The sequence below is a fragment of the Cytobacillus gottheilii genome, assembly GCF_001636345.1.
Lineage (GTDB): Bacteria > Bacillota > Bacilli > Bacillales > Cytobacillaceae > Cytobacillus > Cytobacillus gottheilii.
In genome coordinates this window covers 700381-894975 of record NZ_KV440945.1, presented here as the reverse complement: position 1 = coordinate 894975, position 194595 = coordinate 700381, and the positions used below count along the sequence as shown (strand labels likewise).

Below are 194595 nucleotides of genomic sequence, written 5' to 3'. Positions count from 1 at the left end.
TTAACTCCATTTTAGCCATCATGGCACCCTGACGGATGCCAATCGAGCGATTGGCTGCTTCTTTTAAAGCACGAATCTTCTTAATCCCTATACTTCGTTTCACTGCTTGCCTAAGATATTCAAGCAATTCTTCTTCTGTATATCTCACCAGTTCTTCCGGTAATGCTTCAAGCTTTAATAAATGAAGAGCTGCCTTCCCTTCCCAACTTTTAAAGACGGTAAAGAACTCTGGAAAATATCGATCAATCCAGTTGTGTACCTGTCCTTGCACTATTTGTAAGTCTACATTTAATAGATCACGTAATTTCTTAGCCACACGCAGTTCTGCAAAAACTCCTTGTGGTATCGTTGGTTCGGAGTATCTACCATCTTTGACTAGTTGTGCAATGACTTTTGCGTCTTTCACATCATTCTTAGTTGGAGAATTATCGTCTAGCTCCTTACTGTGCTTGACGTGTAAGGGGTTGACCGTGACGAACTTAATCTGTTCTTCCTTTAAAATATGAGCTAAATTGAGCCAATAATGGCCTGTTGGCTCCATTCCAGTAATGACAGACTCCATTTCGTATGAATCTTTTATTTGATTAATCCAATTAATAAATGTCCTGACTCCCTCTTGAGTATTATCAAAAAAGCAAGTAGAACCTAATTCTATTCCACGATAATCCTGTGCTCTAGCTACATGATGATGTTTGGCAATATCAATACCAATGATTAAGGTTTTTGGTGTAATTTGAGCTATTTTATGATTTTGGTTATAATTCATTTTGAGACCTCCGAGTAGATATTTTGTCCCTTTTAGCTAGCCGGCTTAGGACACATTTATCTTATCAAGAGGTCTTTTTTCTATCAAATCTCATTTTCACTTATTACAGGAATGCTGCCCCGTTTGCTGAATACCACACTATTCTTTAATGGCACTTTCTGAGACATTGATTCTTTTTGATAAAAAGAAATTTACAAATACATAAACAAATAAACTTCCAAGTACAAGAGGAGATATTTTGGCAGTAGAAGTATGGATGAACATAGCGAAATATAGTATAAAAAATTGTGCACACAAGATAGCCAAGATAAACTTTAAGAAAGAATTTTTTATCTGTGATTTAGGAATAGGATAAAGTAATACACTTCGTTTAATTTCATGTTGTAAAGGAATTACTTGAAATCCAGTCATAAATAAAATTAGAAGATTAAAAACCCAAGCACTTGTTGGCATAGCATAATTAAGAAATAAACCGATTAAAGTAAGTCTTAAATAAAGGTAAAAGAAGTCATTATACCTTACAAACAAATGTGAGTATAAATATAGGAATGTATTATTTTGGCTATAGGGAATACACCTTTTCAGTATCATAATAAGCAAACGTCTATTCCGAAAAGAACGTTTAAGATTAAGGACATCCATGAAAATATTAATAAATTTATAGTTACTTAATAAGGCACTTTCTTCTTCATCTATTAACCACTGCCAATTCAGACTTCTTTTTTTTCTATAAAAAATTAAATAGATGAAATTTGCACACATTAAAACAAGCATAAAAATCCAGTCACTTTTTAACAAAAAATAACACATTAAATATATTGAAAAAAACCTACTTAACCTATGTAACACAAATTGTACATGGTTCTCTAGCCATTGTTCACCCCACTTCATTAAAATATTATAAGCAACAATCCCCACCATAAAAAAAAGGATGGAAAAACTTATATTAGTTGTTTTTAAAAATATTGATAAGAAAACAGTAATGAAACTAAGCAATTTTAAAACATCAATAACAAAACTATATAGAAGCGATTTAATAAAATACTGCTTTAATCCCCATTCTAATGGCAACAAAAAAACTATATCCGCTCTTTTAACAAATGAACGGACTTTTGTCTGTTTTAAAATAAAAGTCACAAATAATGACAAGATTACTTCAACAGATATTTGAGGGGGTATCCATTGAAGAAATAAATTAAAATAATAAATAAAGATACTACTAATTATCAGAAAAAAATAAACAACATTCGCACCAATTATTGAATAGTACCTGAACATTTTTCCATAATATTCCTGAAATCTTAAACCCCATAATGTTTTTATATCCATTAATGCACCCATACTTCCATTTAGTAATCCTAATGACACTATATGTGTAATTCATACAACTATCTTTCCTTGTTGTACAATTAGGTAATTAGTATCTAGTCCACGTTTGTAGTCTAAAATACATTTCACCTATACTCCTAATAGAAGACGTTTATTATAACTCCTCCATAAATAAATCAAAATTTTTATCATGTATCAAAAGATTCTAGATATAATTCGTTTTCCCTTCATTTCAATAATCCTGCCCCTTTTCTACCATAAGAAAGGTTTCACTTATTACAGGAATGCTGCCCCTTTAGTGAAATTAAAGAAGCTACCATAATGGCAGCTCTAGAACTTCAATATAAACACACTTTAGTTATATAAGACTTCTAGAACATAAAAGCACCACTTCAGAATTATAAATCCTGTTTATATACAATTCCATACTCTAAGTATATCTTTAATAGTGTTAATGCTTCACCCCAGCCTACTGCACATCCAATGCAGGCTTTTAAGTCTTTTTCCGAATTTGTATAGCCCGTTTCATTAAGAATTACTAATGTACCCTCCTCATGAGGCTCAAATATAAAATTTACTGTTGAATTTTGTTCTCCTGGTGACCATTGAAAAACAAATTTTTTATTTGGAATTGCCTCAAGTATTTTCCCCCCATCTTCAATATTTACATTTTCACTACCGTAATTTGTCCATATCAATCGTATTTCACCAGTTCCATCTGAGTTTATTTCTAAAGATGTGTCATCTGTAAACCAAGCATTCCAACCTTGAGATGTTGAAACAGTTTTATATACTTCTTCTACTGGTACTTTAATGTAGGTTTTATGATTTATATCCGGCATTTTCACTTTTCTCCACATCCTTTATTTTTTTCTTTATTCTATAACTTCTATTACTTTTTCTACTTATTCGGAATAAACTTTCATAAACATAATACCATAAAAAGTAAATTCGTATTTTTTTTAAAAAAGGAACAATCCATACGAAAAGAGCCTAGGTTAAAGAACAAAAATTTCTTTTAGTAAGCTTCTCTTCTCTTTATTCCAGGAATCATTTAAAATATCCGTATTGATTACAGCCAAGGGATTTTACCACCCTTGCCATCTTTTTTACCACTCTTCGCCAAGGAATTTACCAGGCTACGCCAACGTATTTACCAGTACGCAATAAGCCCTACAGATTAACATTCTAGTAATCTGATAGGGCTTTTATTATTAATTAACTATTTAGATTGGTTACTGAAGTAATCGAAGATTATCATTCTAGTCCCTTCAAATATATCTTCCTCAGTCCAGCTATAAGGAATAGGTTCCTCGACGTATACCTCTAAAAGCATTTCATTTAGTTCCTTTGGGAAAGGAATCCAGGTTTTGTAACCCACCCAATAATAGTATTCTTCAATCTTCTGAATCTCCCTAGTGGTTTATGTGGCCATATTAAGGTTACCTGCCTAACCCATGACGCTCACGCATAGAAACTTCTCCATCTAGTAGAATTTGATAGGAGTCATGAATAATACGATCTAAGATTGCTTCCGCAATCGTTTCATTTCCTAGCTTTAAATGCCATCCACTAGGATCAATCTGTGAACAGAATATAGTGGAGCCAACCTTATGACGAGCTTCTGTAATTTCCAAGAGGATTGCTGCTTCATCCGTTGTTAAATCTGTTAATAGCCACTCATCTAGGATAAGGAGGTCGACTTTTGTATATTTTTTTATGCTCTTCCGATAACTTCCGTCGGCTGCTAATTTAGCGAGTGACAGCTCATCCAGTAATTCTGGTAATCGAATATATTTAACGTTGAAAAACTGGCGACAGGCAGATACTCCGAAGGCAGTAGCTAAGAATGACTTTCCTGAACCAGTAGGTCCTTTTAATATAATGTTGTGACTATCAAGTATATAATTACAACTAGCCAACTTCAAAATCAGTTCTTTGTTTAGCCTTCGATCTTCATGATATTCAAGGTCTTCAATACATGCATTGGAATTAAAAAAAGTCGCCATTTTGATTAACCGTTGAAGTTTATTACTCTTTCGGCGGGCATGTTCTAAATCGACAAGTAAACTAAATCGATCTTCAAAAGTCATTTTTTGAAATTCTTTATTCGCTGCTTGTTCCTTATAGGCTTCTGCCATTCCACTTAATTTCATCTCGATTAATTTGGTTAATGTTTGTTCATTCATCATTTATCCGTTCCCCCATAGTAAGAAGCTCCACGTGTAAAGCCAAAATTATTTGTGTTGATTTCTGTTTTCCGTTTTAATTCTTGCTCTGCGTCATTCTTCTTGTTAGTCTTCAGTAGCGTTTGAATACTTTTGACCGTTGGTCTTTTAGTCATTGAGATTACCATCTTACAAGCACGTTCAATCTCATATTTCGTGTATCGACGCTCAAACTTCTTCAAAGAAAATATAGATTGTAGGGCTAGCTTCTCTGTTTGTGAAGTATCTAGAAGATATTGAATTACACTTAACGTTGATTCTCCAATATTTTCTGCCCATTCAATCGCAGCTTCTGGGGTTTGATCAACGAATAACTTGTGATTATCTGGCATATGATCGTGAACAGTGGTAGTTTGACCAAATTTACCATATAATCGTTTATGAGAGGCTATTCTCATATGGTTAAAAAACACCTCTAAGAGTTTATCAGACACTCTCACTTCGACTTCTCGATTGATATATTCGTATGGTACGGAATAAAACATGCTATCGAAGGAAACATGATAGTCAGGTGCTACAGTTGTCTTTTTCCATTCAGACATTTTATAAGGTTCTATCGGAAGGGGAGAAAGGGCAAATTTCTCTTCTTCTTCAAATGCAGACAAACGCGACCCTTTTTTTCGAGTAAAGGGTCTTTTATTAAATTCGTCTAATCTCTTCCTAACCTCTTCGTTCAATTCATCAATAGTAAAGCAATGCATGTTTCTTAATGCTGCGATTATCCAAGTAGAAATCACTCCAACCGACCCTTCTACACTGGCTTTATCTTTAGGGGTACGAACCCTCGCTGGCATGACAACAGTATTGTAGTAGTCCGCCATCTCTTTATAAGCAGGATTTAAGATCAATTCGCGGGTTGTATGCTTAGTAACGCTTGTTTTTAGGTTGTCTGGAACGACAATTTGAGTCGTACCACCGAAATACCTATAGGCATTATTGTGAAGTGTGATCCATGAATGAGAGTCCATAGACAGGCTTGCTTCTGCGTATGATAACTGGCTGCACGGCAAGGTCGCAACGAACACATAGGCTTTTACCTTTTCTCCAGTATCTCTATCAATGATGAATGCTGTGGAGCCCGCCCAATCGACTTCCATGATTTCACCTGGTTTTCTGCGAATGCGCAAAGTAGCTTTGTATTTATCTGCATAATTACTGTAATGACGTAAGAAACTTCGATAAGAGTATGGGATCTTTTGATTCGCTCTACATTCAGCTTCATATTCATGGTGGAGAAGTGAAAGTGTTACATTGGGCTTTGCCAACTCCTCATGAATATAGTCAAAATTCAAGGGATGCCGACCTGAAGCCTCCAATGTTTTCTGAGGAAAAAGAAATTCTTCAATCCATTTATCCGTCATTTCCTCCTCTAACGGACAGACTAGGCCCTTCTTTTCGGCAAGGGTGATGATCTCTGTTACTTTTTGACGAGAATGGCCAGTACTTGAGGCAATACCTCTAAGGCTAATACCCTCATCCTGTAATTCCAATATCTTTCGATAATGAATCATACAAAAAACCTCCTGAATAATAATGACACACCAATAGGTGTGCTCAATAATTATACAGAAGGCAATGTAGTGGTAAACAGCTTGTCATTTGCTGGTACATTTCTTGTCACTAGGTGGTAAATAGAATGTCATTGGTGGTACATTTCAATGGCCGTAATCACGTATATATTAATTCTGCAATGCCTTTTAAATCCACCTTTTTAATTGTGCTCTATTTAAGGTATCAAACATAAGGTAGGATTTTTCCTTTATTAACTATCTAGAGTACTGCTATTCTATATCTCTTATTAAACAATACTGCCCCTTTAGCGACATAAGAAAAAGGCTTCCCTTTTACTTAAGGAAAGCACCCGTCGTATTATAAGGTCAGCCAGAGAAACCTGGTTGACTATTTTTTATTCAATTTATAGATTGATAGTAGCCGGGGTAGAACGGAAGCACCCGTGGGACTTGATCCCGACAACTAAACTGTTCGCCCTCTACTTGTTAACACATGATTAGGCTGGTTGGGACATGATGATCCCGTATAACAAGCGAAGATATGAATGACAAGCTAGATAGAGGTTACCGGTCAATCCACTACACTAGGAGGAGATAATTTATGAATCCAGTTGTTGGTCTGGATGTAGCTAAAGGTGAAAGTCAGGTTCAAATGTTCTTGGATAAAAAAATACCCTATAAAAACAGTGTGAAAGTTGAACATACGGTGGATGGTTTAAAAGAGTTATACTCTTATTTACTAGATTTAGAGCATCAAACAGGGATGAAACCACCAGTTGTCTTGGAATCAACGGGTCACTATCATGCCCCAGTTGTACAGTTTTTAGAAGCAAGAGAGTACATTGTCATTATCGTAAATCCATTGGTATCTTACCGAGCAAAAAGTTCTAGTTTAAGAAAAACCAAAACAGATGCCATTGATGCTTATCACTTAGGCGAACTGTATTACAAAGAGGATTTAGAGCCGCAGAAAAAGCGTGGTGTTCAGTTATTAAACCTTCGGTATCTGACAAGACAACATGAAAATATGACGGGAATTATGGTTCAAACAAAGCTTCAATTTCAATCTGTGTTAGATCAAGTATTTCCAGAGTATAAAGGCGTTTTTGGCGATCTGTATGCCGAGGTTTCATTAAGAACTTTACAAACTTTCCCTACCTCGGAGACTGTCTTAAAAGCTTGTGTGGAGGAAATTGCACAATTTATTGATAGGCATTGTAAAGCACGATCGTTTAATTGGGCGCTTGAAAAAGCAGAGGGATTAATCGCAGCCGCAGAACGCAACCCATATCAGTCAACGCTTTATCAAAGCCTTCTTGTCAGTCTGAATATGTATATTGATTTACTTCAAGTGTACCACCAACAGCTTTCTACGTTGGAGCGTGAGATTGATCAGTTAGCAGTACAACTCGAAGAATATGAACTACTCCAAACAATTCCCGGTGTAGGTGAAAAAATCGCTGCAACGATTATTTCTGAAATTGGGGAAATTGATCGGTTTAGTCATCCCAAAAAGTTAGTTGCCTTTGCAGGACTTGATCCTAGTGTATTTGAATCAGGTCGCTTTAAAGGCACGAAGAATCATATTACTAAACGAGGCTCTGCAAGGCTTCGCCACATGCTTTTCACAGCAGTTCGGTGTTCCATTCGAGATAGTCGTAAAAAGAAAACAACTGAAGAAACCATTGCACGAAATAAGCGATTACGTGCCTTCTACGATTTAAAACGTGAAGAAGGTAAGCCTTATAAGGTAGCCATTATTGCATGTGCTAATAAGCTTTTACACTGGATTTATGCGATGTTAAAAACGAAAACTCCATTCCAAGAAACTATTTAGTAACAGCATTTTCCTATACAACTAAAACCTTCCAAAATGAATCAGGAGGGTTATTTGAGTTGTGCATTTTTAGTATAGCATTTAGTGATTATAAATTTAAAATATATTTATTGACAAACTATTAGCTGGTTTTGTTGAATAAATACAAAGTGAAATTCTCTTTTAGTCTTTTCACTCAAAAGCTATGGAATGCTTCATTAACATTGCCAACCTTTATTTTTCTCTATTCTTCATAATTTCGGCTAATGCCTTTGCGTTTATATCTTTCTCATTATGCAGTTCCTCAATTATGTTTTGGTAGTCCTTTTCATTACGATTCTGACTCAGTTTATAGGCAGCCTGAATTTCTTGCACCTTAATTTTGAAACCAACAATACCTTTTAGTTCTTTTTCCAGCAATACAGGAGAAAGCTTTTCCCATAGTATGGGGTTTTCACGATGATTTTCGTATTTATGCAGTAACCTTTGCAGGTCCTGTTCCAACTCTTTATCGGACAAAATACTGGCCTTTCCGTATATATGGACTGCTTGATAATTCCATGTCGGGACATTTTCGTGTTCATACCACGAGGAAGAAACGTAGGCGTGAGGCCCCTGAAACATTACCAATACTTCTTCAGCGGTTTCAAATGTGCGCCACTGGGGATTCCCATAAGCCATATGCCCCGTTATATATAATGCTTCCTTTTGTACCAGTTGCATCGGCAAATGAGTCGCAATTGGTCTCCCTTTTTTTGTTGTAACAAGCGTCCCAAACGAATTTAGCTGAATGAATTCCCGGATTTCGTCTTCATTGGTGACCTTAAAATATTTTGGAATATACATGATGATCCACCTTTCACTAAAAACTAATAGAGTATTTTGGTCATAATCAAGTCTACTTGCTCATCATCACCCATATAAAAAGAGTGAGCACCCGTTTGGAAAAATCCTTTTTTCTTATAGAATTCTATGGCATTCTCATTTTCTTCCCATACCCCAAGCCAAATTTTCTCTTTCTTCTGTTCTTTCGCTACTTCCACTGCTTTATTCATCAGGTCCTTTCCAAAACCATGCTTTTGGAATTTCTTCTTCACATAAATGCGCTCGACTTCAAGTGAGTCATCGCCCATCACTTCAGATTGGGCATCACCAGTATTGATTTTCAGATATCCAGCTACTTCCTGATTAATATAAACAAAAAAGAATTGCGAAGATGGATTGGCTAACTCTTGTTCTAGTTGGTTCAAGTTGTATGCCTTTTCCAAATAGGCATTTAGGTGTTCTGCGGAATTATGATCTTTAAAAGTCTCAATAAATGTTTCCACACTGATTGACTGAAGTTCACGTAAATCTTCAATGGTACATTCCTTTATTGTCATCGTTATTAAAGCAGCTCCTTTAGGTGGGGTTAGTAGTTTCTCCTGTTTCCCTTTTTAACAAAATCCCAGTCTTTTTCAATATTTTTTCTAATTCGCTGCAGATAATCAAACGTATTTTCTGCTTCATTTTCAGTAAATCCTGCTAATGCAACTAAATTGGAATATTCATTTTCTCTTTTAATGAAAGGGTAGACCGAAATTCCTTTCTCAGTTGGATAAATTTTTTTTATTTTTTTGTTGTGTTGATCATCTTTCTTCTCTATAAACCCATTCAATACTAGTTTTTGGATAGCCCGAGTTGCAGTGGATCTGTCCACTTTAATCAAATCGACTAACTGTTCCTGGATAATTCCCGGGTTTTCACATATTCGCACCAGATACAAATACTGGCCTTTTGTTAGTTCAAGCTCCTTGAATTCTATATTACTTATCGAATCCAATGCCCTTGCGATCATGCCGATTTCACGCAAAATTTCTTTCACAATTAACACCTCAGTAGTTTTTTGTTGCCGTAATAATAAAGGTCTAAATTTAATTTAAATTATTTTTATTGCATTTGCAATAAAAATAATTAAGAGGTTGATTAGGATTAAATATTTTTTTATGTAATAGGAATTGTTCTGTTAACCTTTGGCTTTTCATTAACGATACAATCCGATATAAGAACATCTCCCTTTGATGCCTTCTAGTGAGATTTTCCTTAGATGCATGGCTTACGATTGAATGTTGGGAGGTAGTAACAGCTTTAATATGATAAGTCAGTTAGCACCCTTAATATCAAAAGTTAGTCGCGTCACTTTCTTCAACAAACCTGCCCCGTTTGTTACATAACAAAAGCCGCCTTTTTTGGCACCTAATTTTGAACATAAGCATTCAGTACAAGCCTTCACAAACACATAAATCTTTGAATAAAGGAAATTAATCTAATAGTTTGCAGTTATGCAAAACAATGTCTTCAAGACCTTCTACTTGCTTATCAGGAGCTGTTATTCCACCTTTTATTCCATATGCCATATTCCTTAAAAACTCACCGAAGACAAGTGATTTGCTTTTTTTCATTTACCATCCAGTTATCTCTCGTTATGATTGTTTGACCATCAAAACTTGTATCAAATGGATAAGGAATAAATTCAATATTAGTTGGAAGTTGTTTTGTTAAGGTACGATACTGCCTTCCTGCGGCAATACTTTTACAAACGAATAACAAGCTGCTTATTTTGGTAAAATCAAATATTTTCTTTGCCTCAATTACATTTGCTATTGAGTACATCGATGAAGTTTCATAACTTATTTCTTCTTTTGGAACACCATTTTCAACTAAGTTTTTAACAATTACCTCGGCTTCAGTCATACTTCCATAATTCCATTCAGGGTGACGCATATTTGATAAACTACCACCACCTGTTACAATAACAAAATCTCCCAAACCTTTTTTATAAGCATCTAAAGGTGTCAGCCAATTACCAGGGTGCGAACCACCAAAGACAAATATTGCATCACACTTTTTCGATTCAACCTCTTTGTAAAAAACTATTTCCGTTATATCAATAATTTGTTTCTGTGTTAGACTTGGAACTTCAGGATATTTAGGAATTCCCACAATACATCTCCCATTTCTTTGAATTTCTTCTTTCACTAAATTGCCCTGTTAGTCGAATAAAGAACCTGCTTTTTTTTGCAGACTAATCTTAAAGGAACACACCCGTTTGTTTAACAAACAAAAAAGTGCTGTCGGCACCTCGAAAATTCACTTATAAAACCCCTATTGGCAAACGCCTAAAGGATTATTATCTGGATCATAGAAAGTAAAGAATTTAGTTGTTCCATCTCCACTTATAGGATTTACTTTTACTTCTTTTTTCAATAGAAGTTTGTGGGTTTCTTCTATGTTGTTAGGAATAAAATTATAGTATTTCCCGACCCCAAAATTATTTTCTGGAAACTTCATTGGTTGATGATTTTGGGTTTTAACCAAACAAACTACTGTTTGGGATTGATCTCCAATCCGCATCACGGCTGCCTCTTCTTCAATATAAATAAGTTTAAATCCAAGTATTTCACCATACCATTTTGCAGATAATTCGGGATCTGTAACAGGAATAAATACTCCTTCCATACCTTTAAAAAGTGCAGTTGTCATAATTACAGCTCCTTGTAAATATTTGTATATTTTTAAATTCGACAATTTGTTTTGGAACCCTCCTTTTAACTAACCTGCCCCGTTAATACAATAAGCATAGCTAGACAATTATGTATAAATATAAACATCTATACAGTTCTGCCTTGAGTAATGATTCAAAATGATCAATGAACATACTGCCAAAAAATGCATTATTTAAATGCCAGAAACACCAGACGTTACGTAATCGCTCCAAATTGAGAAATATTGTTTTCTATTGAACAGTATATTTGTTCTATGCAGCAAATATACTGTTGTTTTTTTGTCTTACTTATTATAAATAAACGAACTAAATTATAAATTTACTAAAAGGCCACATTAATAAATTATTTTTTCTTCAGTAACTTTTTCTCTAAAGACATCAAAGACTTTTCCGGATTTTCAAATGAAATCTCGTATATTTTCTTATAACTGTTATACAATTGTTCATTAATCCATTTACTTCTTTTTATAGGAATATTAGAATGTTCAAGAAACCATGTGAATGATTGAACATCTGATGATTCGAACTTATTTTTCAAGTATCTAAAAATTGGTGGTTTCTTTCCTTTACGGGATATTAAATAACACATTGTTTCAATATCTGTGATGCTAAAGTTGAAATAACCTTTTACATTATCACTAAGAGATTCTTTTAATGCTTCATCTACTTCCTCGTAAAAGGATGGAACAGAAGGGAAGTTATTTATGTTAACAGATATTATATAAATATTTTGTACACCATTAAACTTATAGGAGAAACTCGAATTTAGTATATTCTGATATGCTGTATCCGCTTGTATAATTGGATCAATAAATAACTTTTTAAGGTCTTTTCTGATAGATTCTTTGTCAGCATTAATGCTTGAATTCACTGTAGGTCTCGCACCTTTTGCTTCAATAATAATTAAATCCTCATTCAACCTCAAATAAAAATCAGAAGAAAGGGACGGACTTTTTGTTCCATAATCAAACTCCTCAATATACTCATAATCAAACCTAGAATTTTGAATAGCTTCTTTCAATATAAGTTCGATATATTTTTCGAAGGGACGTCCAAAAAAGGTAAGAAATCTTCTATCTTTTTCAGGGTAACACCCTCTTATTCTGTGATATAAACCATCAAAGATCCCATTTGAAATAATATCATAGTTAAAAGGAATAAATTCAACCGAATTTAATTTTAGTAAAGGAAGCTCTTGGAGTTTTAGATAATTCCAGCTGTTATCTATAGTAGAGCTAGCCCATTTTTGTGCCTCAGTAATATTTATGGATAAATCATCAATAATTTTTGGTGCGATATGCTTTAACTCTGTATTTTTAAAAAACTCATTTTTATTTTTCACCCAATTTGTTGAAAAAGGAACCCTCTGTGGCAGCACCAAAGTCAACAAGGCAAAATTAACAGCTAAATACTGTTCAATTGAATAACCATAGAAATTAACGAAATCACTATTTATATCCAAAAACTCTTTTTCTTTGTATAACTCCTGCTGTTTTGATAATTCAGAGTAGATAAAGAAAGCTCTCGCTATTTCATTTCCTAAATTGGTATGTTTTGAAAAAGAAAGTACTTGTAATAAAAAATCATCTGGTTCTATGTGTTTTGGTAAAAAATCTGATACTTTCAAGAACAAATTTATTGTATTAAAAAAATCTTCCTCTTTGATTTCTTCTTTCAGTGTTGATTCTTGCCCATATGCTAATAACCATTTATAGAAATTTAATATTGCCTGCGAAGCAAATAATACTTCGTCTTTATTTTTTTCTGTATTTATTCCTAATATGTTACTAATTGAGCCAAGATAAGAATTTTTCACATACTCTGCAGCGTTTTTTTCCATTGCAGCAAATTGTGATACTAAAATTAACGTCTTCTCTAAGTTAAGGGACTTTATTGAGTCAATTACTTGTTCTTTAATTGGTTCTCTACCGAAGATTTGCTCAAAAGTCATAAATGGTTTGGCTGCTTTTGCAATAGCACCGTAATTATATTTTTTCTTTTTAGTCTCCAATAAACTTCTTCTCCCTACCAACAACCGTTGCTTTTATCTACTATTGTCCATCTACTCTAAGTTAAATTTTAACAATAAATCGCTACCAAACTGATTAACAAGATAATGAACTAATACCTTCCAAGGAAACCAATTTGCGAATCATCCGTTCGTTTTACCAGTATAATACATTTGAGGATATAAACCTTAATTTACAATCCTCCATTTATACATATCGACCATTTACTTTAGAACATTCTGCCTCAAAATTACTTAAAATTGCGTAGTAATAGTCTACTACATAATATCAAAGTTGCTATACAATCTGGCCATTAAATGAAACTGGACGCATCCTTTTTCTAGGAAAGCGCCCGATTGTTGAATAACACTATGCACATAAAATAACTAAGATGAATTAAAAAAGAAGTGGAACCCATTCCGCTGCTCTATTTGTTATCGTATTGTTAAAACATATGTGCTTTGTACTGCGAATTCACTTGTGAATTAGCGTTTTAAACCTCTCAACCGAACCCATTAAGAAAATATATCTTACACTTTTAGCCATTATTAAATTTTCTTTATTATAAATTCATACTCATTTGGTTCTGCATAGCTTTCTCCAGCCAGTTCAAGTTCGTCTGCTCCGGTCATAAAATTATTTATTGCTTCGTCTTTTGCGTATTCAGCATCTTCTTTACTGTGATATATTTCATCGTCAGCTTCTTCAAGGTTTCCATCAAATTTATTTTTCATATATATCTTATAAGCCATTTTATACCACCTCCTTATTTGAGGATATTATAAATCTTTTCTTTTGTTTAGTATCTATTTTTTGTAAATTTAGAAATAAATACCCATTGTTATCTTTGAAATATGACGTAAGGAATAATAGCTTTAAAACTTTCTTTTGATTTAACAGTTTCAGTTCCATATTTTCCCTAAAGTCTTTATAATTATTAAGTACTTATATTAATAAGGGGGTTTTTTATGATAGGTATTAAAATTAGATGCAGCGAACAACACTGTGGTAGACCTTTATCTAATATCGATGATTTTACAAATAGAAATCATCGAGAACAATTAAATACGGATTTAGGAAAAGTCACAGACGATTTTTTCGGTCTTGGTAATGGACAAGTTCAGATTGAAACTTTCGAAGACTTGGATAAATTATCTAGTTTGCATTTAATCTGCAATAATTGTCAAAATGAAGACAAACTTAATGAACTGAAAAAGAAAATGAGAGAAAAATTTACTAATTTAAGAAACAATTTAGCAGATAGAATTCCAACAGAAAATTAAGTTTTTTCCTAACCCTGAAAGGATACTTTCAGGGTTTAAATTGATTATCTTATTATAATAAATCTTATTATAATAAATAAAACAAGATATTTATTGAACTTAACTACCAAGCTACTTTTAGTATAATTCTTCACAAATCCAATTTCCTAATTAAATGTTACTCCATAATCTGGCCCGTTTGTTGAATACCTAGTTCCTATAAATAAAACCTCTAAGAAAAAGTACATTCTTTCATAAATGAAAACATTTGCTGCGTAGTATGAGTCTAATACGACAAAACGATCACCCTAAAAGAGTGACCGCCTCATATGAAAGTTTTCTGCAAAGTTTATTAGTACTGCGTAGCAAATGACTTTGTTTTGTTCTTATTCGCAATATGTGTCCAACTGCGGGAGATTGATGTTGAAAAAGTTAGCTCAATTTATTAAATGCTCTATCTTTAATTATAATTCCTTTACAACCCTCTGAAATTTTCTTGAATATCACCTCTCGGGTATCAGTTTCCTTGATCGTTATTCCTACAATTACTTGAGTCTTAGCTGCCAATATTTTTAAACTATCTAAGAAAGCTTCCATATCCTCAACTACTATACTATGCTGACCCGGTTCATCAAATATTAGAATTCCCGGATGATTCCCGTTCATCTCATTAGAAGTCTGTACTAGTGCTATAGTAAATGCCCAAATCCTTCTAATATGGTCACTAGCCGATGAATCAAATTTTAAATCGAAGTTCTCTATTGTAGGCATAAATGTATCCTTCGATATCATTACTTTATTAATATCAGAAGAACTCCTATACCCAAATACTTTAAGGTTTGAAACAAAGTTATCTCTTAGCGATTTAATTTTTCTTTCGTCTAAATTAGTAAACTTATTTTCAGGCAATTTATTTAAATCTGCAAGATATTGTTTCCAAACATCTGACAATTGCTTAAATTCCTCTTTGGTCTCCTCTATATCTGTTTTTACTTTTTCTAATTCCTCTATTGTTTTATTTAACTCTACCTTTTTATAAATAGTACTTTCTGAAACCGAACCATCAATGGCAAAGATATCATTTCTAGTAACTCTTGAAAGTCGATACAGTTTTGATACTGTATTTTCTAAAATACTAATGTTACTTTCAATATTTTTTATATTTGTTTTCTTCTGCTCTATAGCAAACTCAAATAGTTTTTCCTGAGATTTTAAATGTTTAATGTTATCATCAATACTCATTACATCTGCTACATTCTGACTTACTAGCAATGTATCCGATATTGGTTGATTACAAGTTGGACAAATGTCTTTAAAAGAATTAAAGCCTTCTTTTGATCCTAGGTTCCGCAGTTTTTTAGCATCGTGGTTGTTAGTAATGTCTGTTTGAATTAAATTCAGGCTATTTAATAATCTATCTAAACTTGTTCTTTCATTATTTACGTTAATTTTCAATTGTTTAATTTTTTCTTCATGCTCTATAACATCTTCTTCTATTTGTCTAAGTTCCTTTTTTAATTCATGGAAATTATCAATTTCTTTAGGCTTTACTTTAATCAGGCTTTGAAGCTCATTTCTTTTCATTTCAATGTATTCATCTAGTGTCAGAGTCCGTTCATCATCTTGATAAATAACCTTAATAAGCTGATCAGGATCTTCTAAAATCTCAACGTTCTCATTTACTCCCTTAAGCATTAGGCCCATATTCCTTATGTTTTTATCTGTTTCATGAAAAACTTGCTTCCACTTTTCAACAATTCTACTTTCTTTTATTTTTAACCTATGCCTTATCTTTTCATTTTTTAGAGTATCCATATTTAATAGATATTCAATTACTCGTTTCTTGGGTTCCCGAATTCCAAAGTGCGGCATCCCAGAAAAAAGATCAGACCAACCTCTCTTTTGTTCTATTAACATACTAGAAAAAATTAGTTGTAAATACAACTTTCTTTCTTTATCATCTGTACTTGCAACACTAGGTAAATCTAACCCTAAAAAGGCTTCCAAAAATGTAAAGAAACCTTTATTACTTGTAGCTGAATTTTGTGAATGGACATACATATCTTCACTAATAGTTACTTTATCATGAATTCGATCCATCTTTGAATAAAAGATAGTCATTAAATTAGAATTCCTGTTTTTCATTTTTGCTGATCTTAAAATAGTAACATCCTCGCTACCATTTGATATCTCAAGAAATACTTTTGACTCTAAAACATCCAGCTCTCCTTCATATTCAACTTTGGTTTTAAAAGCTGAACTTAATACATTATGGCCTTTTCCGCCAATGATTTCCTCTAAACCTAAGCCATAATATACACTTGAAATAATTGAGCTTTTTCCAGAAGTGTTCTTTTCACTACAAATAATATTCATTTGTTGATCAAATGTATCATCAAAGCCTATAACATTATTTTTCGTAATTATTTCAACTCTTACTCTCCCAATACGTATCAACTATTTCACCCCAATAATGTGCTTTTTAACTTATCTATTAAATCTTCCGTAAGCTTATTTGATAATTTATTTAAAAATTCCTTTTCATTCACTAATAGGCTTTCATCGTCCAATATTTTTTCGAGAAGACTTTTTCCTGAAACTGTTAACCGAAACAATCCATTCCCTTGTTGAAACATTATTTTGTCAGCTAACATGAAAACAACTGTTTTATTAATTGTAGGATCATATCTTAGTACTAAATATCGATTACTTTCCCCATTTACATACTTTAACAAGTTGTCCTTTTCCTTTTCAGAATACATTGACACTATAATTAGGTGTAGTTTTGACAGTGAACAGCCACTTCTACCACATGACAATCCTAAAATTAAACAAGCAAGTGCTATTTTATAGCTCAACCTATAGTGATAGGGGACTGCATCAGGCTTCGATTCGAAAACGATATAATCCGTTAAGATGTAATCTTCATTACCCATTTTTTATTTCTCCTTTAAATTCCATTGAACAATCTGCAAGCCATCCTGCAATTAAATCCATTTTTAAATTCATAATGGAAGCACTACTTATATGTTTAAACTCTGTTGTGAGCTTCTTTTCAAAATCATCGGATATTTCATTAAATAATTCAGCATTTATTGACCTGTCTCTATTCAACAGTGTTCTTGAAGCAACATGTCTTTTATATTGGCTTGCTAAGTCTAGGATATCCTTTCTGATATCAGGAAATCCTTCTCCTAATCGTTCCATGAGCTCGATCCCTGATATATACGCTGACATATACATATCCAATAATAAATTCAAATTATCATTATCGGTTTTAAACTCTGGGTTTATCGCAATTAGTTTTCTTTTAACATTTTCAACCTTTTCACTTGGACAGCCAGACCAATCAGCCGATGCATCTTGCAAAATAGCAAAACTTAGTTTTGTATCTGTTAAATTACTCCTTAAAATTCTTGTAAGTTCAATTTTAAAATCCTCTGCTGTTTTTATGATTATTACAAAATCATCAGAAATATAATCATAGAATTCTGGATTACTTTCCCTGGTTTGTCTTACAAGTTCAGTTTTTGTGGTGATATGTTGAACAATTCTTTTATCTTTATATTCTGGAATAACAAAATGCCATTCTTTAATGGGAGGTAGTCCTAAACTCTTTAACACTTTAGCGTTTTTTTTATCTATAAATTTCGCTATATCATTGGTAACCTTAGTTCGTTGGTGTGAATATAAATCATCATTCGAATAATTCATATCTTCTGGGCAATAACATTGAATGGCAACTCCAGAACGTGTAAATCCTTCAATACCGCCATCACCCTTGTGTTGTGCTGGTACCTCTATAAAATGCTCCCTTTGATATCTCATTTTATAACAAGATATACATAGAACTTCCCAACTATCCCCATCTAATGAAGAATCTAAAAAATCAAGAATCATTTGTTTCTCTCCCTGGCTATATCATTAATAGAAATAAACTTTTCTTTACTTGGCTTTGTTTCAATAAAATTAATATCTACGACAAATTCTTTATCTGAATCTATGTATCTAACGATTGCTAGATTTAAAAGATTTTTATGATTTACAATCACTATTTCTTTATCTACAAAGTAATAAGATTGATCATCTGATATCATATCAATCATAATGATCCCCTCTTCAAAGATTAAATTTAAACTACCCATTCTCTAAGAATACTAATTACAAGAGGGTTTCCGATACTTCTCTTGAATAAAAAACACCACCAAGTAGCTTTCTCAAAAACAATTCGCTAACTCAGTGGGTTATTTTATTACCGCTATTCACTTATTCCTTTTTCGAGGCTTGCCTTTCTTCCGCAACCTCCACGCCTTCCTTCATATACAGTAGTGGTCTGATACATGTCAAACTTCAAATGTAGAAAATCCTTCTGTCCGGATGAATTACTCACTTTTCAACATTTCGGCTGAAAATATCAAGCCGGAACTCCATCATTGCATATCTAGTTTAAATTCCTATAGCCTTCTAGTTATACCATTATCTTCAATAACAATCACATCACTAGGTGTTCTAATACTACTAGCGTTTATTGCGCAGTAAGAGTCTACTGTTCAGCAAATAATCTGTTGTTCTTTCGTTTTTCGTCTTCAACATTATCCACCTTTAACTTAATATTAGGATGAAATGTAATAATAATTTAGTAATATGAACGTTTTTTTTATTTATAGATTCGTAAGAAAGAAGTGAAAAATTCCAAATCATTTTTCTCATATTCGAATATTAAATATAATGCTTTATAATTAGTGTACTAAGGTTATTACTCTAAAGAAAGATATAAAATAAGCAATAATAAAAGTGCACACAATAACTTGTGTGCATTAATCCATTTCAATAATTAAGTTCTAAGTTACTTTAAATACTAAATCCAAGTAAATTTCAAGCATAAAATTTCGTTAAGTATTTTCAAGCATAAGCTTTCGTTTTAGGAAAATATATGGTTGAAGTCACAAAAAAATAAAAAACCACCAAATATGTATTTGGTGGAGACGGAGGGAGTCGAACCCTCGTCCAAAGATATCGGCACTTAAGCTTCTACGAGTGTAGTCGATATATTCGTATTTCGCTGAGCCATCTGCCTATCGACTGGCGCCCGGTCAACTAGTCTGGTTGTTCTCTTCCTTCATCCTCAGACGGTGGAATCCGGCGTAGCCCACTAAGTTTGAGTCCCTTACCCTACCACATGGGCAATGGAGGGAGGAACCACTAAAGCGCTATTAAGCAGCTAAAGCGAAGTTGTTTTGTTGTTTGCCAGTTATAGGCGTTGACGTTTTAACGAGGTCGATCCCCTCGACTCGCAACCTAAGCTCGAACTATCCCTGTCGAATCCGTAGCGTCCCCATTATAAGAAAAGCGTCGGCATTTAACCTATTCCCGCTTTATAAATGAGTCAAACATGATATCATGCTGACGTTTCGGAAGCTCGAAATAGATGAGCTAAAGTTTATCACCACTTGGTGACATAAATTATTATAACATAGTGACAGAGAATTTCAATTGTAAGGTTTTGGAACTACATCTTCTGCCGTTCACGGAAAGCACGTTCAACCTCGCGTTTCGCTTCTTTTTTCTTCAGATCTTCACGCTTGTCATATTTCTTTTTCCCTCTTGCCAATCCAATTGCCACTTTAGCATACCCATTTTTCAAATAAAGTTTTAGAGGTACAAGTGCATAACCGGACTGCTTTGTTTCACCGATCAGCTTGTTGATCTCCTTGCGGTGAAGCAGCAGTTTTCTTGTTCTTAACGGATCATGGTTATATCGATTTCCTTGCTCATATGGACTTACATGCATGCCAATCAAGAACATTTCACCGTTAATGATGCGTGCATAAGAATCTTTTAAATTAACGCGGCCATTTCGAATGGACTTAATCTCTGTACCCTGTAAAACAAGACCTGCTTCATATGTTTCTTCTATTGCATAATCATGAAAGGCTTTTTTATTTTGCGCAATAACCTTTCCACTACCCTTTGGCATACTGACTTCCCCCTTGTGTTGCAGCTCGCGTACAAAGCGTTTCCTTCTATTGTAGCAAAAAGGGGCTCAAAACGGAATATTGACTGCTCCAAGTGAATTCACACTTGGAGCAATAGCTTATCGTTTTTTCTTACGCTTTGCTTTTGGAGCATTCTCAAAATGCTTTTTATTCTTTTTATGTTTGCGTTTTGAACCTTCAGCAGCACTGCCTTTTCTCTCACCTTCACCACTTTTGCCACGGCGCGGTTTACGGTCTGAGCTGCCTGTTTTAAATACTTTTGGTGCATCATTTGTTTCACGGCGGCGGGTGCCCTTCATGCCGACAATTTCAAAGTCAATTGAACGTTCATCTTTATTGACATTGACAACTCGAACGGTAATCTCATCACCAATGCGGAAAACCTTGCCTGTACGTTCTCCGATCATTGCCAAATGGCGTTCTTCATAACGATAATAATCATCGGTCATATAGCTGACATGAACAAGACCTTCAATCGTATTTGGCAGCTCGACGAACATTCCGAAATTCGTAACAGAACTAATAATCCCATCGTACTCTTCGCCAATTTTATCTGCCATATATTCTGCTTTTTTCAGCTCGTCCGTTTCACGTTCTGCTTCTACTGCCCGGCGCTCCATATTAGAAGAATGCTCAGCAATATCAGGCAGAAGCATATTCCACTTCTCTCTCGTTGCTTGGTCTATCTTGCCTTCAATTAAATATGTGTGGATGAGACGATGCACGATTAAATCCGGATAACGGCGAATCGGAGAGGTAAAATGCGTATAGAACTCTGTTGATAACCCAAAGTGTCCTAAGCTTTCCGGATCGTATTTTGCCTGCTGCATCGAACGGAGCATAACAGTTGAAACGACCATTTCCTCCGGTTTTCCTTGTACTTCTTCAATGATTTCCTGAAGTGCACGCGGATGTACAGCATTGGCTGTTCCTTTTACGATATAGCCGAAGTTCGTGATAAATTCAAAGAATCGGCGCAGCTTGTCTTCTTTTGGATCTTCGTGAATACGATAAATGAACGGCACTTCCATCCAGTGAAAATGTTCAGCGACGGTTTCATTGGCTGCAAGCATGAACTCTTCAATTAACCGTTCAGCTACTGAGCGTTCACGAATGACAACTTCCTTTGGAGCACCTTCATCATCAACAAGCACCTTTGCTTCTTTAAAATCAAAGTCGATTGCTCCACGCTGCATCCGCTTTTTGCGTAAGATTGCAGCAAGCTCTTCCATCATTTTAAACATCGGCACTAATGGTTCATAGCGCTTGATCAGTTCTTCATCTTCATCCTCGAGAATTTTATTCACATCATGATAGGTCATCCGCTCTGCCGTTTTAATCACACTTTGATAGATCTCATGATTGACCACTTCACCGTCTTCTGTAATCTCCATATTACAAGATAACGTTAAACGATCAACCTGCGGGTTAAGTGAACAAATTCCATTTGAAAGACGATGCGGAATCATCGGAATCACGCGATCAACGAGATATACACTTGTCGCACGGTCTGCAGCTTCGCGGTCAATTGAAGAATCCTCCGTAACATAATAGGTAACATCGGCAATATGTACACCAAGTCTGTAGTTTCCGTTCTCAAGCTTAGTAACCGTAACAGCGTCATCCAAGTCCTTCGCATCTGCGCCATCAATCGTCACGATCGTTTCGTTTCTGAGGTCACGGCGGTTTTTCAGTTCACTTTCATCAATGGTTTCAGGTGTATCAGATGCCTGCTTGAGCACATCATCTGGAAACTCCATTGGCAGACCATGCTTATGGATAACGGAAAGAATATCAACACCCGGATCATTTTTATGACCAAGGATCTCAATAACTTCGCCTTCTGCACTTTTTCGCCCTTCTGGGTAGGTTGTCAGTTTTACAACCACTTTATGGCCTTCAATTGCCCCTTTTGAGCTTGCTTTTGGGATAAAAATATCACTGGCAAACTTTTTATCATCAGGGATCACAAATCCAAAATGCTTGCTTTCCGTATACGTACCGACAATTTGCTGAATGCCGCGCTCTAGAATACGGACGATCGTTCCTTCTCTGCGCTGACCTGACGATTCAGCTGTTACACGAGCAAGCACGATATCCCCATGCATCGCATTATTGGTTTCATTCGGCGGGATAAAAATATCATCCATGCCCTGCTCATCCGGAACAACAAACGCAAAGCCTTTTGCATGGCCTATCATTTTTCCGCGGATTAAATTCATTTTTTCCGGCAGTCCATAACGATTGCTGCGGGTTCTAACGACTAACCCTTTTTCCTCCATTACAACGAGCGCCTTCACAAAATCCTTAAAATCAGCGGAATCTTCAATTCCAAATGCTTCTTCCAGCTCCTGAACGGTTAAAGGCTTATACGCTTCATCTTTCATATGGCTCAAAAGCTGTTCAATGATCTCTGCTGACTTATTCTCCAAAGAATTCCCTCCTTTATATCTATTTGTTTTAGTCTTCCCAATTTAACTGTTCTAAAAACTGATAAACATCCTCGTGAAGCTCATCACGCTGTTTATCAAGTGTAATGACATGTCCAGATTCTTCATACCATTTTAGTTTCTTTAAATCGTTTTCTACTTCATTAAAGATAATATTTGCACTGTCTGTATTAATCATGTGATCATGTCTTGCTTGTGCCACAAATGTTGGCGAATAGATCATATCCACATGGTTTCTTACATCCGCAATCAGCTCTTGAAGGGCTTTTAGGGTATTCATTGGCGTTTTTTCAAATTCCGCCATTTCAGAATCAATTTGTTCCGCAGATTTCCCTTCAAGTTTTTTATATTCTCTGGCATACGCCAATATGCCCTTGTACATCGTCTCTTCGCTCTTAATATACATCGGCGCGCACATTGGAACTATTCCCTTTACAGGAACAGTGTAACCCAATTTAAGTGAAAATACGCCCCCAAGTGACAGTCCAGCAACAGCGATCTCCTGATGCCCCATCTCTTTTAAAAGCTCATATCCTTCCATTACATCCTTCCACCAATCCTCTGGCCCTGTATGGACTAGCTCTTCTGGCGGAACTCCATGACCTTTAAATAACGGTGCATGACACGTATAGCCTTTTCCTTCAAGATGGCGAGCCAGCATTCTGACATCTGCAGTATTCCCCGTAAATCCGTGTAGAAGCAATACAGCTCTCTTTCCATTTCCGAACGTAAACGGCTTTGGTGCAACAACTTTCATTCTTCTTACCCCTTTCCAATCAAACGTTTGATTAATGTGTATGTTCTATTTTTAACAGACCACAACAAAACAATCCATTTAGAAGTCTTACAGCAGGAATATCATTCCATTATTTTGAAGCATAATAAAAGCCTGACCTTTTTCGGCCAGGCAGGAAAGGCTTATAGAGCAAAATAAGATACAGCAATCGTTAATAGGAAAAATAGTACAGAAAGCACAATCGTTACACGGTGAAGAATTAAGTCAATTCCACGTGCCTTTTGTTTTCCGAAAAGCTGCTCTGCTCCTCCGGAAATTGCACCCGAAAGTCCTGCACTCTTACCAGATTGAAGAAGTACAACAACAATAAGTCCAATCGAAACAATGACCAGTAATGTAATGAATAATGTATGCATTAAGCCCACCTCCTGAAACTGAAACGTACACTTACAGTATTTTAAATTTTATCATATTTATTGGAATTGGACAATATCTTGGGAAAGATGTGTTGATTTTTTGTTGATTAGCCCTTCTGCCTCACACCGTATTTGAAAAAACAACTGAATGAAAGGGTGTGACTGCTTGTTTTCTTCTTTCATATTTTCCAGACGCCTTTTACCTAATCTGCGGTCGAGCATAGCAAACGCCTTGATGACAGGGTCCTGCGATTGGAGCGCTTCATCAATAGACAGATGTATATATTCAAGCAAAGAATGATACATACTGTATTCTGCTATCACATTCTTCTTTATTACAATCTGTTCTGCCTCCTCATAAGCATCAAGCAGGGCTGCTCTTTCCTTTGACTGAAACATAGTTGTCCAATCAGAATCATATGAAATCGGCTCTAGCAGCTGTTCTTCTTTTAACAACTGATATTGCTCCTCTACGTTCATTTCAAAGACTTGATCAGCTGCACAATAAATCTTCTTTTTATCCAATGTAATCCACATTCTGCTTGGCTGGTCATGCGCTTTTCGGTAAGCAGTTGTGCGGATTTCCAACCGCCCTTTAAGAGACTCGCATAAGCGATTTTCGAGTTGTTTTTTCAATTTGGTCCATTTCATGAGGGGATTGCCTCCTTATTAACTTATATTTTAGGACTCTATTCACATTTACGAAAGGAATTTTATAAAAAGAAGGGAATTATTTTAGAAAAGGAGCATTCCTGTTAGAAGGATTTTCGGGGACTTGAACAAAAAAGAGCCCTCTTGGTATGATTCGGGGTGTCAAATCGTGTGGCGAAATGACCCCTAACTTAGGTAACCAAGGAGGACTCCAAAATGGATTTTAAACAAAATCAGAAAATAAATCAAGTCACCGAAAAAACACTCGTAGTCGGAATCGACATTGCCAAGCGAAAACATTTTGCTTGCTTTGTAGATGATCGTGGACGGGTACTACAAAAATCTTTCTCGGTATTACAATCTAGTGATGGTTTCTTGAGTTTTTATCAACGTATTTTGGCTGCAATGAAAGAATACGAAAAAACGGAAGTCATTGTCGGGATTGAACCTACAGGCCATTACTGGCTTAATTTAGCCTATTTCCTCGAGGATCGGGGGATTCCCCTGGCTATGACCAACCCTATGCACGTCAAACGGTCAAAGGAGTTGGATGACAATTTACCAACCAAACATGACCGCAAAGATGCTTTAGTGATCGCTCGTCTTGTTAAAGATGGACGCTTTAGTTATCCGCGAATCTTGAAAGACGTGGAGGCAGAACTTCGTGTTGGGTCAACGTTTAAAAGTAAGTTGACAGAGGAACTTGGAGCTGTTAAAAACATGATGATTCGCTGGTTAGATCGCTATTTTCCTGAGTTCACCCAGGTCTTTCCGTCATTCGGAAAGATGGCAATGGCAGTACTAGAGTGTACCCCATTTCCTAGTGATCTTCACCAGAAACATCCCGATGAAGTATTAGCACTTTACCGCCAGGTTGATGGGCTCAAATCTCCCCAACGACCGAAAGCAATTCGCCTTATTGAAGTCGCTGCTAATTCCATCGGAGTAACAGAGGGACGTGAAATGGCCCGTATTGAAATCGCCACACTCGTTCGTCGTTACAACCAATTGGAACAAGAAATTGAAAGTATTACACAGCACTTAGTTGAGCTCGTTCAAACATCTGTAGAGTACGAATGGCTCTCAACGGTTCAAGGACTTGGTGATACCACAATTGTCGATTTGTTAGCTGAAATCGGTAGCTTTTCACACTATGAAGATCCACGCCAAATCATTAAACTCGCGGGATTAACATTACGTGAAAATTCCTCCGGTCAGCACAAAGGACAAAAACGCATCTCCAAACGGGGCAGAAGAAAGCTACGCGCCCTCCTTTTCCGAGTGATGATGCCAATGATTCGCCATAATGAAGCCTTTCGAAAGCTACATGAGTATTACACAAACCGTAAGGTTAATCCGTTACGTAAGAAGCAATCCATCGTGGTTCTATGCGGAAAACTATTAAAAGTGTTACATGGGATCAGTACCAAGCACAAAGCATTTGACGCACAGCGAATGATGAAGGATATTCCTAGTCTCGCAGAGGCTATGTAAAGTTCTACATCCCCTTAACAGACCTAGACAACAGGATGACACGGAGAAGCTGGCATTATTTTTTCCATTCGACCTCGAGTCCCTAAAGGAGCTTCGCTAGCCTCTGCCTTATGACTAGACCGAACGAAGGAATGTAGGCACTTAGATGCCCAGAGACATGGGAGGGTACGTCATCATAAGCTACGCAGAGATCCATTGTGCATCACATATTTTCCTAGCACTACTTACCATCATTATCCAGTAGTGACCGCGTAGCGTACCCATACGTTGGAATAGTTTCACATATTATTAAAATTTTGTTAGAAGACGTGTCGAAAAATATTTTTTTGACACCCCACCAACGGGTCAAACCGTTGATAAATCAACATTTATAGAGGGAGGCGATACTTTGATTGTTAAAGAACAATCCATTCCTGCAAGGATCTTTAGTTTAGAAGTTTTATCTGAAAGGCTGCTTATCAGCCATCCGAAAGTGCCGCTTATTCAACAGGATTTAATCAAGGTTTCGGCTGGGTACAAGGGCGAAAAAGCCGTTTCCTATTACTTGGATTTCCTGCCCCCAAATGATGCCTTCATCTTTCACTCTCCCCGCTTACCCAGCGGAAAACACTACTTTCAAATTGATTATCTAATTCTCACACAGCGATATGCCTTAATCCTCGAATGCAAAAACTTCTTTGGTACATTATTTTTCGATCAATCCTTCAACCAGCTAATCCGCACAGCCAATGATAAAGAAGAAGGCTTTCAAGATCCAATCTCCCAAGCAAAGTGGCATCAGCAGCAGCTTCGGCAATGGCTGTACAAACATGATATTCAGATGCCAATTGAATTTTTCGTTGTAATCAGCAATCCTTCTACCATTCTAAAAACAAATCCCCAAAACCAGCATGCTTTGAAAAAAGTAATTCATGGCCACAGTTTGCTTGAAAAAATAGAGGAGGTGAATCAGCGCTATAATAAAGAGCACTTGGATATGAAGGGAGTACGCAAACTAAATAAGCAGCTGCTGAAAAGTCATACTCCAGAGTCATTTAATGCTTTGGATCGGTATGGCATCAGGCCAGAGGAGATTGTAACTGGAGTGAGATGTCCAAATTGCGGTCCCCTTCCTATGATGCGAACGAAAAGAACATGGTTGTGTCCTAAGTGTGGTGCAAAGGACAGGCAAGCACATGTTAAAGCGTTACAGGACTATTTTTATTTGATGGGTCCGTCTATAACAAATAAACAATTTAGGGATTTTGTGCATTTGGAGTCCGTTCATGCAGCTCAAAAGTTGTTAAAAGCAATGGATTTGCCTTTCTCAGGTGATAAAAAGGGAAGAATCTACTTTAAACGAGAGTGAGAGAGATCACTTAGCTTGGATATTCGCCGTCCTGAGAATTTATTCGCTGAAAAAATGAATATATTCGCCGTTATTCCGATATATTCGCCGTTAAAATTTTTTATTCGCCATAAACATCATTTTATTCGCTAAATTCTAAATTAACATTTTCATTCCCTAAGATCTGCAATGTGAGAGCCAATTCATATACACCTTTAATGACGGCTGCAAAATAGCTCCCTAATATGACCAATTTTCAGTTAAATACTTGTCAAAAGACTCAGTTTGTCTCTTTCGGTTAGTTCCATACCAAAAAAACATTATAAACTCCAGTGAGTTTGAATATGTAATTTGATATATTCGCCGTCCTAAGAATATATTCGCTGTAAAATGAATATATTCGCCGTTATTCCGATACATTCGCCGTTAAAATTTTTTATTCGCCATAAACACCATATTATTCGCCAAAACGCCACTCAAAAAACCAAACACACAAAAAAAAGAGCGGCCCCCACAGGCCGCTCCTCACTCAAAACTTACTTGCTCAAGTTATAAAAAGATTTCAAACCATCATAAACAGCTAAATCGCCAAGTTCGTCTTCGATGCGAAGAAGTTGGTTGTATTTCGCGATACGGTCTGTACGGGACATAGAACCAGTTTTGATTTGGCCAGCGTTTGTTGCAACAGCGATGTCAGCGATTGTTGCGTCTTCTGTTTCACCAGAACGGTGAGAAACTACTGCTGTGTAGCCAGCGCGCTTCGCCATTTCGATTGCTTCGAATGTTTCTGTAAGTGTACCGATTTGGTTTACTTTGATTAGGATTGAGTTACCAACGCCTTGCTCAATACCTTGTGCAAGTTTCTTCGTGTTAGTAACGAATAGGTCGTCACCAACAAGTTGAACTTTGCCGCCAATACGCTCAGTTAATAGTTTGTGGCCATCCCAGTCGTTTTCGTCAAGACCATCTTCAATTGAGATGATTGGGAATTCGTTAACAAGCTCTTCGTAGAAGTTAACCATATCTTCAGAAGTTAAGCCTGTGCGTCCTTCGCCTGCAAGATCGTATTTGCTTGTTTCTTTGTTATAGAACTCAGAAGAAGCAACGTCCATTGCAAGGTAGATGTCTTTACCAGCTTCGTAGCCAGCGTTTGTGATTGCTTCGATGATTACTTCAAGAGCTTCACGGTTAGAACCAAGGTTTGGAGCAAATCCGCCTTCGTCACCAACAGCAGTGTTTAAGCCTTTGCCAGAAAGAACTTTTTTCAGGCTGTGGAATACTTCAGCACCCATACGGATTGCTTCTTTGAATGTTGGAGCTCCAACAGGCATGATCATGAATTCTTGGAAGTCAACGTTGTTATCAGCATGAGAACCGCCGTTGATGATGTTCATCATTGGAGTTGGAAGCTGCTTCGCGTTGAAACCGCCAAGGTAACGGTATAAAGGAAGTCCTACAGACTCAGCAGCAGCATGTGCAGCAGCCATAGAAACACCTAGGATAGCGTTAGCGCCTAGTTTGCCTTTGTTTTCAGTACCGTCTAATTCGATCATTGTGCGATCGATGCCCACTTGATCTGTTACATCTAAGCCGATTACTGCTTCAGCGATAAGGTTGTTTACGTTATCTACTGCTTTTTGAACACCTTTTCCAAGGTAGCGAGACTTGTCGCCATCGCGAAGTTCTACAGCTTCGTGCTCACCAGTTGATGCACCAGATGGCACCATTGCACGGCCGAAAAAGCCTGATTCTGTTAACACTTCTACTTCGATTGTTGGGTTACCGCGAGAGTCTAATACTTCACGAGCATATACATGTTGGATAAATGGCATAATAATTCTCTCCTTTTTATATAAAAAATAGTTTAAAAAACAAGTTATTACTTCAGAATGGATGTGCCTGTCATTTCTGTTGGCTTCTCAAGACCTAATAGATCCAAAACTGTTGGAGCAAGATCACCAAGAATTCCATCCTCACGCAAAGTCACGCCTTCTTTTGTCACAATGACCGGAACCGGATTTGTCGTATGAGCGGTCATTGGATTGCCGTCCAATGTCACAACTTCATCAGCATTTCCGTGGTCAGCAGTAATGATTGCATGTCCGCCCTTAGCTACAAGAGCATCAATAATCTTGCCAAGACATTCATCAACTGTTTCTACCGCTTTGATTGTCGGCTCCAGCATGCCAGAGTGTCCAACCATATCCGGATTGGCAAAGTTTAAAATGATTGCATCGAAATTGTCGGCTTCAATCTCTTTTAAAAGAGCATCCGTTAATTCGTATGCACTCATTTCCGGCTGTAAATCGTACGTTGCAACTTTTGGAGAATTGATCAGAATTCTTTCTTCACCAGGGAACTTCTCCTCACGTCCACCACTCATAAAGAAGGTAACATGTGGATATTTCTCTGTTTCAGCAATTCGAAGCTGTCTTAATTTGTTTTGCGATAATACCTCTCCTAAAGTATTATCCAAGTTTGTTGGTTTAAACGCAACAAATCCGTCAACTGTTTCACTAAAATGTGTCAAACAAACGAAATATAGGCTATTCGGATGCTTTGGACCTCTGTCGAAAGATCTGAAATCCTTGTTCGTAAATGTATTGGAAATTTGGATCGCACGGTCAGGACGGAAGTTATAGAAAATAACTGCATCCTCGTCTTCGATTGCTCCTACAGGTGTACCGTCTTCTTTTGTAATAACAGACGGAATCACGAACTCATCAAAGATCCCGTTGCGATAATTATCCTCTACTAAATCAAGGGCAGAAGAATAAGAAGGACCTTCACCGTATACCATCGAGCGATAAGACTTTTCCACACGCTCCCAGCGTTTGTCGCGGTCCATAGAGTAATAGCGTCCAGAAATGGTCGCGAATTGGCCGACACCATATTCCTTCATCTTTTCCTCAGCAGCTTTGATGTACTTCTCAGCTGTTTTTGGTCCTACATCACGTCCATCAAGGAAGGCGTGCACATATACATTTTTTACGCCTTCTTCAGCAGCTAAACGAAGAAGTGCATATAAATGTTCGATATGGCTATGAACACCGCCGTCAGAAAGCAAGCCCATTAAGTGAAGGTTCTTGCCCGTCTTCTTAACATGTTCAATTGCGGAAAGGAATGTTTCGTTTTTCTCAAAATTCCCTTCACGAATCGCAACGTTCACTCTTGTTAAGCTTTGGTAAACAACACGTCCGGCACCAATATTTAAATGCCCAACTTCAGAGTTACCCATTTGTCCTTCTGGCAATCCTACCGCTTCACCGCTTGCAACAAGCTGTGCATGCGGATATTGATTCCAAAACCGGTCAAAGTTTGGCTTTTTAGCTTGAGCAACCGCATTACCCATTGTTTCGCCTCTTAACGCGAATCCATCCAGGATAATCAGTGCTACTGGTGATTTAGTCATTCTTGCCTGCCTCCAATAATTGCAGGAATGATTGTGCTTCTAAGCTAGCACCGCCAACAAGAGCACCATCAATATCAGATTCGCTCATGTATTCTTTAATGTTAGCAGGCTTTACACTGCCTCCATATTGAATGCGGACTGCATCAGCAGCTGTTTGAGAGAATTGTTTTGCTACTACTTGGCGAATGTGTGCACATACTTCATTAGCATCTGCTGCTGTAGAAGATTTACCAGTGCCGATTGCCCAGATTGGTTCGTAAGCAATAACTGTTTCTTTTACTTGATCTTCAGTTAATCCAGCAAGAGCTTTTTCAACTTGATCAGCAACAAGCTGGTTTGTTTCGCCGTTTTCACGCTGTTCAAGCGATTCACCAACACAAACAATTGGAGTTAGACCGTGAGCAAATGCTGCCAATGTCTTTTTGTTAACAGACTCGTCTGTTTCGTTAAACATTTCACGGCGCTCAGAGTGGCCTAAAATGACATATTTCACACCAAGATCTGCAAGTGCAACTGGGCTTGTTTCACCAGTAAAAGCACCTGAGTTTTCAAAGTGCATGTTTTGTGCACCGATTTGTACAGCTGTACCTTCAGTGCTTGCAACTAAACGCTCTAAAAATAGTGCAGGTGCACAAACAACTGTTTCAACCTTTTCTTGATCAGGAACTAGTCCGTTTACTTCTTCAATAAATGATTTTGCCTCGGAAAGTGTTTTATGCATTTTCCAGTTTCCTGCGATAATAGGTTTACGCATGGTGGGCACATCCTTTCATTCGTTCTTTCATTTAGGCTGTTTCACAGATCTTATTGCCATCTTATTTCAAACAAGAGTAGCGTGATTTCCACTGCATGGCACTCGCTTTCCGCGGGTGAGAGCTGAGCCTCCTCGGCGCTTTCGCACCTGCGGGGTCTCAGCTTTCTCACTTCTCCCGCAGGAGTCTCGCGCCATTCCGCTCCAATCAACTAGAATACTCAAAATAATTCTGTTCAAAAGTTAATAAACAACAATCAGTTTCCAACCTTATTTATCGTTTAACGCTACTACTCCAGGAAGTTCTTTTCCTTCGATAAATTCAAGGGAAGCACCGCCGCCTGTAGAGATGTGGCTCATTCTGTCTGCTAAGTGGAACTTTTCAACTGCAGCTGCAGAGTCTCCGCCGCCGATGACTGAATATGTATCGTTTGCTTCAGCAAGTGCTTCTGCAACAGCTTTTGTTCCGCCAGCGAATTTGTTTAGTTCAAATACACCCATTGGTCCGTTCCAGATCACAAGCTTAGAATTTTGAATAACTTCGCTGTAAATTTCAGCTGTTTTCGGTCCAATATCTAATGCTTCCCAATCTGCAGGGATTTCTTCAATGGATACTACTTTTGTATTTGCATCTTCTGAGAAATCATCAGAAACAATTACATCAACTGGCATATAGAATTTAACGCCTTTTTCTTTCGCTTTTTCAATGAAAGAAAGAGCTAAATCCATTTTGTCTTCTTCTAGAAGAGATTTTCCGATCTCATGGCCTTGAGCTTTTACAAATGTGTAAGCAAGTCCGCCGCCGATGATTAGGTTATCTACTTTATCAAGAAGGTTTTCAATAACACCGATTTTATCTTTTACTTTTGCTCCGCCAATGATTGCAGTGAAAGGACGCTCAGGATTGGACATTGCTTTTCCAAGTACAGCTAATTCTTTCTCCATTAGCAATCCGGAAACAGCTGGAAGATGGTGTGCAATTCCTTCTGTTGAAGCATGCGCACGGTGTGCTGCTCCAAATGCATCATTCACATAAACATCTGCAAGTTCAGCAAAAGCTTTCGCTAATTCAGGATCATTCTTTTCTTCACCAGCATAAAAACGAACGTTTTCTAATAATAAAACATCGCCTTCATTCATTGTTCCTACTAATTCTTTAACAGAATCACCATATGCCTCATCTGCCTTTTTCACTTCTTTGCCAAGAAGCTCTGAAAGACGTTTTGCAACAGGAGTTAAACGAAGTTCTTCAACAACAGCTCCTTTTGGACGGCCAAGGTGGCTTGCAAGAATAACTTTTGCTCCTTGCTCTGTTAAATAATTAATCGTAGACAATGCTGCACGTATACGTGTTTCGTCTGTAACTTGACCGTCCTTCATTGGAACGTTAAAGTCTACACGGCAAAATACACGTTTGCCTTTTAAATCAACATCTTTGACGCTTTTCTTGTTCATAGCAAAAGAACCTCCTATTAGAAGATTTGCTGATCTTCTAAATATAATATTTGCTTTGCCAATAAGAAACTCGTACACTGGCAAGCCTAAAAAAGCATGCCTGGGACGCAGTTTGCGCTAACTGCTTTTCATAAGCCATATGCCCATGAAAAGACAACGGGGGAGAGGGATATGTTCCCTGCTCCCCCGTTCCCATTTATCATTATAGACATTCACATATGTTATATCCATTATGATGAGGTTAAATTAGCGTTAATATCGGTAAAATTAAAGACCTTTTTGAGCGATATAATCAACTAGGTCAACTACACGGTTAGAGTAGCCAGATTCGTTGTCATACCAAGAGATAACTTTTACCATGCTGTCTTCTAGAACCATTGTAGATAATGCATCGATTGTAGAAGAAGCTGGGTTACCGTTGTAGTCGCTAGATACTAATGGCTCTTCGCTGAATGCAAGAATGCCTTTAAGATCACCTTCAGCAGCTTCTTTAAGTGCAGCATTTACTTCTTCAGCTGTAACGTTTTGATCAAGCTCAGCAACTAAGTCAACTAGTGAAACGTTAGGAGTTGGAACACGCATTGCTCCACCGTTTAATTTACCTTTAAGTTCAGGTAATACTAGAGAAACTGCTTTTGCAGCACCAGTTGTTGTAGGAATGATGTTTTCAGCTGCTGCACGTGCACGGCGATAGTCTTTGTGCGGCAAGTCAAGGATTTGCTGATCATTTGTGTATGAGTGAACTGTTGTCATCATACCGCGTTTGATTCCGAACTTGTCGTTTAATACTTTAGCAAAAGGAGCTAAGCAGTTTGTCGTACAAGAAGCGTTAGAGATAACATCATGTTGTGCTGGATCATATTTATCATGGTTAACACCCATAACAACTGTGATATCTTCGTCAGTTGCAGGAGCAGAGATGATTACTTTTTTAGCGCCAGCTTCTAAGTGTTTAGCAGCGTCAGAACGCTTAGTGAAACGTCCAGTAGATTCTACTACTACTTCTACGCCAAGATCTCCCCATCCAAGTTGAGCAGGATCGCGCTCTGCGATAACTTTTACACGTTGTCCGCCAACTACTAGGTATTCACCATCAACTGTAACTTCTTCGTTTAATGTTCCGTGAACAGTATCATATTTTAAAAGGTGTGCAAGCATGTTTGCATCTGTAAGGTCATTTACTGCAACAACCTCTACATTAGGATTTTTTAAAGCTGCACGGAAAACCACACGCCCGATTCTACCAAAACCATTAATACCAACTTTTACTGCCATGAATAACTTCCTCCTTTGAAAGGATCATTTTTTTATTTAAAGGTTTTACCCTTTTAACAACTGATTTGCTGCACCTTCATCCGTGATCAAAATAGTGGATTTCGGAGCTCTTTTCATATAAGCAGCAATGGCTTTTGCCTTTGAGCCTCCACCGGCAACAGCTAGGACATGCTGAATAGCAGTCAAGTCTGCGAGCTGCAGGCCGACCGTTTGAATTTTATGAACGATCTCACCGGCTTCATTAAAATAATAACCAAACGCTTCGCCCACTGCATTTGCTGCAATAAGCTTTTCCACATTCTCACTGCTGGTTTTACGGCGTTCCGCCATTGTAATAGCATCTCCAATTCCGTGGAGAACCATGCATGCAGACTTAATCAAATGAAGAACTTCAGTAAAGTTTGGATCCTTAATCATAGACTCATACATTTCCTTGCTCACTTCGTCTGGCGCGTACAAGACTCGATGTTTTGAATCTGTATTTTCTGCCATTTGTGAACAAATCGTATTCGCCTGATTTTTGACATCCTCCCCAATACCGCCTCTGGCAGGTACAAACAGCCAATCCTGATCAGGTTTCGTTGGCGTCAGCATTTTTGCCACAGTTGACATGGTTGTTCCACCAGTCACACCGATGATATTCTCTCCATGCAAGGAGGATTTCATCCATTGTGCCGTTGCTCTGCCGAGTTCATTTTTAACCCAAGGAGCCTCGTCCGCGTTTCCGGAAACGATAATGGCTCTTTGAATGCCCAATTTATCGGCCAGCTGCTGTTCCATTTTCACTATACCCGAAATTTCTCTCATTATGCTGCGAAGTTCGACAAGTAATTTTCGACCATCTTCCGTAACGCTCATTCCTAAGCTGGCAACGGTAATCAAGTCCTGTGTTTTCAGAAAATCTACTTCACTGCGAAGTACTCGTTCAGTAAGCCCAAGACTCACTGCCAAGCTCCTTCTGCCCACAGGCTGCATTTGGTTTATGTACTCAAGAATGTGGTAGCGTTTCTGCATAACAGCAAGCAAATCTGGCAATAATTTTTTCTGGATATCAATTAGTGAGTACATCTCGCAGCTCCTTACAATCACCTGTTGGTCAATTTTAGTCCCGCATAGACATATTATGTCCCACCGACTGAAAAAAAAAATCACGCTTGCTATAATTTGAATTTTAGCAAGAATGATTCTTGAATGCAACTAATATTGTCTTATTTTCAAGCCTATTTTTTTAGAAATAAATTCAGTGGCTATTTTTGTTGTAGCAGCTGCAGCTTCTGCCTATTTAACTAGAGCTTCCTCTACTGTAAAACGATCCACTTGGCCATACTGAATCTCTTCTCCATCGACATGGACAACTGGAATCATTAGGCCGTATCGTTCGGTCAGCTCATCACGATCATCAATATCATATTCAATATATTGAAAGTTGAATTCTTCTTTTAATTCCATAATGATTTGTTTCGCTTTATCGCATAGTGGACATTTATTTCGAGTATATAAGGTTAACGTCTTATTCATGGATAGCCTCCTTTCAATCATATCTTTTTCGTTTAGAAGAGGAAGGAATCCCAAGCTGTTCTCGATATTTAGCTGCTGTCCTTCGTGAAATGACAAAGCCAGACTCTGTTTTCAGCAAATTGGCAATCTCCTGATCTGAAAGTGGTTTTTGTTTATTTTCTGAGGAGATAAGCTTGTGAATCGCCGCTTTTGCCTCTTCAGATGACGCATCAGCATTGCCTGCCGTCTTAATCATACTGACAAAAAAGGTACGCAGTTCATATGTTCCAAACGGAGTCTGCATATATTTCCCTCTAACCGCCCTGCTCACGGTTGATTCATGGATTTCAAGTTCATCCGCAATTTCCTTCATCGTCATTGGCTTTATAAATGCTGGTCCCTTTTGAAAAAATTGCGGCTGGCGCTCTGCGATCTTTTTTGTAACTTTTAAAATTGTTTCTTTCCTTTGTTCAATTGAGCGTTTAATCCATTGGTAATCCTGCTGCCGGTTCTGCAGGTAACGTTCCACCTGCTGATCACCTGCACTGTGAAGTTTCTTTGCATATCCTTCATTATAGGAAATACTAGGTACGCTTTCATCATAAAGCTGGATATGAAGGCCGTTTTGTTCTGTATACACGATGACATCAGGTATGATATATGCTGGCTTTTCGGAGGCAAAGCTTGCTCCCGGTTTCGGATTTAACGTTTGCACCAGATCATAGACTGCTTGAATTTCTTTTACATCTGCTCTGATTTCCCTCGCTAACGGTTTCCACTTTTTATCCGCAAACAACTGAAAGTGCTGGCGGATAATTTCTTCAGCCCTTTCGTTGGCTGGCACAAGACGCTCCAGCTGCAATAATAAACATTCCTGCAAACTGCGCGCACCAATCCCTGCTGGTTCTAAATGCTGCAGGACGTCGAGCTGCTCTTCCACAGTTTCTTCATCAGCTCCATAAAGCTGTGCGACCTGCCGCAAATCGATATTATATAAGTAACCGTTTTCATCAAGGCTATATATAAAATGAAGAATGATTTTTTTCTCCGGTTCTGTCAGATCGGCCGGAAGCTGCTGAATCAGATAATCATCCAATTGCTGAACACTTACAGCAAGCTGTTCAATCCAATTCTCTTTATCTTGATTTTGTTTAAGCTTTGATTTTTTAATTCGCTGTGCACGGGGATCCATTGTTTTCACAAAGTTTGAGTTTAGCTCCATCAGGGGATTTTCCAGAGCCTTTTCTTCCAGAAAGGCAGTGAGCTCCTGGGAGTTAAACTGCAATAGCTCAATAGACTGCTTTAGCTCCTGAGTCATTGCTAACTTCAAGGTTTGCTGCTGCCATAAACCTGCTTTTAAATCCATTCTGCTTCCCCCTTCATTCCTATTTTACCGTAATATGAATGATTATTGTATGGAGAAATTCTGTCAGCGGAAAAGCACATGAAAACGGTTTAATTCTAAATCTGAAATAGATGCCTTTATTTCTATTTTGTTACAAATCAAAATTTTACAATGATATATCTTTCATTTTATGGTATTATTCCATTGGGCAAATTTTACGAAAGTAAAAGACGCAAAGCCACGGGCCTAAAGTATGTGCTTGTACACATGCCATGGCAGCCGGGTTGCATATAAGTCGATCATTCCTTTTTAATTTGCCTAATACAACTTTAAGAAGGGTGAACAATGATTTTTCCAACAGTACTCAGCAAAGACAAAGAAACTAGACACGTCGTCAAGGACCAGCACACATGCTTATGCGGACACAAGTACAATGTCTTTACGACTTTCACCAAGAACGATTTCAAGAAGATTCAGTTCAGAAAGAATGAAGTTATCACCTGTCGAGCATGCCGATCCATCATTGAATGATGGGCCGGCATTTTTGCTTCCTGCCATTTTCTTTCGGCTCAATTCCAGCAAACTCGTAGACAAGTTAAAAGATTGTTGCATTGTTGTTCATATTATCCTATAATTAGTATTCGTAACGCTTAAGGAATTGGAGCGTTTACAGCACTTGATATTCTGCCCTCGTGGTGCAACGGATAGCACGTAAGATTCCGGTTCTTGAGATGGGGGTTCGATTCCCTCCGAGGGTGTATGAAAAGGCCATTGCTGATTGAAGCAATGGCCTTTTCTTGTTTAGAAGGTTCGTTCCATTTTCTGCTTTACTCCTCTGAAAGCAGGCAAGCAATTTTTTATTTTCCCACAAGGTGTTAAAAATATGCAGGTTGGGTAAAATATAAAGTGGAATGTTCACAAAAAGTATTTAGAAATAGGTCAATCAAAATCTGTCGAACGATTTCGCTTTCCTAAAGGTGCGATTCTTTTGACCTTTATTGACCATTAGTGTATGATAAAACTACATAAAAATGGTGTATGTCTTACAGAATGAAGTCTGCACTATCCCTTAATTTTAAAGGAGGAATTAGAATGAATTTAATCCCTACAGTTATCGAACAAACAAACCGCGGGGAACGTGCTTATGATATTTACTCCCGCCTTTTAAAAGACCGTATTATTATGCTTGGCAGTGCAATTGATGATAATGTTGCCAACTCAATTGTAGCTCAATTGCTATTTTTAGAGGCTGAAAATCCTGAGAAAGATATTACATTATACATCAACTCTCCAGGCGGAAGCATCACGGCTGGTATGGCGATTTACGATACAATGCAATACATCAAGCCTAGCGTTTCTACAATCTGCACAGGTATGGCTGCTTCTATGGGGGCATTCCTTCTAGCTGCCGGTGAAAAAGGAAAACGCTTCGCACTTCCAAACAGTGAAGTGATGATTCACCAGCCACTTGGCGGTGCTCAAGGGCAGGCAACTGAAATTGAAATTGCTGCAAAACGTATTCTTTTCCTTCGCGAAAAATTAAATACGATTCTTGCTGAGCGCACTGGTCAGCCGCTTGAAGTGATTGCAAAGGATACAGATCGCGATAACTTTATGACAGCTGAAAGAGCATTAGAGTACGGCTTAATCGACAAAATCATTTCCCGCAATCCAAACGAAGCAAAATAATGGTTCAGAGTGAGGCACTAACATGTGCCTCGCTTTTTTTGTTCCTGAAATTAAATTCATAACTTGGCAGTTGTACTGAGACTACTCCTCAGCTTCTAGTTCGCATAGCTCCCCAAGAAAAAAGGACACATTCCTAAAAATGTGCCCTTTCTTTCTATTGTTCTTGTTGAATGTATTTAGCCAATTGTTCTAGCGCTTCTTGTTCATCACTGCCGCTTGCCATTAATGTGATTGTGGCACCCGTGCTGACAGCCAGGCTCATTAAGCCCATTATACTTTTCGCGTTTACCTTTTTTCCATCTCGTTCTAAGAAAATATCAGATGAAAAACGATTTGCTTCTTGAACGAATAATGCCGCTGGCCGTGCCTGTAAGCCTGTTTTTAATTTTACCTCAACCTGTTTCTCCACCATAAAAATCAATCCTCCTATTGCTCGCTACTGGGGGATTGTAATATCACCCGCTTTTAGCTTTTCTGCAATTTCATCAATTTTACGAAGTCGGTGATTAATGCCTGATTTGCTGATATTTCCACCAGACACCATTTCCCCAAGCTCTTTTAAAGTTACATCCTGATAAGCTACACGCAGTTCTGCAATTTCCCGTAATTTATCTGGAAGAATTTGCAGCCCTACCGTTTGTTCAATATATTTTATGTTTTCGACTTGGCGCAGTGCTGCACCAATCGTTTTGTTCAAGTTCGCAGTTTCACAATTTACAAGACGGTTAACCGAGTTTCGCATATCACGGACAATCCTGATATCCTCAAACCGCAGCAAAGCAGCATGAGCGCCAATAATATTTAAGAATTCGGTTATTTTTTCTGCTTCTTTTAAATACGTTATAAACCCTTTTTTTCGTTCCAGTGTTTTGCTGTTTAAGCCAAATGTGTTCATAAGCTCGCATAATGCATCATTGTGTTCCTTATATAAAGAAGCAATTTCAAGGTGATACGACGATGTTTCCGGATTATTGACAGAACCGCCGGCAAGAAAAGCTCCGCGAAGATAAGAACGCTTACAGCATTTCTTTTTTACAAGCTCCTGGGCGATATCATGTGTAAAAACAAAGCCTTCACTTAGGATTTTTAAATCATCAAGAATTGTACTTGCCCCTTCAGCAAGACGGACAATATAGACATTGTTTTTCTTTAATCTCATTTTTTTACGAACAAGCAGCTCTACCTGAACACTATAATTCTTTTTAATTAGCGTATAGATTCTTCTGGCAATCGCTGCATTTTCCGTCTGTATGTCAACAACCAATTTACGATTGGAAAAGGATAAGGAACCATTCATCCGGATTAAGGCAGAGAGTTCAGATATACTGCAGCAGCCCTTTGTTTCAATATTGGTAAGTTCTTTTTTTGTTTCTGAAGCGAAAGACATTCCTTCACCCCCTACCTGGCACAATGTTCTAGATATAAACATTGGCACTGTATATACTACGCTTCAAAACGCTTTTTGGTTTCAGCTAAAAGCAAATGATAAAGAATATCTGCCACTTCCTGTGTATCATGGCGGATGATTCCGCCTTCATAGCTGACGATCTCACCTGGTATTACCTCAAGTCCCAACTCATGAAGCCGATCTACATCGTAAAAAACAGGCTTCGCCATTTCTTCAATATATTTTTCCTGCACGTGTGCCGGTATATTCTCCTTGTTAACGAGAATGGTATTCATAAATGCTGCATTCATATGATCATATATGGCTTTAACATGATCACTTGCCGTGTAATTATGAGTTTCACCAGCCTGAGTCATTAAGTTGCATATATAAACTTTTTTTGCTCGTGAACGGCGCACCTCATTGCCAAGCTTCGGCACAAGCAGATTAGGCAGGATGCTTGTATATAAACTGCCTGGACCAATAATAATCATATCTGCCTGTCTTATAGCATGAACCGATTCAGGCAAAGGCTGGATTTGCTTAGGTTCAAGAAAAACCCGCTTAATCTTTTTTCCAGAGTACGGAATTTTGGACTCACCTGTCACAATCGTGCCGTCCTCCATCTCCGCTTTCAAAACTACACTCTGATTGGCCGCCGGAAGCACTTTGCCTCGTACATTTAAAACTTTACTCATCTCTTGTATGGCATGAACAAAATTTCCTGTAATCGATGTCATGGCAGCCAATATTAAATTCCCTAATGAATGACCTGCAAGTTCATTGCTCGTTGAAAATCGGTGCTGAAACATTTCTTCAATCAGCGGTTCAACATCAGAAAGCGCCGCTAACACATTGCGAATATCACCAGGAGGCGGAATATTTAAATCATCTCTAAGCCTGCCTGAACTGCCGCCATCATCAGCTACGGTTACAATGGCTGTAATATCAACAGGATACTTTTTCAATCCTCTTAAGAGGACTGGCAGTCCTGTGCCGCCGCCAATGATGACAATCCTCGGCTGTCTGTTCATTTTGTCTTTTCCTTTCTCCTCTCAATGTCACGATGCGTAATTTTCGTATGATAATCCTCTTGAAAGAAGTGCCCCAAATATTCAGCAAGCGCAACAGAACGGTGCTGGCCGCCTGTACAGCCAATGGCAATGACAAGCTGTGATTTTCCTTCTCTTTTATAATGAGGAAGCATAAAACTCAGCAATTCAGTCACTTTTTCAAGAAATTTCGTTGTTTCAGTCCATTTAAGCACATAGCTTGAAACCTCTTCATCTAACCCTGTTTTAGGACGCATATGGTCGATATAGTGCGGGTTAGGCAAAAAGCGAACATCAAACACAAGATCCGCATCGATTGGAAGGCCATATTTAAAGCCAAAAGACATGACATTGACAGTAAAAATGGTTTTTTTATTCACTGAAAATTCCATTAGTATTTTTTCACGAAGTTCCCTTGGCTTCATAGAAGAGGTTTTATAAATAAGCTGTGCTCTTCCCTTCAGTTCTTCAAGCAGCTCGCGCTCAAGCTTAATGCCTTCAAGAGGCAGCCCTGATGGCGCCAATGGGTGAGACCTTCTCGTTTCCTTATACCTGCTTACGAGCGTCGAATCATCAGCGTCTAAAAAAAGAATCTTGGGTGTGACCCATGATTTTTCAGCCAGCTCGTCTAACGCTTTAAAAAGGTGATCAAAAAACTCACGGCCGCGAAGGTCCATTACCAGCGCAACCTTATTCATCTTATTCCCGGATTCCTTCATCAGTTCAAGAAATTTTGGCAGAAGAGTTGGGGGCAAGTTATCAACACAGAAAAACCCGAGATCTTCGAAGCTTTGAATTGCTACTGTTTTTCCTGCTCCAGACATACCTGTAATAATAACCATTTGTGTTTCATTTATTGAACCCGTACTCATCATTATTTCCCCCCGAAACTGCTTCGATTTTTATAGAACATTAACTAGGATCGAGCCTATAACTGATCAGTTCAAAATCTGGTGTATACGTAAATGTGCCGTAAATCATACCATTTCCATGAATCATGTAGTCCAAAATGTGATAATCACCAGCTGCCATCGGCAAATCTTTTATCTCCTCAAGCTTATGCCATGAAAGCTTTCCTTCCTCAGACTCATCCACATTAAGTCCATCAGATTCCTGCGCCATAAAGGTGAACATCATCCATTCAGACAGCACCTTATCGCCATCCTTCATAATAAAAGTGAAAATGCCTTTTATATTCGGATTGCGCAAGTAAATACCTGTTTCCTCCCGAAATTCTCTAATGCAAGAATCTCTAACCGATTCTCCCGGCTCCATTTTTCCGCCAGGCGCAACCCACCAGCCGCGTCTCGGTTTTTGAAGAAGCAACACTTTATTCTCTTTTAACAATACACAATTGGTGACTCTTTGCACTACTTTCACCTGACCTTTATGACCGGGCCGCATTACCCGAAGCCCACGTTATGCCGTTTTTATATTCCTTATATTATACTATGTTTGCAGGACAGCGACAACGATTGACTGCCGCTGCCACAGCTTTTATCCAATTTCAGCTAATCGGTCTTGTCCTAAAACAGACAGCTCTAGACAAAGGTTTCTTTTTATTTGTATTTTATACCAAATCATTTGAACGCAAAAAAAAGGAGCCCAGCTCTCACTGTGCTCAACAAGATTTATATCTTAAAAAGGGGGTCAATTTCTATTCTTATATTACCCGAAATTTGTTTCACTAACGTTACAGCACAGTTAAAACATAATGACTTTTTGTAAAGTCTAATCTAACATTTGAATTTATGCTTATTAACGTGCTGAGCAAAATTACACAGATTATTTTGCTTCTGCTTTAAAACTCTCCTGCAGTTCTTCAACATAATGCTGAACACTTTGAGCAGCGATGCTTCCATCACCTGTCGCAGTTACGATTTGACGCAATGTTTTCTCACGAATATCTCCTGCTGCAAAAATGCCAGGCACTTTTGTTTCCATGCGCTCGTTTGTTTCGATATAGCCATTTTCATTTGTAATGCCGAGGCTTTCAAATGGCTTTGATAAAGGCACCATACCGATATAAACGAAAACACCGTCTGCTTTAAATTCTTGTTCTTCGCCATTCACAGTGGAAACAAGTGTTGCGCTGCCTACTTTACCGTCTTTTTCATTGATTTCTTTTACCGTATGATTCCAGATGAAATCAATCTTCTCATTGTCAAACGCACGCTGCTGCAAGATCGCTTGTGCACGAAGCTCATCACGGCGGTGAACAATTGTCACTTTGCTTGCGAAACGAGTTAAATAAACTCCTTCTTCAACAGCAGAGTCTCCTCCTCCGACAACAACTAGCTCTTTGTTTTTAAAGAATGCCCCGTCACATACTGCGCAATAAGAAACGCCGCGTCCGCCAAGCTCTTTTTCTCCAGGAATGCCAAGTTTTTTATACTCCGCTCCAGTTGTAATAATTACAGCACGAGCTTTGTATTGCTTTGAACCTGCAATGACTGTTTTATATTCGCGTCCGTCAATAATTTCTTTAATATCGCCATATGCGTATTCCGCGCCAAATTTCTTCGCATGATCAAACATCTTCGTAGAAAGCTCAGGTCCAAGAATATGCTCAAATCCAGGATAGTTTTCAACTTCTTCTGTGTTTGCCATTTGCCCGCCAGGAACGCCGCGCTCTAACATTAAAGTCGTCAAGTTTGCACGAGATGTATAAACAGCTGCCGTCATTCCCGCAGGGCCAGCTCCAGCTATAATGACATCATAAATTTTTTCTTCCGCCACAATACTTCCTCCTTATATAAAATGTGCAGGAGATTACCCAGCCGCAGTTTATGCTGCGCTTCTTATTTCCATACCCATTTATTATCTTCTCCATCTAACATGATCCTATAAAAAATCAGTTTGCACATTTCTTAATCAGTCCAAATGGCTGATATCAAGCATTTCGGCAGTAAATTTCACTGCTGATTATTTTTCTTAATCATATAAAAAAGAGCAGATTTCGTCCAAAAATCTGCTCATTAAAGGAAATTATTTACCAATTTAATGTATTTTCCTAAAGTAGAAACGGAAATGCCGTACTGTCCAGCCAATTGTGCTTGTGGAACCTTTTCACTGCGCATCTTTTTCCAAACATACTCAAGCGCAGCTGCCCAGGCTAACTTATTTTTAATAAGCACACTGTTCTTTTCCATTTCAATAAATACAGTAAACCACAGCAGATAAAGACCAGCTTCCGTTGTGCCAATCGGATGATGATTTTCATATAAAAGCTGGGCAATTTCATGCGCGCCTACTGCTGTGCTCTTCGCTGAACCTGTTGTAATGTAGGACACATACTCTTGTTCAAGCGCAGATAATTTATGGTTTTTCTTAATGCCTTCCGATAAAAGCAGTTCATCCTGCTTACTCGAAACCGAAATCAGGAATAGAGCAAACATTCTTTCCTCTTTATAATCACTCTTCAGCTTTTTTAGAATAGAAGAAGGATGATCTTCAAAACCATTTTGCTCCTGTTTCTCTTCGTTCCACGGCTCGAAGCCCTCTTTATCAGGATTCATTTCGACTGCTTTTTTCCAAGTAGAGCGGGCAATATCCTCTCTCCCGGTAAAATAAGCCGCATACGACAGCCAATAATAGAATGGCCCATCACCGTCAAATCCTGATTTCTGCAGCTTCCGAAGCCATTGAAACGCCGCTTCATACTCCCCAGTCAACGCAAACGTTGCACCAAGCTTAAACTGATGCTCAGCAGACATCGGCTTAATTTTCTTTAATGTTTCTTTTAACAGCTTGATCTCTGCAAAACTGCGCTGATAAAAGGCAAAAACAAGCCTGTTGCATAACGCATGCAAATTCCCTGGATTCTCTTCCAGCACTTTATTTAAAATTTCGGAAGCCTTCTGCACTTCCCCTAAATAAAAATACGCAAGCGCCAAATTATTGTAAGCCGACCAATATTCCGGATAATCTTCAATAACAGACGTTAAGATTTCTACCGCCTTTGGAAAATGGCCCGATTCGAGCAATTCCCTAGCCTGCTCCTGCTTAATAATCAGGTCATCCTGCTCATAGAGATCCTCATCATTCTCCTCAGCCTCCAGTGTTAATAAATCAAGCAAATCCTCTGTATCATCAGAAAACTCCCCATCATCATTTAACTCCAGATAAAGATTCGCATGCTGATACGCATCCTTAAAAAAGCCCATATGAGCATAATTGTTAGCTAAAAAATAATGACACTCACTCATGTCCTCATCCAGCTCTTCCAGAATCATATGAAGCAGACGATTCGACTGCTGATGCTCACCCATCTCTGAATAAACAATCGCAAGCTGACACACAATCATCGGCTCACCCGGCTCCAGCTGCATGGCACGCTGTAAATACTTTGTTGCTTTATAAAAATCCCTGCGATGATAAGCCTTTACTCCTTTTGAAAAGTAATACTCACCCGAAGGATTAAACGACAATAACTTTCCCATCTGATGTCTCGCTTTAGAGTCTTTACTCATGAAATCCTCCATCATACATATTAACTGTAGTAGTATATCATATGTACAAGCATTAGGAGAAGGGCTTGTGGGGATGTAATTTGGTTTGGGGGATCAGAAAAGAATAATAACTGATTCAATTCAGTGTAAACTATAGTACACACGACTTCTCCCATTACCAGAATGAGGAAGATTCATCTTTTTCAGAAGTCTACTTGCTGTCTGCTCAGAATCCATGTAAGTAAAGTCACGAAATTTTTGATTTGTCAGTGGTGAATCGAATAAAAGGAAATAACTCTCCACTGCTTTGACATGCGCGTTTAGATCTATCTTGCAGCAATTCGTGCATTTCCATGTTCCATGCTTGCGCTGCATTGGCGTGTGACCACAATCAGAACAGCGTACGCCCTTCTGTACATCCTCATGGGTGAACTGATTGGCCTTTAAAACATCATATGTTTCCCGACAATGAAATTTTGACAGCATTTTTGCCATTTTCTTCACTGCTTTCTGTTCATGAATGACCATGTGATACTTCTTATTTAGGCGTTCAATCTCTTCAATTAGATATTGTGCATGAATTATTTTGGAGATCGCATATTTGGAATTGGTTTTCAGAATGGTAGAGGGCTTGCTGATTATTACGAGGTACTCAATGGGAAGGTGGATTGCTTTAGTTTGAAATACTTTATCTAAATCTTGCTTTTGATACTTCGCCTGCTGTACTGGATTTTGATAGCCTTTCACTTCTCCTTCCGGTGTTGTTTGAATCAGCTGATTACAATTAACATCGATAAAAAGTTCACCTGCCAGATTTTTCACTTCAATAATTAAGGCATACTTATCTGTTAATAACAGCGTGTCAATCTGAAAGTAATCGGAGTTCATTTTCAATCTTAAACTGTGGAGAATGCAGTAATCATTTTCGGGTAATTTCCTCAAATAATAATCAATCGCCTTTTCTCCATAATAACCAGCTAGCCTCGATTTTAACTCCCCATCTAATATTGCTCTTTTTTCAGGAGGCAGGGTTACTCTGTCTAATAAGGCTTGAATTTTAAGAATCCGAATGGGTATTTCCCGTTCTTTTATAATCAAATCATCACTTCCTTTAAGGTTATATTTGCTTATTGGCTTGAAGTATCCTTCCTTTGGGATAAATCCTCACAGAAAGTTCAAAAATGAGTTAGTCTTGGGTGGGAGACTGTTTTTTTAACTCATATTTTGATTTCCTGATTCGTTTATTTGTAAAACTGATCAAAATACGTGTGATTTCATCTTTTAACCCTTTTTCGAGCTCTGGAATGGTTTTTCATGAACTAGATTTATGCTTCTTTGCTTGAAATCTGCACTTTTTCGAGCTTTTGGCTCCTTTATTTAGTCTATTTCTTTCTTGGGATGGGGGATTTCTATCAAATTTTCTGCGGTTCCTATCAAAATATTTCTTTTTCCTATCAAAATTGCTTGGTTTCCTATCAAATTTCTGAAGTTTCCTATCAAAATTTCGGGTTTTCCTATCAAATCGAATTTACAGACGCAAAATTACCTTTTTTAGTTCAGATATCTGCCTTCCCACCTGGTATCTGCATAATTTCGGACTTTTTGCTCCTTTATTTAGTCCGTTTTTCTCTTCAGGTGGGGGATATCTATCAAATTTTCTGCGGTTTCTATCAAAATATCTCTCTTTCCTATCAAAAGTGCATGGTTTCCTATCAAACTTTTGAAGTTTCCTATCAAAATTTCCGCTTTTCCTATCAAATCGAATTTACAAATACAAAATTACCTTTTTTAGTTCTGATTTCTGCCTTTTCACCTGGTATCTGCATAATTTCGGACTTTTTGCCCCTTTATTTAGTCCGTTTTTCTCTTCAGATGGGGGATATCTATCAAATTTTCTGCGGTTCCTATCAAAATATCTCTTTTTCCTATCAAAATTGCATGGTTTCCTATCAAATTTTTTAAGTTTCCTATCAAAATTTCCGCTTTTCCTATCAAATCGAATTTACAGACGCAAAACTACCTATTCTAGTTTAAAATCCCGCTCTTTCCGATCAAACAGCAGCTCCCCTCAACAATAAAAAAACCGCCCACTCTACTCAGCGGCCGGTTTCTCGTGTCTTTTCTCCAATACCTTCAATACGTCTCCAAATGGAAGGTCTTGTTCACGCAATAGGACAAGCAGGTGGTACAGCAGATCTGCTGATTCCCATTTTAATTCTTCCTTGTCACGGTTTTTAGCAGCGATAATGACTTCGGAGGCTTCTTCGCCCACTTTTTTCAAGATCTTATCGACGCCTTTTTCAAATAAATACGTGGTATAAGCGCCTTCTGGGCGTTCAGCTTCGCGATCACGAATCACTTTTTCAAGTTTTCCTAAAATGCTGTAATCTGCGGGGGCATCTCCCAAAGCTTCTCCCTTATAAACACTCTCCTCAAAGCAGCTTTCTGTCCCTTTATGACAAGCAGGTCCAGCAGGCTGAACGAGTACGACTATTGCATCCCTGTCGCAATCGAGTTTTATTTCTACGATTTTTTGAGTATTTCCGCTTGTTGCGCCTTTGTGCCAAAGCTCTTGTCTGGAGCGGCTATAGAACCAGGTTTCACCTGTTTCAAGCGATTTCCCGTAGGATTCTTCATTCATATATGCGAGGGTCAGCACTTCTTTTGTCTCGGCATGCTGAACGATTGCCGGGATGAGTCCATTGCCATCAAATTCAATATTCATCGGATACACACTCCTCTTTGTTTCACACTTTCCTTCACTTCTGCTACAGAGGTTTCTTTATAGTGAAAAATAGAAGCTGCCAGAGCGGCATCTGCCTTGCCGTCCAGGAATGCTTCCGCAAAATGGTCAGCGTTTCCTGCACCGCCTGAAGCGATAACCGGCACGGAAACGGCCTCACTGACTGCTTTAGTTAAAGCAATGTTAAAGCCCTTCTTTTCACCGTCTGCATCCATGCTTGTCAGCAGCAGTTCGCCGGCACCTCTTTCGACCGCTTCTTTTGCCCATGAGATGACATCCCGCTCTGTCGCTTTGCGGCCGCCGTGTGTGTACACCCGCCAAGTGCCAATCTCTTCATCATACTTGGCATCAATGGCAACGACGATGCATTGTGAACCGTAAAAGTTGGCTCCTTCTGTAATCAGCTCTGGACGCAGAACAGCTGCTGTATTTAATGAAACCTTGTCAGCTCCTGCTCGTAAAATGCGCTTCATATCTTCAAGCGAGTTGATGCCGCCCCCGACGGTAAACGGAATGGCAAGCTCAGAAGCAACAGCTTTTACTACCTCCACCATTGTTTTACGCCCTTCATGTGAAGCTGAAATATCTAAAAAGACAAGCTCATCGGCTCCCTGTTCATCGTAAAAACGAGCGAGTTCAACTGAATCGCCAGCATCGCGGAGCTCCACAAATTGAATTCCCTTTACGACTCTTCCTTCCTTTACATCAAGACAGGGAATGATTCTTTTTGTCAGCATAACGCCACCGCCTCTTTCACTGAGAACCGCCCTTCATATATCGCTTTCCCAACGATAGCACCCGCGACTCCCTGATCTGCATGCTTCTTTAAAGCAGCAAGATCTGCAAGACTGCTGACTCCGCCTGAAGCAATTACATTTTTGCCGGTTTCCGCTGCCAGTTCAACAACAGCTTCCACATTTGGTCCAGACAGCATGCCGTCAGTAGCAATATCAGTAAATATAAATGTTTCCGCTCCGGCTTCAGCGAAGGTTTTTCCAAGCTCAACTGCTCTTACTTCTGAAGTTTGCAGCCAGCCATGTGTAGCTACATAGCCATTTTTCGCATCAAGTCCGACAGCAATCTTTTCTCCATATTTACGGATCATTTCAACCGCAAACTCAGGGTTGCTGACAGCAATGCTCCCGATAATGACGCGGGAAATTCCGCGATCCAGGTAATGAACGATGTCTTCCTCTGTACGGATTCCACCGCCAATTTGCACTTTTGCGTGCAGATTCTGTGCCGCTTCTACAACAAAACGATCATTGATTCTTTTGCCGTCTTTTGCTCCATCAAGATCAACCATGTGAATCCACTCTGCCCCAGCATCAGCAAATGCTTTCGCCATGTCAAAGGGTGAATCACCGTATACCGTTTCCTGATCGTAGTCTCCTTGCAGCAGGCGCACACATTTGCCGGCACGCATATCAATTGCGGGATAAATTGTAAAACTCATCTGCGGTACTTCCCTTCTCTGTCAGCTTTGTAAAATTACGCAATAACTGCATGCCCATCACACTGCTTTTCTCCGGATGGAACTGCATGCCGAATACATTTTCCTTGCCCACTACTGCGGCAACATTCACATCGTAGTTTGCTTCAGCAAGCACAACATCCGACTGATCAGCATCCACATAAAAGGAATGCACAAAATAAACATAGTCTTCATCTACACCTTGCAAAAGCGGAGAATCTTGATCAAAACGAAGCTTATTCCAGCCCATGTGAGGCACTTTATAAGATTCTCCTTTGCGATCTACACCTGAGAAACGGATGACTTTTCCCGGCAGCAGTGAAAGACCATTCGTTAATCCGTTCTCCTCGCTGCTCTCAAACAGCAGCTGCATGCCAAGGCATATGCCCAGAAACGGCTTACCTGTTTGTACATACTCGTGAATCATTTTCGTTAATCCGTTTTCGTTCAGGAGATCCATCGCATCTTTAAATGCACCGACACCAGGTAAAATGAGGCCATCAGCCTGCCTTAATCTCTCATGATCGTCTGAAATAAAAGCTTCAACACCTAACCGTTCCAGCGCTTTTTCAACGCTGAACAAATTGCCCATGCCATAATCAATGATGCCGATCATTTACAACATTCCTTTCGTGGATGGAACTCCTTTTATACGAGGATCAATGGTCGTTGCCTCATCAAGAGCACGTGCCAGTGCTTTAAAAATAGCTTCTATAATATGATGCGTGTTTTGTCCGTAATGTACGATCACATGCAAATTCATTCTTGCCTCTAATGCAAGCTTCCAGAGAAATTCATGAACCAGTTCGGTATCAAATGTGCCAACCTTCTGGCTCGGAAATTCTGCTCGCATTTCTAAGTGTGGGCGGTTGCTCAAGTCAACCACTACCTGCGCTAACGCTTCGTCCATTGGCACAAAAGCATTTCCATAGCGCTTAATTCCTTTTTTATCACCTAAAGCTTCCTTCAGTACATGACCAAGGCAGATTCCAATGTCCTCTGTCGTATGGTGATCGTCTACTTCGGTATCGCCATCAGCATTAACAGTCAAGTCAAATTGGCCGTGTTTGGCAAAAAGGTCCAGCATGTGGGTTAAAAAAGGCACGCCTGTTTGTAAATCACTTTTGCCTTCTCCATCTATATTTAATGACAATTGAATTTTGGTTTCGTTTGTATTTCTAGTGATTTCTGCTGTACGAGTCATGTTATTTTCCTCCTATTTAAACCGCGATTCAACGGCACGAGCATGTGCTTCAAGGCCTTCCATTCTGGCAAAAGCAGCAATATCTTCCGCATTCTTCCGCAATGCTTTTTCACTGTAGTAGATAATACTCGATTTTTTCACAAAGTCATCGACACTTAATGGACTAGAGAATCGCGCTGTTCCATTTGTCGGCAGTACATGATTGGGTCCGGCAAAATAATCACCCACAGGCTCTGAGCTGTATCGTCCCATAAAAATGGCACCAGCATGGCGAATGCTCCCCAATAGTGTCATCGGCTCTGCCGTCAGCAGTTCCAGATGCTCAGGAGCAAGCTGATTCACCAAATCTACTGCTTCATCCATTGAATCTGTAACATAAATGGCACCGTAGTTTTCAATCGATGATGCGGCGATTTCTTTGCGCGGCAGGGTTTTGAGCTGCTTTTCTACTTCCAGCTTTACGTTTTCCGCTAACATCATGCTGTCTGTAACGAGAATGGCACAGGCGCGTTCATCGTGCTCAGCCTGTGATAAAAGATCTGCAGCCACCTCATTGGGAAGGGCTGTTTCATCTGCAAGAACAACAATTTCACTCGGTCCGGCAATCATATCAATATCCACATCTCCGTACACTTCCCGCTTGGCAAGAGCGACATATATATTGCCTGGTCCTGTGATTTTATCAACACTAGGAATGGTCTCTGTTCCGTACGCAAGTGCTGCAATGGCCTGTGCTCCGCCAACTTTGTATATTTCCGTGACACCTGCTTCATTGGCTGCGACTAAAACAGCAGGAGGCAGCTTGCCTGTCGTGCGATCAGGAGGAGAAGTGATCACGATTTTACTGACACCGGCAACCTGGGCAGGAATCACATTCATCAGCACTGATGACGGGTAGGCTGCTGTTCCGCCTGGCACGTATAAGCCAGCTGAATCGAGCGGTGTTACCTTTTGTCCAAGTGTCGTTCCATCGGCATCTGTTGTGATCCAAGATTGAGTTTGCTGCTTCTCGTGGAAAGCACGAATATTAGCTGCAGCCCGCTGGATGATCTCCTTTTGCTCTTCCTCCAGAAGAGTGTAGGCCTCTTCAATCTCTTCAGCTGTTGCCATAATAGAGGACAGCGTTATGCCATCAAATTTTTCTGTATACTTTAGGACAGCTGCATCGCCATTTTTCCGTACATCAGCTATGATGCTCTGAACGGCAGCACGCTGCTCGTCCGTTCCGCCATCAACAGAACGCTGAATAGAAAGGTTTGCCGTTGCTTTTAATAGTTTCATCATGCGAGCTCTCCTTTTTGCTTAATAACCTCGCTTAGCTTTTCAACGATTTCTGTAATGCGCTCGTCCTTCACCCGATAGCTTACGCGGTTGACAATTAATCTCGATGTAATATGTTCTATCACTTCATACTCAACTAGACCATTCTCAACTAACGTTCTGCCTGTGGAAACGATATCCACAATTCTGTCTGCAAGACCAATCAATGGTGCAAGTTCAATCGAGCCGTTCAGCTTAATGATTTCAACCTGCTCTCCCTGCTGACGGAAATAGGCTGCCGCTACATGCGGATATTTTGTTGCCACCTTTGGCGCCACTTCGTTCATTTTGGTATTCGGAAGACCGGCTACAGCCAGGTAGCAGGCGCTTATTTTCAAATCCAGCAGCTCATATACATCACGCTCTTCTTCGAGCATAACATCTTTACCTGCAATCCCAAGGTCAGCTACTCCATGCTCCACATATGTCGCCACATCCATTGGCTTTGCTAAAATAAAGCGGAATTGAGCCTCAGGAACATCAATAATGAGTTTCCTGGAATCATCAAACTCTGGCGGCAAAGGGAAGCCTGCTTTTCTGAGGAGCTCTGCCGCTTCTGTGAAGATTCTCCCTTTTGGCATCGCAATCGTCAGCAGATTATTCATTGCATTGACTCCTTTCCGCTCTTTCCTAATAAATACACTATATCTTCATATTGCTTTGTGTTGGCATCCAGATCGTGAACACCGCTTATATCCTGCAGCACGACCTTTTTCCCGGATGCTCTTTGTTCACCTGCAAGCTGAAAGGCTTCTTTTCTTCTTTCTGCACTAAAAAAGATGGCGTAAAGAGGTTCAGCCGCTTTTGTCTCTTCTAACGCTTCGAGCAGCCGATCGAAACGAATCGCAAACCCTGTTGCACCCGTATTTTTGCCGAACTTACCCAGCAGTCCATCGTATCTGCCGCCATTGCCAATCGGGAAGCCCACCTTTTCGGCGTACGCTTCATAGACAATCCCTGTATAATAGCTCATATGACTGACTTGCGTTAAATCGAACTTCACGATATCCTCATAGCCATAATCGGCTATGATATCCCAAAGCTGTCGCAATTCCTCAACTTCTTCTGCTCCCTGCCCGTTTTCGAGGATGTCAAAAGCTGCAGGAATGGTTTCATCCTGCCCTTTTAGATGAAGAAAACGAAGAAGGCGCTGCTTATCGATGGATGATAGAGATAGATTTTCAACATGCATCTTAAAGCCCACATAGTTTTTCTCATATAGGAACCTGGTCAGTGCCTCAACTCTTTCATCTGTACCTACTATTTGCTGAAACAGCTTACGGACAAATCCGATGTGCCCAACAGATAATTGGAATTCCTGCAATCCCGCTGCTTTAAGAGCAGAAATCATAAGGGCGATTCCTTCTCCATCCGCACTAATGGTAGAGTCTCCTATACACTCAACCCCGATTTGTTCAAATTCAGCCGGTCTGCCGCCCTCTCTTTGCTGTGCGCGGTAAACATTTTCCGAGTATGCCAGCCGAATCGGGATATTTCTTTTTAACAGTTTCGAAGCTGCTACTCTCGCAATTGGAGCGGTCATATCCGGACGCAGCACCAAGGTGCGCCCCTGCTGATCAAGAAGTTTAAACAGCTGCTGCTCCATAATCGCCGATGCAGCTCCTACGGTTTCATCATATTCCAGTGCTGGTGTAGCAATAAATTGATAGCCCCAGCTTCTCATTTCATTTTCAACTGATGCACGGACATTTCGTTTTATTTCATAAAGCTCAGGCAAGGTATCTCTCATGCCTAATGGCTTTTCAAACATATATAATGGACTCATTCTGTTCGTCACCTCTGTCAAATCCTTTAGTTCGCTACCATGCTAATAAAGTGAAGTTATTAGTTAGTTTACATCTGAAAGTGTGAAGCGTCAATGAAAAACTCTTTGTTTTCGGAAAAATAAGACTAGGAGTGTGAGTAATCTATTAGAATACGCAAAAGAACCCTCTCCCAAAAGGAAGAGGGTTTCAATCAAGATCCATTTCCATAAATCTCATCGTTTGCCCAGCGTTCTGCCAGCTGTTCTTTTGTGTAAATAATCCGCATCGGATTGCCGCCGACAAAAACGCCATCTGGCACATCCTTATGAACAAGCGTACCGGCTGAGACGATAGCGCCATCCCCAATTTTCACTCCAGGAAGAATAGTTGTGTTGGCGCCAATCATCACTTCATCACCAATGACGACTTCTCCCAATCTGTACTCTTTGATTAAATACTCATGTGCAAGAATGGTTGTATTATAGCCAATCACGGTGTTTCGGCCGACGCTTATTTTTTCCGGAAACATCACATCAAGCATGACCATTAACGCAAATGAGGTCTGGTCGCCAACCTTCATTCTTAAAAATGTACGGTAAAGCCAGTTTTTCAAACCTAATATCGGTGTATATCGAGCAAGCTGAATGACGACAAAGTTTTTCACAACCTTGAGAAATGGCACGGTTTTGTATACATGCCAAAGTGAATTGCCTCCTGTTACAGGATACCTTGTCGTTCTTCTCATTTGTTTTCTGCCTCTAAAACATCCAGTAAGTCCGCCATATTTTCTAACATATAGTCAGGTTGATAAGTCATGAGATGATCTTTGCCTTTCACAGACCAGGCAACGGCAGCTGTTTTTGTGCCTGCATTTTTGCCGCCTAAAATATCATGATGATTATCTCCCACCATGATTGCCTCTTCCGGCTTTGAATTCAGCTGATCTAATGCTTTCAGCAGCGGCTCTGGATTTGGTTTGGCATTTTCAACATGATCCAAAGCTACCACAACATCAAAAAATTGATCCAGATTGGTTAAAACAAGTCCTTTTTTTACAACATCTAAGATCTTCGTTGTTACGATCGCCAGCTTATAGCCTGACTCCTTCAAGGTCCTAACTGTTTCAAAAACACCTTCAAACTCTGTTACGAGCAGATCATGATTGGCGATGTTAAAGCTTCTATAGACAGCAATCATTTCGTCCGTCTTCTCAGGATTCAATTTATGAAACGTTTCATGCAAAGTCGGCCCTAAGAATGGCAGAACATCTTCACGGCTATATTTTCCCGGATAATATTGTTCCAATGTATGCAAAAAGGTAGAAATAATCAGTTCATTTGTATTAATGAGTGTTCCATCTAAATCAAATAGAATGGTATTTATCTTAGTGTTCATAAGTTGCTTCCTTTCTTTTTGACAAGTCCGCCCTTCTCCAAAAATACGCTACAGCGAGTGTAAGCACAATGGCGACCCCAAGCCGGATAAGCAAGAGCGGCAGCACAGGGATTCCAAGCGGAATAAAAATCAATGTATCCTCAACAACTGCGTGGCACGCAACTAGGAATATAAACGCAAGGGTGACATCCTTTTTGCTGACGCCATCCTCTTTTACAGCTTGAATCATTACACCTGCACCGAATGCCAGACCAAACAGCAGACCTGCTGCAAGAGTTGTCGATGTATTCTCTTTCATCCCTAACATTCTTGTCACAGGTGCCATCCATTTTGAAAAGACAGCAAGCCACTTTAAATCTTTTAAAATCTGAATGGCAATCATTAACGGAATAACGATTAACGCCAGCTGAAAAATCCCTAAAGCAGCCTTTTGCAGACCGTCCAGTAACATGGCGCCCCAGCCGGTTAATTCGGTCTCATTTTGGGGAATAAACCCATAACGGGCCATTTCCGAGCCGCCCTTCCAAACAAGATTGATAATCAGTGCTGAGAAAAACGCGAGACCAATCCGGACAGCAAGAATGACCCACAGCTTAACACCAACCTTTAATGCTACTCCTGATTCAATCAGAAGATTATGTGAAAAGGACAGCATCACGGCAATAATAAATACTTCTTTTACCGTGAGATCCAATGTTAAGATCGCACCGATTCCAGCATATAAATTCAGCAAATTTCCTAATACGATCGGAATGGCTGCATCACCTGATAATCCGATGATATTCATCAGCGGGGTGATCAAGGAAATCACCCATGGAAGCACCGGGGTGTATTGCAGCAGTGAAACAATTAATGTGACTGGAAAGATGACCTTTCCTAATGTCCATGTTGTCTTTAAACCAACAAGAAAACCTTTTTGTACAGATTGCAGCATACGATTTTACACACCTTTGTCGAGATAGCGCGCGTTTGCATAGCCTTTAACTCTTCTAAAAATGATCAGCGCAATTGCACCAACAATGAGAGCAACCGAAAGCAATTGGGCAGCACGCAAGAAATCGGTAACCATTAGGCTGTCTGTACGCATTCCTTCAATAAAGAATCTTCCGATGGAATACCAAATGACATAGGTTAAGAACAGTTCACCGCGGCGAAGATTTACCCTTCTGAGCAAAATTAAAAGGATAAAGCCCGCAAAATTCCAGAGCGATTCATATAAAAATGTTGGATGATAATAAGTTCCATTGATATACATTTGATTTACAATAAAATCAGGCAAATAAAGATTTTCCAAGAATTGACGTGTAACCTCTTCGCCATGTGCTTCCTGGTTCATAAAGTTCCCCCAGCGGCCAATGGCTTGCCCAAGGATGATGCTTGGAGCAGCAATATCAGCAATTTTCCAGAAAGAAACTTTCTTTATTCTTGTAAAGATGTACGCTGTAATGACGGCTCCAATGAGGGCTCCGTGAATGGCAATACCGCCATTCCAGATCTTAATAATGTCACCTGGATTTTGTGAATAATAGTCCCATTGAAAAATAACATAATAAATTCTTGCTGAAATAATCGCAATTGGAATCGCCCATAACATTAAGTCAGCGAAGATCTCTTTATCCAATCCGCGGCGGTCGGATTCGCGCATTGCGATCACTAACGCAAGGGCAATTCCAATACCAATAATTAAGCCATACCAATTGACCGTGAGCGGCCCTATTTCAAAGGCCACTCGATTAAGCGGTTCTATATTTCGCTCCACTCTGTATTCTCCTCCTCTTATCTGTTCCTGCTTTTTATGTAAAGAGACCCTTAACGATCTTCATGGTCTCCGTCTTCTATAACATCTGACAGTTTATCCGTAAATTGCTGTGCAGCATTTACCCCCATTTTTTTCAGACGGAAATTCATGGCTGCCACTTCGATAATAACAGCTAAATTTCGCCCTGGTCGAACTGGGACTGTTAATCTTGTCACTTCGGTATCGATGATTTTCATTTTTTCTTCATCGAGCCCTAAACGGTCGTATTGTTTTTTCGGATCCCATATTTCTAAGTCCATCACAAGGGCAATTTTTTTATAGCTGCGAACCGCACCTGCTCCAAATAAGGTCATGACATTGATAATGCCAAGTCCGCGAATCTCGAGTAAATGTTCAATAAGCTCCGGGGAACTGCCGACAAGTGTATCTTCATCCTCCTGGCGAATTTCCACGCAGTCATCCGCCACAAGGCGATGCCCTCTCTTCACAAGCTCCAGGGCGGTTTCACTTTTTCCAACACCACTTTTCCCCGTAATTAGAACACCCACACCATATATATCCACTAGTACTCCGTGAATGGCCGTGGTTGGAGCAAGTTTACTTTCTAAGAAGTTTGTCAGCATACTGGAGAAACGTGTGGTTTTTTGCTTTGTCCGCAATAAAGGAACTGCTTCTCTTTCAGATGCCTCTATTAATTCTTCCGGAATTTCCATTTCTCTTGTTACAATGATCGCCGGAGTTATATCTGAACATAGTCTTTCCAGTCTGCCTGCACGTTCTGACTTATTTAGTTTTTTAGCAAACGTCAATTCCGTTTTTCCGATCAGCTGGATTCTCTCAGCTGGATAATAGTCGAAAAATCCGGCAAGTTCAATTCCTGGTCTTGAAATATCAGTCGTCGTGATGGGTCTGTTAATGCCTTCCTCACCACTAATTAATTCTAAATTGAATTTTTCAATAACTTCTTTCGTGCGAACCTTTGGCATAAAAACGCCTCCTTTTATCTCGCTAGCCTTTAACACGTTCTTAACGGTTATTATGCATCAATCTATTTTAGCATTTTTTTCACAAGAACCAAATCGCTGAGATTGTTTTTTGGGTGTTTTTGCATACTTTGTTGCCTTATTAAAGAAGAGAGTGTGTTTCCACTCCATGGCAGTCGCTTTCCGCGGCAAGAGATTTTAAAAACACAAAAACCCGAACCATCAGGCAGATTCATGTAACTCTGCTAACAGTCCGGGTTTTTTTTGGTTGAAATGCTTCGTTTGTTAGTCTTTTGCAAATGTGCTTTGGATGATAATATTTGCGATGGACATGATGATGCTGACGATAAAGGCGGTTCCGAAGCCTGCCAGTTCAAATGAGCTGCCCATAATGCCATCCGTTATAAGCAGTGTAACCGCATTGATGACAAATAGGAATAATCCAAGTGTGAGAAACGTAATCGGCAGTGTCAGGATAATTAAAATCGGTCTGACCAGAATGTTTAGAATCGATAGCACCACACTTGCAATGACCGCTGCTCCAAATCCCGATAAATAAAAGGAGTCTCCAAAAAAGCCACCCAACGCGATAAATAGAACAGCATTTATGAGAATTCCTACTAACCATTTCATTCGCTACACCTCTTTTAACAGCATTGCTGCAGACAGCACTCTTCGCAGCTGTCTATTTTATATAATCGCGGATTTTTTTACAGATATAGAACCTGTTTTTGAATCAGCAAGTAGCCTTAATCCGCTGACAGGATCCTTCAATGAGCGAAAGCGCAGATTCTTTTGAATGACTTCGCTCTTCTCTTCAATGACTTCAATGCCATCCAGCTCTACATTAAAGCTGCCCAGATTTGTCTTTAATTCTCCATTTACAGCAGTAAATTCTGGAACAAATAACTCAATATTTCCTGTCGTAACTTTTGCTTCAAGCTGCTCACAGCCTGTTCCTTTTATTGTGCAATGAATATCTCCATGGAAGGTTTGAATATCTGCTTTTTTGCAGCTTCCTTCAACATGAACCACTCCATTAATCGTTTCAATTTCAAATTCGTCTACTGTACTATTCGAAATATTGATTTGGCCATTTGCTGTTTCAACCTCTGCATATTTCCCCTGCAGACCTGCTACATTAATTTTACCATTCGCTGATTTTGCTTTAAAGCTTTCCGCATATAAGTTTTCACCATCTATCGGTCCATTAAACATGCGCACTTTAATGTTTTCATATTGTGATTGAGGAACATAAATGGAAGCTTCAAGCTTCATCCATTTTTGCTGCGCTGAAAAGCGAAGCTTCTCTCCTTCAACAGCAAATAGTACGTCTTTTAAGAATTTCTGGCGGGCCTCTTCCTGTGTTTCAACTCGATAAACCTTTGCGTTACACTCGATCCTAACATCCTGCTGCTCCCAAGGAATTAACTTAATACCCCCGTTCGCTACATCGATGTCTATGTTCTTTAAATATACATTCGAATATTGGAAAATATGCGTAATATCAACGGACTGGCCAAAATTCAAATCAAAATCTGCATCCTTAATTTTCTTTAGAGCTGAATCGACAAAATCAATGATTTTCACTTTCGCGCTATTAAACTTTTCATTTAATGGGTCTTCTTTTTTTGCTTCTTCAAAATGGACTTTATTGCTTAATTCCGGGAACATGTTCTGTTCTTTTTCTTGTGCTGTTTTGCTTGATTTTTCAAGCTCTTCAAGAAGAATAAGTGCTTCATCAACCTTTAATTTTCCATCCTCAACCATTTTTAATATACGTTTTCTTTCTTCTTGCATAGGAATCCCTCCATATTTTATAAACTTTTATTCTTTAAATAAGGTTAGTGTGGTTTCAACTTCATGGTACTCTCTCTCAGTGTGAAGTCATGTATTTCAATCACATTTCTCTGATATGAGCTTTTATAAATACGCTAATTTAGACAACAATCTTCTATATTATTAAACAGTAAAGACTTTAATTCCTTTAATGATATTCCAAATAACTACAATAAAAGATAATAGAAGACTTAGCAGCAGTGCTCCTAGAAAAAAGAACGGAATTTCATTAGTACCTGATATAAACGTCGGCTCCATGAATACTGCAAAGATTAAAAGCGGCAATGAGAGAAGCGGAATGATATGTGATATAAACGCTTTTTTGGCATGCTCTTTTACACTTTCGCTGTCTGTTGCAAAAAATAAAATGAGCGGAAAAATAAATCCAGCAAAGAAAATACTAAAATAGCCTAAGGCTGAAAGAATTTTATCGGTATCCATTACGTTCAACTCCCTTTATCTCTTTGTACGGCATAGGTTCAAAAAAGTTTCAGGCTTTTTCATTTCCATGACATTTTTCCTGTTTTTTACGAGTGAATTTCTTAAAAACAGGGTAGGGTAAAAAGGTGTAATGGCCTATTGGGACAGGGATCTGAAAGCGATTTATTTCTCGTTGACAAATCTGTATATACAAGTTAGAATGAAACCGTAATCATAATTTGTATATACAAGTTTAGTTTTTTAAGAGGAAAACATTTTTATAAAAAGTTAGGGGGAGAAAAAATGAGCAAGTACAGCGAACCTGCTAAACGGCTGTTAGACGAAATCGGCGGAAGCGAAAACATTTCAGCTGTTACCCACTGCGCAACTCGGATGAGATTTGTGCTCGTTGATCCAAAGAAAGCGGATGTTGAAAAAATTGAAGCAATCCCAATTGTAAAAGGTACTTTTACACAAGCTGGTCAGTTCCAAGTTATCGTAGGTAATGAAGTTTCGACGTTTTACAATGAGTTTGTGAAAATGGCCGGTGTAAGTGACACTTCAAAAGATGATGCGAAGGATGCTGCGAAAAAGAATATGAATTTCCTGCAGCGCATGATTGCTCATCTAGCTGATATTTTCACTCCTTTAATTCCCGCACTTGTTGTAGGGGGATTAATCTTAGGTTTCCGTAATCTTATGGAAATTGATTTACTCGAAGATGGAACAATGACTCTCGTTGAGTCTTCCCAATTTTGGGCAGGCGTGCACTCATTCCTTTGGTTAATTGGTGAAGCAATCTTTCATTTCCTTCCTGTCGGTATCACATGGGCTGTTGCCCGTAAAATGGGGGCATCCCAAATTCTCGGGATTGTGCTGGGGATTACGCTCGTTTCTCCGCAGCTTCTTAATGCCTACGGTGTGGCAGGTGCAGAGTCCGGGGATATTCCTGTATGGGATTTCGGCTTCATCCAAATTGAAATGATCGGTTATCAGGCTCAGGTAATTCCTGCGATCTTAGCCGGACTTCTATTTTCCGTATTGGAAATTAATTTAAGAAAAGTTATACCAAATGCCATTTCAATGATTTTTGTACCATTTTTATCTTTAGTGCCGACTGTATTATTGGCACATACCGTTTTAGGTCCTATCGGCTGGCAGATCGGTACCTTTATTTCTGATGTTGTGTACGGTGGATTAACATCGGCATTTGGCTGGCTGTTTGCAGCACTATTTGGATTTGTTTATGCACCATTAGTTATCACAGGCTTGCATCATATGACAAATGCGATCGACCTTCAGCTTATGAATGCGTTAGACGGTACACCATTATGGCCTATGATTGCTCTATCTAATATTGCGCAAGGTTCAGCTGTATTGGCGATCATTTATATTAACCGTAAAAACAAAGAAGAAAGACAGGTTTCCGTACCAGCAGCCATTTCCTGTTATTTAGGAGTAACAGAACCGGCCATGTTCGGTATTAACTTGAAATATGGCTTCCCGTTCCTAGCAGCGATGATTGGTTCCATGGTAGCAGCAGTTATTTCCGTTGGTAGCGGCGTAATGGCAAACTCGATCGGTGTCGGCGGATTGCCTGGAATTCTTTCCATCCAGCCTCTCCACATGGTGATGTTTGCTGTCGCAATGGTTGTCGCAATCGTGATTCCATTCATTTTAACGGTTGTATTCTCAAAAATGAACTTTGGAAAGGTTCCTTTCCAAAAGAGAGCATAAGAAAGAAAAGCTTTGGCGGTAAACCCAAATCAGCTAGGCGATAATCGCCTAGCTGATTTTTTTATGCATTTGCTGCACTTGCTTCTTTTTCTTGAATTTCTTTTTTCATTCGTTCCCGATCACGTTCGAGAATTGGCTTTAAATATTTGCCTGTATAGGAACCAGGAGCTTCTGCTACTTTTTCCGGCGTTCCGGCAGCAACAATTGTACCGCCTTTGTCTCCGCCTTCTGGTCCTAGGTCAATGATATAATCAGTTGCTTTAATAACATCAAGATTGTGTTCAATGACTAAAACGGTATCGCCATTTTCCACAAGACGCTGAAGGACTACTAGCAATCTGGAAATATCATCAACATGTAAACCTGTTGTTGGTTCATCTAAAATATAGAGCGACCTTCCAGTTGAGCGGCGATGCAGTTCTGATGCAAGCTTGACACGCTGTGCTTCCCCTCCTGAAAGGGTTGTTGCCGGCTGGCCAAGTTTGACGTACCCTAAGCCGACATCAAAAATGGTTTGCAGCTTACGGCTGATTTTCGGGATATTTTCAAAGAATTCTAGTGCGTTTTCCACTGTCATATCTAGAATGTCTGCAATGTTTTTGCCTTTATATGTGACATCAAGCGTTTCACGATTATATCGTTTGCCGTGGCACACTTCACATGGTACATACACATCAGGCAGGAAGTGCATTTCAATTTTAATAATTCCATCTCCGCGGCATGCTTCACAGCGGCCGCCTTTGACATTGAAACTGAAGCGGCCTTTTTTATATCCGCGCACTTTCGCTTCATTTGTTGTGGCAAAGACATCACGAATATCATCAAACACACCCGTATAGGTAGCTGGATTGGATCTTGGTGTCCGGCCGATTGGCGACTGATCAATATCAATGACCTTATCCAAATATTCAACACCATTAATCTCTTTATGCTCACCTGGTTTGCTTTTCGCATTATGAAGCTTCTGAGCAAGACTCTTATGAAGAATTTCATTGATCAGTGTACTCTTACCTGACCCTGAAACCCCAGTAACCGCCACAAATGAGCCGAGTGGAAACTTAAAGTTTACGTTATTAAGATTATTCGCCTTCGCACCCTTTACCTCAATGTATCTTCCATCACTTTTTCGTCTTTCGGCAGGCAGCGGAATGAACTTTTTCCCTGCTAAATATTGACCTGTCAGTGAATTTGGATCATCCATGACTTCTTGCGGTGTGCCGGCTGAGACAATTTGACCGCCGTGAACGCCAGCACCAGGGCCAACATCGATTAAATAGTCGGCTGCCATCATTGTATCCTCATCATGCTCCACAACAATAAGGGTGTTCCCAATGTCACGCATATTTTTTAAGGTTTCAATTAGACGATCATTATCACGCTGATGCAGCCCAATTGATGGCTCGTCCAATATATATAGTACTCCTGTCAATCTCGAACCGATTTGAGTAGCGAGACGAATCCGCTGAGCTTCACCGCCCGATAGTGTTCCGGCCGCTCTGCTGAGAGTCAGGTAGTCTAGTCCAACATTGATTAAAAAGCCAATACGCTCTTTAATTTCTCTCAAAATTAGATTGGCAATGGCCATCTCTTTTTCTGTTAATGATAGTTGTTCAAAGAAATAAAAAGCTTCTTGAATGGAAAGAGCTGTTACCTTTCCGACATGTTCTCCATTAATTAAGACAGCCAGACTTTCCGGCTTTAAGCGATAGCCTTGACATGAAGGACATGAATGCTGAGCCATATACTTTTCCATCTGCTCCCGGATGAAATCAGAGCTTGTTTCTTTGTAGCGGCGCTCAATATTGGGAATGACTCCTTCAAAATTGATATAGCCTTCGCGGATTTGTCCAAAGTCATTTTCATAGCGAAAATAGATTTTATCTTTCCCAGAACCATATAAAACCCGTTCAAGCTGATCTTTAGGCAAATCTTTAACAGGAATACCCATATCAATTCCATAATGATTGCACACTGCTTCTAACAGCTGCGGATAGTATTGTGAGCTTGTCGGCTCCCAAGGGGCAATTGCTCCTTTATTTAAAGGAAGGTCCCAATTCGGGATGACTAGTTCTGGATCGACCTCAAGCTTAGATCCTAATCCATCACATTTCGGACAAGCGCCAAAGGGACTGTTAAAAGAAAACATCCGCGGCTCAAGTTCGTCGATGGAAAAGCCGCAATGCGGACAAGCATGGTTTTCACTGAAAAGCAATTCCTCTTCTCCAATAACATCCACAAGTACTTTTCCAGAACCAAGCTTTAATGCAGTCTCCATTGAATCGGTTAAACGGGCTGTTACGCCATCCTTCACCACGATACGGTCGATTACAACCTCAATGGAGTGCTTCTTGTTCTTTTCAAGCTCGATCTCTTCCCCAAGGTCGCGCATTTCACCATCAACACGAACACGGACAAATCCTTGCTTTTTCACTTCTTCTAAAATTTTTACATGTGTGCCTTTTCTGCCAGATACAAGTGGTGCCAGAACTTGGAGCTTCGTTCTCTCCGGATACTCCATAATGCGGTCAACCATCTGTTCAATGGTTTGTGAAGAAATTTCGATTCCGTGGATTGGACACGTCGGACGGCCAACACGAGCGAACAGAAGCCGCAAGTAATCGTAAATTTCTGTAACCGTACCAACCGTTGAACGCGGGTTGCGGCTGGTGGTTTTCTGATCAATTGAGATGGCCGGTGATAAACCATCAATGGCATCAACATCCGGTTTATCCATTTGCCCTAAAAACTGACGGGCGTAAGCAGACAGCGACTCTACATAGCGGCGCTGTCCTTCCGCATAAATCGTATCAAAGGCGAGCGACGACTTTCCGGAACCTGAAAGCCCTGTTAAGACAACAAGCTTATCTCGCGGGATGGTGACATCAATATTTTTTAAGTTATGTGCTCGGGCACCTTTTACAATCAGTTTATCCATTGCCATAGGGTCATCATCCTTCCGCCTTTAGTTCAAGTATTAGATCGCGAAGTTCAGCTGCACGCTCGAAATTGAGGTTCTTTGCTGCATCCTTCATCTCTTTCTCCATTTCGCTTAACAGCTTGTCGCGTTCTTTCTTGTTCATTTTGCCAAGCTTTGCCGGTGCATTGTATTCTTCTGTTTCTTCTGCCGCATGTGTAGCTCGAATGACATCGCGGATATCCTTCTGGATCGTCTGCGGAGTAATGCCATGCTTTTCGTTGTATTCTTCCTGTATAGAACGGCGGCGCTTCGTTTCATTTATAGCTATATCCATTGATTTCGTGATTTTATCAGCATACATAATAACATGGCCTGCTGAATTTCTCGCTGCACGGCCAATCGTTTGAATAAGGGATCTTTCTGAACGAAGGAATCCTTCTTTGTCTGCATCTAAAATCGTCACTAATGAAACTTCCGGAATATCCAGTCCTTCTCTTAAAAGGTTGATTCCCACAAGAACATCGTATTTACCAAGGCGAAGTTCACGGATAATTTCAATTCGTTCAAGTGTTTTAATTTCAGAATGCAGATATTGCACTTTAATGCCTATTTCCTTTAAATAATCGGTTAAATCCTCGGACATTTTTTTCGTCAGTGTTGTGATTAAGACGCGTTCATTGCGCTCGACTCGTTCATGAATCTCACCAATCAGATCATCAATCTGCCCTTCAATCGGACGGATATCAATCGTAGGATCAAGCAAACCGGTTGGACGGATAATCTGTTCAATCATCTCTGGTGTATGTTCCATTTCATACTGCCCAGGTGTTGCCGATACATAGACGATCTGATTTATATGCTCTTCAAATTCAGGAAACGTAAGCGGCCTGTTATCCATCGCAGAAGGCAGACGGAAGCCATGCTCAACCAACACGTTTTTACGGGCCTGGTCACCATTAAACATCCCGCGCACTTGAGGAATGGTAACATGAGATTCATCGACAACCAGAAGAAAATCCTTCGGGAAGTAATCTATTAATGTATATGGTGTTGAGCCAGGGGGTCTTAAAGTCAGATGACGGGAATAGTTTTCAATTCCTGAGCAAAAGCCCATTTCTCTCATCATTTCTAAGTCATAACGAGTTCTCTGTTCGAGACGCTGCGCTTCAAGCAAACGGTCATCTTCTCTTAAGACTTTTAGGCGCTCCTCAAGTTCTTTCTCAATATTTTCTATCGCTACGCGCATTTTTTCTTCACGCGTTACGAAGTGAGATGCCGGGAAGATGGCAACATGCTCGCGTTCACCGATAATTTCTCCGGTTAGCGCATCCACTTCACGAATCCGGTCAATCTCATCGCCAAAGAATTCAACGCGAATACAATGTTCATCCTTTGATGCTGGGAAAATTTCAACTACGTCACCGCGCACACGGAATGTACCGCGCTTAAAGTCGATATCATTACGTTCGTATTGAATATCCACTAATCGATGAAGAAGCTGATTTCTTTCGATTTCCATTCCTGTTCGCAAAGACAAAACAAGCTCCCTATACTCTTCCGGGGAACCTAAGCCATATATACATGATACACTCGCAATAATAATGACATCCTGCCTTTCAAATAGGGATGAGGTTGCAGAGTGCCGGAGTTTATCTATTTCATCATTAATGCTTGCATCTTTTTCAATAAATGTATCGGTTTGCGGAACATATGCTTCCGGCTGATAATAGTCATAATAGCTGACAAAATATTCTACCGCGTTATTCGGGAAAAAGTCTTTAAATTCGCTGTAAAGCTGTCCTGCTAATGTTTTATTATGAGCGATGACAAGCGTCGGTTTATTTACTTCTTTAATGACGTTTGAAATCGTAAATGTCTTTCCTGTACCTGTTGCTCCAAGCAGTGTTTGATGTTTCTTGCCAGCACGGATTCCTTCAACGATCTTTTGAATGGCTGCTGGCTGGTCTCCTTGTGGAGAATACTTGGATACTAATTCAAATTGGTCCTTCACTCAAAATCCTCCCGTTCAAATCCGTAATTGAAATCATCTACTTTACAAATGCACATGCTTTCTGTTTGCACAAGGACCACGCTGCTGCATTTGTCAGTATTTAACTTCCATACCCATAACATCATTCTACCACAAACTCTCATATACAAACCAATAATATGCGAACGGATATTCGTTTTTTTATAATTCTTATGTTCTTTTGACTCTTGAGCCAATAAAAATACGAACAGAGCTCTTAATCAAATGATTGATTAGGCACTCTGTTCGCATGAAGTGTTCAGGTCGTTGACTTTTTTAACTTATTTTTCATCACTTGAGCATACCAAAATCCAACGGTCAGTGAAAATGCATCAATGACAATCAGCCAATAAGAGTCTGTATACCCTTTGTACACAGAAGCTGCAATTAACGCCACAGTCAAGACTAGTCCGATGACGCGATTATATGTCACTCTTGTAAAAAATATGACCAATAAGCCCGGCAGGATAAATGCTGATAAGTATTTTAATGCCATATATCTACACCTTCTTTGTTCACAAAATGTACACTCTCTTACAATAGCTCTTGTTCTCTTTGAAAACAAGTATTTTATGGTGGTGTTGGAGATGCTACTAATGAAGAACTTTCAGATGGAGGGTTATCTATGGCACGAAGACGACGACGCCCGCTCGTACCTGAAGCGAGGTCTGGACTTGATGGACTGAAGAGCAAATTGATGGGTACACAAACCGAAGAAGAAGCAAAATTTGAAGCCGCGAAGGAAGTAGGTGTTCCTCTTCAAAAGGGCTATAACGGAAGGCTTACATCTGTTGAAGCCGGACAGGTCGGCGGCAGACTGGGCGGCAGCATGGTAAAAGAACTCGTCCGGTTGGCGCAGGAGGAACTGAAGAAAAAGCAATGAGAAACTTTTAATAATAAAGCTGCTGAATCTCCTCAGCAGCTTTCCTATGTTAAATTGGCAATTACACTGACCTAACCGCAGGCTCAGCTTTTACAAATTTTACAAAGATTAGACGAACCAGCGGCCCCATTATTAGAATCTGAAGCGGCAATGCCATCAGCAGATTTTTACCGAACACAGCCAGATATGACATAAAGATATGATCTGTAATGCCGTTATGCAGACTGGACATGATGATACCATAAATGGACATGAAAAACGCCATTCCTAAAACCATACAAACCGATATGGCCAGAACTTTAAAAATGACTTTGTTTGTATTGGCTGTCAGCTTCATCGCAATTCTTTTCGCCATTGGACCTACTAAATATAAATCAAGGATTAGTGCAATGATAAATCCGATGGCAAAGTTAACAGCAGTATCCATAAACGTCATTTTTCCTAATGTGCCATTCAGATAAAAGTTATAAAACGTCATAACCAATACCATTCCAAAACACATCATTAAACCAAATTGTACACTTTCTTTTTTCGTTGTTGGCAATTCCATCATCCCTTCTTTTTAACACTTTCTGATTATACTTATAAGGAAATCCTCTTCGTAAGTGAACATTTTGTGAACAATTGGTTATGACACTGTTTTTTTACATATCTTTTTATTGACATCGTTTAAAACTCTGAAAAAAAAAGAGCCCTGCAATCATGCAGAGGCTCCTTCGATCAAATAGGCGGTATTTCCGATTGGGCCAATTTTCTGGTCCGGAAAAATTTCACTGTATTAACGAAAATGGTTTTAGCGACAGCATACGTTGGCACCGCAAGAATCATACCGAGGATTCCCGCTAAATTACCTGCAACAAGCAACAAGATAATAATTGTAGCTGGATGTGTATTTAAGCTCTTTCCTAGAATTAAAGGAGAAAGTACATTTCCCTCAATTTGCTGCGCAACCACAATCACGACCACCACCAGAAATGCTTTTCCAGGCGAGTCAAACAGGGCGACAATAACAGCTGGAGCTCCGCCTAAAAACGGCCCAACGTAAGGAATAATATTTGTTACTGCCACAATTAAGGCCATGACTAGCATATAAGGCAAATCAATAATCCAATAACCGATTAGAGAAAGTGTACCGACAAACAGTGCGACCGTAATCTGACCTTGGATATAAGAAGACAGTGTGTTAGCTGTTTCTTTTAACGTTTTAATTCCTTCTTCACGGTAGCCGGCAGGAAAGAATTTTGCAATTGCCGCAGGAAACTTATCTCCGTCCTTCATCATATAAAATAGAAGGAATGGAACAGTCACAATGGTAATCGCTATATTCGTAACTACACTGAAGATGCCGGATATCCCTGAAGTGATTCGGTCAGGAAGCGTATTAGCATACTCTGTAATTCTTCTAATGATTTCTTCCTGTGTGACATATTGCTGTGTTGTAATCCATTGGAATTCTTGTGTTTCGGATAATGAATCAAAGAATCCCTCCGTTTTTTCCACATAGGTTGGCATATCATTAACAAGTGCAGCGATCTGATTGGAGATCATTGGAACGAGGTTGCCAACTGCGAGCACGACAACACCGATCACCGCTGCATAGATAAGGAGAATTGCAACAACCTTTGGAACTTTCCACTTATGTAGTCTTTGCACGAGCGGGTTGAGCATAAAAAATAGAAAACCAGAGATGATGATTGGGAAAAACAAGGTAGATACAAAGATTCCTACTGGCTGAAATAAAAAAGAAATCTTAGTTGAAACATAGATAATGGTTAAAACAATTAAAAACTGTAAAGCCCAAAACTGAAACTTCTTCTTTGGCACATTCTCACCTTTTTCTGCAGCATTTTGAACTATTATACCAAAATGCCAGTGAGAAGGCACATTAAAGCTGTATGAAGAAAAGCTGTAAATATAGATTTGGTGTAAAGAACTGGTTTAACAATAAAAATAAGGCCCTTTTTAAAAGGCCTTATCCCCTGAACACTTAGTAGTTCTTCTCCTCATACCACTTCGCAGCCGCCAGCACTTCATCTAATGTAAGCTGATGGCCTCTATTTTCCCAATGCAGTTCAACAGAGGCATTAGCTCCTTCAAGCAATGATTTAAGATCTTCTGATTCGCTTGATGGGCAGATCGGGTCATTTGTTCCTGCTGCAATGAAAACAGAAGTTCCTGTTAAATCAGGAAGCTGAATGCCTCTTCTTGGCACCATTGGGTGATGCAGAATGGCTCCCTTCAAGCTGTCAGCATAATGGAACATTAAACTAGCGGCAATATTGGCTCCGTTTGAATAGCCTACTGCAATAATATTTTTGCGGTCGAATCCGTATTTTTGTGAGGCTTCATCCAGAAATTCATATAATTCTTTTGTTCGGAATTGCAGATCCTCTTCATCAAATACCCCTTCAGCCAGGCGTCTAAAAAAGCGCGGCATGCCATTCTCCAGGACATTCCCCCGTACACTTAACACTGAAGCTTCTCCATCAATTTTTTCAGCAAGCGGTAATAAATCTAATTCATTCCCACCAGTGCCATGCAATAGCAGTAAAACTGGTTTATTAGGATTGGTGCCTTTTTCAAAAATATGCTTCATAAAATTCTCCCCCATTCTATTGATTAAGATCTCTTACTTCAATCGGAATAAGTGATTGCTCTAGTTTGCTTCTATATTGTTCATATTGCTCAGGTAGCTTCAGTTCTGTTCCCATTGTTTCTAAAGATTCATCGTGTGCAAAACCAGGCGGATCTGTAGCAATTTCAAAAAGAATCTCTCCATACTCACGGAAATAGATGGCATTAAAATAGTTGCGATCCTGAACAGGTGTCACTCCTAAGCCTTTATTCTCAATATATTGTTTCCAGTCTAATTGATCTTCGTCATCCTGCGCACGCCAGGCAATATGGTGGACCATCCCTACACCTATTCGCCCTTTACCAGTGGATACCTTCTTAACATCGACAATATTTCCGATCTCCGCACTTGATTGAAAACGGATATATTCATCATTTTCAGCGACCTTTTCCAGTCCCATGACTTCTTCAAGCACCTCAGCTGTTTTTAAAGGATATGCTGAAAAAAGTATTGCACCTGCAAAGCCTTTAATAGCTTTATCTGCCGGAACGCCAGACTCTCCCCATTGATTCAGTTCACCGCTTGCACGTTCAACCAGCTCGAGCTTCAGCCCATGCGGGTCCGTAAACGCTAATATCTCTTCGCCAAAACGCTCTGTCTTTTCAAAGGAAATTCCCAAACGGGCAAATCTTTCTTCCCAAAATGGCAGTGCTCCAGCTGGAACAGCATAGCTGGTTACGCCAACTTGTCCGTCGCCAATTTTCCCCGGATATGCATTTGCCCATGGAAAAAAAGTAATGATGGTGCCCGGATTGCCGTTTTGATCACCAAAATATAAATGATATGTGCCCGGATCATCAAAATTAATCGTCTTTTTAACAAGTCTAAGCCCTAATACACCATGATAGAAATCTACATTTTCCTGTGGATGCCCCACAATGGCAGTAATATGGTGAATACCTGCTGTTGCTTTTTTCAAAACTGCTCCCTCCTTTTTCTGTACAACTCTTTTTTTTATTTTGTTTTTAATTGTATTTTAGCTAAAGCAGAAGCGGTGCTGTTCATTTCACTTTTTGTCACTTCTTCAAATAACGCCTCTATTGCATTTTTATAGGAAGGATATAAATCATTCATGAGACGCTGCCCTTCTGCTGCCATCTCAACATGAACGACTCTGCGATCCTCTTTGCAATCACTTCGCATGACATATCCTTTTTCAACAAGCTTATCGATCACGTAGGTCATTGAGCCTGTAGCAAGATACACTTTGCCTGCAATTTGGTGTACGGTCTGTTTTCCATGCTCGTATAATACCTCAAGAACGGCAAATTCAGTCGTGGTAAGCGCGAATTCCCGCAAAAATTGCTTTAGAAAATCCTGAATCGCTTTAGATGTTTTTAAAATCGAGACAAAAACTTCATTCATTAAGCTTGCCTCCTTTATTACACTTAATTAAAATATCTTGAATATGAGATAATTATATTGCAGATAGTTGAAGCTGTCAATATCGTCGGTTTGTATAATGTTGCTTGGTGATTTTTCATGGGTAAAGCTAATTTTTTTGGAATTCGTTCTAAAAAAGTGTGTTTTGAAGAATTGTCTTCAAAAGTGGAAATTTGCTGCGATTCCTGTTGGAAACCTCACTGATTTTATCCTGTAAGGTGATGATATCCGCCGTCCAGAAAATATATCCGCCGTTACAAATTTTTATCCGCCGTTATTTTCATAAATCCGCCAAAAACAGCATTTTATCCCCCAAACGCCAGCCACGATTGCAAAAAAAAGGACGGCCTCTCAGCCGTCCTTCACCAAACCCACTTTATTTCACTTTAAATGCCAAAATCAGATTATTTAACTTAGCCGTGTTTCCTTCTAAAGTAGCGATGCTTCCAGCTACTTGTTCAATCGTACTGCTGGATTGCTGTGCTGTAGCGGCAACCTGTTCAATGCCGGCAGCCGATTCTTCTGAAATCGACGCGACCGTTTCAATCGCTTCGTTTATGCCTCTGGAATGGTCAAGGATATCATATAAAACAGCGGACATTTCCGCAATTTGGACACCCGTGTTTTTAATGGATTCTTGAACAGCTGTAAAGGATTTGCCTGTTTCAACAATGCCGCTTGTGCCGTCTGTTACAAGGTCATAGCCTTCCTGCAGAGATGAAACAACAAGCTCTGATTCAGTCTGTATGCCTGCAACGATTTCGGTAATATCGGCAATGGAATGCGAAACCTGTTCCGCCAGCTTGCGCACTTCATCAGCAACCACCGCAAAGCCGCGGCCACTTTCCCCAGCCCGTGCCGCTTCAATGGCAGCATTTAATGCCAACAGATTCGTCTGCTCTGCAATTCCCTGAATCACATGAACAATTTGCGATATTTCCCTTGTGCGCTGATCCAAGCCTTGTACCATCGCCAAAGAATTTAGCATTTTTTCATTAATTGCATTCATTTTGTTAATAGAATCATCCATATATTCACTGCTTTTATCTGTGCTTTTAATGGTTTCGTCCGTCATGATCCTTGCGTCCTCGCCTTTTAAAGCAGCATCCATCAGCTGTGTTGCAAAATGATTCATGCTCTCACTAAGAGTGCTTGAAGAGTTCGCCTGTTCCTCAGCTCCTTTTGAAAGCTCCTCCATCGTCATCGCTATCTGCTGGCCACCAGCTTTAACTTCCTCCGAATAACGGCGCAGATCTTCACTTTGACTTGTCACCTGATCAGAAACAGATGCTATATTTCCAACAATCGAGCTAAGATTGTTATTCATTTCATTAATCGACGCCACAAGCTGACCGATCTCGCCTTTGTCTCTTGTCAACATAGGCTCCGTTGAAAGCTCTCCGCTTGCAATCGCCTTCATTCGAGCTGCCACACGTTTGATTGGGTTGGAAATATTCTGAGCAGTTACGATCGCAATAACAAGACCTAATATGATAATAAGTGCAGATACACCTAAGCCAATCAGATTAATGGTTTCTCCATATGAGAGGAGAGTATCTCCACTTTCTACAATTTCCGCTTCTCTGAGTGCAGCCAATTCAGTCAGCTGCTCAGTTAGTTCACGGGCTGCAGGCTGAACTTCCCCCACTAATAATTGTGTTGCACCATCTCTGTCACCAGAATCGTATGTAGCAAACACTTCATTTTCAACGAGTGTTGACCAATTTTGATAATCTGTCCTTAACTCATCAACCTTTGGATTATTTGAGATTTTAAGAATTTTATCAAACTCCTCCATACTATTGTAGTGATAAGAAGAAAACTCCTCCTTATGCACACTATCTCCATATAGCACATACCCTCTTACGGCTGAAACACCTTGCGCAATATTTGTTAAAAGATTCTCATCAGCAATTAATAACGGAAGCTCTTCTGAAACGACCTCTTCAGTTCGATCATTCATAGAAGATACGGTCCAAAAATTATAAACAGACTGTGCGATACTCAGCACAATAACAACTAAAAATCCTAGTATTAACTTCCCGCGTATCGTTTTCATAGTTTCTCCTTTAATGAAAAATGAATAAATTTCTCCATCTTTATTATCGGCAGAAAGCGGAAACAATTGAGTAATATTTTGAAGTGGCAGGAATTTTTTCAAGGAACAGAATAGCTTCCATTCTAAAACAAAAAAGCTAGTATTCTTGAATGAATACTAGCCCGGCAAGCAAACGGCAATCTATGATCTATGCAGCTGCATCAGACGACTAATATTATCCTTCACCGGCTGCTCTGAGTTCAAAACTTCAATAACTTTTCCTTCTTTCATAAAATGAATTTCACTGCCGATCTCTGCAGCTACATCCATCATATGTGTCGAAAAGATAATAATCGTACCGTTACTTTTAAGCTCAGTGAGGACAGCTAAAAATTGATCAACCCAATATGGGTCAAGCCCATTTGTTGGTTCATCCATGATGAGTAATTTAGGATTGGAAAGCAATGACTGGCCAAATAGAAGTCTTTGCTTCATTCCTTTTGAGAGGCTCTTAACAAGCATGGAACTTTTATCGGATAATCCAATCTGATCAAGCACCTCACCAACCCGATCCTTATGAATGCGCCGGATGGAGGCATAAAACAGGAGAAATTCTTTTACAGAAAGTGTATCTTGTGCCCGATAATCATCCGGCATAAAACCGATTTGCTGTAAATATTCTTTTCTCTTCGAATTGGGATTCACATCCCCCAGATACACATTTCCTTCGTCAGGGACTGAAATCCCTGCCAGGACATTAATCATCGTGCTTTTTCCAGCCCCATTGCCTCCGCATAAGACGATACAGCTTCCTGGTTCAGCCTTGAAAGAGGTTGTATGAAGTGCCACTTTTTCTTTATACACTTTGCTGATGCCATCCACAATGAACTGACTCATACCTGTCTCCTCCGCTTCAAAACAAATGCAGATGTAAAAATACACGCTGCAGATAAAACAATTAAGTAGTTGAATAACATAAAAAGCGAAAACGGAGATTCCCAAAATTTCACGAGACCGTCATATGGCTGCCCAAATACAGCGCCGCCATCTAAAGTAATCACATAGATGACGCGGAGCAATTCGGCCGGATTAAGAAACAGTGAAATCTTCATCAGCGGCGAAATCCATGGATAGGGAAATAAGCTTAATACGTTGATCCAAGCGATGGGCCACACCATGATCAGGAAAAACCAAATCCCAACAGATATCGATAATGATTGCCACCTTGTTGAAACAAAGGAACCGACCGTAAATCCAATGACTAGAAAGATATACATTAATAGAGCGGAAAATACATAGAGCAGCATAACCCACTTTAGCGTAATTCCCCCGCCCGTCAGCAGCGAGATGACAATACTGACGCCAAAACTGAACGTAAAAACAGTGATCTGAGAGATAAACTGTCCGGCAATTTTCCCGAGTACATATTCCAGCGTATTAATAGGATAGGTGCTAAGCAAGCGCCACTGCCCGTTTTCCATCTCAGCTGAAATGGAAAATGAGCCGGCTAATAGCATAAACAGCGGAATAATATATAGTGCTATATTCATGACCGTGCCCGTCATATTCGTATATAACGTGAGGGCAGGCACACTTTTCTGCAGCATAAATAATAACGTCAAAACAGCAATCCACAAGATACTAAAAGAATAATAGGAACGCTGCCTGATTGTCGTATAGATTTCGGATAAACAGAAATTCTGCATCAAGACCATCCTTTGTTTAGGGTAACCGGGAAAGATTAATGAGTGGATTCTCCCTCTTCCGTATGGCTTTCTGAATCCATTTCACCATGTCCGTGATCACCTTCGTGACCATGGCCTTCCATCATTTCATGATTCATCTCCCAATCATGATCAGCAAGTGCATCTGCTGCAATTAATTCTCCTTCATTTTCAGCGATAAATTCATCTGCAGAAGCTTGATCTTCAAAGGAGATCATATTATAAGCCATTGGCGTCTTCACATCCATGTTGTACACATAGAAAGCATCTTCAGAGCGAATCCATTCCTCATTGTTATAATCTCTTACAAATGTTGCTGCAATTTCTTCATCTGGGTTTTCATCCAGCCACACATACATACAGCCTAAGTCATCAAATACATGGGATAAACCATCTTCCAAAACAACTTGTGTCGCAAATTGGTTATCCATGACTGACATATTGCAGACTGGACATTTATCTGTTTCCTCATTAATGGCTCTAGGCTGAACCTCATCACTGCCGCAGCCCATCAGCAGCACGCCAATAACAACACTTAACAGTGAAAAATAGATTACTTTCTTCATAAACTTCTCCTCCATTTTTGAATGAATATGAAACTAACTAGGATAAAGACAACATCGACAAACCACAAAATGATTTGTTTATCATTTTTTTGACCATTTTCAGAGCTTGCATAAACCATAGAAGGCTCTAAATCTCTTAATAATTCATCTTCTGGTCCATTGAAAACTTGTTTTAACAAAGTAATGCCTGGATGCTGGAAAAACAATTGGTACTCAGGAATTCTTTGAACAAGCGCCATGAAGTATGGGTCTGCCGCATGGGGAAGTTCACTCACCCCATCTCCGTCTATATCGAGTTTGAGGGCAGCATCCCAGTAATTATTTTTGATGATATTATTAGCGCTTTCATTCGCTTGGGTATCATTCACATTTCCATTAAAAGTATTACCCACTAATGAATTGTCGCTGGAATTCTTCCATTGCGCGCCTATCGTATTAGATTGAAAGATGTTATTCGCTATAGCTGCATCTGAGGAATCCTCTATGAAAACTCCTACCCGATTCGAAGCAAATAGGTTATTCTCTGCCACTACATCCGAAGTTAAGTACAGCAATAATCCCTGCGAATTGACATTTTGGTTATTAAAGGAGAAATCATTGTTCTTGATCAGCACATTCTGAGCCTCCATCACCATGGCACCTGTAAAGTTATGCTGCGATTGATTCTGTTCAATGACTGTATCATTCGTGAACATTAAATGAATGCCGTAACGCGCATTCTCAATGACATTTTGTACAATGGTATTTCGATGACTTTGCTCCATATAAATACCATCTAAAATAGTATCGATTTTCACTTCTTTGATGGTAGTATCATTCGTTTTCCAAAGGTCAACGCCGTTTTCCTTTCTGGTGCCCATGATTGTACTTTCTTCAACAACAATCTGATTTGCTTCAAACAGCTGCAAGCCCATTTGGGATGACTGAATCTCCAAATTGCTCAAATGATGCTGATCTCCCGTTACATATACAGCAGCCAGATCTCCATTATCTTCATTGCATTGTTCAACCAAGACGTTGCTTAATTGGACTCCCTCACTTTTTATTTTTACAACCGGAGCATTTTCGCACGAGTTAATCGTGACATCCCGCTCACCGATTAAACTCAAAGGTTTATCAATGGTAATGTTTTCTTCATAATACCCTGGTGGAATCATCACTGTGCCGCCAGCTTCCGCTTCATTAATCATTGCTTGTAAAGAGGGCCTTTCTGCTGAGATTGAATTTGGGAAAAGTAATAAACATAGTGATAAGAAAAGTATGTAGGTGATCTTCATTCATAACCCCCTTTTCAATTCTATTGCATTATTGACAAGAGAATCCTTATCAAAACATGATTTTTTCCCATTATAATCTGGAAAAGTGAAGAAATAATGAAGTTATCTTGAAGACTTTTAAAAAGATGAGGAGATATGTTAGATTTCCACTCCAGGGTACTCGCTTTCCGGCAGGGCGGGAGTCTCGCACCACCCTTCCGTTTCAATCAGCAGGCATAGTGCTTAAATGTCCACTTTTTAATCAATCTTTTAGGACAAGGAATAAAAAGAAAAAAGCTAGTACTCTACTCAAGAATACCAGCTTTCTCTTTCCGTTTTTCAGCCATCGTCTGTTCATGTTTCAATAGCCATTCTTTTCTCCACAAGCCGCCTGCATAGCCTGTGAGTTTTCCGCTGCTGCCGATGATTCGATGGCAAGGAACTGCGATGCTGATTGGGTTTTTGCTGTTAGCCATCCCTACCGCTCGCACAGCTTTTTCGTTGCCGATTGCAACCGCAATTTGTTTATAGGAACCTGTCTTACCATAAGGTATTGTTGTCAGTGCATGCCACACCTTCTTTTGAAATTCAGTACCGGCAAAATCAAATGGAAATGAGAATTCCATTCTTTCTCCTTTAAAATATTCATCCAGCTGCTGCAGACATTGTTTCATTGCTGCTGGAACAATGTCTGAATCCAAAGGGACACGATCTCCTGCTTGCTCTTCAGAGAATAAAATGGAGACAATCCCCTGCTCTGTTCCAGTAATTTCAATCAATCCAAGTGGTGATTGGTACGTGATCATTTTCGTTTCCATCCTTATCTCCTCCAAAATATTTGACTTCCTATTTATTAATAACAATCGATACTTTATATCCCGCATATTTGCTCAAGGTTACTAAAAACGCATCAAGAGCAGTGTTAGATGAAAATTTGCATTCTAGAATATAGCAGCTTTCTCCACTTGTTTTGTAGTTGTTTATGACCGAGCGTTTCTGTTCTTTCAAGAAGTCAAGATATGCCTGATGGTGAGGACTGCTCATAAAAATATTTATCATTGCATGTACTGAATTTCCCAGCTTCTCTTCATTTATTTTAATCGTATAACCTTCAATCACGCCAAGATCCTCCAGCTTTGCAACCCTGGCAGAGGCAGCCTGACCCGTTAAGTGGACTTTCTCCCCTAACTCTTTCATTTTAATTCGGCTATTCTTAGCTAGTTCCTCAATGATTTTAAAATCCGTGTGATCTAACATCTATTCAAATCCTTTCAATAATCAAGTGAAATGGCAAAAAGACTTGATTTTATCTCTGTATGTCAGAAGTGTCCACATTATAAACTATAAGTACATTATATAAAAAGGAGCATGATCATGAATATAAAACAAATTCGAAATGCAACCATTGTTGTTGAATATGCTGGCAAGAAATTTTTAATCGATCCATTTTTAGGCGAAAAAGGGGCATACCCGCCGTTCCCAAATTCGGCGAGACAGGATCAGAATAATCCGTTAGTGGACTTACCTGTTTCTATTGAAGAATTGCTGGATCAGACAGATGCTGTTATTGTAACTCATTTACACCTGGATCACTATGACCCTGCTGCAAAAGAAGCTTTGCCAAAGGACATTAAAATGTTTGTACAAAATGAAGAAGATGCAGAAGTAATGAAAAGTGACGGCTTTCAAAATGTAGAAGTATTAACAGAAAGCACAACATTTGAAGGCATTTCATTAATTAAAACAAAAGGGGAACATGGCCGAGACGAGATTTTAAAAATGGCCGGCCTTGTATGCGGAGTTGTATTTAGCCACGAAAGTGAAAAAACATTATATGTAGCTGGAGACACTGTTTGGTATGAAGGAGTCCAGGAGACCATTGATACACACAAACCTGAAATTATTGTAGTAAACGCTGGGGACAATCAATTCCTTCAGGGCGGATCACTCGTCATGAGTAAAGAAGACGTGTATGAAGTGCAAAAGGCAGCACCAACTGCAAAAATTATTGCAAGCCATATGGAAGCCGTTAACCACTGGACACTATCAAGAGAAGAGTTAAAAAGCTTTGTAAAAGAGAAAGGTTTCTCTGATCGAGTATTTGTTCCTAATGACGGTGAGGCATATACATTTTAATATTTATAGGCTGGGGAAATAAACCCGAACAATTAGCAGATATGTAGATGATCTGTCTAATTGTTCGGGTCTTTTTGCTGCTTTTAGAAAGATTGTGTTTTGTCCAAAGAAGACAGGGTATCAATACTACTAAAACGTAAAGTTAGGAGTATTCGCTATGACCCAGCAGCAATATGAGGAATGCATCAAAGCCTGTTTAGAATGTATGGAAGCATGTAATGTGTGCTTTGACGCTTGTTTAGAGGAAGATAACGTTAAAATGATGGCCGATTGCATCCGGTTAGACCGTGATTGTGCAGATCTATGCGGTTTAGCTGTGAAAGCAATGCAAACCAACAGCCCAGCCGCAAAACAGATTCTTGCTCTTTGCGCAGAAATCTGCGAGAGATGCGGAAACGAATGTAAAAAACATGATCATGACCACTGCCAAAAATGTGCGGAGGCATGCTTTAAGTGTGCGGAAGTCTGCCGTAATATGGCAGCTTAAAATACAAGAAGCACAACATTCTAAAGTATTAGCTGCTTTAGGATGTTGTGCTTTTTTGATAATGGTTGTTCTGAAAGCGCCTTAAGGATAATCCCGTTCTCCTTTATCGCTCCATTTTAAACGCTTCACTATACATTTCACGGAGCTCAGCTGCATTCTCTTCCCATTTAATCTGCTCTCCGTTAACGATCTGCCCAAAAGCATCAAGACAGCGATGCCATCCTGCTGCGGTCGGAACCGCCCATGAAGGATCCTCAAATGTATGAACAAAAGTCATTCGGCATCCGTTATTTTCTTCCTGCAATGAGATTCGTATTAAATCAGCACCGCCCTCATGAAAAGCAAAAAGGAAGGGCTCTTCAAACTCGGTAATACTTCCCTTATATGCTGTTCCTTCTCCATCATCAAAAGCTATTTCACCGCCAAGCCTAACATCCATCTCACCAGTTGCAAAAGGGTACCACTGTGTGAATGAATCAGGATCAGTTAGAACGGCAAAAACCTCTTCTGCTTTTTGAGAAAAAGAACGTTCAAACCTTAAAGAATAACGTCCGTTTGACTCATGAAATGTTCCATTTTCACTCATATTGACTCCTCCTTCTATTTACAAAAATAGCAGCTGTATTGATGCCTATATTGTATCAAATAACAAGAACAAGCCCAAAAAGATCCATAAAAAAAGCCCTTTAAGCTTATCATTTGAGGGGACTTGGATACTATTTTAGTAAATTTGAAGTATTAGCAGGCTTCCATCTAATGTTGTTGTACAGATGACTAATTTTTTTGATAAAATACTAGCACTCTATAGTTTAAGTGTATTATTCGCAAACTTGTAAATTAAATAGTTATAACTACTTTTTTTCAATCGCCATTCGCAAGTGTGAGATAACTCCAAGAAGCAATACTAACGAAATAACCATTCTTTCAAAAGGTGTTCCAAACAATTGCTGTATAAATCCAAAAGACCAAAGTGCAACAAAAAACCAACATATAATGGTTATTCCTCTTTTATATTTATATTGTTTAAATTCACCAACAGACAACGTAAAAACCATTCCAATAATCGAAACAACGGTATTTATAACAGATATAGGAAGCTGTTCAGCAAATGATTCAGACCTTCCACCATTAACCCATGTGAAGGGTATGCTTTTGCTAATAATAAGAAAATGGATTAAGATCGTCAAAAAGTAAAAAATAATCCCCATAATTACAGCATTTTTCATATTCATCTTCCTGAGTTTTTCTAAAATAAAATCACCTCATTTCTTCCTTTTTAAGTTTTGTTCATTCCTAATATTTCCATCATACAGTTCCCTTGAATTTTTGTTATTAGACTTGAGGTACATTTTAAGCTAAGGCCTGAGATGTAAAAACTCTACAGTTTTCATCATTGCCGTATACACAAATCCTTAATATGGACCAACTTATTAAAAGATATAATAAAAGGGGCTTGTTAGGACAAGTTCCTGTACAATAATTAATGTGATAGTAGAGTTTTATTCAATAAAAATCCCCTGTTATTAGCTTTGTAAAGGGCATTCACATTGCAAAATCACACAAGTTAATTGGAGAAAATGTTATAAAGTATAAATGCAATAATTGAACCAATTACAATGAGACCACCTATTGTAGGGCTGCCATAAACAGTCCTATTCCAACCGTCATTTGTCTCTATTTTGCTTTTTTCATCATTCTTATTTTCCTTATTCAATGAGAAACCTCCCTAATGTGCTAGCCTTTTATTTATTATAAATATTCTGTTTCATTGTAAGAATTCCTTTTTCAACAAGGTTGCCCCTTTTGTTACATAACAAAAGCTGCCTGAATGGGCAGCTGGTCTTAAATATATGCACCTATAGCTTAAGAATCTATCTTTTAACTCTCATCAGTTAGTTGTATATTTTCTTATGCCACTGTTCTAGAATACATGTTATTTTCCCCCGTAATTTTAAACAATTATTTTTGTACAATAATCTGAAATAATACCCTCGCAAAAAATTTATTACATTGGATTTTTTTCTAAAAAACTCTAAACTATATCCGTCTTCTTCAAATAAATTATTTAGTTCATCAGAAATTTTCATTACCCAAGTTTCCATTTTACTCTCAGTAACGCCTTTCTCTTGAAGTGCTTCTACTGCAAAAATGAGCCTTTCCTCTTCCTCATCAACAAATGGAAATTCTATTGTGCAATCTTTAAACAAACATAGTTTGACTGTTTCCAAGCACAAGTCAGATAGATTAATATTAAATTTAGGGTGACTTATGGCTTCTGTTAGTAAATCCGCACCATGTGCTATACTATGTGCCCATCCTTTTCCGGTCACATAGCCACGAATATCCTCTTCAAGTTTCAAATATTTAATACTATCCACAATAGTTTGTTTTAAAATCTCATCTGACAAAAAATGTTTTTCCCTATCTTTCTTTAACACCAATACAATTACTAAAGAGGAGAAGGAGCGTGTAAATACTGAGTCATTTCCTTTTTGACCAATATTTAATAAAAGGTTGTGAAGACAAACCTCAAGAATATGATTCATTTGTTTTATTGTTAAATAGTCTTCAAGAATAAGTTTTCCAAATGAAGTATAAATTAGATTATCTCTAAGTTCTCCATCGATTGAACCTATATTATTCAACATTCTCTCGATAAGATCATCTATATTGCTGGATTGTAAAGTTTTTTCTAGATTTGATAGTTCAGACTTTAATGTCATACGCACACCACACTACTTATTTTATATATTGATATTTAACCCTTCTAACACTGTATATATTTTACAAATATTTCGTTTCTCCTTCTTTAGTGTGGCAGCACTGTGTGCAATTTCATTTCCAATACAATCTCGATAAATTTAATCTCTTTTTAAACCAACTCAGAAAAATCTAAATAGCCTCACCCATAGGCTGCTTATAAGAAATTGACTCATTGTATATCCTAGATTTATTCTTAACACGTTCGAAGATCAACTCTTTACTATCAATTAATAAGACTTCATGTAAGAAAAATTTTTAGTTCCTTTAAAACCTTGGAAATATAGGTACTATCATGAGGTACGAAATCATCTTTACTCACGTATCGATCTACTTCAACTTTTTCCATTTTTTCATTTAATACTATACCTTTAGCTTGAACACTATCTATTTTTTCTAACCATAATTGCTCAAATAAATCTAATTCAATCATCATTATTCCGGATACTTCTTCCATTTGGAATTTATACTTAATTTCTGACTCATCTGGGATTATATATAAGAACACATGTCCAAATTCCCTATCAATTATATGATCCTGAATGATTTCACCAGGTATGTTTCCGATAGAAATTAAATCCTCTATTGTTACATTTACACCTAACTCTTCATGCACTTCTCTAATACCATCAGAAACACTTTCATCTGCTTTTAAATGTCCAGCTGTAGATATATCTAACATATTAGGATAATCTTTCTTTTGATTACTTCTTAACTGAAAATGAATAAAATATTTATGATCTAATTTACTCACTAACCAACAATGGAATGTCTCATGCCACAAGCCTTTACTATGAACCTCCTCTCTAGTAGATGTTCCTATGTATTTTCCTGTCACATCAAAAATCTTTAATAGTTCTCTATCCATTATGTCACCTTTTATTCAATTGATTTTTTTCAATCTACAACTTCGCTTAATAATGCTTTAACACATGCAGACCATTAGATGATTACCATCAGGATCTTTGAAATTAAACCAATGATTATTCTCAATTTTTGTTGTTAATTCGACACCCTTACCTTTCATAAACTCATATGCTTGTTCTATATTATTAGTATTTAGATGAAACGGTGGAGTATTAAAAATATTATCCTCTGAAAAAATCTTGCTATCTAATACAATGCCTGTTCCTTTCGTTGGTACAATATATAAATGGCCGAATAATATTTCTCCATCTGCTGAGAGTCCTAATATGTCACAATACCAATTACGAGCCTCTTCAATGTTACTTACAGGAATAAAAACTGTACCAACTTGATTTAATATGGGATTCATAGATTACCTCCAAATCTCGTTATAATTTTAATTCGTCATGTATTTACATATCCCCTTCTTATTAAACTCACTGCCCCTATTTCTACATATGAAAAAAAGAGCATCCCTTTTTAAGGAAAGCCCTATTCGTGAGAAGTATTATATTTTCACCATACGAATTCAGATGATTTGATACTGCAGTCATTTCTGTACAGACTGCCAATGGTAAATTGTTATGAATTGATCATCAAGGAGAATGTCAAGTTCTATTGGCTTACTCGCCTACCATACCGTCACCATCACGATCATCCATATATTTGTACAACCAATGATCACTCATTATTGGCATGCTGAAACCTGCTGCTTTTGCTTCTGCGATTGTCACCTGCCCATTCCCGTTTGTATCAATCTTAGAAAGATCTCCTTCATTTGCGGAAGAACTTGCTGAGTCGGACTCGGTGTCTTTATTTCCAGATAGTCCAAGTGATTCGTTTACTTTATCAGGGTTCACATTGTCAAATGAATCCGTAATGACATTTCCGTTTATTGTATAGGTATACTGATAGCTCGAAGGAATCTGTGTTTCTGTATCCTGGTAGGTAATAATCGCTTCGAAATCAGTGGCACCGCCTGCCTTGCGGATCGTATCTTCTAAATAAGCTTGGTCACCATGTCGGTTGAGCGTACTGTCTTGTGGTGTAATATTATAAGCATTCGATACCCCTCCGAGAGAATCAGCAATGACATGTCCTTCATCTAAAATGTCACTTTCGACGCCAGGAACCTTTGCTTCATCCGAATAGTAGCGGCCAGACGATAATACAGGCTCCTTACTGTCATCTTGTAGAATGATTTCGTCAGCAATTACACGCACTAATTGTCCATATTCATTCGTAAATGCCCAATATTCACGGTCCCCGTAACCAATGTCAACGACGACGTTCGATTTGCGATTTCCAGACAAATCCCCCCCATCTACTTCCATGAGTTCGTAACCTGCGAATTGTTCATGATTTACTTGGGTTACTGTTTCTTCTGCTGCTGTTTTATCCTCAACCGTAGTGACCATTTCTTCTTTTTCACTATGTTTATTTGTCTCAACTGTTGTTACTTCTTGTGGATCTGTTTCTATATCTGTGGTGGCTGCATGATCATGGTTCGTACAGCCAACCATGATGATGGCCGTTAAAAGTAAGATAAAATAATTCGTTTTCATTTTTAGTATTCTCCTATGAGTTTCATGTTGTTCATTCTAAAAATATTGAAATGATAAGATAAATTAATGTTTTTAACATTAACCCGTTAATAATAGTATATTCCAAGATTGACTTTATTTCAGTAGTTATTTTGTTGGAAGTGATGCAGCAACTACCCATATTCTAAAATAAAGAACCCCCTCAATAATTGAAGGGGCTCAAAAATTTCTATTATGTTTGTAATTCCGAGAGGTTAAAAACTTTTCCGATTATTAATTAAAAAATCACACCATCAAACTGCTTCATTTCCCCACTTCTTCTCATTCTGCACAAACAGAATGCCTAGTTCATGGTGATCACCTTCATAGAGGGCGCGCTGGACGAAGCGCACTTCGCCGTTGACGTCTAGAACTTCGAGTTTGCAGTGGGCACGGTTTTTTTGCAGTGCTTCGTAAAAGCCATTTTCATTTGAGACCTTTACGCCATTCACCTTTGTGATCATCTCGCCAACCTGCAGAGCCATTTTGCTTGCTGGAGTGTTGGGAATGATCCCTAAAATCATGAGCGCATGATTTTGCTTGGAGAAATAGAATGTGGCATTGTCTTCGTGAACTCGGTTGCGGAGCGCCAGGATTTCTCGGCCAAGGATCGCCCCTGTAATAGCCGCTACCGCCACAATTGGATACCAATAGGCCGCAATCGAAGTTAACAGCACAAGTGCACCAAGAACCGTAATTCTTCTGCCAACATTTTTTACTGCCAATTTTGGCAGTGAGCTTTGGATATGCTGGTAAAAACCAACGGCAAATGGCACTAGAATCAGAGAATAGACATTATCTCCGATTGAAAAGACTGGCCACCATTCAAACGAAGTCTGCAGGGCATCTCCTGGAATCAGAAGGAATAACGGCACCATCCATACTCTCTTTACTTCATGAGCACCAACAATCTGACCGCGCTTACTCTTCATCAACCGTGGTGATGTGCCTTTGCTGCCGTTTCTCGCAATTAAGATTCCTTCTCCGATCAACAGCAAACCAGCCAAAACAGCCACCGCTGGAAAAATAATAGCATCTCCTTCAATAACGGATTGAAGCCAAGAAGGAAGCGGCCATTCCTGCTGGACGGCAATCGTTGTCAGAAAGAACGCAAAGCCCAGTGTATAAACCGGCGATAACCATCTTACCTTCCCTGTTAATGAAAGCAGTACGGTTAAAGCAGCTGCGAACACAATCGTTTCAAAAGGTACAGCCAATCCAGCTCCTACCATAACGATCGAAAAGATCAGGCCCAGCAGTAAACCAAGCGGCAATAACTGCCTCAGTTCAAAATAGGCATTTTCGGCACGGACTGAAAAATCTCTTCTTTCTTTTTTGACACGAGAAACCCCAAGCCATGCCGCATAAAAGAAGAGCAAATAAAATACCGGATTCAATAGCAGCTTGGCCGCTCCTTTTGCTATTTCAATCAGCCATAATTCAGCCATTGTTCCACCAACCTCTATATTCTTAATAAACTGCTTATTCATTACATTTTTCAACGTTTCATCTTTTTCTATATGTATTATATTCTACCAAATTGCTGCGACAAAACCTATTGATAATTCTATGGATCTGCAATTAAAGAATACTTCCCGACTGACAAGCTCCTGAAAGGACGCAGTAAGAGGCATATACTACATTCCTAGAATGAGCCACTACTTCGAATTTTCTTCCGCATTGCTCATTTATTCTTGTTGATAGTATAAAATACGACAGGCCTCGCCATTCCCATATCGGAAAGCAGCGAGGCCTGTCGCGTTGTTATTGCGCTAAATATTTCAGTCCAGCCTGAAGCTGGAGATCATTATTTTCGTTTTTAATCTCTTCTAAAACAGCCTGCTGTAAGGCTTGTGCTGTTTTTCCATCGACCTCTCCACTCGTTTCAAGATCATGCAGACGCTGAAAGGCCCGGACAGCAACCTCTGTTTCAGTGCTGAAATAGCCGTCCGCTCTGCCTGGTTCGAACCCTAATGCTGTTAAAATTTCCTGAGCGAACTGAACCTCTTCGGCATTCATATCCTTTTTTAAGGTTTCTTCCAGCTGAAGCGGATGGGTCCGGTATAAATCAGGCTGAGTTACCTCGAGTGTTGGTTCAATCCCTTTTTTATGAATCCAATTGCCATCTGGTGTCAGCCACTTGAAAAGAGTAAGCTTAATGTTGCTGCCGTCACCCATTGCCATCGGCTGCTGAACGGTTCCCTTTCCAAATGTTTTTTCTCCGATGAGCGTGTATCCTCCTGCTTCCTTTAATGCGCCAGCCAGGATCTCAGAAGCAGAAGCACTGCCTTTATCAATTAACACAGCGATCGGGTAATCTTTTTCCTCTTCTCTTTCTGAAAAGTAAGTGGAGCGCTCACCATTGCGCTGTTCAATTTGAACGAATGGTTTTTCCTTCGTAACAAGCTCACCCAATATTTCTTCCACTGACGTTAAAAAGCCACCTGGATTTCCTCGCACATCAATTAATAGGCCTTCTACGCCCTCTTTTTCCAGCTTTTTCAGCTGATCGGAAAACTCACTGGCTGTATCCTCTGAAAAAGAGGTAATCTCCATATAACCAATCTTTTTTCCATTCTCTTTTTTCACTTCTGAGTAAACGGTGATCTGCGGAATCTCGTCTCTTTTCACTTCAATCTGCAACGGCTTGTTCAAACCTGTTCGGGCAATTTCGAGCTTCACTTTTGTGCCTTTTTCACCACGAATTTTTAATGTTGCTTCATTCAGATCTAAGCCTTCAACACTATCGCCATCTACTTTTAAAATCTCATCATCTGGCTTTAACCCTGCTTTTTCTGCAGGCGAGTCTTTAAAAGGAGAAACAATGACGATCTTTCCGTCTACCTTGCTGACTTCTGCTCCAATTCCTTCAAAAGAGGATTCTAAGGCTTCATTGAATTGCCGTGCACTTTCCTCGTCCATATAGACAGAATACGGATCATCTAAGGTAGCGAGCATTCCTTGAATCGCTCCCTCTGCGAGCTCTTCACTTTCAACCTCTTCTACATAGCTATTTAAGATTAACTGATAAGCAGATTCCATTTTTTCAATATCAAACGTTACCGCACTATTTTCATTTTCTCCGGAATGAGTCTTAGACTTTTCAGTATCGATTTCTTCTCCAGCGTAATAAGAAATCCCTATATATGTTCCTCCTGCACCAGCAAGCATAGAACTGGCTACAATAGCTGCAACCCATCTTTTTCTCATGTAATCGTCCTCTCTCTTGTCCAATAGCTGCCACTCAGCCAGTAGTAATTCTGCAGCATTTTCTACAACCAAATATATGAACAAGAAGGACGAGTTATGATTATTAAAGATGAGAGGGGGTAAATGAATAGTAGAAATACAAAGCGGTTTTAAGACTTTAGCAGTTCTCTAAAAAATAAAAACGGAAGAAGCATCGCCTCTTCCGTTAAAACGTATTTTTTACAATGGAACAATTCCAACTGGATTAATAGCGTTTGATTTTGACGCATTCCACTCACCGCGGTGAAGTTCAAAATGCAAATGCTGGCCATAAGATTGGCCTGTATTACCCATATATCCAAGCTGCTGTCCTTTGGAAACAACAGCACCTGAGCCAACTGATCTGCTGCTTAAATGAGCGTAAACTGTTGTATAAACAACACCATCAATCGAATGGGCAACGAAAATTGCATTTCCGTAGCTGGAAGAATAATAAGAACGAATAACCACACCATCAGCTGCTGCTACAACTGGAACACTTCCTTTTGCAGCAAGGTCAATTCCGTAGTGGAATGTACCCCAGCGCGGACCAAATCCAGAAGACAAACGGCCAGCAGATGGACGTGTGAACGCACCGCCTGCTACCGGTGGTGCAGATACTTGCTGCCCGCCACCTGAAGATGATGAAGAAGATCCGCTATTATTCTTTTTAGCAGCAGCAGCTGCAGCAGCGGCCTGAGCTGCTTTTCTTGCCGCTTCCGCCTGACGCTGCTTTTCAAGCTTAATTGCTTTTTGAACAGCTGCCGTTTGAGCAGCTAAAATTTCTTTCTGCTCTTCAAGATCAGTGATTTCAGCATGCTTTTGCTCCTCTTTCTTTTCTAAAGAAGCCATTAGCTTGTCCTTTTCACCTTTTTGGCTGTTCAATTCCTTTTGGAGCTGCTTAAGATCTGCAAGCATTTTTTCAAGTGAAGCAAGTTCCTCTTCTACAGCATTTTGCTTTTCTTCTAAAAGCTCTTTATCTGCCTGATGCTCTTCTAAAATACTTTGATCAGCTTCCATGATAGTTGCTACTGCACCAACACGATCAATGAAGTCACTAAAGCTTTGCGCCCCCATGAGAACATCGATATAGCTGACAGCACCGCCCGTTTCCTGGAATGAACGAGCACGATCCTTCAGAAGTTCATTTCGTTTTTCAATCCGTTCTTTCAAAACTTTAATTTCTTCCTGAAGCTTTACAATCTCTTCTTTTGTCTTCGTAATCTGTTCATTTTTTTCAGTGATTTTTGTTTGAGCATCACTGATGGCAAGATCTAATCGTTTAATCTCTGCCTGAACATCCTTTTGTTCCTTTTGTAACTGTTCAATTTCAGAGCCTGCTTTATTTATGTCAGTTTCTACACCCGAACGTTCCTGCTGTAGCTTTTCCTGCTCTTTTTGCAAATTATTAATTTTGCTTTCTGCAAATGCTTGATTGGCTGGAGTGCCTATCGCCAAGCCGCCTGCACCTAACATTGCAGCCATTGATAGAACTAGTAGACGTTTTTTCTTCACTTTTCTTTTCTCCCCTCGTACAAATACTGATGATATCGGTCCCGCGCCAGTTAGATACAATTTGTCTTTGTCTAGATTCAAATACTCTTAGAAAAGCCCAGAAAAATGTTCATAGAATTTTAGTGTTCTATGTAAAGGCAGCCTGTCAGTGACTTAGCTGCACTTACTATCAGAAAGTAAAAAACGGAAGAGTGCGATTCTAAACAAACCGCATCCCTTCTTCACTATTAAACTTTTAAGAATTTACGGACAGACATTAAGCTTCCCCAAATACCAATTAAAGCACCCATTAAGATTAGAAGGGCTGAAACTTGGAATACAAATGGGTTAAATTCTAAGAGCTGGATAAAGTGACCGTCCAGCCTTGGTGCAATATAGTCATACGCATAGGAATAGGATGTTGCGATCAACGCGATCGGAAGGATCGATCCCAGTATTCCAAGCCATAAGCCTTCAAGGAAGAACGGCCAGCGAATAAATGCGTTTGTTGCACCGACAAGCTTCATAATTTCGATTTCCCGTCGTCTTGACACGATCGTAATTTTAATTGTGTTTGAGATTAAAAACATTGCTGTGAATAAGAGCCCAATAATCAGCACTAAGCCGACATTTCGGCTCACATTAATGAACGAGAATAGTTTTTCCACTTCGCCTTGTCCATATTTTACTTTTGATGCATATGGCAGTTCTTGAAGTTCTTCAGCAACTGTCATCGTATCTGTCGGATTTTTCGTCTTTACGACAAAAATATCATTCAATGGATTGTCTTGTTCAAACAGTTTAAAAGCTTCCCCGTCTTCTCCAAGACTATTGATCATGTTATCTAGCTCTTCTTCTTTTGGAATAAAAGCAATAGAGCCCACTTCTGATATTTGTTCAATTTGTTCCCTTAAAATCTGCTGATCTTCTTCTGTAGCTGCAACATCAATATGAACACGAATTTCTACATCTTCTTCAATTGAAGTTGCTACATTATTAAGGTTCATCATAATGACGAAAAATACGCCTACTAAAATTAAAGTGACTGTTACCGCACTAGCTGAAGCAAAGGTCATCCACCCATTGCGGGCAAGACTTTTAAAACTTTCACGGAAGTGACGGCGCAATGTTCTAGACTTCATAGCCGTAATCACCTCTTTGCTCATCGCGGACAATTTTTCCGCCCTCAATTGCGATGACACGATGTTTAATCGTATTTACAATATCTTTGTTATGAGTTGCCATGACCACTGTCGTTCCCCTCGTGTTGATCTCCTCAAAAATGTTCATGATTTCCCAAGATGTATCAGGGTCAAGGTTTCCAGTCGGCTCATCTGCGATTACTAGCTTTGGTGCGTTCACAATTGATCGGGCAATTGACACACGCTGCTGTTCTCCCCCTGAAAGCTCAGTTGGCAGCATTCTAACTTTATGTTTTAAATTCACAAGATCCAGCGTGTCCATTACACGTTTCTTAATGTTTTTCGGCTGTTCTTCAATTACTTCCAATGCAAACGCAACATTTTCATAAACGGTTAATGTAGGAAGCAGTTTGAAATCCTGGAAAACAACTCCTATATCTCTGCGCAAATTCGGAACCTTACTATTTTTCAGCTCACCAAGGTTCACGCCATTCATAAAAATTTTCCCGCTTGTTGGCTTTTCTTCTCTATACATCATTTTTATAAAAGTTGATTTCCCAGCTCCGCTCGGTCCAACTACATAAACAAATTCGCCTTGCTTTATATGAACATCTATTCCATTGGCTGCTGTTACACCATTAGGATACCTCTTATATACGTCTTGCATTTCAATCATCTATATCACCTAAAATATGTCTTAGTTTTATTATTCTTGCAGATAATTCACCAAAATACGACATCTATCGACATAATGAGAGAAAAAAGAACACATTCCTTGTTCTATTTCTCACAGACTTCATTATAACATCATACTTTGTCAAAATAACGGAAAAAATTATTACATTTTCTTTTCATTTATATCCTGGATTCCTACTATTTTCCTAAATTAATAATAAAAGATTCAATAAATCGACGGTATTCTCCTTCTTTCTTCCTCTTTTTTCTTTAATTTTTTGATGAAAGGTGTAAATAATTGAGATATCTATAAGGGAGAAGGGAATAGAGATATGGGAGTTTTGTAGAGTGGAAAAGCATATTATGGGGAAATTGATATTTAATGCATCGGAAAATTTAATTTTGTCTGTTAAAATTGCCTGAAAAACGCGATGAAATGATTGAATAGGTCATTAAAATGATCGATATTAGTACTATCGATCATCTTTGGGAATGATTGATAGTTAGCTGCTACTACATAAAATTAAGAAGAAACCAATAAAAAAAACGCCCTGCTGGACGTTTTTCTTCTATTATTACTTTTTAGCAGCAAGCCATTCTGCAACTGTGGTAGCATCTTCACCAGTCAGCTGGCCTTTAGGCATCGCGCCTTGACCGTTAATAATAATGTTTTCAATTTCTTCTTGCGATAGTTTAGACCCGACTGTCTGCAAACCAGGTCCAGCTCCGCCTGAAAGATCCTGCGCGTGGCATTGAGAACATTTTTGATTGTATAGCTTTTCTGCATTGCCGGCATCTGCTGTTGTTGTTTCTCCACCAGATGTGTCGGTACCGCCTGTGTTCTCAGAAGCGTCGTCACCGCCGCCGCATGCAGCAAGTACAAGAGCCGATCCTAATAATAATGCCAATAGCTTCTTTTTCACCTTAAACTCCCCCTCAGGAAATGAATCCATAATACAGTTATATTATACCAATACTAGTCCCTTTTGAAACCCTCGCCAAGTACCTCTGCAGCATCCGTTACAATGATAAACGCAGACGGATCAATCGTTTTCACCAGTTGTTTCAATTTTGTGAACTCCGTCTGATCAACTACACATAAGAGAACAGGACGCTCATGATCGGTATAACCACCGTATGCAGATAGTTTTGTCACACCACGGTCTATTTTATTCAGAATCCCTTCACGAACTTCGTCTTGTTTTTCTGTAATAATAAGAGCCATTTTCGATCTGCCGAAGCCTACCTGAACCAGATCGATCGTTTTACTTGTAACATACAGACCGATGAGTGCATATAACCCCTGCTCAATATTAAAGACAATGGCAGCTGATAAAACAATCAGTCCGTCAATTAAGGCAACACAGGTTCCTAAAGATAGACCCGTATACTTATTAATAATTTGTGCGGCAAGATCCGTTCCGCCAGTAGATGCTTTTCCTCTAAAAACAATGCCTAAACCAAGCCCCACGCCAATTCCGCCAAATAAAGAAGCGAGCAATGGATCACTTGTCCAAGCACCCCAATCATTCGTTAAAAAAACAACAAACGGCAAGAAGATCGTCCCCGCAAGTGTTTTCGCCCCAAACTGCCTGCCGAGCAAAATAACTCCTGCAATAAACAGCGGAATATTAAAAGCCCACTGCACATAAGCAGGTTCCCAGCCGACAACAGTATCGAGAATCGTACTGATCCCGCTAACTCCGCCAGATGCAACCCGGTTTGGCAGTAAAAAAACATTAAATGAAATCGCCACAATAGCAGATCCCAATAATACAAATGCATATTCCATCACCCAGGCTAAGGGTGATTTTTTTCCGTTCAAAGCTGCTCTATTTTTTCTTCCCATATTCGTCTCCCTCTAACCTCTTTTAAGTGCTCCTTTTGATATGACTTCCAATACAGGAAACCTGCACCAGGCCTCATTTTAGCATGCACCTTCCTACTTTGTGAATGCCAGCGGACTACTGTGGTAAAGAGGTGAATGAACTCAGTATGATCGGAACTTGTGTCTTTTTATAGCTTTTGTTTTCTTTGGGAAAATATGAGCGGGGGTTGCGTTGAAAGATTCTTTTTGGGGGATTTATAAGTAGAGGGTTTCTGCTGATTAGTAGGTATAATCCAGGGAGAATGTATCGACTTTGAGAAAAATAAAGGGAGAAATTCCGCTTATTCCGAGAAATCGCCTCATTTCCTGTTAAATAAGGGGAGGATTTCCGACTATTTGAACAAAATCATTAAATTTCAGTACTAATATAGCTGTTAACCGGAATTTCTCCGCTTATTTTGGCTGTTTTAGCCCTTTTTTACATATTAACCGGAATTTCTCCGCTTATGGATAGGTATTGGCCGGGAGAACGTATCGACTTCAGAAAATAAAGGGAGAAATTCCGCTTATTCCGAGAAATCGCCTTATTTCGTGTAAAATAAGGGGAGGATTTCCGACTATTTGAACAAAATCATTAAATTTTGATCCAAATATAGCCTTTAACCGGAATTTTTCCACTAGCATTGCAAAAATATCCACAATGGCGCACCGGGATTGTTTTATATTACTTTTATGTATGATTTTCCCATTCTGATTTCTTGGTTCTGAGCCAAAAAGTCAAGGGGGGTTGTAATTGAACCCAGTTACCCAAAATTTGGATATTATTTTCTTTTTTTCTTATATTTTGCCATCGAGCTAGTACTTACCCCCACTGGTTTTACAATGGCCACACCTGCATCATCAAGTTCAATTTCATTTGGTGGGTGCTGGCTCTTTTGTCTTCCTTTCGATGTTCTTTTTGGTATACGGTGTAACTCTTGGAGAAAACTTTTCCATGTCCTATCGGAATGGATGCGGAGTAAGGTAAGTACTTTCCAGGTAGTCTTTTTCGTTTTCTCAACTAACCGAATATATAAAGTGACACAGTACGCCGTCATCGCAAAGAAAATCTGATTCCAAATTCCTTGTGGTTGGGTACTTTGTAGTTTAACTAGACGCAAATGCTGTTTCATCCACTTGAAAAACAGTTCAATGATCCAACGATGCCGGTACAATTCGGTTACTTCTTCTGATGTCAAATCCCATCGATTGGTTACAACACGGTATTCTTTCCCCTCTTCATCCGTAAATTCAACGAGACGAAGGGGTTGTTCCATGGATCTGAAGTTACTCCCCATGACGACTAAGGCGTCTAGCTTAACCCTGCCCCCATCGGGGGCTTCATAGGATTTTATCACGTTAGCCTTATGCTTAGCTTGGATACGCATCGCGAACGGAATCTGGTTTTCCACCCAATAGTCCATTTTTTTGTAATCCACATACCCGCGGTCCATCACATGGGTCGCATGAGCATCTGTCACGAGCTCAAGCATAACTTCACGATCATCCACATTACCTGTAGAAGGAATGACCATGTCAGGATAAGCTGTACCAGGATCCGTTATGACAATCCGAGTATGGAGCTTCACACAATTACTGTGCTTTGTAAAATACGTCCATTTTCCGAGTGTAGGTCCAAGAAGTAGAGAAGAAGAATCTACAAGATGAAGACGTCCCAAAGAAGGGATCCCTTTGCCGTTACTTGTTAGCTTACTCAATTGGCTAACAGCGGCAAGAAATAACTGCCGTGGAAGTATGGAAGGTAAAGCATTGACTCGTCGACATAGTTGAGAAGCACTAATACTAGTGAGACCAAACAGTTCCTCTGTCCCTTCCATGGCACGAATACGTTCTTCTGTTTCCTCATAGGATTTCCAATTTCCCAATTGCATGGTGACACAAATCTTCATTAAATTTGCGGTGGTCAGTTTTTTTACACCATTGTCTAAAAATGAACACTTAAATGTTTCAAACGGTAAGAAAGATAGGAATTTACTAAATACGTTCTGATCTGATATAATGTTATCCATGAAAGTCTCCTTTAGTAGCAGTCACGGATAACGTGGGTTCAGCTTCTACTTTAGGAGACTTTTTTGTTTGCGTCCATAAAATAGCCTCCTATTTTTTCAATTAATAGGAGGTAATTTTTGGCCTGTGGATACATATGCAATGCTAGTGGAATTTTTCCGCTTATTTTGGCTGTTTTAGCCCTTTTTTACACTTTAACCGGAATTTCTCCGCCTATTCCGAGTACTCAACTCATCCCCTGAAAGCTCTCACTCCCTCACCAAGTCTACTCTCCAACAAAAACCACATTTACCGCCTTCAATTTTCATAACTCATCAAAAAAGACCTCTGCTGTTCCATAAGCAAAGGTCTTTTTTCATATTTCTTAGCTCAAGCGCGAACGCAGGTAAGCATTGATAAAGCTGTCGAGGTCTCCGTCCATGACGCCTTGGACATTTCCTGATTCTGTGCTCGTACGGTGGTCCTTTACCATGGAATATGGGTGGAAGACGTATGAGCGGATTTGGCTGCCCCAGCCGATTTCTTTTTGCTCGCCGCGGATTTCGGCAAGCTCTTGCTCCTGCTCCTCAATTTTACGCTGATATAGCTTAGCTTGGAGCATTTTCATTGCACGTTCACGGTTTTTGATTTGCGAGCGTTCCGTTTGGCATGTAACAACCACGCCTGTTGGCGTATGCGTAATCCGAACGGCTGAGTCAGTTGTATTGATATGCTGCCCGCCGGCACCGCTCGCACGATACGTATCAACTTTTAAATCCTCTGTGCGGATATCGATTTCAATTTCATCATTGAATTCCGGCATAACTTCGCATGATACGAAAGATGTATGGCGGCGTCCAGATGAATCGAATGGTGAAATACGGACAAGACGGTGTACACCTTTTTCTGCTTTCAAGTAGCCGTAAGCGTTGTGGCCTTTAATCGCAAGAGTTACGCTCTTGATGCCCGCTTCATCTCCAGGCAGGTAATCGAGCGTTTCCACCTTGAAGCCTTTTTTCTCTGCCCAGCGTGTATACATACGAAGAAGCATGGAGCCCCAGTCTTGTGATTCGGTTCCGCCTGCCCCTGGGTGAAGTTCAAGGATGGCATTGTTTTTATCATATTCTTCGCTTAAAAGCAGCTGCAATTCAAAGTCGCTTAAACGCTTCATTAAATCCTTCATTTCGCTTTCAAGTTCTGCCTGCAGCTCTTCATCGCTTTCTTCACGAACAAGCTCATATGTTAATTCAAGATTTTCATATGTCTCATTTAAATCGTGGAATTCATTGACTGCATCTTTTAATGCATTGGATTCACTGATGACTGTTTGCGCCTGCTGCTGGTCATCCCAGAAATTAGGCTGAAGCATAACATCATCCAGTTCTGCAATACGTGCCTCTTTGTTTTCTAAGTCAAAGAGACCCCCTAAAGTCCGCTAAAATCTTAGCTGTTTTTTCAAGTTCATTCCGAATATCTGCTAATTCCATTTACGTCACCTCATTATTTTTTTCCATCATACATTATATCCTACCAGAAACAAAATGGTACACGGTGATTTCAAAACGATAAGCCGGCAAAGGTTATGCCGGCTTCTGAATTCTTTATTTTCCTGCACCGCAGCAGTTTTTATATTTTTTGCCGCTTCCGCAGATACATGGGTCATTACGGCCCACATCCATCTGCTTCACAACTGGTTTTTTCTTCAGCTTTTCGCCACCATCCTCTTTCGGATTGACTGCTTGGCCTTTCGCTACTTCCTGACGCTCCAGGTTATTGCGGATTTCAGCTTTCATGACTAATCTTGAAACTTCATCCTCAATCGATGTAATCATATGCTCAAACATCGCAAAGCCTTCTTGCTGATACTCACGAAGCGGATCGATTTGTCCATAAGCACGAAGGTGAATTCCCTGGCGAAGCTGGTCCATCGCATCGATATGGTCCATCCATTTTGTATCAACGGTTCTCAGCACGATAACCTTTTCGAATTCGCGCATTTGATCGGCAAGATGAACTTCTTTTTCGTCATATTTCACTTTTACTTTATCTAGAAGAAGTTTTACAATTTCTTCGCTGTCCTTGCCCTGCAGCTCAGCAATTGTTAAATCTCCTTCATTTAAAAGATTTCCATTCACATAGTCGATTAAACCTTGCAGGTTCCACTTTTCCTCTTCTTCATGAGCAGGAGTAAAAGCTTCAACATTGCGCTGAATGGACGTCGACATCATTCTCTCAATGATTTCTCTTAAGCTCTCAGCCTCAAGCACTTCGTTTCTTTGTGTATAGAGGATTTCACGCTGCTGGCGAAGCACATCATCATAAGAAAGAAGCTGTTTACGAGCATCAAAGTTATTACCTTCTACTCGTTTTTGCGCTGATTCTACTGCTCTTGACACCATTTTACTCTGAATCGGCTGTGTATCATCCATGCCAAGACGAGCCATCATTGACTTCATATTGTCAGAACCAAAGCGGCGCATTAACTCATCTTCCATTGATAAATAGAATTGTGTGACCCCCGGATCTCCCTGACGTCCTGAACGTCCGCGGAGCTGGTTGTCAATCCGTCTGCTTTCGTGGCGCTCTGTTCCAAGTACCGCAAGTCCGCCAAGTTCTTTTACGCCTTCACCAAGCTTGATGTCGGTACCACGGCCCGCCATGTTCGTCGCAATTGTGACCGCGCCTTGCTTTCCGGCATCAGCAATGATTTCTGCTTCTCTTCCATGGTTTTTCGCATTCAGGACATTATGCGGAATGCCTTTTTTCGATAAGTATCTAGAAATGATTTCAGATGTTTCTATCGCAACCGTACCAACAAGCACAGGCTGTCCATTTTTATGGCGTTCGGCAATATCTTCACCCACCGCACGATACTTGCCTTCCATTGATGCATAAATTAAATCGGCACGGTCATCACGAGCGATCGGACGGTTTGTTGGAATGACGACTACGTTCATATTATAAATATTGCGGAATTCTTCTTCCTCTGTTTTCGCCGTACCAGTCATACCGGCAAGCTTTTCGTACATACGGAAGTAGTTTTGGAAAGTGATGGTCGCAAGTGTCATGCTCTCATTCTGAATTTCCAATCCTTCCTTCGCTTCAATTGCCTGGTGAAGCCCGTCACTGTAGCGGCGCCCTTTCATTAGACGGCCAGTGAATTGGTCAACAATGACAATTTCGCCTTCCTGCACAACATAATCCACATCAATATGCATGCTGGAATGAGCTTTTAACGCCTGTGTAATATGATGGTTCAGTGAAACATGAGAGATATCGAATAAGTTATCGATTCCAAACGCTTTTTCCGCCTTTGTCATCCCTTCTTCTGTCAGCTGAACACCTTTTGTTTTTTCGTCATACGTGTAGTCTTCCTCTGCCTTCAATCTGCTGACAAACGCATTTGCCTGGATATACAGCTGAGTAGATTTTTGCGCAGAACCAGAAATAATAAGCGGTGTACGCGCTTCGTCAATTAAAATGGAGTCGACTTCGTCAATAACAGCATAAAAAAGCGGACGCTGTACCTTCTGCTCTTTATAAAGCACCATGTTATCACGCAAGTAATCGAAGCCAAGCTCATTGTTCGTGCTGTACGTAATATCTGCTAAATAAGCAGCCTGTTTTTCTTCCTTTGTAATGCCATTTAAGTTTAATCCAACCGAGAGCCCCAGGAATTCATAAAGCTGTCCCATCTCAGTCGCATCACGGCTTGCCAAATATTCATTGACTGTCACCACGTGGACACCTTTGCCGGCAAGCGCATTTAAATAAACAGGCAATGTAGAAGTAAGTGTTTTACCTTCCCCTGTTTTCATCTCAGAAATATTGCCATCATGAAGGGACGCGCCCCCCATAAGCTGTACCTTATATGGATATAGGCCCAGCACGCGTTTTGCTGCCTCACGGACAACAGCAAAAGCTTCTATTAATAAATCATCTAGGGTTTCCCCTTTTTGATAGCGGCCTTTAAATTCTTCAGTTTTTGCCTTTAATTCCTCATCAGAAAGCTTTTCCATACTTGCTGCCAGTGCTTCTACCTGATCAGCCGTTTTTTCAAGACGTTTTATTTCACGTTTGTTTTGGTCAAACACTTTATTTAAAATTCCAAGCATTAAAAACGCTCCTTTAATAGAAAAGTAAGATCGAAATAAACCTCCGCAGCTTGTCTGCTGTGAAGTGAGCGAATACAATTATCCTTCTCTTATGTCAATCATTTTAAGAATGCGAGGATGAAGCGTATAAGCTGAGTAAATCTGCCTGTAATAGGCAATAAGACCACGGCAGATAAAAAAATAGCTCCGCCAATGAACATTTTACTATAAATACGATTTCTTTCCCTATTAATATTACCACTTACACTAGGCAGTGACAACTTATGCAAGAAGGCTGAAGAAATGTTCACGGTTACACCTTTGGACATTGTATGAATAAATAGTCTCTTTTGCAGCTGAATGCGTTTTAAACCATGTGGAGGTGATATAGATAGGATAAATGAGGATTCAAAATCGCAAAAAACAATATAAAGGAATTCAGGTGAATACATGCTTAAAAATGTTAAACGAAAAGAGTATGAAGGCGGAATTGATATAGAAATCGACCAGGGAAGATTTAAAATTCAGTTTGCTCAATACACCTATATCATTCAATGGATTGCGGATACCGTAATCGGCTGTTTTTTTATCACCGGAAGTATCTTAAACTTGCTAAATGTACCTTCTGTTTACCCTAACTCAGCATACCTCATCGGCAGTTTGGCCATGATCGTCCGCCCTATCATTCGGGTGTTTCGTCATATTAATATAAGGAGACTTACTCAAGAAGATGAGGAGAAAAATGATACTAGTCTTGAAGAACCCGATCAAAGCAGCGATGGACAAGTATATAAGGGTTAAAGAAACTCTCCACCTGCCTTAAGCTGCTAAAAAGAACAAGCCATAAATAAGACCAATGCCAATAACATAAGCTGGATGTACCTTCAGTACTTCTAATAAAAGAAAGGCTGCACCGCCAATCAGAAGAGTTTGCCATAGACCCGCCCCCTCCCACGAGGAATAGAAAAACTCAAGTGTCATCACACCTAAAAGAACGGCAATAACTGGCCGAATATAGATGGTCAGGCGCCGCACTTTCGGAGACTCCTTATGTTTCATCAATAAACTCAGCAGAGTCAGCATGAGGATCAGCGATGGTGCAACTGTGGCAAAGACCGTGATCAAGGCGCCTAATATCCCAGCCTGCTCATATCCGATATAACCGGCCATCTTCGTTGCGATTGGACCAGGAAGTGTATTGCCAAGAGCCAGCATCTCACTGAACTCACTAACTGTCAGCCACTGATAGCGGTCGACCACTTCCTTTTCAATCAATGGAATGGAGGCTGGTCCCCCGCCATAGCCTAAAATCCCAGGAATGAAAAAAGCGAGAAACAGCTGTATATAAATACTCATCTTCCTTCACCTTCCTTTTTTAAAAATGCGGCCGCGATGAGCACTCCAATCAGAATGGCCGGATGTATATGCAACAGCTGCATGCAAACGATCCCTAATGCAAGCAGCAGAATGGTTCCCCTCCATCCTAATGCCGATTTTCCCGCACTCTTTATAAAATCCCATGTCAAACTTCCGAGCATGACAGCAACGATCGGAACCACGGCCTGCGACATTCCAGCGACCATTGGGTTGTTTTTGTAAGCGTTTAACACGGTAAGAACAACAATCATGAGAATAATCGTTGGTACAGTTGTAGCTGCAACAGCATTTAGCATTCCGAGCCAGCCGCCCATGCGATAACCGATATACCCAGCCATTTTCGTAGCAATCGGTCCGGGCAGAGCATTCCCAAGCGCTAACACATCTGCAAACTCATCACGGTCCATCCACTTATAGCGTTCAACTGCCTCCACGTGCACAAGAGGAATCGAGGACGGCCCGCCGCCATACCCTAATAGCCCCACTTTTAAAAAAGCCAAAAACAATTGCAGCTGTATTTTCATATGTCACCACTTCCACCGTCTTTTACCTTTAAATTGTTCTGGAAACCCTTTTTCATACCGCTAAATATTTGACAATTTCGCGTAAATCTAATAAAATAAAAGTATAAATTTAATAGTTGTTCTCCTAAAGGGGAGTAGCTTTTACAGCAGAGTCGTCATTTCAGAGCATACGCTCTCGGTTCTGTTGGCAATTTCAAAAATTGTTAGCCAGACCTTTACCAGATGGTAGAGGTCTTTATTTATGACCTTTGCCGTCTATGGCAAAGGTCTTTTACTTGTTGCAAGCTGCATGTTCTTTACACAAAATTGACAACAAAATTTGCTAATGGATAGTGGACAACAACAAACTAGAACTTTACAATGAGGTGGAGAAACGATGAAAAAGAAAATTAGATTTTCACTTGAGGAACTAACAAAGAAAAACAAAGAAGAACTGTTAAAAAATCAAGTAGAGCTTGATAAAATTGAAAAGAAAATTGATGAACGCTACAGCAATTCAAAATAATATTTCAGGAGAGAGAGTACACTTTGATGCTACAAAAATACATGTGCATGCTTGGTATCGGATCGGCCAAAATTGACTTAGTTTTACCCAAATATGAATTCACAGTTGGAGAAAACATCGAAGGACAATTTAACATCGCCGGCGGCTTTATCTCGCAGCCGCTCAAACGAATTGAATGCGACCTGATTATGCATTGTGAAAAACGAGAAATAGATGAAGTCATTGGCAGCTCAACCATTCTGACTTCAAAAATTATTAAACCTAAACAAACCCAATCGATCACCTTCAGCTACCAGCTGCCGGAAGAATTGCCCGAAACCTCTGTTAACCCGCAATTCAAATTTCGGACAAGACTCATCTTCCATGAAGGCCTAAAAAGTGCTGATACCGATAATATCGTCATTAAAAACGACTGATCAGAGGTTTACAATTCGCCAGTCCGGATAAATTAAAAAGAACTATTTCTTAAATACATCTAAAGGGGGATACTTATGAGGTGGATGAAACGAGTAAAATTCATCTTTAAATTTTGGAAGTTTATCCCTTTCTTAAAAGAGTACTTTCTATCACGGGAAGTTTCCATGGCAAAGAAAGTACTGCCCGTCGCTGGAGTAGTTGCCTATATCCTTCTGCCCTTCGACATCATTCCCGATTTCCTGACGATCTTCGGCGTAACCGACGACATCGTCTTAACCACCTTTCTCCTGCAGCAAATGATTAAAATGGCACCGGAAAGGCTGAAAGAAAAGTATAAAGTGTTGAATGATTAATAGTTTGGGAGAGCCTGCGGAATGCAGGCTCTCTTTTATTTGGGGTGGGGTGGATTTTTGAGTGAGGGGGGTGGGGTGAGATTTAGATTTTTGGGAGTGGTTAGAGTGGTAATACACTTTTATAATCCAGCGTGGTAAGGTGAAAAACATACCTCTATACTCTAGTATATGGGAAACAATGAGGTGGTAAAGCGAGAAACACACCTCTTTAATCCAGATTTTGGTAATTGAAGTCCCGATAAAGTGCGAAACACACCTCTATAATCCAGATTTCGGTAAACAGAGTCCCGATAATGCGAGAAATACACCTCTATAATCCAGCTTTTGGTAATCGGAGTCCCGATAAAGCGCGAAACATACCTCTATAATCCAGCTTTTGATTAAGTCCATATAATTGTGTAAAAAGAAAGAGTCATTTTATTCCTATTTGTCCACAATGTTAACGACCAAGAAAACATTGGAAAGAGGGATAAAAATGACTCAGTTACAGTTTAACCTAGATATGGACGTTTTAAAAGAATCGATTATGAATTCTAATCTTGAGCTTATTGTGAAATCTACCTTAGTATTAGTCTTGAACGAATACATGGAAAAAGAACGAGATGACTATTTAAATGCAGCTGCCTATGAACGTTCTTTAGATCGTCGTGATTATCGAAATGGATATTATGAACGTGAACTCATCATGAGTATCGGAAAGTTAAGAATAAAAGTTCCCCGAACAAGAGGAGGTGAATTTTCGCCTTCTATCTTTGAGAAATTTTCGCGTGTTGATCAGACACTTATATTATCTATGTTAGAAATGGTCATCAATGGAGTTTCCACTAGAAAAGTAAAGAATATCGTAAAACAATTATGTGGCCAGAGTGTATCAAAATCTTTTGTTTCCTCCCTAACAGAGAAACTGGATCCTGTAGTAAAAGCCTGGGCTAATCGCCCACTTAATGTCGAATATTATCCGTATCTCTACGCTGATGCCACCTATATAAAAGTTCGAGAGAATAACAAGGTCATTTCAAAAGCAGCTTATTTAATTACTGGTATGGGTGAGGACAAAAAGCGTAAAGTACTTGGCTTTAAAATAGATCACGTCGAGAGCTTTCAAGCATGGCAAGAGTTCTTTCAAGATTTAAAATCTCGAGGGTTACAATCACCAAAATTAGTGATTTCAGATGCACATGCTGGATTAAAGAAAGCAATAGAAAGAGTATTTATAGGTACGGCATGGCAAAGGTGCACTGTTCATTTCAAACGAAATATTGTTAACACACTTCCAAAAACAGGATCACGACAAATCATTTCTGATCTAAGAAAAATATACCAAGTAGTATCAGTTGAAGAGTCAAGAAAATATAGGGACAAATTTATTGAACTATATGCAGAAAATAAGAAAGTAAGAAAGGCAATCGAAATTCTCGAAGAAGGTTACGAAGACACGATCCAATTTCTAAATGAACCAGAAAAGTATCAAATACACATTTTAAGCAATAACTCATTGGAAAGGCTCAACCAAGAAATTAGAAAACGAGTGAGTGTGATCCGTATCTTTCCTAATAATCAGTCTGCATTTCGATTAATTGGTGCATTGTTAATGGAGAATGAAAATTTAGAATTAAATAAGAAAGTATACCTTACCGCGGAGCGAAATTTTGCTTAGGAGAAGGGGGTACCCCCTTCTCCTAAGCAAAATCAACTAACAGCTATTAATAGGTGGTAACATTGTGAAAAGGAATTTACACAATAATAAGGACTTGACTCAGCTTTTGGTAATCGGAGTCCCGATAATGCGAGAAACATACCTCTGTAATCCAGCTTTTGGTAAATAGATTCCCGATAAAGTGCGAAACACACCTCTATAATCCAGCTTTTGGTAATAAGAGTCGCGATAAAGTGCGAAACACACCTCTATAATCCAGATTTGGTAATAAGAGTCGCGATAAAGTGTGAAATACACAACTATACACTAGTATCAAAAAACAATAGTTATCTGTAGCCATTTACCGACCTTACCATTGACTATTCAATCATTCCACAAAATGATTTGCTCAATTTCCCGGTCAATCCCTTGGTTTATTCAATCACTTCAAAAAATTTTACGACTCTCGCTATCCTATGCCAGAATCCACACCCTAACGAAGTCAATTTCCCATCCCGAATTTTCCAACCATTCTGCATACTAAATCCCCTCCCCCTAACTTCCAAAATCTATCTCCACCCCCAGCAAAAAATGTTACTCGAAGTCAGGAAATCTATTAAACAACCCAGTCATTCTGCCGATATCATCTAAGTAAAACGTCTACGTCTCATTACACATCAGGAGGATGAACTTGAAAAAAATTACTATTGCAATCATGATAATAGCAATATTCCTTGCAGGCTGTTCAGGACAGTCAACAGAGCAAGCTGAAAAAGAATATAAGATTGGAATCATGCTATCCGATGCTGGTCTGGGAGATGAATCTTTTAATGACTCCGCTTTTCAAGGGCTGGAACAAGCGCGTGATGAACTTGGTGTTCTTTTTGACTATAAAGAAGCTGCCGATGGAAATTACGAAGAAAAGATTACAGAACTTGTAAAAGAAAAATACGATTTAATCATCGGACTTGGATTTTCCGTAAAGGATGCATTGGAGAGTGTTGCAAAACAATATCCAGAGCAGCAGTTTTTACTAATTGACGAACAGTCTGAGCTTGAAAATATCATTTCCTTAACATTTAAAGAGCAAGAAGGCAGCTTTTTAGTAGGAATGGTAGCAGCAATGGCCAGCAAAACAGGGAAAATCGGGTTTGTCGGCGGAGTCGATACCCCGCTCATTCACCATTTTGAAATGGGCTATATTGACGGTGCAAAGCATTATAATCCAGAAATTGAGATTGTTACCGAATATGTCGGTTCATTTGATGATGCCGAGGCAGGCTCTGCCATCGCTGCCGATTTTATTAAAAATGATGTTGATTTTCTTTACCATGCGGCTGGCTTCTCAGGCTTTGGCATGATAAAAAAAGCGGAGGAAGCAGGAGTTTTTGCAGCTGGTGTGGACTCTGATCAATTTTTCATCGCTGAGAAAGCAGTTGTGACTTCCATGCTGAAAAATGTGAATACAGCAGTTTTCCAGATTGCTCAGACATTGCAGGAAGAAGGCAGCATCTCTGAGAAAAGCTACTTATTTGGCTTATCAGAAGAGGGCGTGGGATTGGCACCAATCCGCAACATCACTTTAACGGCGGAACAACAGGTTGCCATTGAGAAGGCGCAGGAAGAGATCGTCTCAGGTAAAATCACCGTCACTTCCGAAAAGGAGAACAGCCAATGACATTACTAAACCGCCTATTAATCAATATATTAATTCCGATTATCCTTTCGATCGCTATGATCGGTTTTATCATTTACCAAACAGTCGATATCCAGACGGCAGCTGAAGACGATACTGCCCTGCTTCTCTCTGTAAAAGAGCTGGAGCAAAGCTTAGTGGTCACAAGCCAGTCATTAAACAACTACACATTTTTAAGCAGCGAGGGGAATAAAAATGAATCCCTCTCTATGCTGGAGGAAACCGGTGCAAACTTAGCCGAACTATCATCCATGGCAAATGTAAAGAGCCATCAGGAGATTATCGCAAAAATCGAAACAAAATTTATTGCATTAGATGAAGCGGCAGATGCCGGCTTTGCTGCCAATAATGGCGCCGAAATTAAAAAGCAGTCGATCCGAATTTCAGGTATTTTGAACGATATGTACCTTCTAAAAAAGGAAACAAATGAGTGGTACAAACAAATGACTGCTGAAACAACACAGAAGGTTTCCATGATTGCAACAACTGCATTGATTGGTGCAGTACTTTTAATTATCCTTACATCGATTTACTCGTGGGTAGCAGCGCGTAATATCACCAGACCAATTCATCGCCTTGTAAAATCAGCGAAAATGGTTGCTGCGGGAGACTTAACGATCGATGCTTCAAGCCTTACTTATAAAGAGAACAGCCACAATGAATTGCACCAGCTGACAGAAGCTTTTTCAAGTATGGTCAGCAGCTTAAAAGGAACCGTGCAATCCATTGATTCGGTTGGGAAAAATGTCGGCAGCTTTACCGAAGATGTAACAAGCTATATGCAAAGTTTAAACGAAGGCAGCAAACAAGTTGCGGTCTCTACTGATGAACTCGCGAAAGGAAGTGCAACCATTTCCGAGGATATTCAAGCAACCGCATCACTTATGAGCTCCATGACCGACCAATTCGAAATGGTCAAACAGACGAGTGAACAGTCTGCTGAAAGCAGCAAAGAAGCATTAACAGCGGTTCAATCCGGACGCAGCTCACTTCAGAAACAAGTTGAGATCGCAGATAAAATCTCTGCCTCTTCCAGAGAAATCAAAGAATCAGTTAGTGAGTTTTCAAGATTTACAACTGAGATAGATGGTGCAGCCAAAACGGTTAATGCCATTGCTGAACAAACGAACCTGCTCGCATTGAACGCAGCCATTGAAGCAGCTCGTGCCGGTGAGGCAGGAAAAGGCTTTGCTGTTGTAGCAGATGAAGTTCGAAAACTAGCAGATGAAACGGCGAAAGCCACAAGCCTGATCACTTCCATGGTCAGCAATATTCAAAACGGAATTACCGTGATCTACGATGCAACCGAACATGGACACGGACTTTCAACACAACAATCCCAATCCATGTCCGAAACAGAACAATCTTTTGAAGCAATTTCTGCTCACGTGTCCGGCATCAACACCCAGCTGCAGCGCTTAAACGAAGATATGGAACAAACCAATGCCATGAGCCAGCAAGTAAACTCAGCCATTGAAAACATATCCGCCGTCACAGAAGAAACTGCTGCAGGAACCGAAGAAATCTCCGCCTCCACGGAAGAACAGCTTCACGCCTTCCAGCAAGTAAGCGAAAAAGTCGCTGAACTGCAGGAAATGACAAACGTATTGACGTCAGAATTAGAGAAATTTACGATTTAATGAGGAAAGAGTCCGGCGGGTGCCGGGCTCTTTTTTGCTATTAGATTGGGGATTTATATGGCAAACTAATATGGTTTCCTGATCGATTTTTGGTTTTCCCATCAGTATAGTAGATTTTTTATCAAACTGGTTGGACGCTTATCAGGATGAGGGATTTTTTTATCAAACTAGGCAGTTTTACTATCAGATTATGGATTTTTCTTATTAGACTTGGTTGGTTTTTAACCTGAAATAGGAATTTACTCATTAATTCTGTTTAGTTTCCTATCCAATCTATGATTTCCCCGGTCCAACTTCTCCTTTCCTATCAAATTTTTGCTTTTTCCTATCAAAATTCTGCTTTTTCCTATCAAACCGCCTATTTCACTCAGGTTCCGTCTTATTATTTATTCCTTCCTCCATGGGAATCGATCATTCCCCGAAACTTATCAATATTTCCCAATTTTTTCGATCATTCTAAAAAGCTTTTCAGTCTATTCATCAATGTTCTAAATCAATCTTCCCCAGTTTTCGATCATTTGTCCTTTTCAGCTGATACGTTTAAGATTCTTTTTTGTAACAGGAACAAAAAAAGAGGCCAACTCCACGTCGGCCCTCTTTTCCCCATATTTTATTGAGCTTCGATTAAACCGTAACGGCCATCTTTTCGTTTGTATACTACGTTTGTTAGATTAGTTTCTGCGTTCGTGAAGACGTAGAAGCTATGGCCAAGCATGTTCATTTGCAGGATGGCTTCTTCGCTGTCCATTGGCTTCAAGTCGAAGCTCTTTTGGCGGACAACTTCTAATTCTTCTGTATCGTCCTCTTCAATGGCTGGTGCACCGCCGTCATCCGTTGCAGCAAATAGTGCGTTGATGTTGCCTTTTTCACGGAATTTACGGTTTACTTTTGTTTTATGTTTACGGATTTGGCGTTCAAGCTTATCTGTGATTAAATCAATGGCTGCATACATGTCCACATGTACTTCCTCGGCACGGAGCACAAGATTTTGCATTGGAATGGTTACTTCTACCTTTGATGATTTATCATTATACGTTTTTAAATTGACATTTACATTTGCGTTAGGAGTTTCAGTAAAATACCTTTCCAATTTAGCAATTTTCTTCTCAACATACTCTCGAATTGCTGGAGTTACCTCAATGTTTTCACCACGAATGTTGTAATTCATATGTGAACTCCTCCTTTTCAATGGGCAATAATGACTGCTGGGTTCTGGGGGATCCCCGTAAAAAACACCATAATAGCTTTCCCAAACAGCCTCGTCTTATGAGAAAACTTCTTCTTTTTGAAGAACATTTTCCCTTTAAAAAAGACTATGTATTACATTTCTATTTTACCCCAACATATTCCTGCTAAAACGGAAAAAGAATTAGAAGAATTTTGTCGAATTCGTGAAGATTATGGGAGAAGAAGGGAAAGCTATCCATTAAATGCGTTCTAATTTTCTTGAAGTCATTTAAGTTTGCGTAAGGGAGAAGTCCTTATAATAAGAATTAATATCATCTTTTAATTGTTCAGGATCTGTAAAACCCCAATCCTCTTCCACTTCTGGAAGGTTTCCCAAAGTTGCTTTTACACAGTAGGGATAATGTAAATCGCTATTATACGGCACTATTTTCTCCAAGATAATATCATGCTGAAAATAATTGCCATAGTCATAAACATACGTCAATTTATCATTTTCACAAACAAGCCACTTTGAGAGGAGTTCTTCATTGTCATTATATTCATTGTTTTTCCGCTTGAAAACCTCACCGTCATATTCTTGCGGTCGTATTAAAATGGGTAAACTGCTTAGATCTTTTCCATTGACCTTTTTAGGCTCAAATCCATGCAAAAATAAACCTTCCCAATTAAAAGCAATTTGAATAACTTCATGAAGGTCCGCAAATGTCATATCTTTCTTTACAAGCACTCTTCTCCAACGCGGCGGTTTGGTTTGTTTTAATAGGATTTTTAATTGGTAGATCATATGTACAGCTCCTCTACAGCCTTTTCTATTAGTATAGCTATATGAGAGGGATTCTAAACAATCAATCTATAATAATGAGGTTTTTTACTTGAAGTATTTTTGTCGTAGAATGACAGTAACTTCTGATCTGATGGTAAAATTACTGACGATTGAATTCACGGAGCTTTTTTTCATGTTGAACTGTCTTTGCGGAGATAAAGTCAACGGTTTCCTGCATTTCAGACATTTCTGCGCGAAAGCCGCCCATTTTTTTCTCCACTCGGTCTAGTCGTTCTTCAATGCGATCGAAGCGGGTATCTACTTGGTTAAACCGTACTTCCATTTGTTCGAATCTGGCATCAACTTGCTTAAATCGAGTATCTACTTGCTCGAACCGAGCATCTACTTGCTCAAATCGGGCATCCACTCTTTCAAATTTCTCATCCATTTTACGAGAATGTAAATTTAAGGCATTTAAAATTTCCTTTAACATTGTTTCCTGATCCATGTTCACACCACCTTTAAAAATAGTATACCTTTCACAGCATTTTCTATCAATCCACTGCGTGCGTGTTCACAATATTTCCATAAAGGAATGGGTCAAGGAACCTGTCCCCCTGACCCACTCAGTCAATGAACCCCAAATTGATAAATGCCCATTCCAGCTCCAACGACAAGAGATAACAGGATAACTAAGGCAGGGTGAACTTTTAATTTCTCTAAAAGGAAGTAGCTTCCAGCAATAAGAATGACGGTATAAAGTGCGCCTAAACCGATCACCGAATCTTTCACAAAATCAAAGGTCATCACGCCTAAAAGAACGGCGATAACCGGTCGTACTATAACAGAGATGCTTTTCACTTGTGGTGTGTCTTTGTATTTCAATAGAATGGCCATTAAAACCAGCATCAGGATGATGGAAGGGGCAATGGTTGCAAATAAGCCGATTAAACTGCCTAGAATGCCGCCTTCTGTATACCCAATATAGGCAGCCATTTTTGTCGCAATCGGACCTGGCAAGGAGTTTCCGACGGCTAATACCTCACTAAATTCCTGTGTAGTCATCCAGCCGTATTTCTCAACCACTTCATTTTCGATCAATGGAATAGATGCCGGACCTCCGCCGTAGCCTAATATTCCGGGAATGAAAAAAGCAAGGAAAATTTCCCAATAGTTCATTCTATGACCTCCTTTTTGGAAGGAAGACATAAACAATAAGCATTAAAATAAGAATGGCCGGATGCAAATTTAGCACTTCCATCAGCAGAAGAGCAAGAAAAATAAGGATTAACCCTTTAACCCATCCCAATGATTCCCCAGACTTTTTCGCGAAATCCCAGGTCATAACAGCCAGCATAACTCCTACCACTGGAACAACAGATAGTGACATAAACTGAACCCACGGAATATCTTTAAATTCCTGCAGCAGCTGCAGCAAAAAAATAATAGCAATGGCTGTTGGTCCGACGGTTGCAAGCAGGGCTGCCAGACAGCCCACGATGCCAGTTACACGGTAGCCAATGTAACCGGCCATCTTTGTCGCAATGGGACCTGGCATCGTATTGGCAATCGCAAGCGCATCCGCAAATTCCTCTTCATTCATCCACTGATATTTTTTAACCGTTTCTTGATGGACTAAGGGGATCGACGATGGGCCACCGCCAAATCCCAATATTCCAACACGGAAAAAGGCAGCCATGATATCCCAGTTTCTTCTCCAATATGGGCGTGGAGCGGGAGATGGTGATTCTAGCGGCTGCTCTTTTGCTAGTGCATTTACCAAGCCGCTATTGCTCCATCAGTACGTGATTCTGTTCCACCCTGAAGCACTCCTGTTTTCGGATCTCTCCAGATGATTTGGCCTCGCCCAAAGCTGCCTCCGTCTGGTGTTACATGCACTTCATGTCCTTTTCGGGAAAGGGCCTGCACTAAGTAGTTCGGGAATTCCGGTTCCACATGGACAGATTTTCCCTTCATCCACTGCCACCTTGGCATATCCAAAGCTGCCTGCGGATTTAGCAAGTAGTCGACTGTGTTCGTGACAACCTGAAAATGTCCTTGGGGCTGCATGTATCCGCCCATTACACCAAACGGACCAACTGCCTGCCCATCTTTTGTTAAGAACCCAGGAATGATGGTATGATAGGTTCTCTTGCCAGGCTTTAGCACATTCGGATGGGTCTCGTCTAAGCTAAAATCATGACCGCGATTTTGCAGGGCAATTCCCGTACCTGGAATGACAATGCCTGAACCAAAGCCCATATAGTTACTTTGGATATATGAAATCATATTCCCTTCTTCATCTGCTGCCGCTAAATAAACCGTGCCGCCCTTTGGAAGCTCATATGGTTTTGGATCTGCCGCAGTATCTGAGATCACTTTACTTCTCTTCTCTGCATATGTATCGGATAATAATTCTTCAGCGGAGATTGGCATTTCATCCGGTTCCGTGATAAACGCCTGGCCATCCGTAAATGCCAGTTTCATTGCTTCGATCTGCTGATGCAGTGTTTCTGCATTTTGCCAAGCTGGAGGCGATAACTTTTTAAATACATTTAAAGCCATTAGAGCTACCATTCCCTGACCATTCGGCGGGATTTCCCACACATCATAGCCTTTATAATTCGTTGAAATAGGTGTAACCCATTCTGGCTGAAACTTGCTCAGATCATTTTTCGATAAAAATCCGCCATGTTTTTTCATGAAGGCTTCTATTTTATCTGCCAGTTCCCCTTCATAAAAAGAACGGGCATCCGTTTCACCGATTGATCTCAAAGTAGAAGCGTGGCCTGGAGATTTCCAGACTTCCCCGATCTCTGGGGCTTTTCCATCAGGTGCAAATGTGTTAAACCATTCTTCAAATTCCTGTGTTGTAAATTTTTCTTTAAATCGATTATATGCTAGCTTCCAATACTTCCCTAAAATTGGTGTAAGAGGATATCCTTCTTCCGCATAGCGAATAGCTGGTTCCAGACTTTCGCCTAATGGCAGACGGCCAAATTTCTTTGACAGTTCTGCCCATGCCGCCGGAACTCCCGGTACCGTAACTGGGACAACCCCGTGTACAGGCATTTTATCATGCCCCAGTTCTTTTACTGCCTCAACAGAGATCGAATCGGGAGCCGGACCGGATGCATTTAAGCCATGCAGCTTGTCTTTTACCCATACAAGAGCAAAGGCATCTCCGCCGATTCCATTAGATGTTGGTTCTACTACTGTTAACGCAGCTGCTGCTGCAATCGCTGCATCAATCGCATTTCCTCCCTTTTGCAGAATTTCTAAACCTGCTTGTGCAGCAAGAGGCTGTGATGTCGCAACCATACCTTTTTTAGCAAACACCGTATGGCGCTTTGAAGCAAAGGGGTGATGTAAATAATCCATGTTGGTTCCTCCTCGATTGATTTTTTAAAATACAAACTTGCAAATGATGTACTATGTACTACTAGACGAGCTAGAGTAAAGACACCCCCTGCTAGACAGCAGAGGGGTGTAATTGTTATTGACGGACCCAGGCAAAAAACATCTGGAATGTGGCGGGTTAAAGACCTTGACCCTTCGTCCGAATGTTTTGGGTTAAAGAACCTGTCCCCTCTATCCCACTGTTTTGGGTTAAAGAACCTGTCCCCCTAACCCACTGCCTCCGTCCCAAGTTCTGGGTCAAGGAACCTGTCCCCCTAACCCACTTTGCTTACTGTATAGGCTGCCCCGCAAAATGACACGCAGCGAAGTGGTTCGGTTCGTATTCAACCCATGCTGGTTTTTCGGATGAGCATTTTTCTGCTGCAATGGGACATCTTGTATGAAATGGGCAGCCGCTTGGCGGATTTGCAGGGTTTGGCAAGTCGCCCTGCAAACGGACCCGCTTGCGCTTGGCATTAACGGATGGCCTTGGAATAGCCGATAGCAATGCTTGTGTATAAGGATGCAAAGGCTTATTGAATAGATCAGCTACAGTGCCTAATTCAACTGTATTTCCTAAATACATCACCAGTACCCGATCGCAAAAATAGCGAACGACCCCTAAGTCATGGGAGATGAATAAATACGAAAGCTGATATTTTTCCTGTAAGGTTTTAAGCAGCTTTAATACTTGGGCCTGCACAGATACATCCAGTGCTGAAACAGCTTCATCGCAAATGACAAAGGATGGGTTCAGAGCAATTGCTCGTGCGATTCCAATACGCTGGCGCTGTCCGCCGCTGAATTCATGCGGATATTTGTAGAAGTGCTCTTCCTTTAAGCCCACCTCTACAAGCAAATCAATAACCGCTTTGCGTTTTTCCTTTGCAGACATGTCAGTGTGCATCGTAAATACTTCTTCAAGTGCGTGCCCAATCCGCTGCCGAGGATTTAATGAAGCAAAAGGATCCTGAAAGATCATCTGCATTTCTTTTACAAACTTTAACTTTTCTTTTCTTTTTAAATCCTGGATTTCAGTGTCCTGGAAAACAATTTTACCTTCTGTCAGCTCTTCTAAGCCTAATACGGCTTTTCCTAATGTTGATTTGCCGCAGCCGGATTCACCTACTACACCTAAACTTTCACCTTCAAACAGCTTTAGAGAGACATTTTCTACAGCTTTCACATCACCCTGTTTCCGCTGTAGAATTCCGCCCTTAATCGGATAATATTTTTTGATTCCTTCGAGCTCCAGGAGCACCTTTGGCTCATGTTTAGCATTTGTTGTCTTTTTCTGTTCAGCGACCGCCATTAGTGCACCTCCGTCTCTAACCAGCAGCTAACCTTATGCGTATCAGATACACTCACTACCTGCGGCTCTTTGTTTCTGCAGATATCAGATGCAAATTTGCATCTGGCATGGAATCTGCATCCTGTTATCTGTTCATTTAAACTCGGGAGTGAGCCGGGAATCGGCTCTAATTCGAAATCAGGGTCATCCACGTTTGGTACTGAATTCAGCAATCCGATCGTATATGGATGTTTAGGATTATTGAAAATTTCTTCAACCAATCCCTCTTCGACTTTCTTTCCTGCATACATAACCATCACACGGTCTGCTACTTCCGCCACAACACCCATATCATGGGTAATCATCATGACCCCCATGTTCAGTTTGTCTTTTAAGTCATTAATGAGATCTAATATTTGTGCCTGAATCGTCACATCCAAAGCAGTCGTGGGTTCATCCGCAATAAGGAGACCCGGATTACATGATAAGGCAATGGCAATCATCACACGCTGCCTCATCCCTCCGCTCAATTCATGCGGATATTGGTCTATTCTCTTTTCTGGATATGGAATCCCTACTTGTTTTAAAAGTTCAATTCCTTGTTTTGTTGCTTCGCTTTTTGATAGTTTGTGATGAAGCATGAGCGGTTCGCGTATTTGGAAGCCGATCGTCAGCACTGGATTTAAAGCGGTCATTGGCTCCTGGAAAATCATTGAGATTTTATTCCCGCGAATCTGGCGCATTTTTTCGGCAGGCAAATTATGAATCGGTGCTCCTTCATAAAGAATTTCCCCGCTTGTAATTTTTCCATTGCTCGGCAATAGACCTATTACCGAGAGGGAGGTAATACTTTTGCCGCAGCCTGATTCTCCAACAATACAAAGTGTTTCTCCCTTTTTCAGTGAAAAGGAGACATCACGCACAGCAGGCAGCTGCCCGTCTGCTGTGCGAAATTCAGTCACGATGTTTTTGACTTCAAGTAATGTCTCTCCCATACTAGCAACCTACTTTCCTGTAACTTTCGAAACGTCCCATTGTCCAGTTGGATCAAGAATTAATCCTTCCAGGTTATCGCTAAGTGCCGCTGTAACCACATCATGGTACATAATCACAACTGCATCGTCTTGAAGCATTAATTCATTCGCCTGATTTAAAATATCTAAACGTTCATCTTGATCTGTAGTTGTTCTTGAAGCTTCTACTAACTGATCAAATTCCGGGTTATTATATTGCGCACGGTTAGATGAGCCAATATTATCGCTATGGAAGTTAGGGTATAACAATTCTGAACCATCAGCTGTCACATTAGACCAGCTTAAGAATGTCAGATCATAGTCACCTGCACGTGCAGTATCTAAGAATGCTGCCCATTCCATTGTCTCAATTTGAACATCAAATCCAGCTTCAGCTAATTGTGCCTGTACAACTTCAGCCATTAAGACAAAATTCCCTCTATTGGCAGCCAGTAATTTAATTGGACGATCACCATAACCATTTTTCTCTACTAGTTCCTTAGCTGCTTCAAGGTCAAATGCAGTTCCTGCAGAATCAGCAGACTCATTATAGCCAAATACCTCTGGTCCGATGACACTGTCACTTCTTACACCTAGGCCATTCAGCTTTTGAATAATCGCATCACGGTCAATCGCACTTGCAACGGCTTTTCTAAATTCCGGATCTTGATTTTCTTCATTGGAGAAATTAAAAGTTAAATAGTATTGTCCTGTGCCATTTACTTTTTCAATATTTACATTGTTCATGCTCTCAATTCGGCTTAACTGCTCTGTTGGAAGCTTGTCGATAAATTGAACTTCTCCAGCCTGCAGCATGGAAATAGCGGTTGAAACTTCAGGTACAACTTTTAAAATGAATTGCTTTACTTTTGGTGCTCCGTCACGGTAATCAGGGTTAGCTTCTAATACAACTTGGTCACCAGGAGTCCAGCTGACAAACTTGAATGGTCCTGTACCAACGGGTTCTTTCATTAGATCTTGGTTTTGATCAGCTGTTGGACTTACAATCGCTGCATTTGAGTGAGATAGAGCTGCTAAAAATGGTCCATATGGATATTTCGTTTTGATTTCGACTGTGTAATCATCTACAACCGTGATCGTATCAACCGGCTCTAATAAACTTGCACGAGGAGCAGCTGTTGCCGGATCGCGTAATTTATCAAATGTATATTTCACAGCTTCAGCATTAAAATCTGTTCCGTCGTGGAATTTAATTCCTTCTTTTAAATTGATCACCCAAGTCAGTTCATCTGGATTTTCATATGACTCTGCTAATACTGGTGTAAAATCTTTTGTTTCTGAATCTCTTTTAAATAGTGTTTCATATACATGTTCATTTACATTGGAAGACGCTGAATCATTTGTCATAATTGGGCTTAAACCAACTGCATCTGTTAAAGAAGCATATGTTAAAGATTCAACTTCCTCTGATCCGCCGCCAGATTCATCTCCTGATGATGAAGATGACTCGCCACCGGAACATGCTGCTAATAAAAGTGCTGCCATGATTGTAAATACAAGCAACCAATTCTTTTTCTTCATTGTAAATCCCCCTTATTTTTTAAATATCCATATTTGGATCAATTGCATCTCGTAAACCGTCCCCTACCACGTTAAAAGCGAATACGGTTAACATAATCGCAATACCCGGGATGATGGTTAAGTGCGGCGAACTCCACATGAACGCTTGTCCCTGCGAAATCATCGCTCCCCATTCAGGTGTGGGCGGCTGGGCTCCTAGCCCAAGATAACTTAATGATGCTGTTGATAAAATCGCTGTAGCCATCCTCATGGTGGCAAAGACAATAATCGGTGCAAAAGCGTTCGGCAGGATATGCTTAAACATAATCCGAAGGTCAGATGCTCCAAGAGATTTCATGGCCATGACATATTCCTTCTCTTTAATAGAAAGAACAGAACCTCTGACAATTCTTGCACAAGTCGGAATCGACCAAATACTAATCGCAATGGCCACATTGACCAAGCTCGTTCCCAATATTGCGATAATTAACATTGCAAGCAGAATACCTGGGAATGAGAATAGCAAATCGACAATTCGCATAATAATCCCATCCAGCTTTTTGTAATAGCCGCCAAGCATTCCTAGGATCGTTCCCCCAATAAGTCCCAATGTTACAGCGATTAATCCTACGACTAAGGAAATGCGTGCGCCGTATACAATTCGGCTCCATACATCACGACCATAGTTATCGGTACCTAACCAATGATTTTCACTAAAGACAGGAAGCTCACTGGCATTGATATCCTGTTTCACTGGGTCATGAAAGGTAATCAGCGGAGCAAAAATGGCCATTCCAATCTGAAGGATAATAATGATTAAGCCTGCGACCGCTAATTTGTTTTTTAATAGCCGCTTCATCGTTACCACAAAGGTTCGCTCTCTTTTGATTTCCTTATTGACACCCGCACCCGGCGCTGTTGCTAATTCAGCCATCGTCATCCCCCTTTCTTATTGAAATTTAATTCTTGGATCGACGTATGTATAAACAATGTCAACAATCAGGTTTACTAAAACAAATAATGTAGCTACAAGAAGAACGGAGCCTTGCACCATCGGGAAATCACGGGCTGCAATCGCATCAATCATTAAACGCCCTACCCCGTTAATGGCGAACACTTTTTCAGTAATAATGGTTCCGCCCAAAAGAGCTCCAAAGTTCAAACCAATGACAGTAATAACAGGAATCATTGCATTCTTTAACGTATGTATCCAAATAACCTGACCCTCTTTTACCCCTTTCGCCCGAGCTGTACGAACATAATCTGCTCGAACCACTTCAAGCATTGAGGACCTAACCATTCTGGCAATCATCGCTGCTGATCCAGTTCCTAACGTGATAGCCGGCAAAATTAACTGCTTCATCCCTTCAACCGTATACCATGGATCTGCTAGCCCTGCGACTGGCAGCCACTGAAGATTAACGGAAAACACAAGGATTAATAATGAACCAAGCCAGAAGTTCGGAATGGAGATTCCGCCTAAAGCAAATGTTGTGGATGTAACATCCAGCCAGCTGTTATGCTTCAGTGCCGAGATTAACCCTGCAAAAATACCGATTATGACCGCTACGATCATACTGGCTACTGCCAATTTAAAGGTATTTGGGAATCGAATCGAAATGGCTTCCGCAACAGACTGCTTTGTTTGGTATGAATAACCTAAGTCCCCTTGAAAAATACCAGCCAGGTAGTTGCCATATTGAGTGAGAAACGAATCATTCAAACCAAGATTATCCCGAATGGCTTCTAAATCTGATTCTGTGGCTGTTGGCCCGCCAATCATGGAAGCTGGATCTCCAGGAGCTAGATACATAGATGAAAAGACCAAAAACGAAATCCCGAATAATAGAAATACCAGTTGAAAAAACCTTCTGACGATCATTGAAATCAATTTCAGCCCCCCCCTTTTTACCATTTGTTAATTGATTTCTAATTTTCAATTACTTAATGTTTAGAATTGTATAAAAGTGATTATATGACATACAAAACGAAAAATCTACATAAAATACGAATTTTTTAAACAATTTTGTCATATTTATTTTCTTTAAGGTATAATAATTCATTTTTTGATTTCTAAAAGGTTGTAAATAGTCAAATTTACTTATGTTTCGATAGGCAAAATATAAAGCGGTTACATTCCTTTTTATGGTTACAGAAAGGTGGAAAACATATTACTTTGGTTTCTTTTTGTAGAATAGGAGAGGGTTTGGTGTGGTAAAGGCCAAGTTAGTTAGTGATCTTCACTGCATGGTACTCGCTTTCCGCGGGTGAGAGCTGAGCTTCCTCGGCGCTGCGCACCTGCGGGATCTCAGCCTTCTCCCTTCTCCCGCAGGAGTCTCGCACCATTCCGTTTCGATCAACTTTGCATAGTGCTGAAAACAATAAAACAACAGTACTTCTTGACCAAAAAAATAAACCCATTTAGTGTAATGGGTTTATCCGTTAGAGTTTTAATCCTCTTCTGCTTTTAAATCTGCGCAGCAGTATTTGACTGTCTACTCTTGTAATACCTTTTAATGCATAGAGTTCTTCGTTAATAAATCTTTCTAATGCATCAAAATCATCTACCAGGACGTGTGTGTGCAAGGTAGAGGGTCCCGTCATTTGATAGCAACTCGCAACACTTGGGTTTTCTGCTAACGCTTCTGCTACCTTCACTAAAGAATTAGGTTCACAGTCGATATTAAAAAAAGCTGATACACCTTTTCCGAATTTCCCGCTATTAATCACAACTGTAAACTGCTCAATCACTTCATCGTCTATTAATTTATTCACCCGTTCTCTAACCGCTACCCGAGAAAGACCTAATTCCTTCCCAATATCCACATAAGAAAGCCGCCCGTTGTGAACCAGCAACTCTAGTATTCTCTTATCAACTGCATCCATAATGTACCACCTTTGTTTACCTGTAATTAACAGTATTATATGAAAATTACTTATAAAAAGAAATAGTGCGGGGAAATATGTTGATTACATAATTAAAGAAAAAGGAAGTAAATATTATAACAATAAAATAATCATTAATAATATTCAAGTTATAATAACATTAAATCTTTCTCCTTCATATTTGAATATATATTCTTAAAAAGAATGATTAGTGTAAAAATCTGTTTAATCAGATTCTTAAAGTATGGTTATATTCGTTACTGTTAGCAATAATTTCTGATTTTTTAAAGTATATAATGTCTAACTCTATGATATAAGCTTCTAAACTTTAACAGCTAAAGCCCAATTAGATGAGGTTCAGCAAAGATAGGCTTGGTCATATATTTCATAATATGCCTATGTAAGCATTTCTTTTATTATCTATACAAACCGGAATAAAAACAAGCAATTAATAATTATATCAAAATAACTTTTTTTTGCTAAAACTATTAATCCGAAAAGAAAAAAAACAGACCAAATAGGTCTATTTTTTTTTATCAAGAAACATTCCGTCTATAGATACATCACCGTAAGGATTAGAATATTGATTTTTCTTCTTTTTCTTTACTTGCAATATCTTTATATTGTTTTGAATCTTATTTTTCTTAGTATCAATTAGAGTTTTGATGTCTCTCTCTAATTTAATTATGTCTTCTTTCACAGAAGGTTCTAATGAAGATAAATCCGGGAAACCATTCAGATAGGACTGACGTTTTTCTATCAGAAACTCAACCTTTTCTAAATAACGATCTTGTTCTGTAAATCTGATTTCTTCTTCAAGAATACTTTTTAATTCCATAGAAGTTTGCAGATATTGTTTGAGTATTTCCATTATACCTGACTGCTCTCAAGCTGTTGTTTTTTTACTTGTTGAATGGCTGACTTCCATGTATCTCTAAACTCTACTATATAGCCTTCAACTTCGTTAATAATTTCAACGTCATTTTTCGTATTTGCCTCTATTAGCCTATTGTAGAGGTAATCATACATTCTCATTAAATTTTGTGACAGTTCAATATCCATATTTAATGTGATCATTAGTTCTTGTATAATCTTTTGGGCTTTGATTAGGTTAACGTTACGTTCGCTAATATTATTATCGTCCATTGCTCTTTTAGCCAGTTTTATAAATTTTAAACAGCCGTTATACAAAAGTAATGTTAACTCTTCTGGCAAAGCCGTGTTAATGGAGTTTTGCTTGTATGCTTGATGTGGCTGTGGTATTGCCATTTTTTTCACCTACTTATTTTATTGGTTACCCATTCCTAAATACGATAATAGCTGATTAGATTGGTTGTTTAAATTTTGCATAGCTTTTTCCATTGCATTAAATTGTTTCCAATAACGATCTTCTATTGTCACAAGTTTTGTTTCAAATCTGTCTATCTGTTCTTCATAGTCTAACAGTTGTTTCCCCATTGTATAAGACTGAGGTGTTTTAAAACTATTTCCCGCTCGCTGTTCTACTGTTTGAATTGTAGATGAGATACTGTCGCGCAGCCTTCTTGCTAGTCCTTTCTCACTAGATGAGTTCCCATCTGCCATAAATAATTGATATACAGCTTCTGGGTCATCCTCTATAGCAGCTCTCAACTTATCTTCATCAATCTCAAGCTTTCCACGATCTAAGTAGTTTCTAGTAGTTGTAATACCTATTTCAGCCAATTGATTATAATTAGAATTCACTCCATTAGAACCGTTAGCGGATACTTCAGAATACATATTGTTGCGCATTTGATCTAAAGCTCCAGATAGTATCGAATCACGTCGAAGCATTCCGCTTCTCGCTTGTTCCTCCCATCTTTCCACTTCTTTTTCACTCAAAGCTTCTTTTTCTTCATCTGTTAATGGAGAGTAATCTCTATAACGTTCTTCAGTCAATTCACCATTAACCTTACCGATTATTTCATTATATTTATTAACAAAATCTTTAATAGTTGTCATTATGCTATCAGTATCCGATTGGATATTGATTGCTGCAGATTCTCCTGTGCTTACCCCATTAACAACAGAATCTTTTTTTAATGTGAATGTAACTCCATCCAATGTAAATGTATTAGACTTTCTAGTCGTTTTAAGTCCATTAATTGAAAATTCAGCATCTGTTCCAGTTCCTGCTATGTCATTTCCCAGACCTAAGACATTATTGAAGAAGCTGCTATTGGTCCTTATTGGATCGCCATTAGCATCCTTTGTTACACTAAGGAATTCAATTTCGTTTCCGTTTTTGTTAAATTCACCAGTCGCAGTCCTCATAGCAGAAACTTGATCAGAACTGCTATCATAAAACAGGTTAACTCCAGCAGAAGATTTATTTATCGTATTGAACATATTATTTAATGAAGTACTGCCATCAAACTTAAAGTTCTTATACTGTGCTTCTCCTTGCTCATTATATGTTTTAATATCAAACTCCAGATAATGATTCGTATAGCTAACATCAAAAGTTGTCCCCGCAGCCAATTCAGCTCCGAATTTCACCTTACCTGTAGTTTGATTAACGTACACTTCATTTTCCTTTAGTGGATTTCCGTCAGTAATTGCATCCGTTCTTACTGTAAAATCTTGTCCACCAACCGAAATATTTGCGCCAGCAGTAATAGATATCTCTTTTTTCGAAAGCTGGAACTCACCATTACCCCCTTCAGGTACTGTAAGAGTTTCTGTTTTCGTCTCCTCTTGCCAATCAATACCTGATGCAGAAGAAAATATATTTTGCTGTGACCTTAAACTTTTATCTGGGTCTAATTTAGATGAACTTATATTTTGCCCCTGTTGTCTTGCTGCTGTGGCTAACTTAACATCCTTAATTGTATAATTGACATTAGCAGCATTCGGACTTGCCGTTGCAGTTACAAATTCAGTATTAGATGACGAAACAGATTTCTTAAGTAAATTTGCTTGTCTGTAGATACCATTAAAAGTAAAGTCATCAAGTTCTTTTAACATTAGATTAACATTTCTATAATCATCACGTTTCCATTCTAGCAACTGCTTTTTTTGGTGAATTTTATCTAATGGTATTCTCTGAGCTTTCATCATAGAATCAACAATTGATTGAGTATCCATCCCACTTGCAATACCTGAAAAACGTATTGAATTTACCATCTTTTCTACCTCCTCTAATATTTAGAGTTTTTCATCTATAAATAGTCCTAAGTATTCTTTCATCTTAGCATACATGTCTAAAATTTCTTTATTAGGGATTTCACGAATGACTTCTTTTGTTTCTTTGTCTATCAATTCAACATAATATTTTTCTAATCCCTCATGCAATTTAAAGCTCACAGAGCTATAATGAGGTTTTAAAAATTCATTCATTCCTTTAACAATATGTTCAACTTCTTCTTTATTAATGTTATCTTCACTGCTCTTCCCGATTAATTGACTACTGAATTCTTGAACAGGTTTCAGTTCATTAGATTCCATAAAATCTGCAGGTGAAGAATTCATTTCAGATTTAACTGCATATTTGTTAGTATTATTGCTCTGAACGCTATTTGATACCCCATTAATACTCATAATGAGCAACTCCTTATATTAACCTACATATTATATCGGACAAAACATAAGGATTCTTAAATGATCTTTGAAATTTTAAGCCGAAAAGTGATTTTGAAAGTCGTTTATTTAAGATAATATTTAACAACTTTGCTTATTGCCTCGATAACAGAGGCAACATCTGTTTCACTCATTTTTGGAAATAAGGGAATTGTTAGTGCTGACTCATACCAATCTTCGGCAATTGGGCATAACCCTTTTTCATATCCCAACTCTCGATAATATGGATGCAGATAAACAGGCAGATAATGTACATGAACCCCTATATTCTCCGCTCTTAATGCCTCAAATATTTCCCTTCTGCCTACCTTAAACTTATCTAAATCCAGTTGTAACATATATAAATGATAGCTAGAATTTGTATCCTTTGACTGATAGGGAGTTTTCACCCCACTTATTTTAGAAAATTCATTATCATAGCGGGCTGCGATACTTCTTCTCTTTTCAATAAAATAATCTAGCTTATTTAATTGTGAAATTCCTAGGGACGCATTAATATCTGTCATACGATAGTTGTATCCTAGAGCTACCATTTCATAATACCAGGGTCCCTCTTCTTTCAATAAATCTGTGTTTTTAATACCATGCGAACGAAATAATCGAAGCTTTTCCGCATATTCATCAGAGTTAGTTACAATGATTCCGCCCTCAGCCGTTGTAATATGCTTTACTGGATGAAAGCTAAACATTGTCATATCCGCTTGGGATCCGATCTTTACTCCTTTATAACTTGCTCCTATAGAATGTGCAGCATCTTCAATCACAACTAGATTATGTTCCTTCGCTATTGAACTTATAGAATCCAAATCAACCGGCTGACCAGTAAAATCAACTGGAATGATTGCCTTTGTTCTCTCAGTGATAGCTTCTTTGACTTTTAGTGGATCAATATTGTATGTTTTTTGATCAATATCGGTAAAAACTGGTTTGCCGCCACAATACAAAACACAATTGCTACTTGCCGCAAATGTAATAGGAGAAGTAATCACTTCATCACCGTCACTTATGCCTGCGGCAAAACAAGCACCATGCAAAGCAGCAGTGCCATTTGAAAATGCTACTGCATGCTTGGCTCCCACATACTTGGCTATTGATTGTTCAAATTCTCTTATCATAGGTCCTTGAGTTAAAAATGAACTTTTCAAGGTATTTACTACGATCTGTATATCATCTTCATCTATCCACTGTTGACCATAAGATAAAAATGTATCTCTTACAGGTTTTCCTCCCATAATTGCCAAAGTCATAAATATCCCTCCAAAAAAAGTCACCTTTTAAATAAGGTGACTTGATTTTATCCATTGTTCCGTTCTTCTAATTCCTTCTTCAAGGGAAATCTTAGGTTCCCAGCCAAGAAGGTTCTTCGCCTTATCATAATTACATAATAGTTTCTTAATTTCACTTTGTGGATGAATATGCTCTACATGTTCAATTCTTGCAGGATCTTCCACAATTAACATAGCTAAATCATTTACAGATATGTCTTTTCCAAGTCCTGCATTTACAATCTCGCCATTAACCTGATCTGAATATCCAGCTTGAACAACAAAATCAGCGCAATCATCCACATATAGCAGATCTCGTGTCTGGGTTCCTTCTCCGTAAATACTTACAGCTTCCTCAGATAGCTTTTTCTTTATAAAGATGGCTACAACGCCGCCTTCTCCACCGGTTTTCTGATAAGGCCCGTAAGTATTGAAAGGTCGTATGACCACTGTAGGAAGACCATATGCATGATAGTAGGACAGAACCATATTCTCTGCTGCAATTTTTGATCCAGCATAGGGTGAGGCTGGTTTAATCGGATGCTGTTCAGTAATTCCACTTGCATCTAAACAGCGGTCATACACCATACATGTACTCATAAACACAACCTTTACGTTATGCTTTCGGCATTGTTCAAGAATATAAAAAGTACCAACTGTATCATTATTAAAGGTGGTTCTTGGATCATCAATAGAATCCTGTACATTTATAGATGCACCAAGATGGTAGCACATATCAAATGGTATTTCTTTGAAGATAGTATTTAATAACTCTTCATTTTTTATATCACCGATAATAAAATCTTCAAGTTCATTCCTAAATTCCTCGATGTTTTCTTCTCTTCCATTTGATAGATCATCTAGTATCCAAACTTTATGGCCGTCAGAGAGAAGTTTCTTGGCAACAGCGCGACCAATGAAACCAGCTCCTCCAGTAAGCAAAACATTCATTTATTTACCCCCTATAACAACTCCCATGATAATGGAGTTCCTTTTTTCACACTGGTTTTTGCCACTTTTCCTAGTACACTTTTTAAATGTTTTGGTGGAAGTCCAAAACCTGGACGAATGGCTCGAATATTTTCTTTTGTTAATATTTCTCCGGCTTGTATATCCTTTACCACATATAATGAACGACGATCCTTAAGAGATGGCTCTTCTGCTTTTGTCGGGCCATATGTAATACTGCCAAGACTTAACCAAGCTCTTTCAGTCTCTTCTACAAGAGACTTCATTTCTGCAGGTTCCATGGAAAATGCAGCATCCGTTCCGCCTTCAGCTCTTGAAGTGGTAAAATGCTTTTCAATTACACTCGCTCCTAATGCAACACTTGCTACCCCCACTCCAATTCCCATTGTATGATCGGATAAACCGACTTCACATTGAAATAATTCTCTCATATGTGCAAGTGTTTGAAGATTAGTATTTTCTGGAGAAGAAGGATATGTACTTGTACATTTTAGAAGAATGATTTCTTTGCATCCTGCTTTGCGAGCGGCTCTTATAGAATCATCTAATTCAGCAGCAGTCGCCATACCTGAGGATATGATCAGCGGCTTACCTGTAGATGCCACTTTTTCAATGAGCGGAATATCAGTATTTTCAAAGGAAGCAATTTTGTAACATGGTACATTTAACGTTTCAAGAAAATCGACTGCAGTCTCATCGAATGGTGAGCTGAATGCAATTAATCCAAGTTCACGGCATCTTTTAAAGATTGGTTCATGCCACTCCCAAGGTGTATAGGCTTCTTTATACAAATCATAATAAGAAGTTCCCTTCCATAAACTATCTGGATTATCTATATAAAACTCGCCCTCATTTATATCTAAAGTCATGGTATCAGCTGTATATGTCTGAAGTTTTAATGCATCTACTCCAGCCTTTGCAGCTTCTTCTACAATTTGCAAGGCCTTCTCTAATGACTGATTATGATTACCAGACATCTCAGCTATAATAAAAGGCTTTTGTTGAGAGCCTATTAATCGCCCTTCAATATTAATTGTCATTTTTTACCCTCCATAATTGCTTTTACAACAGGATGTATATGCTCTCTTTGTCTTTTTTGCATTAATATACTTGATCTTAAAGATAGTTCTTTCAGTTTACTTGGGCATTTTATTGCTCTTTTAATTATATCGACAAGATCTGTTTGTTTTACACCCTCATACCAGCCAAGATTCCAAATGGCCCCATATTCTGCCGTAGCAATAGTTGATTCCCTTTGATTCTCGGCTACAATGGTCACAATAGAAGGAAGCCCAAGATAACAGCGTTCCCACATCGTTACCCCACCCGCTCCGAAAGCTAAATCACATTCCGCCATCAAATCTGCAAGGTAGTCAATTTGTTCATGATATTTGTAACCTTTTTCGATACATGTCTCCTTAATAATATCTTTTTGGGGATTTGATAACCCAACGACAACATGTATTATTATTTCAGAAGGTTCCAGCTGATTCAACGCGTTTACCAACTTTAAAGTTTCCCCTGTAGGATCTGAACCACCATAAAAAATTAATATACTACTTATTAAATTACTTTGCCGTGCTGCTTCTTCTTTATAAAATTCCGGTCTAAGCAGAAGATACCCTGGTCCAAGCAGTTTTTTACACGCTTTTGGAACTAATTGATCATACCGGAATTGAAAGTTATCTTGATAATTCTGATCAAGAAGTATATCACAATCATGCTCACGATTAGCTAAGTCATCAATTACCATGATTTTTATGGAAGGAAAAGCTTTTCTTACGGTTCTTTCCCAAATGATATCAATCTGATAATGATCTATAATTATCAGATCAACTTTTATATTTTTTAAAATAGAGATAGTACATTGAGCATCGACTTCTAGATCGTCCGCAACTGTAAAAACTTTAAAGCCTTTGGATTTTAAATGTTCAATCATATTTCCTTTTAAGTCAGCACAAATAAAAGTAACCTTGGCTCCGTTCTCTTTCAAGAAGTTTGCCAAGGTAAGACAGCGCATAATATGTCCTGTTCCTATTGTCGTTGAAGCATCAACACGAAAGAAAATATTCATTAGCTACACAACCGGTTTCTGCTCAATATGGGCATTTATTTGGGCAATTTCAGGATGTTCCAGAAGAAAACGCACTACCTCTTCAGAAGGAATTAATACATCTCCCTCAAAGTGATTGGCAATACTTTTACAGAGTTCATAGTCTTCTTCAGTGTCTAAGGTTATTCTTAGATGAGAATGCTGCATATTATCGGGAATAGTATAGAGTGTCCGTTTAAATTCATTGATATGTTTCTCTTCTTTTGCATAGTATGTCACATGTTCACGATGTCTATCCTCTTTGCCATGTTGGAACATATATCTTAATGCATTATAAGAGACCATTTCAACCACAAGGCCTCTAGGTAATTCCCCCCTAAAATCCATTATATCAGTTGGCTGAGACTCCATTTTATTCATAATATCTTCGGCCAAATGATAGTCGACAAATGGACAGTCCGCTGTAACTCTAATCACATAGTCTGGCTGATATTGTTTTGAACATTCATAATACCGAGATAGAACATCATCCTCAGAACCTCTAAAGCAAATTACATCATTTTGCTGACACCATTCTTCTATCGGGTCATCTTGGTTCAAAGTGGAAGTAGCTATGATAACTTCCTTAGCTTTAGGAATCTGCTGACATCTCGCAATGACATAATCCAATACAACTGAATTACCAAGCGGCATTAGCACCTTCCCTGGGAGACGTGAGGAGCCCATTCTGGCTTGGATTATGATAATTACATTCATACGATCACCTTACTAATAAATATAGTCTTGCGAATGGCGAACCATTGTTGATACTTTTTCATTTTGAGTAAAAGAATATTGATCTAGATTTTCACCAATGGATTCTAGAAAGAACCAATAAAAACTATCAAGGCCAGCAGCAACACTCAGAGTAGATGCACCTCCGAAACGAGGGTTACATTCAATAATATGAAATTCATTATTCTGATCAATTATAACTTGAAAGATGACATGTCCATACAGGCCTAATTTTTCTGCAGCATTAGAACATAGTTTTTCTAGTTCCGGCATGTCTCTTATAGTCGTTATTTGAGATTCTCCATCTACAATTTTATCCCTTGTCCTAGAAATTACACCTTTCGATCTGCCATTTATATCAACATATATGTCAATACTATACTCTGTACCTTCTATCATTGGCTGAAAAATAGGTTCTTTAAGATTTTTTGCATGGTTTAGAGCTTGTGTAGAGGTAAGACTCTTTCCTAGTGTTTGGGAACCTGCTCCAAATCTCTCTTTAACAACGTATTTCATGTTCTCTCTGCTATCTTCTATGCACAGGAAAGTCGGAATTACCGGTATACCATGCTCTCTTGAATATGAAAAAAATTTTAATTTGTCCAGACAAATTTCAACATTAGATAACGGAGAAATCATTACATGAATTCCCAAACGTTTAAGTTTGTCTCTATTTGATGAGAAGTACTTTAACTCACCATCTCTGGTAGGAATAATAAACCGAATTTCATTTTTTTTACAGTATGAGATTAATTCTTCAATATCCAAATTAGATATGCGAGGCATCTCCCAGAAGGTATCCACAAAATGCTTTGCTATAACAGATCTATCGATATCTCCCCCATATAGCTTCATGTTTAAACCGATTTTAGCCATAGCTGCTTTAATCGATTGTAACAATGGAACTTTACGAGAGATGCTTGTTATTAACACATTAGACGGACTTTCAAAACTAGCCATACTCACTTTATTGTAACCAGATTTAAATCACTCTTTATTTTCGTTGTAGAGATTTCTGGAGTTCTGCTCAGATATTTCACATCACAATAGTCTTTCAGATAATCAAAATTCCCTCTCCAGTCGTCACCCATAACAAATAAATCTGCTTTGTACTCTTTAATATCATTAATTTTTTGATCCCAATGATATTCAGGAATTACTAAATCAACGTAGCGAATGGATTCGAGTAATTGCTTACGTTCAGTATATGAGAAGTAACTTTCTTTCCCCTTCGATACATTAAATTCATTCGTTGATAAACCGACAATCAAATAATCCCCTAACTCCTTAGCACGCTGTAAAATGTTGATATGGCCGTAATGCAACAGATCAAACGTCCCATAAGTGATTACTCTTTTCATAGTTGTCTCCTTACTTATCTATAAGCTCCAATAAAGAATAAATATTCCTATCAGCTTCATACTCTTTAGATAATGTTAATTTCATATGATCTCCAACATCTCGAATTATACGTACTGTTCCCATACCTAATTTACTTGCTGTAATAAAATCTTTATTAGGATTGTCGCCGATGTAAACACATTGGTCGTAGCTCATATTCAGACTTTCCACAACTTTCTTGTATGGCAACTCGTGCGGTTTCCAAAAATCTCTTCCTAAATCTCCTGTCACTACAATACAATCAAAACGCTCCTCTAAATTGAGGGCTTTGATTTTTGACCATTGCATTTGAGAGTTACCGTCCGTAATTAAGCCTAATTTATAATTTCTTGATAATTGAGTTATAACAGTTTCTGCATCTTCATAAAGTTTTATTTGCGGCTTATGATTTCTATATAAATACACAAGTTTTTGAATATCTAAGTCAATTTTCAACTTAGCGCATACTATGTTAAAAACTCTACCTCTTCCTAGCTTCAACCAAGTTTCCACCAAGAGGTCATATATCTTTTCCTCAGATACTGGATGTTGTTTAGAAATCTCACTAGCAACCGCAAAGAATCCAGATCGTACATAGCTATGTTCTTCAAACAAGGTATCATCTAGGTCAAATATATATACTTTTTCTATCATTTCCAACCCTCTTATAAAACCGTTTTGCTATACTTTTTAGTTTTTACTACTTCCCAAACCCGATATATCCAATCAATATTTTTTCCTATGATGATTATATAAACGACTGATTCTAAATTATGAAAAATAGCAAAAATTGAAATCAGAAAATATATAGTAAAAATATCAAAAGCAGGGATGATCCCTCTATTAAGAAACCACATCTTCCATCTTGCCCTATATAATTTATTTCTTTTCATATAAGGGACTACTACATATTGAATAACAAATAAATCTATATAAATAGTTGCAATCAGCGCTATCTTCGCCCAAACCGAAACATCAGTCACAAAAGATAGAGAAAAAAATAAAAACAGCCTAACAATCTGGTCAAAATATTTATCCAATTTTGCACCAAATGGAGTACATTTGTTTAACATTCTAGCCAAATTTCCATCAGCGCCATCTATGAAATGGTGTAACTGCAAAAGTATTGCACCTATTACCAAATAATCAAATAAAAATGCAATAGATGCTCCAATTCCCATTAGACCTGCTATAACAGTAACCATATTAGGTGACATCTTTAAATCATATGCTACCTTAGTGAAAAAAGGGTCTATGATATGTGCATAGTAACGATTGATAAAATATTCTTGTGGCCTTCTTTTATCAGTGACATATTTCTTTTGAAAGTTCGTGTAGTTTATTTTTATTTTATTGAATAGTAGAGACATGAATTCTCTCCTTAAAAATAATACCTGTCTTAATCTTCTATAGTAAAAACCTTAGGAGCTCTGCCTAGGTCTTCATATTTTACCCGTATCTCATCTTTTATCTGTTTAACAAATGAAAATGACCCGATAGCAAAAACAGGATCTTCTAATAAAAAAGTTTCCTTTAAAGATATAATTTTAGTTCCCTGCACTGTGTTTCCCCATAACTGACTATTTCTGTCTACAAAACATAAAACATTTATATTATATAGCTGTGCTGCTTCGAATAAAACCTTTCCTGCTTCTCCAGCTCCATAAATAATTATTTCATCTATATTTTTTGATTTTATTTGTTTTGCAATATCAATCATTTGAATTAAATAAAGAGGGGAACTATGCTTCAACTTATGCTCAAAAATATAATAAGGATCACTTAATGTTATGACACCTTCAGGCCAATTAACAAAGTATCTTCTATATCCTACTGTACAGTCATTTAAAAACCTCTCTATACCTTTATTATTTAGAAGATCAATATCTTTAGATTTACAAATAGTCGAAACAAATTCACTGCCAAAGTTTTCATCATATTTTAAATTCCCTAAATTCACAGCCTCTTTATAAAATGGCATTTTAATAACACGGTTTAATATTTCGCTATAATCTTCTTTTTGTGAATATAATACATCTTTGATATTAGGTTTTATTCTTTTCAAGTAATACCATAGTTGCTGGAAATACTGTATTCCTCCCTGACATGAGGCTTTCTCAATACTATTAATAGAAACAGTGCCAAGTACAGGTATAATCTTTTCATCAGGCGTTTTAGTATATTCTTTTACACTCCCTAAATCACCCATTAATAACTGTTCTATCATTTCAGAGCTACGAATGATAGGTTTGATTAATTCAATATTTTCCCCAGCATTTCCAGCAAAACCTCGAATATCTATATTATTTAGAATATGATATTTATTTTTTTCTCCGCCGTATACTAAAACATGGGCAATATTCGAGTTAATGCCTTCATAATTCAATACACTTTCAATTGAGTTCTGAATTGTACCCTCAAACCCCAGATCTACAGTCACTATATTTTCAAGGGAAGTACATGTCTGTCGAAGATACTTTATGAACATTTCTCTTTGTTCCACAGCGTTTCTTTCAATTAAATGTCTTATTTCTTTCGACAGTAGAAAGGTAATAAGTACCTCTTTCAAGCTTTCTGAGTTAATATACTTTGTATCATAAGCCTCTGATAAAGGAACTTTTAAAAACTTTAAAAATTGTTCTTTGAATTGCTTTAAACCAAATATATTCAGTAAATTACCAACAGTGAAATGCCTTCTGTCAAATAACCCCTCTATAAGTTCTCTATTCAAACTTTTAATAGAAGGCAGGAAGGTTGCTTGCCTGGATACAAAAAGAGGCTTAATTACAATATTTATACCTCTCTGTCTTGCTGCTTCTTTTAATAGTAAACTTAACAGACTCCCCTCTCTCATTAATGGATATATTTCATTTCTTCCTTCTTTTTGACACAAATCAAGAAGCCAGTCACAAAAAACAACTAATATTGGACCTAGTACTCTTCCTCCAAAATCGAACCAAAAATCATTTTGTGCTTGGTTTGTATTTGAGAATAGCATTCTAAGTGATTGAAGTTGCGGAACAAGGGTTCTACCACTATTGATCTTTTCCCAGCCATATATACTGTTAATGCTAGATAGAGCAGTAGAATAATCAATAACATTTTCATTTTTTTCCAAAGGATTAGAAGAAGCTATATACCTTATAAAAATTAACTGGTTTTTGTCTAAGGTTGAATACTTCTGCAAAATTAGATTCTCCAATTTATCAACTTCGTAAGAATCTATTTTATAAATTGTGTCTAACAGACTTACATCCATTCCGGAATTTTTTAACAGTATTTCATTATAATTTATTGAGTAATCCGAATTCGATACTAAAATTATCCTGATTCCCTTCATATGCGCAAATTCAATAAGGGAATATATATAAGGATTAACAAAATATTTTTCTGCTTTTAATTCCTTTTCCAGTACCTGTATACCACTTAGATCACCAATTTTAGTCGGAATCATTTTATATAAATTATCTAATTGACTAGAATCTTTAGTTTTGCCACTAGCATTCTTTGCAGCTGACGCTTGAGCTGTGATCCTTATATTTTTGAATTCATTTGGACTTAGATCATCTCTTAGCAAACCTCTACGCTTAGCATTCTCAGCTACTGCAAGGTAAAATTCTTCATTATCTGCATACATTTTTAAAAGGAGAGCCTCTTGATCAATGATTAAAATTTTCTTATCGTGGAGAGTCTTACTTACTTTGCTTAAGTAAGTATCTTGCATCCACCAATATTTAAAGAGTGTATTATCTAATTTCTCCATTTTGCTCTCCTTATAAAATATTTTATGCTTGAAGAAAGTTTTTAAATGCACAAGGATTATTCTTATGCAAACTTATAAATATTAACAATAATATTTTTCTGGTTTGCATTTTCTATAATAGTCTCTTCTATTTCATTTATAAAAGCAAATGAACCTATTACAATGTTAGTTGAACCTTTCTCCAATGCGCTATCAAGCGGAACAACTTTTATCTTGTTAATATAGTGACCCTGAATTGATGTATTACTATCTATAAAAAAGTCTATCTTTATATTAAACATTTCAAGAAATCTCATTACTAATCTTCCAGATTCACCAGCGCCATAAATAGAAACCGTTTGGATATTCTCATCTAATAAATTTTCCAATATTCTCAATGTCTTAGAATAATTACTCGTTAAATATTGTTCTTGAGATAAATGTTGTTTTAATAACAACTTAGAATCTTTTAATGTAACTGCTCCATGAATCCAGTATAAGTCATCTTTTAGGTTATTTTTCTTTAAAATATATTCTGCATTGTTAAACTGTTTTAAGCTGTCTTCTGGAATAAACTTGTGTTTATTTAATTCAAAATAACCATTTTTAAATACTAATTTCCCTAATTCTTTGGCTTCCTTTGTAGTCGGTAAATAAAAGAGTCTATTTATTACCTCGATTAATTCATGTGGCTTATTGTAAATTTTCTTCTTAAAATCCTTATTGTTTCCGAAGAATTCTAAAAATATTGTTTGAAAAAATAAAATTCCTTGTTGTATAATTTCTTTGTTATTTATATTTTCATCACTATCGTATTTTTCTTCAAAAATGGGTTCTATTTTGTTCCCAACAACTTTATAATCAATTGTACTTAAGACATTATTATTTATTATTGATTCAATAATCTGACAGTGTTCAAAGAATTTCTTGATATATTGATCTTCTTCATTCTCATCTGAAATAAAACTCAAGTATCTTGTCCCACTAAACAAGTTGAATTTAATATTTTTAGTCACCATAGCTAATATGTGAGTGTATTTACTATTTGAATCCGTCTCTTTCATTATCTTCTCGATATTTGAGGCAGTAGTGCCTCTATAACCAAAATCTAAAGTTGCAATTTTATCACCAGACAAAGTATCCATCAATAACTTTTGAAGTAATTTTTTCTTCCTATTAATATTTTTGATTACTAAAGAATTCGTATTATCGTTTAATAGGAACATTTTCAAATTATTGACTTCGCTTTTCTCTAAATCCCCTATCTTAAGTTCATAAATTTTTTCCATCGTATCATTTAAGTCTATTTTCAACTCTAACAGCTCAATAACACTTTTCACAGTGAATTTTTTTCTTGAATCAATTAAATTATCAACTGTACTTTCATCCAAGTTGGTAAGGGTAGCTAAAAAAGTAGACTGTCTTGATAGGTAAAGTAGATCAATATTAATAGCATAATTTCTAAATCTCATAGAGTTCTTTAAAAGCTTTTGGAAAAACTTACCCTCACTCATTATTGGATAAATACTTTCAATGTCTTCTTCCTCTAGGACATCCATTACCCATTCTATAAAAATAGTTAGAAAAGGGCCGATAATAGTTGAACCTAAATTAAAATAAAATTTATCCTTTTTACTAAGGTTGCATGTTAAATTTCCAACAAGCTTTCTGAATGATTCTAATTCAGGTAGGTTATTTTGCAGATAAATATTTTCAAATGCTAGACCATTATTATGTTCTATTGCATTAATATCATAATATATAGAATTAATGCCCTTAATAAGCGCATTTTTATAATCAGAAATAAAGTTATCTCCAATATGAAGAACTTTTGATGGGCGTACTTCATACTTTGTTAATAAATATTCATATAGAGTTCCCGTGGCTTTTGAAAAATTCATATCACAAGATACAATAATTTCATCTATTAAAGTGAAGTCAAAATTATGAAATTCTAATATACTCTGGATTTGATTTTTATTCAGATACATATCAGATAGTAATACTATCTTTTTCCGTTGCTGCTTAAGATACCTTAAAAATGAATATATACTGTGATTAATATAGGTACATTCTTTTTCCTTTTCAATTTCAATTGCCTTCACTTCATTAAGATCACATATATTCGAATGAAATGTTCTATAAACATCATCAATAGTATATTCATGGTTCGTTTTGAGCTTCTCGCTTTTCACTTTTCTTTGTGCCATTTCCCTTAGATGTTTAAATTGTAAAGGCGTTATTCCTTTTCTTAAAAGACCCTTTTCTAAGGCTTCAAGTCCAACTAAATGAAAAACATCATTTGGCTTTTTAACTGTCCGGAAAAGTAATGTATCAAAGATATCTATACTAATGACTTCGTATTCATCAATATGTTCCTTTCTTATTTTTAGATTTTCATCTAATTGCCATATATCTTTTATCATTTTTCAACTCTTTCCCTTTAATAGAGTATCTAATAATGTCCAAACTCGTTCACTTGACTTATTATCTTTAAATTGATGAACAATATTTGTTAATACTCCTCTAATTTGTTTATATGAGTCATGATTCAATGCTTTCTCAATTTCAGTTAATAGACCTTCCTGATTGAAAACCTTCGGCCCCGGAGTCCAAAAGTCATAAGGCTCTAAATTAAAACCTCTATTATTTTGATAAAAATCTATATCGACAGGTGTAAAAATTAAAGGAATATTTGTAAGCAATAAATCAAAATAAACTGATGAGTAATCTGTAATCAATAAATCTATATTAGCAATTATTTCGTATAGATCTATATTCCTATTTACTAACTCATCATCTTCAATAAACTTAATTACATCTGAGCAATCTTTATATAAGTTGATATCTAATTGATTGTACTCCATATGATGAAGTTTACAAATAAAATATAGTTTATTTTTTCTTAAATAACTCACAAAATTATCTTTAGAAAATTTCTTAAATCCAAAGAAATTATTCCAGTTTCTGTCGCCATTTTCTCTCAAATCAACCTTCCATTTTCTATAAGTGGGAAGGTACATGATGATTTTTTTTGCAAATATGTTTTCCCCAAAAATCTCTTTCATTAGTGCTGGATTTTTATCAAATAAGAAATCATTACGCGGCATACCACAAATTTCATATTTATTTGGACTATTTGGGAAACTAGCATTAAATAAGGTACTGTATGTCTCAGAATAGGAAATTATTTTATCAGTATTAACTTTGACATCTTCACTATAAGAGTTGAAAAACAAATCGGTTCTAGTTCCGATTTTTTTCAAAGGAAAACCATGCCATAGTTGAACATTTATTATTGATGGTTTGTAAACACTATAAATACTAGTGGAACAAATTAAATCAAAATCTGAATCATCCCTCAATTCCTCTTTATTAATGAGTTGTACATCATATTTTTCTTCTATAGATTTAGGCATATTCTTATAGAGTGCAAATGTATTACTTCCCGAATTATTCAGGTTTAATAATGCTACTTTTTTCTTTAATCTTGGATTAATATAATCAACTTTTTGTACGTCTTTTAATTTTTCTTTATATTTTTCATCTAATTGCTTTGTGAATTGGGGATGTAAGACAGGAATAACTTTTCTAATATCAACCTTCAAATCTAGCAATTGATTAATAATTTCTGCACTATACTCACTTGCAATTAGTATAAGATCATAATTTAGACTAGTTATACTTTCAGGATTATATACATATTTTCCATTAAAGGTCCGATGCTGTTTTTGTTTGTCATTATCCATAAAACCGATAATCTCTACTTTGTTATGGTCAATTTTAGTTAATGTTTCTATACAGCAGCTTCCAGTACCAAAGATTATTATCTTCAAAGAAGTCACCTCATTTTGTTATTATTGCACTTCCAAAATAATCACTTATTGGTACAATGTTAATATTCTTTTCCTCGCAAAATTCTCTGACAGCTTTTTTAACTCCTTTGTAGTAATCTAAGTTGTAGTCGTGAATCATAATATAGCCCCCTTTTTCTAGACGGGGATAAAAGAAAGACAGTCCCTCATATGTGGGTTTATATAGATCTACATCTAAACTTACAAATGAAAACTTTTCATCCTCTAACCCTTTAGTGGTATCTGGGAAATAACCTTTTTTCACTTCTACATTTGTTCGAGAAATTTTCTCTAAAACCAAGTTAATACTCGTGTTTCCATATCTTCCTTCAGTAGCATTAGAAAGTAAAAAATCTTCTTCTATTTTAATATCTTCTTCATTAAAGCCTTCAAATGTATCAAATAGATATAATTTGTTTTCAGGAAATAACTTACTGATCAATTTACTGAAATCCCCTCTATATACTCCTAATTCAGCAACTGCCCCTGATAATTTTTTTTCATTTATTTCTTTAGCTAAAAATTCCATTGTAGATATACGGACAAAATCAATCCCCTTTATTGGATAATCCGGGTAATCATATATTGATATGTCACTCCTGGAAACACTCTTATCTATCGTGCTTATTGCATAATCATTATATAGAGCTTGTATTTTTGCTGTACTACAGTATTTATTAAATTCCTTGTATATGTTAAAAGTTTTTCGGATCATTTCAATCCCTGACTTTGGCAAATGAACTAATGGTGAAAATATTTTATTTTTGGGAATTCCTAGTCCAATTAATTGTCTTCTCATCTCTTGAGCATAACTTTCACTAGCTATTAATATTTTGTCATAATCTGTTAATTCTAATTCATTAAACCCCATAATTTTGCTATCATTAAAAGTTTCTCCATGTTTTCTTAAATCATTGTCTAAAAAACCTAAAATTACTACCTTATTTAAGTCTAAATAACTTAATAAATCTTCCGCTCCGCTACCTGTTCCAAATATATATATCCTTAATTTATTGTTCATATTTTCACTCATTTCTTTTAATTATATTCTATTTCTCCAATAGCTAAAAACTCAGGATCTCCATTATTTTTTATAACCTTAATACGAAACTTTTTATACAAACTTTTATTGTTAATCACAAAAAATCTCTTTGGTCCATACATTACCCAATCAGTTACATTTTCTCTCTCATCTAACAATATCCAACTATCTCCACCCCATGCTTGAAACACCCAATTTTGAGGCATTCGCAGTGCTGTATCATAATTTAAATGTGGTTTTTGAAGAGATATAGTGTAAACACTTATTAATGTCGGTTCTGGAAATGAAAATTCTATCCAACCACTTGTTTCTCCCTTTTCAGTTGCCCACGTCTGGTATTGATCTGTTAAATCCTTATTAAATGCTTGAAAAGGATGGCAAGGATATCTCCCTTCCTTAAAATAAGAACTACTTTTTACGATTTCAATTGATTCTTTCTCATTACATATAATAGGTATTTTATTTATAACTATTTCTTCGTATATATCATTTAATTTATACTTTAATCTAACTGCTGGAAGGCTAATGTCACTAACAAATATGTCATTTCCATAGATGTCTTGGTTAGATTTAATAAGATAAAAGTCACCTATGAGTGTTTGTTTTTCATAAGATATTAGAGGTTTAGTTTCTTGGCCAATATTAGATATTGAAGCAACCCCATCTATAATCTGATCTTTTATATTACATCTAATCCTTTGCCCGATCATCATTTCTTTTATGTTCAGAGCCTCATCCTTATGCATTAAACGTCCATCCGAATCTATTTCAATAGCTTGAAAAACAAAAAAATTATCATCTAGGTTTGTAATTTCAATCTCATGTATATCGTTAGACAGCTTTCGCTTTTCAAAAAGAACATTTTCATAATCCATTACAAAACATTCATCATATAGTTTGTCACTTGATGAGAAGATATATGGAATCCCATCAATTTTTATAGATATTTTCGAAGAATTATTAATATGTTTCCCACCGATAATTCTTATAAATGAACCTCTGAATTTGAATTTTATTTCTTCATTTTTATTTGTTGTCTTCATACAACGATAGACGGTATGATCTTTGAATTTATTATTTTTAAGATTAGTTTCTTGCTTCAACCAATTCCCAGTATAGTGAAATTCTACTGAATCACTCTCGTATCTTCTATATTCCTTGTATTTATCTTTGTTTTCAATATACTTATGAACATAGTTCTTTATTGTCGGTGCAAGATCATTATATGTTTGCTTACATATATCCAAATATGCTCCAAATAAATTCTTAATCTGTATAGCTTTAACTTTCGGATTTTCTTCGTTTTTAACCTTTTGTATACTTTTCTCTAGTAATTCAAATTGTACCCTAGTAATTGGTCTTATATAGACATTATAAAATTCATTTTCTAGAAGCTTACTAATCTTTTTATCAAAATTCACATAAACTGATTGAATCTTAGTCAATCTATTATTTAATACTACTTCTTCTAACGTATTTATCTGGTCATCGATTTCGATAATTAGCTTAACAAAATCCCTCATTGAATTGTGCATTTTTCTTACTTTATCAGTGACGTATTTAAGACCTGAATCAATTACGTTGTTAGAAAATGCTTCTTTTAAGACAACCTTAGTTTGTAGTCTACTATTTATTACATCTTCTAGTTGCTGGAAGGGAGCTCCTTCAATTTTTGCTCCACCATTTGTGGTATTAATAAACTCTACATGCTTGTTTTTTCCTATATACTGCTGCATTAGAAAACGCATTTGGTTAAATGCAGAATTTGAGTTTATTTTGTTCCCAAAGACATCCTCAACTTCAACTAAGTCAATAATATCTTTTTTTTGAATTTCAGCATTTTTGTTTCTCCCACGGTTAATATCTTTGGAATAGAATAAATTGTCCTTAAAGGCGAGGTTTTGCCCAACTAAAATGATCATTCCTACTTCTAACCTTGATAGGATATCAATAGTGACAATTGCAATTGAAAAGGCATCATTTATTATATAACTATTGTTTTTATTCTCAAGATAAAAAGGAGACACTGTGTCCTGTGATGTTATAAAATGAAATTTAGGGCCAGGGTATCTTTGAATTGTCTCATAACCAACACTAGTACCGTATATCATTGGTACAGAAGTAATTCCTTCTTTCTCAAAAACACTAAAAACAGAAAAGTTATGCTCTTGTGGATCATATGTTAATACTGCATCTGGCAGGATATCATTTGCAATTAGTGCTTTGTTCGCCGAACCTACTGCAAAAATATAAGCTAAGCCCTTCTCTTTGATATATCTTAAGTTATCATATTCATCTTGTAATGAAGGACCAGCTGAAACAATTAATACAGGTTTGTCCTTAAAATAATCTTTTTTCTCTTCAATAAAATTTGGAGTACTTAATGTTGTTGGTAAATTCATTAAAGAATTTAGAGTCCATCTCCTAGCAAAATGATAATCTACACCAAGGTTATAAACTCTTGCTTCTATAGCAATTTTTATCCTCTTTGCAAAACTGCTAAATTGATTGGGAAATATTTTTTCATAACTAGGCAAGGGAATCAAAACAACATCCCCGAATATTGATGAAGAGAAATCGTTTAAATATCCTTCTAAGGAGTTGGCATTTTTTTCTAAATAGATTTTTTCCAAATTACGTGTATTAAAATTGGGAAAAATACGATTATTTAATAACTCTTTAAACAAAGTAATACTCGGTTCATAGATAGAAAATTTAGTATCAGGAAAAACTTTTGTAAAGTATTCAATCTGATAACCAAGCCCAATCCCATAAAACATGACATGAGTATCATTGCTAATGTTACTAGAATAATTTTGAATTATCCTTTCCGCTTCCTTTAACGGGTTATACTTACTATGAATGTATATGGATTGATTTTGAGTAACAGCTTTTATCGTTAATTCATGACTTCTTGTTTCTTCTATTATTGGCTCTAATAGGTCATTACCTAAAAATTCATTCTTTACTATATTTAAAACACTTGGATAATGTAATTTAAGGTAGTTTAAACTTTCTTTATACATACACATTCACCCCGTTCCGTTATTTCTTGCAATTTCATTTAAAATAGCTCCTCTTTCAGCAGCCACTGTCTTAAAGTATCCTTTTTAATTGTAGCTTCATTAAAAGGAGATGGAGGTTCACCATTATATTTTTTTAATGTTCTATAGTTAGGTCCTTTACCTCCAAATGAAGGTAGCAATATAAATAGTTCTTCTGTCTCTAACGCTATCTTCGCCTCATCTTCAGTCATTAACTGTTCATACATTTTTTCCCCAGGACGAAGACCAATTTCTTTAATTTGCACTTTGTCATTCAGATTATGTTTCTTGCTAACTCCCTCAATTAAAACCTCTACTAAATCCTTCAATTTTATGACAGGCATTTTTAAAACAAATACTTCTCCTCCAAAAGCCATCTCATTTGCTTTTAAAATAAGAGAAATCGCTTGCGACGGGGTCATCATGTACCTTAACATTTCCAAATCTGTGACATTAACTTTTTTGTCAATTAGGATTTGCTTCATAAAAAGCGGAATAACAGATCCACGTGAACCCATTACGTTCCCAAATCTTACAGAACAAAAAACTGTATCCTTTGGTCCCTTTTGATATTCAGTAGCAGAAATTAATTTTTCAGCCGTTAATTTAGTTGCTCCATAGGTATTTGTTGGAGCTATAGCTTTGTCCGTACTAGTAAATAATACTTTCTTCACACCTGCTTCTAATGCAGCCTGTATAACATTTTGCGTGCCTAACACATTAGTTTGGACTGCTTCAAATGGGTTATATTCACAAGCTGGAACATGTTTCATAGCAGCAAGATGGAAAACATAATCAATATCCTCCATTGCACGAGAGAGCCTTTTCTCATCTCTTATATCACCTATTAAATACCGGATATTTTGATGTTCCTGTAATTCTTGCTGCATCTCAAATTGTTTATATTCATCTCTGCTAAAAATTCGGATAACATTTGGACCTTGCAAAAGCAATTCTTTTGTTAAATACTGACCTATAGTCCCGGTACCGCCAATAATAAGGATTTTTTTATTCGTATACATTGTTTTTTGCATCAAAATACCCACTTCGTTAGTTTCATTTTACTTCAAAGTTCCTCTCTGTTTCTCCGTTAATTATTTCAAATTGTGGTAAAATCTCGTATAAAATAATATCTGCAATAAGAGTTGAGTCTTTATTTTCCATCGCTTCCATTAAATTAGGCAACTCTGTATCGAAAGTCGCGATACTCTTTAAAACTTCTTCCCAGCCTACTATATTATGTTCTATACCATCAATACTTTTGACTGTCTGATAAATCCATCCAATACCTTCTAATAGAAGGGTTAACGTTTCCCATGTTTGATCTGTTGGGTCTTGATATAACTCTTCAACCATTTTTTTTATTTCTGGAATTCCTCCATTAGTATAATCGTATAAAGATACCAGCAGGTTTGAGACAAATTCTTCAACCGTGCTTAATTTTAGAGTGATTTCTTTAATTTCAGATATGTTGTCCAAGATATAATCAATATGTTCCGAATAAATTTCATTACCATCTATATTTAAGTGACTAAAAAATTGATCGCTATCAGCTATGAGTTCGTTGATTTTCTCTATAAGTTTTGTTGTGCCTATTTCACTATTCTCAAAAGTAAATTCCATATTCATGGCGAATAATTTCATAATTAACTCCTCCGATTCTTCAATATGTTTTATATCGACATTCTTCTACAAATGTTAACAATCTCTATAAAGGAATAGCTATAAGGACCTAGAGAGTTATTTTATAGGAAATTTAGAGAATCTTTCATTTATTATGTGGGGATCCATAAAATAAAATACACAAAAAAGAAGACCTTGAATATCCAAGGTCTTCTCGTCTTTTCATTGAAAATTATCCTAATAATTGTAGTACTGATTGAGGTTTTTGGTTTGCTTGAGCAAGCATAGCTTGTGAAGCTTGTCCTAAGATGTTTGCACGAGTCATTTCCATTACCTCTTTAGCCATGTCTACGTCACGAATACGAGATTCAGCTGCAGATAGGTTTTCAGAAGAGTTGTTTAGGTTAGAAATAGTGTGCTCTAAACGGTTTTGGAATGAACCAAGATCAGAACGCTGTGCAGAAACTGTTTCAATTGCGTTGTTGATTACTTTGATTGCTGCAGTTGCATCATCATGGCTTTGAACGCTTAATGCAGAAGCTGTTTTAGCACTGCTAGTGCCGTTAGTAACACCATTACCACTGAACTTTGCACCCGCTACAGTATCATTCTCTGTTAAAGCCTCAACAGAAGTACCAACTGTTGCATCAGCACCTTTATCTCCTTCTAATCCTAAAGCAGCTGCACTCATGTTCATAATTTCAATTTCCATGCTTTGGCCTTGGTTAGCACCAATTTGGAAAGTTGCAGTAAATGATGTACCAGTTCCACCATTAGCAGTTCCAGCGCCACCACTTAGCAATTTCTGAGTGTTAAACTCAGTTGTATTTGAAATACGGTTGATTTCAGAAGTAAGCTGGTTGATTTCTTTTTGGATCTCGTTACGGTCTACAGTTACGTTTGTGTCGTTTGCTGCTTGTGTAGCAAGTTCACGCATACGTTGTAGAATGTTGTGAGTTTCTCCAAGAGCACCCTCAGCAGTTTGAATCATAGAGATACCGTCTTGAGCGTTACGGCTAGCTTGGTCTAATCCACGTACTTGAGCACGCATTTTTTCAGAAATCGCTAGACCTGCAGCATCGTCTCCTGCACGGTTGATACGAAGACCTGAAGATAGTTTTTCCATTGCTTTTGCACCAGCATTGTTATTTACGCCCATTTGACGGTAAGTGTTTAATGCTGAAATATTGTTGTTGATAATCATTGTTTGTTTCCTCCCTGATTTTGAGTGTCCCACATCCATGTGGTAGTTTTAGTTTAGCTTGGCTGAAGAGCGGCCGTCCCTTCAGCTTCTATAAATTATATCGGCATATTGTTTAATAGTTTTAGAGTTATTTTTACTTTTTTATTTTTTATTTTTCAAAAGCTCAAGCAAATTTGCAGGAAGATTGGAAGCTTCACTGTTTGCTTTTTGAATTTGCAGATAGACTTCTTTTCTGTGTATGTCGACTTCTCTTGGCGCATTTATACCGAGTTTGATTTGGTCGCCATCAATCGCTAGGATTGTAAGTTCGATTGTGTCATTGATGATAATTGATTCATTCTTTTTTCTAGTCAGCACTAACATCAGAAATCCCCCTTAGGATCAGCTTGGAAAAGAGGATGTTTGGTCTCATAAGTTGATTCATTTAGGATAAGCTGTTTACCCTCTTTCTCTTTCACATTAATAACCACTGGGCCTTTTAAATTGGCAGTAGAAGCTGAAAATGGTTCTTTTAATGTTAGTATGACAAAAGTTGCAACATTTTCGTGACTTTCTATTTTTAAGGATTCAATCATTGCTGCTGGAAGCTCATATTGATATTCCGGAAAAAAAGGATATGGATCCACAACCACAAAGGCTAGTTCTGGAGTTTGTGTTGATTGCAGTATAAAATAAGGTAATTCATTTAAAAATGGCAGCAAGGCAAATTCTGTTTCATCCTGAAACCCAGGGATCCCATTCTTAAAATTAATAACGTGTTTTTCATCAATTTCTTGTTCTCCTTGATATTTCGTGGCTAATTTCATCTTTTTCACCTCTTAAACATACTGGTCCATGCGGAAGTTAACGACTTCAATTTCAAATGAATCTTTTTGTCTTAGATAAGGATCTGCTTTCCAATTTTCATGCTGCATGATTGGTTTATTTGCTGTAACATCGATTCTTGGCTTAGATGAAGTAAAGTTTACATCGACGTTTCCTGGATCATAATCGATCTTTACTCGAAATGGTGTTTTCGGCAAAAAACCGAGCCCTATTTCTTTCAGAGGAGGGCTAGTATTTTGCTTAGAGATCCGAGCAATAGCATCGCTGCCATTCTCAATCATCATCATTTGATCTCCTTCACGCGCTCTTCTTGCCACACCTTGTGCGAGCATTTGTTTCCCTTGCTCTGCCCACTCTCGTGTTCTTCTTGCAGCGCTTTTCTGATCAATATCCGCAAATGCTTCTGTTTGATCAATATTCAGCTTAGACTTTTTATAGTTGATTTCTAATGTAGCAGCAGGCTGTTCAATGCGCATATCTGCTTGAGGCTGCTGCATTTTCATTGTCGGCTGATAAATATTAATACCTAATTGTGCACTTATTTGATGCACCTGCAAAGAAGGCATGTTCATAGTTTCACCACTTTTATCTAAAAATAGAAAGAAAAGCTATCAAGATTTGATAGCTTAACGTAAAAAGTCAATTAAAGAAGGCTGTATAATTCGCGAGCCAACCGCTAAAGAGGCACGATGTAACGTTTCTTGTGATGTCAGTTCAATGATGGTCTTTTCTGCGTCAATATCTTCATTTTCTGACATAGTGGACTTTGCAATGATCTCCTGGGATGATAGTCTGCTTTCTACCATTTCAACTCTGTTATACCGGGCTCCAAGCTCAGCTCGTTCTGAAATGATATTATCTACATGGCCATCAAGAACTCCAAGAAAATTACTAAGATCCTCACCCTTTGTTTCAGGAGATTCTAATGCAGTAACAAGTTTACCTATGTCCGAAAAGAAATCTAAAGAAAATACATTTTGAGGTGTAATGTTAACATTCAGATTAACACCTTTTGTTACTTCAATATCAACATCTCTTTGGTTCACCGAAACAGCTCCAACTTCCTTTGCCACGTACTCGCCTGTAACTGGAACTTCTACCTTTGATCCCTTAGAGTCAATGAATGCTCCGCTAGTATCATTCCAAAGAAGCTGTGTACCATCTTCCGCAAAAAGCGTGTAATCTTTTGCGTTACCTTCATTGATTGTTGCTATATCGATTTCTTGATCAACCTTACTTAAATCAACCGGTTTACCGGATGTATCAGAACCATTAAAGATATACTTATTATTAACTTTTGTATTAGCAATAGATTCAAGGTGATCACGAAGCTGCTTCACTTCACTTGCAATCGCCTGACGCTGAGATGTTTCATAAGAATCATTAGACGCTTGACTAGTCAGCTCCCGAATCCTCTGCATCACAGAATTTACTTCATCCAAAGCCGCATCCCCATTATCCATCCAGTTATACACTTCTGAAAGATTACGGTTAAACTGCTCGACTTCAACTACTTGAGAGCGGTAGCGCATGCCTTTCATAGCGACAACAGGGTCGTCTGAAGGGCGGCTTACTTTTTTACCAGTTGTAAGCTGCTCTTCAAGCTTACCTAGGTTTTTATAGCTGTTTTGTATATGCCGCAGCGAGTTGGCTGAGAGCATGGATTGTGTTACGCGCATTTAGTTTCCTCCTTATCTGCCGACTCTGCCCATGCCGTTGATTACTGTATCAAGCATTTCGTCGATGGCAGTCATTTGCCGTGCGGCAGCGTTGTAGGCGTGCTGGTATTGAATCATATTGGTCATTTCTTCATCAAGTGAAACCGAGCTGACAGATGAACGATTATATTGGACTGTGTCTACTAGGTTTCCTGTATTACGGACCATGCGGTTGGCTTCTTCTGTATCAACACCCATTTGGCCGATGATTCCTTGATAGAAGCTCATAATGCTCGATGTTGAGCCATTGAATTCCATGTTGCTGTCTTTCACGTTCGCAAGAGCTAATGCATTTGATCCGTCTCCGACAAAGGATTGATTGGAAGGATTCACTCCTGTTCCTTCAAGGTCAAATGACCAGCTGTCGCCTGCGCTGAGATTTTTAATCGTTGAGGTATCTAATTTAAGACCGAATAATTCCATGTTCTCTGGTACATTTTGATTTTCATGCCCAGTAATTGGGTTGCCGGTATTCATATCAGTAGCTGTATATGTCCACTGTCCACCATTATAGGAAACTTCTATTTTTACCTGGTCATGGATTACCGGTGGTGTATCCGTAGAAGTAACACCAGCAAAAGCGCCTAGTACTGTTGGATTGCCACTCGCAGTGTTTGCTCCGCCAGCACTAATGCCGCCGCTAAACATTTTTCCGCTTGATGATGCGGCAATATTATTCAGTTCGTTTTTAATATCATCAGAGAGTTTTAGCTTGGAAGCCGCACCTTCAGGTGAACGCAGCTCGCCGCCTTCAAAAGAGAAGAAGTCAAAGCCTTGTTTTTCACCATTTTGAATTTCAGTGATGCTCCAGCCGCTGTTGTGAACAGCATTAAACGAATTGGCAAAACGGAAAGCCATTAGGTCAAGGTTTGCAAGCATTTGCGGATATTCGCCAACTTGAGCGCCAGTTGCATCCATATATCCATATGATTGCATCTGTGATAGCAGCTGTCCGTTTGAAGTGAAATCTGCAGCAGCTATTTCTTTGTTGCCGACTGTGAAGCCAGTCACTGCTCCAGATTCTTGATCCTTTTTAACGGTCATTTCGTTAATGAGATTATTTTTCCCATCTACAAGTGTGCCAACTGATTTGCCATTACTGTTTAAAATTTCAATCGTATACTTGCCTTCAGCCATACTGCTGGCCATGCCGCCGCTCGGTGATGGAGTAACTTTAATATTCACTAACCCGGACAGCTGATCAACAAGGGCATCTCTTGCATCGTACAGGTCGTTTGGCAGGTAGCCGTGCGGTTCAACATCGCCGATTTGATTATTGATGTTTTGGATTTGTCTAATAAGCGAGTTAATTTCTTTCACTGAGTGATCAATTTGATTACCCAAGTCTGTTTTTTGCGCTTGAATTTGACCTGATAGATAGTTAAACGTTTCAGCCACTGCAATTCCGCGCTGTCTTACAACCGATCGTGCTCCAGAGTCTTCCGGCTGAACGGAAAGGTCCTGCAGAGAGTTCCAGAAGCGATCAAGCGTTTGAGCCAGTCCATCCTCGGAAGGCTCGTTCATCACGTCTTCCATTCGTGTTAAAGCCTCACTGCGGGAGCTCCAGTAACCGAATTTATTGTTTTCATTACGAAACTGCGAATCTAGGAATCCTTCGCGAATGCGCTGAACAGACCCTGCTTCAACACCTGTTCCCATTTGGCCAGGCAGAAGCGGACTGTTCATGCCGATGGATGGGTAGGCTTCCGTCTGATTGAAGTTAACACGCTGACGGGAGTAGCCTGGTGTATTTGCATTTGAAATATTATGTGCAGTTGTATATAAAGCACCCTGCTGCGTGAAAAGCGCGCGGCGTGCTGTTTCTAACCCCATAAATGATGATCTCATCGTTATCCTCCGATCGCTGTATGGCTACGCACGTGAATTGAACATGCCCTTTTGCGGTTTAGACTGGTTACTCTTTGGATTTGTATAATTAAAGTTCTGCACCGATTGCGGCTGCAGAAGACTCATAGACATATTGACGAATTGCAGTGATTGGTAAATGAGCTGCTGATTAAGCTGATTGCGCTCCTGCAGTGCTTCCACTTCTTTTACCAGACTGTCCTTCAAGGTTAAGGCTTTATTTTTGATATCTTCCTCTAAGAAAGGAAGACAATCTTCAAGCGTTGGTTTTTCCTGCTGAACAACCTTACTGCAGGTAGCTTGCCGCAGCTGTTCCATCTTTTCAATCGCGGCAACATGGGACTGCTCGTCCTTCAGCATTTGATCAAGGGCAGGCATGTCGCCAGCCTTAATAATGTCAGTCTTTTTAATTGCAAGCTCATTAAGACTTTTGTGCAGCTTCAGAAGATTTTCCATTGCTGTTATAAGAGCAGTGGCAGACATGCGCTTCCCTCCTTAATGTTTTGTGTAATAGCTGACGATGCTTTTCGCAATATCTTTTGGATTTGGCTTGTAGTTGCCGTTTTCGATTTGAACTTTCAAATCGTCAATCTTCGCTTGGCGGGCCTGTGTTGTTGAAGACGCCTGCTGCATTTCTTTTGCTGCAGAAGAGATTTCAATTTTATCAGACGCAGATGCCGCACTTTTGCTCGTTTGATCAATTTTGTTCATCTGGCGTTTATAAGGATTCATTCCTGAAGTTCCAATATTATTGATTTTCATTGCTTATCACTCACTTTCGTTTCCGTGCAAAATGATTCTTACTTCTATTATCGGTGAAAAACGCAGATTTTTAAATATTTCTTAGCATTTAGTAAAATTTACTTATCTATGCATGCTGATTTTATTAAGTTTCTGCGTGTTGTTTTCCGCTGCAGGGTACTCGCTTTCCGCGGGTGAGAGCTGAGCTTCCTCGGCGCCTTGCGCCTGCGTAATCTCATCCTTCTCACTTCTCCCGCAGGAGTCTCGTACCCTTCCGCTCCAAACAACAAAGCAAAAGAACAAATTATTTTTCAATAGAAAAGCAAGTAAGAAATATATGACTTTTTCCCTACTTGCTTTTAACTTGTTGTTATTTCTATTTGTCATCAAAGACAAAATAGGCGCCTTGTTTGTCGCGTTTTTCGATGTCTTTTTTGCGTTCTTCTTCGGTTGCGTGATTTTGCAGTTCTTTGCGCAGGGAGACTGCACAGGTTGCGCAAATTTTCCCTTCGCGGATGGATGTCCCGCATTTTTCACAAGGGTAGCCAAGGTTCGGGAACTGTGCCAGTTTCAGACGCCCAGTTTTAATAAATTTGAGGATCAGTGTTTCCTCAACACCAGTTGCTTCGACAACTTGGTTCATCATGGCTGTGCGATTTTCACGTTTGCGAATGTATTGGTAAACCGTTTCATATGCTTTTTCTTCTTCGTTATAGCATTTTTGACAAATATTTCGGAATTGATTCATAACAAAAAGTGCATCACATTTAGGGCAATTTGATAGTTCAGCCATTGTTTCCACCTCTAATTTTCTTATCTCCACTAGATCAGTTATGGACTCTACCCGCGCGCGACGGTCAGTGAAATTACCGTCTTCGCACCAGCTTCCTTTAAAAGAATAGCTGCATGCCGCAATGTAGATCCTGTTGTATATATATCGTCAATTAAGACAATTTGTTTACCGGATAAATTTGTCTGTTGAGTTATCTGAAAAACCTGCGGTAAATGAATGCGGTCATGTCGGGATTTTTTTGACTGTTTTTCAGAGTGTTTTCTGGCGAGGAGGTGGGCGGGTTCTTTTCCTAATGAAAGAATGAGCGCTTCGGATTGATTAAATCCCCGCTCATAAAGGCGCTCCGGACTAAGCGGGACAGGTACAATAAGGTCGTATGTTAGGGTTCCAAGCTGGTGTTTCAGCAAGCTTGCAAACGCTGCTGCCACAGCATAATCACCTCTATATTTAAAAAGTGCGATCAGTTCCTTACAATAATCATTATACATCAGCACCGAAATATTACGATCCAAAACACCGGACCAAGCTTCGTTTTCCTCCCATCGCAGACAATCCAGACACATTCCATCCTGCTGGTATGGGTTTTGCCCGAGCGGTCTCGAGCAGAGTCGGCAAACCTCGCCACTGATAAGTTCTAATTTTTCTAAACACTCCTGGCATAACAAAGGACCTTCCTCCTTTGCAAACAAACTGTGCCAGCTCACCACTTTCTTTAATTCAGTTCCGCATCCCAGGCAAAACATAATCAATCAGCCCTTTCTCAAACGCTTCTTTATTCATATTGGTGATTTGCCTGGTTGCCTTGTTCATCGCGTTTGTTTTTCCATAATGAAAAAAAGTAATATTTCCGTTCGGCTGGCTCGCACTTCTGCCTGCCCTGCCAGCAATCTGCACTAGAGCACTTTCAGTAAAAATGCGATCCTCTGCGCCAAGCACTGCAACATCAACACCAGGAAAAGTGACTCCTCTTTCTAAAATCGTTGTTGTCACAAGCAGCGGTGTTACCTTGCTCCGCATCCGCTGTACTTTTTCTTTTCTTTGCGGATCTTCCGCATGGACACCTTCAATACGTTCATCAAAGGTTTTCATGTAAGGAAGCAGTGTTTCCATTAATTCAATTTTAGGCAGAAAAAGGAGAGCAGGTGTTTGATCTGTAAGTCTTTTTGTAATCCATGCTTCTACATTTCGGGGAAGCTTTCCGCGTTTTAAGGTTTTCTCCCAATTGCCGCACCACTTCAGTTCAGGCACGGGCAGTGGATGACGATGGTAGCGGCCCGGGATTGTTACGAAAGGGCGGGTTCCTCGCTTGCATTCATTTTGCCATTTTTCGTTTGGGGTTGCTGATAGGTAGATGAGGGACGAAACGTTTTTGCGCGCCTTTTGAGCAGCACGCTGTAAGGATGCGTCAGCAGAAAATGGAAAGGCATCGACTTCATCGATGATGATCGTGTCAAACGCGTCATGGAAGCGGAATAATTGGTGTGTGGTTGAGATCGTTAATACACTGTTTTCATTGCGGTCTTCGCTCCCTCCATAAAGAGCCGCCACTTTGATATCAGGGAAAACAGCTTGGAGACGCGGGCTGAGCTCGAGGACAACATCTGTACGCGGCGTTGCGATACAAACACGTTTTCCTTGTGCTAGTGCCGCCTCGATGCCAGCAAAAAGCACTTCCGTTTTCCCAGCTCCGCATACCGCCCAAACGAGCAGCTCCCCGTTCGCTTTGATTGCCTCGGTGACTTTTTTTGAAGCATGCGCCTGTCCTTGCGAAAGGGTTCCTTCCCATTTCAGTGGCACTGATTCTTTTGTTTGAACTTCAGGACCTGTCCATGTTAAAAGGGGTGTGCAGCTGCTGACTCTGCCCATAATGATGCATTGCCGGCAATATAAACATTCTTTTTCGCCGCAGCGAGCACAAGGAAACGCTGCAAATTGATGCCTGCTGCTGTTTCCGCAGCGTGTGCATATGGGTTTGCTTTTCTCGATGCTGATTCCTTTATGATAGTGGATATAGCCATTTTCATAGTGCTCTTGGAGTTGTTCTTTTGGAAAAGGGAGTTCGTCGTGAAGGAGCATACGGCCTTGGAGAAAGTGTTGAAGGTCTTGGCTGAAAGAGTAATTGGGGTTTGTTTCTGGGTGCGGGATTTGGGTGAGGGCTGTGATAGGTTTGTTGTCTGGGTCTGTGGGGGCTGCAAGCTTTAGTTTGTTTTCCTGCAGGATAAAGCGCAAATGGGACCACCTCTCTTTTTATGGTTATTTTAACATGAATTTGGGTGGGGGTCAGTTTTTAAGAGGTGGAATATGGGTCGTATTCGCCGTCCAGGGGATTTATTCGCTGTTCATTTGGTTTATTCGCCGTGAAAAAATTTTATTCGCCTTTAAATTCATATATTCGCTTTAAACATACTTTTATTCGCCAAACCTCTGATTCGTCACTGCCAACCACAAGAATTTACCGCCAGCCCAAAAACAACAAAAAAACACCACCCCCGCCCAGCGGAAATGGTGCTTTCTCAACTTCTATTTCTTCACCCAGCCAAGTCCCATTGATCCTTCGCCAAGATGAGTGCCAATAACCGGTCCAAAGTAACTGATTACGAATTCAACATGCGGGTATTGTTCTTCAAGCTCTGCTTTCCACTCAATCGCTTCCTGCTCACGATTTGCATGGATAATAACTGCGCGGTGCGGTTCTCCGCCTTTGACTGCTTCGCCGAGCAATTCAACAATGCGTTTCATTGCTTTTTTTCTTGTGCGGATTTTTTCAAATGGCACAATTAGTTTGTTTTCAAAATGCAATAGTGGCTTTACTTGAAGTAGGCTGCCGATGAGTGCCTGGGCACTTGATAGGCGACCGCCGCGCTGCAGGTGGGAAAGGTCATCTACCATGAAATAGGCCTTTAGGGTTTTGCGCATTTCTTCGAGGCGTTCCATGATTTCTGCCGCATTTTTGCCTGCAGCTGCCATTTCTGCCGCTTCTAAGACATAAAAGCCTTGAACCATGCAGCTGATTTCTGAATCAAACGGAAATACTTTAATATCTTCTACCAGACTTCCAGCGGACACGGCTCCTTGGAATGTGCCGCTTATGCCGCTTGAAAGGTGAATTGAAATAACTTCATCGTATTCTTTTGATAGCTTTTCGAACAGCTCCATAAACTGACCAACTGGGGGCTGTGATGTGGTTGGCAATTCTTTCGTTTTAACTTCTTCGTAGAAGCTATCTGCAGTAATTTCTACTTCCTCCTGATACGTTTCGTTGCCGAAAATCACACTTAGAGGAATCATATGTATGTTCAATTTTTCCCGTATTTCTAGAGGTATGTATGCCGTACTATCTGTAACAACAGCTGTTTTCATAAATAGAGCTACCATCCTTATCCTTTTTTCTCTACTATATGTTCTTCTATTATTTTATATGAATGAATGGAAAATTGCATTACTTACAAGCAGATTCTTACAGATCCCTTTGAAAATATTTAATAAAGATCAGGTCTTAAATAGAATAGCCAATATATATAGAAAAATTTTAAAATTACGTGAATCTGTGAACATCTTCTAATTTCTAACAAATGTGTTAAACTCTATATTTGTTAATTGACATATTTTATAAGAAAGGTGGTCTAAAGGCAGGTGGCAGACTTTTTTCACTCTCAATTTCTGCACAAGCATTATGAAGCAGATTTTGAAAGTAGAGTCGTTTTTAATCACAAAATTCTACGGTATGAATTACAAAAACACGATAAAATCATAATTCCTGCTCTACAGGAACAGATCAGCGGTTCCGAGTTAGCAGATTGGCTTATAGAAAATTCCTCTCCTCAAGATATAGATACGCTCGTGTTGATGATTCAAAAAGCACGCAAACACAATTCTGACACGAAAGCTACGATCGAAATGATTGTGTCAGCTCTCACCATGGATACTCTCACATATAAAAAAGAAGCTTTATAACTCTACACATCCCAATATTTCATTTACACAAAAAAACACGTAAAGGGCGTCCCCCTTTACGTGCAGATTTTTTTATCGAACCTCAACCCAGCCGTTTTTAATCGCAACAACAACAGCTTGTGTACGGTCATTTACATTCATTTTTTGCAGAATATTACTCACATGGTTTTTAACAGTTTTTTCGCTAATGTATAAAGCTTCGCCAATTCCGCGGTTGCTTTTTCCGTCAGCCAACAGCTGAAGGACTTCGCATTCACGGCGCGTCAGCAAATGAAGTGGTCTGCGAATTTCCACTTGAACATACGTACTGCGATTGTTTGTCCCTTCAGAAGCCAAACGGCGGTATTCATTAACAAGGTTATGCGTTACTTTTGGATGCAGATAGGATCCGCCATCAGCCACAACCTTAACAGCTTCTACTAAAGCGTCCGCGTCCATTTCTTTTAGCAAATAGCCGCTTGCACCTGTTTTTAATGCGTGTGTTACATAGTTTTCATCATCGTGAATCGATAAGATGATCACTTTTGATTCTGGATATTTTTCAGTCAGCAAACGAGTTGCTTCTACCCCATTTGTATTTGGCATATTAATATCCATAATGACTACATCCGGGCGATACTTCTCAACAAGATCCATTGCCTCGCTGCCGTCATCTCCTTCTGCTACTACATCAAAAGAATTTTCGAAGTCTAAAATTCTTTTTACCCCTTCTCTAAATAACTGATGATCATCGATGATTACGATTTTTGTTGTCAAATTCTCCGCCTCCCAAGGTCTCTCTCTTTTATATCGCTTGCTTTATAAACTTAAAGGGATCTGTATAATAACGACTGTGCCTTTTCCTTGTTTTGAATCAATGGAAAGCTGACCCTCAACAAGTTCAACACGTTCCCGCATTCCCATAATACCAAAGGAATCCCCTTTTTTCTCTTTTATATTAAATCCTTTACCATTGTCGCGGATCACCGCTGCCACTCTGTCGCTGCGGATTTCCAGCTTGACCGAAATATCCGAGCACTGTGCATGCTTCAATGCGTTTTGCACTGACTCTTGAATAAGCCGGAATAACGCAACCTCATATTGAGGAGGCAAACGCAGCTCTGCTCCAATATTTTGGAAATTTATTTGAACGTTTTGATGATATTCTTCTATCGTTTGCAGGTATTTTTTCAAAGTTGGAACAAGCCCTAAATCATCAAGCGCCATTGGCCGCAGATCATATATAATCCTCCGCACTTCATATAAGGCACTTCTGACCATTTTCTTCAGACTCTTGATTTCCAGAATGGCCTCTTCCCCGCCGCGCTCTTTGTATACTCGTTCAATTAAATCAGAGCGCATCATGACATTCGCCATCATTTGGGCTGGTCCATCATGAATTTCACGCGACAGGCGTTTTCTTTCTTCCTCCTGTGCTTCGATGATTTTCAAGCCAAATTCCTGCTTTAGCCTTGCATCCTCCAACACCTCGCCCATTTGCTTGAGATCACTCGTCAAATAGTTCATCACGACCGTAATCTGCGAAATCAGGTGCTCAGCTCGTTCAATCGTATCATGAACGGTTACAAGCCTTCTTTCAATATCATCACGCTTGTCTCTCAGCTGTTTTTCCGTTTGCCGGTTCATGGAAAGATCCATTTGAAGCTGATGAGCCTTTTCGTATGCCTCGCGCACTTCCACTTCTGTGTAATCCTTGAAATGCATACTGACCTCAGACAGCCGTTTACGGGCAAACCTTGTCTTTACTTCAAGGTCGTCACCAGTAGAGATGATCTTAGCTACATTCAGCTTGACCTCTTTGAGCTCGTCCGTTAGTGTTTCATAATCCTTACGGCACTGCTCGCCAATCCGAAAGATTTCATCTTTGCTTGTTCCGACTGTATCAATCATTTTCTGCAATATTAAATCAAGTGCTTTAGTATCAAATTTCTTTAAACTCATTTACAGTCCTCCAAGGGAAAGAAAAGCTCAGTCATAAGGTACTTGACGCTACCATCTATTGTGTCTCTCTTTTTGTCAGAATAGCCTGTCAGACCTATTCCCATCATAATCTCCTTGTTGCTATTCCCTATTTTAACTCGAAAAAATGCTCGTTACTATATAAGAAGACCGCAAAATGTGCGAAATTCCGCCAAATTCGTTAAATAGACTCATGGTTGAATTCAGATATCATGTCATTTATCCTATATTCTGTACGATGAATCACAGAAAACGTTGTCACTGGAAGAATATTTTTTATTATAACATGGTCCTAAGACAACCATATTAAAGTTTTATTACAATCCCTTTAAAGTAAACTTACTAATCAACAAGCAAGCCAGCCGGAGACAAGGCTTATATTACATTTATATAATCGTACTCTCAGCTGCCTTCTTTCATATATAAATTATGATAGTATAAAAGAAGACATGTTGGATTATGTCGATTTATAATAGGAATACACATCGAATGTAAGGCATTCCAATGTCATATGTTTAACTAGACAGGTTCACTGCTGTGAGCCGTCCAATTGACGAACATTGAAAACAACCGTTAGGAGCGACACTTTATGCTGCCGAGCTATTTGACCGTAAAAGGATCTGGAGAACACGAAATCGTGATCCAGAAATCCCGTTTCATTGCCTTTATCTCAAGAGCTGAAACAGAGGAAGAAGCACAGGAATTCATTCAAAAAATTAAAAAAGAACACTGGAACGCAACCCATAATTGTTCTGCCTATTTAATTGGTGAGAACGACCAAATTCAAAAGGCAAATGACGACGGAGAACCAAGCGGAACGGCTGGTGTACCCATCTTAGAAGTTTTGAAAAAAAGACAGCTGAAAGATACCGTAGCTGTTATTACCCGGTACTTTGGGGGTATAAAACTAGGAGCAGGCGGTTTAATCCGCGCATATGGAAAAGCGACATCTGAAGGATTAACAGCGACTGGAATCGTTGAAAGAAAGCTGATGGCTGTTATGCATACAACTGTAGATTATACATGGCTTGGCAAGCTTGAAAATGAGCTGCGCTCTTCCGTATATAGTATTAAAGACATTCATTACTTAGACAATGTCGAAATAGAAGTTTATGTAGAAGAAAATCAAACTTCCGCTTTCACGGAATGGATGACCGAACTGACAAACGGACAAGGTAAGATCCGCAAAGGCGAAAGTCTTTATATGGAGGAACTTGTTCAATAAGAACACCTTCGAATATCGAAAAAGTATTGTACGAATTATAGCGAAAATTGTAAAATAGATAAATGAATCTAATTTAAAGGAGAAAAGCTCTATGTCTCTTGATAGACAATCAATCAAGCGCCAAAAGAAACGAAGCAAACGAAAGAAAGTATTAATGCTGATCCTTCTTCCGCTGCTCGTCCTAACCTTAAGCGCAACTGCATATGGTGCATTTTTATTTAACAAAGCCGAATCTGTAATGGATAAGTCTTATGAGCCAGTAGAACGAGATACAAAGAGAACCGATTCAATGCCTGAAAGCGAGGATACTTCGATTCTGTTTATTGGTGTCGACGATAGTGAGCTTCGCAGCTATAACACGGGGTCCCGTTCAGATGCCCTGATTCTTGCTACATTCAACGCCGAGGAAAAATCAGTCAAATTGCTGAGTATTCCCCGCGACTCCTACGTTTATATACCTGATGTAGGATATGAAGATAAAATTACACATGCACATGCCTTTGGCGGTGTGTCTGCTACACTCGAAACCGTTGAAGAAATGCTTGATATCCCGATCGAGTATTATGTAAAAATGAACTTTAATGCCTTTATCGATGTTGTTGATACATTAGGCGGCATTGAAGCAGAAGTCCCTTATGCTATTTCTGAAATGAATTCGCTGGACCAAAAAGGCTCCATCAATCTTGAGCCTGGCATTCAGGAATTAAACGGTGAAGAAGCATTGGCACTTGCCCGGACAAGAAAACAGGACAATGACATTGAACGCGGCAAGCGCCAGCAGGAAATTATTAAAGCCATTGTTAAAAAGACGATATCTGTTTCAGGCATGACCAAGTATGGTGATTTAATGGAAGCAGTTGGCGATAATATGACAACAGATCTTCCTTTTGGCGAAATGAAATCGTTCTTTGACTTTGCCACAGCAGGAAGCAGTTTAAACATCGATACACTTAACTTAGCTGGAAGTGACTCCTATATCAATTCCGTCTATTATTATCAATTAGACGAAACTGAATTAGAAAACGCAAAAAATATCTTAAAAGCTCATATGAACCTGGACAACGGTGAAACGGATTTGAACTCACCTGAATCAGAGACTGAGCAGCTTGAAGGCAATGAAACAACTGGATATGAGTAATACGCTAAACAGAGGCTGAAAATACTTATTCTCGGTCAAAAATTAGACCCGATGAAATTAGCAGATTGTATCTGTCTAATGTCTCGGGTCTTTTTCTTTTAAATACCAACCCTTTCAAGACGGGTGGAATGGAGCGGAGGACCTCCACTCCGAAGGGAAATAGAGGAAAAGCTGAGACCCCACAGGCTCGCCGAAGAGGCTCAAGCTTCCTCCCCTCGAAAAGTGAGGTCCGCAGCGCAATGGAACATACTACGTATTAAGATATATAGAATTGAGATAGGGGGAGGCGATTAACCTCCATTTATCCCTCTCACACCACCGTACGTACGGTTCCGTATACGGCGGTTCCGATTAAGTCGAACGCTGTAAGTCATATCTAGCAGAAATACTTTTTAACCCAAGGGAAAGCCAGTAGGCTTTCCCTAATGTTTTATGAAGAATTGGACTTTTGGATATCCTCCAATAAGCCTTTCTTGTATTTCCCCATTCATATGCTTTCCCTTTCGAAACACCTAGTTTAATAAGTTTCTTGACCTTCGTTTGGGGAAGTTTCCATTCCTTCCATCGAATCATTCTTAACCTTCGATTAAGCCATCCTTCGAGTTTTGCGATTACTGAACGGGTATCTGCTAAATGATAATAATTAACCCATCCCACTAGATATTGGTTAAGGTTATGAATCCTATCTTCCATGGCAATTGACCTTCGTCTGCTTGTAAGCTTTCTTATTTTATCTTTAAACCGTTTAACTGATTGGGGAGATATTCTCACCTTCGGTTTTAGATTACTTGTAAAACTGAACCCAAGAAATTTCCTTTTCCAAGGGCGGTCTACAGCACTTTTATCCTTGTTAACCTTCAGTTTAAGATTCCTCTCGATAAAATGGGTCATTGCCTTCATAACTCTTTCTCCAGCTCTTTTAGATTTCACATAGATATTACAATCATCGGCGTAGCGGACAAAGCGATGTCCTCTGCGCTCCAGTTCTTTATCCAGTTCATCCAACACAATATTCGAAAGTAAAGGGCTTAAAGGTCCACCTTGCGGTGTCCCCTCAAGGTTAGGACTGACAAGTCCGCCTTCCATAACACCAGAGGTTAAGAACCGTCTTATTAGTTTGAGGAGAGTACTATCCTTTATCCTCATGGCTAATTTACTCATTAATCTATCGTGGTTAACCTTGTCAAAGAACTTTTCAAGGTCAATGTCGACTACCCATCGATAACCCTCTTCTATATAGCTTTGGGCTAATTTAACAGCCTGGTGCGCTCGCCTGTTAGGGCGAAAGCCGAAGCTACATTCAGAGAAACTAGGGTCATACATTCTGGTAAGCACTTGGGTGATTGCTTGTTGAATGAAACGGTCTGTCACGGTTGGGATTCCCAGTTTCCTCTTCCCTTTGCCGTCTGGTTTCGGGATTTCGACTCGACGGACGGGGGATGGGATATAGGTTCCCTCGAAGAGGGATTTTCGCAGTTCGCTCCAGTTGAGCATAATATGTCCACGAAGAGCAGTGACGGGCATTTCGTCCACTCCATGTTTTCCCTTATTCTTTTCTACTCTTTTAATCGCATTAAGTAGGTTTTCCCGTGACATGATTCGTTCCATTAACATTGATATAACCTCCCGCGTAAATAGGTGTTCTGTTTGTGTCCTTTTCATTCTCCACCCTGTTTAATGACCCCCGCGGATTCACCGTTTCTTTCATTAAACAGGTACTATGTTTTCTGTTTCATCGAATGGAAAGATACGCCTAGTTCCTATTTTCCATAACCGGTTCAGCCCTTCCTTATCCTCTTAAGCGAATAAGTACTATGGCTTCTGCTGACGCCTGTCGTTCAACTTATCCTCACGGATAGGCTTACCGCATGAGTACGGCATATCGACAGGTTCTCCCCGGGTAAGAGTACAGACTTTCCTTCCATGTCTCCGCCTCATTTACTATGTGACACCTTTGGCAGTATGGACTTTGTCTTGTATTGCAGACTCACCCAATGTCATCTAGCCTCATATGAGATTCGTGTTCCTCAGAGCGGAAGTTTGCCGCCGACTTCCTTCAGATAGGAGGGTCACCCCGCATATCCTTGTCTTAAGCTACGGCTACTACTGCCTTCGCCGTTCGGGACTCGCACCCTAGAGCCTGCACCCATGCCGGGCACACAACAAAAAAAAACGGCCCTAATCAAAGGGCCGTTTTTCATATCTTACATCTTCTTCGGAGCCTTCACCATTTTCAGCAAAGGTTTGTAGTCATTATTCACTAAACCAATTTTTTCAACAACAAGTTCAATTCCGACGATCAGCAGGCCGATCAGCAGGATTGCGCCCCAGACAGTTGCCTGTGAAAGGATGATTGCTGCTAATCCAAACATTGCCGCCATTGCATAAATCAATAACACTGTCTGGCTATGGGAGAAACCAAGTCGCAATAAACAGTGATGCAAATGTGATTTATCCGGTGCTGATAACGGCTGCTTATTGACGATTCGTCTGATAATCGCAAAGAATGTATCAGAGATCGGCACACCGAGAATAATAACTGGGATAATCAATGAAATCATTGTAATGTTTTTAAATCCTAATAAGGAAAGCACTGCGATCATATAGCCTAAGAACAATGCTCCAGTATCACCCATGAAAATCTTCGCTGGATGAAAGTTGTAAAGCAGAAAACCTAATGTGCTTCCGAGCACAATAAATCCGATGCTTACAACGAATGGATCACCTTTAATGATTGCCATTCCAGAAATCGTGATTAACGCGATTGAAGATACCCCTGCAGCTAATCCGTCCAGGCCGTCAATCAGGTTAATCGCATTGGTGATTCCGACAATCCAAATCAGTGTCAATGGAATGCTGAATATGCCAAAGTTAAGCTCGCCTATCAACGGAACAGTAATATATTCAAGCTGAACGCCGCCTAAAACAACGACAACAGCAGCAGCGATTTGGCCCAGCAGCTTATACTTGGCAGAAAGCTCAACGAGATCATCCAGAACTCCTGTAATAATAATGATTAAACTCCCGATCACAATGGGCCAGGTTAATGCATCATCCGGTCTTAATACCAAAAGGCCAATAATGAAGCTTATATATATTGCCAATCCGCCTAAACGCGGCATAATTTTCTGATGGACCTTTCGCTGGTTGGGCTTGTCAACTGCCCCAATTCTGATGGCCAGCTTTTTAACGAAAGGAGTAATAATAATTGAAGCGATAAAGCATATTAACAAGGTAAGGTAAACCATGAAGTACCTCCTCAATGATTAGCATATCCAATTGATATCAATTTTAATTTAACAACTTAGTCTTTTGTTACATTTTAATGGAAGTGCTTTTCCCCGGCAGCGGAAAAAGGCTTCTAGCAATCTCGTAAGTAAAATATTCCAAATGGGCATATCTCAACTTTTTTCATTATATCTAGTTCCGATCAATATATCTACAGAAATTTTTATAATTAATTTCCCATATTACATGCCCAATTTTTAAATAAGTTAAACACATGCCTACTGTCCCAATACATAGACGAGCTTAGTCGTCATTTAGTTACACATTTTGCAATAAAATTGCAATTAAATTTTAATAGAAACATTTATTTCCATATCATGAATATTAATAGTAAATCCATTCTTCTTTTGGTAATATTAATTAATGTCAAGACTTATGTAGTTTACTAGAGATTAAGGGGCGTCATTAATGTTTACGTTTCTAAAGAATAAAATAACTAATACAAACGAAAAGCGTTTGAAAAAATATTATAAATTGGTCGAAGAAATTAATATGCTGGAAAGCAAATATGAAGCTTATGATAATGAACAGCTTCAGAATATGACAAATCAGTTTAAAGAAGAACTCCAAAACGGCAAAAGTATTCGTGATATTACAGCGGATGCCTTTGCTGTCGTGCGTGAAGTTTCGAAGCGTGTATTAGGCTTGCGTCACTATGATGTGCAGTTGATCGGCGGGTTAGTATTAACAGAAGGAAACATTGCGGAAATGCCAACTGGTGAAGGAAAAACATTAGTGGCTTCCCTTCCGAGCTATTTGCGTGCACTCGAAGGCAAAGGCGTTCACGTTATTACGGTTAACGATTACTTAGCAACACGCGACAAAGAAAAGATCGGCAAGATTCACGAATTCCTTGGATTAACGGTTGGGCTGAATATCGCCCAATTAGATCCGGAAGAAAAGAAAGCTGCTTACTCTGCGGACATCACGTACGGAGTCGGAACAGAATTCGGCTTCGACTATCTGCGTGACAATATGGCAAGAGAGGCTGCAGAAAAAACGCAAAGACCTTATCATTTTGCCATCATTGACGAAGTGGACAGCGTGTTGATTGATGAAGCCAAAACACCATTGATTATTGCCGGTAAAATGGCTTCCAGCTCAAACCTTCATCATATTGCTGCTAAATTGGCCAAACGGTTTAAAAAGGACGAAGAATATTCCTTTGATGAAGAAACCAAAGCGACTAGCTTAACCGAAAAAGGAATTGAGCAGGTGGAGAAGGCTTTTGGTGTCGATAATTTGTATGAGCTCGAGCATCAGACGTTATACCATTATGTGATTCAGGCTGTACGGGCACACGTTATGTTTGAGCGTGATGTGGACTATATTGTGCATGACGGTAAAATCATGCTTGTTGACATGTTCACAGGACGGATTATGGAAGGCCGGACATTAAGTGATGGTCTTCACCAGGCAATTGAAGCTAAAGAAGGCCTGGAAATTACAGACGAAAATAAAACGCAAGCTTCAATCACGATTCAGAACTATTTTAGAATGTATAAATATTTATCAGGCATGACCGGTACAGCGAAAACAGAGGAAAAAGAATTTCAGCAAGTTTACAATATGCAAGTGATTCAAATTCCAACCAACAAGCCGCGCCAGCGCGAAGACTTGCCTGATATTGTCTTCCAGACAACAGAAGATAAATATAAGGCTGTTACTGCAAAGGTAAAAGAGATTCATTCAAAAGGACAGCCTGTTCTCGTTGGAACCACATCTATTCTTCAATCAGAAAAAGTTGCGAAATTTTTTGTTGAAGCTGGTCTATCCTACGAAATTTTAAATGCCAAAAGCGTGGAGCAAGAGGTAGAACTGATCGCCGCGGCAGGGCAAAAAAATACGATTACCATTGCGACCAATATGGCCGGAAGAGGTACGGATATCTTATTAGGTGAAGGTGTTCACGAATTAGGCGGTCTATTCGTCCTTGGGACCGAAAAACACGAAAGCCGCCGAGTCGATAATCAGCTTAAGGGCCGTTCAGGCAGACAAGGCGATCCAGGATGCAGCCAATTCTTCATCTCGCTTGAAGATGATATGTTTAGAAGATTCGCCAAAGATGACCTTGAAAAGTTAAATAAGAACCTAAAAGTGGAAAATGGAATCGTGCAAAATAAAAATATTCACGAATTTGTTGACCGCGTTCAAAGAATCGTTGAAGGTGCCAACTACTCGATGCGTGAATACAACTTAAAACTCGATGACGTCATCAACGAGCAGCGTGAAATTATTTATACACTGCGAAACCGCATTATAAACGAAGACAATCATATAGGCACTGTTTCAAACCTTGTAGAAGATGCCGTTCAAAATGAAATTGAATCGACTCAATTAGAAGATATGGTGCCGGAAGATGTGGACGTAAAACAAATTGAGGCAAGGTTAAAAGGTATGCTCCCAGCTCAATTTGACGTCACACTGCCTAATGTGATTAATGATATTTCAGATATAGAAGAAACCGTTCATCCGAAGGTAAAAGAATACCTGGCCAGTCTCGAGGCTTATTCTGACCATGTACAATTTCAGACAACATTGAAATACTTAATGTTAAGTATTATTGATAAGTTTTGGATTGAACATATTGAAGGAATGACAAGGCTAAAAGAAGGAATTGGATTAAGGCATTACCAGCAGGAAGATCCAATGCGCCTTTATCAGAAGGAAGGCCTTGAGCTCTTCACTCATTCTTTTAATAAAATCAGAAGACACACAGCCATTGAGCTTGCCAATGTATTAAAAGCCATAGAAGAACAAAACGTATAAACATGGAGGTATGGAGAAATGGGGATCTTATCAATCTTTCGCCGCAAAAATAAAGAAGACATCAAAATGACTGGTCTGGACAGCAGCGTATCATCAACTGAGCTTTTAAATGAAACTGATGAAAAAAGCCAAGAGGATCAAATCCATACGGAACTGTCACTTCATCCTAGCTGGAATGTTGAAAACGAACAGCTTTATGTACTAAGGTTCTTAAACAATGACTTAGCACCTTTGAAGCCGAATCAAATTTCTCTAGCTGGAATTGAGTTAAATGATGAGGACCATGGAATTGAAGTAACAGCATTCGTTCGAAACAGTCTTGCAAAAGGCATTAAGTTTCATGAGCTAACTTTGGTTCTTTTAGATGCGGATAAAAAGCTGGCCGCCAGACATACATTTGATTTAGGCGCTCTTGGCGAAGTTCCAGGCAGAAGCAGCCGTCCATGGACATTCATATTCCCAGTTGATTCAATTGTAAATCGGGAATTCAGCCATAAAGATTGGACTCTTGCAATTGAATTAAAAGAAAAGCATAAGCTTGATTTACATGAAACCTGGGTAAAAGCTATTTCAACTGAACAGCGCGAAAATCTTGAAAAACTCGTTTCCTCTCTTGAGGCTCCTAAGCCAGGAGAAGTAAACTTCTATGGATTAAATGCTCAAATTGCCGAAAATAAAGATCTTCAAGTGACGATGCTGCTTCGCAATGGCCATGAGAAAAACGTTGCATTCCACCAGCTGCCACTAATCGTTGAAGATGCTGCAGGTGAAAAAGTAGCAGAAGGAAGCTTTAAACTTGAAGATTTCGAATTAAAGGCCAACACATCCAGACCTTGGACTTTTATCTTCCCAGCCTCATTAGTTAAAAAAGAGAATCCGGATTTATCTAAATGGAGAGCATATCCGATTCAATAAAAAACAGCGGTATCCTGCTATATTAAGAAATTACACGTCAAAAAAGATCAGCCATCAAAGCTGATCTTTTTTGTTATCCTTTATTGAGCTTTAAAGGTCATATAAAAATCTTTTCTCAATCCCATGCCCTTTGTTGATGTTACATACTTCGTAACTGTCAGGCGATAGTTTTCACCAGATTGATAGCCTGCAGAAGGTGCATTTACGAGCACTGTTTTAAGGTCATTAGACAGCTTGACCGAAATCGGCATCCGCTCACCTTTGCTATTTTCCACATAGATGTTTTCTTTCGTGATGGATAATGGACTTAATGGAATATTAAATTCAACTTTCCATTGCTTGTTAGCCGGTGCAGTCCTTGTATCAGATCCCGTTTTAAAATAAGTCTCGGCATGTGGCAGATCATATACAGCCTGGAGCTGATCAAATACAATGCTGCCTTTATTTTGTTTAGAAATGGTCGGCTCTGCTAAGTAAATTCGGTCAAAGGATAATGGATAACGAACAGTAGATGGAAGCTGTGCCTGTACGTATTTCCAGCCCTTCCAATTCAGACCGGCTTCTTTCGTGAAGTCAATTGTAACTTCCTTGCCTTGCGCATCATAAACGCGTCCTCTCAGCCAATGCGATTTTCCGTCGCCATATACCCACGCGCCAATTGCTTTAGGTTTGCCTGGAATCGCAATTCTTTTGGAAGCGACCGCGTATGATGCTGTTGTACCGCTTTTGTTGCCAGTAAAATCATAATTTAAGCGCAGGGCCCCATTTCCTTCATATTGAGTGCCATCCGCTATGGAGCTAAGTGTCGTACTGGCGCGAATGCTCTCAGCCTTCCACTCTGCTTTTGAATTAAACCCATTCAGAAGTCTTGGCTTGTTGCTTACAGTTACAGGAATCGAAACTTTTTTGCTGCCCATTTGTGCAACGATCGTTCCCTTCGCTTCCGCTTTTCCAGCCGTAAACTTTCCATTATCATCGATCGTTCCAGCATTTCCAATTACAGACCATGAAACAGAATCCTTATTCATAATAATTGGCTTGCCGTCTGCATCTGTTGCCGTAACAGATAGTGTCTGTTCTCCGCCTTTTTGCAGATAAACCTCACCAGGTGTCACTTTGAATTGAGATGGAGTTGCTACAACAGTAACAGGCACTTTCACTTGAGCTTTTCCATATTTAACAGTGACATTTGTTGTGCCTTCTTTTAAGCCTACAAAACGGCCGTTTTCAATTTTGCCAATGTTATTATCAGCAATATATTCTACTTGACTCTCATTATACGGAATTAAGTTGTTATACCCATCAAGGGCATCTGATATTTTAAAAGAAACAGAAGCGCCAACCGCTACTTTTCCAACTTCAGCCTGTGCTGCTTTAAACGAAACAGCTTCACTATATGGAGCGGTGCTGACAGCCTGCAAGATCGCAGAAACCCGTCTTTGCGTTCCATCCGATGGCCTATTGATTAAGCCTGCATAGCGGTTTCCTGGCATTCTCGCTGCCAATGTTGTTGACCCGCCACCATCGAGATTCAGAGCTTGATAGGCTCCAAGTCCAACTAAGTAAGAAGAAAATTCCTTCAGCGTCATTCCCTGGCTATAGCCAGCCGTTCCTTTATCTACTGTTACAAGGAATACTTTAGTACCCGTTTTATCAACCGCAACAGCTGTTCTTGATGTTCTGGAAGTCGCACGAGGACTTGTAGGATCAATTGACATATTCACCTTGCCTGCTTGTACAAGAAGCGGACCGCTTGCAAGCATAAAGGAAGCGTCTTTCCATTTATCATCAATATCTACTTTAAGAGATACAGGATCTCCAATTTTTAGATCTCTTACTTGATCTACTTGTGTTCCGTGCGCTGAAATAACATACCCATCTTTAGGGATTGTCGCACTTGTAAGCTGTCCATATGGCCGGATGGAAGTTACCTCACCTGTAATGGTATCTCCAAAGCTCGCGCCCGGATCTAGGTTCTTATTCAATTTTTGAACAACAATTTCTAACCCTGTTTGGTTTGTCCGAGTTTTATCATAACGATTACTGCTCGTAAAGAGGATGCTTTCATTCGGATCTCTTTGTCTATTAAAAGAATCAATCTTAAAGCTTTTGTTATGATGTGATAACGTAATATCTAAATTAAATTTACTTACTAATCCTTTCCCGGCTTTATCAATACCAAAAGCTGCCGGTGTATGCATAAATCCATTACTTAAAGCAGATACCGCTCCGAGAAAATCAATTTTATTATTACGAGCAAGCAAGTATGTAGGGTACCCGCTGTCCATATGAAATAAAGAAGCATTTACTGCACCAACAACATGATGTTTCTCGCGTGTATTTGCTTTCGCAAGTGCGGTTACAGTCGAACGCTGATTGATTGGACTGGAGATTCCATAATTTATTGTTGTATATGGATCTAGTAAATTAACATTTAAAATATTTACTGCCTGCTTTTTACTGGAAATGGTTGTATTTCGTTTTTCCAGTTTAACGCCTGGCGTTACATTCGTCACAGTGTCTGCAAAAGCTGTAATGCCGCTAAAATGCCAAGTAACCAGGAACAGTGACAACACCAACAAAAACGCTTTTTTCATTCTTCTTTTACATCCCCTAACTTTCACTCTTTTTATAAAATCTACCATTCTAGTATATATGATTTCCTATAAAATCCAACACAATATGTAAAATTATCCTTGTGGAAATGCAGGTAATTTTGTCCAATTAGTTAGTTAAAATGAAATAGCGGTACATAACTTAATTAATCTTAATAGGCTGTTTGTTCCATTGCGCTGCGGACCCTCGCTTTCCGCGGGGAGGAAGCTGAGCCTCCTCGGCAAGCCTGCGGTGTCTCACCCTTTCCTCTATAGCCCGCAGGAGTCGAGGGTCCTCCGCTCCATTGCACCTGTTTTTAAACTTATTAGTTTCTAAGATTTATAAAAGTTCTACACCAAACCAAAACTAATGGACAATTTACCGGAGTCAAGTTATATTTCAAATGAGCAATCAACTTGTTTGTATAATTTAGTAGTTCACCATTCTTCTATAAAAAAGCATAAAAAAAAGATATCCGTTTATTAAAAACGGATATCTTTCCAGCCTTAGGCCAACCATCGCCCACAATTTATCAGTATACCAAAACGGAGTTGTATTACATTTTTATTTTAACATATACAGGCTTATATACAAGAAGGAATATGAAGATTTTTCTTATTTTGGTTAAATTATAGCTAATAAGTATTTAGTGGTTTGTACCCCAGAATCTCCTATAGACTATTTCCTAACCAAGGCTAATACGATTACAGTGTTTCATCCTAAAATGGACATAGGTCTTTTAAAGGACATATGGTTCTTTAAATTCGCTAATGCCAATAATGCGAAGAAAATCCTGAATTCGGCCCATGGAATCCTGTTTGTATTCATCCATCACTTGGAACTCCTTGAGGTAGGCAATCTTTTTTTCACAATGGATATTTTCACTCATAAATGCAACCGACATTTCCATTTCTGTCTGGTTTCCATCTGTAAAAAAGGCTTCTGAACATGTACAAATGACGGCCTCTCCAATCTTCTTCTCTTCTTCTTGAAAATAAAACGAAAACAGGATCGAGCAGCTTCCCTCTTGAAAGGATGGCATCACTTTCATTTCTAATGCGTTCATACGATCACCTCATTATTCTTCAGGATAACTCTATCATAGCAAATTTAGTAAATATTCAGAAAACCATTGAGGTTGCTTGAATGTATGCTTCAACTCTAATATATCTAGAAAGATCATGTTTTTGAGTATAAATATAACTATAAGCATATTTTATACCATTTTTATTCCATACAAGCTAATTACGCATGCTGTTAAAACAAACTTCTTCTATTAATATCGCTTCTTATTATGTATTAATTAGTTACTGGTTCTCGCATCCTCTCCATACATAAAGAAAAAGGCAAAAAAAATCACTTCAAAACGAAGTGATCAAAGGAGATTATGATGTATAAACGTTGAGGCCTAGTTACACTAGCTTAAGACTTAATGTACGGATGGTAATTCTAAAGTTGTTGCTCCTCCATCTGGACCACTGGCGCTGATCGCTCCTCCAGACAAGCTAAGTGCGATTAATACAGCTGTGAATAATACAAAAAATTTCTTTTTCATATAACTGCCTCCTTCAATTAGTAATTAACTGACCTTTGACAAAAGCTTGATTAATCTTTACAGTTTCATTTAACCATAATTTGAAAAAATGCAAATTCTCTATTATAAGGATTTAGTAGGAGGTTTTCAGTCTATATCTCTTAATTTTTCAGTGGTACAATCAGAAATATAATTATAGGAATATTTAGGATGTGGTCAACATGAATTTTATTGTGATCGGGGAAAAAATCAAGGAGCTGCGAAAACAACTGAAGCTTTCTCAAAAAGAGCTGGCTGATGGCATTTGTACGCAGGCGCAAATAAGTAAAATCGAAAAGGGCGATGTCTACCCGTATGCTTCGACACTCTATCTTATTTCACAAAAATTAGGAGTTGATGTCAACTACTTTTTTGATATCGGAACAACTCCCAGAATTGATTATGTGCGGGAAGTAAGCCGGCAGCTTATTACAGCCCGGCGTGAATTAAAATATGAAGAAATGCAGTTGATCGTTAAAGCCGAGGAAAAAAACCCGCTTTTTCATCAAAATCGGAAAAATGCCCAACTCCTTCTTTGGCATAAAGGCATTTATACCTACCACCTAGATAATAAAGTGAATACAGCACTGAAATATTTGGACGAAGCAATTGAAATGACTCATGACAAAGTGTGGTCTGAGCGAGAAGTTGAAATTCTTCAAAGCAAAGGCATCATCCTTTTTGAGCAAGGCGACCTTCCAAAAGCGCTCGAAATCTATGAGTATGCAAAAGAACATCTTAAACAGCTTCCATATATACAGGATGATACGATCCAAACACGTTTATATTATAATCTCGCTCGGACACTCACTCGCCTCGGGCAATATCGGCAATCAACATTATACTGTAAACAGGCGATCGCCTACTGTATTGAACGAGACCATTTGTATCTGCTTGGCGAGCTTCATTACCATGTTGGCTACAACTTCGAACTGATCGGCAATCTGAAAGAAGCCAAATCGTTTATGGAGAGAGCTCTCATTATCTTTGAATTGCAGCTTGATACTAAATACATTCAATTTATTACGGAGAAGATTAAGAACTGGTAGATTATCACCAGGATCATAGCAGCATTATGTATAGTGATTGAAACGGATTGGAGCGCGCGACAAGGAGGGAACAACACCCTCCCCGCCGGAAAGCGAGTGCATATTGCAGTAAAAATAACCCTTTCCTCCGTTGCGTCTAAAATCCCCGCTCAATCTAGTTAATTTTATTCATTTTGTAAAATATTACATGCGTTTTTAGAGGTAATTACTGCCTTTTTGTCACATTTTAAGTTAAAATAGGATTTAGTGTAATAAAAATGAATGATACCTAATCACTGGAGGATTTATATGATTTATGAAGTTCGGCTCATAAAAGGGCTACTCCACCCTTATGATTTTTTCTATCAGCTTCAAAAAGCGGAGGAAGTACGAAATCTAACAAATCGAATAGTGTTCCTTTTTATTGCCAGCATCCTTATTTTTACAATCGGTGCGTACTTTGGAATGGGCAATGACATTATTTCAAACGAATTAACGAGTGTGTCTGCAGGTGAATTTGAAGCAAAGAAACTATTTTTCGCGTTAGGTCAGATTTTATGGGGTGTTTGCTATCCTGCCCTTCTTCTGTTTATTCCAGCGCTTTATTTCTGGTCACTGACAGATATTCCGTATAAAAAAGTTCTTACATTGCAATTTTTTGCGGTAAGTATTCTGATTGCTGAGAAAGCGATCTTTATGTTCCTCGCGTTCCAGCTTGGACTTGATAAAGATTCATCTCCATTATCATTAGGAATTATAGCGCAAAGTTTAACTGACAATCTATTTGTTACATCATTCTTTGGACAAATCAGCCTGATTGCGATCTTCGTGATCTGGCTGCAGTATAAAGGGTTAGTATATCTCTCAGAACGGAAGCCTAGGGTACTATTTCTGATGGTTCTTTCCATTCATCTCCTTTACTGGCTGATTTCCGCTTTACTTTCATATATAAAATTTGAAAAGCTTCTATAAAAGGTGTTGAAAATGATGAAGAAATGGCAGATCATTGCTGGAACAGCTGCATCCGTTCTCCTGATCAGTGTAAACAGTTACTTGCTCCTTAAGAAAGATAGTGAGATTGATAGAATCTCTTATGTGAGTCAGTATGAAGAAACCAAACGGGGCGATCTGCAGGAAGCCTTCCATACAGAAGGTGTCGTCGTTCCTTTGGAAGAGCACAAGGTTTATTTTAACGAACAAATCGGGGCTTTCAGCCAGTTCACCGTTGCAGAAGGCGATACTGTGAATCCTGGTGATCCTTTATTTGAATATGAATCCTTCAATATTGAGGAAGATCAGCGAATGCTGGAATTTGAAGCAGATAAATTAGAAGAACAAATCGAAAGCATTGAAGATCATATTGATGAGCTGCGCAGCTTTATTATTGTCATTGAGGCAAAAGAAAGCACGGAAACTGCAGACGAAGATTCCACTAACTTCATCTATAATTCCGTTGTTGATGTTGAAAAAGAAATTTATCAAAAAGAGCTTGAGCGAGAGTTATTAATGGCTGAAGCAAGTGTCATCCAAAAGCAAATTTCCAATATAGATCAGCAAAACAATATGCTGACCACCCTCAGCACCTATGCTGGAACGGTTACAGATATTAACACCAGTCTGGGTAACCCGGTCATCACCATCCATTCTGATACTCCTTCGATCAAAGGCAGTTTAACAGAAGAAGAAGTGGACAAAATTGAGGTGGGCATGCCTGCTCATGTTTTTGCAGCTGATGAAGGAAAAATAAATGGAATCGTCAGCAAGATCAACACATATCCTGAATCCGAACCATCCCTTAACAAGGAGAGTACTTATCCCTTCTCCGTTGAACTTCAGCTTGAAGAAGAACAAGAGTCATTATTAACAGGCAAGCATGTAAATGTAAATGTGGTCACAAATGAAATACTTGATGCCGTAACCATTCCAGTTAAAGCATTAAGCACAACTGGCATCGCAAAGAACGCATTTGTTATTGGCCAGGACGGGACATTGCAGAAAACGCCATTAACAGTGGGATTGAAAATGGGACAAACACAAGAAGTAGTAGAAGGACTTTCATCTGAGCAGCTTGTCGCTATCCAGCCGGATATTCACAGTGAAAATGAGATTACATCATTCAACACCCCGATCTGGACGAAATACACTTCAAAAACAGCGATTGAAAACCTTGGAACAAAACAAATCGCTAAATATATTTTTACAGGTTTTATTCAAAGATAAACGGGTGCCGGACAGCTTATGCAAGCTGTCTTTTTCTTTGGTTATAAAGAGAGCCGATGGCAGAGAGGGGCGCAGCTAAGTGCCCGTTAGGTTGGAGAAAGTGTGGCGGCGGGCACTTAAGTAGCTGCTATGTGCCCTTCACGCCCTAAAAAGTGGGCTGGCGGGCACTTAAGTTACCGCTATGTGCCCTTCACGCCGTAAAAAGTGTGCCGACGAGCATCAAAGAAGTACTAAGTGCCCCGCCCTTCGACAGCATTCTCTACTTCCCTCTTAAATTTATTGTAAAAATAATTAAAATTTTGTCATTCTTTTTTAAATATTCTCCTACAAAGGTTGTAATCTTTGCTATAATATTTTCGGGTCTATTATTCTATTTTTCTTCATTTTAGGAAAATACGAACCATTTACATAACAATCAAGGGGGAAGAGAAACATGACAAAGGGTAACCGCAAGTTTATTGCAACAGCTGCAACGGCAGCATTAGTTGCTTCTGCTATCGCGCCTGCCGCTTCTGCTGCAGCAAAGGATTTTACAGATGTACCGGATCGTTATAAGGATGCCGTTGACTTCTTAGTAGAAAAAGGAGCAAAGGGAGTTTCTGCTACATCTTTTGGCACAAACCAATCCATTAAACGTGTTGATGCAGCTGTATTTGTAGCAAATGTATTAGGTTTAGATACAGATAATGCACCAGCTTCAGGTTTCACTGATGTACCAGATCGCGCTGCAGGTGCTGTAAATGCTCTTAAAGCTGCTGGCATTACATCTGGTAAAACTGCTACATCTTTTGGTTCTTCCAGTGAGATTACTAGAGGAGAGCTTGCGATTTGGCTTCAAAGAGGCTTTAAACTTAAAGGTTCTGCTGACAGCGCATTTACGGATATTAGCGATCGTTATGCCAAAGCGGTAGAAGCACTTGTTGCAAATGAAATCACAAATGGTGTTTCTGCAACAAAATATGGTGTCGGCCAGCAAGCAAAACGCGGTGACTTTGCTATTTTCCTTCATAAAGCAGATGCAGTAAAACCTGCTTTTGAATTATCTCTTATGCATACAAACGACCAGCACGGAAATGCACAAAACGCACCTAAGCTTGCGACAGCTGTAAAGGAATTCCGTGCAGCTAACCCTGAAGCACTTCTTCTTGATGCTGGGGATGTTTTCTCAGGCACACTTTATTTCAATGAATTTGAAGGACAAGCAGATCTTCAATTCATGAACTACCTTGAGTACGATGCCATGACGTTCGGAAACCACGAATTTGACCTAGGTTCAAGCGAAGATGGCCATAAAGCACTTGCGGAATTTGTGAAAGCTGCTAAATTCCCATTTGTTACTGCAAACGTAGATTTCTCAAAAGATTCCTTGTTTGATGGATTAGTAGAAGGCACTGTGGCAGCAGATGCTGAAGACGGTAAAATCTATAATGCGATCATCCAGGAAGTAGATGGAGAAAAAGTAGGTATTTTCGGATTAACAACTTCTGAAACAGCTGAAATCTCAAGCCCTGATCAAGTTGAATTTAAAAACTACATTGAAGAAGCAAAAGCTTCCGTTAAAGAGTTGCAAGAGCAAGGTGTAAACAAAATCATTGCTCTTACACATATTGGCTATGATGATAACATCGAATTCGACAACGATTTAGAGCTTGCTAAGCAAGTAGACGGCATCGATATCATCGTTGGCGGACATACACATACAAAACTGGAAGAAGCAGTTGTGATTAGCGAGAATAAAACAGAACCTACTGTCATTGTTCAAGCAAATGAGTACAATAAATATCTTGGAACATTAAGTGTAAACTTTGACAGTGAAGGTGTTGTAACAACTCTTGATGGCGAACTAGTTGATCTTGGTGAAGTGGCGGAAGATGCTGAAGCAGTGAAGATCCTTAAGCCTTATAAAGAGACAATCGACGCAATGCAGCAAGAATCAATTGGTGTTGAAACTGCAGTAGCACTTGATGGTGAGCGTGCAAATGTACGTACAGTAGAAACGAATCTTGGTAACTTAATTACGGATGGGATGCTGAAAAAAGCTCAATCCATTAACCCAAATACAGTGATCGCGCTGACAAATGGCGGCGGAATCCGTGCTTCCATTGACCAAGGCGATATCACACTGGGCGAAATCCTAACAGTTATGCCCTTCGGTAATGCTCTTGGAATCATGCAATTAACTGGAGAAGAAATCGTTGAAGCTCTTGAGCACAGCGTAAGCCAAGCTCCAGAACAAAACGGCGGATTCCTGCAAGTATCTGGTCTTAAATTCTCTTATGACAGCTCGAAGCCAGCAGGTGATCGCGTTGTTTCTGTAGAAGTAAAAGGCACTGACGGCAATTTCGCAGAGCTTGCGGCAGATCAAACTTATGCTGTTGCAACAAACACTTTCACCGCTAAGGGCGGCGACGGCTATGACGTATTTGCAAAAGCCTATGCTGATGGACGTGTGAGTGAGCCAGGATTTGTAGACTTCCAAGTTTTCACAGACTATCTAACAGGCTTTGAAACAATTGAACCTGTAACAGAAGGTCGTATTACAGACCTTTCTGCTGAGTAATGTAAGAAAGAGAAGCCGGCGCTTGCCGGCTTTTTTTATACTAAAACAAAAAGAGAGTGTCCTCAAATAAGGACACTCTCTAACTACTTTAATCTTATTTTACTTCAATCTTAAGGCTAACCGTTGTTGCATGATTAGCTGTATCTTTAAACTCTGCTTCCAGTGTGTAATGGCCAACTGGAATGATAACATAATTTGTTGGATCCACTAACTGCCATTGACCATCCTTGTACTCTAGAGTTCCCCAGTTTAGGCCAATTCCTGGTGCATATGAAGGTACGTCTGTATCTTTAAGAATTAAATTGACATTTGTTTCATCCGTATTTTGATCAAGCACTTCCATGCTCATGCTGTTTAAGTTAACAAAGTCTGCTTCTCCGCTCTCAAGTGTAACGGACGCTGTTGTTCCTCCAGCAAAATCGAATGTCACAGCTGAATCTTGACCTTCTACGATGATATCGCCTTTTCCAGCAACAGGAGCTGAATAGTCATACGGGATTTCGAATTCATCCAGATAGAAAATACCTTCTTGTCCTTGAAGATCAAGATGTGTCATCGTTAATTCCTTACGATCTGCAGAGAACTTAGCTGTGTAAGGCATTAGCATAACAAATTCTTCATTTTTGTAGTCAACGCCCATGATCATATACTCAGCCACTTCTTCAGCTGTAATGTCCTCTGGCATTGCTTCAGCAAAAGTTACGGTAACTGTTTTGGAGTCAACTAGTTTTACATCTGTCACAGGAGATTCAAATAGATCTCCGGTAAACATCAATGAACTATATAAAAGATTAGCAAAATCGCCGCGTTTGATGTTGTCATGAATTCCATACTGTGTTGCACTTTTTCCATTTGTAATTTCAGCTCCATATAAAGCTTCTACGTAAGGAGCAAATGTTCCGCCAACATCTGTAAATGGTGTTTCAATTGCGTACTCTTCCAGCTCAAATGCATTTACTAATAGCTTAGCCATCGCACCGCGTGAAAGCTTATCGTCTGGTGCAAACTTTGTAGCTGAAACCCCAGATATAATACCTTCTGCATATAAAGCATTAACAGCACCTTTTACACGATTGTTTAAATCTGTAAAACCTGCATCTGGTGCGTTTTCCGTATCCAAACCAAGCGTATTTGCTAAAATCACAGCAGCATCTCCGCGCTTTAACTGAAGATCCGTTCCAAACGATGTTTCAGAAACACCTGAAATCACTTCAATAAAATATAAAAAGCTAACTGCTTCTTCATAGCTTGCTTTTACATCTGTAAATGGATGCTCAAATCCAAAGTCAAATTCAAAGTCCTCTTCTGTTACTTCTTCTGCAGATACTGCAGGTGCTACAACAGATACTGCTACTGCCGCTGTCGTTCCAGCTGCTAAAAACTTGGATAATTGCTTGTTCATTCGTTTCTTTTCCTCCTAAGATGGCTATCTATTAAAATGGTACAGATCAGAGTCTGCCCTGCATTTAAGGCGCAAATATCCTTGAATGTAATCTTATAGTAGCAAATTTAATTAATTTGAAATACAGGTAAATTACGCCAGATTTGTTGATTTTTAAAGCGCTGTATTGTATTGGTTTTCAGCAGGTCGGATGCACGGTTCGCAATTGCTGTTTTTTTAAACAGTAGAACCCTATTTTTCTATTAAAAATCGTTAAAATATCACCGTTTATACTAAATTCTACTAAGAAATCAATCTTTAACGTCGTGTAATTGACTCTTTATCCTGGATATCCGCCAAACCCAACTTACAAAGACGCAAACAAAAAAGAGATAACACCCAACAAGGGCATTATCTCTTTCATATGGTTTATTTTAAAATAAGCTTGTATGGTTGGCTGCTGGCTCCGCCTTGAACGTCTTCAACTTTGATGTAGTATGTTCCTTTTTTCAGGTTTAACGGTAGGGATTCTGCATCGCCTTTGCCATAGTAGTCGGCTGTGGCAACAGATTGGCCTTTTGCGTTATAAACCGTCACTTTTCCATCAAGGTCTGAAGGAAGTTCAAGAGATAGTGTTAGTTTGCTGTTTTTGCTTAAAGATAGTTTGTAATAATCTGTGTCAGGCTTGTTGGCTGTCATATTCATATATCCATATGCATAGTAGCGGTCTTTCGCTGGGCGATTTAGCGCTATCGGCTTGGATGGAATATTATTTTTGACTACAGATGTACTGTCTTCATCTTTTTGTTTGACTTCATCAATATTAAATACGTAAGGAACCACTGGTGAATTTGTTCCTGTATAATCAGCTGTCAGGAAGAAGTAGCCTGCATTCTTTTTGGAACGGAAGCTGATGCGTTCTTCTTCGTTGTACATTGCGCTGTCAACGAGAGTCATATTCGCCTGTTCCTCTAAATCCATCTTTCCATTTCCGTTCGTGTCTTCAATGACCGCAAGAATTGGATCAATATCAGACTTATGAATTGTAGGAACATTTTTATATTTCGCTGGGATCGTACCTGGTTTCACACTCACGTTATATACGCTTTCTTTTCCAGGTTTGAAATAATACATATCGATGTCACCAACCGAAGCATAGTTCCCAGTAATTGCTTTAGTTGTTACCTTTACTGCATCTTCAAATGTATCATTTGTCTCAAACTGATCAGCCACGTTTTTCACTAGTGGTTTGACAGTAAAGCGGTAAGGATCAAATTTTGCTCTGTAATTTTGATCAATTGCAACAAAGTAATACGTTTCTCCTGCTTGTAACCCTACAGAGAACTGATCATTAATACTCATAGATGTCAAAGAGAATGATGCATTAGAATATACATACGTGAACCCTTGTGACTCTTTATCATATTTCACAATGTCCATTCCAGTTGGCGCATAACCATTCGTTGTGTCCATTTTCACGTCAAAAAGACCGCTTTGTTCAGGTGTAAAGGCATACCAATCTTCATCACCCATTGTCTGCAAGTAACCTGTATTCGCTTCGTTCTCTACAAACGGAATGGCTGCATCCATAATCATTTGCGAATACTCATCAACCTCAGCCTCTTCTTCACTAGCAATTTTATAGGAAGATGATAACGCTTTTGAACGAAGCTCTTTCTTAGCTTCCTCAAAGCCTGCAAAGTCTCCTTCAAACAGCATATCTTCTGGGGACATGCCAATTAAGTCTGGAATGCCATCTTCATCAGCTGTTACATCCTGAATATCAAGCGAAAGCTCGTATGGAGTTTGGGAAGAGAAGCTGCGATTCAAATCCATTTCCATTCCGCCGCCTAATAAAATCATGATCGGATCAAAATAATAAGATTTATTCGTTACTTCAGCAACAAACTCCTGGCCAGGATAAGCACTGAACGACAATGTTTCACCTTTGCCAAAGCCGTTGTCCATAGCTGAATCCATCTCATACTGATACTCTTCTCCGTCCATATTTTCAATGGTGTGAAGAATAATCGTTGGATCAATACCCGGAACATCAGACAGGTCAATTTTCACCATCTTCATGCCGTCTTCTTCATTTCCTGGAATTGTGAAGCGGAAATAATCAGAATCTCCAGGCATTGCTTCTTCTGCATACTCCATCTCTTCATCTGCTGATTCACTATCTTCTCCAGCTAGTAAACTTTCATCTGTATAATAGTTTACCAGTCCGCTTTCAAATGGAAGACTTTCAATTACTTCTGGTGTTTCGTACGTATTGGTATCTTCAGGCAGTGCTAAACTCTTACCTAATGAAAGCTTGTATGCAGATTGCCCTGCTTCATTGTAATTTCCATAACTATCTTTTACTTTTACAACAAGCGTACCGTTCTCCGGTGCTTTAAATAATGTGCCTTCTGTGCTTCCTTGAGCTGCATCATTCACTTCTAAGACAGAATCCGGAGTCTTTGCCCCGTCTTTGAAGAATTGCAGTTCAAATTTAAGATCATATTTGCTGCTGCCCTCAAGAGTGACATCGAGGTACTCGTCCTTATTCAGCTTGACCTTGTATAAGTCTTCCTGATTTAGTTTGACAAATTTTCCAGAAGCCTCTGTTGCTGTTTCAAATGATCCAAGATCTTTGGCTTTCGAAAGAATATCTGCTCCTTTTACAGCTGGATCGGCAGGAATTTTCTTCGGATCGAAAGCAAGCATTTTTTCTAGATCGATTTGGCCATGACCGTATTTCGTGTCATATCCTTTATTGCCTAAATCTTTAGCCGTTTTTGTTAAAATGTAGTTGACTTGATAAGGTGTCAGATCAGGATGCTTAGATAATAGTAATGCAGCAGCTCCCGCCACAACAGGTGATGCCATTGACGTTCCGCTCATGTTCACAAAAGAAGAACCTTTCCCGGCATCAAAAACAGAAGAATAAACCTGATCTCCTGGAGCCACTACATCAACAGACGGTCCGTATGTAGAAAAATAAGCAAGCTGGTTGGATGCATTTGTTGCACCTACACTAATAACGCCCTCATAGGAAGCCGGGTAATTTAGAATATCCGCTCCATCATTACCAGCTGCTGCAACCACAACAATCCCGCTATCCACTGCCTTTTTCACTGCTTCTTTTAAAAGAGGAGAGGAAGCATACGAGCCTAAACTCATGTTAATAACGTCAGCCTTTTGACGAATCGCTTCCAAAATTCCTTCTGCAATCGTATAATCTGTAACCGTCATAGCACGATTAAAGACATCAATGGAAATAATATCTGCGTTAGGAGCAATTCCATAACCGCCAATTCCATTGTTCTTTTCAGCAGCAATAATACCCGCTACATGTGTTCCATGCGCATCTGCCAGTCCTTTTTTCACTGGGTCCATTGCATTTTTATTAGCAATGATCTGGTTCTTTAATTCAGGGTGGCTCGCATCAACACCCGTGTCAATAACAGCAACCTTTACTTTATTCTTGCCTGCTAAAGACTGTGCTTTAGCAACATTCAGATTTTTCAGGTGATACATATCTGATGTTTTAGGATCGATCGCACCAAGACGCTTAACATAAGCACTGCGTGAAATGGAAGTTACATTTGGCAAGGCTGCATAAGCTTGTGCTACTTCCTGCAGCTCGCGCTTTCCTTGAACTTCAATGACATCATAGCCTAATGTTGAAAATCTCTTAAGCAGTTTTCCTCCTGCTTTTCGGTGTTCACTCGATGTAATCGGCGATGTGTACTTGACCACTAACTGATTTTCTGCGAATGCTTTCTCCTCGCCTTTTGTCAGCTGGCTTGTTTTCACATCTCCTAGCTTTAAGTTAAAACGCTCAAGCTGTTCGTAAGTCTTTTCGCCTATACCTTTTTCAGCAGCGAAAGAAAGACCCGGCATCATTGTGCTGACCGCTAAAGTTGCAGCCAAACCAACGGCTAATCCTTTCTTTTTCATAGACTTCTTCATCTTATTGCCTCCTACATGCAGTTTGTGCGATAAGTGATCATTCTGCTAGACCGAGACTTTTCGCATAATATATTAGACGAATGAGATGAAAAATAGTTTCATAATTTTACCTATTTTTTAAATAAATTTCTACATTATAGATAAATTAAGCTAAAATCATTGAGTTTATAGGGTAAATAAGTTTTTTAAAAAAGTTATTGTTGATTTCCACTCCATGGTACTCGCTTTCCGGCGGGGCTGGTGGTGAGCCTCCTCGTCACACGCTCCTGCGGGGTCTCACCTTCCCACTCCTCCCGCTGGAGTCTCGCACCATTCCGTTTCAATCAATGAGTTTATAGATAAAAAACATTAAAAAAATATCATCCAGAAAATAGCCTTTAATTGATAGCTATTATCAATTTTGTTTCTGCAAAAAAAAGAATTAAGATGACAAATTATGTAGAAAATAGGTACAATAGATGAGAAAGATTGTGAATGGGGTAAAATCGGAGGTAGCTGAATGACGAGAAAAGGAACATCAAAGCGCAGAAAATGGCTAAAGATTATTGGGATCATTAGCGTCCTTTTAATTGTTGCTTTAGGCGGATATGCTTATCTTGTATATAAATCACTAAATGAAGCAGTAGATACGATGCACCAGCCAATAGAAAATCGGGAAAAGTCAGATAAACGGATTGAACAAATTACGCTTGAGGAAAGAGAACCTTTTTCCGTTTTAATGCTTGGTGTGGATGAGCGTGAAGGAGATAAAGGCCGTTCAGATACGATGATTGTTTTAACGGTCAATCCAAACACGCAATCGATTAAAATGCTGAGTATTCCGCGTGATACTCGGACAGAGATTGTCGGCCACGGAACAGAAGATAAAATCAATCATGCCTATGCGTTTGGAAATGAAGAAATGTCGATGGCTACAGTTGAAAACTTCCTTGATATTCCGCTTGATTATTATATTAAGGTCAATATGGAAGGTTTTAAGGATATTGTTGATGCAGTTGGCGGCATTAACGTTAACAATCAGATGGCTTTTTCTCAAAGCGGCAAGCAATTTGAAGAAGGAAATATTGACCTTAACGGTGATGAGGCATTAGCGTATATTCGCATGAGAAAGCAAGACCCAAACGGTGACTTTGGACGCCAGGAACGCCAGCGCCAAATCATCCAAGGTGTAATTAGAAAAGGAATCAGCTTTAATTCTCTTACTAATTTTGATGATATCTTCGATGCTTTAGGAAGAAATGTACGTACAAACATGACTTTTGCTGAAATGAGAGATATTCAAAAGAACTACCGTGATGCTGCTGGAACGATTGATCAGCTCCAGATAAGCGGATCTGGCGAATATATTGGCTCTATTTGGTATTTAATTGTACCTGAAGAAGAAAAAACTCGTGTGCAAAACGAATTGAAGGAACATCTTGAATTAGAAGAATCAGAGGCGCCAGCTTAAGCTGAGCGTCTTTTTTTATGCAGTATGAAACGCATAAAACTGCGCAGAAAAATTATTAGAAAATCATAGAATTGCCCATTAAACTGCTGTTTTTCAGCTGATAGAATGCTATTAAAATTACTTTTTAATGAATTTTTCAGAAAACGAAACAGAAACTCATTTTGCCCCTCTTTCCGTCAAATACTTATTCTATAAAAGTTCGTTTCCCCCCTCTCTTTTCATTGACTCTATATTGAAAAGCCCGATTTGCCTATTCGCAGTATTTACTCTGATCTTTTATGTTTAACATACCCGGGAATCATTGAAAGCGCGCTTTCCGAAGGACGTTATGATGGAAAGCTTTGAAGACATTCTTAATCAATATGAACCAATGATCCATAAAATTATCCATACCTTAAAGATCTATCAAAACAAAGATGACTATTTTCAGATTGGTGTCATTAGCTTATGGGAAGCATGGAAGCAATTCAATCCGGAAAAAGGCAAGTTTCTCAATTTTGCTTATACCAGTGTAAAAGGAAGAATTCTGAATGAATTAACAAAAAATAATTCCAGAGAGGAGCGTACGCAGTTTGCTAAAGATGAATACTGGGCATTAATTGAAGATCAAAATACATTGGATCCTTTAGAGTTCGATACGATTTTAGGTCTTTGTCAGCCATTAACAGACAAACAAAAAAGCTGGGTATTCTATACGGTTTTTAATGGCATGAGCATTACCGATATCGCCAAGCAGGAAGGTGTTTCGCCTTCCGCGGTAAAACTATGGAGAAAGGGTGCAACAGAGAAATTGAGGCAAATTCTAAGCAATTAGTTATTGAGATAGGGGGAGGCGATTAACCTCCATTTATCCCTCTCACACCACCGTACGTACGGTTCCGTATACGGCGGTTCCGATTAAGTCGAACGCTGTAAGTCATATCTAGCAGAAATACTTTTTAACCCAAGGGAAAGCCAGTAGGCTTTCCCTAATGTTTTATGAAGAATTGGACTTTTGGATATCCTCCAATAAGCCTTTCTTGTATTTCCCCATTCATATGCTTTCCCTTTCGAAACACCTAGTTTAATAAGTTTCTTGACCTTCGTTTGGGGAAGTTTCCATTCCTTCCATCGAATCATTCTTAACCTTCGATTAAGCCATCCTTCGAGTTTTGCGATTACTGAACGGGTATCTGCTAAATGATAATAATTAACCCATCCCACTAGATATTGGTTAAGGTTATGAATCCTATCTTCCATGGCAATTGACCTTCGTCTGCTTGTAAGCTTTCTTATTTTATCTTTAAACCGTTTAACTGATTGGGGAGATATTCTCACCTTCGGTTTTAGATTACTTGTAAAACTGAACCCAAGAAATTTCCTTTTCCAAGGGCGGTCTACAGCACTTTTATCCTTGTTAACCTTCAGTTTAAGATTCCTCTCGATAAAATGGGTCATTGCCTTCATAACTCTTTCTCCAGCTCTTTTAGATTTCACATAGATATTACAATCATCGGCGTAGCGGACAAAGCGATGTCCTCTGCGCTCCAGTTCTTTATCCAGTTCATCCAACACAATATTCGAAAGTAAAGGGCTTAAAGGTCCACCTTGCGGTGTCCCCTCAAGGTTAGGACTGACAAGTCCGCCTTCCATAACACCAGAGGTTAAGAACCGTCTTATTAGTTTGAGGAGAGTACTATCCTTTATCCTCATGGCTAATTTACTCATTAATCTATCGTGGTTAACCTTGTCAAAGAACTTTTCAAGGTCAATGTCGACTACCCATCGATAACCCTCTTCTATATAGCTTTGGGCTAATTTAACAGCCTGGTGCGCTCGCCTGTTAGGGCGAAAGCCGAAGCTACATTCAGAGAAACTAGGGTCATACATTCTGGTAAGCACTTGGGTGATTGCTTGTTGAATGAAACGGTCTGTCACGGTTGGGATTCCCAGTTTCCTCTTCCCTTTGCCGTCTGGTTTCGGGATTTCGACTCGACGGACGGGGGATGGGATATAGGTTCCCTCGAAGAGGGATTTTCGCAGTTCGCTCCAGTTGAGCATAATATGTCCACGAAGAGCAGTGACGGGCATTTCGTCCACTCCATGTTTTCCCTTATTCTTTTCTACTCTTTTAATCGCATTAAGTAGGTTTTCCCGTGACATGATTCGTTCCATTAACATTGATATAACCTCCCGCGTAAATAGGTGTTCTGTTTGTGTCCTTTTCATTCTCCACCCTGTTTAATGACCCCCGCGGATTCACCGTTTCTTTCATTAAACAGGTACTATGTTTTCTGTTTCATCGAATGGAAAGATACGCCTAGTTCCTATTTTCCATAACCGGTTCAGCCCTTCCTTATCCTCTTAAGCGAATAAGTACTATGGCTTCTGCTGACGCCTGTCGTTCAACTTATCCTCACGGATAGGCTTACCGCATGAGTACGGCATATCGACAGGTTCTCCCCGGGTAAGAGTACAGACTTTCCTTCCATGTCTCCGCCTCATTTACTATGTGACACCTTTGGCAGTATGGACTTTGTCTTGTATTGCAGACTCACCCAATGTCATCTAGCCTCATATGAGATTCGTGTTCCTCAGAGCGGAAGTTTGCCGCCGACTTCCTTCAGATAGGAGGGTCACCCCGCATATCCTTGTCTTAAGCTACGGCTACTACTGCCTTCGCCGTTCGGGACTCGCACCCTAGAGCCTGCACCCATGCCGGGCACACAATGAAAAATAGCTCCGCAAATTGCGGAGCTATTTTTATGATAAGTGGCTGTCTGCTAAAGTCCAGTGCGGTTTTATTCATTTTTTTATATTCTCATGAACCGCATTATTTAAGGGCGATGGTTGTGGACTTAACAGCATGATTATCTATATTATCTATTTTATCTATATTGTACAGATATCCAGCCATCTTCCATTAATGATATTTCATAATAAACACCATTATCTGCTTCTACGGTTACCGTAGCACCAGTTTCTAGTACAACATCAAGGTTATGATAAAGTCCTGTTTGATTGTAGAATTCTAGAACTTCTTTTGTATAGTCTAAATATGCAGGATGAGTCTGAATATTGCCGACCGTCATTGCGCCAATTTCTTTTCCATCCTTTACCAAGGCGTAGACATCTGAATATGGGATGGCAAACACCTCAGCACCGATTGCTTCAGCAGCTTCAATCTTGTAAGCATGTTTTGGGTATTTCTCTTTATCCATTAGTCTGAAATAGGTATAACCACGGATTACCATTTCTTCTTCCTGTACATTCTGTTCAGGCTGCTGTTTCTCTGTTACTTCAGCAGGTTCATTTGTTGTTGAATCTGTTTCCGGCGATTTGTCTGCTTCAGGCTGGTTCTTTATTTCTTCTTCATTTGAGCTTTCAATCACAGGCTGTTTCTGTTGTTCCTCGCTTGCCTCTGCAGTTTCAGGTTTTCCTTCATAATAAAAGGCACCAGCGGCAGATAGCATCAAGGCTGCTAAGATTGCAACATGCCATTTCTTCTTTACCTTCACTATGCTCACCCCCTTTTTCTCTATTCATTAGACGATGCCGACTGAAAGAAAGTTACTTTTATTACAATAAAATTTCAATTTTGTTACAAAATACCTAAAATAAGGATTTTTAAATTTTGACTTCACTTTTTTAGACGAGGAGCGTGAGAAAAAAGTTTACGTTTTCACTCTTTTTTTTAAAAAAATCCTCTTATAGTCAGATAGGTTGAAAGAATGAATGTTAGAACGTGTTGGGGAGGTAATTTTCATCTATAGAATCCTACCTTTTAAGGTCCGAATGGGGTTACATTAGGTATGATTTTTTTGTGCCATTATAAGGAGAGTCGCTTGTTTTCAATCTAGTAAACTGGCAGTCTTATAAAATCAAAAGGGGCATCCGTAATGGATGCCCCTTCTTTATGCTTATTTCAACTCATCTAGAGCATCAAGCATTCTGTAAAGTACTACAGCCGCTTGAGCACGAGTTGTGTTTTTCTTAGGACCGAATGTGCCATTTGAATTACCGTTTAGTAATTTCAGAGCAACAGCTTGGTCAATTGCTTCCTTCGCATACGAATTGATTCTGTCAGCATCTTTGAATGGAGCTGATGGCTTCAATCCTTCTAAAAGTGAAGCATCTTTGTACTCAACTGCACGGATGAGCATAGCAGCCATTTGTTCACGAGTGATGTTTTCACTTGGAGCAAATGAACCGTCAAGCTTACCGCTGATGATGCCTGCAGCATACGCAGCTTCAATATCAGAAGCAGCCCAGTGATTAGCACTTACATCCTTAAATGATCCTTGCTCTTCAGATACAGGAAGATTTAAGGAACGAACAAGCAATGCTGCGAATTGAGCACGAGTGATATCTTCTTCAGGAGCAAACGATCCAGAAGTTTTACCATTAATGATGGAGCGTGAAGCTAATACTTCTACTTCATCCTTTGCCCAGTGCTTAGCTACATCCTTGAATGTAACGTTGTTTTCAATAACAGCGTAAGTTGAGAAGTGGTTAACCGTAAATGTGAAGCTGTCGCCTGACACTTTACCGCCAACATATTCCCAAGCTGCATCGTCTTCATTTAAGTAGTAAGCAGCAGTTTTTCTTGCATCATCGATTTCGTCAGCATCAACAGAAACAGTTACTTCAACTGGCTCAGCAAATGCGCTGTAGTCAGTGCTCTTGCCGTCTTTGTTTAATGTGATAGAGAAATCATAAAGCTCAGATACAAGGTTTTTGCCTTTTGAAGCTGGTACATTTTTCGCTTCAAGTGTTTCAATTGTTACTTGAACATTGTCACTGCCTTGCTCAGCAATATCAGCAACAACAGCAGCTGGTAATGCAACAGTTTCAGTTCCCGCCTTCACGACAAGTCCTTTTTTGCTGTCAGCCACTTTCTTGAACGTATCTTTGCCTACTTTTGCAGTCAGCTTAGATACATCGCCAGTTACTAAGGATGATAGATCAACTGTAACCTCAGATTTAGAAGAATCGTTGATTTGATCAATCACTTTTCCTTCTGTTACATCAAGTACAGCTTCCCCGTCATCAGTTGTTGGCGGTGGTGTTACCGGTGGTGTTGGAGGAATAATCGGACCTGTGCCGCCGCCATTACCAGGAGGTGTTTCTTCTAATTTTTCGATTGTAACAGTTTTAGATGCCTTATGACCAGCAAGGTCTGTTACTTCAAAGACAAAAGTATTCTTTCCGTCTTTCAAAGCAAGCTCTACATCTTCAATCGTCTTTTCGTAGCCGCGCATTTCATATGGCTCTAGGAATTCATTTGTAAAGATTTCGCTTCCGTTGTTGTATACTCTGATTTCATCAAAGTTATCAGCAACTTCTAGGGAAACTTCTACACTATCTTTTCCAGTTGATGCTGGAGCGCCTTTTACATCAATTGTTGGAGCTGTGCTATCAACAAATACCGTGCGCTGGAAGGCAATTTCATTATCACGGTTGTCAACAGTCTTCACATCAAACTTCTTAACGCCATCTGTTTCATAAGAAATAGTTGTTGAGAATTCATGCTCTCCTGTAGTTGGATTCACTACTACTTCAACTAATTCCCCATTGATTTCAAGCTCTTTAATACCAGACTTATCGTTAACATAACCAGAAACGACAACATCCTTCGAACCAACTGTTCCAAATGCTTCTGGAGTTAAGACATGCACATCCGGAATAACTGTATCTTCTGCAACTTGTAATTTTTCTGTTGTGCTGTTTCCAGCAAAGTCATAAACTACAACTTCCAGATTGTTATCTGCTGTTAGACCATTTACTGCATATGTTTCCGTATCAGGACTTAATGGACCTGAAAGGACAGTAGAACCATCTACTAATACATCAATGTAATAAACACCGCTGCCGCCTTCATTATCAGCAACATTAGCAAATCTAATTTCTTTTGATTCTGCATCATAGCTTGCTTCAATTTCTGGAGCCGTCACGTCGACTTTGATTGGCATTTTAAATGACTGCCATTCTGCATCAGGGTAATCAACAACTGCACGGATTTCATACTGATAATCGCCTTCTGCAGCAGGTTTTAAATCAATTTGACCATCCCAGCCGCGAACTGTGCTTAGGGAGTACTCTTGCGCTCTTCCGCCATCATAGTAATTCTTGCGGGCATGATTCTCAGTACGGATTGTTCTGAGCTTATTGCCTTCGCTATCTAAAATATTGTATTCCACTTTCTTCGCATTTCTTAAGAAAGAAACAACTGGAATTGCCTGATCCTGTACGCCATCTCCATTTGGAGAGAATGCGATATTATCTGGATTAATTCCCGCTTCAAATGCACTGTAGCCTAAGAAACTTAAGCTTTCATCAACTAAGCTTGTCATTCCGTAGAATGTAGTATCTGTCCAGCGTGCATCGTCAACGATTTGTGCTTGGTCCCATTCGCCTTTAAAGCCAACATAAGGAACAGAAAGCTCAGGGTTAACATCGGCAGTGTCCGTTAACGTTACGAAACCTTCAACGAAGTAGCCGTTAGTGAAGATGTCAGCTGCTGGTACTAGAGCAGATGCATTTTCGTTATAGACTGAAGCGTTTGTAAGATCTAGTTCAACTTTAATCGTTTTCTCTTCGCCTGCAGCTAATTCAACAACAGCTGTTTCAGAGCCATTTACTGACACACCAACATTTTGTAATGCTTGTGCTTCTAGTACGTTTGCTGCATAACCAAGTTCACCGAATAAAGCAAGATCAGTCTGAACATTTACACCAACATCATAGCTAACAGCATCGTCAGAGTAGTTTTTAGCGACTAACGTAAATTCAACATGATCGCCTACTTCTTTCAGAGAAACTTTCGCTTCATTTGTTGCTTGTTCAGCTACTACAACAGGTGTAGCCAATGCTGCATGAAGCTGCATTAATCCAGCACCTTGTCGGCGAGGAGAGTAAGGATTTACTTGTCCTAAAATATCATTAGCTTGTCCTTTGTCCTCTAATGTTTTAGCTGTGTTCATTAAAATATTTTTCGCCATATTGACGCGTTCAGCGTTTTCTAAGCCAAATTCATTATCAACACGCTCAAGAACAAGAGCAGATCCGCCAGCTACATGTGGTGCAGCCATTGATGTACCGCTCATCATTCCATATTCATTATTTTGAAGTGTAGATAAAATTTGTCCGCCTGGAGCTGTGATTTCAGGCTTAAAGTCAAGGTTTGGTGTAACTCCCCATGAAGTGAAATCACTCATTGCACCAGCAGTTGGGTTTGGCGCTTGTGTTGTTTCACCGTTAAATGCAATCGTAACACTTTCACCAGCTTGTAAAGCAGCTGCTAACGTGTCTCCATCAGATTTAAGCATGAATAACTGAGGGATTGTAATTGCTGCATCGGATGCCATATTGACATAGCCATCTGCATTATTATAAACAATTACACCTAGCGCACCTGCTGCCTGTGCGTTAAGAGCTTTTGTAACGAAATCAAGCTCACCACGTCGGATCAACGCGAATTTCCCTTCAACATCTCCAAGCTCTTCAGGCTTCCCTAATCCGCCATAAGCAAGTTCATATTCTTTTGTTTCTAAAGAGTTCGGATGCACACTTCCAGCTGAAAGGAATGGAGCTGCATCAGCTGTTCCTTCGCCAATTACGTATTCAACCGCATCTAAATTCATATAGCTATTTTCATATGATGCTACTTGTAAAGAATCATATGAAATACCCGGTGAACCAGAAACTCCGATATCCGGATTTTGTGGCCATGGATTAGCAAATCCATTACCAAAGTGAGCAGAGTTACCAGCAGAAATAGCCATTAATACGCCACTTTCAACTGCGCGCTCAACTGCTTTTTGCTCAGGATCTTCCGGCAATACAAATGCAGCCGTGGAACCTAAGCTCATGTTAATAACATCAACGCCAAGTTTGATAGCATCATCGATTGCCTTTACATAAATATCACTGTATGTAGAAGGCATTTCAGGATCATTGCCAAAAACTTTCAATCCTAAAATTTGTGCTTCAGGAGCGACGCCTTTTAAACCGCCATTTTCTTCATCCCCGTTGGCACCAACAGTACCTGATACGTGCATTCCATGCTCAGATGCTTCTGCACCAAGGTCAAGAATCGTATCGTTTTGATCCATATAGTTATAAGCATATGGAACTTTCTCAGTATAGTACTTACCAGGAAGACCTTTTTCAGCGACGATTCCGTCTACAACGTCTTTTGTAAGTGTTTCTTCTGTTTCTTCAGAAAGAACCATGTCTCTATGTTCAGTATCAATGCCGGTATCAATAACACCAACAACCATGCCTTCACCTTTAAAGCCATACTCGTCCCACGCACGCTGCGCTTCGACTAATTCCTTACTGTATAGCATTTCGGGCTTCACTTCTGGCCGTGTGTATTCGTGCGCAATATGTACAGTCGCCACACGGTCCGCTTGCTCAATAAATTTAATTTTTCCGTATTGTACTTCAGTACTAAAGCCATTAACAACTGTTGTAAAGTTATTAATTACTTCAATTCCAAGCTTGTCTGCATTTAATTCATTAACTACTTGATTTTGCTGTTCAATCAGATCTTTTTCTACACTTTCTTTCTCTGTTTCAGTTAATTCGCTATAAATTTTACCTTGCTGCTGTGCTTTTTGGACTGCAGCTTCTCCGTCCAATTCTACGATAATACGAACTTCATCTTCATCATTATATTCATGTTCTGGTGATTCTAATTTTTCTCCTGATGTAACCGGCTTTTCTCTTTCAGCTTTAGGCGGTACTGCACCATAAGCTGCGCTTGAAAATACCATCAGAAAAATAAGCAGTGCTAAAGACACCTTTCTGATCAAGGCAATTCCCCCTATAGTTGTTTTTAATATTCCTGACATCTGCCCTCCTCTATTTTTAATAATATTCTGGATGTTGAAATATTTGTGATAATCTGATTATAATCATAGGTATTTCGATAAGTAAATGAAATTTGTAATATTTTTTTATAATCAAAATATTTGTTTAATTGTGTCATTTTGTGGGTAAAAAGAGTGCTGGATGTTGTAGAGAGGTGTCATTTTAGCTGTAAGCGTTAACACTATTTAGTAAGAAATGAGCAGTTCGATTTCCGCTGTATAGCACTCGCTTGCCCACAGGTCTCCAGCACTATTCCGCCAAAATTGCGAGATTTCCCTCAAACAAACTAGTTAAAAAAGGACCAAAAAAAGAGAGTGTAAAAGATTTCTCTTCCTCACCCTCTTAACCTATTATTCATTTCCTTCTATATACCCACGCTCTATTGCTACATATAGTAAACCGATCGCGTCTGAGATGGTTAGTTGTCCGTTTAAAAATTGTTCTCTCCATTGTCTGGCGAGGGCTGGGTCTTTTTGCTCAAATCTTGCCAGAACTGTTGCAACTGAATTTCGAATAGTTGGCGTTGTTGGATTGAATGGCTGTGCCATAAGATCATCCTCCTCCGGTGTAAAAGTATTGGGTTTTCCTTGCAAATTATAAAATGAAACAATCCCTTGAACATGACCGACTGCAATCGCGGTTATGACCTCCGATTGTTTCAACAAATTAGCATCCGTGGCATTATCAATAAACAAATTTTCGGTTAACACTGCTGGGCTATCTGACTCACGGAGCATATGAAAATTGGCTGTTTTCACGCCTCGGTCCGCTACGCGGAAAGATGATAACGACGTCATAACCGCTGCATGGATCTCCCACTGAATTCTCCCAGAGACAGAGGATGCGGCTTGATTGCTGTGCCTGAAATCCTCATACCCTGTACCGCCTCCAGCATTTATATGAACTGATAAAACAAAATCCGCTCCCCATGCATTAGCCATATTGGTCCGCTGATTTAACGTTAACGTCTGATCACCTTCACGGCTCATCTGAACCGAAACATTCTCATATTGCAAAAGCAAATCACGAATGACTCGTGAAATCTGTAAAGTTAGATTCTTCTCCAGCAGTCCATTTCCTACTGCTCCTGAATCACCGCCTCCGTGGCCTGGGTCAATAAAGATTTTCACCATAAATACTCACCCCCTTTTTAGGATATGCAGGAGAGTGGTGGGACGAAACTCAGATTATGAATCTGATATTTGGAAAAAAGTACATTGAACATTTTTATATCATGTGATTTTTTCAAAATAATAAGCCTAAACTTTAATTTAATATTCCTTTTATATCTTTAAACTAAAGTTATAATATTAATTTTGTGTAAAAAATCTGATTTTTCTACAAAATATGTTCTTTCGAACGAATTTCCCTAGTATAATGACATTAGATAGGAAAAAGGGGTAAATAGTAGCGATTTTTTTCCGTAAAGGAGATTGACAAATGAGTTTGAAAGGGATAATTTGTTTTTTTCAGAGGAAACATAAATATAATTACTATACAGATACCTGTGTTCGTTGTGGAAAGAAAAGAAGATTATAGTCTTGAAGAACACACTGCTTCTAAGAACATACATAAAAACATTTTTTATTTTTACTGCAATATCTATGGATAATAAATAAAAGACAAGAATGCTACAAAAGTTGCATACTTGTCTTTTTTTATGTGTACTCACCTGTACAAAAAAACTAGGATTTGCAGGTAAAACATTTGTTTCAAATTAATACGTTTTACTAAGAACCAGTTAACAAAGAAGTGTTTTCTTATAGAAAAAAACGGCACAGAACGCTGCACCGTTTTTCTTTTCACAGAATTATTGATTTCTTCTTTCTTCCATTTCATCGATAAACGCTTGCTCATCTTCAAATAGCTCTGTGCCTTGCAGGTAAGAAATAATGCGCGGCAGGTCCGTGTTATTGATTAGCCCAACAAATTGGTCAGAACCTTTTCCGTATGCATATAGAGGGATTTCAACACCAGAGTGGTTGCGTGTTCCCCAGCTAATATAAGCATGGTTGGAAATGATTGTTCCAAGTGTGTTAACCAAAGTGCTTCCGTTCCATGGCTGAGATGTTAATAATTCTAAATCCTCATCATTGATATCAAGCTTCGTGTGCTTTTCTAAAACACTTTCAGCATCAACTACATATGCTTTGTTGTCAGCTTTGTTGTCACCGATTTGATAACCAGCTTGTAAATCAAATAACTCTGTGAAGTCTTGGAAATCTACATGGTTTACACCAGGTGTTTTCACGATGCCAATACGGCCATTTTCACCTTTTACTGCAGTTGTTCTCTTCAATAAATCGATTGTCGCTTTTGTGCCATCTAAAGTAACCGTTGCTTTTCCTGATTTAGAGTTAAAAGAGAATTTAGCTCCTAGTTCTTTTGCAGCCTCACGAATTGGCAAGTAGTAATTACCTTCAGATTCTTTCGCATTTGCAATCGAGATTACGTCAGCTTCTTCTGCTAGTTTCGCAGCTAAAACGTTGTTGCTCATTTTGATATTTTTCAAAACATCGATATTATCCGCATAACCGCCCTCAGTTGTTCCAATGTTCATTCCGCCTGTTTCATGATCTCCAACCACGACAACAAGTGTGTTTTTATCTTTCTTAGCGAAATCTAGCGCCTCTTCAACGGCACGATCGAATTCAAGCATATCAGTCACTGTTGCTACTGGGTCGTTCGCATGTCCAGCCCAGTCAATTTGGCTTCCTTCTACC

The 194595-nt window shown here is 38.9% G+C and carries 172 protein-coding genes, 1 tRNA gene, 1 other RNA gene, 1 pseudogene and 1 riboswitch (1 of these 176 only partly in view); of the genes and pseudogenes, 28 read left to right on the top strand and 147 right to left on the bottom strand.

Translation table 11 applies throughout. The annotated features are described in order from the left end of the window. From A6754_RS04210 to istA, 5 genes are all read right to left on the bottom strand, one after another. A partial coding sequence (locus tag A6754_RS04210) for an IS110 family transposase (RefSeq protein WP_156495843.1) occupies window positions 1–766 on the bottom strand: 766 nt, incomplete at its 3' end. Window positions 767–904: 138 nt separating this feature from the next. Then, window positions 905–2107: an ABC transporter permease gene (locus A6754_RS04205; RefSeq protein ID WP_082851602.1), complete on the bottom strand. Its 1203-nt coding sequence runs from the start codon at window positions 2105–2107 to the stop codon at window positions 905–907. Between the two features lie 386 nt (window positions 2108–2493). After that, window positions 2494–2937: an SRPBCC family protein gene (locus tag A6754_RS04200; protein WP_066442659.1), complete on the bottom strand. Its 444-nt coding sequence runs from the start codon at window positions 2935–2937 to the stop codon at window positions 2494–2496. Window positions 2938–3537: 600 nt separating this feature from the next. Then, on the bottom strand, window positions 3538–4287 hold the full coding sequence (gene istB, locus A6754_RS04190; RefSeq protein WP_180320189.1) for an IS21-like element helper ATPase IstB: 750 nt from the start codon (window positions 4285–4287) through the stop codon (window positions 3538–3540). Continuing rightward, on the bottom strand, window positions 4284–5834 hold the full coding sequence (gene istA, locus A6754_RS04185) for an IS21 family transposase (protein WP_066442658.1): 1551 nt from the start codon (window positions 5832–5834) through the stop codon (window positions 4284–4286). The genes istB and istA overlap by 4 nt, the downstream gene beginning before the upstream one ends. 601 nt (window positions 5835–6435) lie before the next feature. On the opposite strand from istA, the gene A6754_RS04180 reads away from it, so the two are divergent. Beyond that, a complete protein-coding gene (locus A6754_RS04180) occupies window positions 6436–7671 on the top strand; it encodes an IS110 family RNA-guided transposase (RefSeq protein WP_066442657.1) in 1236 nt (411 codons plus the stop codon). Window positions 7672–7884: 213 nt separating this feature from the next. Here A6754_RS04180 and A6754_RS04175 read toward each other — a convergent pair whose 3' ends face one another. From A6754_RS04175 to A6754_RS04145, 7 genes and pseudogenes are all read right to left on the bottom strand, one after another. Then, a complete protein-coding gene (locus A6754_RS04175) occupies window positions 7885–8496 on the bottom strand; it encodes an FMN-binding negative transcriptional regulator (protein WP_066442656.1) in 612 nt (203 codons plus the stop codon). A gap of 23 nt (window positions 8497–8519) precedes the next feature. Then, a complete protein-coding gene (paiA, locus tag A6754_RS04170; protein WP_066442655.1) occupies window positions 8520–9038 on the bottom strand; it encodes a spermidine/spermine N(1)-acetyltransferase in 519 nt (172 codons plus the stop codon). Between the two features lie 23 nt (window positions 9039–9061). Further along, a complete protein-coding gene (locus A6754_RS04165) occupies window positions 9062–9514 on the bottom strand; it encodes a MarR family winged helix-turn-helix transcriptional regulator (protein WP_066442654.1) in 453 nt (150 codons plus the stop codon). 436 nt (window positions 9515–9950) lie between these two features. After that, window positions 9951–10632 (bottom strand): annotated as a pseudogene (locus A6754_RS04160) (YdcF family protein). A 162-nt stretch (window positions 10633–10794) separates the two neighbouring features. Then, the gene (locus A6754_RS04155) at window positions 10795–11172 is read right to left on the bottom strand and encodes a VOC family protein (protein WP_066442653.1); all 378 of its coding nucleotides are present in this window, start codon (window positions 11170–11172) and stop codon (window positions 10795–10797) included. A 365-nt stretch (window positions 11173–11537) separates the two neighbouring features. Next, complete coding sequence (locus A6754_RS04150; RefSeq protein WP_066442652.1) at window positions 11538–13205, bottom strand: hypothetical protein; 1668 nt, start codon at window positions 13203–13205, stop codon at window positions 11538–11540. A 546-nt stretch (window positions 13206–13751) separates the two neighbouring features. After that, complete coding sequence (locus tag A6754_RS04145; RefSeq protein ID WP_066442651.1) at window positions 13752–13955, bottom strand: hypothetical protein; 204 nt, start codon at window positions 13953–13955, stop codon at window positions 13752–13754. A 216-nt stretch (window positions 13956–14171) separates the two neighbouring features. Here A6754_RS04145 and A6754_RS04140 point away from each other — a divergent pair, with 216 nt between their 5' ends. Next, window positions 14172–14486: a hypothetical protein gene (locus tag A6754_RS04140; protein ID WP_066442650.1), complete on the top strand. Its 315-nt coding sequence runs from the start codon at window positions 14172–14174 to the stop codon at window positions 14484–14486. Window positions 14487–14897: 411 nt separating this feature from the next. Here the strand turns inward: A6754_RS04140 and A6754_RS04135 are convergent, their stop codons facing one another. The 10 genes from A6754_RS04135 to A6754_RS04090 form a co-directional block, all read right to left on the bottom strand. Beyond that, the gene (locus A6754_RS04135; protein WP_066442649.1) at window positions 14898–16922 is read right to left on the bottom strand and encodes a coiled-coil domain-containing protein; all 2025 of its coding nucleotides are present in this window, start codon (window positions 16920–16922) and stop codon (window positions 14898–14900) included. Between the two features lie 5 nt (window positions 16923–16927). Then, window positions 16928–17401, bottom strand: coding sequence for a hypothetical protein (locus A6754_RS04130; protein WP_066442648.1), 474 nt, complete (start codon window positions 17399–17401; stop codon window positions 16928–16930). Beyond that, on the bottom strand, window positions 17394–18365 hold the full coding sequence (locus A6754_RS04125; protein ID WP_066442647.1) for a hypothetical protein: 972 nt from the start codon (window positions 18363–18365) through the stop codon (window positions 17394–17396). The genes A6754_RS04130 and A6754_RS04125 overlap by 8 nt, the downstream gene beginning before the upstream one ends. Beyond that, on the bottom strand, window positions 18362–18571 hold the full coding sequence (locus A6754_RS04120; RefSeq protein WP_066442646.1) for a hypothetical protein: 210 nt from the start codon (window positions 18569–18571) through the stop codon (window positions 18362–18364). Before A6754_RS04120 ends, A6754_RS04125 begins: the two co-directional genes overlap by 4 nt. A gap of 871 nt (window positions 18572–19442) precedes the next feature. Further along, window positions 19443–19802: a transfer-messenger RNA gene (gene ssrA, locus A6754_RS04115) on the bottom strand. Window positions 19803–19974: 172 nt separating this feature from the next. After that, window positions 19975–20442, bottom strand: coding sequence for an SsrA-binding protein SmpB (gene smpB / locus A6754_RS04110; protein ID WP_066442645.1), 468 nt, complete (start codon window positions 20440–20442; stop codon window positions 19975–19977). 117 nt (window positions 20443–20559) lie between these two features. Continuing rightward, window positions 20560–22848: a ribonuclease R gene (rnr, locus tag A6754_RS04105; protein WP_371806973.1), complete on the bottom strand. Its 2289-nt coding sequence runs from the start codon at window positions 22846–22848 to the stop codon at window positions 20560–20562. Between the two features lie 73 nt (window positions 22849–22921). Beyond that, a complete protein-coding gene (locus A6754_RS04100; RefSeq protein WP_066442643.1) occupies window positions 22922–23668 on the bottom strand; it encodes an alpha/beta hydrolase in 747 nt (248 codons plus the stop codon). A gap of 161 nt (window positions 23669–23829) precedes the next feature. After that, the gene (secG, locus tag A6754_RS04095; protein ID WP_066442642.1) at window positions 23830–24063 is read right to left on the bottom strand and encodes a preprotein translocase subunit SecG; all 234 of its coding nucleotides are present in this window, start codon (window positions 24061–24063) and stop codon (window positions 23830–23832) included. 57 nt (window positions 24064–24120) lie between these two features. Next, window positions 24121–24714, bottom strand: coding sequence for an SF0329 family protein (locus A6754_RS04090; RefSeq protein ID WP_066442641.1), 594 nt, complete (start codon window positions 24712–24714; stop codon window positions 24121–24123). 216 nt (window positions 24715–24930) lie between these two features. Here A6754_RS04090 and A6754_RS04085 point away from each other — a divergent pair, with 216 nt between their 5' ends. Both A6754_RS04085 and A6754_RS04080 read left to right on the top strand, forming a co-directional pair. Beyond that, on the top strand, window positions 24931–26208 hold the full coding sequence (locus A6754_RS04085; protein WP_066442640.1) for an IS110 family RNA-guided transposase: 1278 nt from the start codon (window positions 24931–24933) through the stop codon (window positions 26206–26208). Window positions 26209–26596: 388 nt separating this feature from the next. After that, on the top strand, window positions 26597–27556 hold the full coding sequence (locus A6754_RS04080; RefSeq protein ID WP_066442639.1) for an NERD domain-containing protein: 960 nt from the start codon (window positions 26597–26599) through the stop codon (window positions 27554–27556). Between the two features lie 515 nt (window positions 27557–28071). On the opposite strand, the gene eno is transcribed toward A6754_RS04080, so the two are convergent. From eno to A6754_RS04035, 9 genes are all read right to left on the bottom strand, one after another. Beyond that, window positions 28072–29367 (bottom strand): phosphopyruvate hydratase, encoded by a 1296-nt coding sequence (eno, locus tag A6754_RS04075; RefSeq protein WP_066442638.1) that lies wholly within the window; start codon window positions 29365–29367, stop codon window positions 28072–28074. Between the two features lie 47 nt (window positions 29368–29414). After that, a complete protein-coding gene (gpmI, locus tag A6754_RS04070) occupies window positions 29415–30947 on the bottom strand; it encodes a 2,3-bisphosphoglycerate-independent phosphoglycerate mutase (protein ID WP_066442637.1) in 1533 nt (510 codons plus the stop codon). Next, window positions 30940–31701: a triose-phosphate isomerase gene (gene tpiA / locus A6754_RS04065; RefSeq protein WP_066442636.1), complete on the bottom strand. Its 762-nt coding sequence runs from the start codon at window positions 31699–31701 to the stop codon at window positions 30940–30942. The genes gpmI and tpiA overlap by 8 nt, the downstream gene beginning before the upstream one ends. Window positions 31702–31968: 267 nt before the next feature. After that, a complete protein-coding gene (locus A6754_RS04060) occupies window positions 31969–33153 on the bottom strand; it encodes a phosphoglycerate kinase (RefSeq protein WP_066442635.1) in 1185 nt (394 codons plus the stop codon). Between the two features lie 267 nt (window positions 33154–33420). After that, window positions 33421–34428 (bottom strand): type I glyceraldehyde-3-phosphate dehydrogenase, encoded by a 1008-nt coding sequence (gap, locus tag A6754_RS04055; protein ID WP_066442634.1) that lies wholly within the window; start codon window positions 34426–34428, stop codon window positions 33421–33423. A 45-nt stretch (window positions 34429–34473) separates the two neighbouring features. After that, a complete protein-coding gene (locus A6754_RS04050; protein WP_066442633.1) occupies window positions 34474–35496 on the bottom strand; it encodes a sugar-binding transcriptional regulator in 1023 nt (340 codons plus the stop codon). A gap of 210 nt (window positions 35497–35706) precedes the next feature. Further along, window positions 35707–35946, bottom strand: coding sequence for a glutaredoxin family protein (locus tag A6754_RS04045; RefSeq protein ID WP_066442632.1), 240 nt, complete (start codon window positions 35944–35946; stop codon window positions 35707–35709). Between the two features lie 13 nt (window positions 35947–35959). After that, entirely contained in the window at window positions 35960–37291 is a 1332-nt protein-coding gene (gene rpoN / locus A6754_RS04040; RefSeq protein WP_066442631.1) for an RNA polymerase factor sigma-54, read from the bottom strand. 176 nt (window positions 37292–37467) lie between these two features. Beyond that, a riboswitch (cyclic di-GMP riboswitch) is annotated at window positions 37468–37562 on the top strand. Between the two features lie 122 nt (window positions 37563–37684). Beyond that, window positions 37685–37882, bottom strand: a complete 198-nt coding sequence (locus A6754_RS04035; protein WP_066442630.1) for a hypothetical protein — start codon at window positions 37880–37882, stop codon at window positions 37685–37687. Between the two features lie 74 nt (window positions 37883–37956). Here A6754_RS04035 and A6754_RS04030 point away from each other — a divergent pair. After that, window positions 37957–38028, top strand: a tRNA-Arg gene (locus A6754_RS04030). A 334-nt stretch (window positions 38029–38362) separates the two neighbouring features. After that, complete coding sequence (gene clpP, locus A6754_RS04025; RefSeq protein WP_066442629.1) at window positions 38363–38959, top strand: ATP-dependent Clp endopeptidase proteolytic subunit ClpP; 597 nt, start codon at window positions 38363–38365, stop codon at window positions 38957–38959. 154 nt (window positions 38960–39113) lie between these two features. On the opposite strand, the gene A6754_RS04020 is transcribed toward clpP, so the two are convergent. The 24 genes from A6754_RS04020 to A6754_RS03895 all read right to left on the bottom strand — a co-directional run bounded on the left by A6754_RS04020 (window position 39114) and on the right by A6754_RS03895 (window position 60773). Beyond that, a complete protein-coding gene (locus tag A6754_RS04020) occupies window positions 39114–39371 on the bottom strand; it encodes an HPr family phosphocarrier protein (protein WP_066442628.1) in 258 nt (85 codons plus the stop codon). Between the two features lie 24 nt (window positions 39372–39395). Continuing rightward, complete coding sequence (whiA, locus tag A6754_RS04015) at window positions 39396–40346, bottom strand: DNA-binding protein WhiA (RefSeq protein ID WP_066442627.1); 951 nt, start codon at window positions 40344–40346, stop codon at window positions 39396–39398. Window positions 40347–40402: 56 nt separating this feature from the next. Then, window positions 40403–41380 carry a gluconeogenesis morphogenetic factor MgfK gene (gene mgfK, locus A6754_RS04010; protein ID WP_066442626.1) on the bottom strand — a complete coding sequence of 326 codons (978 nt, stop codon included), beginning with the start codon at window positions 41378–41380 and terminating at the stop codon, window positions 40403–40405. Next, window positions 41377–42270 carry an RNase adapter RapZ gene (gene rapZ / locus A6754_RS04005; RefSeq protein WP_066442625.1) on the bottom strand — a complete coding sequence of 298 codons (894 nt, stop codon included), beginning with the start codon at window positions 42268–42270 and terminating at the stop codon, window positions 41377–41379. Before rapZ ends, mgfK begins: the two co-directional genes overlap by 4 nt. A 40-nt stretch (window positions 42271–42310) precedes the next feature. Next, complete coding sequence (locus tag A6754_RS04000) at window positions 42311–42769, bottom strand: NUDIX hydrolase (RefSeq protein WP_066442624.1); 459 nt, start codon at window positions 42767–42769, stop codon at window positions 42311–42313. 414 nt (window positions 42770–43183) lie between these two features. Beyond that, the gene (gene trxB, locus A6754_RS03990; RefSeq protein ID WP_257299084.1) at window positions 43184–44140 is read right to left on the bottom strand and encodes a thioredoxin-disulfide reductase; all 957 of its coding nucleotides are present in this window, start codon (window positions 44138–44140) and stop codon (window positions 43184–43186) included. A gap of 236 nt (window positions 44141–44376) precedes the next feature. Continuing rightward, on the bottom strand, window positions 44377–45870 hold the full coding sequence (locus tag A6754_RS03985; RefSeq protein ID WP_066442621.1) for a tetratricopeptide repeat protein: 1494 nt from the start codon (window positions 45868–45870) through the stop codon (window positions 44377–44379). Window positions 45871–45990: 120 nt separating this feature from the next. Continuing rightward, window positions 45991–46947 carry a nuclease-related domain-containing protein gene (locus A6754_RS03980; protein WP_066442620.1) on the bottom strand — a complete coding sequence of 319 codons (957 nt, stop codon included), beginning with the start codon at window positions 46945–46947 and terminating at the stop codon, window positions 45991–45993. 994 nt (window positions 46948–47941) lie between these two features. Continuing rightward, a complete protein-coding gene (gene hisIE / locus A6754_RS03970; protein WP_066442618.1) occupies window positions 47942–48574 on the bottom strand; it encodes a bifunctional phosphoribosyl-AMP cyclohydrolase/phosphoribosyl-ATP diphosphatase HisIE in 633 nt (210 codons plus the stop codon). Next, on the bottom strand, window positions 48571–49329 hold the full coding sequence (gene hisF / locus A6754_RS03965; protein ID WP_066442617.1) for an imidazole glycerol phosphate synthase subunit HisF: 759 nt from the start codon (window positions 49327–49329) through the stop codon (window positions 48571–48573). Before hisF ends, hisIE begins: the two co-directional genes overlap by 4 nt. After that, window positions 49323–50048 (bottom strand): 1-(5-phosphoribosyl)-5-[(5-phosphoribosylamino)methylideneamino]imidazole-4-carboxamide isomerase, encoded by a 726-nt coding sequence (gene hisA / locus A6754_RS03960; RefSeq protein WP_066442616.1) that lies wholly within the window; start codon window positions 50046–50048, stop codon window positions 49323–49325. Before hisA ends, hisF begins: the two co-directional genes overlap by 7 nt. After that, window positions 50020–50682 (bottom strand): imidazole glycerol phosphate synthase subunit HisH, encoded by a 663-nt coding sequence (gene hisH / locus A6754_RS03955; protein WP_066442615.1) that lies wholly within the window; start codon window positions 50680–50682, stop codon window positions 50020–50022. The genes hisA and hisH overlap by 29 nt, the downstream gene beginning before the upstream one ends. Then, the gene (hisB, locus tag A6754_RS03950; RefSeq protein ID WP_066442614.1) at window positions 50683–51270 is read right to left on the bottom strand and encodes an imidazoleglycerol-phosphate dehydratase HisB; all 588 of its coding nucleotides are present in this window, start codon (window positions 51268–51270) and stop codon (window positions 50683–50685) included. 12 nt (window positions 51271–51282) lie between these two features. Next, the gene (gene hisD / locus A6754_RS03945) at window positions 51283–52551 is read right to left on the bottom strand and encodes a histidinol dehydrogenase (protein WP_066451350.1); all 1269 of its coding nucleotides are present in this window, start codon (window positions 52549–52551) and stop codon (window positions 51283–51285) included. Then, window positions 52551–53195: an ATP phosphoribosyltransferase gene (gene hisG / locus A6754_RS03940; RefSeq protein ID WP_066442613.1), complete on the bottom strand. Its 645-nt coding sequence runs from the start codon at window positions 53193–53195 to the stop codon at window positions 52551–52553. Before hisG ends, hisD begins: the two co-directional genes overlap by 1 nt. Then, complete coding sequence (locus A6754_RS03935) at window positions 53192–54376, bottom strand: ATP phosphoribosyltransferase regulatory subunit (RefSeq protein WP_066442612.1); 1185 nt, start codon at window positions 54374–54376, stop codon at window positions 53192–53194. Before A6754_RS03935 ends, hisG begins: the two co-directional genes overlap by 4 nt. Before the next feature lie 191 nt (window positions 54377–54567). Further along, window positions 54568–55101, bottom strand: coding sequence for an acyltransferase (locus A6754_RS03930; RefSeq protein WP_066442611.1), 534 nt, complete (start codon window positions 55099–55101; stop codon window positions 54568–54570). After that, a complete protein-coding gene (gene ppaX / locus A6754_RS03925) occupies window positions 55098–55751 on the bottom strand; it encodes a pyrophosphatase PpaX (protein ID WP_066442610.1) in 654 nt (217 codons plus the stop codon). Before ppaX ends, A6754_RS03930 begins: the two co-directional genes overlap by 4 nt. Continuing rightward, entirely contained in the window at window positions 55741–56685 is a 945-nt protein-coding gene (locus tag A6754_RS03920; RefSeq protein ID WP_066442609.1) for a nucleoside recognition domain-containing protein, read from the bottom strand. The genes ppaX and A6754_RS03920 overlap by 11 nt, the downstream gene beginning before the upstream one ends. A 6-nt stretch (window positions 56686–56691) precedes the next feature. Continuing rightward, the gene (gene lgt / locus A6754_RS03915; protein WP_066442608.1) at window positions 56692–57510 is read right to left on the bottom strand and encodes a prolipoprotein diacylglyceryl transferase; all 819 of its coding nucleotides are present in this window, start codon (window positions 57508–57510) and stop codon (window positions 56692–56694) included. 50 nt (window positions 57511–57560) lie between these two features. Continuing rightward, window positions 57561–58496, bottom strand: coding sequence for an HPr(Ser) kinase/phosphatase (hprK, locus tag A6754_RS03910; RefSeq protein ID WP_066442607.1), 936 nt, complete (start codon window positions 58494–58496; stop codon window positions 57561–57563). Window positions 58497–58778: 282 nt separating this feature from the next. Continuing rightward, window positions 58779–59126, bottom strand: a complete 348-nt coding sequence (locus tag A6754_RS03905; protein ID WP_066442606.1) for a phage holin family protein — start codon at window positions 59124–59126, stop codon at window positions 58779–58781. A gap of 57 nt (window positions 59127–59183) precedes the next feature. Next, the gene (locus A6754_RS03900; protein WP_066442605.1) at window positions 59184–60293 is read right to left on the bottom strand and encodes a DUF4097 family beta strand repeat-containing protein; all 1110 of its coding nucleotides are present in this window, start codon (window positions 60291–60293) and stop codon (window positions 59184–59186) included. Between the two features lie 162 nt (window positions 60294–60455). After that, window positions 60456–60773, bottom strand: coding sequence for a magnetosome magnetite crystal formation protein family (locus A6754_RS03895; RefSeq protein WP_066442604.1), 318 nt, complete (start codon window positions 60771–60773; stop codon window positions 60456–60458). Between the two features lie 282 nt (window positions 60774–61055). On the opposite strand from A6754_RS03895, the gene treP reads away from it, so the two are divergent. Next, complete coding sequence (treP, locus tag A6754_RS03890) at window positions 61056–62489, top strand: PTS system trehalose-specific EIIBC component (RefSeq protein WP_066442603.1); 1434 nt, start codon at window positions 61056–61058, stop codon at window positions 62487–62489. 61 nt (window positions 62490–62550) lie between these two features. Here treP and uvrA read toward each other — a convergent pair whose 3' ends face one another. The 3 genes from uvrA to A6754_RS03875 all read right to left on the bottom strand — a co-directional run bounded on the left by uvrA (window position 62551) and on the right by A6754_RS03875 (window position 67931). Continuing rightward, the gene (uvrA, locus tag A6754_RS03885; protein WP_066442602.1) at window positions 62551–65430 is read right to left on the bottom strand and encodes an excinuclease ABC subunit UvrA; all 2880 of its coding nucleotides are present in this window, start codon (window positions 65428–65430) and stop codon (window positions 62551–62553) included. 7 nt (window positions 65431–65437) lie between these two features. Further along, window positions 65438–67417, bottom strand: coding sequence for an excinuclease ABC subunit UvrB (gene uvrB, locus A6754_RS03880; protein WP_066442601.1), 1980 nt, complete (start codon window positions 67415–67417; stop codon window positions 65438–65440). Window positions 67418–67694: 277 nt separating this feature from the next. Continuing rightward, window positions 67695–67931, bottom strand: coding sequence for a CsbA family protein (locus A6754_RS03875; RefSeq protein ID WP_066442600.1), 237 nt, complete (start codon window positions 67929–67931; stop codon window positions 67695–67697). A 129-nt stretch (window positions 67932–68060) separates the two neighbouring features. Between A6754_RS03875 and A6754_RS03870 the strand changes: the two genes are divergently transcribed. Beyond that, window positions 68061–68318, top strand: coding sequence for an alpha/beta-type small acid-soluble spore protein (locus A6754_RS03870; RefSeq protein ID WP_066442599.1), 258 nt, complete (start codon window positions 68061–68063; stop codon window positions 68316–68318). Window positions 68319–68379: 61 nt separating this feature from the next. Here A6754_RS03870 and A6754_RS03865 read toward each other — a convergent pair whose 3' ends face one another. From A6754_RS03865 to A6754_RS03810, 12 genes are all read right to left on the bottom strand, one after another. After that, the gene (locus A6754_RS03865; RefSeq protein WP_066451348.1) at window positions 68380–68862 is read right to left on the bottom strand and encodes a DUF2798 domain-containing protein; all 483 of its coding nucleotides are present in this window, start codon (window positions 68860–68862) and stop codon (window positions 68380–68382) included. Between the two features lie 176 nt (window positions 68863–69038). After that, window positions 69039–70142: an AI-2E family transporter gene (locus A6754_RS03860; protein WP_066442598.1), complete on the bottom strand. Its 1104-nt coding sequence runs from the start codon at window positions 70140–70142 to the stop codon at window positions 69039–69041. A 163-nt stretch (window positions 70143–70305) separates the two neighbouring features. After that, a complete protein-coding gene (locus A6754_RS03855; protein WP_066442597.1) occupies window positions 70306–70914 on the bottom strand; it encodes an alpha/beta hydrolase in 609 nt (202 codons plus the stop codon). Between the two features lie 16 nt (window positions 70915–70930). Continuing rightward, window positions 70931–71872, bottom strand: a complete 942-nt coding sequence (locus A6754_RS03850; RefSeq protein ID WP_066442596.1) for a ring-cleaving dioxygenase — start codon at window positions 71870–71872, stop codon at window positions 70931–70933. Window positions 71873–71907: 35 nt separating this feature from the next. Further along, window positions 71908–72318 (bottom strand): MarR family winged helix-turn-helix transcriptional regulator, encoded by a 411-nt coding sequence (locus A6754_RS03845; RefSeq protein ID WP_082851599.1) that lies wholly within the window; start codon window positions 72316–72318, stop codon window positions 71908–71910. A gap of 394 nt (window positions 72319–72712) precedes the next feature. Next, a complete protein-coding gene (locus A6754_RS03840) occupies window positions 72713–74395 on the bottom strand; it encodes a methyl-accepting chemotaxis protein (RefSeq protein WP_066451341.1) in 1683 nt (560 codons plus the stop codon). A gap of 180 nt (window positions 74396–74575) precedes the next feature. After that, window positions 74576–75271 carry an ABC transporter ATP-binding protein gene (locus tag A6754_RS03835; protein ID WP_066442594.1) on the bottom strand — a complete coding sequence of 232 codons (696 nt, stop codon included), beginning with the start codon at window positions 75269–75271 and terminating at the stop codon, window positions 74576–74578. After that, window positions 75268–76080: an ABC transporter permease gene (locus A6754_RS03830; RefSeq protein WP_066442593.1), complete on the bottom strand. Its 813-nt coding sequence runs from the start codon at window positions 76078–76080 to the stop codon at window positions 75268–75270. Before A6754_RS03830 ends, A6754_RS03835 begins: the two co-directional genes overlap by 4 nt. Window positions 76081–76115: 35 nt before the next feature. Then, entirely contained in the window at window positions 76116–76664 is a 549-nt protein-coding gene (locus A6754_RS03825) for a nitrous oxide reductase accessory protein NosL (RefSeq protein WP_066442592.1), read from the bottom strand. After that, entirely contained in the window at window positions 76661–77941 is a 1281-nt protein-coding gene (locus A6754_RS03820; protein ID WP_066442591.1) for a right-handed parallel beta-helix repeat-containing protein, read from the bottom strand. The genes A6754_RS03825 and A6754_RS03820 overlap by 4 nt, the downstream gene beginning before the upstream one ends. A 284-nt stretch (window positions 77942–78225) precedes the next feature. Then, complete coding sequence (locus A6754_RS03815) at window positions 78226–78738, bottom strand: methylated-DNA--[protein]-cysteine S-methyltransferase (RefSeq protein ID WP_066442590.1); 513 nt, start codon at window positions 78736–78738, stop codon at window positions 78226–78228. 28 nt (window positions 78739–78766) lie between these two features. Continuing rightward, on the bottom strand, window positions 78767–79177 hold the full coding sequence (locus tag A6754_RS03810) for an Lrp/AsnC family transcriptional regulator (RefSeq protein WP_066442589.1): 411 nt from the start codon (window positions 79175–79177) through the stop codon (window positions 78767–78769). A 117-nt stretch (window positions 79178–79294) separates the two neighbouring features. On the opposite strand from A6754_RS03810, the gene A6754_RS03805 reads away from it, so the two are divergent. Next, window positions 79295–80056 (top strand): MBL fold metallo-hydrolase, encoded by a 762-nt coding sequence (locus A6754_RS03805; RefSeq protein WP_066442588.1) that lies wholly within the window; start codon window positions 79295–79297, stop codon window positions 80054–80056. A 157-nt stretch (window positions 80057–80213) separates the two neighbouring features. Then, window positions 80214–80543: a four-helix bundle copper-binding protein gene (locus tag A6754_RS03800; protein ID WP_066442587.1), complete on the top strand. Its 330-nt coding sequence runs from the start codon at window positions 80214–80216 to the stop codon at window positions 80541–80543. Between the two features lie 103 nt (window positions 80544–80646). Here A6754_RS03800 and A6754_RS03795 read toward each other — a convergent pair whose 3' ends face one another. The 17 genes from A6754_RS03795 to secA form a co-directional block, all read right to left on the bottom strand. Beyond that, window positions 80647–81129 (bottom strand): SRPBCC family protein, encoded by a 483-nt coding sequence (locus A6754_RS03795; RefSeq protein ID WP_066442586.1) that lies wholly within the window; start codon window positions 81127–81129, stop codon window positions 80647–80649. 265 nt (window positions 81130–81394) lie between these two features. Beyond that, window positions 81395–81769 carry a hypothetical protein gene (locus tag A6754_RS03790; protein ID WP_066442585.1) on the bottom strand — a complete coding sequence of 125 codons (375 nt, stop codon included), beginning with the start codon at window positions 81767–81769 and terminating at the stop codon, window positions 81395–81397. Between the two features lie 338 nt (window positions 81770–82107). Then, on the bottom strand, window positions 82108–82257 hold the full coding sequence (locus tag A6754_RS22665; protein WP_156495688.1) for a hypothetical protein: 150 nt from the start codon (window positions 82255–82257) through the stop codon (window positions 82108–82110). Window positions 82258–82435: 178 nt separating this feature from the next. Continuing rightward, window positions 82436–83266: a DUF2785 domain-containing protein gene (locus tag A6754_RS03785; RefSeq protein ID WP_066442584.1), complete on the bottom strand. Its 831-nt coding sequence runs from the start codon at window positions 83264–83266 to the stop codon at window positions 82436–82438. A 278-nt stretch (window positions 83267–83544) separates the two neighbouring features. After that, entirely contained in the window at window positions 83545–84171 is a 627-nt protein-coding gene (locus A6754_RS03780) for an NUDIX hydrolase (protein ID WP_066442583.1), read from the bottom strand. Window positions 84172–84228: 57 nt separating this feature from the next. Next, window positions 84229–84579 carry a VOC family protein gene (locus A6754_RS03775; RefSeq protein WP_066442582.1) on the bottom strand — a complete coding sequence of 117 codons (351 nt, stop codon included), beginning with the start codon at window positions 84577–84579 and terminating at the stop codon, window positions 84229–84231. Between the two features lie 253 nt (window positions 84580–84832). After that, window positions 84833–85774: a DNA/RNA non-specific endonuclease gene (locus A6754_RS03770; protein ID WP_066442581.1), complete on the bottom strand. Its 942-nt coding sequence runs from the start codon at window positions 85772–85774 to the stop codon at window positions 84833–84835. 272 nt (window positions 85775–86046) lie between these two features. Next, window positions 86047–87240, bottom strand: coding sequence for a PDZ domain-containing protein (locus tag A6754_RS03765; RefSeq protein ID WP_066451339.1), 1194 nt, complete (start codon window positions 87238–87240; stop codon window positions 86047–86049). A gap of 316 nt (window positions 87241–87556) precedes the next feature. Next, window positions 87557–89002, bottom strand: a complete 1446-nt coding sequence (locus A6754_RS03760; protein WP_066442580.1) for a S41 family peptidase — start codon at window positions 89000–89002, stop codon at window positions 87557–87559. Between the two features lie 219 nt (window positions 89003–89221). Next, a complete protein-coding gene (locus tag A6754_RS03755; protein ID WP_066451338.1) occupies window positions 89222–90505 on the bottom strand; it encodes a murein hydrolase activator EnvC family protein in 1284 nt (427 codons plus the stop codon). A 257-nt stretch (window positions 90506–90762) separates the two neighbouring features. Continuing rightward, window positions 90763–91656 carry a permease-like cell division protein FtsX gene (ftsX, locus tag A6754_RS03750; protein ID WP_066442579.1) on the bottom strand — a complete coding sequence of 298 codons (894 nt, stop codon included), beginning with the start codon at window positions 91654–91656 and terminating at the stop codon, window positions 90763–90765. Beyond that, window positions 91646–92332 carry a cell division ATP-binding protein FtsE gene (gene ftsE / locus A6754_RS03745; protein ID WP_066442578.1) on the bottom strand — a complete coding sequence of 229 codons (687 nt, stop codon included), beginning with the start codon at window positions 92330–92332 and terminating at the stop codon, window positions 91646–91648. Before ftsE ends, ftsX begins: the two co-directional genes overlap by 11 nt. A 574-nt stretch (window positions 92333–92906) precedes the next feature. Then, on the bottom strand, window positions 92907–93254 hold the full coding sequence (cccB, locus tag A6754_RS03740; RefSeq protein ID WP_066442577.1) for a cytochrome c551: 348 nt from the start codon (window positions 93252–93254) through the stop codon (window positions 92907–92909). 53 nt (window positions 93255–93307) lie between these two features. Beyond that, on the bottom strand, window positions 93308–94180 hold the full coding sequence (locus A6754_RS03735; RefSeq protein WP_066442576.1) for a YitT family protein: 873 nt from the start codon (window positions 94178–94180) through the stop codon (window positions 93308–93310). A gap of 800 nt (window positions 94181–94980) precedes the next feature. After that, the gene (locus A6754_RS03730; protein WP_066442575.1) at window positions 94981–96228 is read right to left on the bottom strand and encodes an IS4 family transposase; all 1248 of its coding nucleotides are present in this window, start codon (window positions 96226–96228) and stop codon (window positions 94981–94983) included. A gap of 362 nt (window positions 96229–96590) precedes the next feature. After that, a protein-coding gene (gene prfB / locus A6754_RS03725; RefSeq protein WP_151573998.1) for a peptide chain release factor 2 occupies window positions 96591–97692 on the bottom strand; the annotation gives its coding sequence in 2 pieces (ribosomal slippage) (window positions 96591–97619 and window positions 97621–97692; 1101 coding nt in all). A 114-nt stretch (window positions 97693–97806) separates the two neighbouring features. After that, window positions 97807–100320 carry a preprotein translocase subunit SecA gene (gene secA / locus A6754_RS03720; protein WP_066442573.1) on the bottom strand — a complete coding sequence of 838 codons (2514 nt, stop codon included), beginning with the start codon at window positions 100318–100320 and terminating at the stop codon, window positions 97807–97809. Between the two features lie 429 nt (window positions 100321–100749). Between secA and A6754_RS03715 the strand changes: the two genes are divergently transcribed. Continuing rightward, window positions 100750–101100 (top strand): YrhK family protein, encoded by a 351-nt coding sequence (locus A6754_RS03715; RefSeq protein ID WP_066442572.1) that lies wholly within the window; start codon window positions 100750–100752, stop codon window positions 101098–101100. An 18-nt stretch (window positions 101101–101118) separates the two neighbouring features. On the opposite strand, the gene A6754_RS03710 is transcribed toward A6754_RS03715, so the two are convergent. After that, window positions 101119–101655: a chromate transporter gene (locus tag A6754_RS03710; RefSeq protein WP_066442571.1), complete on the bottom strand. Its 537-nt coding sequence runs from the start codon at window positions 101653–101655 to the stop codon at window positions 101119–101121. Beyond that, window positions 101652–102200, bottom strand: a complete 549-nt coding sequence (locus tag A6754_RS03705) for a chromate transporter (RefSeq protein ID WP_066442570.1) — start codon at window positions 102198–102200, stop codon at window positions 101652–101654. Before A6754_RS03705 ends, A6754_RS03710 begins: the two co-directional genes overlap by 4 nt. A 376-nt stretch (window positions 102201–102576) precedes the next feature. Here A6754_RS03705 and A6754_RS22660 point away from each other — a divergent pair, with 376 nt between their 5' ends. The 6 genes from A6754_RS22660 (at window position 102577) to A6754_RS03680 (ending at window position 108447) form a co-directional block, all read left to right on the top strand. Next, window positions 102577–102705 (top strand): FbpB family small basic protein, encoded by a 129-nt coding sequence (locus A6754_RS22660; RefSeq protein ID WP_156495685.1) that lies wholly within the window; start codon window positions 102577–102579, stop codon window positions 102703–102705. Window positions 102706–102731: 26 nt separating this feature from the next. Continuing rightward, the gene (locus tag A6754_RS03700) at window positions 102732–103121 is read left to right on the top strand and encodes a sporulation protein (protein ID WP_257299071.1); all 390 of its coding nucleotides are present in this window, start codon (window positions 102732–102734) and stop codon (window positions 103119–103121) included. A gap of 75 nt (window positions 103122–103196) precedes the next feature. Then, entirely contained in the window at window positions 103197–103475 is a 279-nt protein-coding gene (locus A6754_RS03695) for a YkvA family protein (RefSeq protein ID WP_066442568.1), read from the top strand. Window positions 103476–103950: 475 nt separating this feature from the next. After that, complete coding sequence (locus A6754_RS03690; protein ID WP_066442567.1) at window positions 103951–105132, top strand: IS256 family transposase; 1182 nt, start codon at window positions 103951–103953, stop codon at window positions 105130–105132. A gap of 664 nt (window positions 105133–105796) precedes the next feature. Further along, complete coding sequence (locus A6754_RS03685) at window positions 105797–106789, top strand: BMP family lipoprotein (protein ID WP_417323562.1); 993 nt, start codon at window positions 105797–105799, stop codon at window positions 106787–106789. Then, window positions 106786–108447: a methyl-accepting chemotaxis protein gene (locus A6754_RS03680; RefSeq protein WP_066442565.1), complete on the top strand. Its 1662-nt coding sequence runs from the start codon at window positions 106786–106788 to the stop codon at window positions 108445–108447. Before A6754_RS03685 ends, A6754_RS03680 begins: the two co-directional genes overlap by 4 nt. A gap of 610 nt (window positions 108448–109057) precedes the next feature. Here A6754_RS03680 and hpf read toward each other — a convergent pair. The 44 genes from hpf to A6754_RS03455 all read right to left on the bottom strand — a co-directional run bounded on the left by hpf (window position 109058) and on the right by A6754_RS03455 (window position 154361). Further along, window positions 109058–109615, bottom strand: coding sequence for a ribosome hibernation-promoting factor, HPF/YfiA family (hpf, locus tag A6754_RS03675; protein ID WP_066442564.1), 558 nt, complete (start codon window positions 109613–109615; stop codon window positions 109058–109060). 288 nt (window positions 109616–109903) lie between these two features. Then, the gene (locus A6754_RS03670) at window positions 109904–110419 is read right to left on the bottom strand and encodes a plasmid pRiA4b ORF-3 family protein (RefSeq protein ID WP_066442563.1); all 516 of its coding nucleotides are present in this window, start codon (window positions 110417–110419) and stop codon (window positions 109904–109906) included. A gap of 139 nt (window positions 110420–110558) precedes the next feature. Further along, window positions 110559–110906, bottom strand: coding sequence for a hypothetical protein (locus A6754_RS03665; RefSeq protein WP_066442562.1), 348 nt, complete (start codon window positions 110904–110906; stop codon window positions 110559–110561). Window positions 110907–111028: 122 nt separating this feature from the next. Then, the gene (locus A6754_RS03660) at window positions 111029–111577 is read right to left on the bottom strand and encodes a chromate transporter (protein WP_066442561.1); all 549 of its coding nucleotides are present in this window, start codon (window positions 111575–111577) and stop codon (window positions 111029–111031) included. A gap of 1 nt (window position 111578) precedes the next feature. Continuing rightward, the gene (locus tag A6754_RS03655) at window positions 111579–112097 is read right to left on the bottom strand and encodes a chromate transporter (RefSeq protein ID WP_066451336.1); all 519 of its coding nucleotides are present in this window, start codon (window positions 112095–112097) and stop codon (window positions 111579–111581) included. 77 nt (window positions 112098–112174) lie between these two features. Further along, window positions 112175–113779: a gamma-glutamyltransferase family protein gene (locus A6754_RS03650; protein WP_066442560.1), complete on the bottom strand. Its 1605-nt coding sequence runs from the start codon at window positions 113777–113779 to the stop codon at window positions 112175–112177. Between the two features lie 307 nt (window positions 113780–114086). Beyond that, window positions 114087–115109: an ABC transporter ATP-binding protein gene (locus A6754_RS03645; protein ID WP_066442559.1), complete on the bottom strand. Its 1023-nt coding sequence runs from the start codon at window positions 115107–115109 to the stop codon at window positions 114087–114089. After that, complete coding sequence (locus A6754_RS03640; RefSeq protein ID WP_066442558.1) at window positions 115109–116083, bottom strand: ABC transporter ATP-binding protein; 975 nt, start codon at window positions 116081–116083, stop codon at window positions 115109–115111. Before A6754_RS03640 ends, A6754_RS03645 begins: the two co-directional genes overlap by 1 nt. Window positions 116084–116092: 9 nt before the next feature. Then, on the bottom strand, window positions 116093–117643 hold the full coding sequence (locus A6754_RS03635) for a glutathione ABC transporter substrate-binding protein (RefSeq protein ID WP_066442557.1): 1551 nt from the start codon (window positions 117641–117643) through the stop codon (window positions 116093–116095). 19 nt (window positions 117644–117662) lie between these two features. Continuing rightward, entirely contained in the window at window positions 117663–118562 is a 900-nt protein-coding gene (locus A6754_RS03630) for an ABC transporter permease (protein WP_066442556.1), read from the bottom strand. Between the two features lie 9 nt (window positions 118563–118571). Then, window positions 118572–119513, bottom strand: coding sequence for a nickel ABC transporter permease (gene nikB, locus A6754_RS03625; protein ID WP_066442555.1), 942 nt, complete (start codon window positions 119511–119513; stop codon window positions 118572–118574). Between the two features lie 551 nt (window positions 119514–120064). After that, window positions 120065–120508 carry an Lrp/AsnC family transcriptional regulator gene (locus A6754_RS03620; RefSeq protein ID WP_066442554.1) on the bottom strand — a complete coding sequence of 148 codons (444 nt, stop codon included), beginning with the start codon at window positions 120506–120508 and terminating at the stop codon, window positions 120065–120067. A 523-nt stretch (window positions 120509–121031) separates the two neighbouring features. After that, complete coding sequence (locus tag A6754_RS03615) at window positions 121032–121379, bottom strand: hypothetical protein (protein WP_066442553.1); 348 nt, start codon at window positions 121377–121379, stop codon at window positions 121032–121034. Beyond that, window positions 121379–121777, bottom strand: coding sequence for a flagellar export chaperone FliS (gene fliS / locus A6754_RS03610; protein WP_066442552.1), 399 nt, complete (start codon window positions 121775–121777; stop codon window positions 121379–121381). Before fliS ends, A6754_RS03615 begins: the two co-directional genes overlap by 1 nt. Before the next feature lie 18 nt (window positions 121778–121795). Further along, entirely contained in the window at window positions 121796–123655 is a 1860-nt protein-coding gene (locus tag A6754_RS03605) for a flagellar hook-associated protein 2 (RefSeq protein WP_066442551.1), read from the bottom strand. Window positions 123656–123676: 21 nt separating this feature from the next. Then, window positions 123677–124069 (bottom strand): flagellar protein FlaG, encoded by a 393-nt coding sequence (gene flaG / locus A6754_RS03600; RefSeq protein ID WP_066442550.1) that lies wholly within the window; start codon window positions 124067–124069, stop codon window positions 123677–123679. Window positions 124070–124173: 104 nt separating this feature from the next. Next, the gene (pseC, locus tag A6754_RS03595) at window positions 124174–125355 is read right to left on the bottom strand and encodes a UDP-4-amino-4,6-dideoxy-N-acetyl-beta-L-altrosamine transaminase (RefSeq protein ID WP_066442549.1); all 1182 of its coding nucleotides are present in this window, start codon (window positions 125353–125355) and stop codon (window positions 124174–124176) included. Between the two features lie 27 nt (window positions 125356–125382). Beyond that, a complete protein-coding gene (locus tag A6754_RS03590; RefSeq protein ID WP_066442548.1) occupies window positions 125383–126324 on the bottom strand; it encodes an SDR family NAD(P)-dependent oxidoreductase in 942 nt (313 codons plus the stop codon). Between the two features lie 11 nt (window positions 126325–126335). Beyond that, on the bottom strand, window positions 126336–127382 hold the full coding sequence (gene pseI / locus A6754_RS03585; RefSeq protein WP_066442547.1) for a pseudaminic acid synthase: 1047 nt from the start codon (window positions 127380–127382) through the stop codon (window positions 126336–126338). Next, a complete protein-coding gene (pseG, locus tag A6754_RS03580; protein ID WP_066442546.1) occupies window positions 127379–128416 on the bottom strand; it encodes a UDP-2,4-diacetamido-2,4,6-trideoxy-beta-L-altropyranose hydrolase in 1038 nt (345 codons plus the stop codon). The genes pseI and pseG overlap by 4 nt, the downstream gene beginning before the upstream one ends. A gap of 3 nt (window positions 128417–128419) precedes the next feature. After that, window positions 128420–129151 (bottom strand): cytidylyltransferase domain-containing protein, encoded by a 732-nt coding sequence (locus A6754_RS03575; RefSeq protein ID WP_066442545.1) that lies wholly within the window; start codon window positions 129149–129151, stop codon window positions 128420–128422. 12 nt (window positions 129152–129163) lie between these two features. Then, window positions 129164–130129 carry an ATP-grasp domain-containing protein gene (locus A6754_RS03570; RefSeq protein WP_082851598.1) on the bottom strand — a complete coding sequence of 322 codons (966 nt, stop codon included), beginning with the start codon at window positions 130127–130129 and terminating at the stop codon, window positions 129164–129166. A gap of 2 nt (window positions 130130–130131) precedes the next feature. Continuing rightward, window positions 130132–130530, bottom strand: coding sequence for a glycerol-3-phosphate cytidylyltransferase (gene tagD, locus A6754_RS03565; protein WP_066442544.1), 399 nt, complete (start codon window positions 130528–130530; stop codon window positions 130132–130134). A gap of 10 nt (window positions 130531–130540) precedes the next feature. Further along, a complete protein-coding gene (locus tag A6754_RS03560) occupies window positions 130541–131203 on the bottom strand; it encodes an HAD family hydrolase (RefSeq protein WP_066442543.1) in 663 nt (220 codons plus the stop codon). 11 nt (window positions 131204–131214) lie between these two features. Then, on the bottom strand, window positions 131215–131919 hold the full coding sequence (locus A6754_RS03555; protein WP_082851597.1) for a CDP-alcohol phosphatidyltransferase family protein: 705 nt from the start codon (window positions 131917–131919) through the stop codon (window positions 131215–131217). Window positions 131920–131948: 29 nt separating this feature from the next. After that, complete coding sequence (locus A6754_RS03550) at window positions 131949–134312, bottom strand: LbetaH domain-containing protein (RefSeq protein ID WP_066442542.1); 2364 nt, start codon at window positions 134310–134312, stop codon at window positions 131949–131951. A gap of 62 nt (window positions 134313–134374) precedes the next feature. Then, window positions 134375–136717: an HAD family hydrolase gene (locus A6754_RS03545; protein ID WP_066442541.1), complete on the bottom strand. Its 2343-nt coding sequence runs from the start codon at window positions 136715–136717 to the stop codon at window positions 134375–134377. A 3-nt stretch (window positions 136718–136720) separates the two neighbouring features. Further along, window positions 136721–138127 (bottom strand): CDP-glycerol glycerophosphotransferase family protein, encoded by a 1407-nt coding sequence (locus tag A6754_RS03540; RefSeq protein ID WP_066442540.1) that lies wholly within the window; start codon window positions 138125–138127, stop codon window positions 136721–136723. 10 nt (window positions 138128–138137) lie between these two features. Beyond that, window positions 138138–139166, bottom strand: coding sequence for a TylF/MycF/NovP-related O-methyltransferase (locus A6754_RS03535; RefSeq protein WP_180320188.1), 1029 nt, complete (start codon window positions 139164–139166; stop codon window positions 138138–138140). A 17-nt stretch (window positions 139167–139183) separates the two neighbouring features. Continuing rightward, a complete protein-coding gene (locus A6754_RS03530) occupies window positions 139184–142213 on the bottom strand; it encodes a motility associated factor glycosyltransferase family protein (protein WP_066442539.1) in 3030 nt (1009 codons plus the stop codon). Between the two features lie 38 nt (window positions 142214–142251). Then, the gene (locus tag A6754_RS03525; protein ID WP_066442538.1) at window positions 142252–143265 is read right to left on the bottom strand and encodes an SDR family NAD(P)-dependent oxidoreductase; all 1014 of its coding nucleotides are present in this window, start codon (window positions 143263–143265) and stop codon (window positions 142252–142254) included. A gap of 22 nt (window positions 143266–143287) precedes the next feature. Further along, window positions 143288–143875 carry a DUF8042 domain-containing protein gene (locus A6754_RS03520; protein WP_066442537.1) on the bottom strand — a complete coding sequence of 196 codons (588 nt, stop codon included), beginning with the start codon at window positions 143873–143875 and terminating at the stop codon, window positions 143288–143290. Between the two features lie 211 nt (window positions 143876–144086). Next, entirely contained in the window at window positions 144087–145058 is a 972-nt protein-coding gene (gene hag / locus A6754_RS03515) for a flagellin Hag (RefSeq protein ID WP_066442536.1), read from the bottom strand. A 141-nt stretch (window positions 145059–145199) separates the two neighbouring features. Continuing rightward, entirely contained in the window at window positions 145200–145421 is a 222-nt protein-coding gene (gene csrA / locus A6754_RS03510) for a carbon storage regulator CsrA (RefSeq protein WP_066442535.1), read from the bottom strand. Continuing rightward, window positions 145421–145864 (bottom strand): flagellar assembly protein FliW, encoded by a 444-nt coding sequence (fliW, locus tag A6754_RS03505; RefSeq protein ID WP_066442534.1) that lies wholly within the window; start codon window positions 145862–145864, stop codon window positions 145421–145423. The genes csrA and fliW overlap by 1 nt, the downstream gene beginning before the upstream one ends. A 12-nt stretch (window positions 145865–145876) precedes the next feature. After that, a complete protein-coding gene (locus A6754_RS03500) occupies window positions 145877–146455 on the bottom strand; it encodes a DUF6470 family protein (RefSeq protein WP_066442533.1) in 579 nt (192 codons plus the stop codon). Window positions 146456–146509: 54 nt separating this feature from the next. After that, window positions 146510–147562: a flagellar hook-associated protein FlgL gene (flgL, locus tag A6754_RS03495; protein WP_066442532.1), complete on the bottom strand. Its 1053-nt coding sequence runs from the start codon at window positions 147560–147562 to the stop codon at window positions 146510–146512. Window positions 147563–147574: 12 nt separating this feature from the next. After that, complete coding sequence (flgK, locus tag A6754_RS03490) at window positions 147575–149449, bottom strand: flagellar hook-associated protein FlgK (protein WP_066442531.1); 1875 nt, start codon at window positions 149447–149449, stop codon at window positions 147575–147577. Between the two features lie 24 nt (window positions 149450–149473). Next, window positions 149474–149950, bottom strand: coding sequence for a flagellar protein FlgN (locus tag A6754_RS03485; protein WP_066442530.1), 477 nt, complete (start codon window positions 149948–149950; stop codon window positions 149474–149476). A gap of 12 nt (window positions 149951–149962) precedes the next feature. After that, a complete protein-coding gene (flgM, locus tag A6754_RS03480) occupies window positions 149963–150229 on the bottom strand; it encodes a flagellar biosynthesis anti-sigma factor FlgM (RefSeq protein WP_066442529.1) in 267 nt (88 codons plus the stop codon). A 355-nt stretch (window positions 150230–150584) separates the two neighbouring features. Next, complete coding sequence (locus A6754_RS03470; RefSeq protein WP_066442527.1) at window positions 150585–151001, bottom strand: TIGR03826 family flagellar region protein; 417 nt, start codon at window positions 150999–151001, stop codon at window positions 150585–150587. 47 nt (window positions 151002–151048) lie between these two features. Then, entirely contained in the window at window positions 151049–151666 is a 618-nt protein-coding gene (locus A6754_RS03465) for a ComF family protein (RefSeq protein ID WP_371806955.1), read from the bottom strand. Window positions 151667–151718: 52 nt separating this feature from the next. Continuing rightward, window positions 151719–153230: an ATP-dependent helicase ComFA gene (locus tag A6754_RS03460; protein WP_066442525.1), complete on the bottom strand. Its 1512-nt coding sequence runs from the start codon at window positions 153228–153230 to the stop codon at window positions 151719–151721. A gap of 291 nt (window positions 153231–153521) precedes the next feature. After that, window positions 153522–154361 carry a DegV family protein gene (locus A6754_RS03455; RefSeq protein WP_066442524.1) on the bottom strand — a complete coding sequence of 280 codons (840 nt, stop codon included), beginning with the start codon at window positions 154359–154361 and terminating at the stop codon, window positions 153522–153524. A 273-nt stretch (window positions 154362–154634) separates the two neighbouring features. Between A6754_RS03455 and A6754_RS03450 the strand changes: the two genes are divergently transcribed. After that, window positions 154635–154955, top strand: a complete 321-nt coding sequence (locus A6754_RS03450) for a hypothetical protein (protein ID WP_066442523.1) — start codon at window positions 154635–154637, stop codon at window positions 154953–154955. A gap of 72 nt (window positions 154956–155027) precedes the next feature. Here the strand turns inward: A6754_RS03450 and A6754_RS03445 are convergent, their stop codons facing one another. Together A6754_RS03445 and A6754_RS03440 are read right to left on the bottom strand one after the other, a co-directional pair. After that, window positions 155028–155711, bottom strand: coding sequence for a response regulator (locus A6754_RS03445; RefSeq protein WP_066442522.1), 684 nt, complete (start codon window positions 155709–155711; stop codon window positions 155028–155030). A 42-nt stretch (window positions 155712–155753) separates the two neighbouring features. Then, window positions 155754–156896 carry a sensor histidine kinase gene (locus A6754_RS03440; protein ID WP_066442521.1) on the bottom strand — a complete coding sequence of 381 codons (1143 nt, stop codon included), beginning with the start codon at window positions 156894–156896 and terminating at the stop codon, window positions 155754–155756. A gap of 607 nt (window positions 156897–157503) precedes the next feature. Here A6754_RS03440 and A6754_RS03435 point away from each other — a divergent pair. After that, the gene (locus tag A6754_RS03435) at window positions 157504–158139 is read left to right on the top strand and encodes a YigZ family protein (protein ID WP_066442520.1); all 636 of its coding nucleotides are present in this window, start codon (window positions 157504–157506) and stop codon (window positions 158137–158139) included. A 91-nt stretch (window positions 158140–158230) separates the two neighbouring features. Then, window positions 158231–159277 carry an LCP family protein gene (locus tag A6754_RS03430; protein WP_066442519.1) on the top strand — a complete coding sequence of 349 codons (1047 nt, stop codon included), beginning with the start codon at window positions 158231–158233 and terminating at the stop codon, window positions 159275–159277. A gap of 351 nt (window positions 159278–159628) precedes the next feature. On the opposite strand, the gene ltrA (A6754_RS03425) is transcribed toward A6754_RS03430, so the two are convergent. Both ltrA (A6754_RS03425) and A6754_RS03420 read right to left on the bottom strand, forming a co-directional pair. Beyond that, window positions 159629–160891: a group II intron reverse transcriptase/maturase gene (ltrA, locus tag A6754_RS03425; protein ID WP_066441994.1), complete on the bottom strand. Its 1263-nt coding sequence runs from the start codon at window positions 160889–160891 to the stop codon at window positions 159629–159631. A gap of 590 nt (window positions 160892–161481) precedes the next feature. Then, window positions 161482–162525, bottom strand: a complete 1044-nt coding sequence (locus A6754_RS03420; protein ID WP_066442518.1) for a glycosyltransferase family 4 protein — start codon at window positions 162523–162525, stop codon at window positions 161482–161484. A 448-nt stretch (window positions 162526–162973) separates the two neighbouring features. On the opposite strand from A6754_RS03420, the gene secA2 reads away from it, so the two are divergent. Together secA2 and A6754_RS03410 are read left to right on the top strand one after the other, a co-directional pair. Then, window positions 162974–165334, top strand: coding sequence for an accessory Sec system translocase SecA2 (gene secA2, locus A6754_RS03415; protein ID WP_066442517.1), 2361 nt, complete (start codon window positions 162974–162976; stop codon window positions 165332–165334). Window positions 165335–165352: 18 nt separating this feature from the next. Next, the gene (locus tag A6754_RS03410; RefSeq protein WP_066442516.1) at window positions 165353–166249 is read left to right on the top strand and encodes an accessory Sec system S-layer assembly protein; all 897 of its coding nucleotides are present in this window, start codon (window positions 165353–165355) and stop codon (window positions 166247–166249) included. Between the two features lie 80 nt (window positions 166250–166329). On the opposite strand, the gene A6754_RS03405 is transcribed toward A6754_RS03410, so the two are convergent. From A6754_RS03405 to A6754_RS23135, 3 genes are all read right to left on the bottom strand, one after another. Then, entirely contained in the window at window positions 166330–168846 is a 2517-nt protein-coding gene (locus A6754_RS03405; protein WP_066442515.1) for a phosphodiester glycosidase family protein, read from the bottom strand. A gap of 737 nt (window positions 168847–169583) precedes the next feature. Beyond that, window positions 169584–169910 carry a hypothetical protein gene (locus tag A6754_RS03400; protein WP_066442514.1) on the bottom strand — a complete coding sequence of 109 codons (327 nt, stop codon included), beginning with the start codon at window positions 169908–169910 and terminating at the stop codon, window positions 169584–169586. Between the two features lie 363 nt (window positions 169911–170273). Then, window positions 170274–170399: a hypothetical protein gene (locus A6754_RS23135; RefSeq protein ID WP_257297397.1), complete on the bottom strand. Its 126-nt coding sequence runs from the start codon at window positions 170397–170399 to the stop codon at window positions 170274–170276. A gap of 200 nt (window positions 170400–170599) precedes the next feature. On the opposite strand from A6754_RS23135, the gene A6754_RS03395 reads away from it, so the two are divergent. The 4 genes from A6754_RS03395 (at window position 170600) to A6754_RS03380 (ending at window position 176225) form a co-directional block, all read left to right on the top strand. Continuing rightward, entirely contained in the window at window positions 170600–171466 is an 867-nt protein-coding gene (locus A6754_RS03395; RefSeq protein WP_066442513.1) for a helix-turn-helix domain-containing protein, read from the top strand. Window positions 171467–171754: 288 nt separating this feature from the next. Beyond that, a complete protein-coding gene (locus A6754_RS03390; protein ID WP_066442512.1) occupies window positions 171755–172417 on the top strand; it encodes a hypothetical protein in 663 nt (220 codons plus the stop codon). A gap of 12 nt (window positions 172418–172429) precedes the next feature. After that, window positions 172430–173665, top strand: coding sequence for an efflux RND transporter periplasmic adaptor subunit (locus A6754_RS03385; RefSeq protein WP_156495679.1), 1236 nt, complete (start codon window positions 172430–172432; stop codon window positions 173663–173665). Window positions 173666–174098: 433 nt separating this feature from the next. Further along, entirely contained in the window at window positions 174099–176225 is a 2127-nt protein-coding gene (locus tag A6754_RS03380) for a 5'-nucleotidase C-terminal domain-containing protein (protein ID WP_066442510.1), read from the top strand. Window positions 176226–176319: 94 nt separating this feature from the next. Here A6754_RS03380 and A6754_RS03375 read toward each other — a convergent pair whose 3' ends face one another. Both A6754_RS03375 and A6754_RS03370 read right to left on the bottom strand, forming a co-directional pair. After that, on the bottom strand, window positions 176320–177627 hold the full coding sequence (locus A6754_RS03375) for an S-layer homology domain-containing protein (protein ID WP_066442509.1): 1308 nt from the start codon (window positions 177625–177627) through the stop codon (window positions 176320–176322). Window positions 177628–178035: 408 nt separating this feature from the next. Beyond that, window positions 178036–181566, bottom strand: a complete 3531-nt coding sequence (locus A6754_RS03370) for a S8 family serine peptidase (protein WP_066442508.1) — start codon at window positions 181564–181566, stop codon at window positions 178036–178038. A gap of 499 nt (window positions 181567–182065) precedes the next feature. Between A6754_RS03370 and tagU the strand changes: the two genes are divergently transcribed. Both tagU and A6754_RS03360 read left to right on the top strand, forming a co-directional pair. Further along, a complete protein-coding gene (gene tagU / locus A6754_RS03365) occupies window positions 182066–183016 on the top strand; it encodes a polyisoprenyl-teichoic acid--peptidoglycan teichoic acid transferase TagU (RefSeq protein WP_066442507.1) in 951 nt (316 codons plus the stop codon). Window positions 183017–183347: 331 nt separating this feature from the next. Next, window positions 183348–183830: a sigma-70 family RNA polymerase sigma factor gene (locus A6754_RS03360; RefSeq protein WP_066442506.1), complete on the top strand. Its 483-nt coding sequence runs from the start codon at window positions 183348–183350 to the stop codon at window positions 183828–183830. 83 nt (window positions 183831–183913) lie between these two features. On the opposite strand, the gene ltrA (A6754_RS03355) is transcribed toward A6754_RS03360, so the two are convergent. The 5 genes from ltrA (A6754_RS03355) to A6754_RS03335 form a co-directional block, all read right to left on the bottom strand. Further along, window positions 183914–185176: a group II intron reverse transcriptase/maturase gene (gene ltrA / locus A6754_RS03355; protein ID WP_066441994.1), complete on the bottom strand. Its 1263-nt coding sequence runs from the start codon at window positions 185174–185176 to the stop codon at window positions 183914–183916. 707 nt (window positions 185177–185883) lie between these two features. Then, the gene (locus tag A6754_RS03350) at window positions 185884–186513 is read right to left on the bottom strand and encodes a hypothetical protein (protein ID WP_066442505.1); all 630 of its coding nucleotides are present in this window, start codon (window positions 186511–186513) and stop codon (window positions 185884–185886) included. A gap of 402 nt (window positions 186514–186915) precedes the next feature. After that, complete coding sequence (locus A6754_RS03345) at window positions 186916–191853, bottom strand: S8 family serine peptidase (RefSeq protein ID WP_066442504.1); 4938 nt, start codon at window positions 191851–191853, stop codon at window positions 186916–186918. Between the two features lie 369 nt (window positions 191854–192222). Continuing rightward, window positions 192223–193005: an N-acetylmuramoyl-L-alanine amidase family protein gene (locus tag A6754_RS03340; protein WP_066442503.1), complete on the bottom strand. Its 783-nt coding sequence runs from the start codon at window positions 193003–193005 to the stop codon at window positions 192223–192225. A gap of 677 nt (window positions 193006–193682) precedes the next feature. Next, window positions 193683–194595, bottom strand: partial view of an alkaline phosphatase gene (locus A6754_RS03335; RefSeq protein WP_066442502.1) — the 3' portion only. 779 nt of this gene lie beyond the right edge of the window; the window shows 913 of its 1692 coding nt (coding positions 780–1692); its start codon lies beyond the right edge, outside the window; it ends in the stop codon at window positions 193683–193685.

Coding starts and splice junctions, on each gene's coding strand:
- flgM (WP_066442529.1), bottom strand. CDS start 150,229: ATGAAAATCAATAATATTGGAACTTCAGGAATGAATCCTTATAAACGC.
- A6754_RS03700 (WP_257299071.1), top strand. CDS start 102,732: ATGCTACAAAAATACATGTGCATGCTTGGTATCGGATCGGCCAAAATT.
- A6754_RS03440 (WP_066442521.1), bottom strand. CDS start 156,896: ATGAGTTTAAAGAAATTTGATACTAAAGCACTTGATTTAATATTGCAG.
- A6754_RS03655 (WP_066451336.1), bottom strand. CDS start 112,097: ATGGCTGCCTTTTTCCGTGTTGGAATATTGGGATTTGGCGGTGGCCCA.
- A6754_RS03500 (WP_066442533.1), bottom strand. CDS start 146,455: ATGAACATGCCTTCTTTGCAGGTGCATCAAATAAGTGCACAATTAGGT.
- A6754_RS03695 (WP_066442568.1), top strand. CDS start 103,197: ATGAGGTGGATGAAACGAGTAAAATTCATCTTTAAATTTTGGAAGTTT.
- fliW (WP_066442534.1), bottom strand. CDS start 145,864: ATGAAATTAGCCACGAAATATCAAGGAGAACAAGAAATTGATGAAAAA.
- A6754_RS03770 (WP_066442581.1), bottom strand. CDS start 85,774: ATGAAAACGAATTATTTTATCTTACTTTTAACGGCCATCATCATGGTT.
- A6754_RS03660 (WP_066442561.1), bottom strand. CDS start 111,577: ATGAACTATTGGGAAATTTTCCTTGCTTTTTTCATTCCCGGAATATTA.
- istB (WP_180320189.1), bottom strand. CDS start 4,287: ATGATGAATGAACAAACATTAACCAAATTAATCGAGATGAAATTAAGT.
- A6754_RS04155 (WP_066442653.1), bottom strand. CDS start 11,172: ATGACAACTGCACTTTTTAAAGGTATGGAAGGAGTATTTATTCCTGTT.
- A6754_RS03410 (WP_066442516.1), top strand. CDS start 165,353: ATGGGGATCTTATCAATCTTTCGCCGCAAAAATAAAGAAGACATCAAA.
- ftsE (WP_066442578.1), bottom strand. CDS start 92,332: ATGATTGAAATGCAAGACGTATATAAGAGGTATCCTAATGGTGTAACA.
- A6754_RS03390 (WP_066442512.1), top strand. CDS start 171,755: ATGATTTATGAAGTTCGGCTCATAAAAGGGCTACTCCACCCTTATGAT.
- A6754_RS04205 (WP_082851602.1), bottom strand. CDS start 2,107: ATGGGTGCATTAATGGATATAAAAACATTATGGGGTTTAAGATTTCAG.
- secA (WP_066442573.1), bottom strand. CDS start 100,320: ATGCTTGGAATTTTAAATAAAGTGTTTGACCAAAACAAACGTGAAATA.
- A6754_RS03780 (WP_066442583.1), bottom strand. CDS start 84,171: ATGGATAGAGAACTATTAAAGATTTTTGATGTGACAGGAAAATACATA.
- A6754_RS03800 (WP_066442587.1), top strand. CDS start 80,214: ATGACCCAGCAGCAATATGAGGAATGCATCAAAGCCTGTTTAGAATGT.
- A6754_RS03525 (WP_066442538.1), bottom strand. CDS start 143,265: ATGCAAAAAACAATGTATACGAATAAAAAAATCCTTATTATTGGCGGT.
- A6754_RS04090 (WP_066442641.1), bottom strand. CDS start 24,714: ATGAAATGGACCAAATTGAAAAAACAACTCGAAAATCGCTTATGCGAG.
- gpmI (WP_066442637.1), bottom strand. CDS start 30,947: ATGACTAAATCACCAGTAGCACTGATTATCCTGGATGGATTCGCGTTA.
- A6754_RS03485 (WP_066442530.1), bottom strand. CDS start 149,950: ATGTCTGCCACTGCTCTTATAACAGCAATGGAAAATCTTCTGAAGCTG.
- A6754_RS03400 (WP_066442514.1), bottom strand. CDS start 169,910: ATGAACGCATTAGAAATGAAAGTGATGCCATCCTTTCAAGAGGGAAGC.
- A6754_RS03815 (WP_066442590.1), bottom strand. CDS start 78,738: ATGGAAACGAAAATGATCACGTACCAATCACCACTTGGATTGATTGAA.
- A6754_RS03590 (WP_066442548.1), bottom strand. CDS start 126,324: ATGAATGTTTTGCTTACTGGAGGAGCTGGTTTCATTGGTCGCGCTGTT.
- hisF (WP_066442617.1), bottom strand. CDS start 49,329: ATGCTGACAAAAAGAATCATTCCCTGTCTTGATGTAAAGGAAGGAAGA.
- A6754_RS03900 (WP_066442605.1), bottom strand. CDS start 60,293: ATGCAAGAAGAAAGAAAACGTATATTAAAAATGGTTGAGGATGGAAAA.
- A6754_RS03870 (WP_066442599.1), top strand. CDS start 68,061: ATGGCACGAAGACGACGACGCCCGCTCGTACCTGAAGCGAGGTCTGGA.
- A6754_RS03405 (WP_066442515.1), bottom strand. CDS start 168,846: ATGAAAAAAGCGTTTTTGTTGGTGTTGTCACTGTTCCTGGTTACTTGG.
- A6754_RS03685 (WP_417323562.1), top strand. CDS start 105,797: ATGAACTTGAAAAAAATTACTATTGCAATCATGATAATAGCAATATTC.
- secA2 (WP_066442517.1), top strand. CDS start 162,974: ATGTTTACGTTTCTAAAGAATAAAATAACTAATACAAACGAAAAGCGT.
- A6754_RS03855 (WP_066442597.1), bottom strand. CDS start 70,914: ATGAAGCATATTTTTGAAAAAGGCACCAATCCTAATAAACCAGTTTTA.
- A6754_RS03935 (WP_066442612.1), bottom strand. CDS start 54,376: ATGAGTCCATTATATATGTTTGAAAAGCCATTAGGCATGAGAGATACC.
- hisG (WP_066442613.1), bottom strand. CDS start 53,195: ATGAATAATCTGCTGACGATTGCGATGCCAAAAGGGAGAATCTTCACA.
- hisB (WP_066442614.1), bottom strand. CDS start 51,270: ATGACTCGTACAGCAGAAATCACTAGAAATACAAACGAAACCAAAATT.
- A6754_RS03895 (WP_066442604.1), bottom strand. CDS start 60,773: ATGGATACCGATAAAATTCTTTCAGCCTTAGGCTATTTTAGTATTTTC.
- A6754_RS03755 (WP_066451338.1), bottom strand. CDS start 90,505: ATGGCTGCAATGTTAGGTGCAGGCGGCTTGGCGATAGGCACTCCAGCC.
- A6754_RS03345 (WP_066442504.1), bottom strand. CDS start 191,853: ATGTCAGGAATATTAAAAACAACTATAGGGGGAATTGCCTTGATCAGA.
- A6754_RS03575 (WP_066442545.1), bottom strand. CDS start 129,151: ATGAATGTAATTATCATAATCCAAGCCAGAATGGGCTCCTCACGTCTC.
- hisD (WP_066451350.1), bottom strand. CDS start 52,551: ATGAAACTATTAAAAGCAACGGCAAACCTTTCTATTCAGCGTTCTGTT.
- eno (WP_066442638.1), bottom strand. CDS start 29,367: ATGCCATTTATCCAACATGTATATGCTCGTGAAGTATTAGACTCTCGC.
- A6754_RS03630 (WP_066442556.1), bottom strand. CDS start 118,562: ATGACGATGGCTGAATTAGCAACAGCGCCGGGTGCGGGTGTCAATAAG.
- A6754_RS03375 (WP_066442509.1), bottom strand. CDS start 177,627: ATGAACAAGCAATTATCCAAGTTTTTAGCAGCTGGAACGACAGCGGCA.
- A6754_RS03555 (WP_082851597.1), bottom strand. CDS start 131,919: ATGTCTCTACTATTCAATAAAATAAAAATAAACTACACGAACTTTCAA.
- A6754_RS03710 (WP_066442571.1), bottom strand. CDS start 101,655: ATGAGTATTTATATACAGCTGTTTCTCGCTTTTTTCATTCCTGGGATT.
- A6754_RS04045 (WP_066442632.1), bottom strand. CDS start 35,946: ATGAATAAGACGTTAACCTTATATACTCGAAATAAATGTCCACTATGC.
- A6754_RS03340 (WP_066442503.1), bottom strand. CDS start 193,005: ATGGTGAAAATCTTTATTGACCCAGGCCACGGAGGCGGTGATTCAGGA.
- A6754_RS04200 (WP_066442659.1), bottom strand. CDS start 2,937: ATGCCGGATATAAATCATAAAACCTACATTAAAGTACCAGTAGAAGAA.
- A6754_RS03735 (WP_066442576.1), bottom strand. CDS start 94,180: ATGGGAAGAAAAAATAGAGCAGCTTTGAACGGAAAAAAATCACCCTTA.
- rapZ (WP_066442625.1), bottom strand. CDS start 42,270: ATGAGTACGGGTTCAATAAATGAAACACAAATGGTTATTATTACAGGT.
- A6754_RS03420 (WP_066442518.1), bottom strand. CDS start 162,525: ATGGTTTACCTTACCTTGTTAATATGCTTTATCGCTTCAATTATTATT.
- A6754_RS03820 (WP_066442591.1), bottom strand. CDS start 77,941: ATGAAGATCACCTACATACTTTTCTTATCACTATGTTTATTACTTTTC.
- A6754_RS03385 (WP_156495679.1), top strand. CDS start 172,430: ATGATGAAGAAATGGCAGATCATTGCTGGAACAGCTGCATCCGTTCTC.
- A6754_RS03985 (WP_066442621.1), bottom strand. CDS start 45,870: ATGAGTAAAGACTCTAAAGCGAGACATCAGATGGGAAAGTTATTGTCG.
- A6754_RS03430 (WP_066442519.1), top strand. CDS start 158,231: ATGTCTCTTGATAGACAATCAATCAAGCGCCAAAAGAAACGAAGCAAA.
- A6754_RS03905 (WP_066442606.1), bottom strand. CDS start 59,126: ATGAAATGGTTAGTAGGAATTCTCATAAATGCTGTTCTATTTATCGCG.
- A6754_RS03765 (WP_066451339.1), bottom strand. CDS start 87,240: ATGGCTGAATTATGGCTGATTGAAATAGCAAAAGGAGCGGCCAAGCTG.
- A6754_RS03370 (WP_066442508.1), bottom strand. CDS start 181,566: ATGAAGAAGTCTATGAAAAAGAAAGGATTAGCCGTTGGTTTGGCTGCA.
- A6754_RS03615 (WP_066442553.1), bottom strand. CDS start 121,379: ATGGAAATACTCAAACAATATCTGCAAACTTCTATGGAATTAAAAAGT.
- A6754_RS03795 (WP_066442586.1), bottom strand. CDS start 81,129: ATGAGTGAAAATGGAACATTTCATGAGTCAAACGGACGTTATTCTTTA.
- A6754_RS03730 (WP_066442575.1), bottom strand. CDS start 96,228: ATGGATAACATTATATCAGATCAGAACGTATTTAGTAAATTCCTATCT.
- A6754_RS04060 (WP_066442635.1), bottom strand. CDS start 33,153: ATGAACAAGAAAAGCGTCAAAGATGTTGATTTAAAAGGCAAACGTGTA.
- rpoN (WP_066442631.1), bottom strand. CDS start 37,291: ATGGATTTAAAAGCAGGTTTATGGCAGCAGCAAACCTTGAAGTTAGCA.
- A6754_RS23135 (WP_257297397.1), bottom strand. CDS start 170,399: ATGAAAAAGAAATTTTTTGTATTATTCACAGCTGTATTAATCGCACTT.
- A6754_RS03535 (WP_180320188.1), bottom strand. CDS start 139,166: ATGAACAATAAATTAAGGATATATATATTTGGAACAGGTAGCGGAGCG.
- ltrA (WP_066441994.1), bottom strand. CDS start 185,176: ATGTTAATGGAACGAATCATGTCACGGGAAAACCTACTTAATGCGATT.
- treP (WP_066442603.1), top strand. CDS start 61,056: ATGAGCAAGTACAGCGAACCTGCTAAACGGCTGTTAGACGAAATCGGC.
- ltrA (WP_066441994.1), bottom strand. CDS start 160,891: ATGTTAATGGAACGAATCATGTCACGGGAAAACCTACTTAATGCGATT.
- A6754_RS03560 (WP_066442543.1), bottom strand. CDS start 131,203: ATGATAGAAAAAGTATATATATTTGACCTAGATGATACCTTGTTTGAA.
- A6754_RS03435 (WP_066442520.1), top strand. CDS start 157,504: ATGCTGCCGAGCTATTTGACCGTAAAAGGATCTGGAGAACACGAAATC.
- tagD (WP_066442544.1), bottom strand. CDS start 130,530: ATGAAAAGAGTAATCACTTATGGGACGTTTGATCTGTTGCATTACGGC.
- A6754_RS03830 (WP_066442593.1), bottom strand. CDS start 76,080: ATGCAGAATTTCTGTTTATCCGAAATCTATACGACAATCAGGCAGCGT.
- A6754_RS03455 (WP_066442524.1), bottom strand. CDS start 154,361: ATGAAAACAGCTGTTGTTACAGATAGTACGGCATACATACCTCTAGAA.
- A6754_RS03360 (WP_066442506.1), top strand. CDS start 183,348: ATGGAAAGCTTTGAAGACATTCTTAATCAATATGAACCAATGATCCAT.
- A6754_RS04140 (WP_066442650.1), top strand. CDS start 14,172: ATGATAGGTATTAAAATTAGATGCAGCGAACAACACTGTGGTAGACCT.
- A6754_RS03775 (WP_066442582.1), bottom strand. CDS start 84,579: ATGAATCCCATATTAAATCAAGTTGGTACAGTTTTTATTCCTGTAAGT.
- csrA (WP_066442535.1), bottom strand. CDS start 145,421: ATGTTAGTGCTGACTAGAAAAAAGAATGAATCAATTATCATCAATGAC.
- A6754_RS03550 (WP_066442542.1), bottom strand. CDS start 134,312: ATGGAGAAATTAGATAATACACTCTTTAAATATTGGTGGATGCAAGAT.
- A6754_RS03845 (WP_082851599.1), bottom strand. CDS start 72,318: ATGAATGAAGTTTTTGTCTCGATTTTAAAAACATCTAAAGCGATTCAG.
- tpiA (WP_066442636.1), bottom strand. CDS start 31,701: ATGCGTAAACCTATTATCGCAGGAAACTGGAAAATGCATAAAACACTT.
- flaG (WP_066442550.1), bottom strand. CDS start 124,069: ATGAGTATTAATGGGGTATCAAATAGCGTTCAGAGCAATAATACTAAC.
- flgL (WP_066442532.1), bottom strand. CDS start 147,562: ATGCGCGTAACACAATCCATGCTCTCAGCCAACTCGCTGCGGCATATA.
- A6754_RS03875 (WP_066442600.1), bottom strand. CDS start 67,931: ATGGCATTAAAATACTTATCAGCATTTATCCTGCCGGGCTTATTGGTC.
- A6754_RS03530 (WP_066442539.1), bottom strand. CDS start 142,213: ATGTATAAAGAAAGTTTAAACTACCTTAAATTACATTATCCAAGTGTT.
- A6754_RS03645 (WP_066442559.1), bottom strand. CDS start 115,109: ATGGCGGTCGCTGAACAGAAAAAGACAACAAATGCTAAACATGAGCCA.
- A6754_RS04085 (WP_066442640.1), top strand. CDS start 24,931: ATGGATTTTAAACAAAATCAGAAAATAAATCAAGTCACCGAAAAAACA.
- hag (WP_066442536.1), bottom strand. CDS start 145,058: ATGATTATCAACAACAATATTTCAGCATTAAACACTTACCGTCAAATG.
- A6754_RS03380 (WP_066442510.1), top strand. CDS start 174,099: ATGACAAAGGGTAACCGCAAGTTTATTGCAACAGCTGCAACGGCAGCA.
- tagU (WP_066442507.1), top strand. CDS start 182,066: ATGACGAGAAAAGGAACATCAAAGCGCAGAAAATGGCTAAAGATTATT.
- ppaX (WP_066442610.1), bottom strand. CDS start 55,751: ATGAACACTAAGATAAATACCATTCTATTTGATTTAGATGGAACACTC.
- A6754_RS03665 (WP_066442562.1), bottom strand. CDS start 110,906: ATGGATCAGGAAACAATGTTAAAGGAAATTTTAAATGCCTTAAATTTA.
- A6754_RS04175 (WP_066442656.1), bottom strand. CDS start 8,496: ATGTATATTCCAAAATATTTTAAGGTCACCAATGAAGACGAAATCCGG.
- A6754_RS04130 (WP_066442648.1), bottom strand. CDS start 17,401: ATGGGTAATGAAGATTACATCTTAACGGATTATATCGTTTTCGAATCG.
- A6754_RS03570 (WP_082851598.1), bottom strand. CDS start 130,129: ATGGCTAGTTTTGAAAGTCCGTCTAATGTGTTAATAACAAGCATCTCT.
- clpP (WP_066442629.1), top strand. CDS start 38,363: ATGAATTTAATCCCTACAGTTATCGAACAAACAAACCGCGGGGAACGT.
- rnr (WP_371806973.1), bottom strand. CDS start 22,848: ATGAAAGATGAAGCGTATAAGCCTTTAACCGTTCAGGAGCTGGAAGAA.
- flgK (WP_066442531.1), bottom strand. CDS start 149,449: ATGAGATCATCATTTATGGGGTTAGAAACAGCACGCCGCGCGCTTTTC.
- A6754_RS03620 (WP_066442554.1), bottom strand. CDS start 120,508: ATGGATGCAGTTGATAAGAGAATACTAGAGTTGCTGGTTCACAACGGG.
- A6754_RS04120 (WP_066442646.1), bottom strand. CDS start 18,571: ATGATTGATATGATATCAGATGATCAATCTTATTACTTTGTAGATAAA.
- A6754_RS04100 (WP_066442643.1), bottom strand. CDS start 23,668: ATGAAAGTTGTTGCACCAAAGCCGTTTACGTTCGGAAATGGAAAGAGA.
- A6754_RS03690 (WP_066442567.1), top strand. CDS start 103,951: ATGACTCAGTTACAGTTTAACCTAGATATGGACGTTTTAAAAGAATCG.
- hisA (WP_066442616.1), bottom strand. CDS start 50,048: ATGAGTTTTACAATTTATCCCGCAATTGATATGCGTGCCGGCAAATGT.
- A6754_RS03790 (WP_066442585.1), bottom strand. CDS start 81,769: ATGAAAAATGCTGTAATTATGGGGATTATTTTTTACTTTTTGACGATC.
- A6754_RS03930 (WP_066442611.1), bottom strand. CDS start 55,101: ATGAGAAGAACGACAAGGTATCCTGTAACAGGAGGCAATTCACTTTGG.
- A6754_RS04145 (WP_066442651.1), bottom strand. CDS start 13,955: ATGGCTTATAAGATATATATGAAAAATAAATTTGATGGAAACCTTGAA.
- A6754_RS03605 (WP_066442551.1), bottom strand. CDS start 123,655: ATGGTAAATTCAATACGTTTTTCAGGTATTGCAAGTGGGATGGATACT.
- pseG (WP_066442546.1), bottom strand. CDS start 128,416: ATGAATATTTTCTTTCGTGTTGATGCTTCAACGACAATAGGAACAGGA.
- A6754_RS03825 (WP_066442592.1), bottom strand. CDS start 76,664: ATGAAGAAAGTAATCTATTTTTCACTGTTAAGTGTTGTTATTGGCGTG.
- A6754_RS03920 (WP_066442609.1), bottom strand. CDS start 56,685: ATGCTGCAATCTGTACAAAAAGGTTTTCTTGTTGGTTTAAAGACAACA.
- A6754_RS04180 (WP_066442657.1), top strand. CDS start 6,436: ATGAATCCAGTTGTTGGTCTGGATGTAGCTAAAGGTGAAAGTCAGGTT.
- gap (WP_066442634.1), bottom strand. CDS start 34,428: ATGGCAGTAAAAGTTGGTATTAATGGTTTTGGTAGAATCGGGCGTGTG.
- whiA (WP_066442627.1), bottom strand. CDS start 40,346: ATGTCTTTCGCTTCAGAAACAAAAAAAGAACTTACCAATATTGAAACA.
- A6754_RS22660 (WP_156495685.1), top strand. CDS start 102,577: ATGAAAAAGAAAATTAGATTTTCACTTGAGGAACTAACAAAGAAAAAC.
- A6754_RS04125 (WP_066442647.1), bottom strand. CDS start 18,365: ATGATTCTTGATTTTTTAGATTCTTCATTAGATGGGGATAGTTGGGAA.
- istA (WP_066442658.1), bottom strand. CDS start 5,834: ATGATTCATTATCGAAAGATATTGGAATTACAGGATGAGGGTATTAGC.
- A6754_RS04050 (WP_066442633.1), bottom strand. CDS start 35,496: ATGTACTCACTAATTGATATCCAGAAAAAATTATTGCCAGATTTGCTT.
- fliS (WP_066442552.1), bottom strand. CDS start 121,777: ATGGCAATACCACAGCCACATCAAGCATACAAGCAAAACTCCATTAAC.
- mgfK (WP_066442626.1), bottom strand. CDS start 41,380: ATGAACAGACAGCCGAGGATTGTCATCATTGGCGGCGGCACAGGACTG.
- A6754_RS03670 (WP_066442563.1), bottom strand. CDS start 110,419: ATGATCTACCAATTAAAAATCCTATTAAAACAAACCAAACCGCCGCGT.
- A6754_RS03715 (WP_066442572.1), top strand. CDS start 100,750: ATGCTTAAAAATGTTAAACGAAAAGAGTATGAAGGCGGAATTGATATA.
- hprK (WP_066442607.1), bottom strand. CDS start 58,496: ATGCCAAAGGTTCGCACGAAAGAAGTTATTGAAAAATTCAATTTAGAA.
- secG (WP_066442642.1), bottom strand. CDS start 24,063: ATGCATACATTATTCATTACATTACTGGTCATTGTTTCGATTGGACTT.
- A6754_RS04035 (WP_066442630.1), bottom strand. CDS start 37,882: ATGCAACAATCTTTTAACTTGTCTACGAGTTTGCTGGAATTGAGCCGA.
- A6754_RS03760 (WP_066442580.1), bottom strand. CDS start 89,002: ATGAGAAAAAGATGGGTTGCAGCTATTGTAGCCAGTTCTATGCTTGCT.
- A6754_RS03785 (WP_066442584.1), bottom strand. CDS start 83,266: ATGACATTAAAGTCTGAACTATCAAATCTAGAAAAAACTTTACAATCC.
- hisH (WP_066442615.1), bottom strand. CDS start 50,682: ATGATCGGCATCATTGATTATGGCATGGGCAATTTGTTCAGCGTTGAA.
- A6754_RS03650 (WP_066442560.1), bottom strand. CDS start 113,779: ATGGATTATTTACATCACCCCTTTGCTTCAAAGCGCCATACGGTGTTT.
- A6754_RS03545 (WP_066442541.1), bottom strand. CDS start 136,717: ATGATAAAAGATATATGGCAATTAGATGAAAATCTAAAAATAAGAAAG.
- A6754_RS03810 (WP_066442589.1), bottom strand. CDS start 79,177: ATGTTAGATCACACGGATTTTAAAATCATTGAGGAACTAGCTAAGAAT.
- A6754_RS03635 (WP_066442557.1), bottom strand. CDS start 117,643: ATGAAGAAAAAGAATTGGTTGCTTGTATTTACAATCATGGCAGCACTT.
- uvrA (WP_066442602.1), bottom strand. CDS start 65,430: ATGGCAATGGATAAACTGATTGTAAAAGGTGCCCGAGCACATAACTTA.
- A6754_RS03470 (WP_066442527.1), bottom strand. CDS start 151,001: ATGGCTGAACTATCAAATTGCCCTAAATGTGATGCACTTTTTGTTATG.
- A6754_RS03680 (WP_066442565.1), top strand. CDS start 106,786: ATGACATTACTAAACCGCCTATTAATCAATATATTAATTCCGATTATC.
- A6754_RS03805 (WP_066442588.1), top strand. CDS start 79,295: ATGAATATAAAACAAATTCGAAATGCAACCATTGTTGTTGAATATGCT.
- pseI (WP_066442547.1), bottom strand. CDS start 127,382: ATGACAATTAATATTGAAGGGCGATTAATAGGCTCTCAACAAAAGCCT.
- A6754_RS03395 (WP_066442513.1), top strand. CDS start 170,600: ATGAATTTTATTGTGATCGGGGAAAAAATCAAGGAGCTGCGAAAACAA.
- hisIE (WP_066442618.1), bottom strand. CDS start 48,574: ATGAATATTGAATTTGATGGCAATGGACTCATCCCGGCAATCGTTCAG.
- smpB (WP_066442645.1), bottom strand. CDS start 20,442: ATGCCAAAGGGTAGTGGAAAGGTTATTGCGCAAAATAAAAAAGCCTTT.
- A6754_RS03835 (WP_066442594.1), bottom strand. CDS start 75,271: ATGAGTCAGTTCATTGTGGATGGCATCAGCAAAGTGTATAAAGAAAAA.
- ftsX (WP_066442579.1), bottom strand. CDS start 91,656: ATGAAGTCTAGAACATTGCGCCGTCACTTCCGTGAAAGTTTTAAAAGT.
- hpf (WP_066442564.1), bottom strand. CDS start 109,615: ATGAATTACAACATTCGTGGTGAAAACATTGAGGTAACTCCAGCAATT.
- pseC (WP_066442549.1), bottom strand. CDS start 125,355: ATGACTTTGGCAATTATGGGAGGAAAACCTGTAAGAGATACATTTTTA.
- A6754_RS04020 (WP_066442628.1), bottom strand. CDS start 39,371: ATGGTGGAGAAACAGGTTGAGGTAAAATTAAAAACAGGCTTACAGGCA.
- A6754_RS03705 (WP_066442570.1), bottom strand. CDS start 102,200: ATGAAAATACAGCTGCAATTGTTTTTGGCTTTTTTAAAAGTGGGGCTA.
- A6754_RS03840 (WP_066451341.1), bottom strand. CDS start 74,395: ATGAAAACGATACGCGGGAAGTTAATACTAGGATTTTTAGTTGTTATT.
- A6754_RS03520 (WP_066442537.1), bottom strand. CDS start 143,875: ATGAAATTATTCGCCATGAATATGGAATTTACTTTTGAGAATAGTGAA.
- A6754_RS03640 (WP_066442558.1), bottom strand. CDS start 116,083: ATGGGAGAGACATTACTTGAAGTCAAAAACATCGTGACTGAATTTCGC.